The 192,208-nt window shown below is 64.3% G+C and carries 164 protein-coding genes and 2 tRNA genes; 67 read left to right on the top strand and 99 right to left on the bottom strand.

Going from position 1 to position 192,208, the window contains the following annotated elements:
* Positions 1–108 precede the first annotated feature (108 nt).
* From LNV23_RS18025 to LNV23_RS17965, 13 genes are all read right to left on the bottom strand, one after another.
* Positions 109–1,791 (bottom strand): MFS transporter, encoded by a 1,683-nt coding sequence (locus LNV23_RS18025; RefSeq protein ID WP_263564247.1) that lies wholly within the window; start codon positions 1,789–1,791, stop codon positions 109–111.
* Between the two features lie 339 nt (positions 1,792–2,130).
* A complete protein-coding gene (locus tag LNV23_RS18020) occupies positions 2,131–2,781 on the bottom strand; it encodes a 2-hydroxychromene-2-carboxylate isomerase (protein WP_263564246.1) in 651 nt (216 codons plus the stop codon).
* Positions 2,782–2,872: 91 nt separating this feature from the next.
* Complete coding sequence (locus LNV23_RS18015) at positions 2,873–3,112, bottom strand: DUF1289 domain-containing protein (protein ID WP_263564245.1); 240 nt, start codon at positions 3,110–3,112, stop codon at positions 2,873–2,875.
* Positions 3,109–3,645 carry a YbaK/EbsC family protein gene (locus tag LNV23_RS18010; protein WP_263564244.1) on the bottom strand — a complete coding sequence of 179 codons (537 nt, stop codon included), beginning with the start codon at positions 3,643–3,645 and terminating at the stop codon, positions 3,109–3,111. Before LNV23_RS18010 ends, LNV23_RS18015 begins: the two co-directional genes overlap by 4 nt.
* Before the next feature lie 30 nt (positions 3,646–3,675).
* On the bottom strand, positions 3,676–4,881 hold the full coding sequence (locus LNV23_RS18005; RefSeq protein WP_263564243.1) for a glycosyltransferase: 1,206 nt from the start codon (positions 4,879–4,881) through the stop codon (positions 3,676–3,678).
* A 323-nt stretch (positions 4,882–5,204) separates the two neighbouring features.
* On the bottom strand, positions 5,205–5,954 hold the full coding sequence (locus LNV23_RS18000; RefSeq protein ID WP_263564242.1) for a trypsin-like peptidase domain-containing protein: 750 nt from the start codon (positions 5,952–5,954) through the stop codon (positions 5,205–5,207).
* 62 nt (positions 5,955–6,016) lie between these two features.
* Positions 6,017–7,306 carry a GNAT family N-acetyltransferase gene (locus tag LNV23_RS17995; protein WP_263564241.1) on the bottom strand — a complete coding sequence of 430 codons (1,290 nt, stop codon included), beginning with the start codon at positions 7,304–7,306 and terminating at the stop codon, positions 6,017–6,019.
* Positions 7,307–7,670: 364 nt separating this feature from the next.
* Positions 7,671–9,038, bottom strand: a complete 1,368-nt coding sequence (gene prsR, locus LNV23_RS17990; RefSeq protein ID WP_263564240.1) for a PEP-CTERM-box response regulator transcription factor — start codon at positions 9,036–9,038, stop codon at positions 7,671–7,673.
* Positions 9,035–11,182, bottom strand: a complete 2,148-nt coding sequence (prsK, locus tag LNV23_RS17985; RefSeq protein WP_263564239.1) for an XrtA/PEP-CTERM system histidine kinase PrsK — start codon at positions 11,180–11,182, stop codon at positions 9,035–9,037. The genes prsR and prsK overlap by 4 nt, the downstream gene beginning before the upstream one ends.
* A gap of 109 nt (positions 11,183–11,291) precedes the next feature.
* Positions 11,292–12,635 carry a TIGR03013 family XrtA/PEP-CTERM system glycosyltransferase gene (locus tag LNV23_RS17980; RefSeq protein ID WP_263564238.1) on the bottom strand — a complete coding sequence of 448 codons (1,344 nt, stop codon included), beginning with the start codon at positions 12,633–12,635 and terminating at the stop codon, positions 11,292–11,294.
* 545 nt (positions 12,636–13,180) lie between these two features.
* Complete coding sequence (locus LNV23_RS17975; protein ID WP_263517495.1) at positions 13,181–14,323, bottom strand: branched-chain amino acid ABC transporter substrate-binding protein; 1,143 nt, start codon at positions 14,321–14,323, stop codon at positions 13,181–13,183.
* Positions 14,324–14,473: 150 nt separating this feature from the next.
* Positions 14,474–14,905, bottom strand: a complete 432-nt coding sequence (locus tag LNV23_RS17970) for a DNA polymerase III subunit chi (protein WP_263564237.1) — start codon at positions 14,903–14,905, stop codon at positions 14,474–14,476.
* Between the two features lie 60 nt (positions 14,906–14,965).
* The gene (locus LNV23_RS17965; protein ID WP_263564236.1) at positions 14,966–16,441 is read right to left on the bottom strand and encodes a leucyl aminopeptidase; all 1,476 of its coding nucleotides are present in this window, start codon (positions 16,439–16,441) and stop codon (positions 14,966–14,968) included.
* A 29-nt stretch (positions 16,442–16,470) separates the two neighbouring features.
* On the opposite strand from LNV23_RS17965, the gene lptF reads away from it, so the two are divergent.
* Genes lptF through LNV23_RS17940 form a run of 5 tightly spaced genes read left to right on the top strand, consistent with a single transcriptional unit; the run spans position 16,471 to position 21,287 of the window.
* A complete protein-coding gene (gene lptF / locus LNV23_RS17960) occupies positions 16,471–17,592 on the top strand; it encodes an LPS export ABC transporter permease LptF (protein WP_263564235.1) in 1,122 nt (373 codons plus the stop codon).
* Entirely contained in the window at positions 17,589–18,707 is a 1,119-nt protein-coding gene (gene lptG / locus LNV23_RS17955) for an LPS export ABC transporter permease LptG (protein ID WP_263564234.1), read from the top strand. The genes lptF and lptG overlap by 4 nt, the downstream gene beginning before the upstream one ends.
* 20 nt (positions 18,708–18,727) lie before the next feature.
* Positions 18,728–19,120: a sirohydrochlorin chelatase gene (locus LNV23_RS17950; RefSeq protein ID WP_263564233.1), complete on the top strand. Its 393-nt coding sequence runs from the start codon at positions 18,728–18,730 to the stop codon at positions 19,118–19,120.
* Positions 19,117–20,061: a CysB family HTH-type transcriptional regulator gene (locus tag LNV23_RS17945; protein ID WP_263564232.1), complete on the top strand. Its 945-nt coding sequence runs from the start codon at positions 19,117–19,119 to the stop codon at positions 20,059–20,061. Before LNV23_RS17950 ends, LNV23_RS17945 begins: the two co-directional genes overlap by 4 nt.
* Before the next feature lie 41 nt (positions 20,062–20,102).
* Positions 20,103–21,287, top strand: coding sequence for a pyridoxal phosphate-dependent aminotransferase (locus tag LNV23_RS17940; protein WP_263564231.1), 1,185 nt, complete (start codon positions 20,103–20,105; stop codon positions 21,285–21,287).
* A gap of 27 nt (positions 21,288–21,314) precedes the next feature.
* Here LNV23_RS17940 and LNV23_RS17935 read toward each other — a convergent pair whose 3' ends face one another.
* Positions 21,315–23,432 carry a type IV pilus assembly protein FimV gene (locus LNV23_RS17935; RefSeq protein ID WP_263564230.1) on the bottom strand — a complete coding sequence of 706 codons (2,118 nt, stop codon included), beginning with the start codon at positions 23,430–23,432 and terminating at the stop codon, positions 21,315–21,317.
* 214 nt (positions 23,433–23,646) lie between these two features.
* On the opposite strand from LNV23_RS17935, the gene LNV23_RS17930 reads away from it, so the two are divergent.
* Entirely contained in the window at positions 23,647–24,351 is a 705-nt protein-coding gene (locus tag LNV23_RS17930; protein ID WP_263564229.1) for a Crp/Fnr family transcriptional regulator, read from the top strand.
* 78 nt (positions 24,352–24,429) lie between these two features.
* Here LNV23_RS17930 and LNV23_RS17925 read toward each other — a convergent pair whose 3' ends face one another.
* Entirely contained in the window at positions 24,430–25,173 is a 744-nt protein-coding gene (locus tag LNV23_RS17925) for a hypothetical protein (protein ID WP_263564228.1), read from the bottom strand.
* Between the two features lie 81 nt (positions 25,174–25,254).
* On the opposite strand from LNV23_RS17925, the gene LNV23_RS17920 reads away from it, so the two are divergent.
* The gene (locus tag LNV23_RS17920) at positions 25,255–25,947 is read left to right on the top strand and encodes a glutathione S-transferase C-terminal domain-containing protein (RefSeq protein WP_263564227.1); all 693 of its coding nucleotides are present in this window, start codon (positions 25,255–25,257) and stop codon (positions 25,945–25,947) included.
* 8 nt (positions 25,948–25,955) lie between these two features.
* On the opposite strand, the gene LNV23_RS17915 is transcribed toward LNV23_RS17920, so the two are convergent.
* The 4 genes from LNV23_RS17915 to LNV23_RS17900 all read right to left on the bottom strand — a co-directional run bounded on the left by LNV23_RS17915 (position 25,956) and on the right by LNV23_RS17900 (position 29,573).
* Positions 25,956–26,552, bottom strand: coding sequence for a hypothetical protein (locus LNV23_RS17915; protein ID WP_263564226.1), 597 nt, complete (start codon positions 26,550–26,552; stop codon positions 25,956–25,958).
* Positions 26,553–27,103: 551 nt separating this feature from the next.
* Positions 27,104–27,180 (bottom strand) — tRNA-Arg (locus LNV23_RS17910).
* Positions 27,181–27,306: 126 nt separating this feature from the next.
* On the bottom strand, positions 27,307–29,295 hold the full coding sequence (locus tag LNV23_RS17905; RefSeq protein WP_263564225.1) for an OPT family oligopeptide transporter: 1,989 nt from the start codon (positions 29,293–29,295) through the stop codon (positions 27,307–27,309).
* A gap of 201 nt (positions 29,296–29,496) precedes the next feature.
* A tRNA-Pro gene (locus LNV23_RS17900) sits at positions 29,497–29,573 on the bottom strand.
* A gap of 287 nt (positions 29,574–29,860) precedes the next feature.
* Between LNV23_RS17900 and trxA the strand changes: the two genes are divergently transcribed.
* From trxA to LNV23_RS17880, 4 genes are all read left to right on the top strand, one after another.
* Complete coding sequence (trxA, locus tag LNV23_RS17895) at positions 29,861–30,190, top strand: thioredoxin TrxA (protein WP_263517508.1); 330 nt, start codon at positions 29,861–29,863, stop codon at positions 30,188–30,190.
* Positions 30,191–30,441: 251 nt separating this feature from the next.
* A complete protein-coding gene (gene rho, locus LNV23_RS17890) occupies positions 30,442–31,707 on the top strand; it encodes a transcription termination factor Rho (RefSeq protein WP_263517509.1) in 1,266 nt (421 codons plus the stop codon).
* A 158-nt stretch (positions 31,708–31,865) separates the two neighbouring features.
* The gene (locus LNV23_RS17885) at positions 31,866–32,123 is read left to right on the top strand and encodes a type B 50S ribosomal protein L31 (protein WP_263517510.1); all 258 of its coding nucleotides are present in this window, start codon (positions 31,866–31,868) and stop codon (positions 32,121–32,123) included.
* Positions 32,124–32,292: 169 nt separating this feature from the next.
* Positions 32,293–33,942, top strand: coding sequence for a glycosyltransferase family protein (locus LNV23_RS17880; protein ID WP_263564224.1), 1,650 nt, complete (start codon positions 32,293–32,295; stop codon positions 33,940–33,942).
* A gap of 113 nt (positions 33,943–34,055) precedes the next feature.
* Here the strand turns inward: LNV23_RS17880 and glmM are convergent, their stop codons facing one another.
* From glmM to LNV23_RS17860, 4 genes are all read right to left on the bottom strand, one after another.
* Entirely contained in the window at positions 34,056–35,387 is a 1,332-nt protein-coding gene (gene glmM / locus LNV23_RS17875) for a phosphoglucosamine mutase (RefSeq protein WP_263517512.1), read from the bottom strand.
* A gap of 67 nt (positions 35,388–35,454) precedes the next feature.
* On the bottom strand, positions 35,455–36,285 hold the full coding sequence (gene folP, locus LNV23_RS17870; protein WP_263564223.1) for a dihydropteroate synthase: 831 nt from the start codon (positions 36,283–36,285) through the stop codon (positions 35,455–35,457).
* 131 nt (positions 36,286–36,416) lie between these two features.
* Entirely contained in the window at positions 36,417–38,321 is a 1,905-nt protein-coding gene (ftsH, locus tag LNV23_RS17865) for an ATP-dependent zinc metalloprotease FtsH (RefSeq protein ID WP_263564222.1), read from the bottom strand.
* Between the two features lie 124 nt (positions 38,322–38,445).
* A complete protein-coding gene (locus LNV23_RS17860) occupies positions 38,446–39,135 on the bottom strand; it encodes an RlmE family RNA methyltransferase (protein ID WP_263564221.1) in 690 nt (229 codons plus the stop codon).
* Positions 39,136–39,155: 20 nt separating this feature from the next.
* Between LNV23_RS17860 and LNV23_RS17855 the strand changes: the two genes are divergently transcribed.
* On the top strand, positions 39,156–39,635 hold the full coding sequence (locus LNV23_RS17855; RefSeq protein WP_263517515.1) for a YhbY family RNA-binding protein: 480 nt from the start codon (positions 39,156–39,158) through the stop codon (positions 39,633–39,635).
* A gap of 49 nt (positions 39,636–39,684) precedes the next feature.
* Here the strand turns inward: LNV23_RS17855 and LNV23_RS17850 are convergent, their stop codons facing one another.
* The 5 genes from LNV23_RS17850 to LNV23_RS17830 all read right to left on the bottom strand — a co-directional run bounded on the left by LNV23_RS17850 (position 39,685) and on the right by LNV23_RS17830 (position 45,911).
* Positions 39,685–40,152, bottom strand: a complete 468-nt coding sequence (locus tag LNV23_RS17850) for a DUF4149 domain-containing protein (RefSeq protein WP_263564220.1) — start codon at positions 40,150–40,152, stop codon at positions 39,685–39,687.
* Positions 40,124–40,600 carry a transcription elongation factor GreA gene (greA, locus tag LNV23_RS17845; RefSeq protein ID WP_263517517.1) on the bottom strand — a complete coding sequence of 159 codons (477 nt, stop codon included), beginning with the start codon at positions 40,598–40,600 and terminating at the stop codon, positions 40,124–40,126. Before greA ends, LNV23_RS17850 begins: the two co-directional genes overlap by 29 nt.
* A 169-nt stretch (positions 40,601–40,769) precedes the next feature.
* Positions 40,770–44,036 (bottom strand): carbamoyl-phosphate synthase large subunit, encoded by a 3,267-nt coding sequence (gene carB, locus LNV23_RS17840; protein ID WP_263564219.1) that lies wholly within the window; start codon positions 44,034–44,036, stop codon positions 40,770–40,772.
* 23 nt (positions 44,037–44,059) lie between these two features.
* Positions 44,060–45,244, bottom strand: a complete 1,185-nt coding sequence (gene carA, locus LNV23_RS17835; protein WP_411910593.1) for a glutamine-hydrolyzing carbamoyl-phosphate synthase small subunit — start codon at positions 45,242–45,244, stop codon at positions 44,060–44,062.
* A 262-nt stretch (positions 45,245–45,506) separates the two neighbouring features.
* Positions 45,507–45,911, bottom strand: a complete 405-nt coding sequence (locus LNV23_RS17830) for a GlcG/HbpS family heme-binding protein (protein WP_263564218.1) — start codon at positions 45,909–45,911, stop codon at positions 45,507–45,509.
* 227 nt (positions 45,912–46,138) lie between these two features.
* Between LNV23_RS17830 and LNV23_RS17825 the strand changes: the two genes are divergently transcribed.
* A complete protein-coding gene (locus LNV23_RS17825; RefSeq protein ID WP_263564217.1) occupies positions 46,139–46,834 on the top strand; it encodes a Bax inhibitor-1 family protein in 696 nt (231 codons plus the stop codon).
* A gap of 93 nt (positions 46,835–46,927) precedes the next feature.
* Here the strand turns inward: LNV23_RS17825 and rlmD are convergent, their stop codons facing one another.
* From rlmD to surE, 5 genes are all read right to left on the bottom strand, one after another.
* On the bottom strand, positions 46,928–48,292 hold the full coding sequence (gene rlmD, locus LNV23_RS17820; RefSeq protein ID WP_263564216.1) for a 23S rRNA (uracil(1939)-C(5))-methyltransferase RlmD: 1,365 nt from the start codon (positions 48,290–48,292) through the stop codon (positions 46,928–46,930).
* 40 nt (positions 48,293–48,332) lie between these two features.
* The gene (gene rpoS, locus LNV23_RS17815) at positions 48,333–49,358 is read right to left on the bottom strand and encodes an RNA polymerase sigma factor RpoS (RefSeq protein WP_263564215.1); all 1,026 of its coding nucleotides are present in this window, start codon (positions 49,356–49,358) and stop codon (positions 48,333–48,335) included.
* 36 nt (positions 49,359–49,394) lie between these two features.
* Positions 49,395–50,330: a peptidoglycan DD-metalloendopeptidase family protein gene (locus LNV23_RS17810; protein ID WP_263564214.1), complete on the bottom strand. Its 936-nt coding sequence runs from the start codon at positions 50,328–50,330 to the stop codon at positions 49,395–49,397.
* A 79-nt stretch (positions 50,331–50,409) separates the two neighbouring features.
* Complete coding sequence (locus tag LNV23_RS17805; protein ID WP_263564213.1) at positions 50,410–51,270, bottom strand: protein-L-isoaspartate(D-aspartate) O-methyltransferase; 861 nt, start codon at positions 51,268–51,270, stop codon at positions 50,410–50,412.
* Positions 51,267–52,016 (bottom strand): 5'/3'-nucleotidase SurE, encoded by a 750-nt coding sequence (gene surE / locus LNV23_RS17800; protein WP_263564212.1) that lies wholly within the window; start codon positions 52,014–52,016, stop codon positions 51,267–51,269. Before surE ends, LNV23_RS17805 begins: the two co-directional genes overlap by 4 nt.
* A 240-nt stretch (positions 52,017–52,256) precedes the next feature.
* On the opposite strand from surE, the gene LNV23_RS17795 reads away from it, so the two are divergent.
* On the top strand, positions 52,257–53,000 hold the full coding sequence (locus LNV23_RS17795) for a LuxR C-terminal-related transcriptional regulator (RefSeq protein ID WP_263517526.1): 744 nt from the start codon (positions 52,257–52,259) through the stop codon (positions 52,998–53,000).
* Positions 53,001–53,024: 24 nt separating this feature from the next.
* Here the strand turns inward: LNV23_RS17795 and LNV23_RS17790 are convergent, their stop codons facing one another.
* Positions 53,025–55,223 (bottom strand): NHL repeat-containing protein, encoded by a 2,199-nt coding sequence (locus LNV23_RS17790; RefSeq protein ID WP_263564211.1) that lies wholly within the window; start codon positions 55,221–55,223, stop codon positions 53,025–53,027.
* A gap of 103 nt (positions 55,224–55,326) precedes the next feature.
* Positions 55,327–55,578: a TIGR04438 family Trp-rich protein gene (locus tag LNV23_RS17785; protein WP_263517528.1), complete on the bottom strand. Its 252-nt coding sequence runs from the start codon at positions 55,576–55,578 to the stop codon at positions 55,327–55,329.
* 141 nt (positions 55,579–55,719) lie between these two features.
* On the opposite strand from LNV23_RS17785, the gene LNV23_RS17780 reads away from it, so the two are divergent.
* Complete coding sequence (locus LNV23_RS17780) at positions 55,720–56,028, top strand: c-type cytochrome (protein ID WP_263517529.1); 309 nt, start codon at positions 55,720–55,722, stop codon at positions 56,026–56,028.
* Between the two features lie 298 nt (positions 56,029–56,326).
* On the opposite strand, the gene acs is transcribed toward LNV23_RS17780, so the two are convergent.
* Complete coding sequence (gene acs, locus LNV23_RS17775) at positions 56,327–58,288, bottom strand: acetate--CoA ligase (RefSeq protein WP_263564210.1); 1,962 nt, start codon at positions 58,286–58,288, stop codon at positions 56,327–56,329.
* Between the two features lie 198 nt (positions 58,289–58,486).
* On the opposite strand from acs, the gene LNV23_RS17770 reads away from it, so the two are divergent.
* On the top strand, positions 58,487–59,119 hold the full coding sequence (locus tag LNV23_RS17770; protein ID WP_263564209.1) for a TIGR00645 family protein: 633 nt from the start codon (positions 58,487–58,489) through the stop codon (positions 59,117–59,119).
* Positions 59,120–59,192: 73 nt separating this feature from the next.
* Here LNV23_RS17770 and LNV23_RS17765 read toward each other — a convergent pair whose 3' ends face one another.
* The 3 genes from LNV23_RS17765 to nhaA all read right to left on the bottom strand — a co-directional run bounded on the left by LNV23_RS17765 (position 59,193) and on the right by nhaA (position 62,743).
* The gene (locus tag LNV23_RS17765) at positions 59,193–60,731 is read right to left on the bottom strand and encodes a methyl-accepting chemotaxis protein (RefSeq protein ID WP_263564208.1); all 1,539 of its coding nucleotides are present in this window, start codon (positions 60,729–60,731) and stop codon (positions 59,193–59,195) included.
* Between the two features lie 48 nt (positions 60,732–60,779).
* Positions 60,780–61,301, bottom strand: a complete 522-nt coding sequence (locus LNV23_RS17760) for a cache domain-containing protein (protein ID WP_263564207.1) — start codon at positions 61,299–61,301, stop codon at positions 60,780–60,782.
* A gap of 251 nt (positions 61,302–61,552) precedes the next feature.
* A complete protein-coding gene (gene nhaA / locus LNV23_RS17755) occupies positions 61,553–62,743 on the bottom strand; it encodes a Na+/H+ antiporter NhaA (protein WP_263564206.1) in 1,191 nt (396 codons plus the stop codon).
* A gap of 175 nt (positions 62,744–62,918) precedes the next feature.
* Here nhaA and LNV23_RS17750 point away from each other — a divergent pair, with 175 nt between their 5' ends.
* Entirely contained in the window at positions 62,919–64,460 is a 1,542-nt protein-coding gene (locus tag LNV23_RS17750) for a fumarate hydratase (protein ID WP_263564205.1), read from the top strand.
* 446 nt (positions 64,461–64,906) lie between these two features.
* Here the strand turns inward: LNV23_RS17750 and LNV23_RS17745 are convergent, their stop codons facing one another.
* Both LNV23_RS17745 and LNV23_RS17740 read right to left on the bottom strand, forming a co-directional pair.
* On the bottom strand, positions 64,907–66,172 hold the full coding sequence (locus LNV23_RS17745; protein ID WP_263564204.1) for a mechanosensitive ion channel family protein: 1,266 nt from the start codon (positions 66,170–66,172) through the stop codon (positions 64,907–64,909).
* A 76-nt stretch (positions 66,173–66,248) separates the two neighbouring features.
* Positions 66,249–67,184, bottom strand: a complete 936-nt coding sequence (locus LNV23_RS17740) for a histone deacetylase family protein (RefSeq protein ID WP_263564203.1) — start codon at positions 67,182–67,184, stop codon at positions 66,249–66,251.
* A gap of 58 nt (positions 67,185–67,242) precedes the next feature.
* Between LNV23_RS17740 and LNV23_RS17735 the strand changes: the two genes are divergently transcribed.
* The 11 genes from LNV23_RS17735 (at position 67,243) to LNV23_RS17685 (ending at position 76,759) form a co-directional block, all read left to right on the top strand.
* Positions 67,243–68,187 (top strand): AAA family ATPase, encoded by a 945-nt coding sequence (locus LNV23_RS17735; RefSeq protein WP_263564202.1) that lies wholly within the window; start codon positions 67,243–67,245, stop codon positions 68,185–68,187.
* A gap of 9 nt (positions 68,188–68,196) precedes the next feature.
* Positions 68,197–69,249: a DUF58 domain-containing protein gene (locus LNV23_RS17730; protein WP_263564201.1), complete on the top strand. Its 1,053-nt coding sequence runs from the start codon at positions 68,197–68,199 to the stop codon at positions 69,247–69,249.
* Complete coding sequence (locus LNV23_RS17725) at positions 69,246–71,306, top strand: transglutaminase TgpA family protein (RefSeq protein WP_263564200.1); 2,061 nt, start codon at positions 69,246–69,248, stop codon at positions 71,304–71,306. Before LNV23_RS17730 ends, LNV23_RS17725 begins: the two co-directional genes overlap by 4 nt.
* Positions 71,307–71,528: 222 nt before the next feature.
* Complete coding sequence (gene mltB / locus LNV23_RS17720) at positions 71,529–72,635, top strand: lytic murein transglycosylase B (protein WP_263564199.1); 1,107 nt, start codon at positions 71,529–71,531, stop codon at positions 72,633–72,635.
* A 30-nt stretch (positions 72,636–72,665) separates the two neighbouring features.
* A complete protein-coding gene (locus tag LNV23_RS17715; RefSeq protein ID WP_263564198.1) occupies positions 72,666–73,004 on the top strand; it encodes a hypothetical protein in 339 nt (112 codons plus the stop codon).
* Positions 73,001–73,657, top strand: coding sequence for a hypothetical protein (locus LNV23_RS17710; RefSeq protein WP_263564197.1), 657 nt, complete (start codon positions 73,001–73,003; stop codon positions 73,655–73,657). The genes LNV23_RS17715 and LNV23_RS17710 overlap by 4 nt, the downstream gene beginning before the upstream one ends.
* Positions 73,658–73,677: 20 nt before the next feature.
* Positions 73,678–74,118 carry a GNAT family N-acetyltransferase gene (locus tag LNV23_RS17705; RefSeq protein WP_263564196.1) on the top strand — a complete coding sequence of 147 codons (441 nt, stop codon included), beginning with the start codon at positions 73,678–73,680 and terminating at the stop codon, positions 74,116–74,118.
* Between the two features lie 35 nt (positions 74,119–74,153).
* Positions 74,154–74,555, top strand: a complete 402-nt coding sequence (locus LNV23_RS17700) for a VOC family protein (protein WP_263564195.1) — start codon at positions 74,154–74,156, stop codon at positions 74,553–74,555.
* 216 nt (positions 74,556–74,771) lie between these two features.
* Entirely contained in the window at positions 74,772–75,296 is a 525-nt protein-coding gene (locus tag LNV23_RS17695; RefSeq protein WP_263564194.1) for an energy transducer TonB, read from the top strand.
* Between the two features lie 23 nt (positions 75,297–75,319).
* Complete coding sequence (locus tag LNV23_RS17690) at positions 75,320–75,772, top strand: GFA family protein (RefSeq protein ID WP_263564193.1); 453 nt, start codon at positions 75,320–75,322, stop codon at positions 75,770–75,772.
* A 129-nt stretch (positions 75,773–75,901) separates the two neighbouring features.
* Positions 75,902–76,759, top strand: a complete 858-nt coding sequence (locus LNV23_RS17685; RefSeq protein ID WP_263564192.1) for a glutaminyl-peptide cyclotransferase — start codon at positions 75,902–75,904, stop codon at positions 76,757–76,759.
* A 24-nt stretch (positions 76,760–76,783) separates the two neighbouring features.
* Here LNV23_RS17685 and LNV23_RS17680 read toward each other — a convergent pair whose 3' ends face one another.
* The 5 genes from LNV23_RS17680 to LNV23_RS17660 all read right to left on the bottom strand — a co-directional run bounded on the left by LNV23_RS17680 (position 76,784) and on the right by LNV23_RS17660 (position 82,691).
* Positions 76,784–77,323, bottom strand: coding sequence for an RNA polymerase sigma factor (locus LNV23_RS17680; protein ID WP_263517549.1), 540 nt, complete (start codon positions 77,321–77,323; stop codon positions 76,784–76,786).
* Positions 77,320–77,547, bottom strand: coding sequence for a YgaP-like transmembrane domain (locus LNV23_RS17675; protein WP_263517550.1), 228 nt, complete (start codon positions 77,545–77,547; stop codon positions 77,320–77,322). Before LNV23_RS17675 ends, LNV23_RS17680 begins: the two co-directional genes overlap by 4 nt.
* Positions 77,548–77,656: 109 nt before the next feature.
* Entirely contained in the window at positions 77,657–78,865 is a 1,209-nt protein-coding gene (locus LNV23_RS17670) for a nuclear transport factor 2 family protein (protein ID WP_263564191.1), read from the bottom strand.
* Positions 78,866–78,958: 93 nt separating this feature from the next.
* The gene (locus LNV23_RS17665; protein ID WP_263564190.1) at positions 78,959–80,038 is read right to left on the bottom strand and encodes an AraC family transcriptional regulator; all 1,080 of its coding nucleotides are present in this window, start codon (positions 80,036–80,038) and stop codon (positions 78,959–78,961) included.
* A gap of 151 nt (positions 80,039–80,189) precedes the next feature.
* Positions 80,190–82,691, bottom strand: coding sequence for a DNA internalization-related competence protein ComEC/Rec2 (locus tag LNV23_RS17660; protein ID WP_263564189.1), 2,502 nt, complete (start codon positions 82,689–82,691; stop codon positions 80,190–80,192).
* Positions 82,692–82,874: 183 nt separating this feature from the next.
* Here LNV23_RS17660 and LNV23_RS17655 point away from each other — a divergent pair, with 183 nt between their 5' ends.
* The 3 genes from LNV23_RS17655 to ubiM are packed head-to-tail and all read left to right on the top strand — an operon-like array spanning position 82,875 to position 85,175.
* Entirely contained in the window at positions 82,875–83,351 is a 477-nt protein-coding gene (locus LNV23_RS17655; RefSeq protein ID WP_263517554.1) for a RidA family protein, read from the top strand.
* Positions 83,351–83,845: a disulfide bond formation protein B gene (locus LNV23_RS17650; RefSeq protein WP_263564188.1), complete on the top strand. Its 495-nt coding sequence runs from the start codon at positions 83,351–83,353 to the stop codon at positions 83,843–83,845. The genes LNV23_RS17655 and LNV23_RS17650 overlap by 1 nt, the downstream gene beginning before the upstream one ends.
* Positions 83,846–83,891: 46 nt before the next feature.
* Positions 83,892–85,175, top strand: a complete 1,284-nt coding sequence (gene ubiM / locus LNV23_RS17645) for a 5-demethoxyubiquinol-8 5-hydroxylase UbiM (RefSeq protein ID WP_263564187.1) — start codon at positions 83,892–83,894, stop codon at positions 85,173–85,175.
* A gap of 13 nt (positions 85,176–85,188) precedes the next feature.
* On the opposite strand, the gene LNV23_RS17640 is transcribed toward ubiM, so the two are convergent.
* The 6 genes from LNV23_RS17640 to LNV23_RS17615 all read right to left on the bottom strand — a co-directional run bounded on the left by LNV23_RS17640 (position 85,189) and on the right by LNV23_RS17615 (position 92,406).
* Positions 85,189–85,638: a hypothetical protein gene (locus tag LNV23_RS17640; protein ID WP_263564186.1), complete on the bottom strand. Its 450-nt coding sequence runs from the start codon at positions 85,636–85,638 to the stop codon at positions 85,189–85,191.
* Between the two features lie 111 nt (positions 85,639–85,749).
* A complete protein-coding gene (locus LNV23_RS17635; RefSeq protein WP_263564185.1) occupies positions 85,750–87,579 on the bottom strand; it encodes a gamma-glutamyltransferase family protein in 1,830 nt (609 codons plus the stop codon).
* A gap of 70 nt (positions 87,580–87,649) precedes the next feature.
* Positions 87,650–89,041, bottom strand: a complete 1,392-nt coding sequence (locus LNV23_RS17630) for a DUF1501 domain-containing protein (RefSeq protein WP_263564184.1) — start codon at positions 89,039–89,041, stop codon at positions 87,650–87,652.
* Positions 89,042–89,058: 17 nt separating this feature from the next.
* A complete protein-coding gene (locus tag LNV23_RS17625; RefSeq protein WP_263564183.1) occupies positions 89,059–90,801 on the bottom strand; it encodes a DUF1800 domain-containing protein in 1,743 nt (580 codons plus the stop codon).
* A gap of 174 nt (positions 90,802–90,975) precedes the next feature.
* On the bottom strand, positions 90,976–91,614 hold the full coding sequence (locus LNV23_RS17620) for a CoA transferase subunit B (protein WP_102770086.1): 639 nt from the start codon (positions 91,612–91,614) through the stop codon (positions 90,976–90,978).
* A gap of 84 nt (positions 91,615–91,698) precedes the next feature.
* Positions 91,699–92,406: a CoA transferase subunit A gene (locus tag LNV23_RS17615; protein ID WP_263564182.1), complete on the bottom strand. Its 708-nt coding sequence runs from the start codon at positions 92,404–92,406 to the stop codon at positions 91,699–91,701.
* A 109-nt stretch (positions 92,407–92,515) separates the two neighbouring features.
* On the opposite strand from LNV23_RS17615, the gene LNV23_RS17610 reads away from it, so the two are divergent.
* The 5 genes from LNV23_RS17610 to LNV23_RS17590 are packed head-to-tail and all read left to right on the top strand — an operon-like array spanning position 92,516 to position 96,492.
* Positions 92,516–92,926, top strand: coding sequence for a PaaI family thioesterase (locus tag LNV23_RS17610; protein ID WP_263564181.1), 411 nt, complete (start codon positions 92,516–92,518; stop codon positions 92,924–92,926).
* Positions 92,923–94,197, top strand: a complete 1,275-nt coding sequence (locus LNV23_RS17605) for a hypothetical protein (protein WP_263564180.1) — start codon at positions 92,923–92,925, stop codon at positions 94,195–94,197. Before LNV23_RS17610 ends, LNV23_RS17605 begins: the two co-directional genes overlap by 4 nt.
* Positions 94,198–94,214: 17 nt before the next feature.
* Positions 94,215–95,402, top strand: coding sequence for a substrate-binding periplasmic protein (locus LNV23_RS17600; RefSeq protein WP_263564179.1), 1,188 nt, complete (start codon positions 94,215–94,217; stop codon positions 95,400–95,402).
* Positions 95,403–95,446: 44 nt separating this feature from the next.
* Entirely contained in the window at positions 95,447–95,992 is a 546-nt protein-coding gene (locus tag LNV23_RS17595; RefSeq protein ID WP_263517568.1) for a PAS and helix-turn-helix domain-containing protein, read from the top strand.
* Between the two features lie 20 nt (positions 95,993–96,012).
* Positions 96,013–96,492: a thioesterase family protein gene (locus LNV23_RS17590; RefSeq protein WP_263564178.1), complete on the top strand. Its 480-nt coding sequence runs from the start codon at positions 96,013–96,015 to the stop codon at positions 96,490–96,492.
* Here the strand turns inward: LNV23_RS17590 and LNV23_RS17585 are convergent.
* On the bottom strand, positions 96,477–97,748 hold the full coding sequence (locus LNV23_RS17585) for an MFS transporter (RefSeq protein WP_263564177.1): 1,272 nt from the start codon (positions 97,746–97,748) through the stop codon (positions 96,477–96,479). The two genes, LNV23_RS17590 and LNV23_RS17585, sit on opposite strands and share 16 nt — an antisense overlap.
* Positions 97,749–97,909: 161 nt before the next feature.
* Between LNV23_RS17585 and LNV23_RS17580 the strand changes: the two genes are divergently transcribed.
* From LNV23_RS17580 to LNV23_RS17555, 6 genes are read left to right on the top strand one after another with little or no spacing between them, the layout of a single operon-like run.
* On the top strand, positions 97,910–98,638 hold the full coding sequence (locus tag LNV23_RS17580; RefSeq protein ID WP_263564176.1) for a creatininase family protein: 729 nt from the start codon (positions 97,910–97,912) through the stop codon (positions 98,636–98,638).
* Between the two features lie 13 nt (positions 98,639–98,651).
* Entirely contained in the window at positions 98,652–99,137 is a 486-nt protein-coding gene (locus LNV23_RS17575; protein WP_263564175.1) for a protein-tyrosine phosphatase family protein, read from the top strand.
* Between the two features lie 11 nt (positions 99,138–99,148).
* Positions 99,149–99,772, top strand: coding sequence for a pseudouridine synthase (locus tag LNV23_RS17570; protein WP_411910595.1), 624 nt, complete (start codon positions 99,149–99,151; stop codon positions 99,770–99,772).
* Complete coding sequence (locus tag LNV23_RS17565; RefSeq protein WP_263564173.1) at positions 99,772–100,392, top strand: DUF938 domain-containing protein; 621 nt, start codon at positions 99,772–99,774, stop codon at positions 100,390–100,392. Before LNV23_RS17570 ends, LNV23_RS17565 begins: the two co-directional genes overlap by 1 nt.
* Before the next feature lie 30 nt (positions 100,393–100,422).
* Complete coding sequence (locus LNV23_RS17560; RefSeq protein WP_263564172.1) at positions 100,423–101,193, top strand: SDR family NAD(P)-dependent oxidoreductase; 771 nt, start codon at positions 100,423–100,425, stop codon at positions 101,191–101,193.
* A gap of 58 nt (positions 101,194–101,251) precedes the next feature.
* A complete protein-coding gene (locus LNV23_RS17555; protein ID WP_263564171.1) occupies positions 101,252–102,208 on the top strand; it encodes a Tim44 domain-containing protein in 957 nt (318 codons plus the stop codon).
* A gap of 106 nt (positions 102,209–102,314) precedes the next feature.
* On the opposite strand, the gene LNV23_RS17550 is transcribed toward LNV23_RS17555, so the two are convergent.
* The 7 genes from LNV23_RS17550 to rpsP form a co-directional block, all read right to left on the bottom strand.
* The gene (locus LNV23_RS17550) at positions 102,315–102,911 is read right to left on the bottom strand and encodes a hypothetical protein (protein ID WP_263564170.1); all 597 of its coding nucleotides are present in this window, start codon (positions 102,909–102,911) and stop codon (positions 102,315–102,317) included.
* A gap of 259 nt (positions 102,912–103,170) precedes the next feature.
* Positions 103,171–104,160, bottom strand: coding sequence for a CobD/CbiB family protein (locus LNV23_RS17545; RefSeq protein ID WP_263517578.1), 990 nt, complete (start codon positions 104,158–104,160; stop codon positions 103,171–103,173).
* A gap of 28 nt (positions 104,161–104,188) precedes the next feature.
* A complete protein-coding gene (locus LNV23_RS17540; RefSeq protein WP_263564169.1) occupies positions 104,189–104,875 on the bottom strand; it encodes an NUDIX hydrolase in 687 nt (228 codons plus the stop codon).
* Between the two features lie 112 nt (positions 104,876–104,987).
* On the bottom strand, positions 104,988–105,341 hold the full coding sequence (rplS, locus tag LNV23_RS17535) for a 50S ribosomal protein L19 (protein ID WP_263517580.1): 354 nt from the start codon (positions 105,339–105,341) through the stop codon (positions 104,988–104,990).
* A 254-nt stretch (positions 105,342–105,595) separates the two neighbouring features.
* Positions 105,596–106,399 carry a tRNA (guanosine(37)-N1)-methyltransferase TrmD gene (gene trmD / locus LNV23_RS17530; RefSeq protein ID WP_263564168.1) on the bottom strand — a complete coding sequence of 268 codons (804 nt, stop codon included), beginning with the start codon at positions 106,397–106,399 and terminating at the stop codon, positions 105,596–105,598.
* 77 nt (positions 106,400–106,476) lie between these two features.
* Complete coding sequence (gene rimM, locus LNV23_RS17525) at positions 106,477–107,103, bottom strand: ribosome maturation factor RimM (RefSeq protein ID WP_263564167.1); 627 nt, start codon at positions 107,101–107,103, stop codon at positions 106,477–106,479.
* Positions 107,104–107,355 (bottom strand): 30S ribosomal protein S16, encoded by a 252-nt coding sequence (gene rpsP / locus LNV23_RS17520; protein ID WP_263517583.1) that lies wholly within the window; start codon positions 107,353–107,355, stop codon positions 107,104–107,106. It abuts the gene before it with no gap.
* A gap of 303 nt (positions 107,356–107,658) precedes the next feature.
* On the opposite strand from rpsP, the gene LNV23_RS17515 reads away from it, so the two are divergent.
* Positions 107,659–108,213, top strand: coding sequence for a GNAT family N-acetyltransferase (locus tag LNV23_RS17515; protein WP_263564166.1), 555 nt, complete (start codon positions 107,659–107,661; stop codon positions 108,211–108,213).
* Entirely contained in the window at positions 108,210–108,662 is a 453-nt protein-coding gene (locus LNV23_RS17510; RefSeq protein ID WP_263564165.1) for an NINE protein, read from the top strand. The genes LNV23_RS17515 and LNV23_RS17510 overlap by 4 nt, the downstream gene beginning before the upstream one ends.
* 9 nt (positions 108,663–108,671) lie before the next feature.
* Here the strand turns inward: LNV23_RS17510 and folK are convergent, their stop codons facing one another.
* The 6 genes from folK to murJ all read right to left on the bottom strand — a co-directional run bounded on the left by folK (position 108,672) and on the right by murJ (position 114,756).
* Complete coding sequence (gene folK / locus LNV23_RS17505) at positions 108,672–109,187, bottom strand: 2-amino-4-hydroxy-6-hydroxymethyldihydropteridine diphosphokinase (protein ID WP_263564164.1); 516 nt, start codon at positions 109,185–109,187, stop codon at positions 108,672–108,674.
* Complete coding sequence (gene pcnB, locus LNV23_RS17500) at positions 109,187–110,806, bottom strand: polynucleotide adenylyltransferase PcnB (RefSeq protein WP_263564163.1); 1,620 nt, start codon at positions 110,804–110,806, stop codon at positions 109,187–109,189. The genes folK and pcnB overlap by 1 nt, the downstream gene beginning before the upstream one ends.
* A complete protein-coding gene (locus LNV23_RS17495; protein WP_263564162.1) occupies positions 110,803–111,489 on the bottom strand; it encodes a histidinol-phosphatase in 687 nt (228 codons plus the stop codon). The genes pcnB and LNV23_RS17495 overlap by 4 nt, the downstream gene beginning before the upstream one ends.
* Positions 111,486–112,169, bottom strand: a complete 684-nt coding sequence (hda, locus tag LNV23_RS17490; RefSeq protein ID WP_263564161.1) for a DnaA regulatory inactivator Hda — start codon at positions 112,167–112,169, stop codon at positions 111,486–111,488. The genes LNV23_RS17495 and hda overlap by 4 nt, the downstream gene beginning before the upstream one ends.
* Positions 112,170–112,295: 126 nt before the next feature.
* Positions 112,296–113,165, bottom strand: a complete 870-nt coding sequence (locus LNV23_RS17485; protein WP_263517590.1) for a SirB1 family protein — start codon at positions 113,163–113,165, stop codon at positions 112,296–112,298.
* A 28-nt stretch (positions 113,166–113,193) separates the two neighbouring features.
* Complete coding sequence (gene murJ / locus LNV23_RS17480) at positions 113,194–114,756, bottom strand: murein biosynthesis integral membrane protein MurJ (protein ID WP_263564160.1); 1,563 nt, start codon at positions 114,754–114,756, stop codon at positions 113,194–113,196.
* 274 nt (positions 114,757–115,030) lie between these two features.
* Between murJ and rpsT the strand changes: the two genes are divergently transcribed.
* Complete coding sequence (gene rpsT / locus LNV23_RS17475; protein ID WP_263517592.1) at positions 115,031–115,324, top strand: 30S ribosomal protein S20; 294 nt, start codon at positions 115,031–115,033, stop codon at positions 115,322–115,324.
* 104 nt (positions 115,325–115,428) lie between these two features.
* On the opposite strand, the gene LNV23_RS17470 is transcribed toward rpsT, so the two are convergent.
* Together LNV23_RS17470 and LNV23_RS17465 are read right to left on the bottom strand one after the other, a co-directional pair.
* Entirely contained in the window at positions 115,429–116,277 is an 849-nt protein-coding gene (locus LNV23_RS17470; RefSeq protein WP_263517593.1) for an alpha/beta fold hydrolase, read from the bottom strand.
* Positions 116,274–117,317: a M14 family zinc carboxypeptidase gene (locus LNV23_RS17465; protein ID WP_263564159.1), complete on the bottom strand. Its 1,044-nt coding sequence runs from the start codon at positions 117,315–117,317 to the stop codon at positions 116,274–116,276. The genes LNV23_RS17470 and LNV23_RS17465 overlap by 4 nt, the downstream gene beginning before the upstream one ends.
* Positions 117,318–117,470: 153 nt before the next feature.
* On the opposite strand from LNV23_RS17465, the gene LNV23_RS17460 reads away from it, so the two are divergent.
* On the top strand, positions 117,471–117,626 hold the full coding sequence (locus LNV23_RS17460) for a hypothetical protein (protein WP_263564158.1): 156 nt from the start codon (positions 117,471–117,473) through the stop codon (positions 117,624–117,626).
* Positions 117,627–117,650: 24 nt separating this feature from the next.
* Here LNV23_RS17460 and LNV23_RS17455 read toward each other — a convergent pair whose 3' ends face one another.
* Positions 117,651–117,995, bottom strand: a complete 345-nt coding sequence (locus tag LNV23_RS17455) for a DUF3579 domain-containing protein (RefSeq protein WP_263517596.1) — start codon at positions 117,993–117,995, stop codon at positions 117,651–117,653.
* 257 nt (positions 117,996–118,252) lie between these two features.
* Here LNV23_RS17455 and LNV23_RS17450 point away from each other — a divergent pair, with 257 nt between their 5' ends.
* Positions 118,253–119,473, top strand: a complete 1,221-nt coding sequence (locus tag LNV23_RS17450; RefSeq protein WP_263564157.1) for an aspartate aminotransferase family protein — start codon at positions 118,253–118,255, stop codon at positions 119,471–119,473.
* Complete coding sequence (argF, locus tag LNV23_RS17445; protein WP_263564156.1) at positions 119,470–120,432, top strand: ornithine carbamoyltransferase; 963 nt, start codon at positions 119,470–119,472, stop codon at positions 120,430–120,432. The genes LNV23_RS17450 and argF overlap by 4 nt, the downstream gene beginning before the upstream one ends.
* Positions 120,433–120,843: 411 nt before the next feature.
* On the opposite strand, the gene LNV23_RS17440 is transcribed toward argF, so the two are convergent.
* Entirely contained in the window at positions 120,844–121,566 is a 723-nt protein-coding gene (locus LNV23_RS17440) for a substrate-binding periplasmic protein (protein ID WP_263564155.1), read from the bottom strand.
* Positions 121,567–122,037: 471 nt separating this feature from the next.
* Here LNV23_RS17440 and LNV23_RS17435 point away from each other — a divergent pair, with 471 nt between their 5' ends.
* The 3 genes from LNV23_RS17435 (at position 122,038) to LNV23_RS17425 (ending at position 124,718) form a co-directional block, all read left to right on the top strand.
* Entirely contained in the window at positions 122,038–122,781 is a 744-nt protein-coding gene (locus LNV23_RS17435) for a metallophosphoesterase family protein (protein WP_263564154.1), read from the top strand.
* 89 nt (positions 122,782–122,870) lie between these two features.
* Entirely contained in the window at positions 122,871–124,346 is a 1,476-nt protein-coding gene (locus LNV23_RS17430; RefSeq protein WP_318023253.1) for a bifunctional serine/threonine-protein kinase/universal stress protein, read from the top strand.
* A gap of 27 nt (positions 124,347–124,373) precedes the next feature.
* Positions 124,374–124,718: a YkgJ family cysteine cluster protein gene (locus LNV23_RS17425; protein ID WP_263564153.1), complete on the top strand. Its 345-nt coding sequence runs from the start codon at positions 124,374–124,376 to the stop codon at positions 124,716–124,718.
* A gap of 28 nt (positions 124,719–124,746) precedes the next feature.
* Here the strand turns inward: LNV23_RS17425 and LNV23_RS17420 are convergent, their stop codons facing one another.
* Together LNV23_RS17420 and otnI are read right to left on the bottom strand one after the other, a co-directional pair.
* Positions 124,747–125,928: a tetratricopeptide repeat protein gene (locus tag LNV23_RS17420; protein ID WP_263564152.1), complete on the bottom strand. Its 1,182-nt coding sequence runs from the start codon at positions 125,926–125,928 to the stop codon at positions 124,747–124,749.
* A gap of 157 nt (positions 125,929–126,085) precedes the next feature.
* Complete coding sequence (gene otnI / locus LNV23_RS17415) at positions 126,086–126,883, bottom strand: 2-oxo-tetronate isomerase (RefSeq protein ID WP_263564151.1); 798 nt, start codon at positions 126,881–126,883, stop codon at positions 126,086–126,088.
* Positions 126,884–126,951: 68 nt separating this feature from the next.
* On the opposite strand from otnI, the gene LNV23_RS17410 reads away from it, so the two are divergent.
* Positions 126,952–127,332, top strand: coding sequence for a methylglyoxal synthase (locus LNV23_RS17410; RefSeq protein WP_411910592.1), 381 nt, complete (start codon positions 126,952–126,954; stop codon positions 127,330–127,332).
* A gap of 12 nt (positions 127,333–127,344) precedes the next feature.
* Here the strand turns inward: LNV23_RS17410 and pulA are convergent, their stop codons facing one another.
* The gene (pulA, locus tag LNV23_RS17405; RefSeq protein ID WP_263564149.1) at positions 127,345–130,146 is read right to left on the bottom strand and encodes a pullulanase-type alpha-1,6-glucosidase; all 2,802 of its coding nucleotides are present in this window, start codon (positions 130,144–130,146) and stop codon (positions 127,345–127,347) included.
* 220 nt (positions 130,147–130,366) lie between these two features.
* Between pulA and LNV23_RS17400 the strand changes: the two genes are divergently transcribed.
* Together LNV23_RS17400 and LNV23_RS17395 are read left to right on the top strand one after the other, a co-directional pair.
* The gene (locus LNV23_RS17400; RefSeq protein ID WP_263564148.1) at positions 130,367–131,986 is read left to right on the top strand and encodes an alpha-amylase family glycosyl hydrolase; all 1,620 of its coding nucleotides are present in this window, start codon (positions 130,367–130,369) and stop codon (positions 131,984–131,986) included.
* On the top strand, positions 131,983–133,842 hold the full coding sequence (locus LNV23_RS17395; protein WP_263564147.1) for a glycoside hydrolase family 13 protein: 1,860 nt from the start codon (positions 131,983–131,985) through the stop codon (positions 133,840–133,842). The genes LNV23_RS17400 and LNV23_RS17395 overlap by 4 nt, the downstream gene beginning before the upstream one ends.
* Before the next feature lie 36 nt (positions 133,843–133,878).
* Here LNV23_RS17395 and LNV23_RS17390 read toward each other — a convergent pair whose 3' ends face one another.
* From LNV23_RS17390 to LNV23_RS17355, 9 genes are all read right to left on the bottom strand, one after another.
* A complete protein-coding gene (locus LNV23_RS17390; protein ID WP_263564146.1) occupies positions 133,879–135,078 on the bottom strand; it encodes a cation:proton antiporter in 1,200 nt (399 codons plus the stop codon).
* Between the two features lie 214 nt (positions 135,079–135,292).
* Complete coding sequence (locus LNV23_RS17385) at positions 135,293–135,787, bottom strand: DUF7000 family protein (protein WP_263564145.1); 495 nt, start codon at positions 135,785–135,787, stop codon at positions 135,293–135,295.
* Between the two features lie 226 nt (positions 135,788–136,013).
* A complete protein-coding gene (locus LNV23_RS17380; RefSeq protein ID WP_263564144.1) occupies positions 136,014–136,745 on the bottom strand; it encodes a hypothetical protein in 732 nt (243 codons plus the stop codon).
* An 880-nt stretch (positions 136,746–137,625) separates the two neighbouring features.
* Positions 137,626–138,309: a DUF2971 domain-containing protein gene (locus LNV23_RS24100; RefSeq protein WP_411910594.1), complete on the bottom strand. Its 684-nt coding sequence runs from the start codon at positions 138,307–138,309 to the stop codon at positions 137,626–137,628.
* Positions 138,310–139,084: 775 nt separating this feature from the next.
* Entirely contained in the window at positions 139,085–140,608 is a 1,524-nt protein-coding gene (gene malQ, locus LNV23_RS17375) for a 4-alpha-glucanotransferase (protein WP_263564143.1), read from the bottom strand.
* A gap of 37 nt (positions 140,609–140,645) precedes the next feature.
* A complete protein-coding gene (gene glgX / locus LNV23_RS17370; RefSeq protein ID WP_263564142.1) occupies positions 140,646–142,805 on the bottom strand; it encodes a glycogen debranching protein GlgX in 2,160 nt (719 codons plus the stop codon).
* 17 nt (positions 142,806–142,822) lie between these two features.
* A complete protein-coding gene (locus LNV23_RS17365) occupies positions 142,823–143,776 on the bottom strand; it encodes an alpha/beta hydrolase (RefSeq protein ID WP_263564141.1) in 954 nt (317 codons plus the stop codon).
* On the bottom strand, positions 143,773–145,674 hold the full coding sequence (glgB, locus tag LNV23_RS17360) for a 1,4-alpha-glucan branching protein GlgB (protein ID WP_263564140.1): 1,902 nt from the start codon (positions 145,672–145,674) through the stop codon (positions 143,773–143,775). Before glgB ends, LNV23_RS17365 begins: the two co-directional genes overlap by 4 nt.
* A gap of 20 nt (positions 145,675–145,694) precedes the next feature.
* Entirely contained in the window at positions 145,695–148,166 is a 2,472-nt protein-coding gene (locus LNV23_RS17355; RefSeq protein ID WP_263564139.1) for a glycogen/starch/alpha-glucan phosphorylase, read from the bottom strand.
* A gap of 451 nt (positions 148,167–148,617) precedes the next feature.
* On the opposite strand from LNV23_RS17355, the gene LNV23_RS17350 reads away from it, so the two are divergent.
* From LNV23_RS17350 to LNV23_RS17330, 5 genes are read left to right on the top strand one after another with little or no spacing between them, the layout of a single operon-like run.
* Positions 148,618–149,721 (top strand): ABC transporter ATP-binding protein, encoded by a 1,104-nt coding sequence (locus LNV23_RS17350; protein WP_263564138.1) that lies wholly within the window; start codon positions 148,618–148,620, stop codon positions 149,719–149,721.
* Positions 149,718–150,920, top strand: a complete 1,203-nt coding sequence (gene malE / locus LNV23_RS17345; RefSeq protein WP_263564137.1) for a maltose/maltodextrin ABC transporter substrate-binding protein MalE — start codon at positions 149,718–149,720, stop codon at positions 150,918–150,920. The genes LNV23_RS17350 and malE overlap by 4 nt, the downstream gene beginning before the upstream one ends.
* An 8-nt stretch (positions 150,921–150,928) precedes the next feature.
* Positions 150,929–152,563, top strand: coding sequence for a maltose ABC transporter permease MalF (gene malF, locus LNV23_RS17340; RefSeq protein ID WP_263564136.1), 1,635 nt, complete (start codon positions 150,929–150,931; stop codon positions 152,561–152,563).
* A 46-nt stretch (positions 152,564–152,609) separates the two neighbouring features.
* Positions 152,610–153,500, top strand: a complete 891-nt coding sequence (gene malG, locus LNV23_RS17335) for a maltose ABC transporter permease MalG (RefSeq protein WP_102770031.1) — start codon at positions 152,610–152,612, stop codon at positions 153,498–153,500.
* Positions 153,500–155,995, top strand: coding sequence for a glycoside hydrolase family 13 protein (locus LNV23_RS17330; RefSeq protein ID WP_263564135.1), 2,496 nt, complete (start codon positions 153,500–153,502; stop codon positions 155,993–155,995). The genes malG and LNV23_RS17330 overlap by 1 nt, the downstream gene beginning before the upstream one ends.
* On the opposite strand, the gene LNV23_RS17325 is transcribed toward LNV23_RS17330, so the two are convergent.
* The 6 genes from LNV23_RS17325 to glk form a co-directional block, all read right to left on the bottom strand.
* Positions 155,961–156,557 carry a nitroreductase family protein gene (locus LNV23_RS17325; RefSeq protein WP_263564134.1) on the bottom strand — a complete coding sequence of 199 codons (597 nt, stop codon included), beginning with the start codon at positions 156,555–156,557 and terminating at the stop codon, positions 155,961–155,963. The genes LNV23_RS17330 and LNV23_RS17325 overlap by 35 nt on opposite strands.
* Before the next feature lie 37 nt (positions 156,558–156,594).
* Positions 156,595–157,986, bottom strand: a complete 1,392-nt coding sequence (locus LNV23_RS17320; RefSeq protein WP_263564133.1) for an alpha-amylase family glycosyl hydrolase — start codon at positions 157,984–157,986, stop codon at positions 156,595–156,597.
* Positions 157,987–157,997: 11 nt separating this feature from the next.
* Positions 157,998–160,082 (bottom strand): S9 family peptidase, encoded by a 2,085-nt coding sequence (locus LNV23_RS17315; protein ID WP_263564132.1) that lies wholly within the window; start codon positions 160,080–160,082, stop codon positions 157,998–158,000.
* An 11-nt stretch (positions 160,083–160,093) separates the two neighbouring features.
* A complete protein-coding gene (locus LNV23_RS17310) occupies positions 160,094–161,620 on the bottom strand; it encodes a tryptophan halogenase family protein (RefSeq protein WP_263564131.1) in 1,527 nt (508 codons plus the stop codon).
* Positions 161,621–161,770: 150 nt separating this feature from the next.
* Positions 161,771–164,644: a TonB-dependent receptor gene (locus tag LNV23_RS17305; RefSeq protein WP_263564130.1), complete on the bottom strand. Its 2,874-nt coding sequence runs from the start codon at positions 164,642–164,644 to the stop codon at positions 161,771–161,773.
* Between the two features lie 302 nt (positions 164,645–164,946).
* Positions 164,947–165,972: a glucokinase gene (gene glk, locus LNV23_RS17300; RefSeq protein ID WP_263564129.1), complete on the bottom strand. Its 1,026-nt coding sequence runs from the start codon at positions 165,970–165,972 to the stop codon at positions 164,947–164,949.
* A gap of 617 nt (positions 165,973–166,589) precedes the next feature.
* Between glk and LNV23_RS17295 the strand changes: the two genes are divergently transcribed.
* The 3 genes from LNV23_RS17295 (at position 166,590) to LNV23_RS17285 (ending at position 172,103) form a co-directional block, all read left to right on the top strand.
* Positions 166,590–168,515, top strand: coding sequence for a glucokinase (locus tag LNV23_RS17295; RefSeq protein WP_263564128.1), 1,926 nt, complete (start codon positions 166,590–166,592; stop codon positions 168,513–168,515).
* A gap of 427 nt (positions 168,516–168,942) precedes the next feature.
* A complete protein-coding gene (locus LNV23_RS17290) occupies positions 168,943–171,339 on the top strand; it encodes a YCF48-related protein (RefSeq protein ID WP_263564127.1) in 2,397 nt (798 codons plus the stop codon).
* 176 nt (positions 171,340–171,515) lie between these two features.
* Positions 171,516–172,103: a GGDEF domain-containing protein gene (locus LNV23_RS17285; RefSeq protein ID WP_263564126.1), complete on the top strand. Its 588-nt coding sequence runs from the start codon at positions 171,516–171,518 to the stop codon at positions 172,101–172,103.
* 68 nt (positions 172,104–172,171) lie between these two features.
* On the opposite strand, the gene LNV23_RS17280 is transcribed toward LNV23_RS17285, so the two are convergent.
* From LNV23_RS17280 to LNV23_RS17265, 4 genes are all read right to left on the bottom strand, one after another.
* Positions 172,172–173,521: an esterase-like activity of phytase family protein gene (locus LNV23_RS17280; RefSeq protein ID WP_263564125.1), complete on the bottom strand. Its 1,350-nt coding sequence runs from the start codon at positions 173,519–173,521 to the stop codon at positions 172,172–172,174.
* A 144-nt stretch (positions 173,522–173,665) separates the two neighbouring features.
* A complete protein-coding gene (locus LNV23_RS17275) occupies positions 173,666–174,217 on the bottom strand; it encodes a YfiR family protein (protein ID WP_263564124.1) in 552 nt (183 codons plus the stop codon).
* On the bottom strand, positions 174,214–176,184 hold the full coding sequence (locus tag LNV23_RS17270) for a TonB-dependent receptor plug domain-containing protein (protein WP_263564123.1): 1,971 nt from the start codon (positions 176,182–176,184) through the stop codon (positions 174,214–174,216). The genes LNV23_RS17275 and LNV23_RS17270 overlap by 4 nt, the downstream gene beginning before the upstream one ends.
* Positions 176,185–176,325: 141 nt before the next feature.
* The gene (locus tag LNV23_RS17265) at positions 176,326–177,735 is read right to left on the bottom strand and encodes an MATE family efflux transporter (protein ID WP_263564122.1); all 1,410 of its coding nucleotides are present in this window, start codon (positions 177,733–177,735) and stop codon (positions 176,326–176,328) included.
* Between the two features lie 127 nt (positions 177,736–177,862).
* Here LNV23_RS17265 and LNV23_RS17260 point away from each other — a divergent pair, with 127 nt between their 5' ends.
* The 4 genes from LNV23_RS17260 to LNV23_RS17245 all read left to right on the top strand — a co-directional run bounded on the left by LNV23_RS17260 (position 177,863) and on the right by LNV23_RS17245 (position 184,061).
* Positions 177,863–179,725 carry a helix-turn-helix transcriptional regulator gene (locus LNV23_RS17260; RefSeq protein WP_263564121.1) on the top strand — a complete coding sequence of 621 codons (1,863 nt, stop codon included), beginning with the start codon at positions 177,863–177,865 and terminating at the stop codon, positions 179,723–179,725.
* 96 nt (positions 179,726–179,821) lie between these two features.
* Positions 179,822–181,744 (top strand): maltodextrin glucosidase, encoded by a 1,923-nt coding sequence (gene malZ / locus LNV23_RS17255; protein ID WP_263564120.1) that lies wholly within the window; start codon positions 179,822–179,824, stop codon positions 181,742–181,744.
* 36 nt (positions 181,745–181,780) lie between these two features.
* The gene (locus LNV23_RS17250) at positions 181,781–182,536 is read left to right on the top strand and encodes a substrate-binding periplasmic protein (RefSeq protein ID WP_263564119.1); all 756 of its coding nucleotides are present in this window, start codon (positions 181,781–181,783) and stop codon (positions 182,534–182,536) included.
* A 67-nt stretch (positions 182,537–182,603) separates the two neighbouring features.
* Positions 182,604–184,061: a sulfatase family protein gene (locus LNV23_RS17245; RefSeq protein WP_263564118.1), complete on the top strand. Its 1,458-nt coding sequence runs from the start codon at positions 182,604–182,606 to the stop codon at positions 184,059–184,061.
* A 6-nt stretch (positions 184,062–184,067) separates the two neighbouring features.
* On the opposite strand, the gene LNV23_RS17240 is transcribed toward LNV23_RS17245, so the two are convergent.
* Positions 184,068–186,167, bottom strand: a complete 2,100-nt coding sequence (locus LNV23_RS17240) for a GGDEF domain-containing protein (RefSeq protein WP_263564117.1) — start codon at positions 186,165–186,167, stop codon at positions 184,068–184,070.
* Complete coding sequence (locus LNV23_RS17235) at positions 186,164–188,371, bottom strand: GGDEF domain-containing protein (protein WP_263564116.1); 2,208 nt, start codon at positions 188,369–188,371, stop codon at positions 186,164–186,166. Before LNV23_RS17235 ends, LNV23_RS17240 begins: the two co-directional genes overlap by 4 nt.
* A 348-nt stretch (positions 188,372–188,719) precedes the next feature.
* Between LNV23_RS17235 and LNV23_RS17230 the strand changes: the two genes are divergently transcribed.
* Positions 188,720–189,040: a DUF6172 family protein gene (locus LNV23_RS17230; RefSeq protein ID WP_263564115.1), complete on the top strand. Its 321-nt coding sequence runs from the start codon at positions 188,720–188,722 to the stop codon at positions 189,038–189,040.
* Between the two features lie 43 nt (positions 189,041–189,083).
* On the opposite strand, the gene LNV23_RS17225 is transcribed toward LNV23_RS17230, so the two are convergent.
* From LNV23_RS17225 to LNV23_RS17205, 5 genes are all read right to left on the bottom strand, one after another.
* Positions 189,084–189,497, bottom strand: a complete 414-nt coding sequence (locus tag LNV23_RS17225) for a GFA family protein (RefSeq protein ID WP_263564114.1) — start codon at positions 189,495–189,497, stop codon at positions 189,084–189,086.
* Positions 189,498–189,670: 173 nt separating this feature from the next.
* The gene (locus tag LNV23_RS17220; protein ID WP_263564113.1) at positions 189,671–190,237 is read right to left on the bottom strand and encodes a hypothetical protein; all 567 of its coding nucleotides are present in this window, start codon (positions 190,235–190,237) and stop codon (positions 189,671–189,673) included.
* An 80-nt stretch (positions 190,238–190,317) separates the two neighbouring features.
* On the bottom strand, positions 190,318–190,737 hold the full coding sequence (locus LNV23_RS17215) for a DUF3052 domain-containing protein (protein WP_263564112.1): 420 nt from the start codon (positions 190,735–190,737) through the stop codon (positions 190,318–190,320).
* A 75-nt stretch (positions 190,738–190,812) separates the two neighbouring features.
* On the bottom strand, positions 190,813–191,367 hold the full coding sequence (locus tag LNV23_RS17210; RefSeq protein WP_263564111.1) for an Lcl C-terminal domain-containing protein: 555 nt from the start codon (positions 191,365–191,367) through the stop codon (positions 190,813–190,815).
* 120 nt (positions 191,368–191,487) lie between these two features.
* A complete protein-coding gene (locus LNV23_RS17205; RefSeq protein ID WP_263564110.1) occupies positions 191,488–191,985 on the bottom strand; it encodes a DinB family protein in 498 nt (165 codons plus the stop codon).
* Between the last annotated feature and the right edge of the window lie 223 nt (positions 191,986–192,208).

Below are 192,208 nucleotides of genomic sequence, written 5' to 3'. Positions count from 1 at the left end.
TCTCAGGTACAAATGTGTCAACGCTGGGCAGGACGGGTCACCTGAACGAAAAAGGGGGAGGCCCATGGCCTCCCCCTTCGTTCGCATCGCGGCGTCGCCGCTGAACGCTCAGTCCTTGGCGTAGATGTCCACGTCCTTGGTTTCGCGTACGAACAGCAGGCCGATGACCAGGGTCATGGCAGCCACGCCGATCGGGTACCAGAGGCCGTGGTAAATGTTGCCGTTCTGCGCCACCATCGCGAAAGTGATGGAAGGCAGCAGGCCACCGAACCAGCCATTGCCGATGTGGTACGGCAAGCTCATCGAGGTGTAGCGGATGCGGGTCGGGAACATTTCCACCAGCATGGCGGCAATCGGACCGTAGACCATGGTCACGTACAGCACCAGGACGAAGAGGATGGCCACGACCATGGGTTGGTTGACCTTGGCCGGGTCGGCCTTGGCGGGATAGCCGGCAGCCTTCAGGCCTTCAGCCAATTCCTTCTTGAAGGCGGCAATGCCCTTGACCGTCACTTCATCGAACTTGTAGTCGTTCAGCTTGGTGGCGTTCAGGCCGTTGATGACCTTGTCGCCGACTTTGATGACGGCCACCGAACCGGCGGGACCGGGCAGCGTTTCATAGCTGGCTGAAGACTGTGCCAGGGCTCGCTTGGCGATGTCGCAGGAGCTGGTGAAGTCCACTTCCTTGGCCACCGGGCTGCCCTGGAAGGAGCAGGTGCTCATGTCCACGGTCAGGGTGATCTGAGCACTGGCCTGAGCCTTGGCCAGATCCGGGTTGGCGGCGTTGGTCAGGGCCTTGAACAGCGGGAAGTAAGTGACGATGGCCAGCAGCAGGCCCGCCATGATGATGGGCTTGCGGCCGATCTTGTCGGACAAGGTACCAAAGATCACAAAGAAAGGCGTACCCAGCAGCAGCGAAACGGCCACCATGATGTTGGCGGTGGCGTTGTCCACCTTCAACACGCTGGTCAAGAAGAACAAGGCATAGAACTGGCCCGAATACCAGACCACCCCTTGGCCGGCAACCAGACCGAACAAAGCCAGGGCAACGATCTTCAAGTTCTTCCATTGACCGAAAGACTCGGACAGCGGGGCCTTGGAGGTCTTGCCTTCCGACTTCATCTTCTGGAAGGCCGGCGACTCGTTCATCGACAGTCGAATCCAGACGCTGATGGCCAGCAGCAGGATGGAGACGATGAATGGCACGCGCCAACCCCAGTCGGCAAACGCAGCCTCGCCGACCACGGTGCGGGTGCCCAAAATCACCATCAAGGACAGGAACAGACCCAAAGTCGCCGTGGTTTGAATCCAAGAGGTGTAGGCGCCGCGCTTGCCATGCGGAGCATGCTCTGCCACATAGGTGGCCGCACCACCGTACTCGCCGCCGAGGGCCAGGCCTTGCAGCATGCGCAGCGCGATCAGGATCACCGGAGCCGCTGCACCGATGGTGGCCGAACCGGGCAAGATGCCGACGATGAAGGTCGACAGGCCCATGATCAAGATGGTCACCAGGAAGGTGTACTTGCGGCCGATCATGTCACCCAGGCGACCGAACACCAGAGCACCGAAGGGGCGCACGATGAAACCGGCCGCAAAGGCCAGCAGAGAGGCGATGAAGGCCGCCTGCGGGTCCAGTTGCGAGAAGAACTGCTTGGCGATGATGGCCGCCAGCGAACCGTAAAGGTAGAAGTCGTACCACTCGAACACGGTACCGAGCGAGGAAGCGAAGATGACCTTCTTTTCCTCTGCCGTCATCGGCGTGTTGGTGGAGACTGCGTTTGCAGTTGCCATGGTGGGTGTCTCCGTAGATTTCGGCCGGCCACAAGGGGATGGACCAGGGGTCCTGAGCGGCTCTCATCCGAAAAAGGCTGAGGGCCCATCCTCTTGCAAACCGACGTTTGCTTGAGAGCCACCGACCGGTAGCTCTTGACACGCATCATGGGAGTCGGCTCTGACCCAACTCTGACGCCGAACTGAACGCTGGCTGACAAAATCCGCTGCAACCCTGCTTGAAAATTTCATGATGCGGAATCTTCGGCATTTACAGGGTAAGTCCCTGGCTGGGATTGCCAGAGCCGTCAAGCCGCTGAGCTAGCGCGTCAGCTCATGAGATCACCCGTGTCGGCAGCCTCAGGAGCCGGCGCGGCGCAAGCCAGGACGCGACACGGCAGCCGCTTCCCAGTCGCCCTGCTCAAACCATGCGTCGCCTTTGAGGTAGGCAGCCAGCATTTCGAGTGAATCCAGACCCCAGAACAGCCGGCCGTCGACCTCGATCGTCGGCACCCCGAACACCCCCAGCGTCAGCGCCGCCTCGGTGGCCACACGCAGCGCTTCCTTGATTTCTTCGCTGGCGGGGTCGCGCACCGGGGCGAGCTCCTGCGTCAAGTCGGCCAGACGCGCGGCATCGGCGGGATGAGCACCTTCGCTGCGCCAGACGTGGCGGAAGATGCGCTCGACCGTGGCCCGGTTCGGCGTGCCGCCCGCAGGAGCACTGGCCCAGGCCAGGCGCAGCAGCGGCAAGGGGTTGAATGGGTGCTGGGCCGGCACCTGCAGCGGCAGGCCCAACTTGTGAGCGGCCCAGCTGACCTGACGGAAGGTCCACTGGCGCTTGGGTTCGATCTCGGCCGGTCCTTTTTGGCCCAAGGCGTGAAGCAAGGCGGCAAACAGAATCGGTCGGTACTCGACGCTGTAGCTCAGGCCCTCCAAGGCTTGTGGCAGGTGCTCGAAAGCCAGTGCCGCATAGGGAGAAATCGGGTCGAAGTAAAAACGCAGCTGTTTCATGAGTAAGGTTCCTGTCGGGTGCTGCGGCCCTGTGGGCCCCAGCCAAACGCGGGTAGACAAAAGTAGATGTGAAAGACGCGTGCGGACGTGCTCAGGCGATGAAAATGCCTTGCTCTGCCAATTGCTCGCGACGCTCGGGCAGGCGCGCCAGGATCTCGCGGCGCGTGTCATCGTCGGCGCGCGACCACACGGTGATTTCCGGGATGCTGCGGGCACATCCCTCGCACCAACCGGTCGGCGCATGAATACGGCAGATATTGGTGCAAGGAGAGCTGACGATGGACGCCGGCGCTGGCGCAGCCAGAGGCGCAAGAGGATGCAAGCCACTCATGCCTGCACCACTTCGATGAACTCGGCACCGGTCAACTGTTTGAGCTCCTGCGGGCTCATCGGGAACACGCCGTTCGGATGGCCAGCCGCAGCCCAGATGAGGTCGAAGCGCAGCAGGTCGGCGTCCAGAAACAGCTGAGGCAAAGACAGGCCCTGCGCCGGCGCAAAGCCCAGCGGAGACACGCCGCCAATCGCGAAACCGGTGTGCGACTTGACGAAGTCGGCATCCGCGCGGCCCAGGGGCCCGGTGTGCTGCTGCAGCTTTTTCTCGTCAACGCGGCGATCGCCCGAGGCAATCACCATCACCGCGGCATCATCGGCCCGGCGACGGAACACCACCGACTTGGCAATCTGGCCCAGGCTGACGCCCAAGGCTTCGGCTGCTTCTTGCGAAGTCCGCGCGGCAACGTCGAGCCAACGGGGGGGCTGAGCATGGCCGCGTTGTCGCAAGGCCGCCTGGACACGAAGAAAGCCCTCGGGCCTGGCCTCGGCAACTGGGGAAACAGGGGAATCGGGTGAGACGGGCAAATTCATCCGCGCATTGTCTCAGGCGCAGCCAGCCGCTTATGCCAGGACGGTATCCAAGACGCGCGGGAAATGGATGCGGGGATCCCAGTGTGCAAACTCACTCACCATCGCTCCGGCCCGAGCACGCAGCGACGGATCCGTCGCCAAATCACGCAAGGCCTGACGCATGCGCGGCTGCGCGAATTGCCCGGCGCGGAAATAGCGCCCGACGCCTGCTCGCTGCATGGCTTTCATGGTCAGAACCTGATCCAGGTTGGAGCAGATGCCCAACACCGGCCGACCCTTCTGCAAGGCCTGCTGCACGGTGGCACTGCCGCCGTTGCACACCACCAAGTCGGCCCGAGCGGCCGCCTCGCTGCCCGGCAGATAGGGCGCACTGAAGACATGGGGTGAATCTGAGCGGAAGTCGCTGCGGCCGGCCGTGGCCACCAAGCAGCTGAGGCCCTCGGCCAAGCAGGCTTCGATGATGCCAGGCAACAGGTCCACGCTGCCGGTCGAACCCAGGGTGATGTAGGCCAGCGGCCGGCCTTGGCTGAGCGCCTGCTCCCACCACGCGGGCAATGCCATGGTCGGCGACCACACGATGGGCCCGACATAGTGGTGCGACGCCGGCAAGCCTTCGGTAGGCACCAGGGCTGGGGTGTCCGAATAGAGCGTCAGATCGCCATCGCAGTAGTACTCTCGCAAGGTTCGATAAGGCGGCAAGCCATGGTCCTTGCGCACCCGGTTCATGGCAGCGCAGTGATGCAAGCTGGCCCATGGCCAAACGGCTCGAAACACCAAATCCAGGCCGGCATAGCCCAGAAATCGAGCCGGCGCCATCTCGGGTGCTTGCATGCGCTGATCACGAGCAAACGGGCTCCAATGCGCGTTGGCGATCGCCAGCAGGGGAATGCCGACCTTGCGTGCCGCCACACTCAAGGAGAGCCGATAGTCACCCACGACCGCAGCTGGGCGCACGGTCTCAAGCATGCGGATGTCAGCCTCCACATACTGACGCAATTCCGTCTCGGTGTAGACCGGCTGGCCGGCCGCCAGACGCTGCAGAAACAGCGCAGGAGCAATGCTCTGCACTGGATGAGATTGCCACTCGGGGCTGGCTGAGCAGATCGGGAATTGACCATTGCTCGCGAACACGACCTCATGGCCCAACTCAACAGCGCGGTGCGCCAGCACGCTGGGTCTCGCCACATGGGCCAGGGACACGGCCTCAGCCACGAACAATAATTTCGATGCAGTCATCAGTCGCGACTCAGTGTGGGTACGGAAGGGGCGCAAGCCAAGCTCAAGGCCGGCATGCTCGGCCAAACTGGACGGGGGCGCAAAGCTCGCTCACAACTTTGCCGTAAGCATTTTCGAACGGTTGACCCGCGGCACAGCCCATAAATTTTCTGCGCCATCTATCTGCGTGGCGTGCCTGGCCAGAATGCGTTGCAAAGGCCACTGAACCACCAGAGCGTGGGCGGTACGGGCGTGGACGGATCCGGCATCTCCGATCAGCGCTACGTTCATGACGACTTTTCTACAGCAAGCAAAGCAGAATGACCGGACCAGATTCCGGCGGATCAACGCTGCAAAATGCGGGCCACATTCTCAATCGGTATGGCATAGCTGATACCTGAGGGCTGGGCCAGCACCGATTCCTTGGTGCTCTTGATCAAGACCATATTGATGACGCCCAGAACCTCGCCTGTGCGGGCATCGAGCACAGGACCGCCGCTGTTGCCAGGGTAGGCCACGGCGTCCATCTGCAAGATGTTGAAAGCACCGGCCCGCAGCTGAGACAGATTGCGGGCGTTCAGCGAGTTGGAACTGGGCGCAGGCAGCGCCACGGGCGTAATAGCCGAAATCATCCCGCGATGGCTGACATGAGAAAAGCCCAGAGCCCCGCCGATAGGAAAGCCTATGAAAATCACCTCGGTGCCCTCCTGAGGCAGCTCGGTTTTCAATGGCAAAGGCCGCAAAGCCGGAGCGCCGATGTCCAGGATCGCCAAGTCGTGGGAGCGCTCCAAACTGACATCCAGAACCTTGCGTAGTTCCCAAGCTCCACTGGACTGCTTGACTTGCACCACCAATTGCGATTCTTGCTCGGACCCGGGCTCAGGTAGCACATGGGCATTTGTGGCAATGCGCGTGCCATCGGCCACGGCAAAGCCCGTACCTCGAAAGGCAAAGCGCGGATTGGCCAAGGGATTGAAGGTACCAACCAGCACCACCGAGGGTTTGCTACGCGCAATGATCTCGGGCGTACCAGGCAAAGAGGATGCGTTCTGGGCATGAACTGCAAAGGCAGCCAATGCCAAAACAGCAACCATGCCGCGGAGGCTTGATGCCCAAGTCCAGCAGCCAGCACGCACCACGCATTTCATCCAAGGTATCAAGCCAAATCTCCCGAGGTCAAACTCATCTCCAGGGCTGCCACGCACTCACGCCATGTCTGATCGGGATCGGCCAACTTAAAGCCGTAGAAATTCCCAGCCTCCGTTTCACGATGGCGAACCAAACGCACCTCGACCCGCGAACGCTTGTTCTGCCCCAAATCGATTTCAGCCCAGCCGTCCTGGTCTAGCGAAAGACTGATCTTCGACTCTGCCTGAAAGCCGGAAAGCGAGATCTCGATGACATCCAAATCAAAGCTCTTTTTCTGCCCGCCCAGATCGAACTCCACGATGCCGGGGCAACGGATGGAATAGCGCTGGTGACGACGCAATGGATGGCCATGATCGGCGGAACCCTGCATCAAAGGCAGTACAGGGCGGTACTCGACTTGATCGTAAATGGACCACAGCAGGGACTTCTTGCGATCGTCGAGCTGCGGAAGAACTTGAGTCCTTTGATTGAAGAAGTAGTCCAGCAACTCAGGAGTCATCACCGGGTCGTTGGTGGTGAAGTACTTGCGGCTGGGTCGCTTGATATTGGGAATAGTCAGCTCAAAAAAGTACCTGTGCAGGTTTTTGCGCGGCGGGCGGCCACCGTAGCCCAGTTTGAACACAGCCGCAGCAGAACGCAAATCCAGGGTCGCGCCGACAGCGGGCGCACCGTTGGCGAAGTCATAGCGATCAACGACGTTTTCCTGAAGCCGCTCGCAGTACAACACCGCCTCGTAGAGCTCAATGCGATCGGGATTCACCGCGATCACCAAGTGACGGGTGTCAAAGTACTCCGCACAATACTCGCGCATGAACTTCATCAAGGGGAACAAGATCGCGCCGCCAGTGCGACGGAATTCAGGGTGTACCGCCAGTGCGGAAATCTCCGCAATTTTTCCTCCTTTGGCGCGCACTTGAGTCAAATCAAACGCCGACTGCATCGGGAAGCCAAACACGCCTTCGCGGATGATTGAAATGGTGCCCACCACACGGCCGTCAAACTTGGCACACAAAGTCGTGGTCGTTGGAAGTGCGTGATAAATCGTAACGCGCATGCCAGACGGATGAGGCTTCATGAAACCGCTGGATACGTAAGCGTCATGCAGGATCTGAAAACAAGCTTCCAGCTCTTCCTGGCTTTCCGCAATTTTCAGCTCCAGCCGACTATCGGGCGCAGGATCGCAGTCCACCATGCGCCGGTAGAAGGGAAAGCGGATGCTCTGCGGGAACTTGCGGAACAAGCCGCGCAGCTGTTGATGAAGGCTCTTGCGGAAGCTGGACCGGCGGATTTGACTCATAGATTCCTCAATCTGATGCGTCCCCCAAGAACTCCGCTGCACTCAGACGGCGGGGTATGGAATCAGCGGGAGGGGTGGGGCCTCACGGCACTGCAGACGCGTGCTCGCCACCGTCCGACCAATATACGCCGAGCGCACAAATCGTGACAAAGTTTGCAAGCGGCAAGACCCCAAGCTTATCGAGAGTACGAGATTGCTGAGCTTCACAGCCTGAACACCAATCAGCTTGGTCTCGATGAGCGCGGGCTGTTCTAAGAGGAGCATCCTTCGAGCCACAAGCACCAAGGCAGATCCACTCAGCGACCGTGCCTGAATACTTCAGCGGAAGGGTCTCGCGAGCCCCCCCTCCAGGAAAGTCACTGGCTCAAGCCTTGATCTGCAGCTTGTCCATCAGGTCGTACAAGGTCGGACGGCTGACGCCGAGCAGTTCAGACGCGCGCACGATATTGCCGTCCACCCGCGCCAAGGCTGCTACCACAGCCTGACGCTCAGCGCGCTCGCGAACGGTGCGCAAATCCAGGACGGGTGCCTCCTCGCCATCCGCCGGCGCTGCAGCGGCGATACCGATGTCATCGGCCGTGATCTGTTGGCCGTCGGCCATGATGGCAGCACGCTTGATGATGTTCTGCAACTCTCGCACATTGCCGGGCCAGAGATAGGCCTCGATCTTGCGAATTGCGTCTTCACCCAAACTCAAACCAGGGCGACGCAGCTCGCTGCTGAATTTGCGTAAAAAGGTGTGGGCCAAGAGCACCGCATCACCCTGGCGCTCACGCAGGGCAGGTATGTCGATCACGATTTCAGCCAGGCGGTAGTACAAATCCTCCCGGAAGCCACCCGAGCTGATCTGGCCTTTCAAGTCCTGGTGGGTGGCGCCGATTACGCGCACATCGATGGGAATCTCCTTGCGACCGCCGACCCGCTCGATCACCCGCTCTTGCAAGAAACGCAAGAGCTTGGCTTGCAAGGGCATGGGCAGATCACCAATTTCATCAAGCATCAAAGTGCCGCCGTGGGCGGTCTCGATCTTGCCGATGGTGGTCTTGCTGGCGCCCGTGAAGGCGCCCTTCTCGTAGCCGAAGAGCTCGCTCTCCAGCAGGTTTTCAGGAATGGCGGCGCAATTGATGGCGACGAAACGCCCTTCTCGCTTGGACGCCTCATGCAGGCCCTGGGCCAGCACTTCCTTGCCGGTGCCGCTTTCGCCGAGCAAGAGCACCGTGACGTCGCTGCTGGCGACCTTTTCGATCGTGCGGCAAATGCGTTGCATTTGAGCGTCACGCGTGACCAAGCCGCTCAAAGCGCCGGTCTGCTGGGCGGTTTGCAAGCGGCGGTTTTCTTGTTGCAATTCATAGAGGCGGTAAGCGCGCTCCACTGTCAAGCTCAGCACATCGGGGTCGACCGGCTTGGACAGAAAATCGTAGGCGCCCATGCGGATGGCACGCAGCGCATTGTCCTGGTCGTTCTGGCCGGTCAGCACGATGACCTTGGCCGAAGGGTCCAGCTCCAAGAGCTTTTCCAGACACTTGAACCCCTCGGACACCGAGTCCTGGTCCGGCGGCAGCCCGAGATCCATGGTCACTACTGCCGGGCCGTGACGCCTGAACTGCAGCACTGCGGAGGCCACATCCTGGGCTAACACCGACTCAAAGCGATCAAGCGACCACTTCAGTTGCTTTTGCAGCGACAGATCGTCCTCGACGATCAGCAAGGGCTGTTGACGCGTGGCGTTCATGCGCCCCCCACCAAGCTGCGTTCACCGGCACCGCCGCTGTGAAACAAGGGCAAGGAAATCGTCACTGTGGTCCCGATCTTGAGTTTACTTTCCACCGAAATCTTCCCGCCAAGCTCTTGCAGATATTGATAGCTTTCATATGCACCGATGCCCATGCCGCTGGATTTGGTGGTCTGGAAAGGTTTGAAAAGCCGGTTCTGAATGAATTCTTCACTCATTCCGCAGCCTTGATCGCTGATGATGAGGCGGGCCATGCTGCCATTCTGTTCCAGGATCAAGCTCACGGTGGCCTCTGCTTCACTGGCATCAAATGCGTTCTGCACCACGTGGCCGAGAACTCGCTCAACCCGATCCTCGTGACCACGTGTACGCAGGCCCTGGCTCAACTGCAAGTTCAGGCGCCGCCCCTTCGCATCGGCTGCCGCGGCCAAGCGCTTGGCAATGCCAACAAGGTCCACGCCACTGCTCAAGCCATGCGGCTTTTCGCCCTCGCGCAATTGCAGCATCAGCTGCCGCATTTTCTCCAATGAGTTCTCCACCGTATCCAGCATGTCCTGCTGAAATTCGGGATTATCTCGAAGCCGCTTGGCATTCCTCATCATCAAGGACAGCTGGGTCACGATGTTCTTCAAATCATGAACCACAAAGGCCGACATGCGATTGAAGGCATCGAACTTGCGCGCCTCGAGCAAAGCTTCTGCCGCCTGCATTTGGGCCAAATAGCTTGCAGCCTGACTGCTGGCGGTCTTGAGCAGGTCGCGGACTTCCCAGTTGACTTCGATGGGAGCCCGCGGCCGCCCCAGCAAGACCAATCCCAGCAGTTCTCCGCTCACGATCAAAGGAATGACCAACCAATAGCGCGCGTCAGCCAGCAGCCATTCAGGCAGCGTCACGTCCTGATACTCCTGGCTCTGCGAGCGAAGTTGTTGGGTGTCAACAATCCAGTTGCGCCGACGCAGGAACTCGCAAAAGCTGGAGGCACTCGGTTCCGCTTGATCTTGTTGGGGCAGGTTCCAATGGACCACCGGGTGCAACTCAGCCTCGACACCGCGCCGCAACCACAGTGCGCCTGAGGGTGCCTCCACCAGATTGGCCATTGCCTTGACCACCGTAAGGCCCATTTCCTGGGGCGAGCTGCCCGAAGACAAGATGGCTGTAAAGCGCAGCCACTCCTCACGGTAGTCATAGCGGTAATTGAAGAAATTCTTGCTGATGTAGATCTTCAGGCGCGCCCGAATCGAGCCCGACAACACGGCCACAGCCAGCGCGATCAGCGCCACGAACATCAGGGCCAATTGAAGGGCCCTGCCCCACTCACCACCGGTGTAGCGGACGTAATAGCCAACGCCCGACACGAGCAGCAAATAAGCCCCCACCAGCAGGAGCGTGGCCGAATGAAACACAGCGGCCCGAGAGACATGAAGCTTGTCCAGCCAATCGACCTGCCGCCGGGCGGCCATGAACAGCAGGGGCACCGCAAGACTGTGGACCAGCGCACGCACGCTCAATGCATCGCTGTCAAAGCGCCGAAACAAAGCGGCCTGAGAGAAAAAGAACAGATCGAAGGCAAAGATGACACTCAGGCCGAGACAAACGGGCTTGGCATTCCAGCGTGAATCGGCTGAAACGTTGCGCAGCAATTGCTCAATCAGGATCAAGCCCACCACAGCCTGAGCCAGCGAAGCAAAAGCAGCAGGCCGACTGAGCATGACCGGCCAAGACAGCCAGGGGTTGCTGTATTCACGCGAGAGCAAAAAAGCCAGCGAAACCAGGGAAACCAAAACCGCGAGCGGTACGAACCGAGGCAAACCTGCTGCCCGAGCCCCGCCATCGGAAGGACGCAAGAGCAGACAAATGAAGGCAAGCCACAGGGCGTAGCGCAACCAATCGGCAAGAGGAATCAACCAGACATCGACCTCAATGGGCAGGCGCAGCCATTGGGTCAGCCAGGACAAAGCGGCCCAGGCCGTGCTGACACTGAGAGCGGCCAAAAACACGTAGGAAACAATGTGTGCAGGCACGCTACGGCGCCAACAAAGTTTCCAAGTGAAATAGAGCGTGAAAACCGCATAGGCCGAAGCGGCCAGCGCATCACCAAACAAGCTGAGATCCAGCAAATTGTTAAGCATCAACGATTGGAGCACGGCGCACGGCCCAGCTGAATCGGCACAAATGCCAAGAGCTCACCTGCGGCAAGGCAGAAAAAAGGCCGACTCCAGGAGCCGGCCCATCTTGAGGAGCGCAGGAACTCGATCAGCGTGCGCCTTTGCCGGTCAGAACCACAGCCACCGTTTCCAGCATGATCAGCAAATCAAGGAACAAGGAATTGTTCTTGACGTAGTACAGGTCGTACTGCAGCTTCTCGATCGAGTCTTCCACGGTCGAGCCGTACTCGTAGCGAACCTGAGCCCAACCCGTCACACCGGGCTTGACGCTGTGACGAACGGCGAAGTAAGGGATCTTGCTGATCAAATCATCAACGAAGAATTGACGCTCGGGACGAGGGCCCACCATGCTCATCTCACCGCGCAGCACATTCAGCAGCTGAGGCAGCTCGTCGATACGCACTTTGCGGATGAATCGCCCGACACGCGTCACCCGATCATCATTCAGGGTAGCCCAACGTGGCTTGCCGTCCTTCTCTGCGTCGGTACGCATGCTTCGGAACTTGATGACCTTGAAGATGGCACCGTTCAAGCCAACCCGTTCTTGCTGATACAGAACCGGACCTTTGGATTCCAGCTTGATCAGCACGGCGGTGACCAGCATGATCGGCAGGGACACCAGGAAGATCAAGGAAGAAAAAACGATGTCGCAAAGGCGCTTGATCGCTGTGCGCACCATGCCTTGATTGAAGCCATCACCAAAAATCAACCAGCCCGCATTGACGTGGCTGATCTTGATCTGAGCAAGCGTCTTTTCAAAGTGAGTGGCAATGTCGACCACGCGAATGCCATACAGCTTGCAGTCGAGCAGTTGACGCAAGGGCATGCTGCCGCCGCGACGCTCGGACAGCGCCACAACGATTTCATCCACACCCAAGCTCCGAGCAGTCTCGGTCAAGGAGCCGCGTGATTCGATCATTTCGCCCTGGGGAACTTCGAAGCTCTCTTCGTTAGGCCCGGGCAAATAGCCGACGATCAAGGCATGCGGATCAGCGGCCTTCAGGGTTGCACCGACTGTCTTCGCGACGGCGCCAGATCCAAAAATCAGGATGCGTGTCCGCGTGCGGGACTGGGCCCCTGCATGAGCAGCGTACACACGATGAACCATCACGGCAGCAACAGCGACCATGGCCGCAACCGTCACCAGTTGGCGATGACCGGGATCCACAGGCAGGAGACTGAAGATTGCATATGCCAGCGGGAGTCCGAACAACAAACCAAGCAAAGCGCGAGCACAGGACTCAGTCAGCGAGCGGTTGTGAACATGTTGATAGAGACCACTCGCCGAATTGATCACGAACATGCAACCAGCCAAAGACAGGCCATGAGAAGCGACAAAGGGAATCACCGAGGACGCGGCCTCGTCCTGACTCATGACCACAGCCACCACCGCGAAAACAATCAACCCCAGATCAAAAAAGACCTGCAGCAAGGTCTGCCTGTGCAAATAGTGGCTGAATATCCGAATCATGTTATTCCCCGATCACAAAAACTGAACTGCAAACCGCGTCAAGTGCCTGCCTCAAACTCTTGGCATCCAAGAAATGGACGCCGGGCGTTCCGCGCTTAGCAGCGGACCTAGAAGCAGGCAATCAAATCTGACGCTGGGTCTTACCTTGATCGCGAGCGAATGATGCCTGTAGCTACCCGCCTTGAAAGCCCCCCGTTTAGAGGGGGACCCGCGGGAATAAAGACAAATTTGCGCTATACGGCCATTGAAGTTTCATGTGCCGGCGACTAAGTGCTGACAGTAGAACGCATTCGTCATTCACCTTGAAAATCACAACTGCCGACAGCGTGCCTTTTCCACGGGACTGCACCACAAGCAAATCTAGGCATCTGGCGGACACGGAAATCAAGCAAGGACGAGAAACCAAACCGCCACGCCCTAAGGCGCAACTGTCCTCACATTGGGTCAGCGGAATAAAAAAGGCCCGCTGAAGCGGGCCTTTTGCGATCTGAAGAGAGCTGTCTAAATCAGCGAACCACAGCGATCTGCGACTTCTCGCCACCCTTGTAGGTGTACATGGTCAGGGCGCCATTCTTGATGTCACCCTTGTTGTCGAAGGAGATGGTGCCAGTCACGCCCTTGTAACCTTCCGTCTTGGCCAACACCGGCAGATACTTTGCCGGCTCGGAAGAACCAGCCTTGACCATGGCAGCCACCAGAACGTTCACAGCGTCGTAGACGTAAGGAGCGTAGATCTGGACTTCAACCTTGTAGGTTTCCTTGAACTTGGCCTTGAATGCGTCCGAAGTCTTCTTCGATTCGCCTTCCACGCCACCGGCTTCAGCGCAAACCACTTGGCCGTCACCCATGGTGCCAGCGGCCAGCTTGGGCAGTTCGCCCGAGCAGATGCCGTCACCACCCACGAACTTGGCTTCGATGCCCAGTTGCTTCATCTGGCGCAGCATCGGGCCGGCCACAGCATCCATACCGCCAAAGAAGACCACGTCGGGCTTCTTGGCTTTCAAGTTGGTCAGGATGGCGGTGAAGTCCGTTGCCTTGTCGGTGGTGAACTCGCGACCAACGACCTTGCCGCCGGAAGCCTTGACGCCCTTTTCGAACTCGTCAGCGACGCCTTGGCCGTAAGCGGTACGGTCGTCGATCACGGCGATCGACTGGCCCTTCAGCTCCTTGACGGCGTACTTGCCCAGCGTGCCACCCAGGTGCACGTCATCGGCCACCACGCGGAAGGTGGTCTTGTAGCCGTTGCGTGTGAACTTGGGGTTGGTGGCCGAAGGCGAGATCTGGGGAATGCCAGCGTCGCTGTAGACCTTGGAAGCGGGAATGGAGGTACCCGAATTCAGGTGACCGACCACACCGTTGACCTTGGAGTCGACCAGCTTCTGTGCAGCTGCAGTGCCTTGCTTCGGATCGCCAGCGTCGTCTTCAGCCAGCAGTTCGAACTTGGCCTTCTTGCCGCCGATCATCACGCCCTTGGCGTTCAGCTCGGTGATGGCCATGCGAGCGCCCAACTCATTGTCCTTGCCCAGGTGGGCAATCGCGCCGCTGGTGGGGCCGACGTGACCGATCTTCACGACCAAGTCCTGGGACATGGCAGCACCGCTCAGCATCAGCGCCACGGCGCCGACCACAACATTCAATTTAACCTGCATGAATTACCTCCGAGTTGGAAGAAGGAGAGTTATTTGCCGTTGAATTCTCAACCCCTTGAACATACCCCAAAACAAGGGGGTGACGACATGGGGAAAGCATGGAAGCGCAACAGGCTTTGCCAGGGTGCAACTGGCAAGGCTTCAAAGCCCTCAAGCCACCTTGTGGTGGGTGACCTTGAAGCCCAACTCTTCATAGCGGCGCCAGCGCCGGCGCGCAGCCTGCACCTGCTCGGGGTCGGTCGAGACCACCTCCAGCACGCGCTGGAATTCGTCGAAACCTTCGGGCATTTCAGCGCCGACATTGAGCAGCACCTCGCGATGGGGCAAGTCCGCGCACCGCTCACTCAACAAAACCGGCGTGTGCTCGCCCAAGGGCGTGCCCGCATGCGCAGCTTCCCAGCGCGCGTGCGGCACAAAAATGCTGGCCTCGGCATCCCAGAGCTTGCTGTCCAGACGCCCCAGCAAATGGGCCGGCCCACACACACCCGTGCGCACACCGGCCTGCTGTGACTTGCGCAGCAGGCGAACCAAGTAGCCGAGTCGATCGGCGACGCCGGTGTAGAAGCTGACTTCGGTAGTCATTCGGTCCTTATGAACGAGAAACGGCGAGCGCCGATCACAGGCGCCCGCGCCATTCTTCGATCAACGAACTTGCGACAGCACGAAGTGCGTCAGCAGGCCGACCGGACGACCGGTGCCGCCCTTGGCCGCGCCGCCCTTCCAGGCGGTACCGGCGATGTCCAGGTGACCCCAGACGAACTTGCTGGCAAAGCGCTGCAGGAACTTGGCCGCGGTGATCGAGCCACCGGCACGCGAGCCCACATTGGCGACGTCCGCGAAGTTGCTCTTGAGGCCTTCTTCGTAGTCGTCATCCAAAGGCATGCGCCAGCACAGGTCCAGCGAGGCTTCGCCGGCTGCGGTCAGAGCCTGAGCCAGGCTCTCGTCGTTGGCGTACATGCCGCTGCGCACACCGCCCAGGGCGATCACGCAGGCGCCGGTCAGCGTAGCCACGTCCACCACCGCTGCGGGCTTGAAACGCTCGGCGTAGGTCAGCGCATCGCACAGCACCAGACGGCCTTCGGCGTCGGTGTTGAGGATTTCAATGGTCTGACCCGACATCGAGGTCACCACATCACCCGGCTTGAGAGCGCGACCGCTGGGCATGTTCTCGCAGGCAGCGATCAGCACCACCAGATTGATCTTGGGCTTGAGCTCAGCCACGGCGCGCAGGGTGCCGATGACACTGGCAGCGCCGCCCATGTCGAACTTCATCTCGTCCATCTCGGCGCCCGGCTTCAGCGAGATGCCGCCCGAGTCAAAGGTGATGCCCTTGCCCACCAGCACCACCGGAGCCTGGGTCTTGGCAGCGCCCTCGTAACGGGCGACGATGAAGCGCAGGGGCTCGTCCGAGCCTTGAGCGACGGACAGGAAGGAGCCCATGCCCAGCTTCTCAACCGCCTTCTTGTCCAGCACTTCGACCTTCAGGCCGTAGGTCTGGCCCAAGGCCTTGACTTGCTCGCCAAGGAAGGTCGGTGTGGCGTAATTGCCCGGACGGTTGGCGCATTCGCGCGCCAACTCGACACCCGCACCGATCGCCTCGCCGCGAGCCAGGCCCAGCTTGGCGGCCTTGGCGAAGGCTGTGTCGGCCTTGTCCACCAACAGGCTCAGCTTGGCCAGCTTGCCGGCTTCCGGTGCGCTCGGCTTGGTGTGGCGGTACACATAGGTTGCATCGCCCGCAGCCAGCACGAACTGCTCGGCCAGGCTGTCGCCATGGGCGGCCAAATCAAAGCCGACAAAGGCCACACCGGCGTGGGCCACGCCGCGGCCCTTGAGCAGGCCCAGGGCCGCTTGCACCGCCGAGCGCGCGGCCTTGACGCTGGTCTTGCCAGAGGCGGCCAGCACCACGCGCGGGGCCTTCACACCGGCGGGGCGCTGCAGCACCAGCGATTTGCCAGCTTTCAACTCGAAGTCGCCCAGCTTGATCGCGTCCTTGATGAGGGCGCTCAGGCCGGCGTCCAGGCCCGCGGGCAGCGTGTCACCGCCCAGAACCAGGATCAAAGCATCAGCGTTGAAGCTGGCCAATGCGTCAAAGGACGCAGACTGTGTACGGAAGTCCATAATGTCGCCGAGTAGAAAAAAGTCTCAGGATGTTATTCGATTCCACCGTACGTACCGAGTTGGCGCGCAGCTTCGGCGTGACCCTCGTGGTCATTCTCACCACCGTCCTCACCATCATGCTGATTGGCACCCTGGGCCAAGCGGCGGGCGGCAGCGTGGCGCCGCAGGATGTCATGCTGTTGCTGGGTTATGCCTCGTTGGGCCATCTACCCACCATGCTGATCCTGTCGCTGTTCATCGCCATCGTGACCAGCTTGGGCCGCATGTACCGCGACTCGGAAATGTCCATCTGGTTCTCCAGCGGCATCGGCCTGACCCGCTTTGCCAAGCCGGTATTCCGCATGGCCTGGCCGGTCTTGCTGGTGGTGATGGCGCTGTATCTCCTGATCTGGCCCTGGGGCAACCAGAACAGCGCCCAGCTGCGCGAGCGCTATCAGAAACGAAGCGATCTCTCCCGCGTGGCGCCTGGCCAATTCCAGCCTTCGCGTGACGGCAGCCGGGTCTTCTTCATCGAGCGGGACAGCGAGGACGGCCGCACCGGTCGCAATGTGTTCATCCTGTCCAAGCAAAACGACACCGAATCGGTCACCACCTCATCCAAAGGCCGCATCGAACAAAACGGCGATGACCGCTTCCTCGTGCTGGACCGAGGCCAGCGCAATGAAATGAAGGGCTTTGGCGGCGAGAAGACGCTGGCCCGCTTCGAAGAGTACCAAGTGCTGATGGACAGCCAGGTGCTGCGCTCGGCCGACCAGTTGCCCCCCAAAGCCCTCGCCACGATGGAGCTGCTGAACAGCCCCACCCCGCGCAACCGCGCCGAACTAGCTTGGCGCTTCGGCATGATTTTGTCGGCCTTCAATATGTGCCTGCTGGGTCTGGGTCTGTCGGCCACCAATCCGCGCCGCGCCAGCAACTGGAACCTGCTCTTCGCCTTGCTGACCTTTGTCGTCTACTTCAACTTGGTCAACCTGAGCCAAGCCTGGATCACCAGCGGCCGCATGAGCATGAGCGGCGCCCTGTTCAGCGTGCATGGCAGCGCTTTGGCTCTGGCCTTGCTGCTGCTGTGGTGGCGCGACCAAGGCAATCGCATCCACCTGCCGCGCCGCCGCGGCGCTGGTCTGAAAGCCAGTTGCCCGGGGAACCCCGCATGAAGACCGTCCGCCGCCTGCTCTACCGCGACATCGTCGGTGCGGTCGCCTTTGTCACCCTGGCCTTTTTGTCCCTGTTCTTCTTCACCGATTGCGTCGATGAAATCGACCGGATGAGCCGTGCCGGAGCCGGCAGCTGGGTGGCGGTACAGCTGGCCTTGCTGTCCATACCGGGGCATTTCTACCAACTATTCCCGATCACAGTGCTGATCGGCACGATTTTCTCCCTGGCCCGTCTGGCGCAATCCAGCGAGTTCACCATCTTGCGTACCGGTGGCCTCGGGCCGGGCCGAGCACTCGGCCTCCTGGCCAATCTGGCATTGGTTTTCGCAGTGCTGACCTTTGTTGCCGGCGACTATGCCGAGCCATTCTTCAAACGCCAATACGACCTGTTGCGCGCCAGCGCCACCGGTGATGCCCAATCCAGCGCCAAGGGAGCCTGGCTCAAGGAGCATCGAACCGTAGACGGCCAGGAGCGCAGCTATTCGATCAACGTCGGTCAAGCCGATGTGGCCGGCCAGTTACGCGATGTGCGCATCTTTGAATTTGATGAACATGGCGGCCTGATCTCCCGCACTGCGGCCGAACGTGCCAGCGTCGATAAGCAAGGCTTGTGGCAACTGCAAGACGTGCAGCGGACTGAGTGGTCCACCCGCAGCAGCCCCGGCAGCAAAGAAGCCCCCGTGCGCGAGCTTCGCCAGCCCAGCCTGGACTGGCCCAGCAGCCTGCATGCAGGCGTGATAACGGCCGCGGTGCTGCCTGCCGGCTCCATGTCCACCTTGGAGCTCTACCGCTACACCGAGCACCTGTCGGCACAAGAGCAATCCGCGCAGGCCCACAACATTCAGTTCTGGCGCAAAGCGCTCTACCCCTTCGCCTGCTTTGTGATGATTGCCCTGGCCCTGCCCTTTGCCTATCTGCACGGACGCTCGGGCGGCATCAGCCTGAAGGTCTTCGGCGGCATCATGCTGGGCATCAGCTTTGTGCTGCTGAACAATGTGGCGGGCCATATGGGCATCCTGAACAACTGGACACCCTGGGCCGCCGCCGCCTCGCCAAGCCTTGTCTATCTCGCCCTTTCTCTGGCCGCCTTTGGCTGGCTGGTTCGCTACCGCTGACCCCCCACGGAACCTATCCCATGAGCCAAGGACTGCTGCTGTTTGCCCACGGAGCGCGCGACCCCGATTGGGCTCGCCCCTTCCAAGCCGTTGCCGCCCGCTTAGCGGAACAGCGCCCCGATCTGCCTCTGCGGCTGGCCTTTCTGGAATTCATGGAACCCAACCTGGAGCAGGCCGCGCATGAGCTCGCAGCACAGGGCTGCACCAGCATCCATATCGTGCCCATGTTCTTGGGCACCGGCGGCCATGTGCGGCGCGACATTCCCCCGCTGCTGGAACGCCTGCAGCAACACTATGGCGAGGCTGTCAGCTGGTTGCTGCACCCGGCTTTGGGCGATCAGGATCGCATCATCCAAGCCATGACCGACGCCAGCCTGGCCTGGCTTGATGGCCCGCTCGAGCCGCAGACATGAACCTGCATCAGTTTCGCTTCGTGCAGGAGGCTGCGCGCCGCAACCTGAACCTGACCGAGACCGCCAAGGCGCTCTTCACCTCGCAGCCGGGCGTGTCCAAGGCAATTTTGGAACTCGAAGAAGAGCTGGGCATCGACATCTTCGCCCGCCACGGCAAACGCCTGCGCCGAATCACGGAACCGGGACAACAGGTGCTGGCCGCCATCGAAATCATCATGCGCGAGGTCAACAATCTCAAGCGCATTGGCGATGAGTATTCCAAGCAGGACAACGGCACCCTGTCGATTGCCACCACCCACACCCAGGCACGTTATGTGTTGCCCGGCCCAGTGGCTCAGCTGCGCCGTCAGATGCCTTTGGTCCGCATCAGCCTGCACCAAGGCAACCCTGACCAAGTCGTGCGCATGCTGCTGGATGACAGCGCCGACGTCGGCCTGGCCACCGAGTCCCTGGCCCAGATCGAGGATCTGGTCACCCTGCCCTGCTATGAATGGCAGCATGTATTGGTGGTACCGGCCGACCACCCCTTGGCGCAGGTCGAACGCCCCAGCTTGGAACAACTCGCCGCCGAACCCCTGGTTTCCTATCACCCAAGCTTCACGGGGCGCACGCGCATCGACCGTGCCTTCAGTGCGCGCGGTTTGCATCCGAACTTTGTTCTGGAGGCCATCGATTCCGATGTCATCAAGACCTATGTGCGCCTGGGCATGGGTGTCGGCATCGTCGCCGAGATGGCGGTGCGAGAAGACGCGCCGGGCGGCGATCTGGCCTCGCGGCCGCTGGGCCATCTGTTCGGCCAGAATGTCACGCGCATCGCCTTCAAGCGTGGCGCTTATCTGAGGAATTATGTCTACAGCTTTGCCGAGCTGCTGTCAGACCGCCTCAATCGCCCACTGCTGGAGCGCGCCATGAGCGGCGACGCCAGCGACTACAAACTCTGACGCCTGGTCACCCATGGGCTGACCCTCAACTGCTAGACCGAATGAACTTCGAAACACCGGCGCTGATCAGCCGCCTGCCGCGCGTCGGCGCCACCATCTTCAGCACCATGTCTGCCCTCGCGCAAGCCCATGGTGCAGTCAATCTAGGCCAAGGCTTCCCTGACTTCGACTGCGACCCGGCACTGATCGAGGCCGTCCATCAGGCCATGCAGACCGGGCACAACCAATACCCGCCCATGCCCGGAGTGCCGGCGCTTCGAGAGGCCGTGGCTGCCAAGCTTCTGGCCAGCCACGGCATGGCCTACTGCCCGGAGCGGGAGATCACCATCACCGCGGGGGCGACCCAGGCCATCTTGACGGCGCTGCTGGCCATCGTCCACCCGGGCGACGAAGTGATGGTGCTGGAACCCTGCTACGACAGCTATGCGCCCAATGTCGAACTGGCCGGCGGCGTGCTGGTGCGCGTGCCGCTGGACCCGCACAGCTTCCGGCCCGATTTTGAGCGCATCCGTGCCGCACTCAGCCCGCGCACCCGCGCCATCATCATCAACACGCCACACAACCCTAGCGCCACGGTCTGGAGCGCGCAGGAGATGCTCAGCCTGGCGGAGCTGTTGCGCGGCACCTCGGTCTTACTGATCAGCGATGAGGTGTACGAGCACATGGTGTTCGACGGCGCAGCCCACCAAAGTGTGGCGCGCTTTCCCGAGTTAGCGGCACGCAGCCTGATCGTTTCGAGTTTCGGCAAGACCTTCCACGTCACCGGCTGGAAGGTCGGTTATGTGGCGGCGCCTGCTTCGCTCAGCGCTGAGTTTCGCAAGGTGCATCAGTACACGGTGTTCTCGGTCAACACGCCAGTGCAGCTCGGTCTGGCCCGCTACCTCGAGGACCCTCGCCCGCACCAGTCCCTGCCCGCCTTTTACCAACGCAAGCGCGACCATTTCCGCGCTGGCCTGGCCGCTTCGCGACTGCGCCTGCTGCCTTGTTCAGGCAGCTATTTCCAATGTGTGGACTACCGCGAACTGGGCAAGCCCAGCGAACTGAACGACAGCGAGTTCTGCCAATGGCTGACCCGAGAAGTCGGCGTGGCCGCCATTCCCATCTCGGCCTTTCACAACAGCAAGGAAGACCAGATGCGGGCGAGTGAGCTCAAAATCATTCGCTTCTGCTTTGCCAAGCAAGACAGCACCTTGGACCACGCCTTGACACTACTCAAGCAACTCTAATTCGCAGCCAAAAGGTGCCAGCTCAAATCAGTGGCGGCTGTTTGCACCGGAAGACAAAGCTGGCGCCACAGGCTCATCATCGAGTGAGATGTCAACCTCCAGCGCGTGTTGCGGCCCCGGCATCTCCTTGCCCTGCCAGATCATGGTTGCCATCAATTGGTGGCCGTCCTCAGGCTTGTTCTGAGAGTCCAGGGGAAGGAAGAGGTCGATCTCATCGCTGCGGACCTCATGCTCGGAACGGTCTCGAGCCACGCTGTAGAGGAACAGCAGTTCGCGGTAGGCGGGCAGGTCGAAACCATGGCCAGTATCCCCACCCTTGGACAAGAGATCCTGCAAAAGCGCCATGCTGGCAGCGGGATCCACCCAGCGCCCTTGCACTCGCTTGACGACGGCAGCGTAAGCTTCAAGATCGCGGCCGGAGTTGAGATCAGCCCCCCAAGTGGGCGCCAATGCATCGAAGCGCTTGGCGAAGCTGGCCGCGACTTCATTGAAGTACATCTCCTCACCCTGACGCTGGTGGATTTCCAGCAACTTCAGATAGGGCAAGGCACTGGCGCCACCGAAATTGATGCGAGCCTGCAGCAGTTCAATCGCAGCCTCGCTCTGGCCCAACACCAGGAAGAATTCGACCTGCTGCTCCAGGTCGATCAGCTCTTCGACCGTCACATGATCGTTACCGACGGCCGTCACATTCAAGGGGACTGGCGCCGTGAACGCGCCGGTTTCGTTGACGAAATTGGCCGATGTGTCGAGCAGCTGAATGCTCAGGGGTCCGGAATTCAGATCATCCTGCGTCACCCCGACCGCGGTCGGTCCACTGCGGCCCGAAGGTTCGACAACTTCATCTCGCATGGAACCCAGATGGCCCTCAGTGAAGCCGTCGGCGAGTTCCGTTACATCCTGTGGCGGTATGGTGATGGTGCGCTCGTCTTGGCTGCCCAAGGCAGGTACACCGGCGAACGGCTCAGGTTCACTAGAGGCAGTTGCGCGCCCTTGGGCATGCGGAGCCGCTTGCGGGGCATTTGAAACGCCGGCACCAGGCCCATTGCCAGCAGCCGGATCTGAGTCCGCTGGCGACAACTCCGGCATGGCTTCACCGACTCGCCCGGCACTCCACCATGCCGCGTCGCGTTCGGCTCGTTCGCGACTGCGACTGCGCCACAGAAAGGCACTGAGGCCCGCAAAGGCCAGGCTCAGCAAGCCCAGGGCCAGCATCTCAAGCGGAGGTGACTCAGAAACCTCGGGCGCAGCCAATTGCGTGCGCAAGGCCTGAAGCTTGCCACGACTGACCTGGTTGTCGTGCTGCAAGCGGTTGAGCGTCTCTTCGAGCTGGCGCAGGCGCAACAGAGCCGTCTCTGCCGCGGCGATCTGAGCCAAGGGCGATTCGGCCGCTTCGTCAGCGTCTGGCGGTTCCAAGCGAAGTTGTGGCGTCGGTCCGGCCGCCACAGGGGGCACAGGCACATTCTTCGCGCCCACCGATCGGAAAGGCTTGGCCCGGGTTCTAGATTGAGGCTGATTTGACTCGGCCAACATGAGCGCCGTAACCGGGGTCTTGATAGGGGGCGCGGACGGCTGGGCTACAGGCGGAGTTGGTACACGGACCGCAGCGGCCAGCAAGGTTTCCGGTCGCGCGCCAGCAGCGCCAAGAGCCGCGCGCATGGCCGGAGAATACTGCGGCGGCCGAGTTGCAGCAGAAGTTGCCACACGGACGCCTTGGTCTAGCCCCGGTGGATCGATAAAGGCGGTGTACTGGCGGCTCAGCTGCGTCGGACAACCCAGGCTCAAGCTGACATGCACCAGCGGTTCATTGATGGGAACGGGGCTGTACAAGCGCACGGCGCGCACAGCCCCCTCGCTTTCCCCTTCCAGCACCAGCTGGACCAAATTGGGTGGCACACGCGCCTCACCGGCATACACATCCGCCTGCACGCACTCGGCGGCCAGCATCTCACCGGGTTTGAGCAAGACCGGGAAGACCAGGCTCAAGGCCTGACCCAAGGCCGACTGAGTCAGCGGCCTGTCCACCCCCAGCGCATGGGCACTGCCAGCGACCCCGAACCCCAGGCCGGTCCAACTGATCAGCAGCGGCGCCAGCACACGGGACTTGCGCCAAAGATGAGAGGACTGTGGGAAATCTCGGTCCATGCCGGGGGTAAATGTTGTTTGACTCACTCTAGCATGGAGGCCCCCTGGAGCGGACTTGCTGAAGCCGCGAAACAGCCCGGCTTCAACCGGCTATTTGCGAGTCTCATGCCCATTCTTGCCGCTCGCCCATCTCACCTCAGAGAAGCTTCCCCTCGCCCTCATAGACAATGTCGGGCCAGACAGCGGAACCCCGTCGTCACGTCAGCGATCCACCATGAACAGCTCGGCCCTCACACAGCTTGAACGCCACAACATCGACTCCGGCCCCTGGTTCTCCAAGCTGTCGACCGCATTGCGAAGCGACATACTCGCCCGCGCCTCAGTCCGCCGCCTGCACGACGGTGCCTTGCTGTCTTGCCGGGGAGAGCCCGCCGAAGAATGGATGGCCGTCGCCAAAGGCGCCGTACGTGTCAGCTCAGTTTCCTTGGCAGGCAAGCAAATCGCACTGACCTATGTGGAGCCTGGAACCTGGTTCGGCGACATCTCGCTGTTTGACGGCTTGCCTCGCACGCATGACGCCAGCGTGCACGGCGAGACGACCCTGCTGGTCATGCGCAAGCCCGATTTCAAAGAACTGCTGCAGCGCCACACCGAGCTCTATGAGGCGCTCCTACGCCTGAACTGCCGCCGCCTGCGCCTGATGTTCGACATGGTGGAAGACCTCAACACGCGCCCATTGGCTTCTCGTCTGGCCAAGCAAATCCTCTTTCTCGCGCGCTCTTACGGAGAGCTCCAGGGCGATGAAATCCGTATTGGGCTACAACTCGCTCAAGAAGACCTGGCCCAGCTGCTGGGCGCCTCGCGTCAACGCGTGAATCAGGAGCTCAAGAGTTTCGAGCGCGAGGGTGCGGTGAGGGTTGAACCGACACGACTGGTCGTGCTGAACCGCGAGAAACTTCTGGCGATAGCGCACCGCTGAGGCCAGCCTGCCAATACAGCATGGACAGCGTCGGGCGCTTCTGGTCAGGCCGGCTTGAGGCTTAGCCGAATTCCCCGCTCAAGGCTGGCTGAGATCCTCTTCCGGCCGAGAAGACTGCCAGGCAATCGAGGTGGTGGTGGGCCAAGGGCCGCTGTCGGACAAGCGGCCGTTGATGCGCTGTGCCTCACGGCAAGCTGACTCCAGCACCTTGAGCAAGCCCTGAATCGCCACCAGGCTGGGCTGCTCCATGGCAGTACGCAGATAGGCGTTGCCTCGCATGGTCATCAGCACAAAGGGATGCCCCTCGGGCAGCAAATCCTGACTGGCCTGAGCCAACACCTCGCTGAACTCACCTTCCAGCCAAGCAGCAGTCAGGTCTTTGTTGACGCCGATCGCGCCGAAGCGCTGACGCACCAGCTTGGAACTGATCTGACTGACCTTGGGGAACATCACCAGCCAACGCATCTCCTCGGGTGTGTCGGTATCGACGCGGGTCTTGAGGGTGTCCGTATAGGCCTCGAAGACCGTGGACTCCAAGGCATCCATCAGCTGACGGCACAAGACCATCATTTGCAGGTCACTGTGCAAGCGCAACTCGCAGCGCATGCGCAACTCATTGCCTTTGATATAGCCGCGCTGCGAAGCACCCCACTCGATACGCAGACTCCCAGGCAAGGCCTTGGGCTGCTCGATCACGAAGCCCCGGCCGTCGCGCGTCAGTCGGAACTGAGCGCTGCGGCTCTCCGACCAATCATGGATGGGCCGCCACCGTGCTGCGTTGGAGCGGGCCACAAACCAGTGTTTGACTTGCTTAAAAAACATGAGCTAGCACAATGCGGCAATCGCCAGAGCTGCGACCCGATGCGGTCCGCATCGACCGTCTGGCCAAGGTGGAGAACCCAAATGATTGAAGTGTATTCATGGCCCACACCCAATGGCCACAAGGTTCACATCATGTTGGAAGAATGTGGACTGCCCTATCGGGTGATCCCTGTGGACATCGGCAGCGGCGCCCAATTTGAAGCCGCCTTCCTGGCCATCAGCCCAAACAACAAGATCCCCGCGATCGCTGACAGCGAAGGCCCCGATGGACAGTCGATCCACCTGTTCGAGTCGGGTGCCATCCTGCTCTACCTCGCCGGCAAGACCGGTAAATTCCTGCCCGCCGATACCGCGGGCAAGTATGAAGTGCTGCAGTGGTTGATGTTCCAGATGGGCAGCGTAGGCCCCATGCTCGGACAGGCGCACCACTTTCGCATCTACGCCGCGGAAAAGATCGATTACGCGATCGAGCGCTACACCAATGAAGCGCAGCGCTTGTACGGCGTCATGAATAAACGCTTGGCGGCCAGTCGCTACCTTGGGGGCCCAGCCTACAGCATTGCTGACATGGCCATTTTTCCCTGGCTGCGCAGTTGGAAAAACCAAGGTGTGCAACTGTCGGAGTTTCCACATCTCAAGGGCTGGTTTGACGAAATCGCTGCACGGCCCGCGGTGCAACGCGGGTTGGCTGTGCTTGAGGAACAACGCCGACCACTGCTTGATGACAAAGCGCGCGACACCTTGTTCGGAATGAGCCAATACCGACGACGCTGAATGCGTCATCATTGCGGCCGATCAGGTGCGGCCTGCCCTTCGGTCAGCACGGCCTGCGACCGAGCCGCCAGGAACTCCTCGGTCATGGCCCGCGCCAGCAGCTCTGGGCGCAGCCGCTCCAGGCTGCGCGCACTGAGTTCAAATCCACGCTCATTGGTATAGAGCGCTTGACCAATGCTCAGGCCGGCATCGGCCGCACGCGGCCCTTTCAAGCCGAGGACGGGATACAGGCGCAGTCGGGCTTTGAATGTCGCGGACTCCGCATCGGCAAACACCGTGGTTTCCAAAACTTGGGCGCAGCCGCGTTGTTCGGCTTCATTGAGTAGCAGTCCCAGGTTGCGCGCCAGATCTATGGCGGCCACCTGAAGCACCATGCCGTGAGCCGGTCGAGCCGCCTTATTAAGCAACTCCACCACCTGCCGGTTGAAACGCAGATTGACTTGATCCCACTGCGCATTCTGTGCCGCCATGGCAGGCTCGTAGTTACGCCCATGGCCGAACACCATGAGGCATTCCGCTGCCTGAGCTTGCACGGCAGGTGCCAGGGTCAACAGAGCCAGAATAACGGGCAGCAGCAAGCGCTGGCGGGCTTCAAGACGACTCATGATGCTGCGCAGAAAGACGATCCAGTTTTTCGGGCCCAAAGTGGGAGTTGGAAGGCAACACTCTCAACGGAGTCTAGCAATTGAATCCAAGGGAAAAAGCGGCGACCGCCGAAGCCGAGGCCACGAAGCAAAGCAAAGCGGCGCCACGAGGGCGCCGCCAGCTCACAAGGAATCACATCCAATACAGGCCTTGAGGCCCGCATGCGTTCCAAGCCATTCCCCCTGGGCTGCGAGACAGGCCCGTTCAGACCCGCCCCGCTCCCCCTCCGCGCGAGCACATCAAGGTGCATCGCTTCCCTCGTTTTGTGCAGTCTACTTTACGTTCTGTAACACGCAAGATGCAACCCTTGCGAAAGCAAATCACCCCCCAAAACGCAGGAATTCGGCGTCAAATTTCAATTCAAGCGAGATGAGAGGGCAAGGAAAACCCTAGGGCGCCGGTATTCAGCGGGATTCTCGTGCGCGCGCCGCGAAGTTGGCGAGCACGCAATCGCAAAAACAAAAGAATCTCGCGACTCAACGAAACCGAAACAAGGCGCAAGCGCAAGAAGTGGCCCGACCAGCAAGAATCGAACTTGCAACCGCCCGCTTAGAAGGCGGGTGCTCTATCCAGTTGAGCTATGGTCGGATGAAGGAATTTGCACAGGGAGCAAGACCCGCCCGATGCACATGGGCAACAGACCCTCAGTGCGGGCCGCGATTGTGCCACGCAGCCAAAGGCGCCAAGCGCCCAGGCCGCCACCCTATTCGGCGCTCAGGCCAGCAGCACGTTGACGATGGCGTTGCCAATGCCCATCAAGGCCGCACCGGAAATCAAGCCAGCACAGATGGATTCGCAACCCTCAACCCAGAAACGGTGGCCAGAGCTGCCCGGCTTCTTGTTGCGCAAGCCCATCAGCCAGAAGAGCAACGCACCGACCCACATGGCGAACACCGATTCAGGCGGCAGCACCACGCCAAGACCGATGGAGACTGCCGACAAGGGGAAGCGGCCCTTGGTGACAATGCGGGCCACCTCAATCGCAAAAGCACTCAGAGCAGCCACGATCATGGCCACCACCGCCGATTGCGGCAGCCCCTGAATGCCCTTGGCAATCAACTCCGCCACACCCTTCCACTGCAACGCAGCGGGCATCGCAAACTGCTCGGTCACCAGCGTGGTCGTCGAACGCACCCCGGACGCATCGGCAGGCAGGAACAGCAGGAAATACAGGGGCACGCATGCAGCAAGCCCAGCAAAGATGCCGATCACATGACCAATCACCTGGTGACGCGGCTTGCCGCCCAGCATGTAGCCGGGCTTGATGTCGGACAGCAAGTTGGCAGCGTTCGAAGCGATTTCCGAGGTCATACCGGCCGGCAGCAAATTGCTGGCCGGGTTGCTGCGGTCAATCGCGCCCATCGTGAACTGGGTGATCTTGGACAGCGCGCCGGTCGGCGTCCAGGAGGTCAACGCCATGGAGTTGGCGCAGATGATCGTCAACACAAAGATCAAAGGCAAAGACACCAGTGCCAGGAACATGGGCACGCCAAAGAACAGATGCGTCACCCAAGCACCCAGTAGGCTGAACACCGGAATACCGACGTACGACACCCACAATGGCACTTCAATATTCGCCAACAGATCAGGGCCCTTCACGGCAGCAGCCGCCCCCTTAGGCTTGCCTTTGAACAGACTGGTGAACAGTTCCGGCTTGGCCAGCAAACTGGTCAGCGAGCCCACCACCATCATCGTCACACCCCACCACAGGGACCATTGATTGACGATCTCGGCACGACCCAGCGGAACGACAACTCCGGATGGGCTGACCCGGGGGGCAATGTCACCGGCCTGAATCATCAGTGGGGCCAGGATTCCGAAATTGATGAACGCGCCCAACAAGCAACTGGTGGCAACCGCGATACCCATCAGGCCGCCCACGCCAATCATGGCGGCATCCAAGGTCAGCCGAAGGCCAAGCACACGGAAATCGGTACCCAGAATCTTGGGAATCCACAACTCAGCCTTCACGGCCGCTTGGTAATAGTAGGTATCCAAGCGCTCATGGAAATACCAAGGCTCTTTCATGCCCGCCCATTGATCCATGCGCAGGATCTTGAATTGGAGCAGCTTCATCCAGCCATCGCTGACCAAGGCCTGATAGAGAGCGGTGAACCCGGCGACCGCGCCCAGCAGACGAGCCTTGTAAATGCCCGTCGCCGCATCGCCGGTATAGAGCGCATCCAACACCACGCCGCTGGCACGGCCTTCAGGGAAAGGGAGTTGCTCATCGTTGATGAAGCGCCGCTTCATCGGAAAAGCCACCAGCACGCCGAGAATCGACGTTACGGCCATCCAGATCATCATCTGCCACCAGGGAATGATGCGCCCTGTGATCAGCATGTAAGCCGCCAGACTCGAGTACAAGGGCGCGACCACGTAGCCGGCCGCAGTTGCGATGGACTGCGTACAGTTGTTCTCGAGAATCGTGTAATCCTTGGCCAGGCCGGCACCGTGCAGCGCGCGGAACAAAGCAAACGACAGGATCACGGAAGTCAAACCGACACCGATGCCGATGCCCGTCTTGCCACCGATGTACAGGGCAGTCGCCGCAAGCACAGCACCGAGCAGAAAGCCAGTCAAGGCCGAGCGTAGGGTGAGCTGCGGCATATCACCGCGAAACACGTTCTTGAACCACCACTCGTCCTTTTGGGCGCGCGTCCAGGTCCTGATCTGCTCGTCGGTCAGTTGTTGAATTGCCATGACAGAGATTCTTCTTGGTTGGCTGGCCCGGTAAGGCCATGAAGGGCGCAATTCTCAGGTTCGAACTGCGCGCAGTGAAGGCGAGATAACCCAGGGCTACCTCATAGAGCACGGCCTACAGCCGAGGTCTTCACATACCCTTCGCACAACGAAAAAACCCGCTGCCAGCGATTGCCTGCAGCGGGTTGCTCGAAAAGATCTTGGTCGGGGCGGCGGGATTCGAACTCGCGACCCTCTGCTCCCAAAGCAGATGCGCTACCAGGCTGCGCTACGCCCCGACTAAGACCGCCATTCTAGCCTGAAAATTCATCACCACAGGGAACATGACCAAACAATTCTTCCAAGCCCTGGTTTGCCAGCAAAACTCTATCCGCCGAATAGCCTCGTTATGTCAGGCGCTTCAATCCCCAGCCAATAAGAACGTGGCCCTCTGACGCTAGCCGGCCTGCGCAATTGGCCGCGACTCACGGACCAGGAGGCTTTGTGTCAAAATCTTGCGACATTCAAGCCAGCCCTGACTGGACTTCTGTCGGCACCCCGCCGAGACCTCGTCCAAGGACATTCCATGAGCAGCGAACTGATCAAACACATTTCCGACGCATCCTTTGACGCCGACGTGATTCAAGCCGGCAAGCCCGTGCTGGTCGACTATTGGGCAGAGTGGTGCGGCCCATGCAAGATGATCGCCCCGATCCTGGACGAAGTCTCCAAGGACTACGGTGATCGCCTGCAAGTCACCAAAATGAACGTTGACGAGAACCGCGAAGTTCCGGCCAAGTTCGGCATCCGCGGCATCCCCACGCTCATGTTGTTCAAGGACGGACAGCTGGCCGCCACCAAGGTGGGCGCCTTGTCCAAGGCTCAATTGACGGCCTTCCTGGACGCTAACCTATAATCATCACCAATCTGTTGCCGCGACCACCCGGATCCCGGCTCGCGGCAACAGTGAATTGCCAACACGCCCTGGCCGCATCGACGGTTTTGGCGCGTGGACTCGGCGCCCAAGCTCCCTCGTTTTTCGTATTCGCAGTTCCGCTGGCTGTTTCTGTGCCGTTGGCGTGGCTTGCAGGGCGATTTGCGCTTGCCGCCGAAGTTTTAAGTCCCCGGTCCTTGGCAGGACCCTGACGACCTACCGGGTGTTCACCCATGCATCTTTCCGAACTGAAAGCACTTCACGTCTCCGAACTCATCAAGATGGGCGAAGAGCTGGAGATCGATAACGTCGCTCGCATGCGCAAGCAGGAGTTGATGTTTGCGATCATGAAAAAGCGCGCCAAAGCTGGCGAGCAAGTGTTCGGCAACGGCGTGCTCGAAGTACTGCCGGATGGCTTTGGCTTTCTGCGCTCCATCGACGACAGCTATATGGCATCGACCGATGACATCTACCTGAGTCCGAGCCAGATTCGCCGCTTCAACCTCCACACCGGCGACATGATCGAAGGCGAAGTGCGCGTACCCAAAGACGGTGAGCGCTACTTTGCCCTGGTCAAAGTCGACCGCGTCAATGAACTGACGCCGGAGGAGAGCAAGCACAAGATCATGTTTGAGAACTTGACGCCCCTGTTTCCCAGGGAACCGTTCAAACTCGAGCGCGACAACTTCAAGGGCGAAGAAAACATCACCGGCCGGATCATCGACCTGATTGCGCCCATCGGCAAAGGCCAGCGCGCCCTGATCGTCGCCCAGCCCAAGACCGGCAAGACCGAGATGATGAAGAGCATCGCGCATGCGTTGGTGGCCAATCATCCCGAGTCCCACTTGATCGTGCTGCTGGTGGACGAGCGCCCCGAAGAAGTGACCGAGATGATCCGAACCGTGCGCGGGGAAGTGATCAGCTCCACCTTCGACGAGCCGGCCGCCCGCCACGTGCAAGTGGCCGAAATGGTGATCGAGCGCGCCAAACGCCTGGTCGAACTCAAGAAGGACGTGATCATCCTGCTTGATTCCATCACCCGCCTGGCCCGCGCCTACAACAACGTCCTGCCGTCCTCAGGCAAGGTGCTGACCGGCGGCGTCGACGCCAACGCGCTGCAGCGCCCCAAGCGCTTCTTCGGCGCCGCTCGCAAGGTGGAAGAAGGCGGCTCGCTGACCATCATCGGCACCGCGCTGATCGACACCGGCAGCCGCATGGACGAAGTGATCTACGAAGAATTCAAGGGCACGGGCAACTGCGAAATCCATCTGGATCGCCGCATGGCCGAAAAGCGCGTCTACCCTTCGATCCTGATCAACAAGTCTGGCACCCGCCGCGAAGAGCTACTGCTCAAGCCCGAGATCCTGCAAAAGAGCTGGATCTTGCGCAAGTTGCTCTACAACATGGACGAGATCGAGGCGATGGAGTTCGTGCTGGACAAGATGAAGTCCACCAAGAACAACCTTGATTTCTTCGACATGATGCGTCGGGGCGGTTAAAGCTTGTTGGACCCAGGCCCGCAGACGCGGGCGCCGAGCCGACCTGGGGTCGGCATCTAAAAAATATTGCTATAATCCGCGTTTTTGTCGCTGTCGGAAAGTGCGTCGCATGGTGCGACTTGGCTCCCGGCACGTCAGCGCAAAGCGAGAGGTCTCTCATGAAAGACGGCATTCACCCCAACTACCGCGACGTTTGCTTCGTGGATCAGTCCAACGGTTTCAAGTTCATCACGCGTTCGACCGTGACCAGCAAGGAAACCACCAAGCTCGACGACGGCCGCGAAGTGCCGCTGGTCAAGCTGGAAACCACCAGCGAATCGCATCCCTTCTACACCGGCACGCAGAAGAGCATCGACTCCCTGGGCGGCCGTGTCGAAAAGTTCCGCAACAAGTTTGCGGGCTTCGCCAAGAAGTAAGCCCAAGCGGGCCGAAGACACAAAAGGCAGCTGCGGCTGCCTTTTTTCATGCCTGTCTGCATAGGCCCAGAGGCAAAGTACTTTACCGACGACGAGTGCGCAGGCGTCACTTAGTTTGGCGGTTCTGCGGCATGATCCGAATTCAAGAAACTTCCAGCCCGCCACACGAGTGAACCGCCCGACCCCCGCCATCGTTGCCGAACGCAGCGCCCAACGTCTGCCCCGACTGGCCCTGATCCTGTTCTGCGCAGCCTATGTCCTACCTGGACTGTTTGGCCGCGACCCATGGCGCAATGCCGACCTGAGCGCATTCGGCTTCATGGCCAGCATCGCCCAAGGCAGCGCCCCGTGGTGGCAGCCGGCCATTGCCGGCATTCCGGCCGAGGGCGGCCCCCTGCCCTACTGGATCGGCGCACTGGCGATCAAGGCCATGCCTTTTGCCGACGCCGCATTTGCGGCCCGCCTACCCTATGCACTGATCCTTGCGTTGGTTCTGGTGCTGGTCTGGTACAGCTGCTTTCACTTGGCGCGCACCGATGCAGCACAGCCGGTCGCATTTGCCTTCGGCGGAGAAGCCCAGGCAGTGGACTACGCCCGTGCACTCGCCGATGGTTCTGTACTGGCTTTGATTGCGACTTTGGGCTTGCTGCAACTGGGTCATGAAACCACGCCCGAACTCCTGCAGCTACTGGCCATCAGCATCTACCTCTACGGTTTGGCTGCAGCGCCCTATCGGGCCACCAAGGCTCGCTGGGCCAGTCTGTTCGCACTGCCCATCTTGGCAGCCAGTGGCGCGCCGGCGGTCGCTCTCGCCTTATCCGGCATCGGCGCTTGGCTGTGCCAACGCTCACGCTTCTCCGAAGTGCGCAGCCTGACGCCATGGCTGCTTGCTGCCGGTGGGCTGGCCGCCTTGAGCGCTTGGGAATTCAATGCTTGGGCCTGGCGCCTGAAAAGCACGCTGGATTGGGATCAAGCCCAACGCAACTTGAGCCTGCTCGCTTGGTTCTGCTGGCCCGTCTGGCCGATGTCGCTGTGGACACTGTGGCGCTGGCGCGCTCATTGGCAGGGTCGGCATATCTTGCTGCCACTCCTTGCGGCACTGGTGCCTTTGCTGACCAGTGTGCTCATGGGCGGCTCGGACCGTGCGCTCTTGCTCAGCCTGCCGGCCATGGCCGTGCTGGCCAGCTTTGCCTTGCCGACCTTGCAGCGCGGCATTGCCGCTGCCATGGATTGGTTTTCGGTCTTCTTCTTCAGCGCCTGGGCCCTGCTGTTCTGGCTGCACTACGTCTCCATGCACTTGGGCTGGCCGCGCACTCCCATGAGCAATTTGCGCCGTTTGGGCCTAGGAGATAGCTTCGAGCCAAGTTTCAATCCTCTGGCCTTGCTGTTGGCCACCCTGGCCACAGCAGCCTGGATCGCCTTGGTACGTTGGCGCACAGCCCGGCACCAACATGCACTTTGGAAGAGTCTGGTCTTGCCAGCCGGTGGCGTCAGCTTGAGCTGGCTGTTGATCATGACCTTGCTGCTTCCGCCCTTGGATTTCATCCGCAGCAATGGCCCTTTGGTAGAGCGGCTGCGTGCGCACCTGCCAGCCGATATCAACTGCGTGGCCGCGCCCGACCAATCCCTGGCCACCTTGGCCGCACTGCAATTCCAGGGCCGTTGGCGTGTGGAGGCCGACAAGACCTTGCAGCAGACCGCATGCAGCTACGCCATACAAAGCAATGCGATCGAAATTGCCAGCGGCTGGACCTTGGTTGCAGCCGTGCGACGCCCCTCAGACAAGACCAATGGATTCGTGGTCCTGAAACGAATCTGAGGCCTTGCCAGGTCCCGGGCGCCTCAACAAAAAGGCCTCTGCAGATCAAATCTGCAGAGGCCTTCTTTCAATGACAGACGCGGGCAGCGAGCAGCCTGCCCCGATCAGCAGCCTCAAGCCTTGACGGCCTCGACCAAGCGCAGTGCACTCTGTTGAGCCAGGGCGGCATCACTGGCCTCCACCATCACACGCAACAAGGGTTCGGTGCCCGAGGCACGAATCAGCACGCGACCACGATCGCCGAGTTCGGCCGTCACTTCCGCCTGTTCGCGCGCCAGATGGGCATTGCTGCGCCAATCCTGCCCAGGCTGCAAGCGCACATTGATCATGGTCTGCGGGAACAAAGTCACCGCCGCCAATTGATCGGACAAGGACTGCCCCGTGCGGCTGATCGCTTGCAAGATCAAGAGCGCGCTGACAATGCCGTCACCTGTGGTGTGCTTGTCCAAGGCCAGCAAATGACCCGAGCCCTCACCACCTAACTGCCAGCCGCGCGCGCTGAGTTCCTCCAGAACATAACGATCCCCCACCTTGGCGCGGACGAAGTCGACATCGCGCGAACGAAGGGCCAGCTCGACGGCCATATTGGTCATCAGCGTGCCCACCGCACCCGGCACATGCAAGCCTTGAGACAGTCGGTCGGCCACCATGACGTAAAGCAGCTCATCGCCGTTGTAGAGGCGCCCTTGAGCATCAACCAATTGCAGGCGATCGGCATCACCGTCCAGAGCTACGCCGTAATGCGCGCCATGCTCATGAACTGCCTTGACCAAGGCGGCGGGTGAAGTCGCGCCGAAACCGGCATTGATATTGAAGCCGTCGGGGCTGCAGCCGATCGAAATCACCTCGGCGCCCAACTCATGGAAGACGTCGGGCGCCACGTGATAGGCCGCGCCGTTCGCCGCATCAACCACGATCTTCAAACCCTTAAGGGTCAGATCCGAACCGAAGCTGTTTTTGCAGAACTCAATATAGCGGCCACGGGCATCACCGATGCGTCGGGCGCGGCCCAAATTGGCGGAATCGATCCAGGTAGGTGGCTCTTCCAATGCGGCTTCCACAGCCAGCTCCCAGGCATCCGGAAGCTTCTCACCCTTGGCCGAGAAGAACTTGATGCCATTGTCAGCAAATGGGTTGTGCGAGGCGCTGATGACCACGCCCAAATCCTGCCGCAATGCCCGGGTCAGATAGGCCACGCCAGGCGTCGGCAGAGGCCCAGTCAACTGCACATCGACGCCTGCCGAAGCAAAGCCGGCTTCCAACGCCGACTCGATCATGTAGCCGGAAATACGGGTGTCCTTGCCAATCAGAACGCTAGGGCGGCTCGACTTCTTGCGCAGAACCTGACCGACCGCATGCCCAAGGCGCAGCATGAAGTCCGGCGTGATTGGCGCCTGGCCAACCGTGCCACGAATACCATCGGTACCAAAATACTTGCGGCTCATTGTGAGCACCCTCCTGAAAGACAGTTCTCTATTGTCGGTCAGTCGCCGAAGCAACTGCACCACCGATTCACGCGCGACTCGAAACCGCCTGCCACACTTTGATCGCGTCCACCGTGGCAGCTACATCGTGCACACGCAGCACGCGCGCACCACGTGCCACGCCAGCCAGTGCCGCAGCCAGACTGCCCGCAAGCCGCTGCTCCACGGGCCTGCCGGTCAAATCACCCAAAGCACGCTTGCGCGACCAACCAATCAGCAAGGGGTAGCCCAAACCCATCAGCTCAGACTGCCGGGCAAGCAACTGAAAATTCTGCTCGCTGGTCTTGGCGAAACCATAACCTGGATCCAAGACGATACGGTCGGCATCAATACCGACAGCTCGAAGCACAGAGGCACGCTCAGCGAGGAAGCTCGCCACCTCGCCGACAAGATCCGCATAGTCCACCAGTCCTTGCATGCTGCCGGAGTCGCCGCGCATATGCATGAGACAGACACCGGCCCGGGGATGCGCTCGCACCGCGCTCAGCGCGCCTTCGGCCTGCAAGGCCTGAATGTCATTGATGATGTCCACCCCGAGATCAAGCGCACGCTGCATCAGCCCGGGTTTGCAGGTGTCGATGGACACCGGCACGCCAAGCGTCAGGGCCTCGCGCAGCACCGCCTCCACTCGCGACCACTCTTCGGCATCACCGAGGCGCGTCGCACCCGGTCGACTTGACTCGCCGCCAATATCGAGGATATCGGCCCCCTCTTCCACCAGACGCTGGCAATGCAGGGTCGCCTGACGCGCCTGGGCATGCTGCCCGCCGTCTGAGAAGGAGTCCGGTGTGACATTGACAATGCCCATCACCTGCGGGCGCTGCAGGTCGATCAGGAATCGGGTGGTTTGCCACTTCATGACGTTGAACTCAAAGGCATGGACTCCAAGACAAGAAAAAAGGGCCTGCCCTTTCAGGCTGACCCTTGCTTCAACTCGTTCCGGCCCGATCAACACAGCACTAGGCTGTACCTATCGGCGCCGCGATTCGTTCAAGCTGCGGCAGCGGCCCCGTCAGCACTGACCACCGGCGCGGCGGCCTCGGTCTTTCCGCCCGAGGGTGGCGTCCAGTCCTTGGGTGTACGCGGTGGCTTGCCGCCCATGATGTCGTCGATCTGATCGGCATCGATGGTTTCCCACTCCAACAAGGCCTTTGCCATGGCGTGCATCTTGTCCTGGTTGTCCTCGATGTGCTTACGTGCAATCGCATACTGCTCGTCGATGATGCGGCGGATCACGCTGTCAACCTTGCGCATGGTCTCTTCCGACATGCTGGTAGTCTTGGTCACCGAGCGGCCCAGGAACACTTCACCCTCGTTCTCAGCGTAGACCATAGGGCCCAGCTCGTCTGTCATGCCGTAGCGGGTCACCATGTCACGTGCGATCGCAGTGGCTCGCTCGAAGTCATTGCTGGCACCCGTGGTCATCTGATTCATGAACACTTCTTCAGCGATACGGCCGCCGAACAGCACGGAGATCGTGCTGAGCATGCGCTCCTTGTCCAGACTGTAGCGATCGCCTTCCGGCAACTGCATGGTCACACCCAGCGCACGTCCACGCGGAATCACGGTGACCTTGTGAACCGGGTCGGTCTTGGGCATCAAGCGCGCCACCAGGGCATGACCGGCTTCGTGATAAGCCGTGTTCTTGCGCTCCTCTTCGGGCATGACCATGGACTTGCGCTCTGGGCCCATCATGATCTTGTCCTTGGCCTTCTCGAAGTCGACCATCTCGACCACGCGGCCGCTTCGGCGCGCCGCAAACAAGGCCGCCTCATTGACCAGATTGGCCAGATCGGCACCCGAAAAACCCGGAGTGCCACGCGCCAGGATGTCGGCACGGATGTCCTGTCCAACCGGCACTTTGCGCATGTGCACGTTGAGAATCTGCTCACGGCCACGCACATCGGGCAGCGTCACATAGACCTGACGGTCAAAACGCCCCGGACGCAAGAGCGCCGGATCCAGAATGTCAGGGCGGTTGGTGGCAGCCATCACGATGACGCCGAGGTTGGTCTCGAAGCCATCCATCTCAACCAACATCTGATTCAGGGTCTGCTCGCGTTCGTCGTTGCCACCGCCCAGGCCAGCACCACGGTGGCGGCCGACCGCATCGATTTCATCGACAAAGATGATGCAGGGCGCACTCTTCTTGGCCTGCTCGAACATGTCGCGCACGCGTGCTGCGCCGACGCCGACAAACATTTCCACGAAGTCCGAACCAGAGATGCTGAAGAACGGCACTTTGGCTTCACCAGCGATGGCCTTGGCCAGCAAGGTCTTGCCGGTTCCCGGTGGGCCCACCAGCAACACGCCACGCGGAATACGACCACCCAGCTTCTGGAACTTCTGCGGGTCCTTCAAGAAATCGACCAATTCCTTGACCTCTTCCTTGGCCTCGTCGCAACCGGCCACATCGGCAAAGGTCGTCGAGTTATTCGCTTCGTCCAGCATCCGGGCCTTGCTCTTGCCGAAGCTGAACGCACCGCCCTTGCCGCCGCCTTGCATCTGGCGCATAAAGTAGATCCAAACGCCGATCAGCAGCAGCATCGGGCCCCAGCTGACCAACATGCTGATCAGGAAGGAAGGCTCTTCGCGCGGCTTGACGTCGAACTTGACGCCGTGGTTGCGCAAGTCACCCACCAGACCGCGGTCGAGGTAAGTGGCCGTTACACGAATCTTCTTGCCGTCCGAACCCTCGGCAATGATGTCGGTCCCGCCATTGCCTTCTTGCAGAGTCACCTGCTTGATGCGCCCGGACTGGACTTCGTCTAGAAATTCCGAGTAGCCCATGGCACTGCCCTGAGCCACGCCTCGGTCAAATTGCTTGAAGACGGTGAACAGCACCAGGGCAATCACTATCCAGACCGCTACTTTCGAGAACCACTGATTGTTCACCGCCACTCCTTGTTCATTACGGCCAGGCTGCACTGATCTCAGCCACGTGCACGGCATATGGGGTCGATTCTATTGCAGTCAAGTGGCACGGCCGATTTGCATGGCCATGCGAAAAGACCGCCTTTCAAGCCTTGGTTGCAGCCGGCTTCTTCAATCCAATACCAATCAGGAAGGTTTCAGAAGAACGATCCCGGGAAGCCTTGGGTTTGAGCGGCTTGACCTTCTTGAAGGTGGCCTTGAATTGCTCGACCAACTGGGTGTAGCCGCTGCCATGAAATACCTTGGCCACCAAGGCTCCTTCGGGCTTCAGGTGGTTCTGGGCAAAGTCCAAAGCCAACTCAACCAAGCCAGCAACACGGGCCGCATCCGAGCTCTCGATACCGGAGAGATTGGGCGCCATATCCGACACCACTACATCAACAGGTCGACCGCCAAGGGCGGCTTCGAGCTGATGCAAGACGGCCTCCTCCTGGAAATCACCCTGAATGAAGTGCACACCTTCAATCGGAGCGCACTCCAAAAGGTCGAGGGAAATGATCATGCCGTTCAACTGCCCGACCGCCGCGCCGCCGGTACCGGCTTCCTTGGGCGCAAAGCAGCGTCGCAGGTACTGGCTCCAAGCGCCCGGAGAAGCACCCAGATCAACGACCACTTGCCCCGGTCGAATCAGCTTGAGCTCTTCGTCAATTTCCTTCAGCTTGTAAGCCGCACGAGCGCGATAACCGTCACGCTGCGCCATCTTGACGTAGGGATCATTGATGTGATCATGCAACCACGCCTTATTAAGTTTTTTGCTTTTTGTTGTGAACTTCATGTTGCACGGATAATACGCCTATGCCTGCGATTCAATTGACCCCTGCCCAGCGCAAGGAAAAACGCTCCGAAGCCCATCATCTCGACCCCGTGGTCATGATAGGCGCGGATGGACTCACCCCTGCCGTCGTCAAAGCGACCGACGCCGCCCTGAACGCCCACGGGCTGATCAAGGTGCGGATTTTTTCGGACGACCGCGCCAACCGCGAAGGCATCTTTGCCAGCCTCTGTGGCGAGCTCAATGCCGCGCCGATTCAGCACATCGGCAAGCTGCTCATCATCTGGCGTCCGATGCCTGAAAAAGAGGACGACAACACCCGCGCCGACAACAAGCTCGGTCCGCGTGTCGTCAAGATCGTCAAGTTCTCCAAGAGCGGCAACCACCGGCCGCAAACCAAGAAGTTGCGTGTGCTCGGCAACGAGCGCGTCGCCCAAGGCGGTGAAATCAAGCGGGCCAAGCGCCGCCTGACCAGCATCAAGAAAACCTCGCAAGACCAATAAATCGGTCATGGTCGTCAGCGGGAGCTGGCGACCACGCCGAGGATTTCAGTTACGGGGTTCGGCCACTGCAACGCCAGGCCAACGCCAAGGCCGCCAAGGTCTTGAGTCCGTACAAGGCAAAAGACACGGCATGCAAGCTCATGAATGACCATGAGCCCTGGCCCGCCCGTGCCGCAGCCATCAAGGGCTGCAAGGCGAAATAGCCCAGCACCGTACAGAACAGCGCGGCAGCCGGGAGCAAAAATTCCGCACGGACGGCCGACAACTGCGAATCACGCGTCATGCGGCGATCCATCATCATCAGCAAAAGTGCTGCAGCCAGACTCAGGTGCGCTTCCTGAGCAAACAAACGCCCGACCAGCAGACCAGCCTGGGCCTTTTCCAACACCGCAAAAGCGCTGGGTGCAGCCAAGAAGGCGACACAAAGCAAAAGGCCGCCCCAGAGGGCAGCCAGCAACAGTTGAGCGCGACGCAGCACCGGCGACCGATCAGACGTAGCGGACTTCCACCACTTCATAGCGCTTGACGCCACCAGGCGCCTGCACATCGGCCACATCACCGGCTTCCTTGCCGATCAAGGCGCGAGCGATCGGCGAGCTGATGGAGATCAGGCCCAGCTTCAGATCGGCTTCGTCATCGCCGACGATCTGATAAGTCACTTCGGCGCCACTGGCTTCTTCTTCCAGATCAACAGTCGAGCCAAAGACGATTCGACCACCGGCATCGACCGACGCAGGATCGATGATCTGGGCTGCGGAGAGCTTGCCCTCGATCTCCAGAATGCGGCCTTCGATAAAGCCTTGCTTGTCCTTGGCCGCTTCGTACTCGGCGTTCTCGGACAAATCGCCCTGGGCACGCGCCTCGGAAATTGCATTGATCACGGCATGACGCTCAACGCTCTTGAGTTGATGCAGCTCTGCCTTGAGCTTCTCAGCACCGCGGACGGTCAATGGGATAGTGGCCATGATTTGAATGAAACCTTGAAAAAACCTGGGGGCTGACCGCAATACATGGGCCAGCGCCACTGAATGGCGAGAAAGCGCAAACGCTTGCTGGAAGCTCGCTCCACAAAATGAAGCCGCCGCTGCGACCCTGTTTCCAGGAGCGCGGCGGCGGACTTCGTTGGGCTGAAGTTTAGATCAGTTCAGCATGGAGCTCTTGTAGTGATTGCACCAAGAGCCCATTCTGGTGCTTCATGCCCTCCACCGCAGCCTCGCAACCGGCCATGGTGGTGTAGTAGGTGACCCGAGCAGCCAACGCCGCCTGGCGAATGTGGCGACTGTCCGCAATCGCAGTACGGGTTTCATCCACGGTGGTGAAGACCAACTGGATCTCGCCGCCCTTGATCATGTCCACGATATGCGGGCGGCCGTCCTTGACCTTGTTGACCAGCTTGACCGGCACACCGGCCTCGGCAATCGCCGCGGCTGTGCCCTTGGTGGCGACGACGCCGAAGCCCAGGGAATGCAAATCCTTGGCCACGGCCACGGCACGCACCTTGTCGCCGTTCTTCACCGTGATCAGGATATTGCCCTGACGCGGCAGACGTGAACCGGCGCCGAGCTGACTCTTCAGCATCGCCTCACCGAAGGTCTTGGCCGCACCCATCACCTCGCCGGTCGAACGCATTTCCGGGCTCAGGATGGGGTCCACGCCGGGGAACTTGTTGAAGGGGAAGACAGCTTCCTTGACGCTGTAATACGGCGGAATCACCTCAGCCGGCACCCGACCCAGACGGTCCTTCTGGTCCTTGAGCTTCTGGCCGGCCATGCAGCGCGCCGCAATCTTGGCCAGTTGCTGGCCGGTCGCCTTGCTGACGAAGGGCACGGTGCGTGATGCGCGGGGATTCACTTCCAGCACGTAGACCGTGGCACCGTCGAGGCCGCCCGTCACGTCACCCTGGATGGCGAACTGCACATTCATCAGGCCCACGACCTTGAGCGCACGCGCCATGGCCGCCGTCTGGCGGCGCAGCTCATCCTGCAGCTCCTTGGACAGGGTGTAGGGCGGCAGCGAGCAGGCCGAGTCACCGGAGTGAATACCGGCCGCCTCGATATGCTCCATGATGCCGCCGATCATCACGTCGGTGCCGTCGCTGATGCAATCGGCATCGACTTCCACGGCGTCTTCCAGGAAGCGATCCAGCAGCACTGGGGACTTCTCCGAGACCCGCACCGCCTCGCGCATATAGCGCTCCAGGTCCTTGTCACCATGCACGATTTCCATGGCGCGGCCGCCCAGCACATAGCTCGGGCGCACGACCAGCGGATAACCGATCTCGTTGGCCAGGGCCACGGCCTGCTCTTCGGTGCGTGCCGTGCGGTTGGGCGGCTGCTTCAGGCCCAACTCGTGCAGCAGTTTCTGGAAGCGTTCGCGGTCCTCGGCCATGTCGATGCTGTCGGGCGAGGTGCCGATGATGGGCACGCCGGCGCGCTCGAGATCCAACGCCAGCTTCAGCGGCGTCTGGCCGCCGTACTGGACGATCACGCCGACCGGTTTTTCCTTGTCGACGATTTCCAGCACATCTTCCAGCGTCACCGGCTCGAAGTAGAGGCGGTCTGACGTGTCGTAGTCGGTGGACACGGTCTCGGGGTTGCAGTTGACCATGATGGTCTCGTAGCCGTCCTCGCGCATGGCGAGCGCGGCATGGACGCAGCAGTAGTCGAACTCGATGCCCTGACCGATCCGGTTCGGGCCGCCGCCCAGGACCATGATCTTCTTGTTGTTAGTCGGCTCAGCCTCGCACTCTTCCTCATAGGTCGAATACAGGTAAGCCGTCTCGGTGCCGAACTCAGCAGCGCATGTGTCCACGCGCTTATAGACCGGGCGCACCTTCAAGGCATGGCGGGTGGCACGCACTTCATGCTGGTTCGTGCCCAGCAACTTGGCCAGGCGGCGATCGGAGAAGCCCTTCTTCTTCAGCAGGCGCAGCTCGTCGGCACTCAGCGAAGCCAGGCTGCGGCCGGCCAGCGATTGCTCGATCTTGATCAGCTGTTCGATCTGGGCCAGGAACCAGGGGTCGATGGCGGTTTCTTCGAACACTTCCTGCAGGCTCATGCCCAGACGGAAGGCGTCACCGACAAAGAGAATGCGCTCCGGGCCGGGCTCGCCGATTTCCTGGATGATTTCTTCGCGATCGGTCGAGCGCTCGCTCAGGCCGTCGATGCCGGTTTCCAGGCCTCGCAGGGCCTTCTGGAACGATTCCTGGAAGGTGCGACCCATGGCCATCACCTCGCCCACCGACTTCATCTGCGTGGTCAGACGCGAATCGGCCATGGGGAATTTCTCGAAGGCGAAACGTGGGATCTTGGTGACCACGTAGTCGATCGAGGGCTCGAAAGACGCTGGGGTCACGCCGCCTGTGATGTCGTTCTTCAACTCGTCCAAGGTGTAACCCACGGCCAGCTTGGCGGCGATCTTGGCGATCGGGAAACCGGTGGCCTTGGATGCGAGAGCCGAGGAACGAGAGACCCGTGGGTTCATCTCGATCACGGTCATGCGGCCGTTTTGCGGATTGATTGAGAACTGCACGTTCGAGCCACCGGTGTCCACGCCGATTTCGCGCAGGATGGCGATCGAGGCATTGCGCAGCAGCTGGTACTCCTTGTCGGTCAGCGTCTGGGCCGGGGCGACGGTGATGGAGTCACCGGTGTGCACACCCATGGGGTCCAGGTTCTCGATCGAGCAGACGATGATGCAGTTGTCGCGGCTGTCGCGAACCACTTCCATTTCGTACTCTTTCCAGCCGATCAAGGATTCTTCAATCAGCAACTCATTGGTCGGCGAGAGGTCCAGGCCGCGCTTGCAGATTTCCTCGAACTCTTCCGGGTTGTAAGCAATGCCGCCACCGCTGCCGCCGAGCGTGAAGCTGGGGCGGATCACCATGGGGAAGCCATTGCTGCCGGTCTCGATGGCGATGCGCTTCTGTACCGCCAGCGCTTCTTCCATGGAATGTGCGATGCCGGACTTGGCGGAGTCGAGACCAATCTTGGTCATCGCGTCCTTGAACTTCAGGCGGTCTTCAGCCTTCTCGATCGCCTTTTCGTTGGCGCCGATCATCTCGACGCCGTACTTGGCCAGCACACCGTGCTTGTGCAGGTCCAGGGCGCAGTTCAGCGCAGTCTGGCCGCCCATGGTGGGCAAGACCGCATCGGGCCGCTCCTTGGCGATGATCTTCTCGACCACCTGCCAGGTGATGGGCTCGATATAGGTCACGTCCGCCGTGTCCGGGTCGGTCATGATGGTCGCCGGATTGCTGTTGACCAGGATGACTTTGTAGCCTTCCTCGCGCAAGGCCTTGCAGGCCTGGGCGCCGGAATAGTCGAACTCACAGGCCTGGCCGATGATGATGGGGCCGGCGCCAATGATGAGGATGCTCTTGATGTCTGTACGTTTGGGCATGTCTTTACTCCATCAGGCCGTGATCAGGACTTGGCCATCAGACCGATGAAGCGGTCAAACAGGTAGGCGATGTCATTGGGACCGGGGCTGGCTTCCGGGTGACCCTGGAAGCAGAAGGCCGGCTTGTCGGTGCGGGCCAGGCCTTGCAGCGTGCCGTCGAACAAGCTGATGTGGGTGGCGCGCAGATTGGCGGGCAGGCTGTCAGCATCGACCGCAAAGCCGTGGTTCTGGCTGGTGATGCTGACACGGCCGTTGTCCAGGTCCTTGACCGGATGGTTGCCGCCGTGATGGCCGAACTTCATCTTGAAGGTCTTGGCGCCCGAGGCCAGGGCCATGATCTGATGACCCAGACAGATGCCGAAGGTCGGGATACCGGCCTCGATCAGCTGCGCGGCGGCGGCAATCGCATAGTCGCAGGGCTGCGGGTCACCAGGGCCGTTGGACAGAAAAACACCGTCCGGCTCCAGACCGAACACGGTCGAAGCCGGAGTCTGCGCCGGCACCACGGTGATCTTGCAGCCGCGTTGGGCCAGCATGCGCAGGATGTTGCGCTTGACACCGAAGTCATAGGCCACCACATGGAAGCGCGGCTGGCTGAGCTGTCCATAGCCCTTGCCCAGGGTCCATTCGGTTTCCGTCCAGCCATGCGCCTCGGGCGTGCTGACCACACGGGCCAGGTCCTGCCCGGCCATGCTGGGAGCTGCCTTGGCCTTGGCCACGGCCTCAGCGATCAGGGCCTCGGTCACGAGTTGCCCCTCGGGCACGGCCAAGATGCAACCGTTTTGCGCCCCGGTCGTACGGAGCAAGCGGGTCAGGCGGCGGGTGTCGATGTCGGCAATGGCGACCGTGCCTTCGTCGCGCAGGTATTGCGCCAGGCTACGGGTCTTGCGGAAGTTGGAATCAAGGATGGGCAATTCCTTGATGATCAAGCCAGCGGCATGGATCTTCGGGGCCTCGACATCCTCGTCATTGACGCCGTAGTTGCCGATGTGCGGATACGTGAGCGTCACGATCTGCCGGCAGTAGCTGGGGTCAGTGAGGATTTCCTGATAGCCGGTCATGGCGGTGTTGAACACCACCTCGCCGACCGTGTGACCGGCTGCGCCGATCGAGGTGCCTGTGAAGACCGTGCCGTCTGCCAGGGCGAGAATCGCTTTGGGGGTTTGGAGCAGATCGGGCAGCACGGGGAACTCCGGTGAGGTGCGCACGCCCGGCTCTGCTCGTCCGAACGGCCCGGGTCGCAGATGGACCGGGCCGAGGAGCCTGAGTTCGGTGGAGAAACTGAAGCGAGTTTCGCTGGGGTGGCTGTGGTTGCGGGTAAACCTGCTGAGTATAACCGAGCAGGGTTATCACCAAGCCCGGTTTTGCATACTTTGCGCAAATGACGGCATCAAGTCAGCCTTCGCCGGATGCCATGCCTACCCCTACCTCTGCAGAGTGCCGTCGAGAAAAGACGGCGCCCACACTCCTTCAGGCCAGGGCTGCGATGCCTGCTCGCGCGATCTGCGCATCTTCGCTGGACTTGACACCACTGACGCCCACTGCACCGATGCAGTGGCCATCTACCAGCACCGGCACACCGCCTTCAAGCAAACCGCTCAGGCCCGGCGCACTCAGGAAGGACACGCGGCCTTGGTTGATGATGTCTTCGTAGACCTTGGACTCACGGCGGCCGAGCGCAGCCGTATGGGCCTTGGCCGGAGCGATCTGGGACGACACCGCCGGCGCGCCGTCCAGGCGCTGCAGCCACAGCAGATGGCCGCCGTCATCGACGATGGCGATGGTGACCGCCCATTGATGGGCCAATGCTTCAGCTTCGGCGGCTGTGGCCATGCGTTTGACGTCTTCCAGGCTCAGATACGGTTTTTGTTTCATGGACTCTCTTGAATCGGGACGGACAAGCCCGCACTTTAGCTCCATGGCCTGCGGGAATTCATGCGGCTGGCTGCAGTACTGCCCTGACCCCGAAACCCCGGCTGCGCGGAGTCAAGCGCTAGGGCACAGCGGACCAAGCCAGCACGCGCTACATTTCGCCCCGAGTGACGCAAAAGAGCCTGCATGCGCCACACCACCGATGGATTGAACGACGGAGGACGCTTGAAATGAATGAAACCCTGCAAACCCAACTGAACGTAGGCCTGGGCCAAGGCCTGGCGGCCGAGCGCCAACGCGTGCTGCGCAACACCTACTGGCTGCTGGCCCTGTCCATGCTGCCCACCGTACTGGGCGCCTGGGTGGGCGTGTCCACCGGCGTGATGGCAAGCATGGGCACCGGCATGAGCCTGATCGTCTTCATGGTCGGCGCCTTCGGCTTGATGATGTTGGTGGAGAAGACCAAGAACAGCAGCACCGGCGTCTACGCCCTGCTCGCTTTCACCTTCTTCATGGGCCTGATGCTCTCGCGCCTGCTGGCTGCGGTGCTGGGCTTCAAGAACGGCGGCAGCCTGATCATGACCGCCTTTGGCGGCACCGGAGCCATCTTCTTTGCCATGGCCAGCCTGGCCACCGTGATCAAGCGCGACCTCTCCAGCATGGGCAAGTTCCTGTTCGTGGGCGCCGTCATCATGCTGGTCGCTGGCGTGGTGAATGTGTTCCTGCAGTCTTCGGCCCTGATGCTGAGCCTGCTGGTGCTGTCCATGGGCGTGTTCTCGGCTTTCATGCTCTACGACATCAAGCGCGTGCTGGACGGCGGCGAGACCAACTACATCTCCGCGACCCTGGCCATCTATCTCGACCTCTACAACGTTTTCCAGAGCCTGCTGTCCCTGCTGGGCATTTTCGGCGGCGAGCGCGAATGAGCTGATGGACGGTGCCCAGCTTGGCGCCGCGCAGCACAAAACAAAAAAGGGCCCGCGGGCCCTTTTTTATTTGGCAGCAGCCTCAGCCGCGCTTCACGCCACGACGCGCTCAAACACAGCAATGCTCTCCACATGCGAGGTGTGCGGGAACATATTGACCGCACTTGCCGCCGTGCATCGGTAGCCCGCCACATTGACCAGCAGGCCGGCATCACGCGCGAGCGTCGACGGATTGCAGGAAACATAGACAATCCTGCGCGGCGGCGTCCAGCCGGGCGCCAGGCTCGGATCCTGCGCAATGTCGGCCACCGCCTTGGCCAAGGCAAATGCACCGTCGCGCGGCGGATCCACCAACCATTTGTCCGCCACGCCGTCGGCCACCAATAACTCGGGCGTCATCTCGAAGAGATTGCGGGCGACAAACGATGTCTTGGCCTCAAGCCCATTACGGCGTGCGTTCTCGCGCGAGCGTTGCACCAGGGTTTCGCTGCCTTCGATGCCCAGCACCTCGCGCGCTCGCGTGGCCAGCGGCAAGGTGAAATTACCAAGGCCGCAGAACCAGTCGATCACCCGCTCATGCGACTGCACATCCAGCAAACGCAGGGCCCGCCCGACCAGCACCGAGTTGATATGCGGATTCACCTGGGTGAAATCGGTCGGCTTGAAGGGCATCAGCACGCCAAACTCGGGCAGGCGGTAGGCCAACTCCGGGCCACCTTCGTCCAGCAAATGAACCGTGTCCGGCCCCTTGGGCTGCAACCACCACTGCACCCCCTCATGCCGGGCAGCGAAGTCGCGCAGACGCGTCTTGTCGGCCTCCAGCAGCGGATTCAAATTGCGCAGCACCAGGGCGATCACCTCATCACCCATGGCCAGCTCGATCTGCGGCAGGCGATCACGCTCGTCCATGCCGGCGATCAGATCACGCAAAGGCATCAGCAAGTCGCTGACGCGCTGAGGTACCACCTTGCAGACCTGCATGTCGGCGACATAGCGGCTCTTCCGCTCGTGGAAGCCGATCAAGACTTGACCCTTCTTGGGCACATAGCGGACCGAGAAGCGAGCCCGATAACGATAGCCCCAGGTCGGGCCTTCGATCGGGCGAAGCAGCATCTCCGCCTTGACCTTGCCCAGATGCCAGAGGTTGTCCTCCACCACACGCTGCTTGACCGCCACTTGGGCACTGGCGTGCAAATGCTGCATCTTGCAGCCACCGCATGCCCCAGGATGCAGGCCGAAATGCGGGCAGCCCGGCGTCACGCGCTGAGAACTCTCACGACGCATAGCCGTCATGGTCCCCTGTTCCCAGGCGTTCTTCTTGCGGCCGGTGCTGACCTGAACCTGCTCACCGGGCAAAGCGCCCTCGATGAACACCACCTTGCCGTCTTCCTTGTGGGCCACGCCCTGGGCATCGAGGTCGAGCGACTCGACCGTCAGCCATTCTGTTTCTTGACTCATGCGCTGATTATCCCAGCCCTGAGCGCCGGTCCGGCGAGACTCAGAAGATCGAGTCCCGGTCGATGCCGTGCCGCATCATGTTGCGCTTGAGCTTGGCGAGAGCTTCGATCTGGATCTGGCGGATCCGCTCGCGAGTCAGCTTGAGTCGTACCGCCAGCACATCCAGGGTCTCGGGCTCGCGGTCAAACAAGCCAAATCGCCCGGCCAGCACCTCGCGTTCGCGCTCGTTCAGTGCAGCCATACCGTGCACCAGCAACTCATCCAGTTCATGGCTGAGACGCAGGCCCAAGGGGTCGACGGACTGCTCATCCGCGACCAGGTCCATCATCGACTCGCCGCCCTCCCCGTTGCGGTCGACCGGAGAGTCGAGCGAGCTGGGCAGTTCGGCGTAAGCCAGCAACTCGGACACTTCAGCCAAAGGTCGCCCCAATGCGGCGGCGATATCCTCTGCGCGCACCTGACCGGCGCCGCCGTTCTGGCTCTGCACCGCTTCAAGCGCTCGCCGGGCCTTCAACACATGGTTGAGCTCGCGCACGATATGCACAGGCAGACGCACCAAGCGGGCCTGGTGCATCAAGGCACTCTCGATGCTCTGGCGAATCCACCAGCTCGCATAGGTGGAAAAACGAAAGCCTCGCTCGGGTTCGAATTTGCCGATGGCATGCATCAGGCCGAGATTGCCATCTTCAATCAGATCACTGAGCGGCAAGCCGCGACCCAGATAGTTCTTGGCAATGCTGACCACCAGGCGCAGGTTGTGCTCGATCATGGCCTGACGGGCCGAAAAATCACCCGCCCGCGCCTTCACGGCCGTCGCGAACTCCTGCTGGGGGCTGAGCAAGGGCGTGCGCCGGATATCGCGCAAATAGGCCTGCAGTGCATTGCCCACCTCGAGATCGCTGCCCGCTGCCAGGCCCTGGCGCGAGGTCTGAGCTTCATCGTCCGTCGCTGCCGTTCCGAGCTCCCCGTGAAGCTCCATCACATCTCGCGGCGGCGGCAGCGCGTGCTCGCGCGCACCCGCAGAAGCTGAAGCATCAGAGACTACGGTCGGCGCGCTGCGTTTCATGGCGGGCTCACATTGAATGCGCCGGCCAACAGGAGGCTAGCGTGAGGGCAGGACCTTGGCGGGGTCGATCGGTTTGCCCAGCTTGCGCACTTCAAAATGCAGCTTGACCTGCTCGGCGTCGCTGGACCCCATTTCGGCGATCTTCTGGCCCTTGCGCACCGCCTGGTCTTCCTTGACCAGCAGGGTTTGGTTGTGCGCGTAGGCGGTCAGATAGGTTGCGTTGTGTTTGATGATGACCAGATTGCCGTAGCCGCGCAAGCCCGAACCCGCGTACACCACGCGCCCATCCGCTGCAGCCAGCACGGCGTCCCCACTCTTGCCGAAAAACGCGAGGCCCTTGTTGCGCTGCTCGTCAAACCCAGCGCCGACCGCAGTGGCGGTCGGCCAAGCCCAGCTGGGGTCTTCATCGGTGTCGCGAGCCGCTGCCGGCGCAGCAGCGGCTGCAATGGCGCCTGCCGACGCAGCGGAAGCCGAGGCCGTGGCCGCGCCTGGCGCCGTCGTCGATGCACCTCCTGCAGCCGCGCCCGGCTTGGCGTCCAGCGGTCGCGATTCCACCTTGGCGCTGGTGATGGGCCGCGCCGCCACCGAAGCCGCGTCAACGCCTGGTGGCAAGACGCGCAAGACTTGACCCACCTCGATCAGATTGGGCTTATCCAGACCATTCCACTTGCTCAGGTCCCGCCAATTCTGGCCGTTATCCAAGGCAATGCGAATCAAGGTATCGCCGGGCCTGACGGTGTAATAGCCCGGTTTGCCGGCGTTCTCGACGCCCGGCAAAGGCTTGCTTTCCGCCGCAGCCGCAGCCGCAGGCGCGGTGGCCGGCACCGGCGCGCTCGCCGGCGTCGTCTTGGCAGATCCGCTGATCGGGCGCTCCTCCACCGGGGCCCGATTGAGGCTGGTCCCGCAAGCCGTCAAAGAAAGCAGGCCGCTGGCCAGCAAGAGCTTGATGGAGGGATGAATTGTCGGTTGCATGCGTCGCTGTAAGAGCTGGTGCGTTGGAAGGCTCCGCCCCTGCGGCCGGAGTCCAAGATCGCGAGGCGCACCCGGCGCCTCACATGACGCCTGATTTTAGGGGCACGAACAATACGGCCTCGTACTCGCTGCGCACAAAGCGCGATCGACCGGCCTCTGCCACATGATCGACACAGACCAGCACCTGACCCCGCCCGCCCGGAGCGGCCATGGGCGCGATCAAACGCCCGCCGGGTGCCAGCTGCGCCAGCCACGCTTCGGGCAGGTCCTCGCCACCGGCCGCGGCAACGATGCTGTCAAACGGTCCTCCGGCCGGCCAGCCGAGCCGACCGTCGCCGTAGATCAAACGCACCTGGCTCAGCTGCACGGCGGCCAAGTTCAGGCGCGCCTTGTCATGCAAGGGCTTCAGGCGCTCGATGGAGACCAGGGCTTGCGAAAGCAGTGCCAACACAGCCGCCTGGTAGCCGCAGCCGGTGCCGATTTCCATGGTCCGCCCGAGGTGGCCATGTTGGCGCGCCGACTGGCCGCCGAGCAGCAAGGCCGTCATGCGCCCCACGACCGAAGGCTTGGAGATGGTCTGCTCATGGCCGATCGGCAGGCTGGTGTCTTCATAGGCCTGGATGGCCAAGGCGCTGTCGACAAACTCATGGCGCGGCACGCGTGCCATGGCCTCCAACACACGCTCGTCGTGCAAGCCGTCGCGACGCAGGCGCTGCACCATGCGCTGACGAACCTTGACGGAATCCAGCCCCAGGCCACTGGGTGCCAGCTGGCGAGCCGCGTCCTGCGCGGCTTCGCGCAAATGACGTTGAGGCATCAGCACTTCACGCGCACTAGCACCAACATTGGCTGGGGCGCCCGCGCCTACGCCGGTACCGCCCATCTTGCCCAAGGGCAAAGGGAAGCGCTGCGAACGGGGGGCCGGCTTGCTGGCGCTCATGCGGAACGGTCCAAACGCTGGGCCCAAGCGGCGAGCGCCGCATGGTGGGTCAGGTCGACCTGCAGCGGCGTCAGTGACACCATGCCATTGGCAGTGGCGTGGAAGTCGGTACCTTCACCGGCCTCGCGCGCATCGCCGGCCGGGCCGATCCAGTAGATCGCTTCACCGCGCGGATTGATTTGCTTGATCACCGGCTCACTGGCATGGCGACGTCCCAGGCGCGTGACCCGGCGTGGCAGTGCGCTGGCGTCGGCACGGTTAGGAATGTTCACATTGAGCAAGAAGGCAGGGCCCAAGCCGCCGGCGATCACCTGCTGGACCAAGTCACGAGCCATGGCTGCGGCCGCATCCAGCTGACCCCAACCTTTGTCAACTTGGGAAAACGCAATCGAAGGGATGCCGAAGAGATAGCCCTCGGTCGCAGCAGCAACGGTACCGGAATACAGGGTGTCGTCGCCCATATTGGCGCCGTTGTTGATGCCCGAAAGCACCAGGTCCGGGCGGTAATCGAGCAAGCCGGTCAAGGCAACGTGGACACAATCCGAAGGAGTGCCATTCACGTAGCGAAAGCCATTGCTGGCCGTGAAGACCGACAGCGGCCGGCCCAGTGTCAGGGAGTTGGAGGTGCCACTGGCGTTCTGCTCAGGGGCGATGACCTCGATCTGCCCGAGCCCCTCGCACGCCTTCACCAGCGCATGCAAACCAGGGGCGAGGTAACCATCATCATTGGCGATCAATATGCGCATCGCCTCATTGTAGGCAAGCACTCGCCGGCACAAACCCAGCACAACCCTGAGCCGCAAGATCCAGCGAGCAAGCCAGGCAAAGATTCTTCTAGCGCCGAAGCGGCCTGCCCCCGAGCAATCCCTAGGTCCAGCCTCCAGCGGCTTTGCAACAAGACGTTAGCCAAGCGCAAACACGGACGCATCAAAGGGCCGCGAAGCTCGGATGTAAGCTAGGATGGAATTTGTGCTGAACTTCTCACTATGGCCGTCAAAGTACTGATCATCGAAGACAACCCGGTTGCCCGGAGCTTTCTGTGCCGCGTCGTGCGGGAGAGCTTCAGTGACCCCATGGAAATTTCCGAGGCCGGTGACCTGGAAGGCGCGCGACGACATATCGCCCAGCTGGCGCAAACCGACCCCGAGGCTTGCTTCCGTTTGGTGCTGGTGGACTTGGAGCTGCCCGACGGCAATGGCATGGAGCTGCTGGCCGAGATGGCCGGTACCGCTGCGCTCAAAATCGTCACCACCCTCTATTCGGACGACGACCATTTGTTCCCGGCCCTGCAATGCGGCGCCGACGGTTATCTGCTCAAGGAAGACCGCTTTGAAGTGCTGGTCGAGGAGCTGCAGCGCATCGTGCGTGGCCAGCCGCCGCTCTCGCCCGCCATTGCACGCCGGCTGCTCTCGCACTTCCGCCCCAGTTCCAGCGGCGACAGCGGCCCCATGGCCCTGAACTCCGGTTTTGGGGCCCTGTCCTCGTCCAGCACCTTTGCTGCTGGCCGCGGCGTGGTTCTGGACCCGCCGCCGGAGTGGGAGCGCCTGACCCCGCGCGAGAGCGAGGTTCTGACCTACCTCAGCAAGGGCTTCACCATCAAGGAAATCGCCAACCTGATGGGCATCAAGTGGTTCACTGTGAATGACCACATCAAGTCCATCTACAAAAAGCTCAATGTATCCAGCCGCGCTGAAGCCGCCGTGCTGGCGAGCAAGCAAGGCCTGGTCTGAGCAGACCCGGCGGCCGCTGAGCTGTCAGGGAAGCAGCAGCAAGCGCAGGTCGCGCCGCAGCTGAGCCTCGTTACCGCTGAAATCTCGTGCCAGCACCCGCAGCACATACTCTCCGGCGGGCAGCGTCTCTAGCCCCAAGCCAGCACTTTCACTGCGACCATCGCGCACCAAGCTGCCCAGCTGATAGCGGAAACGAGTCACCGCGCTGCCGTGCACGGTCACACCACTGCGGGCTGCGTAAGCCATCTTGACGGCCTTGTCATCGACCGGCAGGCGCGCGAAATCCAGCAGCATGCGCGGCTGTTCAAAGCCCGCCACGGGTCGGCCATCCGCCTGCAAGAGCTGATAGCCCAAGGCCTGCAGCCCAAGGCGACGCCGCTCTTCATTGCCATCGACCTGATCCCAGGCATCGACCACCAGCTGCAGACCGGATCGTGCCGAGGGCAGAACCAGGCGACCACGATCTTGTGCCTGCAAACGGCGCCCGGCGGCATCCGCAATCTCGACCGCCTCAATCATGGGCGGCTGCTGGTCGCTGAAACCCAGAAAACCCAGTTGCAAGGGGTTGCGGTGGTAGCCACCCGTGCCCAGATTGATGTGGACATGGGCCATGGGATTGATGCTGCCCAGCGCATCGCCAGCCGTGAAGCGCGTGCCGCGGCGGACGCGAATGCGCTCGGGGCGCCCCGCGGCATCGAGCACCAGCTGGAACTGACGCGCATTGAAAAGATGGCCGCGCTTGTCTCGGCCGACCCGGATATGGATATAGCTCAGGCGATCCAGGGCCAGGCCCTCCGCATTGCTGCCATAGGCCCAGTTGGCCAAGGGGCTGCTGACCTTGGCATCGGCCATGGCGACCACGGTGTCGCCGACATCGCCGCGCACATCGAGCCCTTCGTGCAGATGATCGCGCGCGTCACCCCCTGAGCGCCCACGCACCTCGCCCGGTGTGCCCACCACCTCATGCCAGCCCCCTTGCGGCAACAGGGGCCAGCGCCCCTCCGTGCGAGGCAGCGCCAGATCCGGCGCAGGCCCGACGTCGGGCCGCGGCGCCAGCTCATCATCAGTCTGGCCCGCTTCCGAACGCCAGCTCAAGCGGTGCAATCGGTAGGACGCCGCGTCCGACACCAAGAGCTCGCCGCTCGGCATCAAGGCCAGGCCCGCCGGTCTGGCCAGATGCGCTTGCGGGCCACCGCTGAGCCGGTGCACTCGGCCATCGGGCGCAATCTGCAAGAGAGCACCACGCCGCAGCACACCGACGTACAAGAAGCCATCATGGCTCCGAGTCAGGCTCAAGGGTCGGCGCAGCAGTTCCTGTTCATCGTCATCCTTGCCCCTCACAAAGGTGCTGACCATGCCGTCAGGCTGCACCACGCGCACCGCATCGTTGCGGCTGTCCAGCACCCAGACCCGATCCTCGGCATCGACCACCACAGCCGTGGGCGTGTCAAAGCGAGCTTTGGTTCCGGGTCCATCCTGCTCACCCGGCCAAGCGCTGCCGGCCAAGGTGCGCACCTCACCCTGCGGGCTGATGACCCGAATCCGGTCGTTGTAGCTGTCGGCCACATAGACCGAACCGTCGCGCCCGACGGCCACGCCCAAAGGCCCGTTGAAGCGAGCCTGAGCCGCAGGGCCATCGCGAAAGCCGGGCTGGCCATTGCCGGCCAAGGTCCTGACCTCACCCTGAGGACTGATCTTGCGGATCGCATGATTGCCGGTGTCCGCCACATAGAGATTGCCCTGGGCATCGAGCGCCAGACCCGAGGGCGTGTGGAAGGCGGCCGCAGCAGCCGGGCCGTCGCGAAAGCCCTCCTCGCCTCCGGCGTAGCTTGTGAGCTGCCCGTCAGGTGAGAGCCGCAAGATGCGATTGCTGTCGCCGCCGTCGCTGATGTAGACCAGCCCTCGCGCATCGACAGCCAACCCATAAGGGTCGGCAAAACGAGCTTGCCGACGATGACCTTCGCGCAAGCCGGCATGGCCGTCACCCGCCCACAACTCGAGGCGAGCCGCAGCGCCGAACTCGCTGGCCGGTGGTTCCAGAGGCAGGTCGGGGGCGATCGGAGTGCTTGCGTCGGCGGCCGGCAGCGCAGCATGGCCGGCAGCGTCGCTACCTGCAAGTTCAGGCCGGTGGCGCTGCAGCTTGATCACGGCCAAGCACAGTACCAACAGGGCGGCGAGTACCAGGGTCAGGGCGAAGAGTCGAGACTTGAAGAAAGCGGGCACAGGAAAGGCAAGATTTGGTCAGAGGCATGCAATGAGCAGCAACGCCGATGAGCGCCGCCACATGCGGGCCCGCATCCTATGCCATGGCGCGCGGTATGCGGCTTCAGCGCTTTTTCTTATTCTTCGGGTCGATCTGCCCCAAGGCTTCCATGGCCTTCTCGCGGCGGGCCGCTTTCTTCTCGTCCATGCGTTGCATGGCCTTGCGCTGTGTGTAGCCGGTGCCGTCGGCCCAGGCCCACCAGGCGACGGCCAAGCCAAATGGCGACAAGACCAAGAGCCAGCTGCTGCTGGCCACCGGCTCGATGCCCGCCCACTTCAGCAGCACCGCCAGAACACCCAAGACCAAAAACAACATAGAGAGAAACCCCTTGCGCATGCAGCCCAGCGGCAATCGTCAACACTACAATTCCGGCAGCACTGGTTGGCCTGAACTGTAGAACACAAAGCCAGCCGGAATCTGCGGAATCGCCCCTTTGTCTGCCCTCGAAAGGAAGTCATGAAATTCGCACTGATCCTGGCCGCCGTGGCCACCGCTGCCGCCGCACCTGCAGCCTTCGCCAACGCTGAATTGGCACAGAAGAAGAACTGCATGGCCTGCCACGCCGTCGACAAGAAACTGGTGGGCCCGGCCTACAAAGATGTGGCGGCCAAGTACGCCAAGGACAAGGACGCAGCCACCAAGCTGGCTGACAAGATCGTCAAGGGTGGCGCCGGTGTCTGGGGCCCCGTACCCATGCCCGCCAACACGCAAGTGAGCGCGGCAGAAGCCAAGCAATTGGCAACCTGGGTGCTGAGCACCAAGTGAAGCAGTTTGACTGAAGGGCGCAAGCCCATTCAGCCATGAAAAACAGGCCCCGCGGGGCCTGTTTTTCTTTCCAAGAGCCAGCTTCGCTCAGCACGCCTGACCCAATTGTTCATGAAGGGCTGGGCCGCATCCGCGCTTTCGCAAGGTTTGAGCCCTGCGTCAGTAGGCCTGACCCAGCTGCTCAAGAATGGCCAAATTCTGGTGCTCCCCCACATCGCTGTGCGATATGAGTGAGCCCTGAACCCGACCGGCGGCTGCGCCGACCTAGCGCTGTCGCGCGACTTCTTGATCCCCTGGGTCAGTAGGCCTGACCCAGTTGCTCAAGAATGGCCGGGTTCTCCAAGGTGCTGGTGTCCTGGGTGACGGCTTCTCCCTTGGCGACCGAGCGCAGCAGGCGGCGCATGATCTTGCCGGAACGGGTCTTGGGCAGGTTGTCACCGAAGCGAATGTCCTTGGGTTTGGCGATCGGGCCAATTTCCTTGGCCACCCAATCGCGCAAGGTCTTGGCGATCGCCTTGGCCTCGTCGCCGCTGGGACGCGGACGCTTGAGCACAACGAAGGCACAGATGGCCTCGCCGGTGGTGTCGTCGGGGCGGCCGACCACGGCCGCTTCCGCCACCAACTCGGTGCAGCTGACCAGGGCCGACTCAATCTCCATCGTGCCCATGCGGTGGCCGGACACGTTCAGCACATCGTCGATGCGGCCAGTGATGGTGAAGTAACCCGTGTCGGCGTCGCGGATGGCCCCGTCGCCAGCCAGGTAGTAGCCGCGCAACTCGCTCGGGTAATAGCTCTTCTTGAAACGCTCGGGGTCGTTCCAGATGGTGCGAATCATCGAAGGCCAGGGCTTCTTGACCACCAGGATGCCGCCCTGCCCGTTGGGCACGTCATTGCCGAGTTCATCGACGATGGCAGTGGTAATACCCGGGAAGGGCAAGGTGCAGGAACCCGGGATCAGCGGCGTCGCACCCGGCAGCGGCGTGATCATGTGGCCGCCGGTCTCGGTCTGCCAGAAGGTGTCGACGATGGGGCAACGGCCGCCGCCGACATGCTTGTGGTACCACTCCCAGGCGGCAGGGTTGATGGGCTCGCCAACCGAACCAAGCAAGCGCAGGCTGCTCAGGTCATAACGATCCGGATGCACGGCCTCATTGGTCTCAGCCGCCTTGATCAGCGAACGAATCGCGGTGGGTGCGGTGTAGAAGATCGAGACCTTGTGCTTCTCAATCATCTTCCAGAAGCGACCCGCATCCGGGTAGGTGGGCACGCCCTCGAAGACGATCTCGGTGCCACCCAGTGCCAGGGGGCCATAGGTGATGTAGCTGTGGCCAGTGACCCAGCCAATGTCAGCCGTGCACCAGAAGACATCGTCATCTTTCAGATCAAAGGTCCACTTGGTGGTCAGTGCCGCATGCAGCAGATAGCCGCCGCTGGAGTGCTGCACGCCCTTGGGCTTGCCGGTCGAGCCCGAGGTGTAGAGCAGGAACAGCGGATGCTCGGCCTCCACCCATTCCGGCTCGCAGACGGTGGACTGGCCAGCCAGCAGCTCGTGCAGCCAGTGGTCGCGCCCTTCGACCCAGGCGATCTTGCCGCCGGTGCGCTGATAGACGATCACATCCTTCAAGGTCGGGCAGCTGCCGTCGGCAAATGCCTCGTCCACGATGGCCTTGAGCGGCAGAGCCTTGCCGCCACGCAGCTGCTCGTCGGCGGTGATGACCATGACCGCGCCGGCATCCTGCACGCGGTCGCGCAGGCTCTGCGCCGAGAAGCCGCCGAACACCACCGAATGAGTGGCGCCGATGCGCGCGCAGGCCTGCATAGCCGCAACGCCTTCCACCGACATGGACATGTAGATGACGACGCGATCACCCTTCTTCACGCCACGTGACTTCAGCACATTGGCCAACTGGGCGGTCTTTGCCAGCAGTTCGCTGTAGGTGACCTTGGTCACCGCGCCGTCATCGGCCTCGAAAATGATGGCGACCTTGTCGCCCAAGCCGCGCTCGACATTGCGGTCCAGACAGTTGTAGGAGACATTCAGGCGGCCGTCCTCGAACCACTTGAAGAACGGTGCTTCGCTGTCGTTGAGCACTTGGGTGAACGGCGTCTGCCAGCTCACGAACTCGCGTGCCAGACGGGCCCAATAGCCTTCGTAATCGGCTTCGCTCTCAGCCACCAGGGCCTGATAGGCGGCCATGCCCTTGACGTGGGCCTGTTCTTGCCAGGCGGCGCTGGGCAGGTACGCTTGTGTCTCGCTCATGAAGGTGTCTCCTCGGGAGGGCTTGATTGCAAACTGTGCGAATGTTTGCAACTGTGCGTCTTGTCTCTGACGAAGCGCTTACTCTAGCGCGGTAACTCAGCGTACCGCCGGCTGACGTTGTCACCGTGTCTTCACCTCGCACCAGCGCCTCACCCATAGAATCGCGCCAGTTCGAACTGATCACCGAGTACAAACCCTATGAACACCCCGTCGCGCCCTTTGCGCCCCTTGCCCAACATCATCTTCGCCAGCCGCTGGCTGCAGCTGCCCCTGTACCTGGGCCTGATCCTGGCGCAAGCCGTCTATGTTTTCCAGTTCTGGACCGAACTGGTCCATCTGATTGAAGCCGCCTTCGGCAATCAGGATGCCCTGGGCATGCTGGTCAAGAGCATCGGCTACAAGGCCACGGCCATCAAGGACGCGGCCGGTGCGGTGACCGGCTACGAGCCGATTGCCAAGCTCAACGAAACCATCCTGATGCTGGTGGTGCTGGGCCTGATCGATGTGGTGATGATCTCCAACCTGCTGATCATGGTGATCGTCGGCGGCTACGAGACCTTTGTCTCGCGCATGGGCCTGGAGGACCACCCGGACCAGCCCGAATGGCTGAGCCATGTCAACGCCTCGGTGCTCAAGGTCAAGTTGGCCACAGCCATCATCGGCATCTCGTCCATCCACCTGCTCAAGACCTTCATCAACGCCGACAATTACAGCGAGAAGACGCTGATGTGGCAGACCCTGATTCACATCGCCTTCCTGTTCTCGGCGATCGCGATTGCTTACACCGACAAGCTGCTCAACAGCAGCCATGGTCAGGCCGCCAAGCACTGAAGCGAAGCCGCAGCCCTGGCATGAAGAAGCCGCTCCTCGTGAGCGGCTTTTTTCTTTGCAGGTCCCGGGCCGCTCAGTCACCAAGCCGGAAGGTATGAACCACTTCAGCCAGACGCACGGCCTGCTCCTTGAGGCTCTCGGCGGCGGCGGCAGACTGTTCGACCAAGGCGGCGTTCTGCTGTGTCATCTGATCGAGTTGCAGCACCGATGTATTGACCTCGCCGATGCCACTGGACTGGGCCGCAGCGGCCGAGGAAATGTCACCGATGATGTCGGACACCTTCTGCACGCTGGCCACGATCTCGGTCATGGTGCGGCCAGCATCGGCCACCAGGCGGCTGCCGCCCTCGACCTTGTCGACCGAGGCGCCGATCAAGGTCTTGATCTCGCGGGCGGCCTGAGCACTGCGCTGGGCGAGCGAACGAACCTCGCTGGCCACCACGGCAAATCCACGCCCTTGCTCACCGGCACGCGCTGCTTCCACCGCCGCATTCAAGGCCAGAATATTGGTCTGAAAGGCGATGCTGTCGATCACACCGATGATGTCGCCGATCTTGCGCGAACTGGTGTTGATGTCCTCCATGGTGCTGACCACCTGACCCACCACCACGCCGCCGCGGGCCGCTACCTCGGCGGCCGAAGCTGCCAACCGATTGGCCTCGCCGGCCGAACTGGCCGAATGCTTGACGGTGCCCGTCAAGTGGTCCATGGAAGAAGCCGTCTGCTGCAGGTTCGAAGCCGCTTGCTCGGTTCGCGTACTGAGGTCCTGATTGCCTTGAGCAATCTCGGCACTGGCGGTCCGGATCGACTCACTGGAGGCCATGACCGTACGCAGGGAATGCCCGAGTTGCACGGCCATGGCGCCGAGTGCGCGCATCAAGTCACCGACTTCGTCCTGGCGCTGGCTGCTGGCGTCAATGGTCAGGTTGCCGGCGGCCACCTCACTGGCCAGATCTGCCGCTCGCCGCAGTTCGGCAGTCAATGCCCTTTGCATCAGCCAGGAGGCCGTCACCGCCAACACGCCACAGATCAGGCCCAGCGCCCCCAGACCCCAGGCAATGCGATTGGAAGTGAGGTCTGCGGCATTCATGCTCTCCGTGGCGAACTCGTCGGCATGCTCGACGACCGCGTTCATCTGCGCAGCCAGGGCATTGAAAGTGGCATCGCCCTCCTGCATGGAGGCCACACCGATATTGGGGTCCATGGTGGCCAGATCCAGGGCCGAGTCGGCTTGCTTGAGGTATTTTTCGATCAACACGCCCAACTTCCCAGCGGCCGCACGAACTGCCTCATCGGCAGCCGGCGACTCCCCCAGGGCTTGGGTGACCCGCTTCACGCCCGCCAGCTGCCGGGCCAAGTCTTCGCGCACGCTTTTGACCTTGGCCTCGTCCAAAGAGGCAATGATGGTCAAGGTCCGGTAGACGCTGGCATGAACCATGGCCAGTTGCTCCCGCGAACTGGTCAGGGTACGGAAGACATCTTTCTGGGCCTCAAAGCTGGCGCGGTTCTCGGTCGCGGCGCGGCTCAGGAAGATGGCGTTGATCTGCCCGGTGCCGAACACGATGACCGCGGTCAGCAGTGGGGCAGCGAGCAATTTGCTTGCGAGTTTCATAAGACTCCCTGGGGAAGAAACACATGGTGCTGGCAGGCTTTGTTCTGTTTATTTGTAAATGCCGCCGCACACCACCGTGTCTTCGAGCCGCTCGCAGTACATGCTCTTGGGCTCGATCTTTTTGTTCTCCGGATTGGTGAACTTGTAATCCTGCCAGAAGCTGGGCTTGGCTTTGCCCAACTCGACGCGCTCCTTGACGAAGGCCTTGCCGTCCACATCCTTCAACTCGATCAGGTTTTTGCCCACCATCTTGATATTGGCGCCATGGGCATGGACGGTACCGTCCAGGCCGTAGACCACCAGATAGAGGTCCTCGAAGCTGAACTGGCCACCTTTGACGGATATCTCGCTATAGCCCTTGTCCTTGCCTTCCTTCTTGATGAAGGCAACGCCCTTTTTGACCATGGCCACGGCCTGCTCAGCCGTGGCACCGCCGTCGGCGGCAAATGCCGGGCGCGGCAGCAAGGCAGTGAAAGCCAAGAGGGCTGGTGCAACCAGGCCCATCAAGATGGGTGTTAGGGCTTGAGCCGCGAACGTAGGATGAATGGAATGGACAGGCAAGGATTTCATAAAGGGTTCCTTTTCTGAGAGCGAGCGGATGAGCGAAGGAGAAGTCGCTGCGACGCGATTGAAGCGCGGGTGTATGACAGTCACCCGACAGCCACAGCGATACAGCCCTGAACCGACAAATTTGGCACGCAAATAACGCGTCAGCACCCGCTGAACGCCATCCCGCGCCAGTCTGCTACTTCGACCCGATGCCGTCGAGCTTGAGCGTATTCCTCCTTCTGCCCGCCCGGCAAGGCGCGCATGGGGAATTTTTACCTGGCCGCCGGCCCCGCCGCCTTGCTCAAGATCAAGGAACCCAGCACTCCGGCCAGCAAAGACCCACTCAGCACACCCAGCTTGACCCGGGTTTCAAAGCTCGGGTCCAGCCCGGCAAAGGCCAGGCCACCGATGAACAGGCTCATGGTGAAGCCAATGCCGCAGAGCACGCAGACGCCGAAGAACTGCGTCCAGCTGGCCCCCTGCGGCCGGCTGGCCGCGCCCACCTTGATCAGCAGCCAGGCGCTGCCGAACACGCCCAGGGCCTTGCCCAGCACCAGGCCGGCGGCAATGCCCAGGGGCAGCGGCTCCAGCAAGGCCGCCGGGCTCAAGCCGGCCAGCGACACGCCGGCATTGGCGAAGGCGAACATAGGAAGGATCAGGAACGCCACCCAGGGATGCAGGCCATGCTCCAGCGTCTCCAGCGGCGAGTGGCCGCTCTTGGGGTCGCGCATGGGAATGAAAAACGCTGTGGCCACTCCCGCCAGGGTGGCATGCACGCCCGACTTGAGCACGCACAGCCAGAGCAGCAGGCCCAGCACGATATAGACATCGCTGCGCATCACGCCGGCGCGGTTGAGCAAGGCCAGGCCCAGCAGGCACAGCGCAGCCAGACCCAGCATCAGCAAGGACAGCTGCTGGGTGTAGAACAAAGCAATCACGACGATGGCACCCAGGTCGTCGATGATGGCCACGGCCGTCAGGAAGACCTTGAGCGAGGCCGGCACGCGCGAACCCAGCAACATGACGATGCCAATGGCAAAGGCAATATCGGTGGCCGCCGGAATCGCCCAGCCGCGCAAGGCCTGGGCATCGCCCCAGTTGATGGCGCTGTAAATCAGGGCCGGCACCACCATGCCGCCCAGGGCCGCCACCGCCGGCAATATGGCCTGGCGGCGCGAGGCCAGTTCACCGGCCACGAACTCTCGCTTGATCTCCAGGCCCACGAGGAAGAAGAACACCGCCATCCAGAGGTCGTTGACCCACACCAGCAGAGGCTTGGACAAAAGCAAAGCGGTGCCGCCGGCACCATCGCCGATGCGCACTTCGCCAGGGATGCGGGTGAAGGCCTGATAAGCCTCGCCCCAGGGCGAGTTGCTGATGATCAGGGCCAACACGGCCGCACAGGCCAGGATGATGCCGCTGGCGGATTCGCTGGCAAAGAAACGGCGCAGGGCTGGGGTCACGACGGGATCCTCCTCGACATTACACTGATGGACGTGGCTGCGTCGGCGCGCACAACCGGACCCTTGATCCAAGAAGTCCCGGCCCATTCAGCGCCCCGCAAGCTCAGCCCGGCATGATGCCGCAAGAATTTCTCAGTTCCTCCCACTTCTCCCCTCCCCTGTACGGACTCACACCATGAGCACACAGATTCGCTACCAAGATCTGGTTGACAGCGTCGCCGGCGCCCTGCAATACATCAGCTACTACCACCCGGCTGACTACATCGCCCACCTGGCCCGCGCCTACGAGCGCGAACAAAGCCCGGCCGCCAAGGACGCGATCGCGCAGATCCTGACCAACTCGAAGATGTGCGCCGAGGGCCGCCGTCCGATCTGCCAGGACACCGGCATCGTCAATGTCTTCCTCAAGGTGGGCATGGATGTGCGCTGGCAAGGTTTCCCCGGCTCGCTGGAAGATGCGGTCAACGAGGGCGTGCGCCAGGCCTACAACAACGCCGACAACAAGCTGCGTGCGTCGGTGCTGAACGACCCCATCTTCGAGCGCAAGAACACCAAGGACAACACCCCCGCCGTCATCAGCGTGTCCATCGTGCCGGGTAACACGGTCGACGTGATGGTGGCAGCCAAGGGCGGTGGCTCGGAGAACAAGAGCAAGTTCGTGATGATGAACCCCAGCGACAACATCGTCGACTGGGTGCTCAAGACCGTGCCCCTGATGGGTGCCGGCTGGTGCCCGCCGGGCATGTTGGGGCTGGGTGTCGGTGGCACGGCCGAGAAAGCCATGCTGATGGCCAAAGAGTCCTTGATGGAAGACATCGACATGTATGAGCTGCTGGCCCGTGGCCCGCAGAACAAGCTTGAAGAACTGCGCATCGAGTTGTACGAGAAGGTCAATGCACTGGGCATCGGCGCGCAAGGCCTGGGGGGCCTGACCACGGTGCTGGACATCAAGATCAAGACCTACCCGACCCACGCGGCCAGCAAGCCGGTGGCCATGATCCCGAACTGCGCCGCCACCCGCCACGGCCACTTTGTGCTCGACGGTTCCGGCCCGGCCTTCATGACCCCGCCCAGCCTGGATCTGTGGCCCGACGTCAAGTGGGCGCCGGACTACAACAAGAGCAAGCGTGTCGACCTGAATGCCTTGACCAAGGAAGAAGTGGCCAGTTGGAAGCCAGGCGACACCCTCTTGCTGAACGGCAAGATGCTGACAGGCCGCGACGCCGCCCACAAGCGCATCGCCGACATGCTGGCCAAGGGCGAGAAGCTGCCGGTGGACTTCACCAACCGCGTCATTTATTACGTCGGCCCGGTCGATCCGGTGCGCGACGAAGTGGTCGGCCCCGCCGGCCCGACCACCGCCACCCGCATGGACGGCTTCACCCGCATGATGCTGGAGAAGACCGGTCTGATCGCCATGGTCGGCAAGGCCGAGCGTGGCCCGGTCGCGATTGAAGCCATCAAGGACAACCAAAGCGCCTATCTCATGGCCGTGGGTGGCGCCGCCTACCTGGTGTCCAAGGCCATCAAGGCTGCGCCGGTGGTCGGTTTCGCCGACTTGGGCATGGAAGCCATCTACGAGTTCGATGTGGTCGACATGCCCGTGACCGTGGCGGTGGATGCCGGCGGCACCAGCGCCCACATCACCGGCCCGGCCGACTGGAAAGAACGCATTGCCAGCGGCAAGGCTGTGAGCATTCCGGTGACAGCCGGCTGATCATTCCAGCGAGCCCTTGCCCAGTCATGCCAGCCATGACTGGCTTCGGCACGAAGGAGTCGTTGAGCCCGGCTGTGATCGGGCCGACTGGGCACTCCGCTCCGTTCATGTCCCCCGGCCCCAGCCTGCGGCTGGGGCCTCCTCCTTAACTTCACTTCGCGAAGCACCCAGCCGTCCCAATCTGTCAGGGCCCTGCCCCTTCGACGAAGACGCCAAGCGTTTGAACTGACAAGGGGTGTCGGGTGAGTGCTGAAGCGAAGTCAAGGAGGAGGTCCGCGCACAGCGCGGGCCGGGGGACTGAGCCCGAACTCAAACAGTCCTGAGGACTGTTTGAGCCTGGCGAAGGGCTGGGCCGCTGGCCCAGACATGAGCGCAAGCACTCGCCCGGCTCCCCTTGGCACCAGCCCTAGAGTCAAGGTCTGCCATGTGCCGCAGACGGCCTCAACTCAAGCCTGGCGCACCACCCGCTGCGGGAACGGGATCTCGATCTTCATGCCATTGAGCAAGCGCAAGATGGCCACATTGACGTCGGAGCGGACACCGCCCTGGCCGTTCTCGGGGTCGGCGATCCAAAAAAACACCGTCAGTTCGAGGCCGTCCGCAGCAAAGCTGCTCAGCTGCACCGCAGGACCGGGCTCGCTGAGCACCCGCGGCACTTCGCTGACGCGTGCGGCCAGCTTGGGCATCAGATCGTCCACGTCCGTGCCGTAGGCCACTTGCACCACGGTGCTGAGCAAGACCTTGGGGTCGGCCAGCGAAGAGTTCTCCACCCGCTGCGTGATCAGCATCTCGTTGGGCACGATGGCTTCGCGGCCGTTGAGCGCACGAATCACGGTGTAGCGGGTCTTGATATCACTGATACGGCCTTCGAAATTGTCGACCCGGACCATGTCGCCGATGCGCAGCGAGCGTTCAGCAAGGATCACAAAACCGGAGACGTAATTGGCCGCCAGGCGCTGCAGGCCCAAACCGATACCCACGCCAAGAGCACCGCCGAGCACGCCCAAAGCCGTCAGATCGATGCCGGCCGCCGACAGGGCAAACAGCAGACCCACCAAGAGCAGCAAAGCGCGGGTGAGGTTGGCGGCGATTTTGCGCAGGGACAGATCCATGCTGCCACCGCGCAGCAGGCGCGCCTCGATGACCGAGGACACCCACAAAGCCAGCACCAGCACCACCACCGCAGTGAAGGAACCCTCGATCAGATTGCGCAGCGAAATCTTGGTGACGCCGACCTTGAAATCAATTGCGTCCAGCTCCTCCAGGAACCAGGGCAAAAGTCCCGTCACCCAGAGGATGGAGCCACCCCAGGCCAGCCATGAAACGGTGCGCTCGATCACCTTGACCAGGCCGGAATTGGGCAGGGCCGCGCTCAGCACCCTCACCGTCATGCGGATGGCCAGCAAAGACATCAACACCGGCACGGCCAGCTTGAACACCGCCGGCGAGAGCCCGAAATGCGGCAGTACCTGTTTGGCCAGCAAGGCCAGCAAGAGGGCCAGCACCGGGAACAGAGCGCCGTCGATCACATGACTGCCAAACAGCACGGAGTCCGGCCGGTGGGCGACGCGCCGGTGCAGCACACTGACCACCAGCCAAGACAGACCCAAGCAAGCCACCAAGACCGCAAGGCCCACCAAGGCCGTGGGGCTGAACAGGGCCGCGGTGAGGGCCTGAAGTTCTTGAAAATCGATCGGCTTGCTGTTGCTCATGCGCTCAGTGAAACGCAGGTCTGTGAAGCCTGCGTGAATGGAGAAAAGGTTAAAAAAAGGGGCGGCAACGCCGGGCTCAGATGCCAGCCAGCACGCGCAAATGCACACCCACACTGCGCGCCAGAGCATCGAGGTTGTAGCCACCTTCCAGGCAGGAAACGATGCGCCCCTCGGCGTGGCGCAGGGCCACATCCTTGATGCGCTGAGTCATCCACTCGTAGTCAGCTTCGACCAAGCCGAGCTGGCCCAGGTCATCTTCACGGTGGGCATCGAAACCGGCCGAGATGAAGATCATCTGCGGCTTGAAGCGCTCCAGCGCCGGCAGCCACATGGCCTCGATCATGGCCCGCACCTCAGGGCCACGCGTGTAGGCCGGCACCGGCACATTGACCATGTTCTCGCCCTTGGGCACGGCGCCGTTGTAGGGATAAAGCGGGTGCTGGAAGATGCTGACCATCAGCACGCGCTCGTCGCCAGCGATGATGTCCTCGGTGCCATTGCCGTGGTGCACGTCGAAGTCGACGATGGCCACGCGCTGCAGGCCACGGTCATCCAGCGCATGACGCGCCGCCACGGCTACATTGTTGAAGAAGCAAAAGCCCATGGTCTGGTCGCGCGTGGCATGGTGGCCCGGCGGACGCACGGCGCAAAACGCGTTCTCGGCGCCACCATCAAGCACCAGATCGGTGGCGCGCACGGCCGCGCCAGCGGCGCGCAAGGTGGCAGCCCAAGTGTGGGGCGTGGCCACGGTGTCGGGATCCACGGCATGCGACTCGCCGCGCTCGGCCAGGCCCTTCAGCAGGTCGGCCAGCTCGGCCACATAGCTGTGGCTGTGCGCGCGCTCCACGGCGGCCAGTTCCACCAGCGGCGCCTCGTGGCGCTCCAGGGCCTGGTCAATGCCGGTGGCCAGCAGCCAGTCGTCTATCGCCGCCAGGCGTTGCGGGCATTCCGGGTGTCCAGGGCCCATGTCGTGCCGGCGGCAGTCGGGGTGGCTGAAATAGGCTGTCGACATGAAGGCGGAAAGTTGAGAGATCGGATCGGCCGAACGGTTTTCCGCTATGGTGTCTTGCATGAAGCGTGAAACACAGACCCTACAAGACAGCGCGGCGCAATTGACGGCTTTGCAGCAGCAGGTTAGCACGATCATCAAGGGCAAATCGGCGCAGATCCGCGACTGCCTGGCCTGCCTGATCGCTGGCGGTCATCTGCTGATCGAAGACCTGCCCGGGGTCGGCAAGACCACCCTGGCCCATGCCCTGTCCATCAGCCTGGGCCTGCAGTTTTCGCGCCTTCAGTTCACCGCCGACCTGATGCCCTCGGACCTGCTCGGCGTCAGCATCTACGAGCGCGAGACAGCCGGCTTCGTCTTCCACCCCGGCCCGGTGTTCGCCCAGGTGCTGTTGGCGGACGAGATCAACCGCGCCGGCCCCAAGACCCAGAGCGCCCTGCTCGAGGCCATGGAAGAGAACCAGGTCAGCATCGACGGCGCCAGCCACGCCCTGCCCCAACCCTTCTTCGTGATCGCCACGCAAAACCCCAGTGAACAGCTCGGCACCTACCCCCTGCCCGAATCGCAGCTGGACCGCTTTCTGATGTGCATCTCGCTTGGCTACCCGGACGAGGCGGCCGAGCGCGAGCTGCTGACCGGTCAGGACAGCCGCGAAGCCCTTCGCGCCCTGCGCCCGGTGATGACGCCGGCCGACTTGCTGGCCGCGCAGGCCGCAGTGCGCGCGGTTCATGCAGCACCGGCCCTGCTCGACTATCTGCAAGCCCTGCTCAAGGCCACACGCTCGGGCGACTGGTTCAGCGAAGGCCTGAGCCCGCGCGCAGGCCTGGGCGTGCTGCGTGCGGCGCGCGCGCGGGCCCTGCTGGAGGGGCGCGATTTCGTCTCGCCCGACGACGTCCAGGCCATCCTGCCCCAGACCATTGCCCACCGCTTGCGGCCCAGGGCCGGCGCGGGGCGAGGGCCGCGCGAACAGGTGCGGGCCATGATCGAAGCCATCGCCCTGCCCTGAGTGGCCGAGATGGTCTGGAACCCTGTGCAGCCCGTGCGGCTTCTGCGGCGCCACGTGCAGGCCTGGTGGCTGGCCCGCCACCGGCGCAGCGACACCCTGGTGCTGAGCCAGCGCAACCTCTACATCCTGCCCAGCCGGCCGGGTCTGTTCTTTTGCGCCACCCTGCTGGTGCTGCTCTTGGCCTCGATCAACGAGCAGCTCAGCCTGGGCTATCTGCTGACCTTTCTGCTTGGCGGCGCGGGTCTGGCCTCCATGCACAGCACGCACAGCAATCTGCAGGGCCTGAGCCTGGACTTGAAACCGCCCGCACCGGTGTTCGCCGGAGACGATGTGCAGTTGGACCTGCGCCTGCACAACGACGGCGCGGCACGCTACGGTGTCGGCCTTCAAGTCAAGGAATCGATGGCCGGTGGAGACCTTGACCGAGTCGCCTGGACCGATGTCCCGGTCGGCGGCCAGGCGCCTTTGCAACTGCGCTTTGCCAGCGCGCAGCGCGGCCTGCATGAGTTGCCGGAGCTGCAGGTTCTGAGCCGCTTTCCGCTGGGCCTCTTTCGCGCCTGGAGCGTCTGGCGGCCGGCGGCCCAGGTCTGGGTCTACCCTCGGCCCGAAGTGGCTCCACCGCCCTTTCCTTTCCACGCCGGCGCGGGCGAAGGTCAGGCCCAGCCCAGCCGCTTGCGCCAGGCCGGGTTGGAGCTGGACGGCGTGCGAGCCTACCAGCGAGGCGACTCCATGCGCCAGGTGCTCTGGAAGAAGGCTGCGTTGAGTCTGGACAGCGGTGTGCAGGGCGCGCCGCTCTGGGTGCGCGACAGCCAGGCCCAAGCCGCCCAGGAGCTGTGGCTGGACTGGCAGGACACCGCCGGCCAGACCGACCCTGAGCGGCGCCTGTCACGTCTGTGCGCATGGCTGTTGGCGGCCGAAGCCCAACAGCGGCCCTACGGCCTGCGCTTGGACGGCCAGGAATGGCCGCCCGAGCTCGGCCCCGGCCACCAAGAGCTCTGCCTGCAGGCCCTGGCTCGCCATGGCCTGCCACCGGCACGCCAAGCCGTGGCCCGCAGCCAATGAACAGCAAGGCCTTCCGCCGCAGCGGCCAGCCCTTGGCGCGCGACACCCGGGACACCTGGTTCCTGCTGGCCATCATTGCCGCGGTGGTGCTGCCGCACCTCGACCATCTGCCGCCTTGGGCCAGTGCCATCACCGGCCTGGTGCTGGGCTGGCGTGGCTGGCTGGCCTGGCGGGGTCAGGCCTTGCCTGGGCGCTGGGCGCTGGTCGGCGTGCTGCTGATCACGGCCGCGCTGACCTGGCTGAGCCACCGCACCCTGCTGGGCCGCGAGGCCGGCATCACCATGCTGGTGATGCTGATGGCGCTCAAGACCCTGGAGCTGCGCGCGCGGCGCGACGCCTTCGTCGTGTTCTTCCTTGGCTTCTTCCTGGTGCTGACGAACTTCTTCTATTCGCAGTCGCTGCTGACGGCGCTGTGGATGCTGGCCAGCGTCTGGGCTCTGCTCAGCGCCCTGGTGCTGGCGCAGATGCCGGTGGGCCAACCGAGCCTGCGCCTGGCTGCGACACAGGCCGCGCGTACCACGGCCTGGGGCTTGCCGGTGATGGTGCTGCTCTTCCTGCTGTTCCCGCGCATCGCGCCGCTCTGGGGCCTGCCCTCGGACTCTGTAGGCCGCACCGGCTTGTCCAACAGCATGGACTTCGGCGCCATGGCCGAGATTGCCAACGACGACACCGTCGCCATGCGCCTGCGCTTTGAAGGCCCGGTGCCGCCGCCCGAGGCGCGCTACTTTCGCGGCCCGGTGCTGGGCCAGTTCAATGGCCGCACTTGGCGGCCGGCCGTCATGAATTTCCCTGGCCGCAGCGATGCCTTGCAGGTCAGCGGCCCGGCACTTCGCTACGAGCTGACTCTGGAGCCGCAGCGCATCAGCGTGCTGCCCTTGCTGGAGATGAGCGGCGAACAGGCCGGCGCGCTGCGCCAGGTCGAGGGTTTGAGCCTGAGCAGGGCGGGCGAACTGCAGTGGCAGGCTGGCCGCCCCATCACCGAACGCCTGCGCCTGGACGCCAGTGCCTACCTCAACTACCGCCACGGGCCGCAGCAGAACAGCCTGGTGCTGCAGAACTACCTGGACCTGCCGCCAGGCCTGAACCCGCGCAGCCTGCAATGGGCCGCCGACCTGCGCCGCCAAAACCGCTTTGCCGGTCTCGAAGAAGCGCAGCTGACGCCGCTGCTGGTCGAAGCCGTGCTCAAGCACATTCGCACGGCCGACTTCAGCTACACCCTGGCACCGGGCCGCTATGGCGAGAACTCCCCGCACCTGATCGATGAGTTCTGGCTCGACCGACGCCTGGGTTTTTGTGAGCATTTCTCTGCGGCCACGGTGGTGGTCTTGCGTGCCATGGGCGTGCCGGCGCGCATCATCACCGGCTTCCAAGGCATGGACAACCAGCCACAGGACGGCTACTGGATCGTGCGCAACAGCAATGCCCATGCCTGGGTCGAGTACTGGCTGCCCGGCCGCGGCTGGCTGCGCGCCGACCCGACCGCCGCGGTGGCGCCCGAACGCGTCATGCAAGGTCAGGCCTTGCGCCCCGCGCCCGGCGTGCTGGCAGGTGCCCTGGGCCAGATCAACCCAACCCTGTGGTTGAACCTGCGGCGCAGCTGGGAGGCGCTCAACAACCGCTGGCAGCAGCAGGTGTTGAACTACTCGCGCCAGAAGCAGTTCGACCTGCTCAAGCAATTGGGCGTCAGCCAGCCCGACTGGACCGCTCTGGGCCAGCTCAGCGCTGCCGTGATCGCCAGCCTGGGGCTGTTCGGCGCCGCCTGGAGCCTGTGGCAACGCCACCGTCCCCAGGACGCCTGGAGCCGCCAGCGGGGCCAGGTCCTGCGCGAGTTGCAGGCCTTGGGCCTGCGCGAGGCCGCGCCGCACCAGAGCCCGGGTGCATGGGCGCAGCTGTTACACGCACGCTTCGGCGCGGCCGCCGAGCCCGCGGCATGCTTGCTTCGCGAACAAGAGGCTGCGCGCTACGGCAGGAGCGCCAGCACCCAGGCACCTGGCTGGCGCGAGCGCCGGCGTTGGCTGGCAGCCTTCCGCGAAGCCTGCCAGCCTTGCCGCAGCTGAAGCCACCCGCCGAACCCGGCGATCAAGCCGGGTATGCTGAGCTCATTGCTGCCTGGGCGAGCTGCCCGCTTTCTAGTTTTTCGACCGATCTGATTTTTGATGCGCCCGCCCTTTCTCTCGCTTTCCTCCCTGCCACACGCGCTGAGTTCAGTGCGGCACGCTCTCAAGACGGCAGCGCGGCCGGGTTTGTTCCCCGCTGTGATGCTCAGCGCGGGGCTTCTGATGATGAGCGCGCCCGTGCCGGTCTTGGCCGCGTCAGCCCAGCTTGAAGCCAAGCATGCGCAAGCCAAAAAGAAGAAGGCTCAGGCCAAAGCGGCTACCAAGCCTGTCGCGAAGCCCAAAGCCAAGACGGCCACGCTCAAGACCTTCGGCACGCGGCCCGATCTGCTGGCCTTTGCCGCCAGCCTGGCCAGCGAGCAAGGCTGGGACGAGGCCAGCCTGCAGCAGCTTCAAGCCCAGCTGGCGCAAGCCCATATCCACCCGAGTGTGCAACGCCTGATCATGCCGCCGCCGGCCGGCACCGCCAAAGACTGGGCCGCCTACCGTGCCCGCTTTGTCGAGCCGCGTCGCCTGCAGGCCGGCCTGCAGTTCTGGGAACAGAACGCCGCCAGCCTGGCGCGGGCCGAGAACGAGTACGGCGTACCGGCCGAGTTGATCGCCGGCCTGATCGGCGTTGAGACCTTTTACGGCCAGATCACCGGCGGCTTTTCGGTGCTGGATGCCCTGGCCACCTTGGCCTTCGAGTTCCCCAGTGGCCGCAGCGACCGCAGTGCCTTCTTCCGCAGCGAGCTGGCCGAGTTCCTGAAGCTTTGCCGCCGCGAAGGTTTCAATCCTGCCGAGGTGAAAGGTTCTTACGCCGGAGCGATGGGCTGGCCGCAGTTCATGCCCGGCAGCTGGAACCGCTATGCCGTGGACTTTGACGGTGACGGCCACATCGACCTGATCAAAAGCCAGTCCGACGCCATCGGCAGCGTCGCCCATTACTTGGCCCGCCATGGCTGGCAGCGCGGACTGCCCACCCACTACAGCCTGGCCATGCCGGTGGACACCAGCGCCCGCGCCCGCCTGCTTGCGCCCGACATCAAACCCACGTTCACTGCGCAAGATCTGCAAGCCGCCGGCGCCCAGCTCAGCGAAGCGGCGCTGGAACACCCGCCCAAACAGCTGCTCGCCGTGGTGGAGTTGCAAAACGGCGAGGCTGCGCCCAGCTACTGGATCGGGACGGAAAACTTCTATGTGCTGACCCGCTACAACTGGTCCAGCTACTACGCTTTCGCAGTGATCGAGATGGGTCGCGCGCTGGCCAGCATGCGGGCAGCGGGACGCTGAGAACCCTGAAGGACAGCGGGAGATGATGAAATGAAGTTGAAGCAAGCTGCTTGTGGAATCGCCACCTCTTGCCTGTTCTCGGTGCAGGCCTACCAGCCGGTCGAGTCGGGTGTATTGCCTTTGAAAGAGCGCCTGAGCGTGATGGCGCAAGACCAGAAGCGCCTGGACGAGCAGCTGAGCCGCGAGGACAACAGCGCCGAGGCTCGCGCCCTGGCCTGGCGACGGAGCAAGGAGCTGGCCGCCGAGCGAGAGCAGCTGGAGCGTGACATTGCGCAAGTGAAGTCCTGGGCGCAATCGCCGCTGCTGATGCACGCGGCCCCGACCCAGGTCGAACTGCGCCACGACGCGCAAGAAAGCTCGATGCCATGAGCGGCAAGCACAGCAGCGCGGGCCACGCCAGCGCGCGTCAGTTTCTTCAGGCCGTGTTGCATCGCTATGCCAGCCTAAGTGAATACGCCGACTGCGGCCAGGTGCAGATCTGGCTGGGACGCCTGCCGTATGCCATCGAGTTCCGCACGGCACGCAACTCGGCAGGCGATTTCCGCTTCGACTTCGATTGCCCGCACCCCTATCCGCCGCTGCGCGAACGCATCAGTCACTACAGCTTGGGCTGGGTCGCGGGTGAGGCTTACCTGCGCGTGGACTACCCGAAGGCCGAACAGGCGTTGACGCGCCGTTTCGAGAACCGCGAACTGGCGCTTGCAAATGCCACCGGCATTTCCCACGGGGCCGCACACACCATTGCCTCCCTGCTGTTCCCTGGCAGCGGCGGCCGCTCCTTGCTGGAGCTGAAACGCCTGCGATTTCGCGGCCTCAAGCCAGTGGACGGGGTGGACTGCTACCGCCTCACCGGGCACTGGGACCGGGCGCGGGTCACGCTGTTGATCGGCATGCACGACCTCTTGCTGCGCGAATGCACCGAACACCGCTGGCGCAGCGTGGAGCGGCGCCAGCCGTGCGAACTGAGCACGGTGGCAGGCCCGGAAACTTTTACACTGCCGCCGGCCTCTGCCGAGGCCTAAGCCCACGCCAGTTTCCGCCCATGAACACCACCACCCCGGATGTCTACACCGTCCAGCTGGCCACGCCCAGCGTCGAGACCTATCGCCATCTGCGCAGCGCCAGCGGCCTGAGCGCCAAGAGCGAGGAGGCTGCCCGCCGCGGCCTGTCCGGCACCTTGTTTGCCGTGCAGATTCAGCACCAAGGCGACACCGTGGCCATGGGACGACTGATCGGTGACGGGGGCTGCTTCTACCAAGTGACCGACATCGCCGTCCTGCCCGCCCACCAAGGCCGCGGTCTGGGCAAGCGGGTGATGCGCGAGATCATGACGCACATCGAGACCGAGCTGCCCGAGTCGGCCTATATCAGCCTGATCGCCGACGGCCAGGCCCATGAGCTCTATGCCCAATTTGGCTTCAAGCTGACCGCACCGCGCTCGGTAGGCATGGCCATGCTGATCCGGCCCGCAGCCACTGACTGAGCGCCCTCCTCACGACTTTTCTGAAAGCACAAACCATGTCCGCTCCCGTCGCATTTGGCTCGGTGGTGTTTGCCAAGGATGTCGAACGCCTGGCTCGCTTTTACGAGGCCGTGCTCGGCCTGCAAGTCCTGCACAGCGCAGCTGACCACTGGGTGCTGCGGGCGAACTCGGGCATGGAGTTGGTGGTGCACAGCATCCCTCCCGCCATCGCTGAATCCTTCCGCATCAGCACGCCGCCCGAGCGCCGCGAGGACTGCGCCCTCAAGCTCTTCTTTCCGGTACCGAGCTTGGCCGCTGCGCGAGCCCGCGCTCGTGCCCTGGGTGGCGATCTGCTAGGCCCGGAGCGCGAGTGGGAGATGCGCGGTTTCCGGGCCTGCGACGGGCATGACCCGGAAGGCAATGTGTTGCAGTTGAGAGAAGCTGGCTTGCCGGCTTGATCCGCTGGGCCGTACAGACCGCTGAGGTGCTGCCCTACTTGTACGCACTCCACTCCCTGGGCGACCATGCTGTTCGTTTGTCTCTGGACTTCGCAAGCAGCCAGCTTCGGGGCTGTGCGAACATCGCGTTCAGCCGGGCTGGACCTGCGAGACGAACCAGGCCCCAGGCAGACAGACAGACAGACACAAGCTTCAACGATACGGGAGAGCAAACACATGAACACACGCACCTACGCCTGCCGGGGCCTGATCCTGGCCGTGCTGCTGCAGCTCGCAGGCTTGAGCCCAACGCTGGCGGCCGATTTGCCCAAAAAGCAGATGAGTTTGATGGAAGACGAAACCGGCACCCGTTTCAAGCAGGTCTGGGCCACTTCCAAGGTGATTCCCTTGAATCGTCGCTACGCCGAGTTGGATGAAGCAGAGAAAACCGCCCTGCAGTCCATGTACGAGGACATGAAGCCAGGAGACGAGCCGCCTTTCCCTGCCGATGGCCTGCTGCCAGTGTTCAACGCCATCAAAAAAGGCATGGAGGCCTACAGCGCTCGCGGCGAATTGGACCTGCTGGTCGATGTGGACAGCCAAGGCCGTGCCACCCATGTGTCGGCCCATGGCAAGGTCGACCCCGACATGGCCAAATTTGCGGCGCGCGTGCTGATGGCCACGAGCTTCAAACCCGCGGTCTGCAGCGGCCAGCCCTGCAAGATGCAGTATCTGTTCCAAATCAACTTTGCCATGCGCTGAGGCAAGCACAAGAAGAGCACGCCTTGAACAAGTCCCACTGGCGAGCCGCTTGCTACTGCGGTGCGGCCTCGCTCCTTTGCAGCGCCGCACCGCGTGGCTTCATGCACTGCCACTGCGGTCAGTGCCGGCGGCTTAGCGGCGCGGCGTTCAGTTCCTGGCTGAGTTTGCCCGCAGAGGATGTGCAGATCGAAGGTCAGGCCGCTCTGCGCGAGTACACGCCCACAGCGAATGGCCAGCGCTTTTTCTGCGCTCGGTGCGGCAGCCACCTCTACACCGTGGATGCTCGCATGCCCGAAATCATCGGTGTGCCAGCTGGTGCCTTGCTCTCAGCCGAGGCCGGCGGCCCGGCTGTCGAGGACTGGCCCTCCGCCAGCGGGCATTACTTCTGCAGCGATGGCGCGCCCTGGGTGGCCTTGCCGGGCGATAAGCTGCCGCGCCGCGGCGGCGCTGACGGCATGAGCCCGCTGCCGGACTGAGTGTGGATCACCGGCGCAGCGGCAGTGCCGCCGGCCCCAGTACGTCTGCTGAGGCACACTGCGGCCTGCGCGGCGCCGCGCACAGCACCACCTTGCACCGGCTTCATCCTCAACCATCGAACCACTCTCATGACCCCTGCCGCCCTGCCGCCCTACCGCCGCACTTGGTTTCGCCATGGTCTGAGCTTGGCCTTGCTCGGGGCTGCGCTGACCCTGGGAGGCTGGAGCCCGCTGGCACAGGCGCAGCGCGTGGCCCTGCCGGTGGACGAACCGGAGATCGTGAATCGCTACCCCCATGACCCCACGGCCTTCACCCAAGGCCTGCTGTTCCGAGACGGCCAGCTGTTCGAGAGCACGGGCCTGAACGGCCGCTCCAGCATCCGCCGTGTGCGTCTGGAAGACGGCCAGGTGCAACAGAAACGCGACATCGCCCAAGAACACTTCGCCGAAGGCCTGACGGCCTGGAAGGACGAGCTCTACCTGCTGACCTGGACCACCCACAAGGTCTTTGTCTTCGACCTCAAGAGCTTCGAGCCCAAGCGCGAGTACAAGCTGCCCGGCGAAGGCTGGGGCCTGACCCACGATGGCCAGCACCTCTACCTCAGCGACGGCAGCGCCGAGCTGCGCGTGCTCGACCCCAAGACCTTCCGCGAGCTGCGCCGCATCTCCGTGCGCGCCTTGGGCCAGCCGGTCGATCAGCTCAACGAGCTGGAATGGGTGGACGGCGAGATCTACGCCAACATCTGGCAGGCCGACATCATTGCCCGCATCGACCCGGCCAGCGGCCAGGTGCGCGGCTGGATCGACCTGCGCGGCCTGCGCAGCCAGTTGCCAGCCCCAGCCCAGTTCGGCCCGCGCAAGCCTCGCCCCGAGGAAGCGCCCGAGGTGCTCAACGGCATCGCCTGGGACTCGGCCGGCAAGCGCCTCTTCGTCACCGGCAAGCTCTGGCCCACGCTGTTCGAGATTCGCCTGAAGCGGCGCGGCTGAGGCCGCGCCGCCCGACCGCGGGGCTCAGCCCTCCGACCAGTAGTCACTGGCCAGCAGATGCTCGCGCATCTGGGCCCGCGCGCGGTGCAGACGGCTTTTCACGGCCGCCAGGCTCAGGCCCAACTGGGCGGCCACTTCGGGCGCCGTCAACTCGTGCACATCGCGCAAAAGCAGGACCTCGCGGTAGGGCGGCGCCAGTTGTTGCATGGCACGGACCAGGTCGGCGCGCAAATCGGCGGGCACCGCCAGCGCCGCCGGCAACTCATGCTCCGCCAAGTCTTCGAGCGACTCCGCCTTGCTGCGGCCCCGGTACAGCCGGTAACACTCACGTTCGACGATGCGAAACAGCCAGGTGGCAAACGTGGCCACGGTGCGCAAGGCGCCGACACGGCGGTACAGCTGCCAAAGTGCCAGTTGCACCGCATCCTCGGCGTCTTCGGTGCTGGAACAGCTGCGCCGGGCGAAGCGTTTCAGGTCAGGCTGGCAGACCTTCAAAAGCTCGGCCAGGGCCAGGCTGTCGCCGCGAGTGGCCGCCTCGATCAGGGGCAGCGAGGCCCGGATCATGAACGCGGGCCCAGACTGCGCCGGCCCAGCATGGCGCAGGCCGGGCAAAACCCGACAAAAGCCGTCAGGCCCAGGCTTGCTGCGCTTGCCACCATCAGCCAGCCCAACCAGCCGCTGAACAGGCCACCCAGGCCCAAGCCCAGGGCGCCGAGCAGGCCTGCGGCCAGCAGGCGCAAGCCGCGTTCCCAGACCGGAAGATTGCGTTTGAAGTAGAGGTTTGCCATGGCAGTGATCCAAAAATGAAGTGAATGACACCGACCTAGAGTCAAACCGAGGGCCAAAGGATTCAGGCCCGGCTTCAAAAAACCAAAAGTAACAGACAAGCGCTGGACTTCAGGGCCGCGCAGCGCCGGCATCCAGTTGCCGGACGATGGCAGCCACCACATCGCGGGTCGACTCCCAGCTCATACCGGTGATGAGGCGGCCATCGACTTCCACATGAGACTGATTGCGAGGGCCCTGCGTGAACACGCCCTTGCGCTCTTGCAACCGTTGCTCGATCGAGAACGGGAAGCTCTTGTAGTAGGGTGCATTCTTGTTCTCGAAGGCGTCAGGGTAGCCCGTGACACGCTTGCCGCTGACCAGCGCGCTGCCATCGGCCAGCATCAGCTCGGCCAGCCCGGCGCTGCCATGGCAGACCGCGGCAATGACCGCCCGCTGCTGCTCATAGAGCCGTGCCGCCAGGGTGCGCAGTGCCGGGTTGTCGGCCAGGCCGAACATGGCGGCGCTGCCGCCGATGTACATCAAGGCGGCATAGTCTTCTGCCTTCACCTCCTCGGGCTTGCGCGTGTGGGCCAGGGCCCACATGAAATCGGCGTCATAGACCCTCGAACGCTGTTCCGCATCGCTGGTGTCCACATAGGCCAAGGGCACGGCCCCGCCCTCGGGGCTGATGAATTGCACGCCATAGCCTGCCGCGCGGAACTGGGCATAGGCATGAACCAGTTCGACAAAGCTGTTGCCGGAACTGAGCGCAGTGCCGGGCATCTTGCTCACATTCGACACCACAAGCAGCACCTGCCTGCCATGCGAGGGCGCGGGAGTGGCGTGGCGGGTGGCGGTCTTGCTGATGATCTTCCACTGTCCTTCGGAACGTCGCAGCAGGAACAGGTCGACAAAACGCGCAGGCTCGCGACTCATCACGATCTCGGCCTTGGCGCTGGCGATGTCCCCCTCCACCTGCACATTCAGCAAACGCCCCACCCTGCCGTTGAATTGCCCTGGCGACTTGCTGAACCAGGCCGCGTAATCCTCGATACCCACTTCCCGCATGGCGCCGTCCTTGCCGTTCAGGTAAAGCCGGGCGTCGGCATGAAAGGCACGGCGCAGCTGTTCGCTGCGGTTGTAGGAACTGCCGTCGAGATAGTCCTGGATGACAAAGGCGACTTGCGCGCTCTCGGTCGGTGCCGCGGCAGAGGCCTCCGCCTCGGCCAAAAACAGACTGGCAAGCAGAGTCAGACCCCAAAGCCCGGCACCCGCGAGGCGCCGAGCCAGCGCAGCCAAAGGACAGAAGAATGCGAACGAAGGAAGGCAAAACAGCATGGGCAAGCTCCGAGTGGAAAAGTGCCGCCATGCTGCTGAAGTTACTTGTGAATCAAAAGCTTGCCATCGGTTTCCGGAGTCCCAAAACCGGTTTCAGGAGCCTGCCTCCCTCAATTTGGCCTGCCGCCAGGCGGCCGGCGTGGCGCCCTCGGCCTTCTTGAAGCTGCTGTAAAAGGTCGACATCGACAGGTATCCTGAGGCTTCGGCGACCTGTTCCATGGACGAAGGGCCCGGCGCGCCGAGCAACTGCTTTGCGGCTTCAATGCGGTGCTGGTTGAGGTATTGCCGGAAACTGATGTCGTGGTTGTCGTTCAGCAGCTGTGACAAACGCGCCGGCGGCATGGACAAGCGCCGGGCGAGCTTGTTCAGGCTGAGGCTGGGGTCGCGGTAGAGCTGTTCTTCGACCATCAGGCGATGCAAGGCCGCGAGCTCCGCCTCGGCTTCGGCCGGGGCAATCTTGCGTTGCTGGTAGGGCTCGCTGAGCGGGGCTGGCGCAGGCAACGCAGGCCGGCGAAACACCGCGAAGGCAATGCTCAGGCAAACCAGTACCGAGAAGGACAAGGCGCCGGAGATGTAGGAGGTCCAGCCCGACCAAAAATAGGCCGCCCAGACCAGGCTGACCCCGGCCGTGACGGCCGCGGCAAAGCCCGTCCCAAAGTCCAGCGGTGCGGCCTCGGTCACCCCGCTTGCAGACGCATCCATCGCTGGCGGCCGGCGCAACAGAAGCCACAAGCTGGCCGCGCTCAGCAGCAAGCAGGCGAGCCAGAAATACTGGATCGAGCGCCAGATCGGCCCTTGCCACAAGGCGGTATGGACCGAATAGGGGTAGAGCAGGCCGAATCCCAGCACCAGAGTCAGCAAGGCCAGCAGCCAGATCGGGTCCCGGCGCGTGCGTTCGCCCTGCGCATCGCCGCAGGCGCGCACGAAAGCAATCAAGCAGGGGCCGATCAGGAAGCATGCGGACAGACCGATCTGCAGCACCAGCTTGGCAATGTCTGGCCAAAAATAGAACAGCACCGACTTGCCCGTGCGCACACTGAGCATCAGCACCACGGCGGCCAGCCAGCGCTGAGCGAGGCTGACCGGCCGGCGCCAGAGCAACCAGGCTGTGAGCGCCAATCCATTGAAAGCACCGAGGCCGGCAAAAAAGAACAGCAAATAGGACAGATCCATCGAACAAACCAAGTTTGAACAAGCCAGCAGTCGCAGCAGCGGCCTGCGCTTGCAGTATCAGGGCTCGCGATGAAGCCACCCGCCACGCTACACCAGCCACTCCCATGCCCAAAGTGACACAGGACATGCACAAAGCAAGAATCAAGCGACCCTAGTCTTCCTCGCCGCTTCGTTCCGCCTCCGGCGGCCCTACCCGTTCCCGGTCGGCTCCCATCGACAAAGGCCGGCGGTGCCAATAGCGCCGGTCCAGCAGGCGCTGACAGCTGGCCGCCTCCTTTTCGCTGCGCCAGCGCCAGGCGCCGCAGTCCGGGCTGTTGAAGACCTCGATGCCGGCCGCCTGGTAGCGCGCCATGACCGGCAAGGCCGGGTGGCCGAAGCGGTTGCGATAGCCCGACTGGACCACCGCCCAGCGCGGCGCCACCGCGGCCAGCAGCTCGGGCGTAGACGAGGTCTTGCTGCCGTGGTGCGGCACCAGCAGCAGCTCGGCCCGCAGCGCCCCCGGCCGATGGCGGCGCAGCAGTTCCGCCTCCTGCCCCGCCTCCAGATCGCCCATCAAGAGCGCGGTCTGCTGGCCCGAGGCATTGCGCACATGCAGCACGCAAGACAGCTCATTGCTCTTGAGCTGCTGCTGACGGACCTGCTCAGCGCTCGGATGCAGCAGCTCGAACTGCACGCCGTCCCAGACCCAGCGCTCGCCAGCATTGCAAGGCAACGAGCTCTGAAACAAGCGGTGCAAGGGATGGCTGGGCTCCAACGAGCTGCGCAAACCCTGCACCGGCAGGCCGGCCGCCACCGAGGCGGCACCGCCGACATGGTCGCTGTCGCGGTGGCTGAGCATCAATTGATCCAGTTGGCGCACACCCAGCGCGCGCAGCAGCGGCAGCAGCACGCGCTGGCCCGCGTCCACTCCGGGCGCGTACTGCGGGCCGGCGTCATAGAGCAAGGCGTGATGCGCGGTGCGCAGCAGCACGGCGGTGCCCTGCCCCACATCGGCGGCCAGAAACTCGAACTCACCCTCGCGCGGGCGCTCGGGCGCCGGCCACAGCAGGGGCAAAGCCAGCGCCATGCCCAAGGCACGCAGACGCCATGGCAGAGGCAGCACCAACAAGACACCGGCCGCCAAACCCGCGGCCTGCGCCCACAAGGGCGCCACCAGCACCGTCCAGACCGCCAGCGGCCAGCTCACCAGCCAGCGCAGCAAGGCCATCATCAGCTCCACACACCATGCGCCCCAGATCCACAGCCCTGGCAGGATCGCGCCGCCGAGCGCCAAGGGCGTGATGACCAAGCTGACCCAGGGGATGGCCAAAAGATTCGCCAACACACCGACCAGAGACAGCTGCTGAAAGAACAAGAGGCTCAGCGGTGCCAGGCCCAGCGTGGCCACCGCCTGGTTGCGCAAGCCGGCCAAGAGCTGCGCGCGCCAGCCGTGTGCGGGTTCATCATCGCCGGCCGCCATCAAGAGGCCCACGGCGCAAAAAGACAGCCAGAAGCCCGCTTGGCAGACCGCCCAAGGATCGACCACAGTGACCACAAGGGCAGAGAGCAGCAAAGCCAGCGGCCAGGGCCAACGCAAGCCCAGGCTGCGCAACAGGGCCAGGCTGGCCAGCATCCAGACGGTGCGCTGCGCCGGTATACCCCAACCCGAGAACAAGGCATAGGCCAGGGCCGCCGCCACGCCACCCCAGCGCGCCACGGCGGGCGCCGGGCAACGCAGGCACAGGCGCGCACTGCCGCGCCAGGCCCAGCCCAGCAGGCCCTGGGCCGCCCAGGCGAACATGGTCACATGCAAGCCGCTGACGCTGAGCAGGTGGCTCAGGCCGGTGTCGCGGAACAAGGCCCAGTCGGCGCGGCTGATGGCTGCCTGGTCGCCCAGGCTGAGTGCCGCCAGCACGCCGGCCGCGCCGGGCTCGCCGACGCGGCGCTGCAAGGCTTCGCGCAGACGCTGACGCGCCGCATCGATGCTGGTGATGGGGGCTTCCGCCAAGCGCCGCTGCGCCCCGCCAGGCCGCAGCACGCCGCTGGCACGCAGGCCTTGCTCGAACATCCAGAGCTCGTAGTCAAAGCCATGCGGATTCATGAGCCCTTGTGGCTGCTTGAGCCGCACGAGCAACTGCCAACGCTCCCCTGCTCGCAGGGGCGGCGGCGCAGCATCGGCATGCTCGGCATAGGCGCTCAGCAGCAGACGCGGCGGCAAGGGCAGCGGTGGATCGCTGGACAGAGGCCCGGCATGGGCGGACTCCAGCTCAAACTCAAAGCGCCAGCCGGGCGCGCCGGCCTGGCCCAGGGTGGCGGCCGGCAGCGAATCGATGCGGCCGATCAGGAGCAGGTCGCGCCCCTCCCAGGCTTCGGGCAGGCGCTCGGCCAAGCGCAGCTCAGCGCGCCAGCTGGCATAGCTGAAAGCCAGCAGCAAGCCCGCCAGGGCGGCCCACAGCAGCGCTGCGCGGCGCCGGCCCCACCAGCGGCCCACCATGACGCAGCAGCCCTGACCCGCCAGCAAGCTGGCGGCGATCACGGCTTCACCGGGCAGTTCGCGCTGGGTCTGCAGCAGCACCAGCCCGCCCAGCCAAGCCAGGACCGGCAAGGCCAAGAGCACCGGCCAGAGAACAGCTCCAGCAGGACCAGGGGATTCATCGAATGCGGGAGAGCGCATCACAAACACAGGCTCCGGCGTCCGCGCGCTGCGGGCCTCACCCGGCCCTGAGGAAAGGGGGCGGCAGGCCGCTCGGTGTAGGATGCGCGCCACCCGATCGTAGCCAGAGCAGCGCCGCTTTCACAGCCGCCCGCCCACGCAGCGATCCTCCGAATTCAGCATGCAGAAGAAAGCGGCCTCGCCATGAGCAACAGCACTCCCAACGTCTACACCACGCTCGAAACCCTGGGCATCACCCTGCCGCCACTGGCCGTTCCCGCCGCGGCATACGTGCCTTTCGTGCGCACCGGCAATCTGGTCTTCCTGTCCGGCCACCTGGCCAAGCAAGACGGCAAGGTTTGGGTCGGCCAGCTGGGCCGCGACACCGACACCGCCACCGGCCAGGCCGCCGCGCGCGCCATCGCCATCGATCTGATGGGCACCTTGCACGCTGCCGTGGGCGATCTGAACAAGATCAAGCGCATCGTCAAGCTGATGAGCCTGGTCAACAGCGCCCCCGATTTCACCGAACACCATCTGGTCACCAATGGCGCGTCCGAACTGATCGGCCAGGTCTTCGGCGCCAAGGGCGCCCACGCCCGCAGCGCGTTTGGCGTGGCGCAGATCCCCATGGGTGCCTGCGTCGAGATCGAGATGATTGTGGAAGTGGAAGCCGACTGATGTTCCTCAAGGTCTCAAAGTTCCCCGATCAAGCGCTGGCCGCCATCGGCTTGGGCAGCTTGGCTGCCGTGGCCTTCGCCCTGGTCGCCCAGCATGGCTTCGGGGTCAAGCCCTGCCCCTGGTGCGTGATGCAGCGTGGCATCTTTTTGTTGATTGCCGCAGTCGCCCTCTTGGGCTGGTTGTTCAAGCGCCAGCGGCCGCTTCGCACAGCCAGCCTGCTGGGGCTGCTGCTGCTGGCTGTAGCTGGCTTGGCCTCGGCCTATTACCAGCATGAGGTGGCCGCGCTGATGGACACCTGCAAGCTGACCTTCGCCGAGACCGTGCTCGAGGCGCTGGATCTGGAAATGCGCTGGCCGTTTGTCTTCATGGTCACTGCCACCTGCAAAGAGGCCGCGGCCTATCGCTTGTTGGGCCTGCCCTACGAAATCTGGAGCGGCCTGTCCTTCCTGCTGATCGGCGGCCTGAGCCTGCTGGCGCTTAACAAGAAACGCTGATCCCGATCAAGGCTGAGACGACAGCCCGGCCTTAGGCTGGGCGCCCATGTCGATCCAGCCTTCCCCTTCATCCCCTCCAAAGGACCCTGCCGCTCACAGCGACCGCGTGCTCATCGTCGGCGGCGGCCCCGCCGGCCTCAGCATGGCCTGCGCCCTGGCCGATGCCGGCATCAGCAGCTGCGTGCTGGAGGCTGCGCCGCTCAGCGCCCTGCAAGATCCGGCCGAAGACGGCCGCGAAATCGCGCTGACCCACCCAGGCCGGGCCGTGCTTGAAGCGCTGGGCCAATGGGCCTTGCTGCCGCCGGAGGAAATCGCACCCTTGCGCCGCGCCCATGTCTTCGACGGCGAGGCGCCCGAGCACCTGGGTTTTGGCACCACCGATGGCCAAGGCGAGCTGGGCTATCTGGTGGCCAACCACTGGCTGCGGCGCATCGCTTACCGGGCGGTGGAGCGGCGAGCAGACCGCATCGAGCTGCGCACCGACTGCCGCGTCAGCGGCCTGAATCTGAACGCCACGCCCGAGCTGGCCGAAGTGCGCTTGAGCACGGGTGAAAGCCTGCGTGCTCCGCTGGTGATCGCCGCCGACAGCCGCTTTTCCACGGTTCGGCGCATGGCCGGCATCGGTGCGCAGATGCGCGACTTCGGCCGCAGCGTCATGGTCTGCCGCCTGGCCCACAGCGGGCCGAACGAGGGCATCGCGCTGGAATGTTTTCACTACGGCCACACCCTGGCCCTGCTGCCGCTCAACGGCGGCTACAGCTCCCTGGTCTTGACCGTCAGCGCCGACCGCGCGGCCGAGATGCAGACTTGGGATGCTGAGCGCTTCCGCGCCTGGGTGCAGACCCAGCTGCAAGGCCGCCTCGGCGAGATCCGCCTGGCCAGCCCGCGCCACCTCTACCCCTTGGTGGCCTGCTATGCCCACCGCTTCGCCACCCGGCGCCTGGCCCTGGTCGGCGATGCCGCCGTGGGCATGCATCCGGTCACCGCGCATGGCTACAACTTCGGGCTCTACGGGGTGCAGAAGCTGGCGAACCTCCTGGGCACGGCCCATGCGCAGTGCCAGGATCTCGGTGATGCCGCGCTGCTGCAACGTTATGCTGCCAAGCACCGCCGCCGCACTTGGGCAATCTACCAGGGCACCAATGCGGTGGTGAATTTGTTCACCGACGAGCGCGCACCGGCCCGGCTCTTGCGCAAAGGCGTGCTGCAAATCGCCCGCCGGCTGCCGCCGCTGCAAGCGGCCATCAGCGCCCAGCTGACCGGCCGCACGCCGCCGCTGATCTCGCCCCTGTTGCGCGGCTTGCAAGCGCTGCGCATGAATCGAAGCTAGCCGCCTGACTTCATCAGCGATCGTCGCCATGGCCGCGGCGGCGGCCGCGATCATGATGGTGGTCATGGCCGTGGTGACTCGAGTACCAACCCTGGTCATCGCCACGACGCGGGCCGTAAGCCTCGCGATACCAGCCCTCCTGAACGAAGTACACCGGCCGGCCGCAGGCGCCGTAATAGCCGCAGTGGCGCGCCCAGTGGCGGACATGGCCGGGCGGCACATAGAGATACCAGGGCTCCACACGCAGACGTTCACGGTGGTGGTGTGGCCGCCCCTGCACCCAAACCGGTTCGTTGTAGATCAAGCGCGGCGCCGGGCCGGCCGAGCCCAGGTCGATGCGGCCATAAAAGCCCGGCTGACCGACCGACACAGACACGCCGATGTCGGACGCCTGGGCGGCTTGACCCAAACAGGCCAGGCCCAAGGCCAGGCCGGCAAAAACGGAAGTGCGCAAGGTCCACATGGTTCAAGCTCCGAGGGGCTGGTGATGCCCTCAGCAACGCTCGAACGCGACAGGCCGATGACGACAAGGATCCTCAGGCTGTAAGCAAATGCGCGCCGCTCGCCTGAACACTCAGTCGCCACGCACCGCGCCGTCGCGCCGCGGGTCGGCCCCGCCGAGCCAGCCGGTGGGGCTGCGCTGGATGGCCTGGATACCGCTGGTCAACTCGGTCTCGACCAGGCGATGGCCGCGCGCCTGCAGGTCCTCTCGCGTGGCCGCCGGGAAACGCCCTTGCTCCAGAAACACAGGCCCGCCGAAATTGCCGAAGTTCGGCAGGTCCAGGGCCTGCTGCACATCCAACTGCCAGTCGGCCGTGGCCAGCAAGGTCTTGGCCACGAAGTGGATGATGGCCGGGCCACCCGGCGAGCCCAGGCTCATGTTCAAACGACGGCCGCTGGCGTCAAACACCAGGGTGGGCGCCATGCTGGAGCGCGGGCGCTTGCCCGGCTGCAGGCGGTTGGCGACCGGCCGACCCTGCTCATCGCGCGGCGCCAGGGCAAAGTCGGTCAGCTGGTTGTTGAGTATGAAGCCGCCGGGCAAGCCGGTGCCGCCGTTGCTCATGATCCGGGCGCCAAAGCCAGCCTCGATCGAGGTGGTCATGGCCACGGCCCGGCCGGCCGCGTCGATGATGCTGATGTGGCTGGTGCCGTGCTCGGGCTGATCGGGCATGGGCGCCCAGCCCACGCGCACGGGCGCGGCTGGCTGGCCCGCGGCGGCGCTGGCCATGCTGCGCGGGCCGATCAGGGCGGCGCGCGCCTGCAGGTACTCGGGCGCCAGCAGGCTGCGCCAGTCGCCGCCGGGCGCGGCCACGAAATCGGGGTCAGCGATGTACTGCGCGCGGTCGGCAAAGGCCAGCTTGCTGGCCTCGGCATAACGGTGCAGCCAGGCGGCACTGGGCACGCCTTCGCTGAAGGCCTGGGCCGGGGTCTGCGCCGGCATCATGCCCAGCATCTGCATCACGGTCAGATGACCGGAGGACGGCGGAGGGAAACCGCAGACCTGCTGGCCACGCCAGGGCGTGCACAGCACCTCGCGCTGGCGCGGCTGGTAGCCGGACAGATCGGCCTCGCTGAGCAGGCCGGGGTTGCTGGCATGACCGCGCACGCGGCGCACGATGTCCTGAGCGACAGTGCCTTTCAAAAAGGCATCGGCGCCGCCGGCCGCCACCTGACGCAGCACGGCGGCCAGGGCCGGATTGCGCAGCCGGGTCCCCTCGGGGAGGGCCTGGCCTTGGGCATCGAAAAAGTAGGCGCCGGCCTGCGGGTCCTGGCGCAAGGCCGTGTTGTTGAGCAACTGCTTGTGGCTGCGCCCGCTCAAGGCATAGCCCTGCTCGCACAGGCGGATGGCCGGCTCGAACAATCGCGCCCAGGGCAGCTTGCCATGCTGTGCATGGGCTTGCTCCAGCATGCGCAAGAGGCCCGGCGTGCCGACCGAGCGGCCACCGACCACGGCCTGCAGATAGGGCATGGGCTTGCCGTCGGGCTTGAGGAAGAGGTTCTCGTCGGCCGCAGCCGGGGCGGTCTCGCGGCCATCAAAGGCCTGCACCTTGGCGCCATCCCAATGCAGCAAGAAGGCCCCGCCGCCGATGCCACTGGACTGCGGCTCGACCAGGGTCAGCACCATTTGCACGGCGATCGCGGCATCGAGCGCGCTGCCGCCCGCAAGCAGAATCTCACGGCCGGCATCCGAGGCCAGAGGATGGGCCGCGGCCACGGCGAAATGGGCGCTGGCCTGGGCCTGCTTGGCAGTCCAGCCGCTGGCAGACTCGGGCTGAATCAGGTCCGCTGCACCCGACTTGGCGGCTTGGGGTGAAGCGTCCGGTGTGGAACAGGCGGCCAGCGCCAGCAAGGCCAAGACGCTCAGGGACAACGCCGGACTCAGGGTGCGAACAACAAAAGACATGGGGCAGCCGATCGGGGCAGAAGGGTGACGGGAATGACCCGTCGATCCTAGTCCAGCCGCCGCCCTGCCCTCACTGGAAGAATCCCAGGTCTTTCTGCGTGTAGTTGCTGATCTGCGGCATGACGCGACTCAGGTCCGTGGCCGGCACGCCCATCCAGCTGGCCAAGGTGGCGCCGAGCTGGTCGACCGAGCTGCTGGGCAGCAGCCGGCCCTGGCCGACATCGTCCGGCCCGTTGACCGCGACCACCGGGGCCTGGCCCCAGAAGCGGCCGCCCTGGACCGCGCCGCCCAGCACGAAATGATGGCTGCCCCAGCCATGGTCGGAACCGTCGCCATTGCTGCTCAAGGTGCGACCAAAATCGCTTGCGGTGAAAGCAGTGACCTGGTTGGCCACGCCCAGCTCCACCGTGGCATCGTAAAAACTGCCCAGCGCCTCGGAGACCTTGCGCAGCAGGCCCGGGTGCTGGTCGGGCAGGAAATCGTGCAGATCGAAGCCGCCGATGGAGACAAAAAACACCTGGCGCTTGGCGCCCATGCTGCTGCGCGCGGCAATCATCTTGGCCACCATCTGCAGCTGGGTGGCTAGGTTGTTGCTCGTGTCGAATACCGTACTCAGGGCCGGCAAGGTGTTCAGGGCCGAAGCGACGATGGACTGGGCATTGACCGAGCGGCTGACCACGCGGTTGAGTTCCTGCTCCATCCAGTGGCTGCGCTCGGCCGTGATCAGGCTGCGCAGCGCATCGGCGCAGGCTTGTGAGCCGTACATCGGCCGGGTGACGCCGTTGATGGCGACCGCGCCGCTGGTGGACATCTGGTACTGCACCGCCTGCTGTCCGGCCATGAAAACCGCATTGCCCGAGACATTGATGCAGGTGAAGGTGGCATTGCCGTTGGCGCCGAGGAACTGGTCGCCCAGGCGACCGCCCCAGCCGGATATGGCGCCTTCGGGCGTGCTGGCCTGCCAGACGCTTTGCTGATCGTTGTGCGAGAACAGCTTGGGCGGCAAGGGCACGCTCTGCGCCTTGTACTGGGCCAGGGTGGTGGGCTGAACCAGGGTGCCGACATTGAGCAGCACGCCGAGCTTGCCGGCGTCGAAGATGGTTTTCAGCCGCCCCATCTGCGGCGCCAGCGCCAGCTGCCGCGCACCGGGCAAGGCCACGCGCGGCGTCAGCGCCGTGGCGGCCAGTTGGTCACGCGGAATGGCCAGGGTCTGACGTATGGTCTGGTAGGCCGTGTGGTTGGGCGCGTCATAGGGAATGACGGTGTTGCCGTAGTCATTGCCGCCGTAGAGAAACACGCAGACCAGCGCCTTGTAGTCGCTGGGCGCCGTCTGCGCCGCGGCTTCGCCCAGAGCGGCCAAATTCAGGGCCCAGGGCGCGGCCGCGCCCGCCACACCGAGGGCGGAGGCGCGACGCAGGAACTCGCGGCGTTGCAGGGTCTGGAGGCGGTGAACCGATGCCATGGCGGGTCTCTCTCGCGTCACTTCTGGATCAGGTACTCGGGGCTGGCCATGACCAGGAGGATGGCGGCCTGCACACGGTTCAGCTTGCCGACATCGTTGCTGGCATTGATGGTCGCCACGGCCGTGACGATGGTGTTGACCGTGGTGGGACTCAAACCACCGCCAGCCAGCAGCAAAGCCACCCGCTGCACCAGGGCCGGCGCATCGGCCGCCAACGCCAGCTCGGCCGTGTAGCTGGGCTTGACCTCGCCAGCGCCGCTGGCAATCACGGTCTGCATGTAGTTGAGGTAGCCGGCGACCGTGCTCTCATTGCAGAGCTGGAACTCGGGCGCAGTGATCTGGGCGGTGCCCAGCTGCGAGTTGGGCGGCACATAGCCGGGCCGGAAAAAATTGAAAACCGAAGGGCTGCGCAGCGGGCTCTGGCCCAGACGGGTGGCCGGGTTGCTCAGATCGCCGATGTTCCAAAGCTCGGTGGGCGAGTTCAGGCCGAAGCTGCGGCCCCACTGGATGAAGCGCTGGATGGGCTCACGCAAGCGGCCGCTGGAGGGCGAGCTGCCGGGCGTGCGCGCCTCGCTGTCCAGCAGCACCGCGCGGATCACCGCCTTAAGATCGCCGCGTTGGCCCTGGCCGTTGTTGTTGAACACCGCCGCCACGCGCTGCACATAGGCCGGACTGGGGTTGGAAGCGACCAGGCGCTGGATCAACTGGCGGCTGAAGAAGGGGCCAGCATTGGCATGGTTGGCCAGGGTGTCGAGTGCGATCTTGAGCGCTTCCGGCCCGGTGGCCGAGGCCGGCACATCGACCGTCAACACCTTTTTGGGCCCGACCGAAAAGCGCGTGGCCAGATGCACCATGGGCTTTCTCATGAAAGCCGGGTCGGTGGCGCTGGCGCCGTCGAACTCCCAGCCGGTCAGCACCCGCGCCAGCTCGCTGATCTGGCCCTGGGTGTAGGTGTCCTTGGGCTTGCCTGCGGCATCGAGCACCGGCGTGCCATCGGCCTTCAGCTCGACCAGGCCGATGGTAAAGAGCTGCATCAGCTCGCGCGCGTAGTTCTCGTCGGGCAGACGACCGCTGGCGGTGTCTTCCTTTTTGTTGCCGCGCATATTGAGGTAGACGCCCATGGCGTTCGAGAGGCTGACGCCCTCGATCAGCTCGCGGAAGGTTCCGAAAGCGCGCTGCTCCAGCATGTCCACATAGGCCGCCACGGCAAAACCTGGCCAACTGATCGGCAGGCCGGCCATGGACACCACGAAAATCTCCGACAGCGCCAGCACCACCTTCTGCCGCAGCGGGTCGGGCGAGCCCAGCAGCTTGCGCCAGAGCGTGTTGTCCACGCCATTGAAGTTGTTCTTGTTGGCCTCGACCGCATAGCCCTTGGCCACCATCCAGTCGAAATGCCCCTGGCTGATAGGCGCGGCGAACTGGGCATCGAGCCAGGCGCTGTAACCCTGGGCCTGAACCTTGGCCATCTCGGTCGTGCTGGCGGCAAATCCAGCCTGGGCCAGGAAGCGAGCTGCTTCGGCTTCGGTCGGCGGAGCAGGAGGAGGCGGCGGCGGTGGAGGAGCGGGCGTCGGCGAAGGCGCCGGGCTGCCATCGCTGCCACCGCCTCCACCTCCGCAGGCGGCCAGGGGCGTAGCAGACAAGAGGCTGAGCCATCGCAGAGTCTGCGCCGGTGCGTGTTCTGCGGCAGGAACCGGCGCCGGCACGTTTGCCTCTGGTGCATCCACCGCAAGCAAGGATGGGGTGTCGTCTTGGATCATGGCTTCTCTCGGAACAGGCTGTCACTCTAGCCTGCGCCTGCTCGGGCATTGAGCTGCTTACAGGCCTGCTTTGCAAGCGAATGTTGCAGGCTCGGGCCACATTCACCGCGACCATGAAAAAAGGCCGGTGTGGACCGGCCTTGACGGAAATACGTGAAGCTCGCCGCGGAGGGCTCAGAGCAGGGGCACGCCGGTCTTGCTCTGCACCTCTTCGCGCGTCACGCCTTCGGCCAGCTCGACGAGCTTGAGGCCCTCGGGCGTCACGTCCATGACGGCCAGGTCGGTGATGATGCGGTTGACCACGCCCAGGCCGGTCAGCGGCAGGGTGCACTGGGGCAGGATCTTGAGGTCGGTCGTGCCGTCCTTCTTGCGCGCCACATGCTCCATCAGCACGATCACGCGCTTGACGCCGGCCACCAGGTCCATGGCGCCGCCCATGCCCTTGACCATCTTGCCCGGGATCATCCAGTTGGCCAGATCGCCCTTCTCGCTGACCTGCATGGCGCCGAGGATGGACAGATTGATCTTGCCGCCGCGGATCATGGCGAAGCTCTCATGGCTGCCAAAGATGCTGGAGCCGGGGATCGTGGTGACGGTCTGCTTGCCGGCGTTGATCAGGTCGGCGTCGACCTCGTCCTCGGTCGGGAAAGGGCCGATGCCCAGCATGCCGTTCTCGCTCTGCAGCCAGACCTCGATGTCCTTGGGCACGAAATTGGCCACCAGGGTGGGGATGCCGATGCCGAGGTTGACGTAGAAACCGTCTTGCAGTTCCTGGGCCGCACGGGCCGCCATTTGGTCTTGTGTCCAGGCCATGATTAAGTCTCCTGCTGGGCCGTCCCGAAGGAGGCTTGCGCCCCCTCGGGGGGCAGTGAACAAAGTGAACGTGGGGGCATCATTTCAAGCCTCCTTCTTCTCGGTCAGGGTACGTTTTTCAATGCGCTTCTCGGGCGTGGCATTGACCACGATGCGCTGGACATAGATGCCGGGCAGGTGCACGGCATCGGGGTCGATCTCGCCGACCTCCACCAACTGCTCCACCTCGACCACCGTGATCTTGCCGGCCATGGCCACAGCCGGGTTGAAGTTGCGCGCCGTGCGGCGGAACACCAGATTGCCGCTCTTGTCGGCCTTCCAGGCCTTGACCAGGGCCACATCGGGCGTCAGCGCATGCTCCAGCACATAGGTCTGGCCGTCGAACTCGCGCAGTTCCTTGCCTTCGGCCACGATGGTGCCCACACCGGTGCGGGTGTAGAAGGCCGGAATGCCGGCGCCACCGGCGCGCAGCTTCTCGGCCAGCGTGCCTTGCGGGGTGAACTCCAGTTGCAGTTCGCCGGCCAGGTACTGACGCTCGAACTCCTTGTTCTCGCCCACATAGCTGGAGATCATCTTCTGGATCTGGCGGGTTTCCAGCAGCTGGCCCAGGCCAAAGCCGTCCACGCCGGCATTGTTGGAAATCACGGTCAGGTCCTTGACGCCGCTGTCGCGCAGCGCGGCAATCAAAGCCTCGGGAATGCCGCAGAGGCCGAAGCCGCCCACGGCCAGCAGCTGCCCGTCTCGGACCAAGCCGGACAGGGCCTCAGCCGCACTCGCAAAAACCTTGTTCATCGATGCTTCTCCATCAATCAGTCCATCGGAAGAGATGCAGCTTACTACTTACTGTATTACGTAGAATCGCCTAAGTACCCGCCCGCCTAAGTAAGGAGCCGTGCCCGCCATGAGCAGTCTCAGCCCCCAGGATTTGCAAGCCGCCCTGCCCCGCATTTTTGCGCCCTGGATTGCGGGCATGGGGCTGGAGGTCCTAAGCAGCGCGCCCGGTGAAGTGGAGCTGCGCCTGCCCGTGAAACCCGAGTTCGTCCATGTCGGCGGCGTGATGTGCGGTCAGGTCGCCATGGCTGCAGCCGACACAGCGATGGTGCTGGCCATGATGGCGGAGCTGGGCGAATTCAAGCCCATGACGACGGTACAACTGCAGACCAGCTTTCTGCGCCCGGTCTCGGGGCCGTTCTGCCTGATCCGCGCCAAGGTGCTGCGCAGCGGCAAAAGCCTGGCCTTCGGCAGCATCGACATCCTCAACCCAGATGAGCGATTGGCCGCCCAGGCCACCACCACCTACGCCCTGCTATGAAGACGCACGGGAGCTGGCCCGTTCTTCTGCTGCTTGCGAGCCTGGCCCGTGCCGAACCCGCGCCCGCGGAAGCCGGCGGCGAGCTCGGCGACTGGCTCAAGCTGGACGGCTTCGGCACCTTGAGCGCCTACCGCGCCGACGACCCCGTCGCCAGCATGCGTCCCGATGCCCGCAATGCCGCGGCCTCCTTGCGCGACTGGCGACTGGACGGCGACAGCCAACTCTCGGCCCAGCTGACCGTGAACCCCAACGGTGCACTGCGCCTGGTCTGGCAGGTGCTGGCCAAGGACGACATCGTGCTGCGCTACCGACCGCGCACCGAATGGCTGTATCTGGACTGGGACCCCTCGGTCAACCTCAGCCTGCATGCCGGCCGCCTGGCCCTGCCGGTCTTCCAGCTGTCCGAGACCCGCAATGTGGCCTACGCGCAGACCAATGTGCGCCCCTACAGCTCGCTCTACCACCTGAACCCGATCACCAAGGTCGATGGCCTGGGAGCCGTCTGGCGCCAGCCTGTAGGTGAGGCCGAGCTGAGCCTGGACTGGGTGCATGGCCGGACGCAAGTGGACCTGAGCACGGGCCGGGTCAAGGCCAACGCCATCAACGCCCTGGCTGCGCAGTGGAAACAAGGGCCCTGGAGCGTGCGCCTGGGGCGCTCGGACTACCGGCTGGATGCGCAGCTGCCCGGCACCCTGGCCCAGCTGCAAGCGCTTGCCTCGGGCGCCACCGGCTGCAGCAATTGCGCGGCCGTGTTGGCCGAACGGGCGCCGGCGCGGGTGCGCGCCGCCATCAACACCTTGGGCTTCAACTTGGAGCTCGGCCGCTGGAGCTTCAACAGCGAATGGATGCAGCGCCGCTCCGATTCCATTCTGGTGGCCGACGCCGATGCCTGGTATGCGCAGCTCGCGCACCGCCAGGGGGCCTTCACACCCTTTATCGGCGTGGGCCGAACTCGCTTTGTCGAAGCGCCGCTGGGCTTTCAGACTCGGGCCGGAGCACCGGCTGCTGCCCAAGCCGCCAACGCCGCCTTTGATCGCTTTTTGCAGAGCGCCAACGGCCGCCGCAGCTGGCAGGCCGGCCTGCGCTGGGACTGCGCCGAAAACATGGCCCTCAAGCTGCATCTGGAGTGGTTGAAGAACACCCAGGAGATCCGCCTGGGACAGACCGGCAGCATCAGCTACCCGGCCGCGCCACCGATCGGCGACTACCAGGGTCCGGCTTGGGATGGCCATGTGCGCGTCTTGAGCCTGAACCTGGACTTTGTCTTCTGAGCGCCGGGCCGCACGCCATGAGCACAGCCACCGCCCAAAGCGCGCACACCGCTCGCAAGCCACTTGGCTACAAATCCCATGCCTGGCCCTGGCTGCTGAGCCTGGCGGCGCTCGCGGCGGCCGGTATGGCCCAGGCGCAAAGCCGGGCCGAACAGCGGGTCCTGCGCGTACCGGCCGTGCAATCCTGGTCCGCACCCTATGCGCTGTACCGTGATGGCGCCCTGGTGGCCGGCATCAATCACGACATCGTCCAAGCCCTGGCCGAACACCTGGGCATGAGCTTGCAGACCCTGGTGCTGCCGCGCACCCGGGTCGATGCCGCTGTCGCGGCCGGTGAGCTGGACCTGCGCTGCCACCTGAGCCCCGACTGGGTGCGCTCGCCCGAGGCCTACAGCTGGAGCCCGCCGCTGTTCGAGTTGGCCACGGTGCTGGCCGGTCATGAGTCGGCGGTGCCGGTCTCCAACCTCGACCAGCTGCATCGCGGCCAGACCGTGGGCACGGTGCTGGGCTTCGTCTACCCGGGCCTGGAAGAGCGTTTCAGCGACGGGCGCCTGCGCCGCGACGACACCTTCGCCGTCGACCGCAATCTGCAGAAGCTCAAGCTGATTCGCTCCCCCTATGCGGTGGCCGACACGCGCGAGATCGCCTGGCATCTGCGCCAGGATCCCGGCCACCAGTTCGCGACCTGGCGTCTGCCCATCACGCGCACCGACTACCGCTGTGCCGTGCCCCGCAACGGCCGCATCGAGGCCACGCTGCTGCTGGCCGGTTTCGAACGCCTGCTGGCCAGCGGTCAAATCGATCGCATCGTCCGCAACTACAGCCCGCCGCAGCCAGTGCTGGTGATGGCGGCGAACAGCGCTGTGCAGCAGCTGAGCCGGCAGCAGATCAGCGCCTTGTTTCTGGGCGAGATGCTGGAGCTGCCCGGCGGCGGGCGGGCGGTGCTGGGCAGCCTCGGCGGCGCCTTGCGCCAGGAGTTCTTCAGCCAGGTCTTGGACAAAGATGCCGCTCAGCTCAAGGCCATCTGGTCGCGCATGACCTTCAGCGGCAGAGGCCGGGCTCCGCGCGAATTCAGCACGGCCGCAGCCCTGCGGGCCTGGCTGATCAACACGCCGAACGCCCTGGCCTTTTTGGACAGCAGCAGCCTGGATCCCTCGCTGAAAATCGTCTACACGCCGCAGCCCGCCGCTGCAGCCGGCCCCTGAGCCGGGCTGAGCCACAATCGCGCCCTCGCACCCACGGCTCCGCCATGCCTCTCGACTACCGCACTGCCTTCGAGCTGGCACCGATCGGCCTGCTGCTCTCGGCCCAGCGCCTGATCCAGGATTGCAACCAGCAGCTGCTGGACATCTTCCAGGCGCCGCGCTCGGCCTTGATCGGACAGAGCCTGGAGTTGCTGTACCCGAGCGTGGTCGAGTTCGAGCGCACCGGCGAACGCATCGTCGCCAGCCTCGATGCCCAAGGCTGCTATGCCGACGACCGGGTCATGCGCCGCTTGAGCACGGGCCAGTTGTTCTGGTGCCATGTTTCGGGCCGGGCCCTCAAGCCCGATGATCCTCATGCGGAAGGGATCTGGAGCTTTGCCGACTTGTCCGCCCATCGCCAGCTCAAGGCCGAGCTGACCCCGCGCGAACGCGAGATCGCTGCCCTGCTGATTGAAGGCCTGACCAGCAAATTGATCGGCCGCCGCCTGGCCATCAGTCCGCGCACGGTCGATGTCTACCGGGCGCGTTTGATGAAGAAGTACGGCGCGGCCTCAACGCCGGACCTGGTCCACAAGCTGCTGGTCATCTGAATCCACCCACCACCGCCCCCATGAAGCAAAACCCTGTGCGCAGCATCTTCGACCCCGAGTTCACCGAGCGCCTGTGCGAGATGTTCGAGCACCAGATCTGCTTCAACCAGGTGCTGGGCCTGCAGATCGAATCGCTGGCCACCGACTCCGCCAGCGCCAGCCTGCAGATGCGGCCGGAGCTGATCGGCCATTTCACCCACCAGCGTCTGCATGGAGGCGTGATCAGTGCCACGCTGGATGCCATGGGCGGCCTGGCGGTGATGGCGGCGATCGGCGCGCGGCATCTCGATGAAAGCGCTGAGGCGCGCCTGCAACGCTTCGGCAAGCTGGGCACCATCGACCTGCGCATCGACTACCTGCGCCCCGGCAATGGGCCCGCCTTTCGCGCCACGGCCCAGGTGCTACGCCTGGGCAGCCGGGTGGCCTCCACCCGCATGGAGTTCTTCGACGCGCAGGACCGCCTGCTCAGCTGCGGCGCCGGCGCCTACATCGTTTCCTGAACCAGCTCGGGCCGAGCCGCTTCACGCCGCGCCAGGCGCAGCAGCAACAAAGACGCGGCCACACAGCAGACACCGCCCAGGCCCATGATCCAGCGCGTGGACAGCAGGGCCAAGCCACCGCCGATCACCGCCATCAAGACATTCGACAGGCAGAACACCGTGGACAGCAAGCCCATCACCCGGCCCTGGCCATGGCCGGCAAAACGCTCGGACATCCAGGCCGGCAGCACCGCGTTGTAGAGCGCCAGCGGCAGGCCCAGGCCGACGATGGCCGCCAGGCCCAGCGGCCCGGGCAGCAGCACCAGGCTGCTCAGGCCCAAGGCGGCACACAACGCCAGCAAAGCCGCCCGCCGCAGCGGCCGGCGACTGGCCGGCAAGCGGCCTGCCACCACACTGGCCGTGGTCATGGCTGCGCATTGCGCCGCCGTCACCCAGGCGATGCCGGCGCTGCCCAGGCCCATGTTCTCCAGCATCCACAGCGGCGCGAACTCGTACAGCGCGTTGACGCCCAAGCAGTACATCAGCTGCAGCGCAAACAAGGCCGCCAGCACCGGGTCGGCCCTCAGCAGCCCCAGCACCTGCTGCTCGCGCAGCTGGCGCCAGAAACCCGGCGGGGGGGCGCCGCTGGCCGTTGGAGCCGGCCGCCAATCGGGCACCCACAGCGTCAACACCAGCAAGCAGGGCAGCATGGCCAGGCCGGCGAGCAAGAACGGCACGCTCTCGCCCAGCGGCAGGGTCAGGCCACCGACCAGGGGGCCCAGCAGCCAGCCCATGTAGAGGCAGGCATTGAGCCAGGCAAAAGCCTGGGTGCGGTCGATCTGCTCATGCATATCGGCCAGCAGGGCGCGCGCCACCGACACATTGCCTTCGGTCAGGCCGGTGATGAAGCGCGCCAGCACGAACAGCAGGTACCAGCGCTGGCCGAGGGCAAAGGCGGTGAGCCCGTAGCTGAGCAAGGTCGCGGTGATGGTCACGGCCAGCACACGGCGCCGGCCATGGCGATCGGACAGCGGGCCGATGAAGAGATTGCCGATCAGGATGCCGAGCGGATTCGCCGCCAGGGCCAGCCCCATCAGCAAGCGCGGGTCCAGGCTGGCGAAATGGGTGAAGTCATCGACCGGCCCGCCGACAAAGATTGGCGCCAGGATGGGATAGGGCAAGGCCATGCCCACCGTGCTCATCAGGGACAGGGCGCAGATGGCCAGCAGCACCCAGCGTGGTTGGCGGATGGCAGGCGCAGCGGCAGGTGGGCTCATTCAGAAACGTGGAAACAAGAAGGAAGAAGGCAAGGGCCTGAAGCAAGAATGCGGCCGCCATCATGGCAGCTCGGGCGCGCGAAGCGTCGCTTGCAGGGCACAATCGCCACGCCTTTCGCCCTGCCCTTCACCACCTTTCGATCCCCTCTTGTTCTCAGCTCATGCGCATCAAAGACTGCAACTGGTCCATGGTCGAGCGCTACCTGCGCCAGGACGACCGTGCCGTGCTGCCCCTGGGCAGCGTCGAGCAGCACGCGTTTCTGTCCCTGGCCGTGGATGCCATCCTGGCCGAAGAGGCGGCGGCGGCGGCGGCCGAACCGCTGGGGGTGCCCGTTTTTCCGGCCCAGGCCTACGGCGTCACGCCCACCTATATGGCCTACCCGGGCACCATGAGCTTGCGTCTGGAGACCTTGCTGCAGGTCTTGCGCGACCTGATCGGCTCGCTGCACCAGCATGGCTTTCGCCGCATCGTCATCGTCAACGGCCATGGCGGTAACAACGGCGCAGCCGCCCTCTTGCAGGCGCTGGGCGCGGAGCTGCCGGGCATCCAGCTCAAATGGCACAACTGGTGGGCCGCGCCGCGCACCATGGCTTTTGTGCGCGAGCAAGACCCCCAGGCCTCGCACGCCAGCTGGATGGAGAACTTTGAAGGCCTGACCCGCCTGCCCGGCGTCGCCCTGCCCGATGCACCCAAGCCCCTGGTCGACTACGCCCGCATGGCCTTGATGGACCCGGTCGCCAAGCGCGCTTACTTGGGCGATGGCTGCTACGGCGGCCACTACCAGCAGCCACCCGAGGTGATGGAGCGGCTCTGGACCATCGCCGTGCAAGAAACTCGCGATATCCTCGATGGCCCCTGGCTGGACTCCGTATCCGCCTGCGTCCCTTGATCCCCCTGACACCATGCCTTTTCGCTCCGTCCCGATTCCCGACCTGAGCCCACCGAGTTCCGGCCGCCTGTGGCTGCAATCCATGCCCGGGCGCCTGGAATCCTGGTCCGCCTTCCTCGACGAAGCGCGATTGCGCCAGCTGCATCTGGTGGTCTGCCTGAACCCGCTCGAAGAGGTGGCCCAGCTCTCGCCCGGCTATCACAAGGCGATCGCCGAGGGCCGGCTGCCCTTTCGCTGGCAGCACCTGCCCATGCGCGACTTCGGCCTGGGCGCCGACCCGCAAGCCTTCCGCCAGGGCGTGGAGCAGATCGCCCACAGCCTGGTGCTGGGCGAACAGGTGCTGCTGCATTGCGCTGCCGGCATCGGCCGCACCGGCACGGTGGCCGCCTGCGTGCTGAAAAGCCTGGGACTGCCGCGTGAAGCGGCCCTGTCCACCGTGCGCGCAGCCGGCTCCAACCCGCAATCGGCCCTGCAGTCGGGCTGGGTGGACCAGTTCTGAACGTGGAGCCCCTGCCCGCCCTGAACCTGCTGGCTGAGCGCGAGGAGATCCTGCTGCTGAACAAGCCCAGCGGCCTGCTGTCCGTGCCTGGTCGTGGCGAAGACAAGCAAGACTGCGCGATCCACCGCGCCCAGACCCGTTTCCCCGAAGCCCTGATCGTCCACCGACTGGACATGGCCACGTCGGGTCTGCTGCTGCTGGCCAGAGGCCCCGACTGGCAGCGACGATTAAGCCTGGACTTTGCCGAGCGCCGCGTGCAAAAGCGCTACATCGCCGTGGTGCGCGGCAGCCTGGAGGCGGGAGCGGACTGGCAGCTGATCGACCTCCCCCTGATCACCGACTGGCCGAACCGCCCGCGCCAGAAGGTCTGCTTCGAACAAGGCAAGCCCTCGCAGACCCGCTACCGCGTGCTCGGCCATGAGTTGCACGAGGGGCAGGCCTGCACCCGCGTCGAGCTGGAGCCCATCACCGGCCGCACCCACCAATTGCGCATGCACATGCTGGCCCTGGGCCACCCCATCGTCGGCGATGCCTTGTACGAGCCCGAGGACCCGGCTCCGCGTCTGCTGCTGCATGCCTGCCACCTCAGCCTGCCCGAACGCGGCTGGTGTTTCGATTGCCCCCCGGAGTTTTGATGGTCTCACCCCTGCCCGACTCACCCAGCGCCCTGCACTCGCCCGCCGCCGAGCGCAACAAGCAGCCCATATTCGAGGCCTTGCAAGCCCTGCTGCCGCCCAGCGGCCGGGCACTGGAGATCGCCAGTGGCAGCGGCCAACACATCGCCCATTTCGCTGCCGGACTGCCCGGCTGGCTTTGGCTGGCCTCCGACCCCTCACCCGAGGCCCGTGCCTCCATTGCCGCCTGGTGGCCACAGGGCCCGGCGGCCCTGGCGCTGGATGTACAAAACACCGACTGGGACCTGCCGGCCGAGCATTTGCCGCTGGATTTGATCCACTGCGCGAACATGCTGCACATCTCGCCCTGGGCCAGTAGCGCCGCGCTGTTTCAGGGCGCGTCCCGGTACCTGGCCGAGACCGGTCTGCTGACGGTCTACGGCCCTTTTGTCGTGCCGGGCGAACCGACGGCACCCAGCAATTTGGCCTTTGATGCCGATCTGCGCAGCCGCAATCCGGCCTGGGGCCTGCGCAGCCTCGACGAAGTGCAGGCCTGCGCGCACGACGCGGGTTTGCAACTGCGTCAGCGCCTGAAGCAGCCGGCCAACAATCTGCTGCTGGTGTTTGCGCGCCAGGCCTGAATGCCATCCCCCGCCTTTTTTGGAGACGACATGACTTCACCCCAAGAACTGTTCATCATCACCGGTGCCTCGCGCGGCATGGGCGAGGCCATCGCCCTGCAGCTGTTGGCACCCGAACATCAGGTGATCGGTATCTCGCGGGGCCGCAGCGAGGCCTTGCAAGGCGAAGCCGACACGCGCGGCCTGACTCTGGAGCAATGGCAAGCCGATCTGGCCGATCCTCTGGCGGCAGCCGAGCGCCTGGCAGCCTGGCTGGCCCAGCAAGACCTGAGCCGATTCCGCCGCGCCACCTTGATCAACAACGCCGGGGTGGTCAGCACGCCCGGCCCCGTGGACGGCGTGCCGCTGGCCGAGCTGTCCATGGCCTTGCGTGTGGGCCTGGAGGCCACACTGCTGCTGAGCAGCGCGTTCTTGCGCGGCACGGTAGCCCTGGGGTCGAACCGACGCATCCTCAACATTTCCTCCGGCCTGGGTCGCCGCGCCATGGCCGGCAGCGCGCCCTACTGCGCAGCCAAGGCCGGCATGGACAACCTGTCCCGCGCCATGGCCTTGGACGAAGAAGCCAAGCCCGCGGGCCAGGGGGCGGCCATCGTCTCTCTGGCGCCCGGCATCATCGACACCGACATGCAGCTGCAGCTGCGCAGCGCTGACCCGGGCAAGTTCCCCAACCAACAGGTGTTTGCCGACTTCAAGAGCGGCGGCCAGTTGATGAGCCCCGAGCAAGCGGCCAGCAAGATTGTGGGCTTTCTGAACACAGCCAGCTTTGGCTCTACAGTCATCGCCGATGTGCGGGATGCTTGAAGTCTCGTTCAAGACCCCCATCTAGCGACCAGGCCGTTGTCGGCCGCAAGGAGATTTTGTGAAACGTGCTCTTTTGTCTGCCCTGATCGCCCTGACCGCGGTCTCGGCCCTCAGCCTGACGTCCTTCGATGCCGAGGCCAAACGCCTGGGCGGCGGAGGTTCGGCCGGCATGAAGCGGACGACCCCAAGCCAGAGTGACGCCGGCAAAGCCAGCCCTCCGGCACAGCAGGCCGCGCCCGCGCCTCAACAGGCGGCTCCTGCTGTGCCTGCCGCTGCAGGCGCCGCAGCCGCAGCCCCCAAGCGCAACTGGATGGGCCCGATCGCTGGCCTGGCGGCCGGTTTGGGTCTGGCTGCCCTGGCCAGCCACTTTGGCATGGGCGGCGCCCTGGCCAATGTCATGACCATGCTCTTGATCGGCGGCGCAGTGCTGCTGCTGGTGACCTTCCTGATGCGGCGCTTCGGCGGCGCCAAGACCCAGGCGCCCGGCATGCAGTACGCCGGAGCTGGTGCCGGAGCAGGCAATGGCAGCGGCAACAACATGCCCATGCCCTTCCAGACGGCGCAGCCAAGCCCCGTGCAGCAGCCGGCCTCGGTGGCGGCCCCGCTTGCGGCCGTGCCTAGCGCCCCGGCAGCACAGGCAGCGACTGGCAACAGCGAAGATGCGGCTTTTGAGCAATTGGCCAAGCGCGTCTTCATCCGACTGCAAGCGGCCAATGACGCCGGCGACCAGACCGATCTGCGCCGCTTCACGACACCCGAGATGTATGGCGTTGTGCAACAGGAGCTGCTGGACCGCAAGGGGGCCGTACAGCGCACCGATGTGCTGCAGCTGGACGCTCGTGTGATCGAGCGTGTGCAGGAAAACGGCCAACAAATCGTCAGTGTGCGTTTCTGGGGCTTGATTCGTGAACAGAGCGAGGCCGCCGCCGAGAATTTCGACGAGGTCTGGCACCTGGTCCGCCCCTTGGACGAAAGCCGCGAGTGGGCGATTGCTGGGATTCAGGCCACGGTCTGAGCGCTTGTAGGGTCCCGTCCATCGACCGGGGCCCAACACAATCGAGCAAGCAAACAAAAGGCCCGCTGTTGCGGGCCTTTTTCATGGTCAGGACTGGAGTGCGTCGTCAGTAGCTGCGGCCACTGCGGGCCACATCTTCATAGGCCTTCAGTTCGACCAAGGTTTGGCGACGGGTGGCCTCAGCGGCCGACTCCGCCTGCGCCGACTTCTTGCCGTCCAAAGTCGGGTAGTTGAAGTCATAAATCTTGCGCTCCATCACATCGACGGCGCCGTCCTGATTGGCATCGGCTTCATCGAAGTTGGGCGTGCTCAGATCCGCTTGGGTTTGCCTGGCGCTGCCAGCGGCACCATTCGTCACCTTGCTGGCAGACTCGTCAGTGGCGCTCGCTGTGGAGACTTGAACGCTGGAAGGGCTGTCAGCGGGAAGGCTGATGGGGGCAGAGTCCTTGTCGGGCGATGCTTCTTGTGCCACCGCGGGTGTGCTGGGTGGGCTCTGGGGCCCCTCACGGACGGGAGCCGCTTGGGCCCGGCGCGCACCTTCGCTGGAGATGGCCACCACGGCGGACTCAGCCTCGCTCGCGTTGGTTTCGAGCTTGGCGGGCAGGCTGCGCCGCCGCTGAACTTCATCGCCGACGCTGGCACGGGCGGGCACCGCCGAGGCAGCGCCGGGAGACTCATTGAGACTTGAAACTGCGTTGATCATGGCAAACCTCCACGAGAGAGACTTTGCAGGGCTGGCCTACCCAAGGCTGGATCTGGAGCAACAGACCGCACAGCAAGCGACCAGTACATGTGAAGGATTTCGACAACTCCTTCACGCAACTTGAATACATCCACTTTAATGCTTGAAGGCAGCGACTGCCCAATCATGGCGGGCCCGCGGGCCTGCAATCACCGAAAACAAGGCAAAAAAACCACCCAATCCGGCCCTTGCGGCGAAGTGCCGCCAAGAAACCGCAATTTCAACCGACCAGATTGGCCAGCGTCAACAGAGCCAGCAAGAGCATCCACAGAACAACCGAACGCCAGATCAGGCCGACCACGCTTTGCAAATGGCCGAACTGGGCCGGCTGACCCGGCGTACTGCCGTCGGCTCGGGTGGCGTCGGCATCGACGCCAGCCTCAAAGGTCTTGCTGCGATCTGGCGTCACGCCAGGCGCGGCAACGCCGCCCAGTTGCAGACCCAAAGCACCGGCGGCCGAAGCTAGGATGATGCCTTCGTTGGGGTGCAACCAGAGGCCGGCATCTCGGCGCCAGCCGTTCACAGCCTCTTCGAAATTGCCAACGATGGTAAAGCCGGTCGCGGTGAAACGGGCCGGCAAGTAGTCGATCCAGCCGAACAAACGGCGCGACAGCAGCATCAGGCGCTCATTGGTCGGCGCATCCAGCGTGCGGCTTTTGAAGGCCCAGTAGCGGCTGGCAAACTCGGCCATGCGATACAGCACGGCCCCCGCCGGGCCCAAGCCCAGCGTAGACAAGACCACAAACCAGAAGAACACGCCGAAGACATGGCGGTGCGCAGCCAGCAGGGAATGCTCGATCGCATGGCGAACCAGTTCGGTGCGCGGCAGCTCGCTGGCATCGAGATGGCGCCATTCCGACAGAAGACGTCGCGCTTCTTGATCGTCGCCCCGCTCCAGCGCGTCACGGATGTCGGTGAAGTAGTGACTGAACTGGCGAAAGCCCAAAGTCAGATAAAGCACCAGGACATCGAGGGCCAGAGCCAGCAGCACGCTGAAGTGATGCACAGCCAGATAAACCGCCGTGGTCAGCAAGGCCGGGCCCAGCGCCGTGATCGCCCAGACCACCGACGCATGATGCTCGTCACCAGCGTCGAAATTGCGCCCGGTCCAGCGCACCCAGCTGATCACGCCATGATGGATGCCATTGCCATGGCGCAAAGGTTTGAGCTGCTCGCACAGCAATGCCAGAAGGACCGCGAAGAAGTTCATGGGCCGGGATGATAGCGGGCGCTGTTGCTCAGGCTGAAAGGAAGCGGTAGAAGTTGCGCAGAATCGCGGCCGTCGCGCCCCAAATGAAGTCGTCTCGCTCGCCCGCAAGGCCAGACCACGGCATGGACAGGAACTGTCGCTGCCCACCAGCAAACTCGAAGTGATGATGGCGGTGGTGGGCCGGCGTCATCAGGAACTGCAGTGGCACCTCGAAGGCCTCGTCGACCTCTCCATGGTCCAGGCGCAGCTCGAAGCCGGTCTGTACCAATGCGACCACGGGCGTGACCAGAAAGGAAGTCACCGTGGTGTAGATTGGCAGGCTGCCCAGCACCTCGATGTGCCGGCGCGCCAGACCAATTTCCTCTTCGGTTTCCCGCAGTGCCGTGGCCGAGGCATCTGGGTCCGAGGCTTCGGTCTTGCCGCCCGGCAGACTGATCTGTCCGGCATGGTTGCGCAGATGCTCGGTACGCCGGGTCAAAAGCAGATGCAGGCCATCAGCGCGCTCCACCAAGGGCAGCAACACGGCCGCTGCAGCGGGCTCGCGCTCGCTGAAGCGGCCGCCGTCGCCAGCCAACTCGGGCTGCCAGGTCGGCGGCCGGGCAAAACGCTGCCGCAGTGCAGTGGCCGTGAGACGGTCCCCGGCCACCGGCGGCAATTCCGAGTCGACCTGCGTCACAGGCACGGCGCGGGGATCAAGAATGGGAGCTCGGCTCATGGCATCAGCATAAGGTCTGGCAGGGGCGACCCCGGCCGGGTAGCAAGCGAAAATCGGGCAAAAAAAAGCCGCCCGAAGGCGGCTTTCTCGTCGGGAAACCCAGTTGCCTGGATCAGCCCAACTTTTCCTTGATACGTGCCGACTTGCCCGAGCGGTCGCGCAGGTAGTACAGCTTGGCACGACGCACATCGCCGCGGCGTTTCACTTCGATCGAAGCGATCAGCGGGCTGTACAGCTGGAACGTACGCTCCACGCCTTCGCCGTTGGAGATCTTGCGCACGATGAAGCTGGAATTCAGGCCGCGGTTGCGCTTGGCAATCACGACGCCTTCGAATGCCTGCACGCGCTTGCGAGTGCCTTCAACGACGTTGACGCTGACGATGACGGTGTCGCCAGGGCAGTAAGTCGGGAATGTCTTGTTCAGACGAGCAATTTCTTCTTGCTCAAGGGTTTGGATCAAGTCCATGTGGTTCTCCATGTGATCGTGGCGGCGCCGATGCTTTGTGGTCTCACTTGAAACCCAAAGACTGCTGAAAATGGCGCCGGTGGCGTCGGGTCATGTGCCAGAGCGATTTGCGTTCCCGCAACTCACGACTTGAGCGCACTTCCTTGTTTCACCGGCATGTGGGATCAAAGGACTTTGCAGCTCTTGATCTCACCTCGACCCGCCAGAGGATCGGACAGCCCGCCATTATAGCGCGCTTTTGCCGTGATCCGAACTCAAGATGCCGGGGTACTCGATGAAGCTGCCTGCAACTGCGACAGATATCGCTCGTCCGCCTTGCTCAAGCGCCCTGCCGCGCGCGCCGCGGTGATCAGGTCCGGGCGACGGCGCAGGGTGATTTCCAGCGAGCGTTCACGGCGCCAGCGGGCAATCTGCGCATGGTGGCCAGACATCAGCACAGAAGGCACCGGCAGATCCTCGACCTGACCCGGCAAGCCGCTCAGCACTTCGGGCCGGCTGTAATGCGGGCAGTCAAGCAGGCCATCAGAAAAACTATCCTGCACATGGGACTGAGCATCATTGAGCACGCCCTCTTGCAAGCGCGCCACGGCATCAAGCAGGGCCAGGGCCGGCAGTTCACCGCCGGACAGGACGAAGTCGCCGAGACTCAGTTCCAGCGTGACATGGCGATCCAGGAAGCGCTGATCCATACCCTCGTAACGACCACAGAGGAGAACCGCACCGGGCCCTGCCGCGAGCTCTTGCACCAGCGCCTGATCCATGCGCCGCCCGGTGGGGCTGAAGTGGATAATGGCCGGCGCAGCTTCCGCCACTGCCACCTCCTGCCGCGCTGCCTTGGCAGCAGCAAGTGCGCGCTCCAGCGGCTCGGCCAGCATGACCATACCCGGCCCACCACCAAAGGGTCGATCGTCGACGCGGCGGTAGTTGTCGCTCGCGTAATCGCGCAACTGCCAGAGCTGGACATCGACTTGCCGGCTTTCGAAAGCACGGCGTGTCACGCCCTGACTCAGGTGCGGACCGAACAATTCGGGGAACAGGGTCAGGATGTCGAAGCGCATGGCGGACAGATGGCCGATGGCCGAAACAAAGAAGCCGACAGCAACGGTTGCGGCGACATGGCTGCGCCGCGCCGGACTCAGTAGTCCAGGCCCCAATCGACCGTGATCTGCCGCCGCTCGAGATCGACATCGTCGACGAAGGCAGCCACAAAAGGCACGAGGCGCTCCTGATCGGGCTTGATCGGCGCAGTCAAACCAGGCGGCATGATGCGCAGCACACTGTGCGGGCCGGCATCAATCAGGCCGAGCACTTCACCCAAGATCTCGCCCTGGCGGTTGCTGACGCTCAGGCCAATCAGGTCCACCCAGTAGTACTCGTTGGGGTCGGCAGCCGGGAAGGCCGAGCGCGAGATGAAGACGCGCGCGCCGCGCAGCGATTCGGCCGCATTGCGATCCGCGTAGTCCTGCGCGTTGGCCACCAGGCCCTCGCCATGCTCGCGGATCGAGAGAATTTTCAGCAGGCGCGGCAAGGGCTTGTTGACCTTGACCACCGCCGGCGCGTTGCCCTCGGGCGCACGGAGAAACCAGCGCCGCGAGGAAAACAAGGCCTGGGCATCGCTGGAATAGGCTTGCACCTTGAACCAGCCCTTGACGCCCCAGGCATCAAGAATGCACCCAACTTCAACCGCGTCCTCGGGCCAGGCCAGCTCGTCGGAGCCGACGGGGGCGGAAGCGCGCGGATCGGAGCCGGGTGTTCTCGACATTTAGACCGCAGCCTTCTTGGCTTCGGTCACCAGACGCTCAACGGTCGGCGACAGCTGAGCACCCACGCCCACCCAGTAGCTGACGCGGTCGATGGCGACGCGCAGGGATTCAGCAGCACCGGATGCGACCGGGTTGTAGAAACCGACCTTCTCAATGAAGCGGCCGTCACGGCGCTGGCGGCTGTTGGCCACGACGATGTTGTAGAAGGGGCGCTTCTTGGAGCCGCCGCGAGCCAGTCGAATAACAACCATGATGTTTCCTATGAATCTATTGCATCCATCGCACCAGGAGACACTCAGGGCGAGTAGATCGGGGTGGCACCAAGTCGCATCAACCGCTGACCGCACGCTGTGCTTTTGAAGTGCGCATCCCAAGGATTGCACTGCACAATGCGCTGCCCGCTTTGTTGTTGAAACCGGCTGCCGTGGATGGCCCTGTAGATACGCCGCGCTTGACGCCCTTGTTGCCCGCGAAATGCGAGCCGCAATGACAGATAAGTTCGACCAAGGCCAAAACCCAGCATTATAAACTCGGCTCAACCGATCTCTAACGATATGCCCGCAGAAAAAATCACAAACAAGCCAGGCGCCTTGACCCTGCGTCCCAGCACGGAAGCCGACCTCCCCGCCATCCAGGCCATTTACGCCCATGCGGTGCTGCACGGCACCGGCACATTTGAAACCGAGGTACCCGACCAAGCCGAAATGGCGCGCCGCCGCAGCGAGGTGCTGAGCCGCGGCCTGCCCTGGCTGGTTGCCGAGTGCGAGAGCGAACTGCTGGGCTATGCCTATGCCAACTATTTCCGCCCGCGCATGGCCTATCGCTTCTGTCTGGAGGACTCCATCTATTTGCGCCACGACAGCCAGGGCCTCGGCTTGGGCCGCTTGCTGCTGGCCGAGCTGATGGCGCGCTGCGAAGCACTGGGCGCTCGCCAGATGCTGGCCGTGATCGGCGACGCCGACAACCTCGGCTCAATCGGCCTGCACCGCTCCCTGGGTTTCACAGACACGGGCGTTCTGAAAAGTGCGGGCTGGAAATTTGGCCGCTGGCTGGATGTGGTACTGATGCAGCGCCAGCTCGGCCTCGGCAACACAGGAAGCCCGGAATGAGCGGCACCGCGCACTACAAGTCCAAGACCGTCGCGACCTGGCTGGCCTTGCTGCTGGGCAGCCTGGGCCTGCATCGTTTCTACTTGTACGGATTCAGCGATCGCCTGGCCTGGCTGCACCCCTGGCCGACCCTGCTTGGCCTCTATGGCTTGCAGCGCATGGACCTGCTCGGCCAAGACGACCACTTGAGCTGGTTCCTCATGCCCTGGCTGGGCCTGATGCTGGTCAACGCGATGATTTGCGGCATCGTCTATGGCCTGACATCCGACGAAAAATGGGACGCACAACACAACCCAGGGCAGCGCGGACAGGCCAGCGGCTGGGCGGCAGTGATAGGCGTGGTGGCCTGCGTTTTCATCGGTGGCATCTGCCTGATGACCACCATCGCCTTCAGCGCCCAGCGCTACTTCGAATCCCAGGTCGAGGCAGCCCAGGAAATCAGCCAGTAACCGAGCCCATCACAAGGCGCCCTGGCATTCGATCGCCTGGTCCTGCAGCGCCAGCAGGCATTCCTGCAGCGGCGGCAGGCCGGGCCCTTGAAGATCGGGCGCCAGTTCCAGCAAAGGCTTCAGCACGAAGGCGCGCTGATGCAGGCGCGGGTGCGGCACCGACAAGCGGGCTTCCGAGAGCTGATCCTGGCCATACAGAAGCAGGTCAAGATCAAGGGTCCGCGGCGCATTGACATAGGGGCGTTCACGGCCATGGGCCTGCTCGATCGCTTGCAAGGCATCCAGCAGCTCCAGCGGCTTCATGCAGGTGCGCAACTCCGCCACCGCGTTGAGATAGTCCGGGCCGCCCGCATCGACCGGAGCACTCCGGTAGGCGCTGGAAACAGCGACAAGCTCACAGCCTGACAAGGCCCGCAAATCCCGCAGAGCCAAGCGCAGGGTGGCCGCCAGATCACCACCGAGATTCGCCCCCAGACCGACAAAGGCTCGCACCTCACGCGAACCTTGCCGAGCAGCCGTCGACATCAGAGCTCGCCGTTGCCGCCCTCAGCGGCGGGCGCAGCGCCGCCAGCGCCCTCACCGGCCGCGCGCACACCGGGCTTGCGCCGACGACGACGCTTCTTGGCCGGAGCCTTGCCTTCCGACAGCGCTTCCTCCACATCATCAGGCGCGCCGACCGGGCCGATACCGTCCTTGCGGGGCAGCTGGTGGGTCTTGGCGCTGCGGCGCTGCGACTTTTCCAGCTCACGCACATCTTCCAGCAAGGCTTCACGCTCCTCGTCGCTGCCGAGAGCAAAGTCTTCCCACCAATCAGCCAGAGCAGGGTCGATCTCACCCGCATCGGCACGCAGGCGCAGGAAGTCGAAGCCAGCACGGTAGCGAGGCTGCTCAATCAAGGTGTAGACACCGCTGCCGCTGCGCCGCTCGAAACGCGGCTGCATCATCCAGATTTCACGCATCTCGGTGGCCAGCTTGCCGCGACCGGAGATGTCGCCGATGCGGGCATCGAAAACGGTGTCGATGGCCTGCTGCAAGGCCGGCACCACCGGCTCACCCGCTTCACGCAGGCGCGTCCAGCGCTCCAGCACCTCGAACCACAGCATGCAGGCCAGCATGAAGTTGGGTGACACACCGCGACCCTCGCGCACGCGCAGGTCGGTGTCTTCAAAGGCCATGCGCACAAAATCGCCGCGCGTGCCTTCGGCCAGCTCACCACGCTCATTGAGCATGGCGTCGAGCACGGGGAACACGCCGCGCGCCAAGCCTTGCTTGCGCAGCTCTTCCAGGCTGGCCAGGGAATGACCGGTCTGCAGCAGCTTGATCATCTCGTCGAACATGCGCGAGATCGGCACATTGGCCAGCAGCGCGGCACTGGCCTTGACCGGCGCGCGCGTCTTGGGCTCGAGCTCGAAGCCCAGCTTGGCCGCGAAACGCACGGCGCGAATGATGCGCACGGGGTCTTCGCGGTAGCGAGCTTCCGGGTCACCGATCATGCGCAGCACGCGCTTCTTGGCGTCGGCCAGGCCGCCGTGGTAATCGACCACCAGCTGGCGGCGCGGGTCGTAGTACAGGGCATTGACCGTGAAATCGCGCCGCGCGGCATCCTCGATCTGCGGGCCCCAGACGTTGTCGCGCAAGACCCGACCCTCGGCATCGACCACGTGGCTCTTGCCCGCCAACTCGGCCTTGGAAGTCTTCTCGTTGCCGGCGACTTGCTCGGCCGTTTCCTGACCCAGCAGAGCCCGGAATGTGGACACCTCGATCACTTCATGCTCGCGCCCGCGGCCATAGACCACATGGACGATGCGGAAGCGCCGGCCGATGATGAAGGCGCGGCGGAACAAGCCCTTGACCTGCTCGGGCGTGGCGTTGGTAGCCACATCGAAATCCTTGGGGCGCATGCCCAGCAGCAGGTCGCGCACCGCGCCGCCGACGATATAGGCCTCAAAGCCGGCATCGGCCAAGGTCTCCACCACGCGCACTGCGCGCTCGTCGAGCAGACTGGGGTCGATGCCATGCTCGGACACGCCCACTTCAACCCGCTTGCCCAAGGAGCCATGCCCGGGCTTCGCTTCCTTCGGCGCCTTGGCGGCCTTGCCGGCGGAAGGCTTGCCTAGCAGCTTGTCAATGAATTTTTTGATCATGCGAAGAGGTTCAGTTGAGGCCAGCCGCGAGCGGACGCGATGTCCGCCAGAGCCGGCGAAGGATTGGTGGCCACCGGGTGACTGACCAAGTCCAGAAGCGGCAAATCATTGATCGAGTCGCTGTAGAAATTCACACGCTCGAAGTCCTGCCATTGTCGCCCCAAGCCCGCCAGCCATTGCTGGACACGCTCGATCTTGCCGGCCTGGAAGGAAGGCACACCTTCGATGCGCCCCGTGCAAGCACCCTGCTCGTCACGCGCCAGGCGCACGGCGATCAGGTGCTCGATGCCAAAGGCAGCAGCAATCGGCGCCGTCACGAATTCGTTGGTCGCAGTGACGATGGCCAGCAAATCCCCGGCCTCGGCATGGCGGCGAACCAAGGCCCGCGCATTGTCACCGATCAAGGGCTGCATCACTTCGGCCATGAAACGCTCACGCATGGCCAGGGCCTCGGCCAGCGGACGGCGGCGCCAGACAGAGGTGGCGAACTCGATATAGGCGTCCAGATCCAGGCAACCGGCCTGGTACTGGGCGTAGAACTCATCATTGCGAGCCTGCCATTGAGCCCCATCGGCCCAGCCGACCGCCACCATGAAGCTACCGAAGGCATGATCCGAATCATTGGGAATCAAAGTGCCGTCGAGATCAAACAAGGTCAGCGCCTGTCCTGCGTTCTGACTCATCCGGAAACTCCTTCATCGGCCAGCATTTGGCGCAGCAGTGGCACCGTGACCGCGCGCTTGGCGGCCAGGGCAAATTCATCGAGTCGATCCAGCAAGCGCATCAAATGCTTGAGATCACGGGCAAAGCGGGTCAGCAAATAGTCGATCACTTCATCGGCCAGCAGGATGCCGCGGCGATCGGCCTCGCGGCGCAAAGCAGCGCGCATTTCCTGCTCGCTCAGAGGCTGCAAGGCAAAGGTCGGCCCCCAGCCCAGGCGGGTGCGCAGGTCTTCACGCAGCGCCAGATCGACCGGCGGCGCACTGCCGCTGGCCACCACAGCCAGACCATGGGTGGCCGCCTCGACGAACAAAGCGAAGGCCGCATGCTGCTGACCGGCGTCGAAACGTTCGCAGTCGTCCATCAGCAGCAGGCTGGGTTGGCTGGGCAGTTCCCAAGGCAGCGGCGTGTCAGCGTCGTACCAGCCGACCTGAGCGCCCGCGTCCTGCCAGGCATGGGCCAGAGCACGCAGCACATGGGTTTTGCCGCAACCAGGCAGGCCCCAGACAAACACCGGCGGCGGCGCCACGGCGCCGGCCCGCAGCGACTGCAAATGAGCCAGGACCGCACTGTTGGCGCCTGGCAGGAAATTATCAAAAGTGAACATCGGCGCGGGGCCGATGGCAAGCGGAATCTGCTTCAAAACCGGGTCATCTCCAAGACCAAACGCAGCTCGAAATCCATCAGGGAACCCGCAGCGACAGCAGGCCCGGGTGGGGCGGCGGCAATTCTAAGGGCGGCGCCTCATGGCACTCGGCGAGGTGCTCCTTCAGTGCAAGGCCGGCCCACCACGCTGGCGCAGCTGCGCCACACGCTCCTGCAGCAAGGGTCCATCGGGGGCCTGCGGCTCCTGGGCCAGATAGGCCTCTAGGTCCTCGGCCGCAGCCGGCCAATGGCCCAGCGATTCGAGCACCAGGCCGCGGTCGCGTCGCTCGATCGCCGCATGCGGCAGCAGCACCACCAGACGCTGCTGCACGGCCAGAAGACGCGGCCAGTCGCCGGCAGCCCGGTGGATCTCCTTCAGATTGCGCAACATACGCGCCAGGATGTCGCGCGCCGAGGCCGGCTGCAAAAACAGATCGACGGGCAAGTCCACCTCGCCCTGCAGACCGGTGCTGCCACGGAAGGCCTGCAGCATTTCATCCAGCCGGCTGCGCGACAAGGAGTCGCCGCTGAAGGGATCCAGCACGACCTCGCCATTGCCCATGCGCACGCGCACCAAGAAATGCCCCGGAAAGGCCAGACCTTGAGCCCGCAGGCCCAACTGACTGGCCAACTCCAGAAAGATCACCGCCAGGCTGACCGGGATACCGCGGCGCGTGGCCAGCACCTGATGAACATAGCTGTTGCCACGCTCGTAGTAATTATTGACATTGCCGCCGAAGCCAAGCTCCTCATGGAAGAAGCGACACAGGCTGCGCAACTTGACTTGGGCCGAGGCATCGGCGGGCAGGCGCTGCCGCAGGCGCCGGGCCAGACCATCGACCTCGGCCAGCACCGCCTGCACATCGAGAGCCGGCTGCTCATCCTGGGCCAGCGAGGCCGCAGCCTCCAGCAAGTTCAGGCTGACGTCCTCCTGCACCAAGGCGGCGAAGTACTCCAGCGGGGTTGGCGCATCCAGGCGCAAGGAAGAGCTCATAGGGCGAGTTTAGAGGGACGAGGCAATTTCAACCGCGCCGCATGAACTGACGCAGACGCAAACCGAGCAGAGCCAGCAGGCCAAAATACAGCACCGCCGACGCCGCCAGGCTGCCGGCCATGACCAAGGCCCGCAAACCCTCACTCTGACCCAAAGCAATCCAGTCCAGACGCTGCGCCAACTGCCATTGCAGCACGGCCATTGCCGCGCTCGCCAGCAGCACCTTGAGGGCAAAACGCACCCAGCCGGGCTCGGGCGTGTAACTACCCTGACGGCGAAGTCCACGAAGCAGCCAGAAGGCATTGACCATGGCGCCGAGGCCGATGGACAGCGCCAGTCCAGCCACACCCACCCAGGGTACGAAAACCAGATTGAGCAGCTGGGTTAGCGCCAGCACGCCAATGGCGATGCGCACCGGGGTGCGCGTGTCCTGCTTGGCGTAAAAGCCCGGCGCCAGTACCTTGATGGCCAGAAGCCCCAGAAGGCCGACACCCCAGCCCATGACCGCCTGCGCGGTATTCACCACGTCGACGGCCAAAAAGGCCTTGCGGTGATACAGCACGGCCACCAAGGGCTCGGCAAAAACCAGCAAAGCCAGCGCACAAGGCAGACCAAACAACATCACCAGGCGCAAGCCCCAATCCAGCATGTCCGAATAGCGCTGCGTATCGCCTTCAGCCTGGGCCGAGGAAAGCTGGGGCGTCAGCACCGCCCCCAGCGCGACGCCCAGCAAGGCCATGGGGAACTCCATCAAGCGGTCGGCATAGTTGAGCCAGGAAGTGGCACCGACAGCGATGTGGCTGGAGATCTGCGTATTGATCAGCAGCGAGAGTTGCGCAACCCCGACTCCCAGCAGGGCCGGCCCCATCTGACGCAAGATCTTGCCCACTCCCGGGTGACCGGCCGCGGCGCGCAAACCGGACGGCGTGGCAGCGATGCGCGGACGCACGCCAATGCGACGCAGGGCCGGAAACTGAAGGGCCAGTTGCAAGATGCCGCCCAGCATCACACCCAGAGCCATCGAGTAGATCGGCGGATAACCCCAGGACGCCACCACCGGCGTGAACCACCATCCGGCAGCCAGCACACAGAGATTCAAGACCACCGGCGTGGCGGCCGGCACCATGAAGCGCTTCCAGGTATTGAGCACACCGGCCGCCAGCGCCACCATGGACATGCAGCCGATGTAAGGAAACATCCAGCGCGTCATCACCACGGCCGCCTGCTGGCCGTCCGGAGGCATGCCCGAACCCAGCATCCAGACCAGAACCGGGGCGCCAATCACACCAAGCAAGCAGGTGAACACCAAGGCCCAAACCAAGACCGAAGCGACCGAATCGATCAGGGCATGGGTGGCCTCATCGCCATGCTGAGCGCGCGTGGCGGCCAGCACGGGCACAAAGGCCTGAGAGAACGCGCCTTCGGCAAACAACCGGCGCAGCATATTGGGAATGCGAAACGCGACCAGAAAGGCGTCCGACAGGGCTCCGGCGCCAAACATGGCCGCCACCATCTGTTCCCGCATCAGCCCGGTGATGCGGGAGACCAAGGTGAAGACGGAGATCAGAGACGCAGCACGCAACAGATTCATGACGGGGACGCAGTCAGCAAGAAGAGCGAGGGAAACACAAGCAGAGGCATGCAGCAGAACTATTGCAGGCTTTGAGCGGCCAGATTCAGCCGCTGGATTCCATACCGGGCCGACCCAGACCTCAAACAGCAAGGCCGCTTGATGACAGGCCGGGCGCCGCATTATCATGTGCCCCCTCGCCGCTTCCGAGTGGCCAACGCCGCATCGGCCTTTGTTTCACTGTTATTTCAGTGCTATACTCGCGGTCTTTGCACCAACTGGGTAGATTTACAGCATGGCATCCTCTTCCAAAGTCAAGAAGACAGTCCGTACGGCATCGGGCCTCAAGCGCGCTCGCCAGGACATCAAGCTCAACGCAGCCAACACGGCTCTGCGCTCCCATTTCCGCACGGTCATCAAGAACGTGCAAAAAGCCGTGGTCATTGGCGACAAGACCAAGGCTGCCGAACTGTTCAAGACAGCTCAATCCGTGATCGACTCGGTCGCTGACAAGGGCATCTTCCACAAGAACAAGGCTGCTCGTCACAAGAGCCGTCTGTCGGCAAAGATCAAGGCGCTGGCCGCCTAACAACCAGTTCTGGTGCAAAGTCAAAAAGCCCGCGCAAGCGGGCTTTTTTGCGTCTGGATGCGAACCAGCGGAAGCCCTCTTCTTCCGCTCGGGCCGGGGCTCAATCAATGCCACTCGCCGTGATCCAGGCCCTGCATGCGCCGCATCTTCAGCCAGTCCGCCACAGCCTGCGCCACCCACGGCGCGTCGTCGAGCGGCAAGTCATGGCCGGCATGCTCATGCAGGCGCAGGGGCGCGCCCCAGGCACGGCTGATGGCTTGCGAACAACGCCAGTCGACCAGCCTATCGGCCTTGCTGCACAGCAGCAAGATCGGCGCCGCCGGACGCCGCCGGGTGGCCTCGTACCGAGCCGCTGCCAGCAACTGCCGCATGGTGTTGCGCACCCCCACAGGCCGCTCGCGCTGCAAGGACACCCAATGGTCCAGCACTTCTTCAGGACGCGGCAGCAAGCGGGTGGTCATGCGCAAGACCTTGGCCTCGCGCTGCCGGTAACCCAGGCGACTCAGGCTCAGCATCAACAAAGTGAAGTAGTTGAGCGGCCGCAGGCGGCGGTAAAAGGGACTGAAGGGACGCAGGCTGGTATTGATCAGGACGCCGGCGCAGACCTCCTTGGGGTAGCGCGCGATCCAGTCGCTGGCGACCATGGCACCCAGGGACATGGCCAGAACATGGACCGGCCCCTTGATTCCCAAACGAGCCACTTGCGAGCGGCAGGCTTCCACCATGGCCGGCACCTCGCTCGGACTGGTCTGTCGATGCAGCATGCCATTGCCCGGCAGGTCCAGCAAAATCAGCTGAGCCCCGGGCTGCTGCTCGCGGATCTTGCGCAGCAAAAGGCGAGGAAAGTCCCCCCAATGACCAGACTCCCGCGAAAGCCCGCGCAGCAAAACCCAGGTGCTGGCAGCCTGCGGCTGCGCCTCGACCGGCGCGGGCGCTGGAACCGGCCCCGTCATGCGCCAGCACTCCGGCGATACCAACGTTGCAGCGCTTGCTGCTCATGTCTGGCACGTTGTTCGCCCTGGGGCAACCAGCGCGGCATGCCAGCCGCCGCACGAAGCATGAAGTCCAGCCATGCGATATGGCGGCGCAGCACACGCTGCTGTCGATGACTGACCAGAGGATTGAACATGCCGTGGCGAGAAAAAAGTTGCTTGGGATTCTTCCTGACCCAGAGCCAGGAGCCCATTTCCAAGGTCAGAGGCAGGTGCAGACAATCGTCGCGCGCACAGGCCTGTAAGTAGAGATGGTCCCACAGGTCTCCGTGGGTCAAGTATTGTCGGCTCTGTGGCTCGAACACGTAGCGATGCTGGGCATGGGTCTGATCCAGGATCTGACACAAGGCATGCATTTCCGCCAAATGCGGCAAGGGCCGAGCCGTGTGGGCATAAGGGAACCAGATGCGATCGGCCAGACCGAATCCCGAGTGGCAGTCCACCGCGATCGACTGCCTGTGGCTCAGCAACTCGCGCTGCACCAAGTCACACAGCGCCTGGCTTTCAGTCTCCATACCTGCCGCTTCCACACCGCGATACCAGGGCAGCCTGGGGCTCAGACGCTGACCACCGACCCAGGGCGACACCCCCGGGCCCGCCTCCACGGGCGCATTGCGCATCAGGTCCACGCCACGCGGATTGGCGCGTGTGCCGTTCCAGATCCCGCCCGGGTTGACCAGCGGCAAAAACACGACATGCAAGGACTCCAGCATGCGGTGCAAGCTGCTGTCCCAGTGCAGCCGCGAGATCAGGCTGGCCAAAAAAGCCATGACCACCTCCGCGCCAATGCGCTCCAGGCCATGGACGCCGCCAAAGAAGCCCACCGCCGGCACGGCAGGATCCGGATTGCCCAGTGTCAAAGCCAGCAAGGGCAAGCTGCCGCCGCCCACCGCCACCTGACCGAGTTCATGTTGTTGCAGCAAGGGCCCGGCCTGGCGCAGCAGCAACTCCAGCTCAGCGAGTTCGGGCAAGGCCGGCAGCAAAGAGACGGAGGAAGACACCAGGATCAGATCCGCTGAAGAAAAGGGTTTGGGCGCAAGGCCGGCAAGCATAGCTGCAGGCCCGGCCGGACTCCAGCATCACGCCGCAGCACATGCTGAACGCCTCATATGCGCGTCATCAGATCGTCACAAAGCCAACATAGCCTAGCCGCCATGCAACCCCTCAAAAACGAGCGCTGCAGCGATGCGGACCACTTCCTTCCCGCCGGCTTTGTCGGCAGCCTGCGTCGTCGCATGATCTGGCTGTTGTGTCTGCTTGGCGGCAGCCTGGAGTTGCTGGCCCTGCAAAGGGCGCGCCGACAGCGCTGACGCTCAGTCAGCGCTGGCCGCGGCTCAGTCCGCCGAGCGTTTTTCCGCGCTGGGGCTGTCCGGCAACAAGCAGGCCTCGGCCACCTGCAGGCTGTTGTCGCGGGCGAAGTTCATGACGAAGTCCCAGGCCATGGGCTCAAGGCGGCGCAACTCTTCGTTGACGATCACGCACTTCACACCATTGATCACCCGCGGCACGCACAGTGGCGAGTAGCCGATGTAGGCGCCGATGCCGCCGCGGGCGCCGCCAGGGCGGAAGCAGGACATGGCGCCTGCCAGACGCTCGGCCCAGTCGCTCGGCCGGAAGGTCCGGCCCTCCAGGGTGAGGCCCTGGATGAATACTTCGCGCGATTTAGGGGACTGGCTCATGGGTGGGCGACTTCGACGCCGGGCTGGGTTCCAGCCCCGCGGCCGCGAAAATAGACGGTTTTACGACAGACGCTATTGTGCCTTGGATGTGTTGCGCCGCAGCACAGGCAGCTCGGCAAGACCGGACATTCGCACGCGTCAGGCCGGTGTCAGGGCCTCGGGAAAGACCTGGCCCTTAGAATCCGCCGACGTTTGGGCGAGGTTCCGCAGCGCCGAAACGCCACCCTGTTTGCTTGTCCCCCACCTATGGAGAGTTGATGAACGCCCCCGTTGTCCCGTCTGCTGTTGTGCCGTCTGAACCTCACGTGATGCAAACCTATGGCCGCCTGCCCATCGCCCTGGCGCGCGGTGAAGGCTGCTGGGTCTGGGACGTGAACGGCCGACGATACCTGGACGGGCTGGGCGGCATCGCCGTCAACACCCTGGGCCATGCGCATCCGCGCCTGGTGCCGGCCCTGCAGGCGCAGGTGGCCACGCTGATGCACAGCAGCAACTACTACCACGTGCCCTTGCAAGAGCAGCTGGCCGCCAAGCTGTGCGAGCTGTCCGGCCTGGACGTGGCCTTCTTCTGCAACAGCGGCCTGGAGGCCAACGAAGCGGCACTCAAGATCGCCCGCAAATTCGGCAACGACCGCGGCAACCATGCACCCGAGGTGATGGTGTTCGAGGGCGCCTTCCATGGCCGCTCTATCGCCACCCTCTCGGCCACTGCCAACCCCAAGATCCATGCCGGCTTCGGCCCCTTGGTGCCCGGCTTTGTACGCGTGCCGCTGAATGATCTGCCTGCCGTTGAAGCGGCGCTGGACGCCCATCCGAACATCACCGCCATCTTCCTGGAAACCATCCAGGGCGAAGGCGGCATCAACGAGTCGCGCATCGAATTTCTGCAAGGCCTGCGCCGCATCTGCGACCAGCGCGATCTGCTGCTGATGCTGGACGAAGTGCAGTGCGGCATCGGCCGCACCGGCAAGTGGTTCGCCCACCAATGGGCCGACATCCGCCCCGATGTCATGCCCTTGGCCAAGGGCCTGGGTTCGGGCGTGCCCATCGGCGCCGTGGTCTGCGGCCCACGCGCCGCCAAGATCATGCAGCCGGGCAACCATGGCACCACCTTCGGCGGCAACCCGCTGGCCATGCGCGCCGGCGTTGAGACGCTGAAGATCATGGAAGAAGACGGCCTGCTGGCGCATGCCGAGAAGGTCGGCGGCGAGCTCAAGGCCGCCCTGAAAGCGGGCCTGGAAGGCGTGCCTGGTGTCGTCGAAGTGCGCGGTCAGGGCCTGATGCTGGGCGTGGCCCTGGATCGCCCCTGCGGTGTCTTGCTGCAGCGCGCGGCCGATGCCGGCCTGATGATCAGCGTCACCGCCGAACGCGTGGTGCGCCTGGTGCCCGCCCTGATCCTGAGCAGCGAAGAAGCCTCTCAGATCGCCGCCATCCTCGTGCCCTTGATCAAAGCCCTCCTGGCGGAGCCCAAGGCATGAAGCCCGGCCAAGGCCTGATGCGCCACTACCTTCAATTCAAGGACTTCCGCGCCGAGGAATACGCCCATCTGTTTGAGCGCGCCGCAATCATCAAGCGCCGCTTCAAGAACTACGAGCGCTACCAGCCCCTGGCAGACCGCACGCTGGCCATGATCTTCGAGAAGGCCAGCACGCGCACGCGCGTCAGCTTCGAGGCCGGCATGTACCAGATGGGCGGCTCGGTGGTCCACCTGACCACCGGCGACAGCCAGCTGGGCCGCGCCGAGCCCATCGAGGACAGCGCCCGCGTGATCAGCCGCATGGTCGACTTGGTGATGATCCGCACCTTCGAGCAGACCAAGATCGAACGGTTCGCGGCGCACTCGCGCGTGCCCGTGATCAACGGCCTTACCAACGAGTACCACCCCTGCCAGATCCTGGCCGATCTGTTCACCTTCATCGAAGCGCGCGGCATGAACCAGCGCGGCATCGTTGATGTCGACTGCCTCAAAGGCCGGGTCGTGGCCTGGGTGGGCGATGGCAACAATATGGCCAACACCTGGCTGCAGGCGGCGGAGATCCTGGGCTTCACCGTCCATGTCAGCACGCCCAGCGGCTACGAGGTGGACGCCCAGGTCGCCGGCATCCAGAACAGCGATTGCTACAAGGTGTTCAAGAACCCGCTCGACGCCTGCCGCGGTGCCGACCTGGTGACCACCGATGTCTGGACCAGCATGGGTTATGAGGCCGAGAACGACAAACGCCGCGAGGCCTTTGCCGACTGGTGCGTCGATGCCGAGATGATGGGCGTGGCCAAGCCCGACGCCCTCTTCATGCACTGCCTGCCGGCCCACCGCGGCGAAGAGGTGACCGCCGACGTGATCGACGGCCCACAGTCCGTCGTCTGGGACGAGGCGGAGAATCGCATGCATGTGCAGAAGGCACTCATGGAGTACCTTCTGCTGGGTCGCATCGGCTGAACAGCCGATGTGAGCCAAGCCCGCCAGGGCTGCATGCGATTCGGGGCGCACTCACTTGGCGCCCGCCAAGTGAAGCCGCGCCAGCGGCGGGTGCGCACCAAAACAGAATGCACGTGCAAAAGGCACTCATGGAGTACCTTTTGCTCGGACGGATCGGCTGAGAGCCGAGACGCGCCCCGCCAGGGCGCATTCTGTTTGGGTTTGGCTCACTTTGCATCGCAAAGTGAAGCACTGTCAGGCGCGGCCAAGACCAGAATCGCATGCATGTGCAAAAGGCTGAGTCAGGACCGAAGACAGGCCCGACGGCCTGTCTGACGCCTGACGAAGGCCAACCCTTGTCCGCAAGGGCTGGCACTCATGGAGTACCTTCTGCTCGGCCGCATCGGCTAACAGCCGCCGCATGCGGCCCGCTCACCGCGGCCGCACACTCCCCGTCAGACTCCCCGGAGGGTAGTGTTTGACGAACTCGCGCCACACTTGCCCCGACTTGGCCGCGCGTTCCAACAGCGCCAGCAGGCTCTGACGATCGGCCTCCGACAAGGCGGTCTTGGACACGTACACACCACTCTCGCCCCAGGGCAGTTCGTCCACCGGCTCATAGCGCAGTTGCTCCAGCAGAGGCCGCACGCGCGCATCGCCCAGCAAGGCACCCACCAGAATGCTGGGCGCCATCACCGTGACTTCGGCCATGCCATTGCCCAACATGCGCGCCACCGAAACGGCATCGGACGCCAATGACAAACGCCCCTGCTGATCCAACTCCTTGATCAAGGCCTGGTAGGACTCGCCGTAATCAAAACCCCGCACCAGCACCACGCGCATCTCGCGCCGGGCCTGCAACTCGGCCAGGCTGCGCAGCGGTGCACGCTCGGAGCTCAGAGAAATCAGGGTCGCCCGGCTGCTGACCATGGGCACAAACACCCCGGACTCGTCACGTTTGGGCGTGCGTGTCGCCGGCACCAGCAGATCGGCGCGGCCGGTCTCGAACATCAGCTCCTGCCGCGCCCGCGGCACGACGGAGAACTTCAACGGGCAGCCCTCCCGCGCCACACTGTTGCGCAAAACCTCCGGGTAGACACCCGCCACCTCTTCACCCGCCACCGTGACGCTGAGCCCGATCGGCGCCACTGGCACGGCAATGTCCCGCGAGCAGACGGACTGTGCCCAGGCGCTCCACGGCATGGCCACTGAAGCGAGCGCCACAAGCCAAATCGAGCAATCCCTTTGAAACCCCACCACTCCATCGCACCACGGCCACCGCAACATCAGGCACCTTTTGAGAATTGTGAGAAGCAAGCCCGCACGAAACTGAGAAAGCCAGGTCTCGATTTGAATTTCCGCTGGACGCAACGCATGGAGCGACCGGCCCGTGCGCGGATCGCCAGCAGCTTACGCGATCTGGCGTTTACGCGTGTCGCCACTGCGCCAATGTAGGGGCGGGTCATTCCCGTTGAAGTTTGCGCAGACTGGCAGCAAGCTGCTGACGACCCGAGTGCGCAAATTGCGCCGTCACACCCACCCGATTTCGCCGGCCCTCCTCGCCCTTCTTCTGGCCTCCCTGCCTTCAGCCTGCCGTCAGCAGCTCATGGCAAGCTCGACCTCGCCATGAAAATTGCCCTCATCTCCGACATTCATTCCAATGCACAGGCTTTCGCCGCGGTGCTCGAGCATGCCCAGGCACAGGGCGTCAATGACTACGCCTTGCTCGGCGATTTCGTCGGTTATGGCGGCGACCCAGCTTGGGTGCTGGACAAGGTGGCCGAGTTGGTCGGGCAAGGTGCAGCGGCCGTCATGGGCAACCACGATGCCGCCGTGGTGCAAGGCAGCTCCAGCAGCATGCGCGAAGACGCGCGTCTGGCCGTCGAATGGACCCATGCGCGCCTGAGCCCGGCTCAGCTCGCTTTTCTGGCCCGGCTGCCGATGAGCGTCACCCGCGAAGACCGGCTCTACGTCCATGCCAATGCCTTCGACCCGGGCGGCTACGAATACATCCAGGGCCGCCTGGAAGCCATGCGCAGCCTGCATGCCACCGAATGCCGCTACACCTTCTGCGGCCATATGCACGAGCCCATGCTTTACCACTTGAGCTTGACCGGCAAGGCGGGTGAATTCACGCCTGCCGCGGGCGTCACCATTCCCTTGCTGCCGAACCGCCAATGGCTGGCCATCCCGGGCTCCTGCGGCCAGCCGCGCGACGGTAACCCGGCTGCCTGCTACGCGATATTCGACAGTACGGCCGGCGAACTCAGCTTCCAGCGTGTGGCCTACGACGCCGAAGCCGCCGCCGCTCAAATCCGTGCCGCCGGCCTGCCCGAGCGGCTGGCGGCCCGTCTGCTGCAGGGCGAGTAGCATCAGGGTAAAAGGCAAGACCTGACCCTATCCCGGCTGGACCACGGCACCCTAGCCTTCACTGGCCTCCGAACAGGACTCTCTTCACCATGCCCAGCTCCGCTTCCGGACCTCTCAGCACCCAGCTCATCGCGCCGCCCCTGGGGCCGCTGGAACCGGGCATGGAGCTGGACGGCTTCCGCCTGGAAGAGCGCATGCACCAGGGCGGCATGGCCCATATCTGGCGCGTCACCCGGCTGCAGCCCAAGCCGGGCGAGGACTTCCCGCTGATCATGAAGGTACCGCGCATCAAGGGCGGCGAAGACCCGGCCACCATCGTCGGCTTCGAAGTCGAGCAGATGCTGATGCCGGCGCTCAAAGGCCCACATGTGCCGCGCTTCGTGGCCCGCGGCGACTGGACACGACAAGCCTATATCGTCATGGAGCAGGTACAGGGTCAGTCCCTGCGCCCGCGCCTGGACGAGGCACCGCTGCCACTGGACGAGGTGGTGGACATCGGCATCCGTGTCGCCACCGCCTTGCAGGACTTGCACCGCCAGCATGTCGTGCACCTGGACATCAAGCCCAGCAACATCATGTTCCGGCCCGACGGCCTGGCCGTGCTGGTGGACTTTGGCCTGTCGCGCCACGACCACCTGCCCGATCTGCTGGAAGAAGAGTTCTCCCTGCCCATGGGCACAGGGCCGTACATGTCGCCCGAGCAGGTGCAATTCGTGCGCAACGATCCGCGCAGCGATCTGTTCGCCCTGGGCGTCATGCTCTACCACCTGGCCACCGGCGAGCGGCCCTTCGGCCAGCCCAGCTCGGTGCGCGGCCTGCGCCGCCGGCTTTACATCGAACCGGTACCACCGCGCGCCATCGACCCCGAACTGCCCCCTTGGTTCCAAGAAGTCGTCTTGCACTGCCTGGAGGTCAAGCCTGAACGCCGCTACCAAAGCGCGGCCCAGCTGGCCCTGGATCTGCAGCAACCCGAGGGTGTGACCCTGACCCGCCGCGCCGAGAAGATGACGGGCAGCAGCAGTCTCAAGACCCTGAAGCGCTGGTTCTTCGCCCTCGGCTCGGAGCCGGCGCCGCAGGCCACCGTCAGCACCCAGGTGACACGCAGCCCCATCATCATGGCCGCCGTCGACACCCAGCACGCCACACCCGCCCTGCTCGACCAATTGCGCGAGACCGTGCGTCGCATCGTTCAGACCGAGCCGGGCGCCCGCTTGGCCTGCGTCAGCGTGATGAAGACCGCCCGAATTGGCATGGACGAGCTGACCGACAAGGATGGCAAGAGCGTGCATGTGAAGCAGCTGATTGCCCTCAAGCACTGGGCGCGACCGATCAGCAAGGCACTGAATCTGGAGGACGGCCGCCTGACCTTCCATGTGCTTGAGGCGCCCGACGCGGCCACAGCCATCATCGAATTTGCAGCCAAGAATGGTGCCGACCACATCGTCATGGGCGCACGCGGCGCCTCGGCCTTGCGACGCTATCTGGGCAGTGTCTCGGCTCAGGTGGTGACACAGTCGGAATGCTCGGTCACCGTGGTGCGTGAGGCGGCTGGCGCCGAGGCCTGAACGGACACCCACAACGGACACCCACGCATGAGCACAACCGAAGGGACGAGCAACCCCTGCATTCCATGCGGCGCCTGCTGCGCCAGTTTTCGCGTGGACTTCGCTCGCGAGGAACTGCAAAGCGAAGGCGGTTGCGTGCCAGACGGTTTGGCGGTCGAACTGACCGCCACCTTGGCCCGCATGCGCGGCACCGACCATGCGCGGCCGCGCTGCGCCGCTTTGGTCGGCACGGTGGGCAAGGCAGCCGGCTGTGGCATCTACGAATGGCGGCCCGGCCCTTGCCGGGAATTCGGGCTGCGCGCGCCCATGGGTATCGGTGATGAGGCCTGCGCACGGGCCCGCGCGCGCCACGGCCTGCCACCGCTGCCCTGAGCCCATCTGACCCAGGCCGCAGCAAGACTCAGTGCAAGCTGGACTTGCGTGTCCGCAACCAGTCAAGCTTGGCGGAATACATCTGCTTCTCACGCTCGTTGCTGCTGTTTTCCAGGGCCAGGGTCATGTGCTTGTGGGCCGCCCTGACGTCGCCCAAGCCGTAGTTGGCCAGGGCCGCCCAAAAGTGGAATTCATGGAAGAAGGCCGAGCGAGCAATCTCGCGGTCAAACAAGGCCTTGGCCTGTTCGAACTCGCCGCGACGCATCGCCGCCACGCCCTGATCAAAGAACTTGTAGGGCGGATGCGGTTGCAGTTCTCGCAGCTTGGCCGCCAGCAGGGCCGACTCCGAACCGGGGCCGCTCTCGTCCAGCACCAGCACCAGATTGGACAAGGCCTGGGTGTTGTCCGGCTCCTGGCGCAAGACATGGCGGAAGCTGGCCTGCGCCAGTTCGGGCAGACCGCGGCGCCGGTAGATCACACCGAGTGTGTTGTAGGCCGCCATCATGCGCGGGTCGGCTTTGAGCGAAGCACGCACCCACCAATAGGCATCGTCGATGGCGCCGGCGGCCAGGCTTTCAGCGGCGCGGTTGTTCATATACATGCCGATCACCGTCTGCTCATCAATCTCCCGGCTGCGCTGGCCGCGGATATCGGCACCTGGCAGAAAGTCGATGGTCAGCTGATCGGCCTCCATGGTGGTGAAGACATGGACTTCGGGCTTGCGGCGCGCCAGGGTCAGATTGACATGTCCGGTCAGGAAGTAAATATCGCCGTGCCGCGACCAGAAGTCCTCGACATAGACGCTCTGATAACGCACCGGCAGCTGCAGATGCTTGGCAAACGCACCGGTCATGATCACCAAGGACAGGCAGTTGCCGCGCCGCTGGTCGAAGGCCTCGGCGGCGTTGCGGGTTCGGTCCGAGTCGTACTCGAGCTGCAGCTGCCCCTTGGTGTAGAGCGAATCGAGCAAGGCATCGCGCGGACCGCGGTTGCGAATCTGGAAGGCGATCTCGCGGTCGAGATAGTCGCGCATGGCCGGGCTCAGGGCGAAGACCTGCTCCGGGTCCATGTTCTTGGTGCTGGGCTTGAAGAGCTGGTCATGGAACAGCTCCTGCATGGGCGCGTGCGGCGGCGGTGCGACCGCGGCGCAAGCCCCCAGCAACAGGGTGCACAGCAAGACCGAAAGCGTACGCAAGGCAAGCATATTCATGGCTCTTCCTTTCCCGAAACCCGGCAAGCCCGCACGAGGCTCCACAAGGCCAGACCCCAGCAAACGGCAGGGTCCAACGCTTCAAAGTGTAGTCATCCGCCTGGCGCCTGCAGCCCCAGATGAATACCCATGACTTCTGGCTGCGCGCGACCATGATTCAAAGCCAGGCTTGCAACCAGCCCAGACCCTCTGCCGTGGCATGAGGCCGCTGGCCGCGAGCGGGCCGGTACTCACAGCCGATCCAGCCCGCATAACCCAGCTGGTCCAGCAGCTGAAACAGGTAGCGGTAGTTCAGCTCGCCGACATCGGGCTCATGACGCTCGGGCACACCGGCCACCTGGATGTGGCCGATGCGGCCACCAGGCAAGTAGTGGCGGATCTTGCTGGCCAGATCACCCTCGCTCACCTGCAGGTGGTACAGGTCCATCTGCACCATGACATGGGGCGAGCCAATCTCGTCCAGCAGTGCGTGTGCTTGCGCCTGCCGGTTCAGAAAGTAGCCGGGCATGTCTCGCTCGTTGATCGGCTCGATCATGATTTGCACGCCCTGCCCGGCCGCTGCCGCTGCGGCATAACGCAGATTCTCCAGGTAGGTGAAATGGCAGTCCTCCAGCCTCTGATTCGAAGGCACGACGCCCGCCATGACATGGATGCGCGAGCAAGCCAGTGCTTTGGCAAAGGCCAGGGCTTGGTGGATGCCAGCCCGGAACTCGGCCTCGCGGCCGGGCAAGCAAGCCAGACCGCGCTCGCCCGCATCCCATTCACCCGGCGGGGCATTGAAAAGCACCTGCTGAAGCTGATTTTCATGCAGCCGGGCGGCCAGCTCTTCGGGCGCAAAGGCATAAGGAAACAGGAATTCAACCGCCTGGAAGCCATCGCGCGCGGCGGCGGCAAAGCGGTCGAGGAAATCCAGCTCCGTGTAGAGCATGGACAGATTGGCAGCAAAGCGGGGCATGGCAGGTCCGGGCAGCAAACGGTTTGGTAACCCGATTGATTGTGTCCCGCCAGGCCGGACTCACTAAGATGCCTGCCATGAAACTCGCACTGATCGCCCACGACGGCAAGAAAAACGAGATGGTCGCCCTGGCGGCCGAGTTCAAGGCCTTTTTGCAGGGCTGCCAGCTGATGGCCACCGGCACCACCGGCGGCCGCCTGGTGGCCGAGCTGGGCCTGAGCGTGGAGCGCCTGCTCAGCGGCCCACACGGTGGCGATTTGCAGATCGGCGCGCGCCTGGCCGTCGGCGAGGTGGATGCAGTGATCTTTCTGCGCGACCCGATGACGCCGCAGCCGCACGAACCCGACATCAATGCCCTGGTGCGCGCCTGCGACGTGCACAACGTTCCCTGCGCCACCAACACGGCCGGCGCCCGGCTGATGCTGGAGCGCTGGACTCAGCTGGGCTGAGGGCGAGCCGACTCAGCGCTCGACCAACACGAGAGCCGTGCGCCCCGGCACATTGACCCGGCCGCTGGCGGCATCCAACGCGAACTCCCGCTTCGGCCGCGGGTCCGCCGCCCCGGGCGCCAGATGCACCGGGTGAAGCGCATAGCGCCGCCCGGCGATCTCGGGCAGCTGCAAGACCTGCGCCTCAGGGCTGGTGTTGAGGAAATAAGCCAGGCGGGCAAAACCCTCGTCCTTCAGGCCCTGGCCGTCGATTTCAGCGGCGAGCACCAGCGGATTCTGTGACGGGCCGGTGTTGAGAAAACGCAGGCGTTGGCGGATCTCGGCCGCACTGCTCAGGCGCAGCAGGCGGCTGCTGGCGCGGATCTTCAGCAGGTCCCGAAAGCCATCGCGCATCCAGGCGATCTCGGCCGGGCCGGGGGCGATGCCCGGGTCGGCCAGCAAAGGCGCCAGCCAGGGGTACATGGCCTGGTTGTCGGCGGCCGGCGGCAGGCCGGTGCCGAAGAAGTTGCGCTGGTAGCTCCAGTCCAGGCGGTTGAACCAGTCGCCCGAGTCGTAGCTGTTGCGGTCCAGCGATTTGGAGCGCATCACATCGATGCCAGCGTGGAAGTAGGCCACGCCCTGGCTGAAGGCCGTCAGCGCCGCGCCCAGCAGCTGCACGCGCGCCCGCTCGGCGCGCGACGTGTCCTGGGGCAGCTTGAGCACATTGATGTCGAACAGGGTCTGGTTGTCATGGTTGTCCACGTAATTGACCACCTCGCCGGGCTCGGAGACGTAGCCGGCTGGCTGATCGCCGTAAGCGATCTGCTCCGCGCGCAGGCGCGGGCCGCGCCAGGTGTCCAGCTCGAAGTCGCGCAGCGAGCCGGCCAGGCCCACGCGCAGCAGGTCGGCGCTGGACATCAGCTGCGTGGCCGCTGCCGGCGTGCCGACATGGCGGTTGGGCGTATATCCCAGACCGTTGAGCCAGCCCTGGTTTTTCAACACATCGAGGCCGTTGTCGCCGGCGCTGCCGCCACGGGCGGCGTCACGGGCGCGGTCGCTGAAGGTACCGATGCCGCTGCCGTTCAGTGAGAGCTGGGAGGCTTGGACAAAGCGGGCGCCGTTGGCCACCTCGCCGAAGTTCCAGCCCTCGCCGATCAGCTGCACCGGCTGGCCGGCGGCCGCATTGACGCGCTGCTGCAGCGCCTCCATCACCGCGCGCGGCTGGTGGGCCATGAGATCGAATCGGAAAGAATCGATGCGGTACTCGCGCGCCCACATCGCCACCGAGTCGATCATCAGCTTGGCCATCATGCGCTGCTCGGTGGCCGTGTTGTCGCAGCAGGTCGAACGCTCGACCTGGCCCTTGGCATCGAGGCGCTGGTAGTAGCCAGGCACGATGCGATCGAGCACCGAATGGCGCCCCTGGCCGCTGGCTGCCGTGTGGTTGTAGACCACGTCCATGCCCACGCGCAGGCCCGCCCGGTGCAGGGCCTGCACCATCTGGCGGAACTCGCGGATGCGGCGCTCGCCGCGCTGCGCATCGCTGGCATAGCTGCCCTCCGGCGCGCTGTAGTGCCAGGGGTCGTAACCCCAGTTGAAGCAATCCTGGGCCGCTTCTTTCATCACCGCGGCCTGCTGGGTGGGGCTGTCGGGTGCGGCCGATTCGGGCACCAGCGGCGTGCGACAGCCTTGCTCGGGCACGCTGGCCAGATCGAACACAGGCAGCAGGTGCACATCGGTCAGGCCGGCCTGAGCCAGGGCGCGCAGGTGGCGCATGCCTTGCGAGCCGGCCTGGGTGAAGGCCAGGTATTTGCCGCGCTGCGCCGGCGGCACGCTGGCGTCGCCGATGGAGAAGTCGCGCACATGCAGCTCGTAGATCACCATATCGGTGGACTGCCGCACGCGGGCCGAGGCCTGGCGATGCGCACGGCGGTCATGCCAACCGGCCGGCTGCAGGCGTGGATCGGCCCAATCGACCACCATGCTGCGCGCCGAATCGGCGCTGAGGCTCAGCGAGTAAGGATCGGTCACCCGGTTGCGCACCCGCCCCAGGCCCGGCACCCAGACCTCGACCAGGTAGCGGTAATAACTGCCGCTCAGATTCGCAGTCAGGCGCTGTTGCCAGAGGCCGCTGCGCGGATCAAAAGCCAGCGCTTCCACGGCCTGCGCCGGGCTCTCGGGCCCAACGTAGCGGCAGAGGAAGACCTGCTGTGCGGTCGGTGCCCAGAGCTTGAATTCCGTCTGGCGCCCCCTTTTCACCACCGCGCCCAGCTCACCCGCCGCTCCGGCCGCATCAGCGTAGAGCGCATCGAGGGCACCCGGCGTCTGCAAGCCGGTGACCGCGAGCACCTGCCCAGCCGCGTCTTCCTTGACCAGCAAGAGCTCGCCACGCAAGAGCTGGGGCAAGCGTGCTTGGTCAGCCGCATTCAGGGCCAGGCGCAAGCCGGGGCCGAAGAATTCGAGGTACTTGAAGCGTTGCGCCAGCTCAGGCGGCAGCGGGGCCTCGCTGGGCGCCAGCTCGATGCGCTGCTCCACGCCCTGGGCTGCCGCTCCTGCTTTGACCTGCACACCACCGCGCGCGCTGGCCAGCAGGGCCACGCGCTCGCCGGGCGCCAGGCTCTGGCCCGGCCATTGCAGCAAAGCGGGGCTCATGGCAAAAGCGCGGGCCTCGGGCGCGGCCATCGCGGCCGGCTGCAAGACGGTGGCTGAATCGGCGCTGTCGCAGGCGGCACGCAACTCAGCGGGCGAAGCCGAGGCCATCGCGGCCCAGGCGGCACTCGACAGCAAGTTCAGCGCGAGGATCAGGCCAAGTCGGGAGGGAGATAGGGAAGTCATCGACAGCAATCCGTTCGGTGCAATGTGTGAAGTCGCTGCGCCCACATGATCCGCAGCCCGACGCCAAAATAGTAGCAAAACTACATCAATAGCAACAGCACGGATTCCATGAGCCTCACAAAGCATCTAAGCTTTTCATCATTGAAATTTTGTCGAGGCGCGCCCCATGAAACGTAATTCAATTACAAAATCTGAAAGCCGCCTTCCAAGGCTGAGACGCGTGCTCCCCAGCCTGGCACTCGGTGCCGCCCTGGTCAGCGGCACCAGCCTGGCCGCCCCGCCGGTGGATCTGTCGCTCGTGCCCCCTCGCCCCAAGGCCAGCACCCTGCCCCCGGGCTGGGAACATGGCGCCTTCATGGAAATCTTCGTGCGCGGCTACCAGGACAGCGATGGCGATGGCATCGGCGACTTGCGCGGCCTGATCCAGCGCCTGGACTATCTCAAAGATTTGGGCATCAGCGGCATCTGGCTGATGCCCATCACCGCCAGCGCCGACCACGACCATGGCTATGCCACCACCGACTTCCGCCGCATCGAGTCCCAGTACGGCAGCCTGCGCGATTTCGACGAGCTGATCCGTCAGGCCCACCGGCGCGGCATCGGCGTCATCATCGACTATGTGATCAACCACGCCTCGCACGAACACCCGCTGTTCCAGCAGGCGCTGAAAGATCGCCGCAGCCCCTACCGCGACTGGTTTGTCTGGCAGGACAGTGAGCCCCAGGGCTGGGACATCTGGGGCAAGAACCCCTGGACCGTGGCCACCTCGGCCGCCGATGGGAGCAAGCTGGGCGCCTACTTCGGCACCTTCGGCCCGCACATGCCGGATTTCAATCTACGCCACCCGGCCGTGCTCGACTACCACCGCAGCAGCCTCCGCTTCTGGCTGAACCGCGGCCTGGACGGCTTCCGGCTCGACGCCGTACCGCACCTGATCGAGAACAACGCCGTCGACTGGAACGACCAGCCCGAGAGCCGCCGCCTGAGCCGCGAGCTGCAAGCCCTGATCAAGCAGTACCCGCGCCGCCATGTGGTCTGCGAAGCGACCGCCAACCCGCAGCAGTACGCCCGCCCCGAGGTCTGCGGCAGCGCCTTTGCCTTCGGCCTGGAGGCGCAGATGATCAAGGCCGCGCGCGGCGAGACCGCTGCCGTGGGCGAGATCGCCCGCATCCTGAGCCAGGCCCCGAGCACCATGGCCAATGTGCTGGCCAACCACGACATCTTTGCCGGCGCGCGCGTCTGGGACCAGCTCGGTGGCGACGAGGCACGTTACAAGCTGGCAGCCGCCAGCTACCTGCTCGCACCGGGCACGCCCTTCATCTACTACGGCGAAGAGATCGGCATGGCCGGCGTCTCGCAGCTGCCCGGCGACGAGCCCCTGCGGGCCCCCATGAGCTGGACGGCTGACATCAGCGGCTTCACTTCCAGCGCCACGCCCTACCGCCCGCTTTCACCCAATGCCGCCAGCCACAACGCCGCCGCGCAGGCGCGCGATCCTGGCTCGCTGCTGAACTTCTACAAAGCCATGATCGCCCTGCGCCGCCAGCTGCCCTCGATCGCGCGCGGCAGCTTCATCCAGGCCCAGACCGAGGATCAGGTCTTGAGCTTCCAGCGGCGACTCGGCGATGAGCTGAGCCTGGTGCTGATCAACTATGGCGAGCAGGCCGCCACGCAGGCGGTCAGCGGCCTGCCTGCGGGCGCCCTGCTGCAGCAGGCCTACCCGAAGACCGCGGCGCAGGCCAGCCTGGGCAGCGACGCGCAAGGCCAAGCCCTGCTGCGGGCACCCGCCCGATCCGTGCAGGTCTGGCGTTTGGATTTACCCCAGAAAGGCCGACCATGAAGCGCCTGCAGCTCGCCGCCCTCCTCCTGGCCGCTACCCTGCTGCCCAGCAGCCGCAGCCAGGCGCAATCTGTGGAGCAGATCGAGCCGCCCAGCTGGTGGGCCGGCATGAAGGAGCCGCGCCTGCAGTTGATGTTGCAGGGCTCGCAGCTCGGCAGCCTGCGCCCGCGGCTCCATCAGCCCCATGCCGGCGTGCGCCTGCTGCCACCCGAGCGCGTGGCCAGCCCGGACTACCTGTTTCTGAACCTGCACATCGCCGCCACCGCCCGGCCGGGCACGCTGCAGATCGATCTGCTGAAGCCCGACGGCCGCGTCGCCCAGCGCCTGAGCTATGCCCTGCAGGCGCGCGCACCCGGCTCGGCCCAGCGCCAGGGCTTTGGCCCCCAGGATGCGATCTACCTGCTGGTGCCCGATCGTTTCGCCAAGGCCGGCGAGAGCGTCTCGAACGCCGAGATGCTCGAGGCCGAAGACCGCAGCCAGCCCGGCGGCCGCCACGGCGGCAACCTCGCCGGCCTGCGCCAGCACCTGGACTACATCGCCGGCCTGGGCTTCACCCAGATCTGGCCCACACCCCTGGTCGAAAACAACAGCGCCAGCTACAGCTACCACGGCTATGCGGCCACCGACTTCTACCGCATCGACCCGCGCTTCGGCCGCAATGAGGACTACCGCGATCTGGTGGCCGAGGCGCGGAACAAAGGCCTGGGCGTGATCCAGGACATCGTGCTCAACCACATCGGCGCCGGCCACCGCTGGATGCGCCAGCTGCCCGAGCCCGACTGGCTCAATCAGTGGCCGGGCTACACCGAGACCCACCATGCGCGTCTGAGCCTGCTCGACCCGCACGCCGCCGCCAGCGACCGCGAGCGCTTTGTCAGCGGCTGGTTCACGCGCGGCATGCCCGACCTGAACCAGCGCAACCCGCGCGTGGCCCGCTACCTGACGCAGATGAGCATCTGGTGGGTGGAATACGCCGGGCTCTCGGGCCTGCGCACCGACACCTACTCCTACTCCGACCGCGGCTTTCTCGCCGACTGGTCACGGCGCCTGATGCAGGAGTACCCGCACCTGAACCTGGTGGGCGAGGAATGGAGCCCGCACCCGGCCGTGGTGGCCTACTGGCAGCGCGGCAAGCGCAATCACGACGGCTACACCTCCCACATGCCCAGCATGATGGACTTCCCTTTGCACGGTGCCTTGCTCGCCGGCCTCAAAGAAGACGACGGCCACGACAGCGGCCTGACCAAGCTCTACGAAGCCCTGGCCCACGATTTCCTCTACCCCGATCCACAGCGCCTGGTGCTGTTCGAAGGCAACCACGACACGCCCCGCTTGTTCAGCGCGCTAGGGCAAGACCTGGCCCTGTGGAAGATGGCCCTGCTCTACCTGGCCACCGCGCCGCGCATCCCACAGTTCTTCTACGGCGACGAGCTGCTGCTCACCAGCCCCGCACAGCGCGACGACGGCCGGGTGCGCGCCGACTTCCCCGGCGGCTGGGCAGGTGATGCAGCCAATGGCTTCACGGGCCAAGGCCTGAGTGCCGAGCAGCAAGAAGCCCAAGCCCTGGTGCGCCGGCTCTTCAACTGGCGCAAGAGCGCCCCAGCCTTGCACGGCGGCCGCAGCACGCACTACGCCCCCATGGACCAGGTCTATGCCCTGTTCCGCCAGGGCGGCGGGCAGACGGTGATGCTGCTGCTGAACAAGGCCAAAGAGCCGCGCCGGGTCGACATGACGCGCTTCCGCGAAGCCTTGGGCAGCCACAGCGAGGGCCGCGATGTGCTCAGCGGCCAGACGCGGCGCTGGGGCGAGAGCCTGGAGCTGCCGGCCCGCTCGGCCCTGCTGCTGGAATTGCGCTGATGCTCTGATGCACTGAGGCGCAAACGCACAAGGGCCTCAGCTGCTGCGCCCCAGCAGCGCCGCCATGCGCGCCAGCTTGGGCTTGACCACCGGCGTGGTCAGCATGGTGCTGCCCACCGCCATCAGCAGCAAGGCGGTGAAGCTCTCCTGGGTGATGATTTGTTTGTCCAGCAGGATGTTGGCGAAGATGATCATGATCAGCGCCTTGGTCTGCAGCAGCCAGCCAATCAGCGAGGCCTCGCCCGGCTGCCAGCGCAGGATGCGCCCGGCCATGTGCACGCCGATCAGCTTGCCCGCGACCGAGGCGACCAAGAGCCCGGCCGCCGCCAGGAAGACCATGCTGCCGCCCACGCCCCAGTTGGTGCGCAGGCCGGTGCTGAGGAAGAACACCGGCATGATGACCAGCAGCACATGGTGGCGCAGGCTGTCGAGCTGCTTTTGATCGAACCAATCGGCATCCATGATGGCGCCGGCCAGGAAGGCGCCGACCATGTAATGCAGGCCCGACCAGTCGGCACCGAAGCCGCACAAGGCCAGCCAGATCAGGCTGACGAACCAGCGGTCGCTGGCACTCAGGCGCGCCATCAGGCGGCGGAACAAGGCGCCCACGATGATGAAGGCCAGCACAAAGGCCAGTTGCTTGCCGACGCGATGCCAGTCCATCAGGATCAAGGCCAACACGCCCCAGATCGCCACATCGTCCACGCTGGCGTAGCGCAGGATGCGCTGGCCAAGCGGACGGCGCAGGATGTCCATTTTTTCCATCAGCAGGATCAGGATGGGCAGGGCCGTGACCGCGCAGGCCATGCCCACGCCCAGTACAAACTGCCAGTCCAGGGCCTTGGGGCCGATCCATCCGCTGCCGGCCAGCATCACCAGGGCCGCGCCGCAACCAAAGAGCAAAGGCATGCCCAGCGCCAGGCCGGCCGTGATGCCGCTCTCGCGCCGGTGCTGCCATGCGGCCTTGAGATCCAGCTCGATGCCGGCGATCCAGACAAAGAGCATCACCGCCCACCAGGCAATGCCATTGAGCGACTGGATCACGGCCGGGTTGAAGACGAATTGGTAGTACTCGGGGAAGGCCGCACCGAGCACACCCGGGCCCAGCAAGATGCCGGCAATGATCTGCACCACCACCAGGGGCGCGAAATGGTCGGTCCTGAACAGCCGCCACACCAAGTAAGGCACGCTCAGGATGATGAGCATGGCGATCAGGAAAATTTCGGTCGTGTTCATGGGCGCAGGAATGAAGAGGCGCGCGAATGGTAGGCGGTCTCCCGAGCGCTTCTGCCTAGGGCTTGCACCGCTGTGGGCGCAGAAAGAACTTGGGTGTAACTGGCGCTGAGGCTGTGGGGGCTCGTGCGGGGCACGGGCGCGTCTCAAGGGCGGGGGTGGCCGGCGGTGCCCGCGAATGAACCGGGGCACGCCGGGGAACGATTCATTCGTTCAGTTACTCGCTCGCCTCCAGCAACTCCAAAATTTCCCGCAGCAAAGTTTCAAATCGACCGCATACCGTTTCCATCAGCTTCGCCGCATCGTCAAAGTCTGGCGCAGCAACAAGCAGCGGCGCTTCAAAGACCGAATACGCCGGCATGACTTCTGGGTTCACCCACTTCGCGCCCCTTAGCTTTTTCCAGTACTGGATCTGAACATCCTTAGTTTGCCCCAGAAGCCACAGCTCAAAGTTTGCCTTTTGATGATTGAAAACCAAGGCGAGCTTGAGCTTCTTGCTCTTGAGATACTCATTCTGCAAGTAGAAGTACGTGAAATCGATGTATCCATGCAGAATGCCCGCAACCGAGAACTCGGCTTGGTATCTTTTCGAGAATTCGGTTCTTAAATTCTGAACCACACCGACCAGGTCTTGGTAGGTTCTTTGAAGTTCGCCGCTGGAAAATGCACTTTTGTAGGCGGGTATGCGGGCGTTCAGACTTCGACTCGACACCAGAGGTTTCCTCCAAAATCAATCAGGGCAACTTAATATTTAAGACTTGACCCCGAATTTGTATGACCCCGAATTTGTACGGGCGTTCAGACTCTGGCTCTGCATCAACCTTTCCCCTCCAAAATCAATTTGCACACAACGTTAGAGGTAAGGGGCTGGCTGGAGGCGGCACGCCGGAAGCCCGTCCCGCTTGACCGAAGGGTTAGGCATTCTTATTATCCGTAGGCTAAAAGGTTATTGATTTCAAGAGATCAGCATCCGCCCTGAAATAGTTCTCTGAGTTGGGATTTGATGTGAATCGGGGTCGCCATGCCGCCGGCACGGAGGACGCATACCCACAGCTTAGATAGCTGTAGTCACGGTCATGGTAGTCACCGCGCTCGCCAAGAACAGCGTGGAGATAAAACCCGACAAAGCCACCGCCAAAGATGTATTCGGAGCCTTTAGCCAGCACTGAGCCACCGCGAGTAGCCTGAACACTATAGCTAAGTTGGTAGAGCGGCCCCCACCATCGGCTAGGTACTTGTTCAATTGGCGACACTCTAAAAGAGTATTCACTGACGGGTTCGGCCAGCCGGCTGGAGTGGTCATTCGAGCCCCGGTTTCGATAGGTCGTAGACTGGAAGTTGTTGTAGGCAGGGGTAAATGTTGTGTCGTAGTAACTGATTTTCTTTTGCTCAAGAAATCCCGCCGGCGTGCGGATGTGCTTGCTAGAGTAAAACGCGCGTAAATTTGCCTCATCTAGCAAAAAACCAAGCTGCGGACTGGATAACTTTGTTGGGCCTGCTGTTTTAGGTGGAGCCGATTGACAAAGAGACTCAAACTCCAAGTAGCTGACATATCCCCAAAGAAGCGGTGTTACAACAAACAGTGTAGGGACGAGTGCGAAAAATACTCTCCTGCCGTATCGAGCATCAAGAGTACGGCCGAGCCAAATCCCTGCTGCGACTACCGCCACGGCAATAAGCCACGGCAATGCGGGGGAAAGACCATCAATGCCAAGAGGCCAAGAACAGGCAAAACTGCGATTGCTATTTGCGTCTGCTTAGTCGAAGACTGAGGTTTATTTGTCGGTCTTACTGATGAAAAAATATGTCCAATTATGATGAACGGGGCTATGCCCATAGCTACCCAGATCGTGACTACCGTTAAAAAACTGGGCTGAAACCAGCTAATACAAAAAATCAAAACATCGATAGCCAGTAAGCCATAGGCCACCACGAGAATCGTCTTCCCGATAACCTGAAGCACTGTTTTTGTTTCTGCTTTGGATTCCAAGGGCACGCTTTGCCTAACGTTAATTTGGGGCGACAAAAATGCGCCCGAACGTCGGCGCCATTCGCAGCGCCAAATGTAGTCTATTGGATGCAAGTCGTTCAATCACCACCATTTTTTACCTTATTCACCTGGGCTACAGACCACCAAAACCCCTACTAAAGCATCACAGGATTTTATCGAACAGCGTCCACCGCCCACACTCATTTATTACCTGCGTGGACTCGGGGTCACCATGGATTCGGGGTCAAGTCTTGAATATTAAGTCCCAGCCGCTGAATTCTGAATTCACCTGCCAAATTCGCTTAGTTCTGGTTGCTAGTTGGCGCCCTCACACCAAAATGCGTCTAGTCTTTTTAGATGACACCAAAAACCATCAACTTCGCCTGTCACGGAGATCATCAGAAGCAGAAGCTGATGGCGCGGCAATGAGAGCAACTTAACATTTAAGACTTGACCCCGAATTTGTTTATGACCCCGAATTTGACCCTTGGCCAGAATAAAATGAGGCCCGAAAGTGACATGCCGTTGCGGGCTCAGTTGAGCGAGGGGTAAGACTCACCTCACTCGACGGTAATGTCATAAGTATCTCTGGAGAGGCGCGCCCGTTGGACTGTAACTGGAGCGCCTCTTGCTCTGACCCACTCCGCGACCATGCTAGCGGTAGCCGGGGTAGCGCGAGCGCCCAGTATGACTCCCGTCAGTGCTTCAGGCGGGAACTGATACTCGCCGGGTCCGTCTCGATACTTAAGCATGCGCCATTCGCCTTCGTAACCCCAGTGCGCCGACTTGGAGAACAATGCGGCGTCCAGCATTTCTTCATTCGAATGCCGAAACGGGTTGACCTTGGGGCGTTCCGCGCAGTAGTTGACTGGGTGCGCGTTCGAAAAGTACTCATGCTTTGCGTCGAACCGCAGGCACACACCTTGATGTTGATCTGCATAGTGGGACCAAAGCAGGGGATTGCTACAGTCTGAGGCTACGCAGAGGACGCCAACGATCTCAGTGATCGCAGCCGTGTGCGCTGCCTGCGTGCGCTCAAGAAATCCCGGGCTTCGTGGGCCAATACTGCCGTCGCGAACCCAAGCCAGTGCGTCTGCTATCGCTTGCCTTTCGGGCAGTCCTGGCTGACTTCTTTGCAGCACTCGCTTGCAATAGTCGATGAGTTCGGTGTCTGTAGCTGTCAGGTCAAAGGACGGATAGCAATCAAAGGGATCATTGAAGGCGGATGCCCTGCCGAAAAACATCTTGCTTCCACTGACGATCGAGGCAACGTATTTCGCTGACCCACTGCCGACGGTTCGATACCGATAGAAATAGTCTGGGCGTTGGGGCATGTTTCTGGCGAATCCCACTATGTTTTAGGGCGACAGTTCTGCCGAACAACGTTTACTTGGGTCGACAAAAGTCCGCCCGAACGTCTGCACCATTCGTACCTCCAAGCGCCGCCTGTTCGACGCAAGCCCCTGAATCGTCATTCTCTTCCCCCCCCCTTTTTTTTCTGAAGCCCAGGCGCAAGGGTACTAAAAACTCCGACAAAAGCAGCACATGGCTTCATCGGACAGCGCGCCCTGGCCTCCCACGCCGAACGTCTTTCAGCGTCATCGGCACCAGCCGATATCGCTCTATAGATTCTGAAGACCTTGCGGATGCCTTGCCGGAGACCATTCGCGTCAAGAGGCTCTGAGCCGGCAAGACTGTCGAGCCGATTTAGGCCGAATGCGCTCGCCTATTGGACCTTGCACGCTCGACCAAACGACCGACTGAATGAGTAAATAACCGACGCCCCAACAACAAAGGGAGCCTTTCGGCTCCCCTGGTTGCTCCTGCCCTGCTCAATGCCATGGCAGCGGAGCCCGGCTCTTGCTGGCTTCTGACCTCGTCCAATACCTGGAGAGAGAGTGCCCGCTGCAATAATGCGAAGCTTCGCAGCCGCAGCCGAGCCCGTCCATCCCCCAAGAGTGCGGGCGGGTTATTCCTAGGCCAACTGTGCCAAGCGACCCAACTCAATCAACCAATCAATCAAGCCGGCAGCTGCATCAAGCCCACATCGGCGCGGCCGCTGGCCGCCGTGATCAGGCCCAGCACGCGGCCGGGCTCAGGGCCGACCATGTCCCAGCTGAAGCGCCAGGCCCAGTTGCCGCCCAGCACGCCGGGCACATTCATGCGGTGCTCGCTGCCCAGGCCCAGCACATCCTGCATGGGGAAGACAGCAATATTGGCGACCGAGTTGCAGCAGGCGCGGATCATGGCCCAGTGCACATCGTTCGCATTGCAAGGCAGGTAGGCGCCCGCATAAGCGCGCTCGCGCGCCGAGGCCGTGCTCCACCAACCGTGCACCGTGTCGTTGTCATGGGTGCCGGTGTAAGCCACCGTCTCGCGCGGCCACATGTGCGGCAGGAACTCATGGCTGCCATCGCCGCCGAAACCGAACTGCAGGATCTTCATGCCGGGGAAACCGCATCCCTCGCGCAGGGCATGGACGTCATCGGTGATGAAACCCAAATCCTCGGCCACGATGGGCAGCGGGCCCAGGGCCGCAGCGATGGCATCGAACAAGGCTTGGCCGGGACCTGTCTTCCACTGGCCGCGGCGCGCGTCCGGGCTGTCGCCGGGGATTTCGTAGTAGCCGGCAAAGCCGCGGAAATGGTCGATGCGGAAGACATCGGCCTGGCTCAGCGCGCGGCGCACGCGAGCCGTCCACCAGGCGTAGTTTTCGGCAGCCATGCGGTCCCAGCGGTAGAGCGGGTTGCCCCAGCGCTGGCCATCGGCCGACATGGCGTCGGGCGGCACGCCGGCGACCACGGCGGTCTGGAAGTGTTCGTCCAGCTCGTACAGATCCGGGCGCGACCAGCAATCGGCGCTGTCATGGGCCACGAAGATGGGCAGGTCGCCCATCAGATGCACGCCCTTGCTGTTGGCGTAGGCCTTGAGCGCGCTCACCTGGCTGTCGAAACACCACTGCACAAACTGCCAGAAGCGGAACTCCTCGGCATGGCTCTCGCGCGCCTGCGCCAACGCGGCCGGTTCGCGGCGCGCCAGGGCCGGCGCCCAGGTCCACCAGGCCTGGCCATTCAAAGGCGAGCGGATGGCCATGAAGAGCGCGTAGTCGTCCAGCCAGTCGGCCTGCGCCGGGGCCGCGCACCAGGCAGCGAAGGCGGCGCGGTCCTCGGCACTGGCGCGGGCAAAGAAGCCCTGGGCCGCCAGGCGCAGCTGCTGCTCGCGCCAGGGCAGGACGCGGCCGTAGTCCACCTTGTGGGCCTCAAAACCGCCCTCGGGCAGCTGCGGCGCGGCCAGCCAGCCCTTGGCCACCAGGGGCTCGAAAGCCACCATCCAGGGGCAGCCGGCAAAGGCTGAAACGCCTTGGTAGGGCGAATCGCCGGGGCCGATGGGCGTGGTCGGCAGCAGCTGCCACAGGCGCTGGCCGGCGCTGGCCAGCCAGTCGACGTAAGCGTAAGCATCGGGGCCGAAATCGCCCATGCCATGCGGGCCGGGCAAGGAGGTGATGTGCAGCAGCACACCGGCGCTGCGTTGGGTGAGGTCCATGGGGTGGGTTCTCGTGGGGAAGCAGAAATGAAGAGGGTCAGGAACCTGGGGCTGGGTGCGCCTGGCTCAGCAAGAGCAGGCTGCAGGCCGGAGCGGCCAAGGTGCCGCGATGCTCGGCATGCTCGGCCAGCGTGCTGCGATGTTCGCCATGCTCGGCCAGCTCGCCGCTGCTGTCCAGCAGCAAGCGCCAAGGCCCGGGCGGCAAGGCAAAAGCCTGCAGAGCCTCCGCTGGATTGAAGAGCAGAAGCAGCAAGGGCTCAGATGCTTCACCTTGCAGCAGCCCGGCAAATGCCAGTTCGCCGCCATGGTGCCAGTCTTGCACTTGCATGGCATGGCCATGCGGGCTCAGCCAGCGCAGGCTGGCCGCACAGGACGTGCCAGCCTCACCGAACCAATGCGGCTGGCGCAGCAGCGGGTGGGCGCGGCGCAAAGCGGTGAGGCGGCCCACAAAGGCCGCCAGGCTGCGGTCGGCCTGCGGCCAGTCCAGCCAGCCCAGGGCGTTGTCTTGGCAGTAGGCGTTGTTGTTGCCGCCCTGGCTGTTGGCGATCTCGTCGCCGGCATTGAGCATGGGCGTGCCCTGGGCCAGCAGCAAGCTGGCCAGCATGGCGCGGCGGGCGCGTTCGCGGCGGCGGCACACAAGCGGGTCCTCGCTCGGCCCTTCGACGCCGAAGTTGGCGCAGAGCTCGCCGTCTCGGCCATCGCGGTTGTTCTCGCCATTGGCCTCGTTGTGCTTGCGCGAGTAGCTGACCAGATCGTTGAGCGTGTAGCCGTCGTGGCAGGCCACGAAGTTGACGGAGGCCAAGGAACTGCGCTGGCCATGGTGAAAGACATCGCTGGAGGCGGTGAAGCGGCGCGCGAACTCGCCCCGGCCCGTGCCACCGGCTCCGCCGGCGCCCAGCCAGTAGCCCCGCACGGCATCGCGGAACTTGTCGTTCCACTCGAGGAAGCGGCCCGGAAAACGGCCCAGTTGGTAGCCGTCATAACCCGCATCCCAGGGCTCGGCGATCAGGTGCACACCGGCCAGCACCGGGTCCTGGCGCAAGGCCATGAAGAAGGCGGCATTGCCATCGAAACCATGGCGGGTGCGGCCCAGCACCGGGGCCAGGTCGAAGCGGAAGCCATCCACCCCCATCTCCTGCACCCAGAAGCGCAGGGAATCGAGCACCAGCTGGGCCACGCGCGGGTGCGCGGTGTTGAGGGTGTTGCCGCAGGCGCTGTGGTTCTCGCAGCGGCTCAGGTCTTCGGCCACCAGGCGGTAATAGCTCTTGTGATCAAGGCCACGGAAGGAAATCGTCGGGCCGAACTCATTGCCCTCGGGCGTGTGGTTGTAGACCACGTCCAGCACCACCTCCAGCCCCGCTTCGTGCAAGGCCTGCACCATGGCGCGGAACTCGGCCGCCACAGCGCTGGCGTCCTCGCGGTGGGCCGGCTGGGCCAGGCGCGGGTCGGGCGCGAAAAAACCCAGGGAGTTGTAGCCCCAGTAGTTGCGCAGGCCGGTGCCGGCCAGATGCGGCTCGTCCAGCGCGTAGTGCACCGGCAGCAAGGACAGGGTCGTCACGCCCAAGGCCTTGAAATGCGCAATCGCGGCCGGATGCGCCAGGGCGGCATAACTGCCGCGCAGCTCGGCCGGGATCTCGGCCATCTGCTGCGAGAAGCCTTTGACATGGACCTCGTAGAGCACCACATCCTGCAGCGCGTGGCGCGGCGCCGAGTGGCGCGGGTTGGGCCCGGCCAGCGGCGCGGGCACGCGCGCTTTCAGCGCCTGGGCGGCGTTGTCGCGGCGGTCGAAGGACCTGGCGCCGTCGGGGTGACCCAGCTCATAGCCATGGTGCTCGGCATGCCAGCCGAAGTGACCGACGATCTCGCGGGCATAGGGGTCGAGCAGCAGCTTGTGGGCGTTGAAGCGGTGGCCGGCCTCGGGCTGGTAGGGGCCGTGGGCGCGCAGACCGTAGACCAGGCCAGCACCCAGGCCGGGCAGAAAGCCCTGAAAGATGCCGTCCTGCGGGCCCTGCAGGCGGTAGCGGCGCAGCTCGCGCTGGCCGGCGGCATCAAAGACGCAGAGCTCGATGGCCTGCGCATGCTCGGAGAACACGGCGAAATTGACGCCGCCATCGCGCACCAGGGCACCCAAAGGCTCGTGGCGGCCGGGCTCCAGGGCCTCGGGCAAACGGGAGGCGGTGCTCGTTGTCGTCGTCATCTTCATCATCGTCACGCTCAGGCGCTGGCGCCCAGTAGAAAACTCAGGGGCTGGGTCAAGCGGGCCGACCACGCCAACTCATTGTGGCCTTGGCCTTCAAACACCCGCGATTTCAAGAGCGGCGCACGGTGGCCGAGCTCGGCCATCAGCGCATCGACCTGGGCTTGAGCATCGTCGTACTGTGCATCCAGATCCTCCGTGCCGCGGTCCATGTAGAGGCGCAGCTGGCCCGGTGGCGGCAGCTTGCGACGCAGATAGGCCAGCGCGGCCGCGGGGATCTCGCGGTTGCGCTCGAAGCTGCCGATCCAGTGCGTGCTCAGCGCGGCCGCGGCGCCAAAGACCTGGGGGTATTCGCACAGACCATAGATGCTGATCATGCCACCCATGCTGGAGCCCATCAGAAAGGTGGACTCGCGGCCGGGCGCGGTGGCATAACGCGCATCCACGGCGGGCTTGAGTTCCTCGACGATGAAACGCAGATAGGCATCCGACATCACCGGATGCTTGATGCGCTCGGCGCGGTAGCGCTGGGCCGTGGGCAAATCCTTCAAAGCCTGGTCATAGGCCTGCGGGAAGAACTCGGCATGGCGAAACTCGGGCCGGTTCCAGATGCCGACGACGATGAAGTCGCGCAGCTGGCCAGCGGCGATCAGGGGCGCGGCCACCTGGTCCATCTTCCAGGCCTGGCCGTTCCAGGTGCTACGCGGGTCGAACAGCATCTGGCCGTCGTGCATATAGAGCACCGCATGCGGGCGCTGGCCGTCGTAGCCGGGCGGCAGCCAGACCTCGACCGGGCGCGGCGGCACGGCGCGCGAGGGGAACGGCGCCCAGCGTTCCAGCCGACCCAGCAGAACCTGGGCGGGAGGGCTTGCTTGAATCGGCTCGGCCGACGCGGCAGAGCCCAAGACTGCGCCGCTCAAGACCGCCCCCGTCTTCATCATGGCCTCGCGTCGATTCAAGCCGATCGTCATGACTTCTCCTGCCCCAGGAACAGCACCGACAGCGGCGGCAAGGTCAGCACCAGGCAGCCATCGGCCTCGGCCTGCAAGCCGGCATCGAGATTGCCCTGATTGCTGCCGCCGTAGTGGGCGGAATCGGTGTTGAGCAGTTCGCGCCACGTGCCAGCTGCGGCAAGCGCCGGCGGCAGCGGCAGGCGATAGCCGGGCCGAGGCACCGGCGTGAAATTGCAGACCACCAGCACCGTTCGGCGCTCGCCTTCTTCAGCCTGATCATGCCGCGCCCAGGCCAACACCGACTGCTCGCGGTCCTCGGCCTGCAGCCACTCGAAGCCGCGCGACTCGCAATCCAGGCGGTGCAGGGCCGGCTCGCGGCGGTAGAGCAGGTTCAGGTCGCGCACCAGGCGCTGCATGCCGGCGTGGTGGCCCTGCGCATCGTCCAGAAGATGCCAGGGCAATTCGGCGTCATGGTTCCACTCGCTAGCTTGAGCGAACTCCTGGCCCATGAAGAGCAGCTTCTTGCCCGGATGGCCCCACATGAAACCATAGAAGGCGCGCAGATTGGCGAACTTCTGCCAGGCGTCGCCGGGCATCTTGCCCAACATCGAGCCCTTGCCATGCACCACCTCGTCGTGCGAGATCGGCAGCACAAAGTTCTCGCTGAAGGCGTAGACCAGGCCGAAGGTCAGCTTGTCGTGGTGCCAGCGGCGGTGGATGGGATCCTCCTGCATATAGCGCAGGCAATCGTTCATCCAACCCATATTCCATTTGTAGTGAAAGCCCAGACCACCGGCATAGGTCGGTGCGCTGACACCGGGAAAGCTGGTCGACTCCTCGGCCACGGTGATGGCGCCGGGCGCCTCCTGGCCGAGCAGCTCGTTGATGCGCTTGAACAGGCTGATGGCCTCCAGGTTCTCGCGCCCGCCGTCCACATTGGGCAGCCACTCGCCCGCCGGGCGGGAGTAGTCGCGGTAGAGCATGGAGGCCACCGCATCGACGCGCAGGCCGTCCACGCCCCAACGCTCCATCCAGTAGAGCGCATTGCCGGCCAGGAACTGGCGCACCTCGTAGCGGCCGAAGTTGTAGATGGCGGTGTTCCAATCGCGGTGGAAACCTTCGCGCGGGTCGGCATATTCAAACAGCGCCGTGCCGTCGAACTGCGCCAGGCCATGCGGGTCCATGGGGAAATGCGCCGGCACCCAGTCCAGCAGCAGGCCCAGGCCCTGCGCATGGCAAGCCTCGACAAAACGGGCGAAGCCCTCGGGTGGGCCGAAGCGCGCGCTGGGCGCGAACAGGCCCAGGGTCTGGTAGCCCCAGCTGCCATCGAAAGGATGCTCGCTGATGGGCATCAGCTCGATGTGGGTGAAGCCGAGGCCGGCGGCATAGGCCGGCAGCTGCTCGGCCAACTCGTCCCAGCTCGGGAAGGCCCCAGTGCCCCGGCGCCAGGAGGCGGCATGGACTTCGTAGATGGCCACCGGCGCCTGCCGCGCATTGGCGATCGCGCGCTCCGGGCTCAGACGCGGCCGGGTCTTGAGCACCAGCAAAGCCGGCGCCACGATGCTGGCCGTGGCCGGGCGCAGCTCTGCGGCGCGCGCGAAGGGGTCGGCCTTGAGCGGCAGCAGTTGCCCCGCGCGGTCATGAATCTCAAATTTATAGAGATCGCCCACGCGTGCGGCCGTGGCGAAACCCTGCCACACGCCCGAGGCCTCATCCCTGACGAGGGGATCGGCCTCGCCGTCCCAGCGGTTGAAACTGCCGACCACGCTGACCCGGCTGGCATTGGGCGCCCAGACGGCAAAGCGCACGCCGTGCTTGCGACCCAGGCGCCCGACATGGGCACCCAACAACTCCTGCGGTCGCGGGTGTTCACCGCGGGCCAGCAGGGTCAGGTCTTGCGCGGAGATCAATGCCATGGCCAAGCGCTGACGGAGGCTCAGCCCAAGCTCTTGACCGACCAGACGCGATCCACGTACTCGGTGATCGTGCGGTCGGCCGAGAACCAGCCCATGCCGGCCACATTGAGCACCGCCTGGCGGGCCCAAGCCACGGGCTGGGCGAACAAAGCGTCGACGCGGGCCTGGGTGGCCACATAGTCCTTGAAGTCGGCCATCAGCATGTAGACATCGCGGCCCAGCAGGCTGTCGACCAGGGCGCGGTAGCGCTCGCGGTCACCGCCGCTGAAGGCACCGCTGGCGATGGCTTCCATCACCTGGGCCAGCTGGCGGTTTTCTTCGACAAAAAGGCGCGGGTCGTAGCCCAGGGCCTTCATCTGCGCCACGGCTTCGGTGCGCAGGCCGAAGCAGAACATGTTCTCGGGGCCGAAGGCCTCGGCCATCTCGATATTGGCACCATCCCAGGTGCCAATGGTCAGCGCGCCGTTGAGGGCAAACTTCATATTGCCGGTGCCCGAAGCCTCGGTGCCGGCGGTGGAAATCTGCTCGGACAGATCGGCCGCCGGGATGATGGTCTCGGCCAGCGACACGCCGTAATTGGGCAGAAACACGAGCTTGAGCTTGTCGCCCACACGCGGGTCGCTGTTGACCACGCGGCCCACATCATGGGCCAGTTGAATGATGGACTTGGCCGCCACATAGGCGGAGGCGGCCTTGCCAGCGATCAGCACCGTGCGCGGGGTCCAGTTGGCTTGCGGCTTGGCGATGATGGCCTGGTAGCGCGCAATCACATGCAGGATGTTGAGCAGCTGGCGCTTGTACTCGTGGATGCGCTTGATCTGCACATCGAAGAGGCTATCTGGGTTGATCACCAGGCCCAGCTCCGCGCGCACCCGCTCGGCCAGGCGCTGCTTGTTGGCGCGCTTGACGGCCATGAACTGACGGCCGAACTCCGCATCATCGGCGGCGGGCTTCAGCTGCGCCAGGCCTGCCAGGTCCTGGCGCCAGGCGGTGCCGATGCGGCCATCGATCAGGCTGGAGAGCGCCGGGTTGGCCTGCTGCAGCCAGCGCCGCGGTGTGACGCCGTTGGTGACGTTGTGGAAACGCTCGGGGAAGATGGCCGCATAGTCCGCAAAAATGGTCTGCACCATCAGCTCGGAATGCAGGGCCGCCACGCCGTTGACGCGGTGCGAGGCGACGATGGACAGGGCCGCCATGCGCACGCGGCGCTCGCCGCCGTAGGCACTGCCCTCGTCGATCAGCGAAACGCGAGCCAGCAAGGCCTCGTCGCCGGGGAAGCGGCGGCGCAGCTCGCTCAGGAAGCGGTGGTTGATCTCGTAAATGATCTCGAGGTGGCGCGGCAGCAAGGCCTCGAACATGCGCACCGGCCAGGTCTCCAGGGCCTCGGGCATCAAGGTGTGGTTGGTGTAGGAGACCGCCTGGCGGGTGATGGCCCAGGCTTCGTCCCAGCCCAGGCCCTGCTCGTCCAGCAGCAAGCGCATCAGCTCGGCCGGCGCCAGCGCAGGGTGGGTGTCGTTCAAATGGATGGCATTGCGGCGGCCCAGCTCATGCAGAGGCGCGCCCTCGGCCAGATGGCGGGCCAGCAAGTCCTGCAAGGAGGCGCTGACCAGGAAGGCCTCTTGCTTGAGGCGCAGCTCGCGGCCGGCTTCGCTGCTGTCGTCCGGGTAGAGCACCCAGTTCAGCGCGTCGGCGGCGACACGGTGGCGCGCGGCCGCGGCGTAGTCACCCTGGCAGAAGGCCTTGAAGTCGATCGGCGCCACGGCGCTGGCCTGCCACTGGCGCAGGGTGGACACGCGCTCGCTGTGGTGGGCCGGCACGATGAAGTCAAAAGCCTGAGCCTCCAGCAGCTCGGCCGGCAACCAGCGGCGTTGGCCCCCCGCGTCCAGCTCGACCCGGCCACCGAAGCCGACGCGGTAGCGGATCTGCTCGCGGCGCACTTCCCAGGGCGCGCCGAGGCGCATCCAGTCGTCCGGCGCCTCGACCTGGCGGCCGTCCTGGATGGCCTGGGCAAACATGCCGTACTGGTAACGCAGGCCGTAGCCAAAAGACGGCAGGCCCAGCTCGGCAAAGGAATCGAGGAAGCAGGCGGCCAGGCGGCCCAGGCCGCCATTGCCGAGCGCCGCATCGGGCTCGCGCTCCAGCACCTCGCCAAGGCTCAGCCCCTCGGCCGCCAGCAGCGCTTGCAGATCGCCCTGCAGGCCCAGGGCGGCCAGGGCATTGCTCAGCGCCCGGCCCATCAGAAACTCCATGGACAGGTAGTGCACGCGGCGCACGGCCTCACCACTGGCTGGGCGTTGCGCATCCTGCGCTTGAGTCTGAGCCCAGCGCTCGGCCAAGACCTGGCGGCAGGCCGTGGCCGCAGCACGCAAGGCCAGAGACGCGGAGCTTTGGCCCAGGTTCTGGCGCTGCGCCTCACGGTAGGCGGCGGCAAAGGCGGCGCGCAGCTCGGGGGAGGCAGAGGAAGTCAGGGCGCTGGAGGCAGAGTCGTTCATGGGCACGGCTTTCACAAGCGAGGTCAGCGAGGGCGAAACAAGGGTGGTGGGCTGAGGCATGACGGCGATCGGTTGAAAGGACGTAAACGAAGCCTGCGGCCTAATGAGTGTTCGGGTGTTCATCAGTGCGCCACAAGGGCAGCAGGGCAAGAATGCAAGGAAGCCACATCGCAGGCCGCGATGTGCGGGCGATGCAGCGCTGACAAAAGTATCGCCGACGCCCGTAGTTTTGTGTAGTTTCACTACATCGGGTTATCCCGATGATCCTCATAAGTCGTTGATTTTACTTGTTTTGATCTTGATTCAATCGGGTTACCGCTGTTGTTCAAGAAGTTTTGAAGCTGTATATTGTCTACAAATCAAGCCTGGGGCGGCAAGCTTTTGCCAGCCAGGAACACACAAGCAGAAGACATACAAGCGCGGCCTCCTCGCCGCGCCCTGGAGACAGCAAGTGGCGGACGTTCAACTCAGCGGCGTGAGCAAGGCCTACGGCAGCATCAAGATCCTGCACGGCATTGATCTGGAGATCCGCGACGGCGAATTCATGGTCTTTGTCGGCCCCTCGGGCTGCGGCAAATCGACCCTGCTGCGCACCATCGCCGGCCTTGAAGAGATCACCGGCGGCGAGCTGCGCATCGGCGGCCGCTTGGTCAACGAGGTGCCGCCGGCCGAGCGCGGCATCGCCATGGTGTTCCAGAGTTATGCGCTCTACCCGCATATGAATCTCTACGACAACATGGCCTTCGGCCTCAAGCTGGCCAAGGTGCCGCCGGCCGAGATCGACGCCGCCGTCAAGAACGCCGCGCGCATCCTGCACATCGAGCACCTGTTGGACCGCAAACCCAAGGACTTGAGCGGCGGCCAACGCCAGCGCGTGGCCATCGGCCGCGCCATCGTGCGCAAGCCCGAGGTCTTCCTGTTCGACGAGCCCCTGTCCAACCTCGACGCCGCCCTGCGCGTGCGCATGCGCTACGAGTTCGCCAAGCTGCATGAGGACCTCAAGACCACCATGGTCTACGTGACCCACGACCAGGTGGAGGCCATGACCCTGGCTGACCGCATCGTCGTGCTCTCGGCCGGCAAGATCGAACAGGTGGGCACGCCGCTGGAGCTCTACGAACACCCGCGCAATCTCTTCGTCGCCGGCTTCATCGGCTCCCCCAAGATGAACTTCCTGGAGGCTGAACTGGTCCGGGGGACCAGTTCAGAAGCTCTCGTCCGCCTCGCCTCCGGCACCCAAATCCGCGCCACCGTCGACGCCTCCCGCGCCCAAGCCGGCGACAAGCTGACCCTGGGCCTGCGGCCCGAGCACTTTGTGGTCGGCGCTGAGGACAACGCGATCCAGTCCACCGTCACCTTTGTCGAATCGCTGGGCAGCGCCACCCATGCCTACTGCGCCTACCCCGGTGTCGAGGATGCGCTGACCTGTGAATTCGACGGACGCACCCGCATCAAATCGGGCCAGGACATCCGCCTGGGCCTGCCGCCCGAGGCCTGCTATCTCTTCGATGCCCAGGGCCAGGCCTTCCAACGCCTGAGCGGATCGCCGACATGAGCAGCACGCGCGCCCCGAAACTCTTGCTTCTGGCCGCTGCTTTGCTGGCCACCCAGCCTGCGCTGGCGGCCAAGAACCACAAGCTGCTGGTCTGGATCAATGGCGACAAGGCCTACAACGGCCTGCAAAAAGTCGGCGATGCTTTCGAGAAGGCCTCCGGCGTCAAGGTCGTGGTCGAGCACCCGGTGGACGCCACCGACAAGTTCCAGCAAGCCGCCGGCGCTGGCAAAGGCCCCGATGTGTTCTGCTGGCCGCATGACCGGGTGGGCGAATGGGCCAAATCGGGCCTGCTGACCCCGCTGCGCCCGGGCAAAAAGCTCTACGACGAGGTGGAAGACAGCGCCTGGAAGGCCTTCGCCTACCAGGGCAAGCTCTGGGGTTACCCCATCGCCATCGAAACCACCGGCCTGATCTACAACAAGGCCCTGGTGCCGACACCGCCCAAGAGCTTCGACGAGGTGATCGCCCTGGACAAGCGCCTGCAGGCCGAATCCGACGGCCGCAAGCACGCCATCCTCTGGGACTACAACAAGAGCTTCTTCAGCTGGTCCCTGCTAGCCGGCGCAGGCGGGCAAATCTTTGCCCGCGATGCCAAGGGCGAGTTCGACAGCAGCCAGGTCGGCGTCAACAATGCCGGCGCCCTGGCCGGCGCCGAGATGATTGCCCGGCTGCTGCGCGAAGGCCAGATGCCCAAGGGCGCCCGCTACGCCGAGATGGAAAGCGGCTTCGCCCGCGGCGAGGTGGCCATGATGATCTCCGGCCCCTGGGCCTGGGATAACGCGCGCCGGGCCAAGATCGACTTCGGCGTGGCACCGATTCCCGGCGTGAAGGCCGGCCAGTATTCCAAGCCCTTTGTCGGCGTGCTGGGCTGCATGATTGCCGCGCCCTCGCGCCAGAAAGACCTGGCCCGTGAGTTCATCGAGAACCACCTGATGCGGCCCGAGGCGCTCAAGGTGCTCGATGCCGATGTGCCCATCGGCGTGCCGGCCAACAAGGCCTTTTATGCGGAACTGGCGGTCAACCCGCTGATCCGCGCCAGCATGGAAAACGCCCGCCTCGGCGAAGCCATCCCCAACATCCCCGAAGTCGGCCGCTTCTGGACCGCCATGGACGCCGCACTGGAAGCCATCACCAATGGCCTGCAGTCACCCAAGGACGCCCTCGACGGCGCCGCGGGCCGCATGTTGCTGAACAAATGAGTCCGTCCATGAACATGCCCGCCAGCCTCCCGACTCCGGACCCATCGTCACTCCACACAGCCTTGCCGCTCGGTCGCGGCGTTTACACCCGCCTGCCGCCCAGCCGCCTGGAGCGCCTGGCCCAGCGCCTGCGTTGGCCGCTGACCGGAGCGGCCGGCCTGGCCTCGCTCTACCTGGTGTTCCTGATGCATGCCGCCGGCCAGACCTGGCTGGCCCTGGGCGCCCTGGGCTTCTTCGTCCTGGTGTTCTACATCTACATCAGCCAGGCGGCTTTCGCCCTGCGCTACCTCTTCCCCGGCATCGCCGGCATGCTGATCTTCATCGCCTTCCCGCTGATTTACACGGCGCAGATCGGCTTCACCAACTACTCCTCGGCCCATTTGCTGAGCCAGGAGCGGGTGCGTGAGTACCTGCTCGATCAGCACGAGGCGGTGGCCGGCCAGACCCAGGGCTTCACCCTGCATGCCGATGGGCCGGAGTTCCGCCTGGTGCTGCGCGCCGAAGACGGCAGCCCGAGCTGGGTTTCGCCTGCCCTGGCCCTGAAGACCACCCGCCAGGAGCTGAGCGTGGACATGCTGCCCGCGCAATCCGCCCAGCAACCCCTGACCGCGCCGCTGCAGCAAGCCCTGCCCCTGCGCGAGCTGATCGAGCACCGCGAGGCGCTGATGCAGCTCAAGCTGCGCCTGCCCGGCGCCGCGCAGGAGCTGCGTTATCTGGGCCTGCGCGAGTTCGGCGCCATCAGCCGCCATTGGCAGGCTCAGGAAGATGGCAGCCTGCTGCGCCTGGCCGACCAGACCCGCTTCAGCCCGAATCTGCAAACCGGCTATTTCGAAAGCGCCGCCGGCGAAGTGCAGCAACCCGGCTTCAAGGTCGTGGTGGGCTGGCGCAACTACACGCGCATGGTGATGGACGCGGAGTTCCGCGGCCCTTTCCTCGCCATCTTCAGCTGGACCGTCTTGTTCTCGGCCCTGACCGTGCTCTGCGCCACCGCCATCGGCATGCTGCTGGCCGTGCTCTTGAACTGGGACGACCTCAAGTTCCGCGGCACCTACCGCACCCTGCTCTTCCTGCCCTACGCGGTGCCGGGCTTCATCTCCATCCTGGTGTTCAAGGGCCTGTTCAACCAGAACTTCGGCGAGATCAACGCCATCCTCGACGCCCTCTTCGGCATCAAGCCGGCCTGGTTTGCCGACCCGCTGCTGGCCAAGGTCATGCTGCTGATCGTCAATGTCTGGCTGGGCTACCCCTACATCATGATTCTCTGTGCCGGCCTGCTGAAGAGCATTCCGGCCGATCTCTACGAAGCCTCGGCGATTGCCGGCGCCGGCCCGCTGACCAATTTCTTCAAGATCACCGCGCCCCTGGTCATCAAGCCGCTGGCGCCCCTGCTGGTCAGCGCCTTTGCCTTCAACTTCAACAACTTCGTGCTGATCGCGCTCTTGACGGACGGACGGCCCGACTTCCTCTCGACCAAGATCCCGGCCGGGCAGACCGACATCCTGGTGTCCTACACCTATCGCATCGCCTTCAAGGACTCAGGCTCGGACTTCGGCCTGGCTGCGGCCATCTCCACCCTGATCTTCTTCCTGGTGGCGGCCATGTCCCTGATCAATCTGCGCCTGATGCGCAAAGCCAATTCATGATGATCATGATGATGACGAACATACCTGTCGTTTCGGGGAGCTGCTGATGGCCATCGTTCGAGGCAAAAAGGCGCGCTGGCAGGTCTGGGCCGCGCATGGGCTGATGTGGGTCTTCCTGGCCCTGACCCTGTTCCCGCTGCTGGCCATCGTCAGCATCTCGCTGCGCCCGGGCAATTTCGCCACCGGCCAGCTAATCCCCAGCGAGATCAGCCTGGAGCACTGGAAGCTGGCTCTGGGCATCCCCTATCAGGCAGCCGATGGCAGCCTGGTGCAGCCGCCCTTCCCGGTGCTGACCTGGCTGTGGAATTCGGTCAAGGTCGCGACCATCTCGGCCTTTCTGATCGTGGCGATTTCCACCACCGCAGCCTTTGGTTTTGCCCGCCTGCAGTTCCGTTTCAAAACACCCATCCTCAACAGCATGCTGCTGCTGCAGATGTTCCCTCCGGTGCTGGCCTTGGTGGCGATCTACGCGATCTTTGAAACCCTGGGCAACTTCGTGCCGGCCCTGGGCCTGGAGACCCACGGCGGCCTGGTGCTGGCCTACCTGGGCGGCGTGGCCACCCACATCTGGACCATCAAAGGCTATTTCGAAACCATCCCGGTCGAGATCGAGGAATGCGCCAAGGTCGATGGCGCCACGCACTGGCAGGCCTTCCGCATGGTGCTCTTGCCCATGGCCCTGCCCATCCTGATGGTGGTCTTTGTGCTGGCCTTCATCGGCACCATCATCGAGTACCCGGTCGCCTCGGTGCTGCTGCGCGAAGAGGGCAATCTGACCCTGGCCGTGGGCTCCAAGTATTTTCTGCATGACCAGCGCTTCCTCTGGGGCGATTTCGCCGCCGCGGCCGTGCTTTCGGGCCTGCCCATCACCGCAGTCTTCCTGCTGGCCCAGCGCTGGATCGTCTCGGGCCTGACGGCCGGTGGGGTGAAAGGGTGATGCGTGGCGCGCTGATGCTGCTGGCTGCACTGCTCGCCCTGCCTCTGATCCACAGCCCGGCCCAAGCCAGCTCAAGCTGCACGCCCAGCCCCCTGGGCTCGCGCGAGCTCTTTCTGCGCGGCAGCTTCAACAACTGGAGTGCGAGCGATGCCCATCAGTTCGTCTATGTCTGTGACCGTTATGAGCTCTACCTGAAGCTGCAGGGCGAGCAGAGTTTCAAGATCGCCGACGAAGACTGGTCGGCCGACGCCGACTTCGGCGGCCAGGCCCGTCAGCTGCAGCTCAAAGGCCCGTCGCTGAACCAGCGCTTCAAGGGCGGCATGCACAAGCTGGTGCTGCGCTTGACGGACAAAAGCGCAAGCTTGGCCATCCAGCCCTTTGCCGGCAAGCCACCCCAGCTCCGCAGCGCGCCCAGCGTCACAGACCCGGTGGCCCTGAGCCTGCGCTTTGATTCGCGCGATCTGCAGCACAAAGCACCGTTTGGCGCCATGACGCCCGGCACGCCGCTGCGCCTGAGTCTGAGCGCCCTGCCCGGTGTGCAGCGCGCCAGCCTCGTGGTCGCCAAGCGGCGGCTGGAGGGCAATCAGGAACTGCTCGAGTACAGCGAGGTGCAACGCCTGCCTCTGCAAAAGGACGGCGGAACCGAAGCGGGCCGAGAGCGCTGGAGCAGCACGGTGGTGCTCGCGGAGCCGGCCATCTACGGCTACCACTTCGAAGTGGAGATCGCCGGCAAGCGCTATGTGTTCCACAACAACCGCGACCCGGTGTTCTGGACCCGCGAGAAAGGCAGCATGGGCGCTGGCAGCGTGGACCCCTTGCCCGAAAACCCGCGTCAGATCCGCCGCTACCGCCAGACCGTCTACGCCGCTGACTTCAAAGTGCCGGATTGGGCACGCGACATCGTCTACTACTCCATCTTCCCCGAGCGCTTCCGCAACGGCGATCGCAGCAACGACCCGCAACCGGGCCGCGAGCACTACCAAAACCAAGGCGTGGAGCGCCACAGCCGCTGGCTGAGCAAGCCCTACAAACCGGGCAGCGGCGACGGTTCGGACGGCGTCTACAACAACGATTTCTTCGGCGGCGACCTGGCCGGCATCATCGACAAGCTCGACTACATCCGCGAGCTCGGCGCCAACACGATCTACATGACGCCGGTCTTCCGCGCGGCCAGCAACCACAAGTACGACACCGGCGACTACAAGCAGATCGACCCGGCCTTCGGCAGCAACGATGACTTCAAGCGCCTGACCTTGGAGGCCGCCAAGCGCGGCATCCGCGTCATCCCGGACACCTCGCTCAACCACGTCGGCAGCGACTCGCCTTACTTCAACCGCTTCAACAACTTCAAGCCCGGCGGCGCCTTCGACGGCGGCCGGCTCAACCCCGACTCGATCTACGCCAGCTGGTTCAAGCTCGACCCCAGCCAGGCCAAGCCCGAGGATCAGTACCAGGGCTGGACGGGGGTGAAAGATCTGCCCGAGCTGGACAAGAACTCGCCCGCCTTCCGCGACTTCGCCTACCGCGCGCCCGACTCAGTGACACGGCAATGGCTGGACTTCGGCGCCGCCGGCTGGCGCATGGATGTGGCGCCCTGGGTGCCCGACGACTTCTGGCGCGAATGGCGCCAGGTGGTGAAGGCGACGAAGCCCGATGCGCTGACCGTGGCCGAGACCTGGTTCGATGCCAGCAAGTATTTCCTCGGCGATATGTTCGACTCGACGATGAACTACATCTTCCGCAATGCCGTGCTCGAGTACGCGGCCGGCGGCGATGCGCGAAAGCTCTACGCCCAGATCGAGCTGATGCGCGAGGCCTACCCGCCGCAGGCTTTTTATGCGCTGATGAACCTGCTCTCCAGCCACGACCAGGCCCGCGCCCTGCACCACTTCGGCTATTCGGACGAACCCGGAGCCAGCGCCCAGCAACGCAGCGCCCAAGCCCTGAGCCTGGCCAAGCAGCGCCTGCGCCTGGCCGTGTTCTTCCAGATGGTCTTCCCTGGCGCACCGACGATTTACTACGGCGACGAAGTCGGCCTGGGCGGCGGTGAGGACCCCTACAACCGCGCGCCCTACCCCTGGGCTGACGAAGGCGGCCGGCCCGACCAGACCCTGCTGGCCGACTTCAAGCGACTGACCGCCCTGCGCCATGCCGAGCCCGTGCTGCGCCACGGCAGCCTCAGTGCGCCGTTGTACCTGGATGCCAACATCATCGTGCTGGCGCGCCAGGACGGCGAAACCTGGGCCCTCACGGCCATGAACAATGCCGCCCAGAGCCGCCGCGTGCGGGTGAACTTGCCGAGCGCCCTGGTCGCGCGGCTGCAGCGTGCACCGTCCGGCCAGGCTGCGCTGCGCGAGACGCTGGCGCCGCTGCAGGCCGCCAAGAGCAAGCGGCCCGGTTACCAACTGAACGGCCCGGTGCTGGAGCTGATCCTGCCCGCGCGCTCGGGCCGTGTCTTGATCAGCGAACCACGGTCGGCGGCACCCAGTCACTGAGCACGGCCGGCGCATCGGCAGCCGCCTGGCGCGCCGCCGCCGGCTTGCTTGGTGTACCCGCCAGCACCCAGGCCAGCAGCTGCTCGCCAGGCTGGCAGAAGGCCGCTTGCAGCGCCGGGTCACGCAGGGCCGCGCCGCTCAAGGTCTTGGCGGCATAACCCATCAAATGCAGGGCATTGAGGAAGTTCATCAGGCCCGCACCTGCACAGATCAGCTGCTCATGGGCCGGCACCTCAGGCTCACCTTCGCGCAAGCGCACGATCAAGGCGGCGAGGCCGGGCCCGTTCCAGGCGCGATCGTGGGCGCGCTGCAGCTCCTCGGCCTCGCTCTGCCCCCAACGCCGGGCGGCGTTAACGAAGAGACCGGCCAGGTGCTCGCGTTGCTCATCGGACACCAGCACGAAGCGAAATGGCCGCAAGCCACCATGGTCCGGTGCCCGCAAGGCCAGATCGGCCGCCTGCTGCCACTGCGCCCGGCTCGGCGCCGGCGCGACCATGTATTTGGGCCCTTGAGAGTAGCGACCGGCCAGGGCCGCTATGGTGCGTGTGTCGATGGTGCTCATGCCGCCAATGTAGTGGCTCGCCGCGCTGGCCCGCGCCTCAAGGCGAGAGCAGCCGCGACTGCCAGGCGGCCAGTTCCAGCTCTTGCCCCTGCCAGCGATAGCGCTGCGCGGCCGGGGTCAGATTGGCCAGCACCGTCACGCCCTGCCCCTGGGTCTGACGACGGAAGGCAAAGACCTGCGGATTGGCCACGTCCAGCAGCTCGACCGACGCGCCGTACTGGCCGTTGGCCAAGGCCGGCAGGCGCTTCTTGAGGGCCAAAAGCTCGCTGTAAAAGCCTTGCAGCTCGCGCGTCTTCCAATCGATCGGGTCTTTCTCAAAAAAGGCCAGGCGCTTGTCGAGCGCGGCTTCCTGGCCGCTGTAGACCAGGGGCATGCCCGGCAAGGTGAAGCTGAGTACGGCCATGGCCTCGAAGGCCGGGCCGTAGAGCTCGCGGTCGGTGCCGTGCCAGGAGTTGAAGTCGTGGTTGTTGGTGAAGCGCATGCGGTAGGCATGCGCGGGGTACGGCGCTTGCGGCCCGGCCTGCTGGCGCACCCAGGCGCGCAAGGCCTCGGCATCGGCCTTGCCCTGGGCAATATCGCGCATCAGATGGGCCAGGTCCCAACCGTAGGTCATGTCAAAAGCCTTGGCATGCAGGTCGACCTTGTCCGACTCGGCCAGCATGAACATGGGCTTGAGGGCATCGAGCTCGGCGCGGGCGCGTTCCCAGAAGTCAGTGGGCACCAGGCTGGCCACATCGCAGCGGAAGCCGTCCAGACCGATCTCGCGCACCCAGAACTTCATGGCAGCGATCATGGCGCGGCGCAACTCGGGCTTGTCGTAGTTGAGGGCGATCACATCGGTCCAGTATTCGGGCTCGGGTCCTTCGGTGAAGGTCACCGGAAAGAGCTCGCCGCGGGCATCGAGCTTGTACCAATCCTTGTGGGCGCTGGCCCAGGGGTGATCCCAGGCCGTGTGGTTGGCCACCCAGTCCAGGATGACTTTCAGCCCCAGGGCATGGGCTTGCTTGACCAGCATGCGCGCATCGTCCAGCGTGCCGAACTCGGGGTTGACGGCGGTGTAGTCACGGATCGAGTAATAGCTGCCCAGGCCGCCCTTGCGTTCCTTCTTGCCGATGGGCTGAAGCGGCATCAGCCAAAGAATGTCCACGCCCATTTGCTTGAGGCGAGGCAAGTCCAGCGCCAAAGCCTTGAGCGTCCCCTCGGGCGTGTGCTGGCGCACATTGACTTCGTAGATGCTGGCCTGCTGGGTCCAGGGCAAGTGGACCTGAGACGCAGAGAGCGTGGTGGCGGGTGAGGAAACAGACATGGCAATGTGGCCCAGGCTGGTTTGAGCCTGAGCGGTGAAGGCGGTCAAGCCTGTGAAGCCTGTGAGCAGGGGCAAGGCCGCCTGAAGGGCAGCGCGGCGGCTCAGGGTGCGGCGTGATTCCATGGCACAGCCTTTCAGGGCGAAGCACTCAGGTGGCGATCCAGAAAGCGCGCGCTGCGGTTCCAGAAGTCGATGTCGTTGGCGGGCGCACGCCAGCCATGGCCTTCGTCGGCATAGACCTGCCACTCCAGGCTGTCGGGCGCGCGACCGGGCGCGCCCTGCAAGGCCTTGCGGAAGGCCTCGCCGTGGATCAGTGGCACGCGCCGGTCTTTCTCGCCGTAGGCCAGCAGGAGCGGATGGCGGATGGCCGCCGCATGGCTGAGCGGCGACTGGGCGCGCAGCATGGCTGCGTCCTTCACCGGATCGCCCAGCAGCAAGGGCATGCCGTGCTGTTTGATGGCATCCGAGGTGTCGCTCCAGCTGACGCTGTAGAGCAGGTTCAGATCGGTCACGCCCACCCAGGCCACGGCGCAGCGGTACAGGGCCGGCTCGCGCACCAGGCCCATCAGGGCCGAATAGCCGCCGTAGCTGGCGCCCATCAGAGCGATGCGGGCGGGGTCGGCCACGCCCTGCTCAATCGCCCAGCGGGTGGCATCACTGATGTCGTCCTGCATGGCCTGGCCCCATTGTTTCCAGCTGGCGCGCTCGTGCTTGAATCCCAAGCCCAGGGTGCCGCGGAACTGCGGCTGCAGCACGGCGTAGCCACGCGCCGCCAGAAACTGCACATAGGGGTCCCAGACCCAGGCCGGGCCGCGCACCCAGGGGCCACCATGGATCAGAACCACCAAGGGCAGACGCGGCTTGTCAGCCAGGCTCTTGCCCTTGGGCAGGGTCAGCCAGGCGGGCAGCTCCAGGCCGTCACGCGCCTTGAGGCGGTGCAGGTCCATGGAGGCCATCTGCTTGGCCTCGACATCGGGCCGCTCGCTGCCCAGGCGGGTGTACTTGCGGGTCTGGCGGTTGTAGAGGAAATACAGCGTGGGCTGGATGTCGGCCGAGGCTTCGATCAGCACCCAGGGCGCATCACCGCTCCAAGGCACGGACAGGCGGTTGGCGGTGCGCGGCAGCACCTTGTCGACCTGGGCCTGCAGCGCCTGCATGTCCGCATCCATCCACTGTGTGACTTCAGCGTCGATGTTGAAACGCAGACCCAGCACCCGGTCCTGACGCGCAATCACCTCGGCATCGATGTCGAACTGCGCGTGCTCAGCCAGCGGTGCTTCTGACCACTGGCCGGTGGCCGGATCGAGCAGCCAGCAGGCCATCTTGTCAGCCCCCAGGCGGCGGGCGCTGACGTAGAGCTTGCCGTCGGCGCCGAGGTGGCGCACGCGGAAATCGCCTTCGCCGGTGATGGGGTTGAACTCGGCGATCGGGCGCCAGGCATCGCTGCCCACCTCGCGCCAGAGGTAGCGGCCACGCGGCGCGGGCGGGCGCTCGCCTGCTGCGGCCGCAGGAGCCTCCAGCGTGCGCAACAGGCGCAAATTGCCGGCCGCATCGAACCACCAGCTCTGCGCGTGCAGCGGGCTGGCCACCTCGGTGCTGCGGCCGGTCACCGTGTTCAGGCGTAAGAGCTTGAAATGCCCCAGCTCCTTGTCGCTGAAGGCCTCGGGGCGCACGACCAGCACCTCATCGCCGCGGCGCTGGGTGTCGCCATGCAGCAAGAACGTGTTCCAGGCTTGCAGGTTCTGGCTGTCATTGCCATTGCGCGCGAGCACACGCTGGCGCTCGACCAACTGACGAAATCTCCCGCCGTCATGGTCGACGGCAAACAAGCCCGGCCCGGCATCGAGCCGGCCCTCCGGGGTCTCGCGGTCCTGCACATCGAAGACCAGGCGCTCGGCGTTGACCCACAAGAAACGACCGACGTCAGCGCCATCGCTGCTGTACACCACGGTCGGCTTCATGGTGTCCAGTTGCAAGACGCTGAGCATCCAGCGGCCATGCGGGCCGGTCGTGCGCAGGGCCAGGCGCTGGCCATCGGGCGAGAGCGCGGCGCCGGTCATCTGCGCGGGGCGGATGAAGCGGGCGGCATCCACCGAACCCACAGCCTCCTCTGCGGCCAGCCCCGGAACAGGCAGGGTCAGGCTCAAGAAGGCGGCGGCGCTCAGCAGTTGGCGGCGCTGCAGGCCGGGCGCGGGGTTCAGCTCATCCAGCAAGGGCATGCTTGTCCTCATCACATCGAAAGCTTGGGCGCTGCGCAATGCTGGGCGATGTAGGCCGCGTGCTCGGGCATCACGTCCACGCATTTACCAATCACCTGGCGCACGCTCTCCAGATAGGCCGCGGTGTCGTCCATGCTTTGCAGGTCGACCAGGGGGTGGTAGCGCTCAGGCACCAGGTTCTGGCCCTGCATGACCTGTAGCCAGCCCACCTCGGAGAACAGCTCGTTGTCCACCCGCAGCAAGCGGCCGCGGTTGCGGTAGAGATCGAGCTTGTGCTGCAGCGTGTCCGGGATGGCCATGTGAGCGCAGTCCTGCCAGAAGGCGGAATCGTCGCGCTGGTTGAGGTGGTAGTGCAGGATGATGAAGTCGCGGATGCGCTCGTAGTCGAAGCGGCTGCGGCGGTTGTACTCGTCGATCTCGGTGGCGTTGAAGCCCTGGTCGGGGAAGAACTCGATGAGCTGGGCCACGGCCGACTGAATCAGGTGGATGCTGGTCGATTCCAAGGGTTCCATGAAGCCGCTGGACAGGCCGATGGCCACGACATTGCGGTTCCAGGCCTTGCGGCGCATGCCGGTGTTGAACTTGATCTGGCGCGGCTCGGCCAGGGCCTGGCCGTCCAAGTTGGCCAGCAAGGTGCTGGCGGCCTCGTCGTCGCTGATGTGGGCGCTGCTGTAGACGTGGCCGTTGCCGATGCGGTGCTGCAGCGGGATGCGCCACTGCCAACCGGCGCGGTGGGCCGTCGAGCGGGTGTAGGGCAGGAGCTGGGGCGCCGAAGCACAGGGCACGGCCAGAGCGCGGTCACAGGGCAGCCAGTGGGTCCAGTCCTCGTAGCCGGTTTGCAGCGTCTGCTCGATCAGCAGGCCGCGGAAGCCCGAGCAATCGATGAAGAGCTCGCCCTCGATGCGCTGGCCGTTTTCCAGCAGCACGGCCTCGACATCACCGGCCCGCTGGCCCTCCTGCTTTTGCAGCACCTGGCTGATCTTGCCCTCGATGCGCTGCACGCCGCGCGCCTCGCACAGTCCGCGCAAGTAACGCGCATACAGGCTGGCATCGAAGTGATAGGCGTAGGCAATGTCGGCCAAGGGCGAATTGGCCACGTCGAAGCGCGGCGGCATGAATTTATTGGCCAAAGCGGCTCGGCGGGTGATGCTGTACTCGCCCAGATCGGCGGCACGGCCCTGGGCGCGCAGCTTCTGCCAGTACTGGTCAAAGCGCACCGTCCACAGGTCCTGGCCGAGCACGCCGAAGCCGTGCATATAGCGGTCGCCCTGGCGGCCCCAGTTGACGAACTCGATGCCGAGCTTGAAGGTGCCTTGCGTGGCCTTCAGGAACTCGTTCTCGTCGATGCCCACGATCTTGTTGAAGCGCTGGATCATGGGGATGGTGGCCTCCCCGACGCCGACGATGCCGATTTCGTCGGACTCCACCAGTTTGATCTGGTAGCGGCCGCGCAAGGTGGTGGCCAGAGCCGCGGCTGTCATCCAGCCCGAAGTGCCACCGCCGACGACGACGATGGTCTTGATGTGGGGATCTTGCATGGCATGCACCTGCGCTGAAAGCTGTTTGGGAAGAGGCCGCACTGCGGCGGCCATACCCCAGAATAAAACAAGCCCTGCGGACGCAGGCGTCGGCAGGGCTTGGGGCAAGTCCTTTGTTGAATCGGGTGGCAGCCGCCGCCCGGCTCAGTTTCAGAACTTGTAGTTGGCGCCGAACAGATAGGTCTTGCCGTACTTGATCTTGTCCGTGATCTCGCTCGGGCTGGTGTTGTAGCGCTGGAACAGGGCATTGGTCATGTTGTTGCCCTGGGCCAGCAGCGACAGACCCTTGAGCCAGCCGGTCTGGAACTCGTAAGAGACCTGCAGGTCGACGATGGACTCGCCCTTGATGAAGGTCAGCTGACGGTTGTCCTGGAAGTCACTGACTTCACCCAGGAAGTCCGAACGCTTGCGCTGAGCCACAGCGATCTGGAAGCCGTTCTTCTCGTAGTAGAAGCGCAGATTGGTGACCTTCTTGGACAGACCCGGCAGCGGGATCTTGATCGCGCTGACGTTCTCGACGCTGAAGCCGTCGGTGGGCAGCTCCACCGAGCTGCTGGTGCTCGAGTGGTTGATCATCACGCCAAAGCCATCAAGCCAGGACGAAGCCATGGACAGGGGGATGTTGACCGACAGCTCAATGCCCTTGATATTGCCGCCTTGGCCGTTGATCGGCTGGTTGATCAGGCCGACCGTGCTCACGCCCGGGGGCAGCACAACGCCAGAACCGATGTAGGGCTTGAAGTCGAACACGGTGGGCACGCGCAGGATGTAACTGTCCAGCTTCTTGTAAAAGCCGGCGACCGACACGTAACCCTTGTTGCCGAAATACTTCTCGTAGGAGACGTCCAGAGCCTTGGCGCGGAATGGTTCCAGATCAGGGTTGCCGCCCGAGCCGGTCAGCAATTGCTTGCCGCCGCTGCTGTTGATCGAATAGCCCAGGCTGGCACGCATATCACCCATATTGGCGCGCGACAAGACCTTGGCTGCGGCCATGCGCAGGTACTGGTCCGAACCCAGATCGAAAGACACGTTCAGGCTGGGCAGCACGTCAGAGTAAGTGCGACCCTTGCCGACGGTGGCGCCGGGGCAGGTTTCCGGGGTGTTGCCCACGCACTTGGCGCGGTCCACATTGAAGCCGGTCGAGCTCTGGTCGGTGTGCACGTATTGCGCGCCGACATTGCCGCGGTACTTGAAGCCCGCCAGTTCGCCCTCCAGGTCACCCTTGAAGTAGAAGGTGTTGACTTCTTCCTTGACCGTCCAGTCCTTGTTCAGGATGTCGGCATCGACCTTCTGGCCCAGCTCATAAATGCCGCCCAGCGAACCGCGCGGATCCCAAGACACCACTTGCAAGCCGGTGGTGCCAGCCACGCTGGTGGCGCCGCCAGGCACATCGGCCACGCCGTAGGGGTTGCCACCCTTCACGACCAGACGACCTTCTTGCGTGCTGCGCAGCTTGTCGCGCTTGGTGAAGTTGGCACCGAACTCGCCAGCAACCAGGGGACCGAAGGAAAGGTCGGTCTTGGCGGCCAGACGAATGGCGTCCACCTTGTCTTCCACATGCGGCAGAGCCACATAGCCGGCTTGGGGCGAGCTCACGCCACCGCTCCAGCCGTTGACGTCAGTCAACTTGGCCACGGCGCGGTCGGCATAGCTCAGGCCGGTGCTGTACTTGACGTCGGTGAAGTTGCCGCCATCGAAACCGGTCCAGCTGATGCTGCCCAGGTTCTTGTTATCACCAGCCTGGCCGGCCGTGGTTTCATAACGCGAGCTGTCACGGGTGACCTTGGAGCGCGAGATGTCGGCCGTGGCTTGCCAGTCACCGAGCTTGAACTTGTTGTTCCAGCCGAAGGACTGCATCTTGTCAGCGCCACCCTCGACGTGGTTGCGCACCACGCCCTTGTAGTTGCTCAGGGTGCCTGCGGTGACGACGCCATTGGCCAGGGTGTAGTTGGTGATCACGCCTGCCGGGTCATAAGCACCGTTGGTGTCGCCACCAATGGCACCTTCCAAACCGGTCTTCTTCAGGCCAAAGCTGCCCTTGGAGTAGAAGAAGTCCAGAGTCGATTCAAAGTCCTTGTTGGGCTTGAACTGGAACGTGGCCATGGCGCCATCGCGCTTGTTGGTGCTGGTCTCGGTGTCGGCCGTGAAGCCGCCCTGAACCTTGTACTTGGTGCTGTTGCACAAGGCATCCAAAGGCTTGGAGGTGTCCTTGGGATCGCAATTGCCCAGGGTACGCATCGGCGAACCCGCCGCGCCCGAGACCACCCAGTTGTCAGGCGTCCAGCCACCCCAGGAATTGAACTTCTGCTGGTCGGCGCCCTTTTCATCAAAGCGCACAAAGCCCAGGGCCACACCGATGGTGCGGTCAGCGAATTGATCCACATAGGACAGCGAGGTGCGGTCGCCGTCGCCTTCGCCAGCGCCCGAAGCCACGCCGGTGCGCTGCTTGCGGTAGTTGACGGCGACAGTGCGCTTGCCGAAATTCAAGGGACGCACGGTCTGCAGGTCGATGGTCGAAGCCAGGCCTTGACCGACCAGGGCGCCATCGGGGGTCTTGTAGATCACGACCGAGCCGAGCAATTCAGACGGGTACAGATCGAACTCAACGCCGCGGCTGTCGCCGCTGGAGGCTTGCTCGCGGCCATTCAGCAAAGCGCCATTGAAGTCGGGCGACATGCCGCGCACGCTGATGCTGGATGCCTTGCCGGTGGACTTGTTGCGCTGGGCGGTCACGCCGGGCAGACGCGAGATGGATTCGGCCACGCTGGCATCAGGCAGCTTGCCGATGTCTTCAGCCGAGATGGCTTCAACGATGGAGTCGTTGTTCTTCTTGACCGAGATGGCATCTTCGATGCCCTTGCGGATACCGGTCACCTGCACGGTGCCGAGCTGAGCCGGCGTTTGCTGGGCGAAAGCACCCGTGGCCAACATCAACAAGGTGCAGCCAACGGCCACCGGATTGATTTTGAAAATCTCGCGCTGCACTGCCAGGGCCTGCTTGCGCTTCTCTGCGGAAGTACTCATCTTTTGTCTCCTGAATCTCGACTGCTAATCAACGACCGAACCACCGAACCCTTCGCCGCCCCGCCCCGCCGCTTGCGCTTTGGAGGCACCGGGCCTCGAACCTGATGTCTGAGCTAGTTTGTATCAAAACTAGATTTTCAGACCAACAAACGTAAACCCTAGTTTTGCGTCCAAGCAACCATTTTAGACGTCTTTTTCTCGCAAAACCGCGGATTTAGCGTGTTTTCAATACCACTTCAATCCCAGTTGACCGACAACAGCGGTCACTAAAGTCATGGAGGATGTAATTCAACTACATCTAACTACAGAACATCACCGTCTTGCTGCTCCAGCGCCAAGGCCGCCCCACTGAGGGCCGCCAAGGTGTCCGTGATCAGGGCCACCGGGATGTCCTGGAGGTAGGCACGGAAGCGCCCCTTGGCCTCGAAGCGCTCGCGGAACTGCGAGGCAAAGAAGTACTCACCCAAGCGCGGCACGATGCCGCCGCCGATGTAGACCCCGCCGCGCGCACCCAGCGCCAGGGCCACATTGCCGGCAAAGCCGCCCAGCAAGGCACAGAAGCTGGCCAGGCTGCGCTCACACACCGAGTCCGCGCCCGAGAGGCCGCGCTCGACGATTTGCTCCGCCGTCAACACCGGCGCGCCAGCGACCCCAGAAACCACGCACACCGCCTGATGCAAGACCGGCAGGCCGATGCCCGACAGCAGGCGCTCGGCCGACACATGGGCAAACTCGGTCCGCACATGGGCCAGCAGCTCGCTCTCAAAGGCATCGGCCGGCGACAGCGTCATGTGCCCGCCCTCACCCGGCAGAGCCATCCAGCCATGGCGCGAGGGCAAGACGCCCGCGACACCCAGGCCGGTACCCGGTCCAATCACGGCCAACGCACCCTGCCCACCCGGCAAGCCACCCACACCCCCCCACTGGCGCAGCTGGGCTGCACTGAGGCGCGGCAAAGACAGGGCCAGCGCCTCGAAGTCATTGAGCACCAGCAAGCTACTCAAACCCAGCTGCTGCTGCAACTCACTGCGCGAAAAACTCCAATGCGCATTGGTCAACTCCAGACGATCACCGCCGACCGAGGTCGCCAGGGCAAAAGCCAGGCGGCGCGGCGCCTGATAGGCCGAAGTGAGCCGAGCTTGCTGCAACGCCAAGTAGGCCTGCACTGCCGACAGCGGGCTGCCATGCTCACGCACTGGCAAGACCTGCACATCAGCAACCGCCGCACCAGCATGGGCCAGCCAACCAAATCGGGCATTGGTGCCACCCACATCCGCCACCAGGCTCGGGTAGCCGGCCGCCGAAACGCCCTTTTTTTCCGGCGTCACGGCCGGCCGCAGAAGCTCAGGCGCAGCACTCACAGCACGTCACCTTGCCCTGACTTGAACTCAACTCTTGCTCGCCACATCCTCGATCCCCGGTCGATGCAGGCCACTCCGAGAGCCCCTGCATTGCTTTGCTGTTTTTGAGCGCCCGAGCAGACTGCCCGTTGTTCGCACAGACAAAAGGTAGCAAAACTACATTCGTGTGACAAGAGCGACTTCCCGAGCAATTCAGCCACATCGCGCCGAAATTTCGAAAAATACCTCAACTTACCCATGAAAACAGGCCCAAACTACGGCAAAGACCGCAGGCACAAGCTTGTCGTCCCGAAGACATGAAAAGTAGTCAAGCTACAAATTGAGAGACTCGCATGCGCACATCGATGAGTTCGACGCCCGCAAGCGGGGCGCCCAGCGCGCCGGCAGCGCCAGCGGCGCAAGGCAGGGACAGCCCGGCTTACCGAGGCTCGGAGCCGCGCCCGATAATGCAGCGCCACCAGGGCCGCGCGCCTGGCGCGCGCCCGAACGCCGGCATCGCTTGTCTGGCTGCACTTGTTGGATTGATTGCTTGCTTGCTTGTTGGATTGCCTGTCTCCTGAATCACTGCCTGGATGCCCACGCCGATGTCTGCCCTGCCCCCGTTTGAAGCCCCCCGCCTGATTGCTGACATTGGCGGCACCTACGCGCGCTTCGCCCTGGAGACGGCACCCGGCGATTTCAGCCAGATCGCCTCCTTGCGCTGCGCCGAGCACGCCGACTTCCACGCTGCGGTCCGCGCCTATCTGAGCGGCCTGACGGGCACGCCCCATATCGCCCACGCGGCCATCGCCATCGCCAACCCGGTCGAGGGGGACCAGGTTCGCATGACCAACTACCACTGGCAGTTCTCGATCGAAGAGATGCGCCAGCGCCTGGAGTTGGACACCCTGGTGGTGGTCAATGACTTCACCGCCTTGGCCATGGCCTTGCCACGGCTCTCGCCCCTGGATGTGCGCCAGGTCGGCGGTGGCGAGGCGCGCATGCCCAGCGTGATCGGCCTGCTGGGCTCGGGCTCGGGCCTGGGCGTGTCGGGCCTGATCCCGGCCGGAGATGGCTGGATCGCCCTGGGCACCGAAGGCGGCCACACCAATTTCGCGCCGCGCGACGAGCGCGAGATCGCCATCCTGCGCCACGCCTGGAAGCAGTACGACCATGTGTCTTTCGAGCGCCTGCTCTCCGGCCCCGGCCTGGAGCTGATCTACCGCGCCCTGGCCGAGCATGCCGGCCAGGAGGCCGAGGAACTGGACGCGCCCAAGATCACCCAGCGCGCCCTGGACGCCAGCGACGCCCTCTGCGTCGAAACCCTGGAAGTCTTCTGCGGCCTGCTGGGCACGGCCGCCTCCAATCTGGCGGTGACCCTGGGTGCCCTGGGCGGCGTCTACATCGGCGGCGGCATCGTGCCGCGCCTGGGCGATGCTTTTGATCGCTCCAGCTTCCGCGCCCGCTTCGAAGACAAAGGCCGCTTCAGCGACTATGTGGCCGGCATCCCGACCTTCGTCATCACCGCCGAGCACGCCACCTTCAAGGGAGCCTCGGCGATTCTGCAAGCCCAGCTGGCCACGCTGGAAGAAGCGCCCGGCGCCGGCCTGCTGGGCCAGATCCGCCGCGCCCGCCCGGGCTTGTCACCGGCCGAAGCGCGCGTGGCCGACCATGTGCTGGCCCACCCGCGCTCGGCCCTGAACGACCCCATCGTCGAAATCGCCCGCGCCGCCAATGTCAGCCAGCCCACCGTCATCCGCTTCTGCCGCACCCTGGGCTGCGAGGGCCTGTCCGACTTCAAGCTGCGCCTGGCCTCGGGCCTGACCGGCACCGTGCCCGTGACTCACACCCAGGTCAAGGGCGACGACTCCATGCTGGAGCTGGGCGCCAAGGTGCTGGGCAACACGGCCTCGGCCATCCTGCAGGTGCGCAGCCAGCTCAACCGCGACATGATCGACCGTGCGGTCGCCCTGCTGCTCAAGGCCGGGCGCATCGAGTTCTATGCCGTGGGCCATTACGGCGTGGTGGCGCAGGATGCGGAATTCAAATTCCTGCGCTTCGGCATGTCCAGCTGCTCCTACACCGACCCGCGCCTGCAACTGCTGGCCGCCAATGTGCTCAAGCCCGGTGATGTGGCCGTGGTCATCAGCAACAGCGGGCGCCTGCCCGAGCTGCTCGAGGTGGTGGAAAAAGCCAAGGCGCGCGGCGCTTATGTGGTGGCCATCACGGCCGGCCAATCGCCGCTGGCCCGAAAGGCCGATGTCGCCCTGATCATCGACCATGTCGAAGATGTCTCCACCCACCTGCCCATGGTCAGCCGCATCCTGCACCTGCTGGTGATCGACATCCTGGCCGTGGGCGTGGCCATGCAGCGCGACCCGGCCGGCCTGATCGCCACCAGCCCGCAGGACGCGCTGGAAGAATCCGCCGCCGACGATACGAGTCCGACGGCACGCCGCGGCGCCCGCCGCGCCGCGCCGGGTGTCAGCCTGGCCTCGCCCTTGGCGCGCCTGACCTCGCACAGCCGCTGACCTGCACAGCGCCCAGACCTTGGCCTGGCGCGCCGAGGCCTTGACCCATCAGTCGAGCTCTCGCCAACCAACCCCTAAAGAGCCAAGCCCTGCACGGGCCAATACCGAGGGCACCGTACATATTTCGAATTAGACTCCCCGCGATAGAGCCATAAGCCGCCATCAGGGAGTCTTCAATGAGAACAATCAAGGTACGCAGTCGTCAGCAACTGACGAGCCTGGCCATCGCCGGCCTGTTCAGCTGCGGGGCCAGCTTGGTGCTTTCGGCATGTGGGGGCGGCGGCGGCGATCCAGCACCCGCACCCGCACNCCCGCACCCGCACCCGCACCCGCACCCGCACCCGCACCCGCACCCGCTCCAGCTCCAGCTCCAGCTCCAGCTCCAGCTCCAGCGCCAGCGCCAGCGCCAGCCCCTGCGCCCACGCCCGTGCCGGACACCCTGAGCATCAGCACGGCCGCCCAGGTCAGCGACATCGAGCAAACCATCCAGTTCCAATCCTCGCTGGACACAGGGATGAGCGGCCTGAGCTACCTCTGGACCTTTGGTGATGGCAGCAGCAGCACGGAAGCGAAGCCGAGATACAAATATCAACGCGGTGGTAACTTCCAAATTGAGCTGAAGGTCAGCAACGCCGCCGGGGCCAGCCGAAGCGCCTCCATGAGCGCCTCACTGGACAACACCGCTCATTTGCAAGGGCTCAGCTGCAGCGATGGCCCAAGAGCCGGCTGGTGCAAGGTCTATCCCAAGTCGGAACGCTGGCGGCTGCGCGACGTGCGCTTTCTCGATGCCTTGCGCGGCTGGGCGGTGGGAGATCGCGGTCAGATCCTGCGGACACAAGATGGCGGCAACAACTGGACCCAGGTCGGATCGGGAAGCCAGGCACAGCTCACCCAGGTTCTCTTTGAAGACGCGCTCCAAGGCTGGGCGATCGAGTTTCCGTCCTTTGATGTGCTGCGCACCACAGACGGTGGCGCGACCTGGACTCGCCTGCCGCAAACTGGAGGCGACGCGAGCAATACCGCCTCGAAGCTGCGCATCCTGGGCCAGGGCCGCCTTCTCGGCGGACAGTACGGAGACTCCGAGTTTGATCCCTTGCGGGTCAGTGAGGACGGCGGAAAAACTTGGCGCATCCTGCATCGCAACTACAACTTCGCCCAAGACAATGGCCGCCTCTGGCGCGTCGACCAAGGCCAGGTGTCCGTTTCAACGGATCTGGGCATCAGCAGCCTGCCCGTCACGACCTTGCCCAAGTTCGGCCAAGATCAATTGAGCTGGTTGGCGGTCGGTAGCCAGGTGATCACCTTGATTCAAGACCGACAGGTGCCCGATCCCTATTCGACCGGCACCATCACCCGACGCGAGCTCTGGCTGTCAAGCAATGGCGGGCAAACCTGGAAGAAAGCTGAGGGCGCGGGGCGGGAACTCAGCAGCTTCACCCTGTACCAGACCAGTGCCGCGCACCTGTTCGCCTTCACCAAGAAAGACGGCCTGTACCGGAGCAGCGACTTCGGCGAGCTTTTTGTGCGCCAGTTCTATGACGTGAGCCGTGGCAATCCCGTGGTTCTCGGCGCCGGTAGCCTGATCACGCCCGATGGCACCGGGCTCAAGATCACCCTGAACAACGGCGACAGCTGGAGTGAAGTGCGCTCGCCCATCGCCAACCAGGCTGCCCTGCCCGTGCCAGCGAACGAAAACGCCATGCCCAGCTTCCAGTTGCTGGACGGCAAGACCCTGATCAGCTGGAACTGGAGCGACAAGGGCACGACCAGCGATGCCACCTACGTTTCCAAGGACTTGGGGCAGAGCTGGACGCGCATCGCCGGCAAGACCAGCGCTGAAGTCGAAGAGTCTCAGGCGGTTCTCAGCGAGGTGCTGCCACTGTCGTCGCGTTCCGTGCTGGTGGTGACCCAGAATGGCGCGGTGCGCCTGAGTCAGGACGCCGGCGCCAATTGGAAAACCACCTTCCAGGGCGAACGCGCCAAGGTGATGGCAAACCACGGACAGTCCATCTGGTTGAGCCGCGTGACGCCCGGCACCGACAAAAGGGAGACTTGGCGGAGTCAAGATGGTGGACAAACTTGGCAGGATCTGCGGACAGAGGCTGGCTACAACACTCAGATGCTGACAGAGAAGCTGGGCTGGCGTAGCCTCCCCGGTTTAGTCTTGCAAAACACGCAAGACGGTGGCTTGACTTGGCAGGACGTTTGCAAGCCCGCAGATTGCAGCAAATTTTCTCTTTCTTCGGGAAGCCCGATCGTCTTCAGAGATGCCCAAGAAGCCATGACGGTATCGTACGAAGGCAGCTCTTACAGTGGCGACGGCGGGAAGACTTGGAGCCACAGTGCCTACAGCACACCGCCAGTTTTGGGCTTTCTTGGTGACAAGCAAGTGGCCTGGGCCGGCAGCACAGCCTGGGCGAGCTTGACAGGCTGCTACAAAAGCGGCCACTTCATCTGCCAGAACGCGGTGATTCGCTCGGCTGACGCAGGCAAAACTTGGGCCCAGGCAGGCCTGCAGCTGGATGAGGACAGCGACTTCATCCATACCATGCAATTCTTCGATGCCCGGCAAGGCTGGATCCATTTGCCGGTGCGCGGCCAACTCGCTTTCACCGAAGATGCAGGGCAGACTTGGCAGCTCCGAGGCACGCCATTCAAGAACAAGCTCGTCGCATTCAAATTTTTGGACCCCAGGACCGGATGGTTGCTGGGCCCAGAAGGCGATCTCTATGCCACCGGCACCGCTGGAAGCCTGGCCAGCGCAGCCACACCGACAGCCAGTCAAGCCGCCCAGCGCTACAAAGCCAAAAAGCCGAGCCACTAGATCATCGTGGAAGCGCAAACGGGGCCGGACGAGGCGGAACAGGGCCGGTCCCGCCCCGGATCAGGGCGGCAAGCGCCCCGTTGATTCGGCTGGATCAAACCCTGGGAAAAGGAGCATGCTCCGGGTTCGGGCCCCTGCTTAGGATGGGGTCGTTCCTTAGACCGGAGAGCGCTGATATGCCCAATCTCATTGCCGACAAACTGGAGTTGAACGGCTTGCTGGACCGCCAGGCCCTGCAAGGTCATTTGGATCAGGCGGCCGCGGCCGCGCGCGCCGCGGGCGAGCCGCTGGCGGTGCTGACCATGGACCTCGACCATTTCAAGGTCTATCTGGAAGACCAGGGCCAGCCCCAGGCGCAAGCCGTGCTGCTGCGCGTGGCCGGCCTGCTGAAGGCGCAGCAACCCAGCGGCGCCAGCCTGGTGCACCTGGGTGGAGATGAATTTGTGATGCTGCTGCCAGCCACCGACCTGCCGGCGGCCACGGAAAAGGCCGAGGCCTTGCGCAGCGCCGTGCAGGCCGAGTTCGCCGGCCTGGCCGGGCCAGCGCCGCTGACGATTTCCCTGGGAGCCGCCGCCAGCCCGGCCGGCTCGGACTGGAGCGCGCACAGCCTGCTGTCACTGGCCGACGCCCGCCTGACCTTTGGCAAGAAGCGCTTGCAGCCCCATCACAACCGTGTCTGGGCCGGCGCCCTGCCCTCGGACTGGTACCCGCGCTTCGAGATCAAGCCCGAGCAGTGGCCCAGCCTGGACCTGCAACCCGCTTGATGCGCGTGAAGAACAAAAACAGGCCGGTCAGCCGGCCTGTGTTTCATCGTCGCTAGGGTTTGGTCCGATCAGGCCGACTTGCGGCGGCGCAACCAAGCACCCATCAGGCCCAGGCCGCCCAGCAACATGGCGTAGCTGCTCGGCTCCGGCACCGGGTTGGCCAGCTGGATCTTCAGGAACTCGGTGTTGTCCGAGCCCAGATCACGGCCGCCCGTGCCGGGGTAGTTGTTGTCATTGGCGATCAGCAAGGTGTTGGCATCCAGCACCAGCACGCTTTCGATGGTGACAAAGGGGAAGGTGAAGGTATTGGAACCATCACCGTTCAAGTCGTTCGGGTCGGCGATGTTCATCAGATCGACCAGCTCGGTCTTGCTGACATAACCCTGGGCATCGACGCGATTCAGGTCGATGCGGAAGACCTTCTTGAAGGGTGTGCCGCCGCCAGTGGCGGTGGCGTTGTTGCGCTCGATGATGATGAACTCATGGTCATTCAGGGCCGTCATGTCGCCGATATTGGTGCCGGCGGCATCGAGCTTGTAGAGCCAGCGCTGGCCGGTGTAGGCCTCCTGGTCAACACTGAAGGCGTTGATGCGCAGGCTGTTGGGGGCGTCGCCGCTGACCGTGCCTTCGAGCAAGGTATAGAGCGTGTCGCCAGCCGGATTGATGGCCATGCCCTCGAAGCCGCGCGAGGCGCCCAACGTGGCCACGCCACCGTTCAGGTACGGGTTCTGCGGCGACATCACGCCACCCATGCCGACCTCGGCGCGCAGCACCTTGCCCGTGGCATCGGCCTTGAGCAGGAAGGGGCCGAACTCCTCACCGAACCACAGGTTGCCGTTCTTGTCCTTGCGCACCGACTCGATGTCGAAATCGGCGCCGGTCAGCAGGCGGCCCGAACGGATGCTGGCATCGACCAGGGGGTTGGTGGCGTTGTTGTAGTAGTTGGTGTAGTCGGCCTGGATCTTGAAACCGAGCTTGCGGTCCGGGTCGGCCAGGGTGATGCGGCTGTCGGCATTGAAGGCCGTCAGGCTGGCGCCGGTCTGGTAGTTCGCGGCCGACACAGTGCCGCTGCCGCCCAGGGCGGTCTTGAAGTCCGGCGTGACGGCGTACATGCGCAGCAAGGTGTCGCCGGAATTGCCTTGGGTGCCGAAGCCGTTGTCCGGCATGAAGAGGTAGCTGCCGGCAGTCGGGCCGTTCAGCACGGCCGAGAAGCCTTGCACCGGCTGCTTGTTCAACAATGGCAAGGGGTTGCCACCGGCGCCCGAGGCGAATTGGCCCGAGGTCGGGCCGTCCGCGAAGGTGTTGGCCGGCATCTTGGCCCAGCCGACCAGGGTGTTCAGCTGCGCAGCAGCGGGCAGGGACAAGGCAACACAGCCCAAAGCGGCCAGCAGGCGCAGCGCCGGTGTTTTTGATTTCATGACGAAGACTCCTCACACGCAGGGACATCCTGCGAATGCGGCACATTCTTCAAGCGAGGGGTGACGCGACCATGAAGCGCACATGGAGCAAACGGCCCATGGCGCGGCCGGGCCATCCTGGACGACTCTCAGCGCCCTAGCGCCCTACTTCACCTCACGCGCCAGCTTGAGCATCTGAGAGCTCAGGCTCAGGCCGCGGCGCTTGGCCTCGCTGTGGTTGATGCGAAAGGCCAGGCCGTTGGGCTCCACCATCAGGGCGATGCTGACCCCGGCGCGAAAGGCCTCGGCGCTGTCACCCACGATCAGCACCGGCTCGGCACCCAAGGCCTGCTGCCAACGCAGCAGTTCGCTGCGCTCACTCATGCCCAGCACCAGAACCTGGCATCCTTGCGCCTGGGCCGGCTCACTGACCGAACGAACCCGCACAACACTGACCAGATGGGGCTTTTGTGCCAGCGAGGCCATGGCCTCGCGCAGCACCGGGCTGCCCACCACACAGTAGCTGAATTCCGTCGCTGCCTGGCCCGGCCACTGAGTGAACTGGGCAAAGCGGTAGATGAAGGCGGCCTTCAGCTGAGCATCGTCCAGCCCCAGGCCGGCGCGTGCAGGCAACAGCGCCAGCAGCGAGAGCAGCAGCGCAGTCATCAGGCCCAAAGGCTGCTGCCAGCGCATGATAGTCAGCGCCGAAACGCTCATGGATCCATGCTCCAGGTCCAGCTCAGCTGCAACACCCGACCGGCTTGCGGCAAGGGATAGCTCTGCACCGAAGGCTGGTCAAAGTAGCGGGTCTTGCCCACGTTGTAGAGCCCCAGGCTCAGCTCGTGACCCGCCACAGGCCGCCAGAGCAGGTTCAGATTGTTGAGCACATAACCAGGCAGGTCCTCGCCATCGGTGCTGCGCCGACTGACGCCTTGCAGCTGCCAACCCAGTTGCAAGCGGTCCCCCATCAGCGGCTGGCTGTAGTGCAGCTTGACCAGGGCATGCGGCGAGTTGCTCAAGCCCTTGCCCTGGGCATCACGGGTGCGTTGCAGCGAGAGCGAAGCACGCAGCTGCGCACCCTGGTCCCAGCGGCGCTCCAGACCGAGCTCCAGACCCTCATTGCTCAATTTGGGGCTGTTGATGAAATAGGGTTGGGGCGAATCGTCGAGGCTGATCAGGTTCTTCAGCCGTGACACATAGGCCGAGGCCCGCAGTTGCAGCTGTGGGCTCAGCGCCTGATCCCAGGCCGCCTCCAGCGTGCGCACGCGCTCCGGCTCGGGCGTAGGCAGGGAACGCGGCTCGTTGACTTGAAACTCAAACAAATTGGCGGCGCGGAACGCACTGCCGTAGAGCAGCTTGAAGGTGGCGTCTGAGCGGACATTCCAGACCCAGGCCAGACGCGGGTTCCAGCTGCTGCCGCCGATCTGGGCACGATCCTGGCGCAGGCCGAGAATCAGACGGTGGCTGTCATTGAGGCGCCAATCGTCCTGGATGAACAAGCCATTGCGGCGGTTGTCGCCGGTGAAGACAAACAAATCGCCATAGGTGTCCGCGCTGGTGGACACGCGCTGGACCAGATCGCGTTGGTACTCCAGACCCACCATGAGCTTGTGCCCAGCCCAGGCCTGGCTGCTCAGGCGCAGGTCGCCGTTGACCCAACGGCCCAAGCTGCGCTGGTTGTAGTTCAGGATGGTTTCAGAGTCGTTGAGAAAGGGCTCATGCTTCTGATAGTCGACCCGCTTGCTGGACAGATGCAAGGCCAAATCCCAGTTTTCGCCCAGGCTGCGCTCGTAGTCCAGAGACAGGAAGTTGTTGACGCCGCGGCTCTGGTACTGACCCAACTGCCAGGTGTCGTCGGTCAAGAAATAGGGCAGGCCATCTCGCACATCGCTGAAGCCGGCACGCAGACTCAAACCCTCGCCGCTGAGGCCGCCGATCAGGCGCTTTTCCCGGCTCCATTTGAGCTCGCGCAGGGCCGCCTCATGCTCGGGGGGGGCTTCGTTCATCAAAGGCCGATAGACATGGCGCATCTGGCTGCCGGACAGCCAGCCCTCCCAGCCCGACTCGCCGCGCCAACCCCAGCTGGCACGGGCGCGCTGCTGGCCTTCCGAATTGAGACTGGCGCGCACTTGGCCGCCGCGCAGTTTATCGACCCGCTTGGTGATGACGTTGACCACGCCCAGAAATGCATTGTTGCCATAGACCGCCGAACCCGGCCCGGGCGCGTACTCGACCCGGTCGATCAGGTCGACATCGGCAAAGAAGTCGCCATCGATCAGGGCCGCGTCGTAAATGTTCTCGTTGACCCGCATGCCGTCCAGCAGCACGAGCAGGCGGCTGTTGAAGTCGGCCGGCCGGCCCAGGCCGCGGGCGCCGATATAGCTGAAGATACCGTCAAAGCTGATGTGCACGCCGGGCATGGCGCGCAGGATGTCGGCCAGGCTGCGCATGCCGTAGCGCTGGATTTCGGCCGCCGTGACCACATAGGTGACGGCCGGCGCCTGGGCCGCACTTTGGGCAAAGCGCGAGGCGGCGGACACCTCGACCTCACGCGGCACCTCGCGCAGCTCCTGGCGCAGCAGCTCCTCCAGGTCAGGTTCAGCGGCGGCCGAAGCGGCGACAGCCGGGGCAATTGGAGGCACATGCTGAGCCTGGGCCACGCTCATCTGCAAGCCTGCGGCCATGAACAATCCAGCCGGCAAACAGGCTTCAAGCGCGCCAGAAAGAGCTGCGGACATAGCGCTGAATTCGAACTTCGGGCTCATCGAACTGAGTATCGCAGCAGCCCGGCCGGCACAAGCCGCAGATCTTGCGCCAGCGTCAAATCATGCCGCTCGCAAGCGCCGGTGCGCGGCCCGCGCCATGGGCACCCAGGCCAAAGTGTTCCACCGCCGCCACATCAGCAGGCCACGAATCCACTCGTCCAGCGCATAGGCCAGCCAGATCCCGGGCAGGCCCAGGCCGCAGAAGGCACCCAAAAACCAAGCCCCGCCGGCCAGCACCAGCACCATGGAGGCGGCACCGGCCAGCACCGGGTAGCGCGCGTCGCCAGCCGCACGCAGGGCATTGATGACGACCAGATTGAAGGTCCGCCCAGGCTCCAGCAGCACGGTCAGCCAGAGCAGCTGGGTGCCGGCGCGGATGATCTGCGCGTCCGACGTGAAGCGACCCAGCAGCCAGGGCCCGGCCAGCGCCGCGCTGAGGGCCACCAGCACGCTGACCACCAGGCCGCGCGCCAGCGCCCGCCGCACGATGCGGTTCGCCGCATGCAGCTGGCCCGCGCCGATCAAGTGGCCGACCACAATTTCCACGGCAAAACCAGTGGCCAAGCCGAACAGCAGCACCCCGTACATCAGCTGCGAGACATAGGCATGGGTGGCCAGGGCGCCGGCACCCCAGAGTGCTGCCACCGCCACGCTGACCATGAAGGCCAGGCGGTAAGCGATGTTCTCGGCCGCGCCCGGCAGACCGATATGCAGCACCGCCGCCAACTCCGCACGTGGCAGCCGCCACCAGTCGCTGCGCTGCGGCCGCAGGTCCAGGCGCGCACGCCACAACAGCAGATGCAGGCACAAGCCCGCCGCGCGGCTCAGTCCCAAAGCCACGGCGAAGCCCGGCAGCCCCAGCGCCGGCAAAGGCCCCCAGCCTTGCATCAGCGGCCAGGCCATCAAGAGGTGCAGCGCATGCATGAGCACCACCACCCCCAAGGCCTCGCGGCTGCGCAAATGGGCACGCATGACGCTGCTCATCGAGGCGTTCCAGGCATCGAGCAGCAGCGCCGGCGCCAGGGTCTGCAAAAAAGGCTGGGCCAGTGGCAAAACTTCGGGCGGGGCATTGAGCAGGCGCAGCAAAGGCGCGGCCAGGAACCAGGCCGCCAGGGCCGTGATCAGGCCGATCCAGCTGCTGGCGCCCAACACCGCCCGGGCCACGGCATCGGCGGTATCGCGCCGGCCAGCGCCCAGGCTCTGGGTCAGCACCACACTGGCCCCGGCGCCGATGATGCGGAACAGGATGAAGAGCATGGCCGACACATGGTTGGCCAGGGCGAAAGCGGCACCGGCCGCATCCGAGATCGCCGCAGCCAGAGCCATGCCCACCAAGCCCAGAGCGATGCCAAGACCCAACTCAGTGAACAAAGGCCAGGCGAGGCTGAGCAGGCGCGGCTGGGGACGGAAGGAGCGAGTGGCAGGCAGCGCCGGAGGCGGCTGATCGGGTGTGTCGGCGTTGTGGGGCACGGAAGGAAGGGAGCGAGGCGAATGAACGTAGACTGCGAGCACCCCATTGTTGCCACAGCCTTGCCGCAGAGCATCCACCCCCGGAGTGGAATTCATGCACCAACCGCAGCGCGCGCCCCGCCCCTTCGTGAGCCATCCCCTCGACTTGCCCTCCGAATTCGCTGCACCCTCGCTGAGCGAGCCCCAGGCCGACCTGACTTTGAGCCGCCAGCGCCTGGCTGTGCAGGCCTTGCTTGGCGTGCAGGACACGGCGATCGTGGCGGCGGCTCTGGCCTGCGCGCCGCGCGAACTGCAGCGGCTCGGCCCCGAGGCCCAGGGCAGCGACCATGCGCGTGCCGCCGTCGCGCAGTGGCGCCAGACCGACCCGCAGGGCTTCGACGCCATGCTGGGCCGAGCGGTCGAGTTGCTGCTGGGCAGTCGGCAGGCGGTGCAGGCGGCCGAGCTGGCGCTTGAGTTCGGCTGGGCGGCCCTGCAGTTGCAGGTGCTGGAGCGCGCCGGCTGGAGCTTGCTGCTGAGCCCGGCCCAGGCCCTGACCGGGCGCCTGTTGAAGCCCAATCTGCTGCAGCCGGCCTTGCAGCAGGGCGAGCTCTTGGCCCTGCGCCTGGCCTGGACCATCGAAGCCCTGGGCGAGCCCCACACGGTCGAACGCCAGCTGTCCGAGGCCCCGGGCCTGAGCGTCGGGCTCAAGGCCACGCTGCAGGCCCGCATTGCCCTGGCCTTTGACCAGGCGACGCGCGCGGTCGAGGCCGCCCAAACCGCCATCGACGCCTTTCCACACGATCTCGAACCGCCCGCCCTGCTGGCCCGCGCCACCTTGGGCCGCGCCTGGCTGGCCGCCGGCCATCCGCAGGCGGCGCTGGTGCCACTGACCGCGGCCCTCAAAGGCGCCCGGCGCGACGACTGCGCCCTGCTGCAAATCGAAGCCCTGGAGGCCCTGGCCGACGTGCACCTGGAACTGCACAACGAGTCCGGTGCGGAACCCGGCGAGTCCGCTCGATTTTTCAGCACTCAGGCACAAGGCCTGCGGCAAACGCTGGGCCTGGTGGCCGGGCCCTTGCCGCCCGAGCACTACTACGCCTTCCCCCAGCTGGTGGCCGAGGCACAGGCCGGCCTGAATGCCGGCCAGACCGAGGCGGCCGCCCGCCAGATCGAAGGCCTGAGCCAGCGCGAGAGCCAGACCTTCTATTGCTACCGCTGGCGCAACCGCCTGCTGCAGGTGCAGATCCACCTCGCCTCGCTGCAGCATCAGACAGCGCGCCTGCTGCACTGGGCGGCGCTGAACGACGACGCGGCCGAGTCGGACGAGGCCGCTGCGGTGGCGCCCTCCCCCGCCACCCAGCTCTGCGATTTCGAACGCGCCTGGCTGCAGGGTTGCGCCGCCCTCTTGGCCGCCCGGCCCTGGCCAGAGACACGCCTGCGCGCCTGGTCCGAGGCCATGCAGGCGCGCGGCCTGCGGCGTCTGGTCTGGCAGCAGGAGCTGCTGCGCGCGCTGAGCAGCAGCCCCTTGCTCGGACTCGAGGGCTTGCGCGACAGCCTGCAGCAGCTGACTGACCCGCGCCAGCTGGAGGACGGCCTGGGGCGCGTGCGCCTGCTCGCGCCCAAGCTGGTCGGGCCGCTGGCGGCCTTGCTCGCTCAGCCCGCCATCGTTCACCACCCACTGGCGCGCCAGAACGCCAGGCGCTGGCTGCAGGCCTTGCGGGGCGAAGCGGCAGGCCTGGCGCCCGCCGCGACTGCGACCCCTGCGGCGGAGGCGGCGCGCGCCCCGCAAACACCAGCCTCCCGCCGAGCCATGCCGCCGCCCTTTGGCCTGACGCCGCGCGAATGGCAGGTGCTGTGCCTGATCGGCGATGAGCTGAGCAATGAACAGATCGCCGCCCAGCTCTTCGTCTCGCTCGCCACGGTCAAGACCCATATCAACCGCCTCTACGCCAAACTGCACATCAGCTCGCGCGAGGAAGCGCTGCAAAGAGCCCGCTCGGCGCCGCGCTGAAGGTCGCGGCCTCCACCCCCGATTCAACCCCCGGGGCGGATGATTTCAGCGCCGCCCGCTGAGCAGAATGCCGGCCACGCCAGACTTGGAGATCCGATGCACGCACAGCCCGCCACCGCCCCTGCTCACACGGCCCCTGCGACCGACGGCGCCGCGCCATCACCGCTGCTGCTGATCCACCCGCAAATCGCCCCCTGGCTGCAGCGCCAGCCCGAAGGCTGCGAGATCAGCCTGCTCAGCGAGCGCGAGCAGCTGGACCAGGTCTATCTGCGCAGCCAACCCGACAATGAAGAGCAGCTGATCACCATGCGCTACGTCGGCCGCCAGGGCCAGCTGCACCGCTGGCAGGCTTGGCTGCCCTGGGACCACGGCAATGCGCTGACGCTCTACGCCTTCAAGGTGCTGGTGGACGGCACGCAGCACTGGTTGGCGGCCGACGGCCTGCATGAGCACCTACCGCCAGAGAGCCTGCATTTCCGCCTCAACCGCCAGCACCAGCCGCCCGACTGGGTGCGCGAGCAGGTCTTCTATCAAATCTTCCCCGACCGCTTTCATGCCGGCGAGCACAGCGAGCGGCCGCCCAGCCGCCAGGGTCAGGTCTTGCCCGGCCAGGCGGGCCGCGCGGTGGTGGAGCCGGCCTGGCATGAGCCGGTGGACCCGGCCCATGCGGCCAACAGCTTTTACGGCGGTGACCTGCCCGGCATCACCGAAAAGCTCGACTATCTGCAGCAGGAGCTGGGCATCAGCGCCCTCTACCTGAACCCCATCTTCAGCTCGGGCAGCAACCACAAATACGACTGCGACGACTACTTTCAGGTCGACGCACAGCTGGGCGGCAACCGCGCCCTGGTCGAGCTGCGCGAGGCCACGGCCGCGCGCGGCATGAGGCTGGTGCTGGACGCCGTGGTCAACCACACCGGCGTCAACCACCCCTGGTTCAACCAGACCGGCGTGCATGCGGAGCTGGGCGCGGCGCAGGCGATCCACTCGCCCTACCGTAGCTTCTATGCCTTCGATGGCCAGGGCCGGCCGCTGGGCTGGAAGGGTTACGACTCCCTGCCGGTGCTGGATTTCAGCTCGGCGCCGCTGCGCCAAGCCATTTACGCCGGGCCGAACGCGGTGCTGCGCCACTGGCTGCGCCCACCCTATGCCGTCGACGGCTGGCGCCTCGACGTCATCCACATGCTGGGCGAAGGCCCGGGCGCGCGCAACAACGCCCAGTTCGTGCGCGAGTTCCGCCAGGCCATCAAGCAGGAGAACGGCCAGGCCTATGTGCTGGGCGAGCATTTCTCGGAAGCCACGCGCTGGCTGCAGGGCGATCAGGAAGACGGGGCCATGAACTACTACGGCTTCGCCCACCCGGTGCGCGCCTGGTTGGCCGGGCTGGACGTGGCCTACCAGCCGATCCGCTTGAGCACTGTGGCTTTCGAGCGCTGGCTGGCCCGCGGCCGCGCCACCATTCCCTACGCCAACCAGCTGGCCCAGCTCAATCTGCTGGACAGCCACGACACCTCGCGCTTTTTCACCCTGCTCGGCGAAGACACGGCCCGCATGGCCCTGGCCGCCACCCTGCTCTTCACCAGCCCGGGCGCGCCCTGCGTCTATTACGGTGACGAAATCGGCCTGCCCGGCGGCCAGGACCCCGACTGCCGCCGCCCCTTCCCTTGGGACCGCGCGCAGTGGAACCAGCCCCTGTTCCAGCACTACCGCGAACTGATCCAGTTGCGCCAGAGCCGCGGCGAATGGCGCCACGGCGCGGTGCAGACCCTGGCCGTGAGCGAGCAGGCCCTGGTGTTTGCACGCTACACCGATTGGGAAGCCACGGTCGTGGCCGTGAACCGCGGCGACCAGGCCCTGAGCCTGGACTTGCCCGTTTGGCAGCTGCCCCTGCAGGTGCAGCAATGGCGCGGTTTGCAGCCCGGGCATGCGGCCCCGGTGGCGTTTGAGCTGCTCGATGGCGGGCACCGCGTGCGCCTACAGCTGCCGGCCAGGGCCAGCGTGCTGCTGCTGAGCGAGTAGGCGCCAGGCGCAAACGGAGCGGCACTAAACTCCCGCATGCTTGTTTTGCGACCCTCATGGCCGGCCTCACTGCTGGCGCTTTGCTTGCTCTGGGCCGGCGCCGGTGCTGCGGCGCAAACTTCTACGCCCGGCTCACCCGCCGCACCCTTGCGCGTGCTGATCAACGATGTGGCGCCCTACACCTTGCGCAGCGAGGCTCAGCGCCCGGGCATGCACATCGAGATCATGAATGCCTTGGCCCAGCAGGCGGAGCTCAGCGTCAGCCTGAGCTCCGCCGTCTATGTGCGTCTGGCCCTGGGCCTGAAGGACGGCAGTGCCGATCTGGTGGTCGGCATCGATGGGCCGGAGCTGGACACATTGGCCCAGCGGGTGACGCCCTTTCACAGTTTCAAGTTCGTGGTGCTGACGCGCAAAGCCGCCGGCATCAGCCAGGTCAGCCAACTGCGCGGCCGCCTGCTCGGCGTGGCCCGCGGCGCCGTCTATGACGACAGCATCAACAAGGACGAGGCGATTCAGAAATTCCCCATGGCCGACCCCTTCCAGGGCGTGCGCATGTTGGCCGTCGACCGCCTGGATGCGGTGATCTCCTCGGACTACCTGCTCAGCTACGCCCTGCGGCAAACTGGCATCGATCCGCAGCAGTTCGCGCCGCCCTTTGTCGTCAACGAAAAGAACTACAGCCTGTACGCGCGCCGCGACCTGCCCGAAGACAAGGTGCGCGCCCTGCGCCGGGCCATGGAGCAGCTGCAAAAGTCCGGCCGACTGAACGCCATCCTGCGCAGCTACCAGTGAATCCCCGAGGGGCTAGGCCGCATTGCCCGGCTAGCATGCCCAGCTTTGCAAAGCAGCGGAGACCGGCATGCGCGATGAACACCCCCACAGCGGCCGCTGGAGCCGACGCGACTGGTTGGAACACAGCCTGGGCGCCGCCGCCGGCTTGAGCCTGGGCACGGGCGCGGCGCAAGCGGCAGAAAAGCAGCCCGCCGGCGCCCGGCCGAACATCGTCTTCATCATGGCCGACGACCTGGGCTGGGGCGACCTCGGCTGCTACGGCCAGACCGATTTCAGCACCCCAGTGCTGGACCGCCTGGCCGCGCAAGGCCAGCGCCTGACCCAGGCTTATGCCAATTCACCGGTCTGCTCGGCCACCCGCACCGCCCTGATCACCGGCCGCTACCAGTACAGGCTGCGTGTGGGCCTGGAAGAACCCATCCCCAGCCGCGACTCGCCCCACGGCCTGCCGCCCGAGCACCCCACCCTGCCGGGCCAGCTGGGCGCCGCCGGCTACCGCACGGCCCTGGTCGGCAAATGGCACCTCGGCCACCCGCCGGCCTTCGGCCCGCTGAAGAGTGGCTACGAGAGCTTCTACGGCAATCTGGGCGGTGGCATCGACTACTTCAATCACAAGGACAGCACCGGCCCTAAAGCACAAGTCGATTTCTGGGACGGCGAGCGCCTGCTCGACACCCAGGGCTACTACACCGACCTGCTGAGCAGCCGGGCGGTCGAAGTCATTGAGGCCTGCAAGAGCGACCCCCGCCCCCTGTTTCTGAGCCTGCACTACACCGCGCCGCATTGGCCCTGGGAAGGCCCGGAGGACGCAGCCCTGGCGTCTCGGCTCAAGAGCCTGCTGCACCACGACGGCGGCAGCCTGGAGACCTATGGCCGCATGGTCCAGGCCATGGACCGCGGCATCGGACGTGTGCTGCAAGCCTTGCGCGAGCAAGGGCTGGAGGACAACACCCTGGTGGTCTTCACCAGCGACAACGGCGGCGAGCGCTTCTCGCGCACCTGGCCCTTCAGCGGCCAAAAAACCGAGCTGCTGGAAGGCGGCATCCGCGTGCCCCTGATCCTGCGCTGGCCGGCACAGCTGCAGGCCGGCGTCAGCGAGCAGCTGGCCATCAGCATGGACTTCCTGCCCACTTTTCTGGCCGCCGCCGGCGCCCCCTCATCCGCCCTGGCCAGCGATGGCATCGATCTGCTGCCGGTGCTAAAAGGCCGCCAGCCGCTGCAATCACGCCGCCTGTTCTGGCGCTACAAAGCTCAGGGCCAACGGGCTCTGCGTGAGGGCTCGATGAAGTACCTGCGCATCCGCCAGCATGAGTTCCTGTTCGACCTGAGCCGCGACCCGCGTGAACGCGCCAATCTGGCCGCAGCCCAGCCCGAACGCCTGGCGGCGATGCGCGCACAGTGGGAGCAATGGAATGCCGAGATGCTGCCCATCACGCCGGAGGTCTACACCCACTGGGTGCGCGGCGAGCGCCAGGCCGACCGCTACGGCGTCGATGCGCCCGAGGCGCCGGCCCGCAAGGACTGAAGTCCGTCAAGCAGTCGGGCCCAGCACCTGCTGCAACTGGACGCGCTCGCTGGAACAAGCCGCGTCGAAATCGGCCTCGATCTGCTGCAGGGCCTGGCGGTCTCCCGCCTTGACGACGACGATGCCGGCGGCCCGGTTGCGCCCGCGCGCCTTGGCCGTGTAGAGCGCCATATCGGCCCAGTTGACCGCCTGCTCCCAATGTTGGGGCAGGCCGCTGGGCTGCAGCGGGAAATGGGCGCAGCCGATGGACACGGTGACGCGCAGCGGGCCATCGCTGCTGGGCACCGGCTCGCCGCCGATGCCGAACAGGATGCGCTCGGCCAGCTGCAGCAGCCGCTCAGGTGCGATGTCGGGCGCGAACACCAGGAACTCCTCGCCGCCCCAGCGCACCACCAAGTCCTCGGCGCGCACCGCAAGGCTCAGGCGGCGGGCCACCTCGCAGATCACCACATCGCCGATGCCATGGCCATGCTGGTCGTTGACATGTTTGAAATGGTCGATGTCCACCATCAAGAGCGCGCCATTGAACTCGGCCCGCGGCTGCTGCTGCATGACGGCAAGGAAATGGCGCCGGTTGGCCAGCTCGGTCAGGGGGTCGCGCTCGCTCTGGGCCTTGAGCATCTGCTCGTTGGCGCGCAGACGCTTGTGGGCGGCGCGCACGCGCTGCACCATCAAGGCCACCAGCAGCAGAGAAAGCCCCAGCAGCAAGGCCACGGCCACGCCAACCTGCTGCACCCGCTGGCGGTTGCCGAGCTGGTGGTCGACCAAGGCCTGGTCGCGCTGCAGCAGCTCCAAATCGCGCTGTTTGCGCTCGCTGTCGTACTTGAGCTGCAACTGCTGCAAGGCGCTGGCCCGGTTGCGCTCGACCAGCTCGGCGCTGAGCCGGCGCTCCAGATGGTAGGCCGCCAAGCCCTCCTTGAACTGGCCCGCTGCCGTCCAGGCCTCGCCGAGTTCGCGCAGCTCCTGGGTGCGCAAACCCTGGTCGACCTCACCCTGGCTCATCAACTCGATGCGGGCAATCTCACGCCGCGCCTGTTCGAAATCGGCCAGCTGCACATAGGCCACCGCCATATTGTGGCGAATCGTGCGCTGGATGCGGATGTCGCCGCGCTGCTCGAAGAGCGGCAAGGCCTGGCGTGCGACGTCCAGCGCCCGCCCGGGTTGCTTGAGCTGCAAGTACGCGTCGGCCAGATTGCTCTGCGACTGTGCCAACCAGCGCGGTGCATCGGCCTGACGGGCCAGTTCCACGCATTCCTCCATGGCGCGCAGCTTGGCCGGGCCGTCCTGGCGCAAGCCGGCGACATAGGCTTCGTAGCTCTTGATCTTGAAGAGCGCCAAGGTGTCACCCTGAGCCTGTTGGCGAGCCTGGTTCAACCAGCGGCTGGCCGCCTCGGGCTGCTCCTGAAGCTGGGCGATCATGGCCAGGGAGCCCAGGCTGCTGGCAGTCAGATGGCGGTCCCCGCCGGCCTGGACCAGGGCCAGGGACGTCTGCGCCGAGGCCTCGGCCAGGGGCAAGGTGCCGGCGCGAATCTGGCTGCGCTCGATCAGGCGCAGCGCCACCCAGACGAGCCGGAAATCGCAGGCCGCGGGCAGCGTGCTGGGGGTCTGGGCCTGCAAGCTGGCGGCGCTGGGGCAGACTCGGCTCAGGCCGGCATAGGCCTGCTGCGCCAGCTTTTGGGCCTGCTCGCCGGCGCCCATGCGGTCGGCCCGCTCGGCACGCAAGAGCAGCACCGCATCGCGCGCCTCGGGCTGGCGCGCCAGGCGTTCGGCCACCTGCTCGGCCTGCACGAAGTCTCCACTGAGCACCAGCAGCCGGCCCTCGGCCAGCAGCAGCTGCAGCACTTGCGCGGGCTGGTCCGCTTGCTGCTGCAACTCGCGCAGGCGGCGCAAGGCCTGCTCCGGGCGATCAAAGCCCTGGCGCAGCAGCAGCTCCAGCTGATCGCTCAGCTTGCGATCGACCGGCCAGGCGACAGCAGGCAGCGCCGGGACGGCCGGGGCGGCGCTTACTGCCGTGGCGGGCTGAGACTGAGCCTGGACCAGCCCAGTCGCCAAAGTCAAAAGCCCGGCGCAGCGGCGCCAGCCTGCCCGGATGCGCGCACCGCTCATGTTCGCCCCTCGCCAGCCGCCCACACCGGCCCCTGCAGCTGCACCAGCTCCAGCTCACCGGCGCGCCAGGCCTCTTCCATGCGCTCGCTCAAAGCCAGGAAGGCAGCCGCGTCCAGCTCGGGCTGATGCGGGGCCATGGCCTTGAGCCCGAAGGCGCGATTGCGGCCATGGGCCTTGGCCATGTACATCAAGGTGTCGACCAGGGCGATGGCGCGCTCCCAATCGACATTCCAGCCATGGGGCGCGACCGGAAAGCTGCAAAAGCCCATGGAGGCACTGACGTTCAAACCCTGTGAGCCGGCCGGCCCGTGCCGCACCGGCGTCGACGCGATCTGATCGAGCAGACGCTGGGCCAGGCTCTCGATCTGAGCCGGGTGACGGATGTCGATGACGATCAGGAACTCCTCACCGCCCCAGCGAACCAGCAAGTCCTCGTCGCGCAAGCAGCTGCGCAGGCGCTGCGCCACCTCCACCAGCACCGCATCCCCGACCGCATGGCCGTGGCAGTCATTGATGCGCTTGAAGTGGTCGATGTCGATCAGGAAGACCGAGGCATGCAAACGCCCTTGCTCGGCCAAGCGCACGATGGCCGTCTGGAAATGCCGCCGGTTGGCCAAACCGGTGAGCGGGTCGCGCTCGCCCTGAACCTTGAGCGCCGCATTGCTGTGCGCCAGCGCCTGATTGGTCTTGCGTATGCGCTGGTAGGCCAGGCCCAGCAGCAGCGCCGACAGCACAACGCAGGCGCCCACCGCCGCCCAGAGCTGCAATTGCAAGTCGCGGGCGCGCAACTGCTCCAGCTTCAGGCTGCGGTCGCGGGCCAGCAAGGCCATCTCCTTGCCGCGCCGGTCGTCGTCATACTGGGCCTGCAGCTCGAGCACCGCGCTGCGCGTTTCCTCGCGCAGCTGCTGGTCGATCATGCGCCGGTACTGCTGAAACGCGCGCGCCGCCCCGGCCAGGTCGCCCATGCGCTCCAGCGCTTCACCAAGCTCATTGAAGCTGTCCGCCACCTGTCCGTTCAAACCCTCGGCCTGGCTCATGGCGATGGACTGCATCACATGGGACTTGCCCAGCTCGGTCTGGCGCAGCTGGATCAGGGCAATGCCCAGGTTGTGCAGCGCCAGGGCTTCATTGGAGCTGTCGCCATGGCGGCGCGCCAGGGCCAGCCCCTCCTCGGACAGCTGGCGCGCCTTGGCAAAGTTGCCTTGGCGCAGATAGAAATCCGCCGAGTTGGCCAGGGCCAGCGATTGCAGGGTCGGCGAACCACTGTCGCGGGCCGCGTTCAAGGCCAGCTGCATGGAGGCCTGAGCGCGGTCGAAGCGCTTGAGGATGCCCAGGATCACGCCGCGCGTGTTGTGTACCCGGTACAGCAGCATGGGGTCGGGGTCACGTGCGGCCTCCTTCAACGCCTCCTCGATGGCACTGGCGGCGCGCTCATGTTGCTGGGCACGCAGCAAGGCATAGGCCTGCACCGACAAGGCAGCGGCCCGGCGCCAGGAGGCCTGCGAGCGCTCAGCCAGCAGCAAGGCCTCATTGGCATGGCCCAGGGCCAGCTCCACCCGCCCGGCCTCGGCCTCGGCGACGCAGAGCTGCACCAGGGCGCGAAACATCAGGCTCAAGGGCACATCGGCGCTGAGCTGGGAAGGCAGCACGGCCATGGCCTTGAAGGCTTGATCGGACTTGCCCTCGCGCGTCAGCTGTTGGGCCCGGACCACCGCCTCGGCCAGCTGTGCGGCGTTGCGGAAGCGGGGGTCGGGCCAGTTCTGCAGGCTTTCCAGCAGCCGCTGCAAGGCCGGGCCTTCATTGCGCTCGACCAGGGCCGCGCCGCGCAAGGCCAGCATTTCAAGGCGCTCCAGACTGCCGGGCGTGCTGGCCGCCAGCAAGGTGTCGAGCACCAACAAATTGGCGGCCGCCCGGGCGGCGCCACCACGCTCGATGCGCTCCAACTGGGCCCACAGATCGGGCACCACCGCGGCCGAAGCCGCGGCTGCCGTCGGAGCGAGTGGCGTGAGCGGTGAAGAAGGCGCTGTGGCCTGGGCCTGAACCTGAAGCCCGAAGGCAGCGCAGCTCAGGAGCAACAAGCAGGCCAAGGACCGAACAGCCGGCCGGCGGCTCGCGGCGGGCCCGCCATGGGCCGAGCCAGCCTGGCCGAGCCGGCCGGTCCCGCAAGCTGAACTGTCACCACCCATGGCCGTGCGTCGTTCCATCGAAGCGCCTGGATTGCCTGTGCCCGTGCTGCCGCTCGCTGGCCGCAAGCCCGGCCCACGCCGCGAAATCGCTGGCGAAAAAAGCCCGGGCAATGCAAACAGCGTGGCAAACCATATACGCCCCAGTATCAACCCAAAAGCGGGGACCAAAAGGGCGATTCAGGGGGCAAGCGCGGGCCAAACCTGGGGCCGTCCCAGCGCCTCAGGCCGGCGGCGCGGGGCCACCGGACACCTCGCCGGCGCCATCGGGGCGATAATTGCCGCCTACGTCCTTCGGCCGCGCAGCTGTTTGTCCCTTGTGGGAAGACCCGCGCGACGCCCGCAGACGCCACTGCCCAGAAAGCCCTCTTGAAGAAGACCTACCCCCTCCACGTCGAAGGCAAGCACCCCGACCGCCTGCTCGAAGCCACCAAGCACGAAATCCGCAAATACATCAAGCGCGAGCAGAACAAGCCGCGTCCGGCCGGCGTGGACTTCTGGGACTTCGACTGCCGCTTCGGAAGTAGCCCGGCCACCGCCGAGGTCATCCCCATGGCCGCCCTGACCGAGCGCATCAATGCCTATGCGGCCGAAAAGGCCGACAGCTTCTATGTGGAGTTGCTCGCAAAGCCCGGCGTGCGCCGCCCGCGCCCCGCCACCGCCGCCGACGAAGCCGAAATCAAGGACTGAACGAAGCGCCGGCGCTCAGAAGCCCGGACTTTGGCCTGGCGCATCAACGCCCCGGCTCATGGCCCTCGTAGCGCGGCAGCGTCGCATCCAAGTCCTCCCATGAGGCGCGGGAGCTGACAAAGTTGTGCGAGATGGGCCGCTCGCTGATCTCGGAATCCAGGATACCGAGACGGAGCCGCAAGCGGCTGGGGTCGCTGGCGTTCGAACTGAACAGCGGCGCCGCGCAGATGCCGCAAAAATGCCGCCGGCGCCCCGGTGCTGATTCATACGTGCGAATGCTCTGCTCACCGCGCGTGATACGCAGACCCTTGGACTGGACGAATCCATTGGTGGCGAAAGCTGTTCCGCTGGCCTTTCGGCACTTGGAACAATGGCAGTGAATGATGGCCTCAATGCCGCCCTCCACCTCCAGCGCCACGGCCGCGCAGAGGCAAGTTCCGAGGTAGGTCGTCGTCATGCTTTCAAGTCCTGTGGTGAGATGTCTCGATACGTTTTGCGAGGTCTTGGCATGCGGCTCTTCGGCCCCCGTCTGAAAGGCCCTGGCCATTCAAAAGCTGGGCAGAGGGCCTACCCCCAAACACAGCGCCCATCATTGTGAAGGCCCTGCAGGAACGATCGGCTTGGCATCCATCAGCCCGGGCGGCGCCATGCAGTCGCCAGCGTCCAAACCGGACCGAAGAAGAACCAAAAAACGATGCAGCCGAACGCGTGCTTGTGCCAGTCAAGCAAAGCCTGAGTCGCATCGCTTGTGCCAAGGACCTGCAAGAGGGCCTCGATCAGCGCCATGGTGATCAGGCAGGCCAGGACGCAGCGGCCCCATAGATTGAATTCGTAGCGAACGGCCGCCCAGCCGCGCGATGGCGGCTTCACTGGCGGCGGGCCTGCAGCGAAGTGACGGGCAAAATGCGCGTCCGCCCACTTCACCGCCCGCCCACCAAAAGCCACCGTGAAGCCGATGTAGGCGGCGGCCAATCCATGGGCAAACGTGGCGCTCGCGCCCGCACGCAGATCCAGGGCGGTGAAAGCCAGGAGCAAGAGGTCGGTCAGCGGCAAGCCCAAGAGCAATACACGGCTCAACGCCTCCTTGCGAAGCAGATAACGGAGCACAAGCGCCGCCAACAAGATGAGCCAGAAGCCGAGCTCGCAGGCCAGGATGAGGACGTAGAGAAGTTGGGACTCTCGGGGCATGAGTGGCAAGCCGGTTTCAGGAACTCAAGGTCCAAGAAAGCTGCGGGCGCACGAACGCAGCACCCACATGGAGGCTTCAGCCCGCATTCTCAGCGAAGCTCCTTGCGAAGCACCAACTTGAGCCCTGACCAGACCTCCGTGACGGCGCAGACCTTGACGTCGACGTAGCCAAGTGGCAAGGCGAGCTCGCGAATTGTGTCTTCCGTGACGGTGCTCGCCAGCTTGGACGACTTCTTCGGCCAGGACACCCAAAGCGCTGCGCTGGGTTTCAGGCTTTTGCGCATAACACTCAGGGTCTTTTCGAGCACGTCTCGCTGCGTGACAAAGACCTGCGCAACATCCACCTCTGAATCGGGCCGGCTCACAAACTGCACGGCCGGCGGAAGTGGAGCCAAGAGGCCCTCGTAGGCCTCCGGCGCGTTGAGGAGCAGAACTCGACAGGCCTCGTGGATGCCAAGCTTCTTGAAAAGCGGCGTTCCGGAATACCCAGCAGGGTGTGCGCTTGCCATGCGAATTCAGTTTTGATGCAGACCGCGTGATTTTCCCATTGGCCGGGTGGACGGGCTGGTCCTATCGACCCGCCACTACTTCTTGCTCGAACTTGATGGCGTACGAACGAGACGAACATGGTTCGTGCTCCCCTCGTCCGTGGTGGCCCAAGCATCACTGGACCCAATCGCCGACACCAGCGATACGCCCTTGCCTTCCGGGGTCGACGTCCAAAACGCACCATCGGAGCTCCAGGCCGGCTTCGTTGGAAACAGCGTCAGGTTCAACGAGGGGTTGTAGCAATTCGGCTCACGCAGCGTGAGCAGCTCTTTCCGACTGGGAACTCGCCAGTGCTCCTCGCTGGTGGACTTGCTCACAGCGAGCGCCTTCGCTTGTTGAAATGTCAGCCTTGGGCCGGGGTTGACTGCCTCTGGGTCATTGGCGACGCACATCGAACCATTCCAAGTTTGATCCTCGACGCAGCGCATCCAGATCAGATGGCTGCGTTTGTCATAGATCTGTGAACCGTCCCCGACGGCCGAGAAATCGCGGGCATCGCGCTTGAGCGGGCCCTCGCATTGCTGGGAGGCACCGGCTGGCATGCAGGCAAAAGCGGCGCAAGCGGCCGCAAGAAGGAATGTGCGAGGCACGGAGGTCTCCTGTGATGACTGGCGCTGAAGCTGAAACGCCAACGGCGGATGGGCGCGGATAGCCCGAAGTGAAACAAGGACCGAAATCACCCGTCCTCGCGGGTCGAATCGAACGCGGACCTAGGCATCACGGCGTTGTGGCTCGAGCGCGTGAATGAAAACGGTGTAGGTATCGGCAGGCCGCTTTGCGTGAGCGAGGTCGAGTGCATGACCGATGGCGCCACGGTGATATGTTCCATGATTGACGATATGAAACAGTATTTCCTCTGGCGTCATTGATCCCCGCAAGCCGTCGACGAATGTGAAGCTCAGCGTCTGGTGCATGTGGCCCGTTCGCAGCTCTGCGGCATAGCTTGCCAACCATGCATTGGAAGCTGTCAGTCGTTGATCAAGATCTGGGAGTTCGGGTAGGACGTCGGTGTTTGTCGATGAGTGCAGACCGGGTTTCGACTGGAGCCGCGCCCTGAAATTCTCTTCGACTCTCACCATGTGATTCAGTTGTTGTCGAGCAAAGGCGAGGCATGTGGCGCCCTGGGCCGGATCAAGTGCTCCCACCGCATCCAGCGTTCGTCGATCGGCCCAGTTTTTGTATTCGAGTGCCTTGAGTAGCAGTGACATTTCTATTCTCTATTCAATGCCGAAAGAGCTTGGCCGCGAGCCAAGAAACGAGAGCGAGCGCCTTGCCCAAGACCGGCAAGATCAAGGCGCCGGTAGGCTGAAGCGGAACTGAAGTACCCGGCGCCGAGGAAATCACGGCAGCTTGCCCTGCGCGACCGATTCAAGCTCCGAGTCGGCTCGAGCGAATACGAAGGGACTTCCCACCTTCGGGCAAACGGCGTCA

The organism is Kinneretia sp. DJ1R-11, from assembly GCF_025717595.1.
Lineage (GTDB): Bacteria > Pseudomonadota > Gammaproteobacteria > Burkholderiales > Burkholderiaceae_C > Paucibacter_A.
The sequence above is the reverse complement of the archived record's forward strand: the minus strand, read 5'-3'. Positions and strand labels throughout refer to the sequence as shown.

What these genes read in the sequence shown, in the direction of transcription:
- LNV23_RS17860 (WP_263564221.1), bottom strand. Translation starts at nt 39,135, where the DNA reads ATGAAGTTCACAACAAAAAGCAAAAAACTTAATAAGGCGTGGTTGCAT.
- LNV23_RS17495 (WP_263564162.1), bottom strand. Translation starts at nt 111,489, where the DNA reads ATGAGTCAGAACGCAGGACAGGCGCTGACCTTGTTTGATCTCGACGGC.
- rho (WP_263517509.1), top strand. Translation starts at nt 30,442, where the DNA reads ATGCATCTTTCCGAACTGAAAGCACTTCACGTCTCCGAACTCATCAAG.
- LNV23_RS17540 (WP_263564169.1), bottom strand. Translation starts at nt 104,875, where the DNA reads ATGAGCCGAGCTCCCATTCTTGATCCCCGCGCCGTGCCTGTGACGCAG.
- LNV23_RS17965 (WP_263564236.1), bottom strand. Translation starts at nt 16,441, where the DNA reads ATGGACTTCCGTACACAGTCTGCGTCCTTTGACGCATTGGCCAGCTTC.
- trxA (WP_263517508.1), top strand. Translation starts at nt 29,861, where the DNA reads ATGAGCAGCGAACTGATCAAACACATTTCCGACGCATCCTTTGACGCC.
- otnI (WP_263564151.1), bottom strand. Translation starts at nt 126,883, where the DNA reads ATGCCCCGCTTTGCTGCCAATCTGTCCATGCTCTACACGGAGCTGGAT.
- folP (WP_263564223.1), bottom strand. Translation starts at nt 36,285, where the DNA reads ATGAAGTGGCAAACCACCCGATTCCTGATCGACCTGCAGCGCCCGCAG.
- LNV23_RS17975 (WP_263517495.1), bottom strand. Translation starts at nt 14,323, where the DNA reads ATGCAGGTTAAATTGAATGTTGTGGTCGGCGCCGTGGCGCTGATGCTG.
- LNV23_RS17285 (WP_263564126.1), top strand. Translation starts at nt 171,516, where the DNA reads ATGCCCAATCTCATTGCCGACAAACTGGAGTTGAACGGCTTGCTGGAC.
- LNV23_RS17745 (WP_263564204.1), bottom strand. Translation starts at nt 66,172, where the DNA reads ATGAGCAACAGCAAGCCGATCGATTTTCAAGAACTTCAGGCCCTCACC.
- LNV23_RS17945 (WP_263564232.1), top strand. Translation starts at nt 19,117, where the DNA reads ATGAACCTGCATCAGTTTCGCTTCGTGCAGGAGGCTGCGCGCCGCAAC.
- LNV23_RS17250 (WP_263564119.1), top strand. Translation starts at nt 181,781, where the DNA reads ATGCTTGTTTTGCGACCCTCATGGCCGGCCTCACTGCTGGCGCTTTGC.
- LNV23_RS17605 (WP_263564180.1), top strand. Translation starts at nt 92,923, where the DNA reads ATGAAGACGCACGGGAGCTGGCCCGTTCTTCTGCTGCTTGCGAGCCTG.
- LNV23_RS17565 (WP_263564173.1), top strand. Translation starts at nt 99,772, where the DNA reads ATGGTCTCACCCCTGCCCGACTCACCCAGCGCCCTGCACTCGCCCGCC.
- folK (WP_263564164.1), bottom strand. Translation starts at nt 109,187, where the DNA reads ATGTCGACGGCTGCTCGGCAAGGTTCGCGTGAGGTGCGAGCCTTTGTC.
- malQ (WP_263564143.1), bottom strand. Translation starts at nt 140,608, where the DNA reads ATGGACCTCACCCAACGCAGCGCCGGTGTGCTGCTGCACATCACCTCC.
- glgB (WP_263564140.1), bottom strand. Translation starts at nt 145,674, where the DNA reads ATGGCATTGATCTCCGCGCAAGACCTGACCCTGCTGGCCCGCGGTGAA.
- LNV23_RS17940 (WP_263564231.1), top strand. Translation starts at nt 20,103, where the DNA reads ATGAACTTCGAAACACCGGCGCTGATCAGCCGCCTGCCGCGCGTCGGC.
- LNV23_RS17680 (WP_263517549.1), bottom strand. Translation starts at nt 77,323, where the DNA reads ATGATCCGGGCCTCGCTGCCCCTGATCGAGGCGGCCACTCGCGGCGAC.
- LNV23_RS17515 (WP_263564166.1), top strand. Translation starts at nt 107,659, where the DNA reads ATGCCCGCAGAAAAAATCACAAACAAGCCAGGCGCCTTGACCCTGCGT.
- LNV23_RS17935 (WP_263564230.1), bottom strand. Translation starts at nt 23,432, where the DNA reads ATGGACCGAGATTTCCCACAGTCCTCTCATCTTTGGCGCAAGTCCCGT.
- LNV23_RS17590 (WP_263564178.1), top strand. Translation starts at nt 96,013, where the DNA reads ATGAAGCAAAACCCTGTGCGCAGCATCTTCGACCCCGAGTTCACCGAG.
- surE (WP_263564212.1), bottom strand. Translation starts at nt 52,016, where the DNA reads ATGCGCATATTGATCGCCAATGATGATGGTTACCTCGCCCCTGGTTTG.
- prsR (WP_263564240.1), bottom strand. Translation starts at nt 9,038, where the DNA reads ATGAACGCCACGCGTCAACAGCCCTTGCTGATCGTCGAGGACGATCTG.
- malG (WP_102770031.1), top strand. Translation starts at nt 152,610, where the DNA reads ATGGCCATCGTTCGAGGCAAAAAGGCGCGCTGGCAGGTCTGGGCCGCG.
- glgX (WP_263564142.1), bottom strand. Translation starts at nt 142,805, where the DNA reads ATGACGACGACAACGAGCACCGCCTCCCGTTTGCCCGAGGCCCTGGAG.
- trmD (WP_263564168.1), bottom strand. Translation starts at nt 106,399, where the DNA reads ATGCGCTTCGACATCCTGACCCTGTTCCCCGAATTGTTCGGTCCGCAC.
- LNV23_RS17730 (WP_263564201.1), top strand. Translation starts at nt 68,197, where the DNA reads ATGGTCTGGAACCCTGTGCAGCCCGTGCGGCTTCTGCGGCGCCACGTG.
- pulA (WP_263564149.1), bottom strand. Translation starts at nt 130,146, where the DNA reads ATGACTTCCCTATCTCCCTCCCGACTTGGCCTGATCCTCGCGCTGAAC.
- LNV23_RS18000 (WP_263564242.1), bottom strand. Translation starts at nt 5,954, where the DNA reads ATGGTTGCTGTTTTGGCATTGGCTGCCTTTGCAGTTCATGCCCAGAAC.
- LNV23_RS17580 (WP_263564176.1), top strand. Translation starts at nt 97,910, where the DNA reads ATGCGCATCAAAGACTGCAACTGGTCCATGGTCGAGCGCTACCTGCGC.
- LNV23_RS17305 (WP_263564130.1), bottom strand. Translation starts at nt 164,644, where the DNA reads ATGAGTACTTCCGCAGAGAAGCGCAAGCAGGCCCTGGCAGTGCAGCGC.
- LNV23_RS17905 (WP_263564225.1), bottom strand. Translation starts at nt 29,295, where the DNA reads ATGGCAATTCAACAACTGACCGACGAGCAGATCAGGACCTGGACGCGC.
- LNV23_RS17705 (WP_263564196.1), top strand. Translation starts at nt 73,678, where the DNA reads ATGAACACCACCACCCCGGATGTCTACACCGTCCAGCTGGCCACGCCC.
- LNV23_RS17365 (WP_263564141.1), bottom strand. Translation starts at nt 143,776, where the DNA reads ATGACGATCGGCTTGAATCGACGCGAGGCCATGATGAAGACGGGGGCG.
- LNV23_RS18025 (WP_263564247.1), bottom strand. Translation starts at nt 1,791, where the DNA reads ATGGCAACTGCAAACGCAGTCTCCACCAACACGCCGATGACGGCAGAG.
- LNV23_RS17620 (WP_102770086.1), bottom strand. Translation starts at nt 91,614, where the DNA reads ATGGCCTGGACACAAGACCAAATGGCGGCCCGTGCGGCCCAGGAACTG.
- LNV23_RS17655 (WP_263517554.1), top strand. Translation starts at nt 82,875, where the DNA reads ATGAGCAACAGCACTCCCAACGTCTACACCACGCTCGAAACCCTGGGC.
- LNV23_RS17390 (WP_263564146.1), bottom strand. Translation starts at nt 135,078, where the DNA reads ATGAACACGACCGAAATTTTCCTGATCGCCATGCTCATCATCCTGAGC.
- LNV23_RS18010 (WP_263564244.1), bottom strand. Translation starts at nt 3,645, where the DNA reads ATGAATTTGCCCGTCTCACCCGATTCCCCTGTTTCCCCAGTTGCCGAG.
- pcnB (WP_263564163.1), bottom strand. Translation starts at nt 110,806, where the DNA reads ATGATCAAAAAATTCATTGACAAGCTGCTAGGCAAGCCTTCCGCCGGC.
- LNV23_RS17765 (WP_263564208.1), bottom strand. Translation starts at nt 60,731, where the DNA reads ATGAAACTCGCAAGCAAATTGCTCGCTGCCCCACTGCTGACCGCGGTC.
- LNV23_RS17930 (WP_263564229.1), top strand. Translation starts at nt 23,647, where the DNA reads ATGAACAGCTCGGCCCTCACACAGCTTGAACGCCACAACATCGACTCC.
- LNV23_RS17750 (WP_263564205.1), top strand. Translation starts at nt 62,919, where the DNA reads ATGAGCACACAGATTCGCTACCAAGATCTGGTTGACAGCGTCGCCGGC.
- rpoS (WP_263564215.1), bottom strand. Translation starts at nt 49,358, where the DNA reads ATGAAACGCAGCGCGCCGACCGTAGTCTCTGATGCTTCAGCTTCTGCG.
- ubiM (WP_263564187.1), top strand. Translation starts at nt 83,892, where the DNA reads ATGTCGATCCAGCCTTCCCCTTCATCCCCTCCAAAGGACCCTGCCGCT.
- LNV23_RS17920 (WP_263564227.1), top strand. Translation starts at nt 25,255, where the DNA reads ATGATTGAAGTGTATTCATGGCCCACACCCAATGGCCACAAGGTTCAC.
- LNV23_RS17630 (WP_263564184.1), bottom strand. Translation starts at nt 89,041, where the DNA reads ATGGCATCGGTTCACCGCCTCCAGACCCTGCAACGCCGCGAGTTCCTG.
- LNV23_RS17925 (WP_263564228.1), bottom strand. Translation starts at nt 25,173, where the DNA reads ATGTTTTTTAAGCAAGTCAAACACTGGTTTGTGGCCCGCTCCAACGCA.
- LNV23_RS17425 (WP_263564153.1), top strand. Translation starts at nt 124,374, where the DNA reads ATGAGCACAACCGAAGGGACGAGCAACCCCTGCATTCCATGCGGCGCC.
- LNV23_RS17640 (WP_263564186.1), bottom strand. Translation starts at nt 85,638, where the DNA reads ATGTGGACCTTGCGCACTTCCGTTTTTGCCGGCCTGGCCTTGGGCCTG.
- rplS (WP_263517580.1), bottom strand. Translation starts at nt 105,341, where the DNA reads ATGGACTTGATCCAAACCCTTGAGCAAGAAGAAATTGCTCGTCTGAAC.
- LNV23_RS17780 (WP_263517529.1), top strand. Translation starts at nt 55,720, where the DNA reads ATGAAATTCGCACTGATCCTGGCCGCCGTGGCCACCGCTGCCGCCGCA.
- LNV23_RS17595 (WP_263517568.1), top strand. Translation starts at nt 95,447, where the DNA reads ATGCCTCTCGACTACCGCACTGCCTTCGAGCTGGCACCGATCGGCCTG.
- LNV23_RS17665 (WP_263564190.1), bottom strand. Translation starts at nt 80,038, where the DNA reads ATGGATCTGTCCTATTTGCTGTTCTTTTTTGCCGGCCTCGGTGCTTTC.
- LNV23_RS17240 (WP_263564117.1), bottom strand. Translation starts at nt 186,167, where the DNA reads ATGAGCGGTGCGCGCATCCGGGCAGGCTGGCGCCGCTGCGCCGGGCTT.
- LNV23_RS17330 (WP_263564135.1), top strand. Translation starts at nt 153,500, where the DNA reads ATGCGTGGCGCGCTGATGCTGCTGGCTGCACTGCTCGCCCTGCCTCTG.
- LNV23_RS17485 (WP_263517590.1), bottom strand. Translation starts at nt 113,165, where the DNA reads ATGAGCTCTTCCTTGCGCCTGGATGCGCCAACCCCGCTGGAGTACTTC.
- LNV23_RS24100 (WP_411910594.1), bottom strand. Translation starts at nt 138,309, where the DNA reads ATGTTTTTCGGCAGGGCATCCGCCTTCAATGATCCCTTTGATTGCTAT.
- LNV23_RS17625 (WP_263564183.1), bottom strand. Translation starts at nt 90,801, where the DNA reads ATGATCCAAGACGACACCCCATCCTTGCTTGCGGTGGATGCACCAGAG.
- LNV23_RS17225 (WP_263564114.1), bottom strand. Translation starts at nt 189,497, where the DNA reads ATGACGACGACCTACCTCGGAACTTGCCTCTGCGCGGCCGTGGCGCTG.
- lptG (WP_263564234.1), top strand. Translation starts at nt 17,589, where the DNA reads ATGAAGACCGTCCGCCGCCTGCTCTACCGCGACATCGTCGGTGCGGTC.
- lptF (WP_263564235.1), top strand. Translation starts at nt 16,471, where the DNA reads ATGTTATTCGATTCCACCGTACGTACCGAGTTGGCGCGCAGCTTCGGC.
- malZ (WP_263564120.1), top strand. Translation starts at nt 179,822, where the DNA reads ATGCACGCACAGCCCGCCACCGCCCCTGCTCACACGGCCCCTGCGACC.
- LNV23_RS17615 (WP_263564182.1), bottom strand. Translation starts at nt 92,406, where the DNA reads ATGAACAAGGTTTTTGCGAGTGCGGCTGAGGCCCTGTCCGGCTTGGTC.
- LNV23_RS17395 (WP_263564147.1), top strand. Translation starts at nt 131,983, where the DNA reads ATGAAGCGCCTGCAGCTCGCCGCCCTCCTCCTGGCCGCTACCCTGCTG.
- LNV23_RS17550 (WP_263564170.1), bottom strand. Translation starts at nt 102,911, where the DNA reads ATGATCAACGCAGTTTCAAGTCTCAATGAGTCTCCCGGCGCTGCCTCG.
- LNV23_RS17795 (WP_263517526.1), top strand. Translation starts at nt 52,257, where the DNA reads ATGGCCGTCAAAGTACTGATCATCGAAGACAACCCGGTTGCCCGGAGC.
- carB (WP_263564219.1), bottom strand. Translation starts at nt 44,036, where the DNA reads ATGCCCAAACGTACAGACATCAAGAGCATCCTCATCATTGGCGCCGGC.
- rpsT (WP_263517592.1), top strand. Translation starts at nt 115,031, where the DNA reads ATGGCATCCTCTTCCAAAGTCAAGAAGACAGTCCGTACGGCATCGGGC.
- LNV23_RS17675 (WP_263517550.1), bottom strand. Translation starts at nt 77,547, where the DNA reads ATGGCAAACCTCTACTTCAAACGCAATCTTCCGGTCTGGGAACGCGGC.
- LNV23_RS17915 (WP_263564226.1), bottom strand. Translation starts at nt 26,552, where the DNA reads ATGAGTCGTCTTGAAGCCCGCCAGCGCTTGCTGCTGCCCGTTATTCTG.
- LNV23_RS17810 (WP_263564214.1), bottom strand. Translation starts at nt 50,330, where the DNA reads ATGCAACCGACAATTCATCCCTCCATCAAGCTCTTGCTGGCCAGCGGC.
- LNV23_RS17205 (WP_263564110.1), bottom strand. Translation starts at nt 191,985, where the DNA reads ATGTCACTGCTACTCAAGGCACTCGAATACAAAAACTGGGCCGATCGA.
- malF (WP_263564136.1), top strand. Translation starts at nt 150,929, where the DNA reads ATGAACATGCCCGCCAGCCTCCCGACTCCGGACCCATCGTCACTCCAC.
- LNV23_RS17785 (WP_263517528.1), bottom strand. Translation starts at nt 55,578, where the DNA reads ATGTTGTTTTTGGTCTTGGGTGTTCTGGCGGTGCTGCTGAAGTGGGCG.
- LNV23_RS17470 (WP_263517593.1), bottom strand. Translation starts at nt 116,277, where the DNA reads ATGACGGGGCCGGTTCCAGCGCCCGCGCCGGTCGAGGCGCAGCCGCAG.
- LNV23_RS17805 (WP_263564213.1), bottom strand. Translation starts at nt 51,270, where the DNA reads ATGAGCGCCAGCAAGCCGGCCCCCCGTTCGCAGCGCTTCCCTTTGCCC.
- LNV23_RS17670 (WP_263564191.1), bottom strand. Translation starts at nt 78,865, where the DNA reads ATGCTGTTTTGCCTTCCTTCGTTCGCATTCTTCTGTCCTTTGGCTGCG.
- LNV23_RS17575 (WP_263564175.1), top strand. Translation starts at nt 98,652, where the DNA reads ATGCCTTTTCGCTCCGTCCCGATTCCCGACCTGAGCCCACCGAGTTCC.
- rimM (WP_263564167.1), bottom strand. Translation starts at nt 107,103, where the DNA reads ATGTCGAGAACACCCGGCTCCGATCCGCGCGCTTCCGCCCCCGTCGGC.
- murJ (WP_263564160.1), bottom strand. Translation starts at nt 114,756, where the DNA reads ATGAATCTGTTGCGTGCTGCGTCTCTGATCTCCGTCTTCACCTTGGTC.
- malE (WP_263564137.1), top strand. Translation starts at nt 149,718, where the DNA reads ATGAGCAGCACGCGCGCCCCGAAACTCTTGCTTCTGGCCGCTGCTTTG.
- LNV23_RS17310 (WP_263564131.1), bottom strand. Translation starts at nt 161,620, where the DNA reads ATGCAAGATCCCCACATCAAGACCATCGTCGTCGTCGGCGGTGGCACT.
- LNV23_RS17685 (WP_263564192.1), top strand. Translation starts at nt 75,902, where the DNA reads ATGACCCCTGCCGCCCTGCCGCCCTACCGCCGCACTTGGTTTCGCCAT.
- LNV23_RS17770 (WP_263564209.1), top strand. Translation starts at nt 58,487, where the DNA reads ATGAACACCCCGTCGCGCCCTTTGCGCCCCTTGCCCAACATCATCTTC.
- LNV23_RS17420 (WP_263564152.1), bottom strand. Translation starts at nt 125,928, where the DNA reads ATGAATATGCTTGCCTTGCGTACGCTTTCGGTCTTGCTGTGCACCCTG.
- rpsP (WP_263517583.1), bottom strand. Translation starts at nt 107,355, where the DNA reads ATGGTTGTTATTCGACTGGCTCGCGGCGGCTCCAAGAAGCGCCCCTTC.
- LNV23_RS18020 (WP_263564246.1), bottom strand. Translation starts at nt 2,781, where the DNA reads ATGAAACAGCTGCGTTTTTACTTCGACCCGATTTCTCCCTATGCGGCA.
- LNV23_RS17315 (WP_263564132.1), bottom strand. Translation starts at nt 160,082, where the DNA reads ATGCCCTTGCTGGATGAGCTGAACCCCGCGCCCGGCCTGCAGCGCCGC.
- LNV23_RS17600 (WP_263564179.1), top strand. Translation starts at nt 94,215, where the DNA reads ATGAGCACAGCCACCGCCCAAAGCGCGCACACCGCTCGCAAGCCACTT.
- LNV23_RS17740 (WP_263564203.1), bottom strand. Translation starts at nt 67,184, where the DNA reads ATGTCGACAGCCTATTTCAGCCACCCCGACTGCCGCCGGCACGACATG.
- LNV23_RS17825 (WP_263564217.1), top strand. Translation starts at nt 46,139, where the DNA reads ATGAATGAAACCCTGCAAACCCAACTGAACGTAGGCCTGGGCCAAGGC.
- LNV23_RS17710 (WP_263564197.1), top strand. Translation starts at nt 73,001, where the DNA reads ATGAGCGGCAAGCACAGCAGCGCGGGCCACGCCAGCGCGCGTCAGTTT.
- LNV23_RS17695 (WP_263564194.1), top strand. Translation starts at nt 74,772, where the DNA reads ATGAACACACGCACCTACGCCTGCCGGGGCCTGATCCTGGCCGTGCTG.
- LNV23_RS17970 (WP_263564237.1), bottom strand. Translation starts at nt 14,905, where the DNA reads ATGACTACCGAAGTCAGCTTCTACACCGGCGTCGCCGATCGACTCGGC.
- LNV23_RS17410 (WP_411910592.1), top strand. Translation starts at nt 126,952, where the DNA reads ATGCCTGCCATGAAACTCGCACTGATCGCCCACGACGGCAAGAAAAAC.
- LNV23_RS17430 (WP_318023253.1), top strand. Translation starts at nt 122,871, where the DNA reads ATGCCCAGCTCCGCTTCCGGACCTCTCAGCACCCAGCTCATCGCGCCG.
- LNV23_RS17735 (WP_263564202.1), top strand. Translation starts at nt 67,243, where the DNA reads ATGAAGCGTGAAACACAGACCCTACAAGACAGCGCGGCGCAATTGACG.
- greA (WP_263517517.1), bottom strand. Translation starts at nt 40,600, where the DNA reads ATGGCCACTATCCCATTGACCGTCCGCGGTGCTGAGAAGCTCAAGGCA.
- rlmD (WP_263564216.1), bottom strand. Translation starts at nt 48,292, where the DNA reads ATGAGTCAAGAAACAGAATGGCTGACGGTCGAGTCGCTCGACCTCGAT.
- LNV23_RS17325 (WP_263564134.1), bottom strand. Translation starts at nt 156,557, where the DNA reads ATGAGCACCATCGACACACGCACCATAGCGGCCCTGGCCGGTCGCTAC.
- LNV23_RS17355 (WP_263564139.1), bottom strand. Translation starts at nt 148,166, where the DNA reads ATGAACGACTCTGCCTCCAGCGCCCTGACTTCCTCTGCCTCCCCCGAG.
- LNV23_RS17725 (WP_263564200.1), top strand. Translation starts at nt 69,246, where the DNA reads ATGAACAGCAAGGCCTTCCGCCGCAGCGGCCAGCCCTTGGCGCGCGAC.
- LNV23_RS17715 (WP_263564198.1), top strand. Translation starts at nt 72,666, where the DNA reads ATGAAGTTGAAGCAAGCTGCTTGTGGAATCGCCACCTCTTGCCTGTTC.
- LNV23_RS18015 (WP_263564245.1), bottom strand. Translation starts at nt 3,112, where the DNA reads ATGAGTGGCTTGCATCCTCTTGCGCCTCTGGCTGCGCCAGCGCCGGCG.
- LNV23_RS17610 (WP_263564181.1), top strand. Translation starts at nt 92,516, where the DNA reads ATGAGCAGTCTCAGCCCCCAGGATTTGCAAGCCGCCCTGCCCCGCATT.
- acs (WP_263564210.1), bottom strand. Translation starts at nt 58,288, where the DNA reads ATGAGCGAGACACAAGCGTACCTGCCCAGCGCCGCCTGGCAAGAACAG.
- LNV23_RS17245 (WP_263564118.1), top strand. Translation starts at nt 182,604, where the DNA reads ATGCGCGATGAACACCCCCACAGCGGCCGCTGGAGCCGACGCGACTGG.
- LNV23_RS17850 (WP_263564220.1), bottom strand. Translation starts at nt 40,152, where the DNA reads ATGAAGTGGTGGAAGTCCGCTACGTCTGATCGGTCGCCGGTGCTGCGT.
- LNV23_RS17950 (WP_263564233.1), top strand. Translation starts at nt 18,728, where the DNA reads ATGAGCCAAGGACTGCTGCTGTTTGCCCACGGAGCGCGCGACCCCGAT.
- LNV23_RS17560 (WP_263564172.1), top strand. Translation starts at nt 100,423, where the DNA reads ATGACTTCACCCCAAGAACTGTTCATCATCACCGGTGCCTCGCGCGGC.
- glmM (WP_263517512.1), bottom strand. Translation starts at nt 35,387, where the DNA reads ATGAGCCGCAAGTATTTTGGTACCGATGGTATTCGTGGCACGGTTGGC.
- LNV23_RS17450 (WP_263564157.1), top strand. Translation starts at nt 118,253, where the DNA reads ATGAACGCCCCCGTTGTCCCGTCTGCTGTTGTGCCGTCTGAACCTCAC.
- argF (WP_263564156.1), top strand. Translation starts at nt 119,470, where the DNA reads ATGAAGCCCGGCCAAGGCCTGATGCGCCACTACCTTCAATTCAAGGAC.
- LNV23_RS17635 (WP_263564185.1), bottom strand. Translation starts at nt 87,579, where the DNA reads ATGTCTTTTGTTGTTCGCACCCTGAGTCCGGCGTTGTCCCTGAGCGTC.
- LNV23_RS17275 (WP_263564124.1), bottom strand. Translation starts at nt 174,217, where the DNA reads ATGAGCGTTTCGGCGCTGACTATCATGCGCTGGCAGCAGCCTTTGGGC.
- LNV23_RS18005 (WP_263564243.1), bottom strand. Translation starts at nt 4,881, where the DNA reads ATGACTGCATCGAAATTATTGTTCGTGGCTGAGGCCGTGTCCCTGGCC.
- LNV23_RS17435 (WP_263564154.1), top strand. Translation starts at nt 122,038, where the DNA reads ATGAAAATTGCCCTCATCTCCGACATTCATTCCAATGCACAGGCTTTC.
- LNV23_RS17270 (WP_263564123.1), bottom strand. Translation starts at nt 176,184, where the DNA reads ATGGCCGCAGGCTTGCAGATGAGCGTGGCCCAGGCTCAGCATGTGCCT.
- LNV23_RS17545 (WP_263517578.1), bottom strand. Translation starts at nt 104,160, where the DNA reads ATGAACTTCTTCGCGGTCCTTCTGGCATTGCTGTGCGAGCAGCTCAAA.
- mltB (WP_263564199.1), top strand. Translation starts at nt 71,529, where the DNA reads ATGATGAGCGCGCCCGTGCCGGTCTTGGCCGCGTCAGCCCAGCTTGAA.
- LNV23_RS17455 (WP_263517596.1), bottom strand. Translation starts at nt 117,995, where the DNA reads ATGAGCCAGTCCCCTAAATCGCGCGAAGTATTCATCCAGGGCCTCACC.
- LNV23_RS17995 (WP_263564241.1), bottom strand. Translation starts at nt 7,306, where the DNA reads ATGAGTCAAATCCGCCGGTCCAGCTTCCGCAAGAGCCTTCATCAACAG.
- LNV23_RS17830 (WP_263564218.1), bottom strand. Translation starts at nt 45,911, where the DNA reads ATGAAACAAAAACCGTATCTGAGCCTGGAAGACGTCAAACGCATGGCC.
- LNV23_RS17320 (WP_263564133.1), bottom strand. Translation starts at nt 157,986, where the DNA reads ATGGAATCACGCCGCACCCTGAGCCGCCGCGCTGCCCTTCAGGCGGCC.
- LNV23_RS17510 (WP_263564165.1), top strand. Translation starts at nt 108,210, where the DNA reads ATGAGCGGCACCGCGCACTACAAGTCCAAGACCGTCGCGACCTGGCTG.
- LNV23_RS17885 (WP_263517510.1), top strand. Translation starts at nt 31,866, where the DNA reads ATGAAAGACGGCATTCACCCCAACTACCGCGACGTTTGCTTCGTGGAT.
- LNV23_RS17855 (WP_263517515.1), top strand. Translation starts at nt 39,156, where the DNA reads ATGCCTGCGATTCAATTGACCCCTGCCCAGCGCAAGGAAAAACGCTCC.
- LNV23_RS17650 (WP_263564188.1), top strand. Translation starts at nt 83,351, where the DNA reads ATGTTCCTCAAGGTCTCAAAGTTCCCCGATCAAGCGCTGGCCGCCATC.
- LNV23_RS17760 (WP_263564207.1), bottom strand. Translation starts at nt 61,301, where the DNA reads ATGAAATCCTTGCCTGTCCATTCCATTCATCCTACGTTCGCGGCTCAA.
- LNV23_RS17700 (WP_263564195.1), top strand. Translation starts at nt 74,154, where the DNA reads ATGTCCGCTCCCGTCGCATTTGGCTCGGTGGTGTTTGCCAAGGATGTC.
- LNV23_RS17295 (WP_263564128.1), top strand. Translation starts at nt 166,590, where the DNA reads ATGTCTGCCCTGCCCCCGTTTGAAGCCCCCCGCCTGATTGCTGACATT.
- LNV23_RS17460 (WP_263564158.1), top strand. Translation starts at nt 117,471, where the DNA reads ATGCAACCCCTCAAAAACGAGCGCTGCAGCGATGCGGACCACTTCCTT.
- LNV23_RS17585 (WP_263564177.1), bottom strand. Translation starts at nt 97,748, where the DNA reads ATGAGCCCACCTGCCGCTGCGCCTGCCATCCGCCAACCACGCTGGGTG.
- LNV23_RS17215 (WP_263564112.1), bottom strand. Translation starts at nt 190,737, where the DNA reads ATGGCAAGCGCACACCCTGCTGGGTATTCCGGAACGCCGCTTTTCAAG.
- LNV23_RS17660 (WP_263564189.1), bottom strand. Translation starts at nt 82,691, where the DNA reads ATGCGCTCTCCCGCATTCGATGAATCCCCTGGTCCTGCTGGAGCTGTT.
- LNV23_RS17280 (WP_263564125.1), bottom strand. Translation starts at nt 173,521, where the DNA reads ATGAAATCAAAAACACCGGCGCTGCGCCTGCTGGCCGCTTTGGGCTGT.
- LNV23_RS17235 (WP_263564116.1), bottom strand. Translation starts at nt 188,371, where the DNA reads ATGGAACGACGCACGGCCATGGGTGGTGACAGTTCAGCTTGCGGGACC.